Origin of the sequence: Polaribacter sp. Z014 (genome assembly GCF_023555435.1) — a bacterium.
Lineage (GTDB): Bacteria > Bacteroidota > Bacteroidia > Flavobacteriales > Flavobacteriaceae > Polaribacter.
This window is the reverse complement of record NZ_JALCZP010000001.1, coordinates 403,698-634,383: the sequence shown is the minus strand read 5'-3', so window position 1 is coordinate 634,383 and position 230,686 is coordinate 403,698. Positions and strand designations below refer to the sequence as shown.

Annotated in this window: 194 protein-coding genes, 1 tRNA gene and 1 pseudogene (2 of these 196 only partly in view); 95 read left to right on the top strand and 101 right to left on the bottom strand. The window is 30.5% G+C overall.

The genetic code is table 11. The annotated features are described in order from the left end of the window. From MPF19_RS02840 to arfB, 4 genes are all read left to right on the top strand, one after another. A protein-coding gene (locus MPF19_RS02840) for a phosphoglycerol geranylgeranyltransferase (RefSeq protein ID WP_249986700.1) crosses the window boundary here: on the top strand, nucleotides 1–258 show its 3' end. Its footprint begins 465 nt before the window's first position; only the last 258 of its 723 coding nucleotides appear in the window; the start codon falls outside the window, past its left edge; its stop codon occupies nucleotides 256–258. 2 nt (nucleotides 259–260) lie between these two features. After that, nucleotides 261–893 (top strand): nicotinamide riboside transporter PnuC, encoded by a 633-nt coding sequence (pnuC, locus tag MPF19_RS02835; RefSeq protein WP_249986699.1) that lies wholly within the window; start codon nucleotides 261–263, stop codon nucleotides 891–893. Further along, on the top strand, nucleotides 854–1,513 hold the full coding sequence (locus tag MPF19_RS02830; protein WP_249986698.1) for an AAA family ATPase: 660 nt from the start codon (nucleotides 854–856) through the stop codon (nucleotides 1,511–1,513). Before pnuC ends, MPF19_RS02830 begins: the two co-directional genes overlap by 40 nt. A gap of 90 nt (nucleotides 1,514–1,603) precedes the next feature. Beyond that, nucleotides 1,604–2,008: an alternative ribosome rescue aminoacyl-tRNA hydrolase ArfB gene (gene arfB / locus MPF19_RS02825; protein ID WP_249986697.1), complete on the top strand. Its 405-nt coding sequence runs from the start codon at nucleotides 1,604–1,606 to the stop codon at nucleotides 2,006–2,008. Here arfB and MPF19_RS02820 read toward each other — a convergent pair. The 6 genes from MPF19_RS02820 to MPF19_RS02795 all read right to left on the bottom strand — a co-directional run bounded on the left by MPF19_RS02820 (nucleotide 2,005) and on the right by MPF19_RS02795 (nucleotide 10,644). Then, a complete protein-coding gene (locus tag MPF19_RS02820) occupies nucleotides 2,005–2,976 on the bottom strand; it encodes a phosphotransferase (protein ID WP_249986696.1) in 972 nt (323 codons plus the stop codon). The two genes, arfB and MPF19_RS02820, sit on opposite strands and share 4 nt — an antisense overlap. A gap of 1 nt (nucleotide 2,977) precedes the next feature. Next, entirely contained in the window at nucleotides 2,978–3,889 is a 912-nt protein-coding gene (locus MPF19_RS02815; RefSeq protein WP_249986695.1) for a nucleoside hydrolase, read from the bottom strand. A gap of 108 nt (nucleotides 3,890–3,997) precedes the next feature. Beyond that, entirely contained in the window at nucleotides 3,998–5,446 is a 1,449-nt protein-coding gene (locus MPF19_RS02810; RefSeq protein WP_249986694.1) for a SusD/RagB family nutrient-binding outer membrane lipoprotein, read from the bottom strand. A gap of 4 nt (nucleotides 5,447–5,450) precedes the next feature. Then, a complete protein-coding gene (locus MPF19_RS02805) occupies nucleotides 5,451–8,711 on the bottom strand; it encodes a SusC/RagA family TonB-linked outer membrane protein (protein WP_249986693.1) in 3,261 nt (1,086 codons plus the stop codon). Between the two features lie 63 nt (nucleotides 8,712–8,774). Beyond that, entirely contained in the window at nucleotides 8,775–9,467 is a 693-nt protein-coding gene (locus MPF19_RS02800) for a TIGR04282 family arsenosugar biosynthesis glycosyltransferase (RefSeq protein ID WP_249986692.1), read from the bottom strand. Nucleotides 9,468–9,555: 88 nt separating this feature from the next. Beyond that, a complete protein-coding gene (locus MPF19_RS02795) occupies nucleotides 9,556–10,644 on the bottom strand; it encodes a redoxin family protein (protein WP_249986691.1) in 1,089 nt (362 codons plus the stop codon). A gap of 527 nt (nucleotides 10,645–11,171) precedes the next feature. Here MPF19_RS02795 and MPF19_RS02790 point away from each other — a divergent pair. The 3 genes from MPF19_RS02790 to clcA all read left to right on the top strand — a co-directional run bounded on the left by MPF19_RS02790 (nucleotide 11,172) and on the right by clcA (nucleotide 16,357). Continuing rightward, nucleotides 11,172–13,520 carry a TonB-dependent receptor gene (locus tag MPF19_RS02790; RefSeq protein ID WP_249986690.1) on the top strand — a complete coding sequence of 783 codons (2,349 nt, stop codon included), beginning with the start codon at nucleotides 11,172–11,174 and terminating at the stop codon, nucleotides 13,518–13,520. A 300-nt stretch (nucleotides 13,521–13,820) separates the two neighbouring features. After that, nucleotides 13,821–14,684: a sigma-70 family RNA polymerase sigma factor gene (locus MPF19_RS02785; RefSeq protein WP_249986689.1), complete on the top strand. Its 864-nt coding sequence runs from the start codon at nucleotides 13,821–13,823 to the stop codon at nucleotides 14,682–14,684. Between the two features lie 335 nt (nucleotides 14,685–15,019). Then, nucleotides 15,020–16,357 (top strand): H(+)/Cl(-) exchange transporter ClcA, encoded by a 1,338-nt coding sequence (gene clcA, locus MPF19_RS02780; protein ID WP_249986688.1) that lies wholly within the window; start codon nucleotides 15,020–15,022, stop codon nucleotides 16,355–16,357. A 155-nt stretch (nucleotides 16,358–16,512) separates the two neighbouring features. Here clcA and MPF19_RS02775 read toward each other — a convergent pair whose 3' ends face one another. The 13 genes from MPF19_RS02775 to folB all read right to left on the bottom strand — a co-directional run bounded on the left by MPF19_RS02775 (nucleotide 16,513) and on the right by folB (nucleotide 39,171). Beyond that, nucleotides 16,513–18,483, bottom strand: a complete 1,971-nt coding sequence (locus tag MPF19_RS02775) for a DUF3857 domain-containing protein (protein WP_249986687.1) — start codon at nucleotides 18,481–18,483, stop codon at nucleotides 16,513–16,515. A 153-nt stretch (nucleotides 18,484–18,636) separates the two neighbouring features. Next, complete coding sequence (locus MPF19_RS02770) at nucleotides 18,637–20,562, bottom strand: transglutaminase-like domain-containing protein (protein ID WP_249986686.1); 1,926 nt, start codon at nucleotides 20,560–20,562, stop codon at nucleotides 18,637–18,639. A 95-nt stretch (nucleotides 20,563–20,657) separates the two neighbouring features. After that, a complete protein-coding gene (locus MPF19_RS02765; RefSeq protein ID WP_249986685.1) occupies nucleotides 20,658–21,023 on the bottom strand; it encodes a rhodanese-like domain-containing protein in 366 nt (121 codons plus the stop codon). A gap of 5 nt (nucleotides 21,024–21,028) precedes the next feature. After that, nucleotides 21,029–22,435 (bottom strand): MBL fold metallo-hydrolase, encoded by a 1,407-nt coding sequence (locus MPF19_RS02760; protein WP_249986684.1) that lies wholly within the window; start codon nucleotides 22,433–22,435, stop codon nucleotides 21,029–21,031. Nucleotides 22,436–22,517: 82 nt separating this feature from the next. After that, the gene (locus MPF19_RS02755) at nucleotides 22,518–24,245 is read right to left on the bottom strand and encodes a SulP family inorganic anion transporter (RefSeq protein ID WP_203392601.1); all 1,728 of its coding nucleotides are present in this window, start codon (nucleotides 24,243–24,245) and stop codon (nucleotides 22,518–22,520) included. A 70-nt stretch (nucleotides 24,246–24,315) separates the two neighbouring features. After that, a complete protein-coding gene (gene ruvB, locus MPF19_RS02750) occupies nucleotides 24,316–25,338 on the bottom strand; it encodes a Holliday junction branch migration DNA helicase RuvB (RefSeq protein WP_249986683.1) in 1,023 nt (340 codons plus the stop codon). 105 nt (nucleotides 25,339–25,443) lie between these two features. Then, the gene (locus MPF19_RS02745; RefSeq protein WP_249986806.1) at nucleotides 25,444–27,234 is read right to left on the bottom strand and encodes a M1 family metallopeptidase; all 1,791 of its coding nucleotides are present in this window, start codon (nucleotides 27,232–27,234) and stop codon (nucleotides 25,444–25,446) included. A 208-nt stretch (nucleotides 27,235–27,442) separates the two neighbouring features. Beyond that, nucleotides 27,443–29,074 (bottom strand): S8 family peptidase, encoded by a 1,632-nt coding sequence (locus MPF19_RS02740; protein ID WP_249986682.1) that lies wholly within the window; start codon nucleotides 29,072–29,074, stop codon nucleotides 27,443–27,445. Between the two features lie 4 nt (nucleotides 29,075–29,078). After that, nucleotides 29,079–29,924 carry an MBL fold metallo-hydrolase gene (locus MPF19_RS02735; RefSeq protein ID WP_203392605.1) on the bottom strand — a complete coding sequence of 282 codons (846 nt, stop codon included), beginning with the start codon at nucleotides 29,922–29,924 and terminating at the stop codon, nucleotides 29,079–29,081. Between the two features lie 455 nt (nucleotides 29,925–30,379). Next, a complete protein-coding gene (gene pbpC / locus MPF19_RS02730) occupies nucleotides 30,380–32,758 on the bottom strand; it encodes a penicillin-binding protein 1C (RefSeq protein ID WP_249986681.1) in 2,379 nt (792 codons plus the stop codon). Nucleotides 32,759–32,971: 213 nt separating this feature from the next. Further along, nucleotides 32,972–38,512 carry an alpha-2-macroglobulin family protein gene (locus tag MPF19_RS02725; protein ID WP_249986680.1) on the bottom strand — a complete coding sequence of 1,847 codons (5,541 nt, stop codon included), beginning with the start codon at nucleotides 38,510–38,512 and terminating at the stop codon, nucleotides 32,972–32,974. A 135-nt stretch (nucleotides 38,513–38,647) separates the two neighbouring features. Beyond that, a tRNA-Cys gene (locus MPF19_RS02720) sits at nucleotides 38,648–38,718 on the bottom strand. Between the two features lie 96 nt (nucleotides 38,719–38,814). Continuing rightward, nucleotides 38,815–39,171, bottom strand: a complete 357-nt coding sequence (gene folB / locus MPF19_RS02715) for a dihydroneopterin aldolase (RefSeq protein ID WP_249986679.1) — start codon at nucleotides 39,169–39,171, stop codon at nucleotides 38,815–38,817. A 218-nt stretch (nucleotides 39,172–39,389) separates the two neighbouring features. Here folB and MPF19_RS02710 point away from each other — a divergent pair, with 218 nt between their 5' ends. The 4 genes from MPF19_RS02710 to MPF19_RS02695 all read left to right on the top strand — a co-directional run bounded on the left by MPF19_RS02710 (nucleotide 39,390) and on the right by MPF19_RS02695 (nucleotide 42,272). Continuing rightward, nucleotides 39,390–41,075 carry a glutamine--tRNA ligase/YqeY domain fusion protein gene (locus MPF19_RS02710; RefSeq protein WP_249986678.1) on the top strand — a complete coding sequence of 562 codons (1,686 nt, stop codon included), beginning with the start codon at nucleotides 39,390–39,392 and terminating at the stop codon, nucleotides 41,073–41,075. 193 nt (nucleotides 41,076–41,268) lie between these two features. Beyond that, complete coding sequence (locus MPF19_RS02705) at nucleotides 41,269–41,571, top strand: DUF6370 family protein (protein ID WP_249986677.1); 303 nt, start codon at nucleotides 41,269–41,271, stop codon at nucleotides 41,569–41,571. 184 nt (nucleotides 41,572–41,755) lie between these two features. Continuing rightward, nucleotides 41,756–42,004, top strand: a complete 249-nt coding sequence (locus MPF19_RS02700) for a hypothetical protein (RefSeq protein ID WP_249986676.1) — start codon at nucleotides 41,756–41,758, stop codon at nucleotides 42,002–42,004. Nucleotide 42,005: 1 nt separating this feature from the next. Then, nucleotides 42,006–42,272 (top strand): type II toxin-antitoxin system RelE family toxin, encoded by a 267-nt coding sequence (locus MPF19_RS02695; RefSeq protein WP_249986675.1) that lies wholly within the window; start codon nucleotides 42,006–42,008, stop codon nucleotides 42,270–42,272. A 220-nt stretch (nucleotides 42,273–42,492) separates the two neighbouring features. On the opposite strand, the gene MPF19_RS02690 is transcribed toward MPF19_RS02695, so the two are convergent. Together MPF19_RS02690 and MPF19_RS02685 are read right to left on the bottom strand one after the other, a co-directional pair. After that, nucleotides 42,493–43,533 (bottom strand): aldo/keto reductase, encoded by a 1,041-nt coding sequence (locus MPF19_RS02690; RefSeq protein ID WP_249986674.1) that lies wholly within the window; start codon nucleotides 43,531–43,533, stop codon nucleotides 42,493–42,495. Between the two features lie 203 nt (nucleotides 43,534–43,736). Next, entirely contained in the window at nucleotides 43,737–44,924 is a 1,188-nt protein-coding gene (locus MPF19_RS02685) for a phosphoglycerate kinase (RefSeq protein WP_249986673.1), read from the bottom strand. A 178-nt stretch (nucleotides 44,925–45,102) separates the two neighbouring features. Between MPF19_RS02685 and MPF19_RS02680 the strand changes: the two genes are divergently transcribed. Then, nucleotides 45,103–46,245, top strand: a complete 1,143-nt coding sequence (locus MPF19_RS02680; RefSeq protein ID WP_249986672.1) for a DNA polymerase III subunit — start codon at nucleotides 45,103–45,105, stop codon at nucleotides 46,243–46,245. 132 nt (nucleotides 46,246–46,377) lie between these two features. Here the strand turns inward: MPF19_RS02680 and MPF19_RS02675 are convergent, their stop codons facing one another. From MPF19_RS02675 to MPF19_RS02665, 3 genes are all read right to left on the bottom strand, one after another. Then, nucleotides 46,378–46,938, bottom strand: coding sequence for an MOSC domain-containing protein (locus MPF19_RS02675; protein WP_249986671.1), 561 nt, complete (start codon nucleotides 46,936–46,938; stop codon nucleotides 46,378–46,380). Between the two features lie 4 nt (nucleotides 46,939–46,942). Beyond that, a complete protein-coding gene (locus MPF19_RS02670; protein ID WP_249986670.1) occupies nucleotides 46,943–47,710 on the bottom strand; it encodes an enoyl-CoA hydratase/isomerase family protein in 768 nt (255 codons plus the stop codon). A 139-nt stretch (nucleotides 47,711–47,849) separates the two neighbouring features. Continuing rightward, nucleotides 47,850–49,181: an MATE family efflux transporter gene (locus MPF19_RS02665; protein ID WP_249986669.1), complete on the bottom strand. Its 1,332-nt coding sequence runs from the start codon at nucleotides 49,179–49,181 to the stop codon at nucleotides 47,850–47,852. 94 nt (nucleotides 49,182–49,275) lie between these two features. On the opposite strand from MPF19_RS02665, the gene MPF19_RS02660 reads away from it, so the two are divergent. After that, nucleotides 49,276–50,067, top strand: a complete 792-nt coding sequence (locus MPF19_RS02660) for a universal stress protein (protein ID WP_249986668.1) — start codon at nucleotides 49,276–49,278, stop codon at nucleotides 50,065–50,067. A 34-nt stretch (nucleotides 50,068–50,101) separates the two neighbouring features. On the opposite strand, the gene MPF19_RS02655 is transcribed toward MPF19_RS02660, so the two are convergent. Next, complete coding sequence (locus tag MPF19_RS02655) at nucleotides 50,102–52,840, bottom strand: PD-(D/E)XK nuclease family protein (protein WP_249986667.1); 2,739 nt, start codon at nucleotides 52,838–52,840, stop codon at nucleotides 50,102–50,104. Between the two features lie 70 nt (nucleotides 52,841–52,910). Here MPF19_RS02655 and MPF19_RS02650 point away from each other — a divergent pair, with 70 nt between their 5' ends. Next, on the top strand, nucleotides 52,911–53,717 hold the full coding sequence (locus tag MPF19_RS02650) for a nitrilase family protein (RefSeq protein WP_249986666.1): 807 nt from the start codon (nucleotides 52,911–52,913) through the stop codon (nucleotides 53,715–53,717). A gap of 272 nt (nucleotides 53,718–53,989) precedes the next feature. Here the strand turns inward: MPF19_RS02650 and MPF19_RS02645 are convergent, their stop codons facing one another. The 11 genes from MPF19_RS02645 to MPF19_RS02595 form a co-directional block, all read right to left on the bottom strand. Further along, nucleotides 53,990–54,973, bottom strand: a complete 984-nt coding sequence (locus tag MPF19_RS02645; RefSeq protein ID WP_249986665.1) for an acyl-ACP desaturase — start codon at nucleotides 54,971–54,973, stop codon at nucleotides 53,990–53,992. A gap of 4 nt (nucleotides 54,974–54,977) precedes the next feature. Beyond that, nucleotides 54,978–55,706: a lysophospholipid acyltransferase family protein gene (locus tag MPF19_RS02640; protein WP_249986664.1), complete on the bottom strand. Its 729-nt coding sequence runs from the start codon at nucleotides 55,704–55,706 to the stop codon at nucleotides 54,978–54,980. Nucleotides 55,707–55,853: 147 nt separating this feature from the next. Next, complete coding sequence (locus tag MPF19_RS02635) at nucleotides 55,854–56,276, bottom strand: hypothetical protein (protein WP_249986663.1); 423 nt, start codon at nucleotides 56,274–56,276, stop codon at nucleotides 55,854–55,856. A gap of 103 nt (nucleotides 56,277–56,379) precedes the next feature. Continuing rightward, on the bottom strand, nucleotides 56,380–58,017 hold the full coding sequence (locus MPF19_RS02630) for a choice-of-anchor J domain-containing protein (protein ID WP_203392628.1): 1,638 nt from the start codon (nucleotides 58,015–58,017) through the stop codon (nucleotides 56,380–56,382). A gap of 12 nt (nucleotides 58,018–58,029) precedes the next feature. Beyond that, entirely contained in the window at nucleotides 58,030–60,579 is a 2,550-nt protein-coding gene (locus tag MPF19_RS02625; RefSeq protein ID WP_249986662.1) for a TonB-dependent receptor, read from the bottom strand. Nucleotides 60,580–60,986: 407 nt separating this feature from the next. Further along, entirely contained in the window at nucleotides 60,987–62,555 is a 1,569-nt protein-coding gene (gene pgi, locus MPF19_RS02620; protein WP_249986661.1) for a glucose-6-phosphate isomerase, read from the bottom strand. 6 nt (nucleotides 62,556–62,561) lie between these two features. Further along, the gene (locus MPF19_RS02615; protein ID WP_203392631.1) at nucleotides 62,562–63,830 is read right to left on the bottom strand and encodes a peptidoglycan DD-metalloendopeptidase family protein; all 1,269 of its coding nucleotides are present in this window, start codon (nucleotides 63,828–63,830) and stop codon (nucleotides 62,562–62,564) included. A 101-nt stretch (nucleotides 63,831–63,931) separates the two neighbouring features. Next, complete coding sequence (locus MPF19_RS02610; RefSeq protein ID WP_203392632.1) at nucleotides 63,932–64,702, bottom strand: DUF3108 domain-containing protein; 771 nt, start codon at nucleotides 64,700–64,702, stop codon at nucleotides 63,932–63,934. Between the two features lie 102 nt (nucleotides 64,703–64,804). Next, nucleotides 64,805–65,722: a tryptophan 2,3-dioxygenase family protein gene (locus MPF19_RS02605; protein ID WP_249986660.1), complete on the bottom strand. Its 918-nt coding sequence runs from the start codon at nucleotides 65,720–65,722 to the stop codon at nucleotides 64,805–64,807. A 285-nt stretch (nucleotides 65,723–66,007) separates the two neighbouring features. Next, nucleotides 66,008–67,105, bottom strand: coding sequence for a biotin synthase BioB (bioB, locus tag MPF19_RS02600; protein ID WP_249986659.1), 1,098 nt, complete (start codon nucleotides 67,103–67,105; stop codon nucleotides 66,008–66,010). 88 nt (nucleotides 67,106–67,193) lie between these two features. Beyond that, on the bottom strand, nucleotides 67,194–69,020 hold the full coding sequence (locus MPF19_RS02595; RefSeq protein ID WP_249986658.1) for a TonB-dependent receptor plug domain-containing protein: 1,827 nt from the start codon (nucleotides 69,018–69,020) through the stop codon (nucleotides 67,194–67,196). 67 nt (nucleotides 69,021–69,087) lie between these two features. Here MPF19_RS02595 and MPF19_RS02590 point away from each other — a divergent pair, with 67 nt between their 5' ends. The 5 genes and pseudogenes from MPF19_RS02590 (at nucleotide 69,088) to MPF19_RS02570 (ending at nucleotide 72,713) form a co-directional block, all read left to right on the top strand. Then, nucleotides 69,088–70,599, top strand: coding sequence for an aminotransferase-like domain-containing protein (locus MPF19_RS02590; protein WP_203392636.1), 1,512 nt, complete (start codon nucleotides 69,088–69,090; stop codon nucleotides 70,597–70,599). A 113-nt stretch (nucleotides 70,600–70,712) separates the two neighbouring features. Continuing rightward, entirely contained in the window at nucleotides 70,713–71,090 is a 378-nt protein-coding gene (locus MPF19_RS02585; protein WP_203392637.1) for a DUF2007 domain-containing protein, read from the top strand. A gap of 51 nt (nucleotides 71,091–71,141) precedes the next feature. Beyond that, the gene (locus MPF19_RS02580; protein ID WP_203392638.1) at nucleotides 71,142–71,576 is read left to right on the top strand and encodes a LexA family protein; all 435 of its coding nucleotides are present in this window, start codon (nucleotides 71,142–71,144) and stop codon (nucleotides 71,574–71,576) included. Between the two features lie 62 nt (nucleotides 71,577–71,638). Further along, a complete protein-coding gene (locus tag MPF19_RS02575) occupies nucleotides 71,639–72,340 on the top strand; it encodes a Bax inhibitor-1/YccA family protein (RefSeq protein ID WP_249986657.1) in 702 nt (233 codons plus the stop codon). Nucleotides 72,341–72,506: 166 nt separating this feature from the next. After that, nucleotides 72,507–72,713, top strand: a pseudogene (locus MPF19_RS02570) (helix-turn-helix domain-containing protein). Here the strand turns inward: MPF19_RS02570 and MPF19_RS02565 are convergent. Continuing rightward, nucleotides 72,710–73,159 (bottom strand): nucleoside deaminase, encoded by a 450-nt coding sequence (locus MPF19_RS02565; RefSeq protein WP_203392641.1) that lies wholly within the window; start codon nucleotides 73,157–73,159, stop codon nucleotides 72,710–72,712. The pseudogene MPF19_RS02570 and the gene MPF19_RS02565 sit on opposite strands and share 4 nt — an antisense overlap. Before the next feature lie 109 nt (nucleotides 73,160–73,268). Between MPF19_RS02565 and dxs the strand changes: the two genes are divergently transcribed. Further along, nucleotides 73,269–75,038, top strand: coding sequence for a 1-deoxy-D-xylulose-5-phosphate synthase (gene dxs / locus MPF19_RS02560; protein ID WP_249986656.1), 1,770 nt, complete (start codon nucleotides 73,269–73,271; stop codon nucleotides 75,036–75,038). A 57-nt stretch (nucleotides 75,039–75,095) separates the two neighbouring features. Here dxs and MPF19_RS02555 read toward each other — a convergent pair whose 3' ends face one another. The 5 genes from MPF19_RS02555 to MPF19_RS02535 all read right to left on the bottom strand — a co-directional run bounded on the left by MPF19_RS02555 (nucleotide 75,096) and on the right by MPF19_RS02535 (nucleotide 82,651). Continuing rightward, the gene (locus MPF19_RS02555) at nucleotides 75,096–76,433 is read right to left on the bottom strand and encodes a deoxyguanosinetriphosphate triphosphohydrolase (RefSeq protein ID WP_249986654.1); all 1,338 of its coding nucleotides are present in this window, start codon (nucleotides 76,431–76,433) and stop codon (nucleotides 75,096–75,098) included. A 388-nt stretch (nucleotides 76,434–76,821) separates the two neighbouring features. Next, a complete protein-coding gene (locus MPF19_RS02550; protein ID WP_249986652.1) occupies nucleotides 76,822–78,582 on the bottom strand; it encodes a Na/Pi cotransporter family protein in 1,761 nt (586 codons plus the stop codon). 76 nt (nucleotides 78,583–78,658) lie between these two features. Beyond that, nucleotides 78,659–79,324, bottom strand: coding sequence for an SMI1/KNR4 family protein (locus tag MPF19_RS02545; RefSeq protein WP_249986650.1), 666 nt, complete (start codon nucleotides 79,322–79,324; stop codon nucleotides 78,659–78,661). A gap of 270 nt (nucleotides 79,325–79,594) precedes the next feature. Continuing rightward, nucleotides 79,595–81,373, bottom strand: coding sequence for a ribonucleoside-diphosphate reductase subunit alpha (locus tag MPF19_RS02540; RefSeq protein WP_203392646.1), 1,779 nt, complete (start codon nucleotides 81,371–81,373; stop codon nucleotides 79,595–79,597). Between the two features lie 3 nt (nucleotides 81,374–81,376). Then, nucleotides 81,377–82,651, bottom strand: coding sequence for a ribonucleotide-diphosphate reductase subunit beta (locus MPF19_RS02535; RefSeq protein WP_203392647.1), 1,275 nt, complete (start codon nucleotides 82,649–82,651; stop codon nucleotides 81,377–81,379). A gap of 388 nt (nucleotides 82,652–83,039) precedes the next feature. Between MPF19_RS02535 and MPF19_RS02530 the strand changes: the two genes are divergently transcribed. Together MPF19_RS02530 and MPF19_RS02525 are read left to right on the top strand one after the other, a co-directional pair. Further along, a complete protein-coding gene (locus MPF19_RS02530) occupies nucleotides 83,040–83,231 on the top strand; it encodes a cold-shock protein (RefSeq protein WP_068447358.1) in 192 nt (63 codons plus the stop codon). A 155-nt stretch (nucleotides 83,232–83,386) separates the two neighbouring features. After that, nucleotides 83,387–84,403, top strand: coding sequence for a COX15/CtaA family protein (locus MPF19_RS02525; RefSeq protein WP_249986648.1), 1,017 nt, complete (start codon nucleotides 83,387–83,389; stop codon nucleotides 84,401–84,403). A gap of 209 nt (nucleotides 84,404–84,612) precedes the next feature. On the opposite strand, the gene MPF19_RS02520 is transcribed toward MPF19_RS02525, so the two are convergent. After that, nucleotides 84,613–85,035, bottom strand: coding sequence for a molybdenum cofactor biosynthesis protein MoaE (locus MPF19_RS02520; protein WP_203392649.1), 423 nt, complete (start codon nucleotides 85,033–85,035; stop codon nucleotides 84,613–84,615). Nucleotides 85,036–85,230: 195 nt separating this feature from the next. Between MPF19_RS02520 and MPF19_RS02515 the strand changes: the two genes are divergently transcribed. Further along, complete coding sequence (locus MPF19_RS02515) at nucleotides 85,231–85,506, top strand: DUF3817 domain-containing protein (protein ID WP_203392650.1); 276 nt, start codon at nucleotides 85,231–85,233, stop codon at nucleotides 85,504–85,506. Nucleotides 85,507–85,632: 126 nt separating this feature from the next. On the opposite strand, the gene moaD is transcribed toward MPF19_RS02515, so the two are convergent. Together moaD and MPF19_RS02505 are read right to left on the bottom strand one after the other, a co-directional pair. Further along, a complete protein-coding gene (gene moaD, locus MPF19_RS02510; protein ID WP_203392651.1) occupies nucleotides 85,633–85,875 on the bottom strand; it encodes a molybdopterin converting factor subunit 1 in 243 nt (80 codons plus the stop codon). Between the two features lie 12 nt (nucleotides 85,876–85,887). Then, nucleotides 85,888–88,344, bottom strand: coding sequence for a DUF5686 and carboxypeptidase regulatory-like domain-containing protein (locus MPF19_RS02505; RefSeq protein ID WP_249986646.1), 2,457 nt, complete (start codon nucleotides 88,342–88,344; stop codon nucleotides 85,888–85,890). A 220-nt stretch (nucleotides 88,345–88,564) separates the two neighbouring features. On the opposite strand from MPF19_RS02505, the gene MPF19_RS02500 reads away from it, so the two are divergent. The 6 genes from MPF19_RS02500 to MPF19_RS02475 all read left to right on the top strand — a co-directional run bounded on the left by MPF19_RS02500 (nucleotide 88,565) and on the right by MPF19_RS02475 (nucleotide 100,305). After that, nucleotides 88,565–90,853 carry an NADP-dependent malic enzyme gene (locus tag MPF19_RS02500; RefSeq protein WP_249986644.1) on the top strand — a complete coding sequence of 763 codons (2,289 nt, stop codon included), beginning with the start codon at nucleotides 88,565–88,567 and terminating at the stop codon, nucleotides 90,851–90,853. A 196-nt stretch (nucleotides 90,854–91,049) separates the two neighbouring features. Then, on the top strand, nucleotides 91,050–91,631 hold the full coding sequence (gene ruvA / locus MPF19_RS02495; protein WP_203392654.1) for a Holliday junction branch migration protein RuvA: 582 nt from the start codon (nucleotides 91,050–91,052) through the stop codon (nucleotides 91,629–91,631). A 5-nt stretch (nucleotides 91,632–91,636) separates the two neighbouring features. After that, complete coding sequence (sov, locus tag MPF19_RS02490) at nucleotides 91,637–98,770, top strand: T9SS outer membrane translocon Sov/SprA (RefSeq protein WP_249986642.1); 7,134 nt, start codon at nucleotides 91,637–91,639, stop codon at nucleotides 98,768–98,770. 27 nt (nucleotides 98,771–98,797) lie between these two features. Then, nucleotides 98,798–99,178: a glycine cleavage system protein GcvH gene (gcvH, locus tag MPF19_RS02485; protein ID WP_203392656.1), complete on the top strand. Its 381-nt coding sequence runs from the start codon at nucleotides 98,798–98,800 to the stop codon at nucleotides 99,176–99,178. A gap of 58 nt (nucleotides 99,179–99,236) precedes the next feature. Beyond that, the gene (locus tag MPF19_RS02480) at nucleotides 99,237–99,527 is read left to right on the top strand and encodes a VanZ family protein (protein ID WP_249986640.1); all 291 of its coding nucleotides are present in this window, start codon (nucleotides 99,237–99,239) and stop codon (nucleotides 99,525–99,527) included. Nucleotides 99,528–99,585: 58 nt separating this feature from the next. Continuing rightward, on the top strand, nucleotides 99,586–100,305 hold the full coding sequence (locus tag MPF19_RS02475) for an energy transducer TonB (protein WP_203392658.1): 720 nt from the start codon (nucleotides 99,586–99,588) through the stop codon (nucleotides 100,303–100,305). Nucleotides 100,306–100,881: 576 nt separating this feature from the next. On the opposite strand, the gene MPF19_RS02470 is transcribed toward MPF19_RS02475, so the two are convergent. Then, the gene (locus tag MPF19_RS02470; RefSeq protein WP_203392659.1) at nucleotides 100,882–101,232 is read right to left on the bottom strand and encodes a toxin-antitoxin system YwqK family antitoxin; all 351 of its coding nucleotides are present in this window, start codon (nucleotides 101,230–101,232) and stop codon (nucleotides 100,882–100,884) included. Between the two features lie 144 nt (nucleotides 101,233–101,376). On the opposite strand from MPF19_RS02470, the gene MPF19_RS02465 reads away from it, so the two are divergent. The 3 genes from MPF19_RS02465 (at nucleotide 101,377) to MPF19_RS02455 (ending at nucleotide 102,874) form a co-directional block, all read left to right on the top strand. Then, nucleotides 101,377–101,577 carry a dodecin family protein gene (locus tag MPF19_RS02465; protein ID WP_203392660.1) on the top strand — a complete coding sequence of 67 codons (201 nt, stop codon included), beginning with the start codon at nucleotides 101,377–101,379 and terminating at the stop codon, nucleotides 101,575–101,577. Between the two features lie 75 nt (nucleotides 101,578–101,652). Beyond that, complete coding sequence (locus MPF19_RS02460) at nucleotides 101,653–102,009, top strand: DUF1304 domain-containing protein (RefSeq protein ID WP_249986638.1); 357 nt, start codon at nucleotides 101,653–101,655, stop codon at nucleotides 102,007–102,009. Nucleotides 102,010–102,073: 64 nt separating this feature from the next. Then, entirely contained in the window at nucleotides 102,074–102,874 is an 801-nt protein-coding gene (locus tag MPF19_RS02455) for a mechanosensitive ion channel family protein (protein WP_203392662.1), read from the top strand. Here MPF19_RS02455 and tsaB read toward each other — a convergent pair. From tsaB to MPF19_RS02385, 14 genes are all read right to left on the bottom strand, one after another. Next, the gene (gene tsaB, locus MPF19_RS02450; protein WP_249986636.1) at nucleotides 102,864–103,550 is read right to left on the bottom strand and encodes a tRNA (adenosine(37)-N6)-threonylcarbamoyltransferase complex dimerization subunit type 1 TsaB; all 687 of its coding nucleotides are present in this window, start codon (nucleotides 103,548–103,550) and stop codon (nucleotides 102,864–102,866) included. The genes MPF19_RS02455 and tsaB overlap by 11 nt on opposite strands. Nucleotides 103,551–103,635: 85 nt before the next feature. Further along, a complete protein-coding gene (locus tag MPF19_RS02445) occupies nucleotides 103,636–104,967 on the bottom strand; it encodes a TolC family protein (protein ID WP_249986634.1) in 1,332 nt (443 codons plus the stop codon). Nucleotides 104,968–105,092: 125 nt separating this feature from the next. Beyond that, nucleotides 105,093–105,314 (bottom strand): CAMCR motif-containing small membrane protein, encoded by a 222-nt coding sequence (locus MPF19_RS02440; RefSeq protein WP_203392665.1) that lies wholly within the window; start codon nucleotides 105,312–105,314, stop codon nucleotides 105,093–105,095. Beyond that, a complete protein-coding gene (locus MPF19_RS02435; protein WP_203392666.1) occupies nucleotides 105,307–105,846 on the bottom strand; it encodes a DUF420 domain-containing protein in 540 nt (179 codons plus the stop codon). The genes MPF19_RS02440 and MPF19_RS02435 overlap by 8 nt, the downstream gene beginning before the upstream one ends. Further along, the gene (locus MPF19_RS02430; protein WP_249986632.1) at nucleotides 105,839–106,540 is read right to left on the bottom strand and encodes an SCO family protein; all 702 of its coding nucleotides are present in this window, start codon (nucleotides 106,538–106,540) and stop codon (nucleotides 105,839–105,841) included. Before MPF19_RS02430 ends, MPF19_RS02435 begins: the two co-directional genes overlap by 8 nt. A gap of 8 nt (nucleotides 106,541–106,548) precedes the next feature. Next, nucleotides 106,549–107,202 (bottom strand): hypothetical protein, encoded by a 654-nt coding sequence (locus tag MPF19_RS02425; protein WP_249986630.1) that lies wholly within the window; start codon nucleotides 107,200–107,202, stop codon nucleotides 106,549–106,551. A gap of 156 nt (nucleotides 107,203–107,358) precedes the next feature. After that, nucleotides 107,359–107,700, bottom strand: a complete 342-nt coding sequence (locus tag MPF19_RS02420) for a cytochrome C oxidase subunit IV family protein (protein ID WP_203392669.1) — start codon at nucleotides 107,698–107,700, stop codon at nucleotides 107,359–107,361. A gap of 18 nt (nucleotides 107,701–107,718) precedes the next feature. Further along, nucleotides 107,719–108,705 (bottom strand): cytochrome c oxidase subunit 3, encoded by a 987-nt coding sequence (locus MPF19_RS02415; RefSeq protein WP_249986628.1) that lies wholly within the window; start codon nucleotides 108,703–108,705, stop codon nucleotides 107,719–107,721. A 56-nt stretch (nucleotides 108,706–108,761) separates the two neighbouring features. Then, nucleotides 108,762–109,349 (bottom strand): cytochrome c oxidase subunit 3, encoded by a 588-nt coding sequence (locus MPF19_RS02410; protein WP_249986626.1) that lies wholly within the window; start codon nucleotides 109,347–109,349, stop codon nucleotides 108,762–108,764. A 2-nt stretch (nucleotides 109,350–109,351) separates the two neighbouring features. After that, the gene (gene cyoE, locus MPF19_RS02405) at nucleotides 109,352–110,254 is read right to left on the bottom strand and encodes a heme o synthase (RefSeq protein ID WP_203392672.1); all 903 of its coding nucleotides are present in this window, start codon (nucleotides 110,252–110,254) and stop codon (nucleotides 109,352–109,354) included. A gap of 202 nt (nucleotides 110,255–110,456) precedes the next feature. Beyond that, nucleotides 110,457–112,517, bottom strand: a complete 2,061-nt coding sequence (gene remB, locus MPF19_RS02400) for a gliding motility outer membrane protein RemB (protein WP_249986624.1) — start codon at nucleotides 112,515–112,517, stop codon at nucleotides 110,457–110,459. A 1-nt stretch (nucleotide 112,518) separates the two neighbouring features. Further along, a complete protein-coding gene (locus MPF19_RS02395; protein ID WP_284041346.1) occupies nucleotides 112,519–113,091 on the bottom strand; it encodes an acyltransferase in 573 nt (190 codons plus the stop codon). Between the two features lie 2 nt (nucleotides 113,092–113,093). Next, nucleotides 113,094–113,840, bottom strand: coding sequence for a deoxyribose-phosphate aldolase (gene deoC / locus MPF19_RS02390; RefSeq protein ID WP_249986622.1), 747 nt, complete (start codon nucleotides 113,838–113,840; stop codon nucleotides 113,094–113,096). 177 nt (nucleotides 113,841–114,017) lie between these two features. After that, nucleotides 114,018–114,296, bottom strand: a complete 279-nt coding sequence (locus MPF19_RS02385) for a hypothetical protein (protein ID WP_249986620.1) — start codon at nucleotides 114,294–114,296, stop codon at nucleotides 114,018–114,020. Between the two features lie 239 nt (nucleotides 114,297–114,535). Between MPF19_RS02385 and MPF19_RS02380 the strand changes: the two genes are divergently transcribed. Both MPF19_RS02380 and MPF19_RS02375 read left to right on the top strand, forming a co-directional pair. Beyond that, nucleotides 114,536–115,270: a LytR/AlgR family response regulator transcription factor gene (locus MPF19_RS02380; RefSeq protein ID WP_249986618.1), complete on the top strand. Its 735-nt coding sequence runs from the start codon at nucleotides 114,536–114,538 to the stop codon at nucleotides 115,268–115,270. 3 nt (nucleotides 115,271–115,273) lie between these two features. Continuing rightward, nucleotides 115,274–117,190 carry a tetratricopeptide repeat-containing sensor histidine kinase gene (locus MPF19_RS02375; RefSeq protein ID WP_249986617.1) on the top strand — a complete coding sequence of 639 codons (1,917 nt, stop codon included), beginning with the start codon at nucleotides 115,274–115,276 and terminating at the stop codon, nucleotides 117,188–117,190. Here the strand turns inward: MPF19_RS02375 and MPF19_RS02370 are convergent. Then, nucleotides 117,182–117,751: a DUF3109 family protein gene (locus MPF19_RS02370; RefSeq protein WP_203392677.1), complete on the bottom strand. Its 570-nt coding sequence runs from the start codon at nucleotides 117,749–117,751 to the stop codon at nucleotides 117,182–117,184. The two genes, MPF19_RS02375 and MPF19_RS02370, sit on opposite strands and share 9 nt — an antisense overlap. 83 nt (nucleotides 117,752–117,834) lie before the next feature. Between MPF19_RS02370 and MPF19_RS02365 the strand changes: the two genes are divergently transcribed. The 3 genes from MPF19_RS02365 to MPF19_RS02355 all read left to right on the top strand — a co-directional run bounded on the left by MPF19_RS02365 (nucleotide 117,835) and on the right by MPF19_RS02355 (nucleotide 119,894). Beyond that, entirely contained in the window at nucleotides 117,835–118,422 is a 588-nt protein-coding gene (locus MPF19_RS02365) for a MarC family protein (RefSeq protein ID WP_203392678.1), read from the top strand. After that, on the top strand, nucleotides 118,423–119,028 hold the full coding sequence (locus MPF19_RS02360; RefSeq protein WP_249986615.1) for an NAD(P)/FAD-dependent oxidoreductase: 606 nt from the start codon (nucleotides 118,423–118,425) through the stop codon (nucleotides 119,026–119,028). Between the two features lie 131 nt (nucleotides 119,029–119,159). Further along, nucleotides 119,160–119,894, top strand: a complete 735-nt coding sequence (locus tag MPF19_RS02355) for an energy transducer TonB (RefSeq protein WP_203392680.1) — start codon at nucleotides 119,160–119,162, stop codon at nucleotides 119,892–119,894. Between the two features lie 340 nt (nucleotides 119,895–120,234). On the opposite strand, the gene MPF19_RS19460 is transcribed toward MPF19_RS02355, so the two are convergent. The 7 genes from MPF19_RS19460 to MPF19_RS02325 all read right to left on the bottom strand — a co-directional run bounded on the left by MPF19_RS19460 (nucleotide 120,235) and on the right by MPF19_RS02325 (nucleotide 134,739). After that, a complete protein-coding gene (locus MPF19_RS19460) occupies nucleotides 120,235–120,450 on the bottom strand; it encodes a response regulator (protein ID WP_502924906.1) in 216 nt (71 codons plus the stop codon). A 518-nt stretch (nucleotides 120,451–120,968) separates the two neighbouring features. Beyond that, complete coding sequence (locus MPF19_RS02350; RefSeq protein ID WP_203392681.1) at nucleotides 120,969–121,331, bottom strand: response regulator; 363 nt, start codon at nucleotides 121,329–121,331, stop codon at nucleotides 120,969–120,971. A 111-nt stretch (nucleotides 121,332–121,442) separates the two neighbouring features. Beyond that, nucleotides 121,443–122,096 (bottom strand): response regulator, encoded by a 654-nt coding sequence (locus tag MPF19_RS02345; protein ID WP_249986614.1) that lies wholly within the window; start codon nucleotides 122,094–122,096, stop codon nucleotides 121,443–121,445. Further along, nucleotides 122,093–130,210: a PAS domain-containing protein gene (locus MPF19_RS02340; RefSeq protein WP_249986612.1), complete on the bottom strand. Its 8,118-nt coding sequence runs from the start codon at nucleotides 130,208–130,210 to the stop codon at nucleotides 122,093–122,095. Before MPF19_RS02340 ends, MPF19_RS02345 begins: the two co-directional genes overlap by 4 nt. 242 nt (nucleotides 130,211–130,452) lie before the next feature. After that, nucleotides 130,453–132,309 (bottom strand): glutamine--fructose-6-phosphate transaminase (isomerizing), encoded by a 1,857-nt coding sequence (glmS, locus tag MPF19_RS02335; protein WP_249986610.1) that lies wholly within the window; start codon nucleotides 132,307–132,309, stop codon nucleotides 130,453–130,455. Between the two features lie 30 nt (nucleotides 132,310–132,339). Further along, nucleotides 132,340–133,884: a DUF4270 family protein gene (locus MPF19_RS02330; protein WP_249986609.1), complete on the bottom strand. Its 1,545-nt coding sequence runs from the start codon at nucleotides 133,882–133,884 to the stop codon at nucleotides 132,340–132,342. Between the two features lie 45 nt (nucleotides 133,885–133,929). Then, nucleotides 133,930–134,739: a glycogen/starch synthase gene (locus MPF19_RS02325; protein ID WP_203392686.1), complete on the bottom strand. Its 810-nt coding sequence runs from the start codon at nucleotides 134,737–134,739 to the stop codon at nucleotides 133,930–133,932. Nucleotides 134,740–134,836: 97 nt separating this feature from the next. Between MPF19_RS02325 and panC the strand changes: the two genes are divergently transcribed. From panC to MPF19_RS02310, 3 genes are read left to right on the top strand one after another with little or no spacing between them, the layout of a single operon-like run. Further along, on the top strand, nucleotides 134,837–135,685 hold the full coding sequence (gene panC, locus MPF19_RS02320) for a pantoate--beta-alanine ligase (RefSeq protein ID WP_249986608.1): 849 nt from the start codon (nucleotides 134,837–134,839) through the stop codon (nucleotides 135,683–135,685). Between the two features lie 28 nt (nucleotides 135,686–135,713). Next, nucleotides 135,714–136,064 (top strand): aspartate 1-decarboxylase, encoded by a 351-nt coding sequence (panD, locus tag MPF19_RS02315; protein ID WP_036825265.1) that lies wholly within the window; start codon nucleotides 135,714–135,716, stop codon nucleotides 136,062–136,064. Nucleotides 136,065–136,066: 2 nt separating this feature from the next. After that, on the top strand, nucleotides 136,067–137,011 hold the full coding sequence (locus MPF19_RS02310) for a lysylphosphatidylglycerol synthase transmembrane domain-containing protein (RefSeq protein WP_249986606.1): 945 nt from the start codon (nucleotides 136,067–136,069) through the stop codon (nucleotides 137,009–137,011). A 55-nt stretch (nucleotides 137,012–137,066) separates the two neighbouring features. On the opposite strand, the gene MPF19_RS02305 is transcribed toward MPF19_RS02310, so the two are convergent. After that, complete coding sequence (locus MPF19_RS02305; RefSeq protein WP_249986605.1) at nucleotides 137,067–137,981, bottom strand: NAD(P)-dependent oxidoreductase; 915 nt, start codon at nucleotides 137,979–137,981, stop codon at nucleotides 137,067–137,069. Nucleotides 137,982–138,254: 273 nt separating this feature from the next. Between MPF19_RS02305 and MPF19_RS02300 the strand changes: the two genes are divergently transcribed. The 3 genes from MPF19_RS02300 (at nucleotide 138,255) to MPF19_RS02290 (ending at nucleotide 142,789) form a co-directional block, all read left to right on the top strand. Beyond that, on the top strand, nucleotides 138,255–138,464 hold the full coding sequence (locus MPF19_RS02300) for a hypothetical protein (RefSeq protein ID WP_249986603.1): 210 nt from the start codon (nucleotides 138,255–138,257) through the stop codon (nucleotides 138,462–138,464). 279 nt (nucleotides 138,465–138,743) lie between these two features. After that, on the top strand, nucleotides 138,744–140,105 hold the full coding sequence (gene radA, locus MPF19_RS02295; protein ID WP_203392689.1) for a DNA repair protein RadA: 1,362 nt from the start codon (nucleotides 138,744–138,746) through the stop codon (nucleotides 140,103–140,105). 455 nt (nucleotides 140,106–140,560) lie between these two features. Further along, on the top strand, nucleotides 140,561–142,789 hold the full coding sequence (locus MPF19_RS02290) for a TonB-dependent receptor (RefSeq protein WP_249986602.1): 2,229 nt from the start codon (nucleotides 140,561–140,563) through the stop codon (nucleotides 142,787–142,789). Between the two features lie 200 nt (nucleotides 142,790–142,989). Here the strand turns inward: MPF19_RS02290 and MPF19_RS02285 are convergent, their stop codons facing one another. From MPF19_RS02285 to MPF19_RS19455, 4 genes are all read right to left on the bottom strand, one after another. Continuing rightward, a complete protein-coding gene (locus tag MPF19_RS02285) occupies nucleotides 142,990–143,550 on the bottom strand; it encodes a sugar O-acetyltransferase (protein WP_249986600.1) in 561 nt (186 codons plus the stop codon). Between the two features lie 243 nt (nucleotides 143,551–143,793). Further along, a complete protein-coding gene (locus MPF19_RS02280) occupies nucleotides 143,794–144,798 on the bottom strand; it encodes a sugar kinase (RefSeq protein WP_249986599.1) in 1,005 nt (334 codons plus the stop codon). Between the two features lie 182 nt (nucleotides 144,799–144,980). Beyond that, nucleotides 144,981–145,727 carry a uroporphyrinogen-III synthase gene (locus MPF19_RS02275; RefSeq protein ID WP_203392692.1) on the bottom strand — a complete coding sequence of 249 codons (747 nt, stop codon included), beginning with the start codon at nucleotides 145,725–145,727 and terminating at the stop codon, nucleotides 144,981–144,983. Between the two features lie 18 nt (nucleotides 145,728–145,745). Next, the gene (locus MPF19_RS19455) at nucleotides 145,746–146,387 is read right to left on the bottom strand and encodes a DUF4271 domain-containing protein (protein ID WP_502924860.1); all 642 of its coding nucleotides are present in this window, start codon (nucleotides 146,385–146,387) and stop codon (nucleotides 145,746–145,748) included. 82 nt (nucleotides 146,388–146,469) lie between these two features. On the opposite strand from MPF19_RS19455, the gene MPF19_RS02270 reads away from it, so the two are divergent. From MPF19_RS02270 to MPF19_RS02255, 4 genes are all read left to right on the top strand, one after another. After that, a complete protein-coding gene (locus MPF19_RS02270) occupies nucleotides 146,470–147,192 on the top strand; it encodes a polyprenol monophosphomannose synthase (RefSeq protein ID WP_203392694.1) in 723 nt (240 codons plus the stop codon). A gap of 7 nt (nucleotides 147,193–147,199) precedes the next feature. Next, nucleotides 147,200–147,661, top strand: a complete 462-nt coding sequence (locus MPF19_RS02265) for a GNAT family N-acetyltransferase (protein WP_249986597.1) — start codon at nucleotides 147,200–147,202, stop codon at nucleotides 147,659–147,661. 97 nt (nucleotides 147,662–147,758) lie between these two features. Next, the gene (locus MPF19_RS02260) at nucleotides 147,759–149,099 is read left to right on the top strand and encodes a dihydroorotase (RefSeq protein ID WP_249986595.1); all 1,341 of its coding nucleotides are present in this window, start codon (nucleotides 147,759–147,761) and stop codon (nucleotides 149,097–149,099) included. Between the two features lies 1 nt (nucleotide 149,100). Next, the gene (locus MPF19_RS02255; RefSeq protein WP_249986594.1) at nucleotides 149,101–149,562 is read left to right on the top strand and encodes a DUF4296 domain-containing protein; all 462 of its coding nucleotides are present in this window, start codon (nucleotides 149,101–149,103) and stop codon (nucleotides 149,560–149,562) included. Here MPF19_RS02255 and MPF19_RS02250 read toward each other — a convergent pair. Beyond that, the gene (locus MPF19_RS02250) at nucleotides 149,546–150,553 is read right to left on the bottom strand and encodes an NAD-dependent epimerase/dehydratase family protein (protein WP_249986592.1); all 1,008 of its coding nucleotides are present in this window, start codon (nucleotides 150,551–150,553) and stop codon (nucleotides 149,546–149,548) included. The genes MPF19_RS02255 and MPF19_RS02250 overlap by 17 nt on opposite strands. 185 nt (nucleotides 150,554–150,738) lie before the next feature. Between MPF19_RS02250 and tyrS the strand changes: the two genes are divergently transcribed. Further along, nucleotides 150,739–152,031, top strand: a complete 1,293-nt coding sequence (tyrS, locus tag MPF19_RS02245) for a tyrosine--tRNA ligase (RefSeq protein ID WP_249986590.1) — start codon at nucleotides 150,739–150,741, stop codon at nucleotides 152,029–152,031. Nucleotides 152,032–152,253: 222 nt separating this feature from the next. Here tyrS and MPF19_RS02240 read toward each other — a convergent pair whose 3' ends face one another. From MPF19_RS02240 to MPF19_RS02230, 3 genes are all read right to left on the bottom strand, one after another. After that, nucleotides 152,254–152,694: a YHS domain-containing (seleno)protein gene (locus MPF19_RS02240; RefSeq protein ID WP_203392700.1), complete on the bottom strand. Its 441-nt coding sequence runs from the start codon at nucleotides 152,692–152,694 to the stop codon at nucleotides 152,254–152,256. 1 nt (nucleotide 152,695) lies between these two features. Next, nucleotides 152,696–153,151, bottom strand: a complete 456-nt coding sequence (locus tag MPF19_RS02235) for a YHS domain-containing (seleno)protein (protein ID WP_203392701.1) — start codon at nucleotides 153,149–153,151, stop codon at nucleotides 152,696–152,698. Between the two features lie 71 nt (nucleotides 153,152–153,222). After that, nucleotides 153,223–154,002 (bottom strand): alpha/beta fold hydrolase, encoded by a 780-nt coding sequence (locus tag MPF19_RS02230; protein ID WP_203392702.1) that lies wholly within the window; start codon nucleotides 154,000–154,002, stop codon nucleotides 153,223–153,225. A 92-nt stretch (nucleotides 154,003–154,094) separates the two neighbouring features. Here MPF19_RS02230 and MPF19_RS02225 point away from each other — a divergent pair, with 92 nt between their 5' ends. Both MPF19_RS02225 and brnQ read left to right on the top strand, forming a co-directional pair. Continuing rightward, the gene (locus MPF19_RS02225) at nucleotides 154,095–155,645 is read left to right on the top strand and encodes a serine hydrolase (protein ID WP_249986589.1); all 1,551 of its coding nucleotides are present in this window, start codon (nucleotides 154,095–154,097) and stop codon (nucleotides 155,643–155,645) included. A 1-nt stretch (nucleotide 155,646) separates the two neighbouring features. After that, a complete protein-coding gene (brnQ, locus tag MPF19_RS02220) occupies nucleotides 155,647–156,921 on the top strand; it encodes a branched-chain amino acid transport system II carrier protein (RefSeq protein WP_249986587.1) in 1,275 nt (424 codons plus the stop codon). Here the strand turns inward: brnQ and MPF19_RS02215 are convergent. Both MPF19_RS02215 and MPF19_RS19400 read right to left on the bottom strand, forming a co-directional pair. Beyond that, a complete protein-coding gene (locus MPF19_RS02215; RefSeq protein ID WP_249986586.1) occupies nucleotides 156,918–157,313 on the bottom strand; it encodes a hypothetical protein in 396 nt (131 codons plus the stop codon). The genes brnQ and MPF19_RS02215 overlap by 4 nt on opposite strands. A gap of 232 nt (nucleotides 157,314–157,545) precedes the next feature. Further along, nucleotides 157,546–158,802, bottom strand: a complete 1,257-nt coding sequence (locus tag MPF19_RS19400; RefSeq protein ID WP_349666053.1) for a flippase — start codon at nucleotides 158,800–158,802, stop codon at nucleotides 157,546–157,548. A 71-nt stretch (nucleotides 158,803–158,873) separates the two neighbouring features. Between MPF19_RS19400 and MPF19_RS02205 the strand changes: the two genes are divergently transcribed. Continuing rightward, nucleotides 158,874–159,860, top strand: a complete 987-nt coding sequence (locus tag MPF19_RS02205; protein ID WP_249986584.1) for a helix-turn-helix transcriptional regulator — start codon at nucleotides 158,874–158,876, stop codon at nucleotides 159,858–159,860. A gap of 697 nt (nucleotides 159,861–160,557) precedes the next feature. Here the strand turns inward: MPF19_RS02205 and MPF19_RS02200 are convergent. From MPF19_RS02200 to ribB, 3 genes are all read right to left on the bottom strand, one after another. After that, entirely contained in the window at nucleotides 160,558–162,579 is a 2,022-nt protein-coding gene (locus MPF19_RS02200; RefSeq protein ID WP_249986583.1) for a hypothetical protein, read from the bottom strand. A 186-nt stretch (nucleotides 162,580–162,765) separates the two neighbouring features. Continuing rightward, on the bottom strand, nucleotides 162,766–163,341 hold the full coding sequence (locus tag MPF19_RS02195; RefSeq protein WP_249986581.1) for a Crp/Fnr family transcriptional regulator: 576 nt from the start codon (nucleotides 163,339–163,341) through the stop codon (nucleotides 162,766–162,768). Next, entirely contained in the window at nucleotides 163,342–164,004 is a 663-nt protein-coding gene (gene ribB, locus MPF19_RS02190) for a 3,4-dihydroxy-2-butanone-4-phosphate synthase (RefSeq protein ID WP_203392709.1), read from the bottom strand. Nucleotides 164,005–164,169: 165 nt separating this feature from the next. Here ribB and MPF19_RS02185 point away from each other — a divergent pair, with 165 nt between their 5' ends. From MPF19_RS02185 to MPF19_RS02170, 4 genes are all read left to right on the top strand, one after another. Next, complete coding sequence (locus tag MPF19_RS02185; RefSeq protein WP_203392710.1) at nucleotides 164,170–165,009, top strand: helix-turn-helix domain-containing protein; 840 nt, start codon at nucleotides 164,170–164,172, stop codon at nucleotides 165,007–165,009. Between the two features lie 474 nt (nucleotides 165,010–165,483). After that, a complete protein-coding gene (trxA, locus tag MPF19_RS02180; RefSeq protein ID WP_249986580.1) occupies nucleotides 165,484–165,798 on the top strand; it encodes a thioredoxin in 315 nt (104 codons plus the stop codon). Nucleotides 165,799–166,079: 281 nt separating this feature from the next. Continuing rightward, a complete protein-coding gene (locus tag MPF19_RS02175) occupies nucleotides 166,080–166,628 on the top strand; it encodes a carboxymuconolactone decarboxylase family protein (RefSeq protein WP_249986579.1) in 549 nt (182 codons plus the stop codon). A gap of 42 nt (nucleotides 166,629–166,670) precedes the next feature. Further along, entirely contained in the window at nucleotides 166,671–167,027 is a 357-nt protein-coding gene (locus MPF19_RS02170; protein WP_165731561.1) for a cupredoxin domain-containing protein, read from the top strand. Between the two features lie 157 nt (nucleotides 167,028–167,184). Here MPF19_RS02170 and ppk2 read toward each other — a convergent pair whose 3' ends face one another. Then, nucleotides 167,185–167,991, bottom strand: a complete 807-nt coding sequence (gene ppk2 / locus MPF19_RS02165; protein WP_249986578.1) for a polyphosphate kinase 2 — start codon at nucleotides 167,989–167,991, stop codon at nucleotides 167,185–167,187. Between the two features lie 142 nt (nucleotides 167,992–168,133). Between ppk2 and MPF19_RS02160 the strand changes: the two genes are divergently transcribed. The 7 genes from MPF19_RS02160 (at nucleotide 168,134) to MPF19_RS02130 (ending at nucleotide 175,886) form a co-directional block, all read left to right on the top strand. Further along, nucleotides 168,134–168,919 carry an alpha/beta fold hydrolase gene (locus tag MPF19_RS02160; protein ID WP_203392714.1) on the top strand — a complete coding sequence of 262 codons (786 nt, stop codon included), beginning with the start codon at nucleotides 168,134–168,136 and terminating at the stop codon, nucleotides 168,917–168,919. 265 nt (nucleotides 168,920–169,184) lie between these two features. Beyond that, nucleotides 169,185–170,189 carry a sugar kinase gene (locus MPF19_RS02155; RefSeq protein WP_249986577.1) on the top strand — a complete coding sequence of 335 codons (1,005 nt, stop codon included), beginning with the start codon at nucleotides 169,185–169,187 and terminating at the stop codon, nucleotides 170,187–170,189. 146 nt (nucleotides 170,190–170,335) lie between these two features. Continuing rightward, on the top strand, nucleotides 170,336–170,653 hold the full coding sequence (locus MPF19_RS02150; RefSeq protein ID WP_249986575.1) for a hypothetical protein: 318 nt from the start codon (nucleotides 170,336–170,338) through the stop codon (nucleotides 170,651–170,653). 317 nt (nucleotides 170,654–170,970) lie between these two features. Then, complete coding sequence (locus MPF19_RS02145; RefSeq protein ID WP_249986574.1) at nucleotides 170,971–171,894, top strand: hypothetical protein; 924 nt, start codon at nucleotides 170,971–170,973, stop codon at nucleotides 171,892–171,894. A 4-nt stretch (nucleotides 171,895–171,898) separates the two neighbouring features. Then, nucleotides 171,899–173,884 (top strand): TonB-dependent receptor plug domain-containing protein, encoded by a 1,986-nt coding sequence (locus tag MPF19_RS02140; RefSeq protein ID WP_249986573.1) that lies wholly within the window; start codon nucleotides 171,899–171,901, stop codon nucleotides 173,882–173,884. A 39-nt stretch (nucleotides 173,885–173,923) separates the two neighbouring features. Further along, complete coding sequence (locus tag MPF19_RS02135; RefSeq protein ID WP_249986572.1) at nucleotides 173,924–174,799, top strand: MbnP family protein; 876 nt, start codon at nucleotides 173,924–173,926, stop codon at nucleotides 174,797–174,799. 64 nt (nucleotides 174,800–174,863) lie between these two features. Further along, nucleotides 174,864–175,886 (top strand): cytochrome-c peroxidase, encoded by a 1,023-nt coding sequence (locus MPF19_RS02130; RefSeq protein ID WP_249986571.1) that lies wholly within the window; start codon nucleotides 174,864–174,866, stop codon nucleotides 175,884–175,886. Nucleotides 175,887–175,950: 64 nt separating this feature from the next. Here MPF19_RS02130 and MPF19_RS02125 read toward each other — a convergent pair whose 3' ends face one another. Both MPF19_RS02125 and MPF19_RS02120 read right to left on the bottom strand, forming a co-directional pair. After that, nucleotides 175,951–177,243 (bottom strand): aminopeptidase P family protein, encoded by a 1,293-nt coding sequence (locus MPF19_RS02125; protein ID WP_249986569.1) that lies wholly within the window; start codon nucleotides 177,241–177,243, stop codon nucleotides 175,951–175,953. 739 nt (nucleotides 177,244–177,982) lie between these two features. Continuing rightward, the gene (locus MPF19_RS02120) at nucleotides 177,983–179,302 is read right to left on the bottom strand and encodes a DEAD/DEAH box helicase (RefSeq protein WP_203392722.1); all 1,320 of its coding nucleotides are present in this window, start codon (nucleotides 179,300–179,302) and stop codon (nucleotides 177,983–177,985) included. Between the two features lie 164 nt (nucleotides 179,303–179,466). On the opposite strand from MPF19_RS02120, the gene MPF19_RS02115 reads away from it, so the two are divergent. After that, entirely contained in the window at nucleotides 179,467–182,319 is a 2,853-nt protein-coding gene (locus MPF19_RS02115) for a VPS10 domain-containing protein (RefSeq protein WP_249986568.1), read from the top strand. A gap of 186 nt (nucleotides 182,320–182,505) precedes the next feature. Here MPF19_RS02115 and MPF19_RS02110 read toward each other — a convergent pair whose 3' ends face one another. The 3 genes from MPF19_RS02110 to MPF19_RS02100 form a co-directional block, all read right to left on the bottom strand. Continuing rightward, nucleotides 182,506–183,429, bottom strand: coding sequence for an ABC transporter ATP-binding protein (locus MPF19_RS02110; RefSeq protein ID WP_249986567.1), 924 nt, complete (start codon nucleotides 183,427–183,429; stop codon nucleotides 182,506–182,508). Between the two features lie 412 nt (nucleotides 183,430–183,841). Beyond that, nucleotides 183,842–185,917, bottom strand: a complete 2,076-nt coding sequence (locus MPF19_RS02105; RefSeq protein WP_203392725.1) for a M13 family metallopeptidase — start codon at nucleotides 185,915–185,917, stop codon at nucleotides 183,842–183,844. Nucleotides 185,918–186,171: 254 nt separating this feature from the next. Beyond that, nucleotides 186,172–188,331 (bottom strand): prolyl oligopeptidase family serine peptidase, encoded by a 2,160-nt coding sequence (locus MPF19_RS02100; protein ID WP_249986565.1) that lies wholly within the window; start codon nucleotides 188,329–188,331, stop codon nucleotides 186,172–186,174. Nucleotides 188,332–188,518: 187 nt separating this feature from the next. Here MPF19_RS02100 and trxA (MPF19_RS02095) point away from each other — a divergent pair, with 187 nt between their 5' ends. The 23 genes from trxA (MPF19_RS02095) to MPF19_RS01985 all read left to right on the top strand — a co-directional run bounded on the left by trxA (MPF19_RS02095) (nucleotide 188,519) and on the right by MPF19_RS01985 (nucleotide 207,588). Next, nucleotides 188,519–188,878 (top strand): thioredoxin, encoded by a 360-nt coding sequence (gene trxA, locus MPF19_RS02095; RefSeq protein WP_203392727.1) that lies wholly within the window; start codon nucleotides 188,519–188,521, stop codon nucleotides 188,876–188,878. A 328-nt stretch (nucleotides 188,879–189,206) separates the two neighbouring features. Beyond that, nucleotides 189,207–189,545, top strand: a complete 339-nt coding sequence (locus MPF19_RS02090) for a PadR family transcriptional regulator (RefSeq protein WP_165731545.1) — start codon at nucleotides 189,207–189,209, stop codon at nucleotides 189,543–189,545. An 11-nt stretch (nucleotides 189,546–189,556) separates the two neighbouring features. Continuing rightward, nucleotides 189,557–190,213: a hypothetical protein gene (locus MPF19_RS02085; protein WP_249986563.1), complete on the top strand. Its 657-nt coding sequence runs from the start codon at nucleotides 189,557–189,559 to the stop codon at nucleotides 190,211–190,213. A gap of 2 nt (nucleotides 190,214–190,215) precedes the next feature. Next, nucleotides 190,216–190,893 (top strand): hypothetical protein, encoded by a 678-nt coding sequence (locus MPF19_RS02080; protein WP_249986562.1) that lies wholly within the window; start codon nucleotides 190,216–190,218, stop codon nucleotides 190,891–190,893. 3 nt (nucleotides 190,894–190,896) lie between these two features. Continuing rightward, entirely contained in the window at nucleotides 190,897–191,553 is a 657-nt protein-coding gene (locus tag MPF19_RS02075) for a hypothetical protein (protein ID WP_249986561.1), read from the top strand. Further along, entirely contained in the window at nucleotides 191,550–192,257 is a 708-nt protein-coding gene (locus tag MPF19_RS02070; protein ID WP_203392731.1) for a hypothetical protein, read from the top strand. Before MPF19_RS02075 ends, MPF19_RS02070 begins: the two co-directional genes overlap by 4 nt. 52 nt (nucleotides 192,258–192,309) lie before the next feature. Next, complete coding sequence (locus tag MPF19_RS02065; RefSeq protein WP_249986560.1) at nucleotides 192,310–193,776, top strand: DUF5687 family protein; 1,467 nt, start codon at nucleotides 192,310–192,312, stop codon at nucleotides 193,774–193,776. 21 nt (nucleotides 193,777–193,797) lie between these two features. Next, entirely contained in the window at nucleotides 193,798–194,493 is a 696-nt protein-coding gene (locus MPF19_RS02060) for an ABC transporter ATP-binding protein (protein ID WP_249986558.1), read from the top strand. A gap of 121 nt (nucleotides 194,494–194,614) precedes the next feature. Then, nucleotides 194,615–196,840, top strand: a complete 2,226-nt coding sequence (gene porW, locus MPF19_RS02055; protein WP_249986557.1) for a type IX secretion system periplasmic lipoprotein PorW/SprE — start codon at nucleotides 194,615–194,617, stop codon at nucleotides 196,838–196,840. Nucleotides 196,841–196,883: 43 nt separating this feature from the next. Next, a complete protein-coding gene (locus tag MPF19_RS02050; protein ID WP_249986556.1) occupies nucleotides 196,884–197,255 on the top strand; it encodes a bactofilin family protein in 372 nt (123 codons plus the stop codon). After that, nucleotides 197,221–197,439, top strand: coding sequence for an AtpZ/AtpI family protein (locus tag MPF19_RS02045; RefSeq protein ID WP_203392736.1), 219 nt, complete (start codon nucleotides 197,221–197,223; stop codon nucleotides 197,437–197,439). The genes MPF19_RS02050 and MPF19_RS02045 overlap by 35 nt, the downstream gene beginning before the upstream one ends. Further along, nucleotides 197,432–197,821 (top strand): DUF6168 family protein, encoded by a 390-nt coding sequence (locus MPF19_RS02040; protein WP_249986554.1) that lies wholly within the window; start codon nucleotides 197,432–197,434, stop codon nucleotides 197,819–197,821. Before MPF19_RS02045 ends, MPF19_RS02040 begins: the two co-directional genes overlap by 8 nt. Before the next feature lie 81 nt (nucleotides 197,822–197,902). Then, on the top strand, nucleotides 197,903–199,036 hold the full coding sequence (gene atpB, locus MPF19_RS02035; RefSeq protein WP_249986553.1) for a F0F1 ATP synthase subunit A: 1,134 nt from the start codon (nucleotides 197,903–197,905) through the stop codon (nucleotides 199,034–199,036). Between the two features lie 36 nt (nucleotides 199,037–199,072). After that, complete coding sequence (gene atpE / locus MPF19_RS02030; protein WP_013993139.1) at nucleotides 199,073–199,261, top strand: ATP synthase F0 subunit C; 189 nt, start codon at nucleotides 199,073–199,075, stop codon at nucleotides 199,259–199,261. A gap of 159 nt (nucleotides 199,262–199,420) precedes the next feature. Next, a complete protein-coding gene (locus tag MPF19_RS02025; protein WP_203392738.1) occupies nucleotides 199,421–199,921 on the top strand; it encodes a F0F1 ATP synthase subunit B in 501 nt (166 codons plus the stop codon). Nucleotides 199,922–199,928: 7 nt separating this feature from the next. Next, a complete protein-coding gene (gene atpH / locus MPF19_RS02020; RefSeq protein ID WP_203392739.1) occupies nucleotides 199,929–200,486 on the top strand; it encodes an ATP synthase F1 subunit delta in 558 nt (185 codons plus the stop codon). Nucleotides 200,487–200,507: 21 nt separating this feature from the next. Further along, nucleotides 200,508–202,085 carry a F0F1 ATP synthase subunit alpha gene (atpA, locus tag MPF19_RS02015; protein WP_203392740.1) on the top strand — a complete coding sequence of 526 codons (1,578 nt, stop codon included), beginning with the start codon at nucleotides 200,508–200,510 and terminating at the stop codon, nucleotides 202,083–202,085. 49 nt (nucleotides 202,086–202,134) lie between these two features. Next, nucleotides 202,135–203,001: an ATP synthase F1 subunit gamma gene (gene atpG, locus MPF19_RS02010; RefSeq protein WP_203392741.1), complete on the top strand. Its 867-nt coding sequence runs from the start codon at nucleotides 202,135–202,137 to the stop codon at nucleotides 202,999–203,001. A 117-nt stretch (nucleotides 203,002–203,118) separates the two neighbouring features. Continuing rightward, nucleotides 203,119–203,583: a hypothetical protein gene (locus MPF19_RS02005; RefSeq protein WP_203392742.1), complete on the top strand. Its 465-nt coding sequence runs from the start codon at nucleotides 203,119–203,121 to the stop codon at nucleotides 203,581–203,583. A gap of 97 nt (nucleotides 203,584–203,680) precedes the next feature. After that, on the top strand, nucleotides 203,681–204,622 hold the full coding sequence (locus tag MPF19_RS02000) for a hypothetical protein (protein ID WP_203392743.1): 942 nt from the start codon (nucleotides 203,681–203,683) through the stop codon (nucleotides 204,620–204,622). 205 nt (nucleotides 204,623–204,827) lie between these two features. Then, nucleotides 204,828–205,580 (top strand): SDR family NAD(P)-dependent oxidoreductase, encoded by a 753-nt coding sequence (locus tag MPF19_RS01995; RefSeq protein WP_203392744.1) that lies wholly within the window; start codon nucleotides 204,828–204,830, stop codon nucleotides 205,578–205,580. A 2-nt stretch (nucleotides 205,581–205,582) separates the two neighbouring features. Next, nucleotides 205,583–206,446, top strand: coding sequence for an aldo/keto reductase (locus MPF19_RS01990; RefSeq protein ID WP_249986552.1), 864 nt, complete (start codon nucleotides 205,583–205,585; stop codon nucleotides 206,444–206,446). Nucleotides 206,447–206,448: 2 nt separating this feature from the next. Further along, nucleotides 206,449–207,588 carry an ATP-binding protein gene (locus MPF19_RS01985; protein WP_249986551.1) on the top strand — a complete coding sequence of 380 codons (1,140 nt, stop codon included), beginning with the start codon at nucleotides 206,449–206,451 and terminating at the stop codon, nucleotides 207,586–207,588. 33 nt (nucleotides 207,589–207,621) lie between these two features. On the opposite strand, the gene MPF19_RS01980 is transcribed toward MPF19_RS01985, so the two are convergent. The 3 genes from MPF19_RS01980 to MPF19_RS01970 form a co-directional block, all read right to left on the bottom strand. Beyond that, nucleotides 207,622–208,596, bottom strand: a complete 975-nt coding sequence (locus tag MPF19_RS01980) for a YitT family protein (protein WP_249986549.1) — start codon at nucleotides 208,594–208,596, stop codon at nucleotides 207,622–207,624. 99 nt (nucleotides 208,597–208,695) lie between these two features. Further along, entirely contained in the window at nucleotides 208,696–209,886 is a 1,191-nt protein-coding gene (locus MPF19_RS01975; RefSeq protein WP_249986548.1) for a DUF1501 domain-containing protein, read from the bottom strand. Between the two features lie 81 nt (nucleotides 209,887–209,967). Then, entirely contained in the window at nucleotides 209,968–211,341 is a 1,374-nt protein-coding gene (locus tag MPF19_RS01970; protein WP_249986547.1) for a DUF1800 domain-containing protein, read from the bottom strand. Between the two features lie 119 nt (nucleotides 211,342–211,460). Between MPF19_RS01970 and MPF19_RS01965 the strand changes: the two genes are divergently transcribed. Then, entirely contained in the window at nucleotides 211,461–211,742 is a 282-nt protein-coding gene (locus tag MPF19_RS01965) for an NAD-binding protein (protein WP_349666058.1), read from the top strand. Nucleotides 211,743–211,876: 134 nt separating this feature from the next. Here the strand turns inward: MPF19_RS01965 and MPF19_RS01960 are convergent, their stop codons facing one another. From MPF19_RS01960 to MPF19_RS01935, 6 genes are all read right to left on the bottom strand, one after another. After that, entirely contained in the window at nucleotides 211,877–212,221 is a 345-nt protein-coding gene (locus MPF19_RS01960) for a hypothetical protein (RefSeq protein ID WP_249986545.1), read from the bottom strand. A gap of 167 nt (nucleotides 212,222–212,388) precedes the next feature. Beyond that, a complete protein-coding gene (locus tag MPF19_RS01955; RefSeq protein WP_203392752.1) occupies nucleotides 212,389–213,714 on the bottom strand; it encodes a porin family protein in 1,326 nt (441 codons plus the stop codon). Further along, nucleotides 213,704–214,219, bottom strand: a complete 516-nt coding sequence (locus MPF19_RS01950; RefSeq protein ID WP_349666057.1) for an RNA polymerase sigma factor — start codon at nucleotides 214,217–214,219, stop codon at nucleotides 213,704–213,706. Before MPF19_RS01950 ends, MPF19_RS01955 begins: the two co-directional genes overlap by 11 nt. A gap of 46 nt (nucleotides 214,220–214,265) precedes the next feature. Beyond that, nucleotides 214,266–214,673 (bottom strand): hypothetical protein, encoded by a 408-nt coding sequence (locus MPF19_RS01945; RefSeq protein ID WP_203392753.1) that lies wholly within the window; start codon nucleotides 214,671–214,673, stop codon nucleotides 214,266–214,268. An 18-nt stretch (nucleotides 214,674–214,691) separates the two neighbouring features. Next, a complete protein-coding gene (locus MPF19_RS01940; RefSeq protein WP_249986544.1) occupies nucleotides 214,692–215,384 on the bottom strand; it encodes a hypothetical protein in 693 nt (230 codons plus the stop codon). Between the two features lie 13 nt (nucleotides 215,385–215,397). After that, nucleotides 215,398–215,745 (bottom strand): DUF4377 domain-containing protein, encoded by a 348-nt coding sequence (locus tag MPF19_RS01935; RefSeq protein WP_203392755.1) that lies wholly within the window; start codon nucleotides 215,743–215,745, stop codon nucleotides 215,398–215,400. Nucleotides 215,746–215,921: 176 nt separating this feature from the next. On the opposite strand from MPF19_RS01935, the gene MPF19_RS01930 reads away from it, so the two are divergent. The 3 genes from MPF19_RS01930 to MPF19_RS01920 all read left to right on the top strand — a co-directional run bounded on the left by MPF19_RS01930 (nucleotide 215,922) and on the right by MPF19_RS01920 (nucleotide 218,364). Continuing rightward, nucleotides 215,922–216,896: a LuxE/PaaK family acyltransferase gene (locus MPF19_RS01930; protein ID WP_249986543.1), complete on the top strand. Its 975-nt coding sequence runs from the start codon at nucleotides 215,922–215,924 to the stop codon at nucleotides 216,894–216,896. Between the two features lie 11 nt (nucleotides 216,897–216,907). Beyond that, nucleotides 216,908–217,375 carry a large conductance mechanosensitive channel protein MscL gene (gene mscL, locus MPF19_RS01925; RefSeq protein WP_249986541.1) on the top strand — a complete coding sequence of 156 codons (468 nt, stop codon included), beginning with the start codon at nucleotides 216,908–216,910 and terminating at the stop codon, nucleotides 217,373–217,375. 65 nt (nucleotides 217,376–217,440) lie between these two features. Then, entirely contained in the window at nucleotides 217,441–218,364 is a 924-nt protein-coding gene (locus MPF19_RS01920; RefSeq protein ID WP_249986540.1) for a septum formation inhibitor Maf, read from the top strand. A 122-nt stretch (nucleotides 218,365–218,486) separates the two neighbouring features. Here the strand turns inward: MPF19_RS01920 and MPF19_RS01915 are convergent, their stop codons facing one another. Together MPF19_RS01915 and MPF19_RS01910 are read right to left on the bottom strand one after the other, a co-directional pair. After that, nucleotides 218,487–220,151, bottom strand: coding sequence for a SulP family inorganic anion transporter (locus MPF19_RS01915; protein WP_249986539.1), 1,665 nt, complete (start codon nucleotides 220,149–220,151; stop codon nucleotides 218,487–218,489). A gap of 43 nt (nucleotides 220,152–220,194) precedes the next feature. Further along, the gene (locus MPF19_RS01910) at nucleotides 220,195–220,569 is read right to left on the bottom strand and encodes a DUF983 domain-containing protein (protein WP_249986538.1); all 375 of its coding nucleotides are present in this window, start codon (nucleotides 220,567–220,569) and stop codon (nucleotides 220,195–220,197) included. 224 nt (nucleotides 220,570–220,793) lie between these two features. Between MPF19_RS01910 and MPF19_RS01905 the strand changes: the two genes are divergently transcribed. Next, a complete protein-coding gene (locus tag MPF19_RS01905) occupies nucleotides 220,794–221,489 on the top strand; it encodes a Crp/Fnr family transcriptional regulator (RefSeq protein WP_203392761.1) in 696 nt (231 codons plus the stop codon). Nucleotides 221,490–221,671: 182 nt separating this feature from the next. Next, a complete protein-coding gene (locus MPF19_RS01900; RefSeq protein WP_203392762.1) occupies nucleotides 221,672–222,541 on the top strand; it encodes a sialate O-acetylesterase in 870 nt (289 codons plus the stop codon). A 218-nt stretch (nucleotides 222,542–222,759) separates the two neighbouring features. Here the strand turns inward: MPF19_RS01900 and thiL are convergent, their stop codons facing one another. Then, nucleotides 222,760–223,809: a thiamine-phosphate kinase gene (gene thiL / locus MPF19_RS01895; RefSeq protein ID WP_203392763.1), complete on the bottom strand. Its 1,050-nt coding sequence runs from the start codon at nucleotides 223,807–223,809 to the stop codon at nucleotides 222,760–222,762. A 104-nt stretch (nucleotides 223,810–223,913) separates the two neighbouring features. Here thiL and MPF19_RS01890 point away from each other — a divergent pair, with 104 nt between their 5' ends. Together MPF19_RS01890 and MPF19_RS01885 are read left to right on the top strand one after the other, a co-directional pair. After that, nucleotides 223,914–225,833 (top strand): M1 family metallopeptidase, encoded by a 1,920-nt coding sequence (locus tag MPF19_RS01890; protein ID WP_249986537.1) that lies wholly within the window; start codon nucleotides 223,914–223,916, stop codon nucleotides 225,831–225,833. 110 nt (nucleotides 225,834–225,943) lie between these two features. Further along, nucleotides 225,944–226,702: a UDP-2,3-diacylglucosamine diphosphatase gene (locus MPF19_RS01885; RefSeq protein ID WP_203392765.1), complete on the top strand. Its 759-nt coding sequence runs from the start codon at nucleotides 225,944–225,946 to the stop codon at nucleotides 226,700–226,702. 95 nt (nucleotides 226,703–226,797) lie between these two features. Here MPF19_RS01885 and MPF19_RS01880 read toward each other — a convergent pair whose 3' ends face one another. Then, the gene (locus MPF19_RS01880) at nucleotides 226,798–229,674 is read right to left on the bottom strand and encodes a TonB-dependent receptor (protein ID WP_249986536.1); all 2,877 of its coding nucleotides are present in this window, start codon (nucleotides 229,672–229,674) and stop codon (nucleotides 226,798–226,800) included. Nucleotides 229,675–229,871: 197 nt separating this feature from the next. Between MPF19_RS01880 and MPF19_RS01875 the strand changes: the two genes are divergently transcribed. Further along, on the top strand, nucleotides 229,872–230,686 hold the 5' portion of the coding sequence (locus MPF19_RS01875) for an AAA family ATPase (protein ID WP_203392767.1). The gene runs 175 nt beyond the window's last position; the window shows 815 of its 990 coding nt (coding positions 1–815); the start codon lies at nucleotides 229,872–229,874; its stop codon lies off the right edge, out of view.

Below are 230,686 nucleotides of genomic sequence, written 5' to 3'. Positions count from 1 at the left end.
ATTTTAAACACCGCTTTAGCTGGCGAATTTTCTGGTAAAAAACTAATTTACCTAGAAGCCGGTTCCGGAGCGACTGAGGCAGTCAGCCATATTATTATCACTGTTGTGAAAAAAAATTTAAACATTCCTTTAATTGTTGGTGGTGGTATTCGTTCTAAAAAACAATTAGAAAATGCTTTTAATGCAGGTGCCGATTTAGTGGTTATTGGTACCGCTTTTGAAAATGATGAAGCGTTTTTTAAAGACTTAAAAAAATAAAAATGTCAGAAATTATCGATTTCCTTTTCGGACAATACAAAACCTATTCTACTATAGATATTACTTTAGAGGTTGTTGCTATAATATTCGGTTTTTTATCGGTTTGGTATTCTAAACAGAATAAAATTTGGGTATTCCCAACGGGAATGGTTAGTACACTTATTTTTGTATACCTCCTTTTAAAATGGGAACTTTTAGGTGATATGATGATCAACGCCTACTACTTTATAATGAGTGTTTATGGTTGGTACATTTGGACTTATAAAAGTGATGGAGAACATGAAACACCGATTTCTAGAACTACTTTAAAAGAAAAGAAACTTAGCGTTTTTATTTTTATAGCAACCCTTATTTTTGTGTATGCCGTATATACTTATTTCGAAAAATGGACGAGTTGGACGGCTTATGTAGACACTGTTACAACGGCAATTTTCTTTGTGGGTATGTGGTTAATGGCAAAACGAAAAATAGAAAACTGGATTTATTGGATTGTTGGAGACATCATTTCTGCACCTTTATATTTTTATAAGGGGTTTACTTTTACGAGTTTTCAATATTTAATATTTACTTTTATAGCAATATCAGGTTATTTAGCATGGAAAAAGAACTTAAACAAGCCCCAATTAACATCGTAAAAGTTGTTTTATTCGGACCAGAATCTTCAGGAAAAACAACTCTTTCTCGTCATTTGGCACGTTATTACAATACGGTTTGGGCACCAGAATTTGCGCGTGAATACTTGCAAGAAAAATGGAACAACGAGCGTAAAACGTGCGAAAAAAAAGATTTACTTCCTATTGCCATCGGACAAATGAAATTAGAAAATTCTTTAGCAAAAAAAGCTGATAAAATTTTAATTTGCGATACCGATTTACTAGAAACCAAAGTATACTCAGAAGAGTTTTATGGTGGTTTTGTTGATGAAAGACTAAACGAAGCGGCAAGCGAAAACCAGTATGATTTGTATTTGTTAACTTACATTGATACGCCTTGGGAAGAAGATGATTTACGGGACAGACCAGAACTGCGTTTAGAGATGTTTAATGCTTTTGAAAAATCTTTAATAGACAATAACAGGCCTTATATTCTACTAAAAGGCGATAAAGAAACGCGTTTAAAAAATGCCACTGCAGCTATAAATAAAATTATTGCTGATAAAAATGATTTACATTCGTTTTCTGATTCATTAGAAGATGTAGACATGCATTTTTTATATCAAAATTCTATAGATTTTGGTACTCCTTTTGAGTACTAAAAAAGTACGTCTGATCGAGCGCAGTCGAGAGCTGTTTAACTTCTCATAATTAAATAAACCTCTCGACTGCGCTTGAGGTGATAAAAAAATATGAACAAAGAAAACATACTAAAAGAACTCAATTTTAAAGGTATTAGAAGCTCTGGTGCTGGTGGACAACATGTAAATAAAACCTCCTCTAAAATTGAATTAACTTTCGATTTAGAAAACTCTCTTTCTCTTTCTGAGATAGAAAAAGAGCTTTTAAAATCCAAACTTTCAAGCAAGTTAACAAAAGAAAATAACCTCATCTTATTTTGTGAAGAAACACGTTCTCAACACAGAAACAAAGACTTGGCAATCAAACGGTTTTTAGAATTATTACGTGTCAATTTAATTCGTCCGAAAAAAAGAAGACCTACAAAACCAAGTAAATCTTCTGTTCGAAAAAACGCAGAAAAGAAAAAAAGAACTTCTGTAAAAAAAGCTTTGAGAAAAAAACCTGGTTTAGATTAATCAGTAATTAACAACTTTGCTATTTCTAGCAATTCTTTCTTTTCATCTAAAGTTCTATCTAAAGGAAGTTGGGCTATACCAATTAACCTTCTCATAATTTCAATTCCTGTTATTTGCAAGAAAAGGCGTTCATCAAACTTTAATGTATACGCTTTTTTAACAGTAGAAATTAATAATTTATTTCCAGTTGCCATTACCATATGTGCCGCCATAACTCCCAAATCGAATTCTGGAAAACCTTTAAAACTAAATTCAGGGTCAATTACAAATACCTCATCTTTTTTGGTCATCCAACTACCAGGATAATAATCTCCGTGTAGTAAAGTTGTTCCTTCGGATAAATAACGTTTACCAACTAAAGTAATTTGCTCTTTTAATTTTTCATCATTTTTATAAGCTTGTGACACTGCTTCTAATCCATCTTGAATGGTATCTAAAGAAAAACCATTATCAACAGCAAAAGGCAAAACAAATATATGTTGATGATTTAACACACGTAATTCTTTGTTTTCTGGATACGTCTCAGAAACATCACTTTTATGAATATTAGAAAGAATATCTACCAACAGCTGAATTGATTCCGTTTCAATAACACGGTTTTTATAAAGAAAACTCATGTCTTCACAATTCCCTAAATCTTCTAAAATCAATACATAATTTTTAGCATCGTAAGCAAGAACTTTAGGAATATGAGACGTTACAGCAGGACTTTCAATAGCTTTATAAAATTGATATTCTACATCAATTCGGTCTTCTGGCGCAGGAATATCTTGATATTTCTGTACAAAAGGACGCGATTGTTTTACAATAAAAGAACGTTGATTGGTTTTTACACGCAACACCACATTCATGTTCCCTTCTCCTGGTTTTTCTACGGATAAAATTTCTTCAGACTCCTTTAAAAAATTGATTTCTAATAGAAATTCTTTGATGATTTTTAAATCTGTATGTATATCAATATACTTCATATTACAATTTATTAAGGTGTTTCCAAAAAGCCTTTTCCATTGCTTTTTGATCTAAATCGGTGTACACACCGATAGTGCGTTTTGTATTTTCTTCTGGTGTTTCTAAAGGCGTTATTGTTGCATATTCTGGGTTTATTAAAGCCTCAATAAGAGCAACATCCCACATTACCCATTTTTTCTTTTTAGGATCTTTTTTAGTCCACCAACGATTATACGTATCCCAACGATTTACTAAGATGTCTTTAATGCCACCTTTTCCTTTTAACTGCTTATCTATCGTTTTCTTTTTAAAAACTAAATGCTGAGAAGTAGTTGCCGTCATTACATTAAACTCTAAATCAACCGTATTTAAAAGAACATCCACTGCAAGTGGATCATTACCCGAATTGAACTCTTTTTTGTTATACGTATTCGTTTTTACGGTGTGCCAAAAACCAAGATAATTTACTCGGATTTTAGAAATGATAGAAGGATCTTCTAAAATTGCAGAAGCAACATTGGTACAAGAACCTAAAATAACCAAATCTAACTTTTCGTTACCTTTCATTTCGTGAGCTTTCTCAATAATAAATTTAGAAGCTTCCGAAGGAGAAGGTGTTGTCATAGACGCTAACGGAACATTACTACCCAAAGGCAATTTAATTTCTGGGCGGTTCATCACTTTAATTATTTGCTCATTAATAGCCTGACTTTCACCAACCGTATTATCAGTTGCTTGTGGCGATGTATGAAACTGTGCAGAAGTAATACCTAAAAGATGAAGTGCAGGTTCATCTATAGCACGTACCAGCGCAAAAAGATCATCAACTTCATTTGCGGTGTCTGCATCAATAATTAAATGTATCGGTTTTTGTTGTGCTTCTGCAAAGGCAGAAACCAACAAAAGGAATATAAATGTGTATATCGTTTTCATGTAATTTGTCATTATATAAGATGTTTTATATTTCAATTGTAAACAAACATTTTTAAAGTATAAATTATGGGTTTACCTCTCTTTATTTCTAATTTAAAGATTAAAAAATTAATCTTTCTCCCACCAACCTTTACTATTAATATTGTCTCCACCAATTCTTTCTGCAGCTTCTTTATAATTAGCGCTGTTAGAAGCTTGTTCAGACTCTGGATACAGATAACGAACTGGGTAACGGTCTTGGTTAAAATTATCTGGACCAGCTACTAAATTAGGAATTCCTGTTCTACGAACATTAAACCAAGCTTCATGACCTACAGAAATTAAACTCAACCATTTTTGAGTCATAATTTTTGTGATATCATCTTCACTTCCGTCTAAAGCAATAGCAGTTCTTGTAAAATAATCTGCAGGAATTTCTGTATTGTAATAAGCAAAACTAGCTGCAATTCCGTTTTGATAATATGTATTAGCATCACCAGAAATAAAACCTTTTACAACAGCTTCTGCCAAAGCAAATTGAGTTTCGGAATATTGCATGTATTGTGCATCTACGCCATTAGGAATATCTCTAAAAATACTTCCGAATAAAGAAATATTATTTAAATCTACACCACTAGCTGCAATACTATTATTCGATTGTCCGTTTAATAAACCATGAAATTCTGCGGTTGTATTAGCAGTTGCATTTGTAGGTTTGTATAAAACTGCCATTCTAGGATCGTTCCAAGATTTTAAAATTTCTTCTACAGTAATTGTCATGGTATGTTCATTATTAATACCAGAAGCTGCATTAAATAAAGGAAATTGGTTTGGTGATGCACTTAAATAAGGAAGAACAGCATTATCATTGTTAGATTGCATGATGCTACCGGAATCTGCCAAAGCTTGCAAATCTGAAAAATCACTTAAACGTTTACTAATACGCATTAAATAACGGACTTGTAACGAGTTTGCAAATTTTATCCATTTACTTAAATCTCCATTAAATAAAACATCACCTTCAATAATAGCATTGTTGTTTTCTAATGTTGCGGCAGCATTTTTTAAAGTAGCTAAAATACCTGTTTCAGGATCTGTGTAAATACTTTCTTGTGTATCATATTTAGGCGAAAAAACACCATCAATAGCTCCTAAAGCTTGTGTATACGGAACATCACTCCATAAATCGGTAAGTTGAGAAAATAAATAACTTTTCATAATATCACCAACCGCATTATAAGCACTGTTTGTGGTTTCTGAATTTTGTATCGATTCTATGTCAGACAGTAAACCAAAAATAGCGTTCCAATAGCCACTATTAGATCCCATTTCATAACGATCAATACGTTCAAACTCAATACTAGCCGAAAATTGGGCTAAATAATTAGCTTGTCTAAAACCTTGACCGAATGCATTTAAATCTGAAGAAACCGAAAGAACATTGGTTAATAAAAATTGCGGAGCAACAGATTCTGGATTATTATTATTTGTATTAATTTCTTCGAAACCGTTAGTACACGCAGTAAAAAATGTACTAAAAATGAAGATTGCTAAAAATATATTTTTATAATTTTTCATTTTCTTAAAATTCAGTTTTAATACTAATTCCGAAACTTCTTGTAGATGGGTATGAGAAATCTTCAACACCCTGTGTTATACTTTGTCCTTGTAAAGCATTTAGTTCAGGATCAAAATGAGGGTTTTCTGTAAATAAGAATAAATTACTACCTGTTAACCCAATTTTTATTTTTTGGAATCCAATTCTATTGACTAAGCTTTTATTAAACTTATAATAAATACTTAATTGTCTTAATTTTAAATAAGAAGCATCATATAATGCACTTGCTTCATTACCTCTATCAAAAAAGGTATTATTGTATGTTTGTGCAGAAACATTAGTAGTGTTTGCAACATATTGTGGTGCTGCATCTGTACCAATATTAACTACACCGTTACCTACAATACCTGTTTCTCTACCTATTAAAGTTTCTTTTAATACGCCAGAAGTGCTTCCTAAAGCTTTCGTTCTTGAAACGATTGTTCCACCTTGTCTCCAATCGAATAAAAAGGATAGGTTTATATTTTTATAGGTAAAGTTATTATTAAAACCTACTTGAAAATCTGGATTATAATTTCCTAATAAGCGTAAATTAGGATCTTGTACAGGTAAACCATTAGCATTGTGAAGAATTTTTCCATCAATTTCTACAAAACCAGTACCAAACATATCTCCAACTCTACCACCTTCTTGGGCAATATAAAAAACACTATTAGAACCGCCAGAACCAGAAAACACGTCTGCAGAACCTGTTACAAATTGATCTACTCCTTCTGGTAATTCTGTAACAATACTTTTAGAAGTAGAAAAATTTACAGAGCTTTCCCATTTAAAATCTTTATTTTTAATAGCAATACCACTCAATAAAACTTCTAAACCTCTCGTACGAACTTCACCACCGTTTATGTTAAAATTACCGAAACCACTTGCTTGAGAAATAGGACTAGATATAATTTGGTCTACACTAGTATTTTGATAAGCAGAAACATCTACTTGTAATCGATTTTTAAAAAACCAAGCTTCAACACCCGTTTCTAGAGCATTTAATCTTTCTGGTTTTAAATTGGAATTCTTTAGTACATTCTCATTGGTTACACGAAAATTGGTTCCGTAATTTTGATTTAATAAAAAGTTCTGATTGTTTTGATAAGGATCTGTATCATTACCAACACTTGCGCCACTAAAACGAAGTTTTAAGAAAGAGATTGCTTCAGGTAATGTCACTAACTTACTAATTACTGCACTTACGCCGGCAGAATAATATCCAAAAGAATTGTTATTGGCAGGTAAAGTACTACTCCAATCATTTCTATAAGAAACATCAAAATAAAGAGCATCTTTATAGTTTACATTACTAGTAGCATATACACTATTTATTCTTTTAGTAAACGTATTACTTTCTGCAACCAAAGCAGCTTTGGAGTTTGCAAGTGTAAAAATATCTGGAATAGCTAGTTGAGGTGCTAAAGTATAACTGTATTCTATTTCTTGATCAAAACGGTTAGCACCTGCACTTACATTGTATTTCCAATTTTTATTAATTACATCATCATACGAGATTAATACATCTGTGTTTAATTCTTTAAAAAACACATTATCTTCTCTATAAGAACCTTCTAAATTTGCATTGGTACTTACAGCACGTCTAAATTCTCGCTTATCATTATAAGTATCTAAACCAGCACGTACGGTTGCAGTTAATTTGTCTGTAATATTGTAAACAGCGGCAGCGTTTCCTAAAAATCTGTTTTTATTAAAACTGTTGGTGTTTTCAAAAACAGTTAAATAAGGGTTTGTTAACCAGTTGTAGTTAATATCAAAATGCTGAGAACCTTCTTGCCCTGCTTGCCAATAATTTCTAAAAGAATTAATATTTGCTTGTCTACCTGTCCAATTAAAACCATAAAGAGGATTTTCATATCCGTATCCTAAATTAGGACGGTTTCCACTTCTTGTATTAATATAATTAACAAAAGCATTTACATGTAACTTTTTGTGCAGTTCTTGGTTTAAACTTATAGAAATACCATCTCTTTTTAAATCGGTATTTGGTACAATTCCTTCGTTTATTAAATTACTATACGAAAATCTACTACTTCCTTTATCGCCAGAAGAGCTAATAGCAATATTGTTTTGCTTCGTAATTCCGGTTTTAAAAAAATCACGCACATTATTAGGATTAGAAACCCAAGCAGTAGGTGTAATTGGTGTTAAAGTTCCGTCTGCTTGTGTTCTTGCAATAACGTCTCCAGCACGAACTATATTTCCGTTAATATCTACAGATGGACTATCAAATTGATTGATTAAAAAACCTTGATCTAAACGCGGACCGTAACTACTTAAACCACCATCGTTAACACCAGCTCCAGCACCATTTTGAAATGAATATTGACCATTAGAACCACCTCCATATACATTTTGATAATCTGGTAAGGTTAATAAAGTTTCTATGGTTAAAGAGCTATTAATACTAACACCTAAACCTTTTTTATTTTTCCCTCTTTTGGTAGTGATTAATACCACTCCATTAGCAGCTCTTGCTCCATATAAAGCAGCAGAACCAGCCCCTTTTAAAATAGAGATAGAAGCAATATCATCCGGACTAATTTCAGATGCTCCATTACCATAATCTACTTCTTGTAAAGAACCATCGTTTACTAAATCGCTTGTAATTTGCTCATTACTAATAGGTACACCATCAACAACAAATAAAGGTTGATTGGAGCTACTTAAAGAATTCTCTCCACGAATAACAATACGAGAAGAAGATCCTACACCAGAAGAACCATTGGTAACTTTTACACCAGCAACTTGTCCTGCAAGGCTATTTACCACGTTCGTAAGCGTAACTTCTGTAAGAGCCGCAGGTTTTATAGTGGTTACGGAAGATACTAAAGATTGCTTTTCTCTTTTAATACCTAAAGCAGTAACAACAACTTCGTTTAATATTTCTTGCTGAAATGAAGCCGGAAACAGTAACAATTTAACCACCGATTCTTCATTAGAACGCACATCTACCAAATCAGAAATAGTGGTTCCGTATGTTTTGTTTCCATCAAAAATAACTTGATAACCGTTTGCAGCGCCAATGGAATTAAAAGAAGCTTTACCTACTTCGTTTGTGGTCTTTTTTGCTTCATAACCTTGTTGATCATTAACAAGAATAACAGTTATGTTTTTAATTGGTGCTTTAGTATTATAATCTATGGCGTACACCACAAGATCTTCTTGAGCACTTAGGCTAATAGTAAATAGCGCAAGTAACCCGAAAAATAAATTCTTCATTAGTTTGAGTTAAAATGTATGTAAAATAATAAGTCCTGTTTTTACAGAAAATTGTACTTATAATTAATTACAAACCAATGGAGGTCCTTTATTATATGGGTGATTTAAAGAAGCTTCTTTAAATTGTTGAAGAATGTATTTGCTTACTTTTAAAATTACTACTTGTAGGTTTTGTAATAATTTAAGAGCTTTTATTTTTAGAAAAGAAAGTGACGCAATGTTTTTAGAAATATCTAACTCTTCATCTAAATCGTATAAATAAGGAAGTGTAGCAGTTGCTATTTCTTTTGCTGATAAAAGTGTTTTTAATTCTTTATATAATGTTGATGATTCCCAAGGAAGTGAAAGAAATTCTGAGGCTTTAAATTGATCTTTACGTATACCTAAAAGATAAAAACCACCATCGTAAGAAGGTCCAATAGGTATTTGATTGTTTTCTACGGATTCTATGGCAGCACGAAGATGCTTTTTTTCTAAACCTAAAGTATCGTTACCAACTGTTATAACATTATTATACCCTTTTTTAAAAATATCGGAAACAGTATTTACATAACGTTCACCAAAATTATTTCCTTTTTGGTCTTTCTCTGTATAATGAAAATAGTCTACGCCTAAAGAACTAACTTTTTCTTTAATTAAAGCATTCAGTTTGCTAGCCGTATCCTTTTTTTGAAGGAAAGGCTTACGTAAATTTTCGGCTTCTTGCGAAAGCGAAAAGATAAGAATAGCAGTTTTAGAATGTTTTAAATTGATCAAAAAAAATATTTTAAATTGTAACAGTCGTAATTATATATAGCAAATTACAAAAGCTAAAATAATAAATAAGATGATATATAATTTAAATTTACTCTTTACCCAATAATACTTTATCCAATTCTTTTTCTAAATCATCATTATATTCTACTTTTTTTAAAACTTTCCCTTCTTCGCTTATAATAAAAGTAATTGGTATGGATGATATATCATATTGTAATGCAACCGGATCAATATTAATCTTAGTTAGTTTAGAAAAATTTGGCCAATTTATTTCTAATTTATCACTTGCATTTTTCCACATTTCTCTTCTTATATCAAATGAATAACTTACAATCTGAAAATTTTTGTCTTTGTATTTTTCTATTAACGAAGGAAATTCTTCTTTTATTTGTTTTATACACGGAGGACACCAACCTGCCCAAAAATCTAACAGCACTACTTTGCCTTTAAAATCACTTAATTTCACTTCTTCTCCGTCTAAGTTTTTTCCGATAATATCTGCAATATCATCGCCTTCTTTAACTCGTTTTAAGTGTAAAAAATCATCCAATATTTTTCCGTAACTAGATTTTTTTAGTTCTAAAGGGAGTTGGCTAAAATAGTCCTCTAGCTCCTCTTTTTTTAAATCAAACCTGTAATCTAAGATTTTTGATAAAGAAAAATAATTATTAGGATTCTCTAAAATAAATTCTAATGAAGTACTTGTAATTGAATCTCTAAATTGTTTAAATTGTTCTTCAGAAATAATTCCTGAGCTTTTTTTCTGAGATATTTCTATTTTCCTGTCTGTTAAGGGCTTCAAAAATTCTAAATGACGAAGTGCAATTTTTTGTGTTTCACTTCCAACAACATAATTACTATATTCTTCTTTATTTTCTAAAAGTTGATTTTTAGAACTATTGATTTTAATTTCTTTATTTTCTAACCAAAAACGAATAGATACATCAGAAATATAAATACCAACAAGTGTAGGATCATTTAATGCTCCTTTAAAAGTAAATTTATTATTTATGATAATTGTAGAGTCAATATCTTTATATGTATTAACATTAAATAAATAAACTTTTGTACTGTCTTTTAAACCTATAACATTTGCTTCTACAATATAACCACTTTGTTTTTTTTGACAAGATGTTAAGCCAATTATAAGACATAAAATTACAATACTTTTTTTCATTTTGATGATTTTGATTTTCTAAAGATAGAAAAAAACATTAACTACTAATATATTACAATTTTATTTTAATAAAGTTAGCAAACAAGCTTAGCCCTGATTGCAGCGGCATCCTTTTTTTGTTTTTCACAAAAAAAGATATAGCGAAAAGCAGGAAATAGCTTCAAAAAAAAAAGCTTTTGTTATTCTTTATGTCAAAAAACTGAGGTAATTTTGCAGCGTTCTCATAAAGGGGTGCTTTTTAGTTGGCAGTTTCAGTTATCAGTTTTCAGTCTCAACAGACTTTTTATACTTTTAACGATATAAACTTTCAACTTTTTAAGGCTGAGATCATACCCAATGAACCTAGAACAGATAATGCTGTTTAGGGAGGCGATAATCGCCATTTTGCATAACACATCGTTATGTAGCATAAAACAATTTAACTGAAAATTATTTTGTTCTTATTTTACATAAATGATAAACACTAATTATTCAACATAAATCACAAGAATAATTACCTCTTTTTATTCGTTTTAAATTATTTTAAAATGAAAAAAATTACCTTTTTTTTATTCTTGTTTGCAGGTATATTTGCAAACGCCCAGTCGTTAACTTTAAAAGGAAAAGTAGTAGACGAACACCATGAATCTTTGCCAGGAGCCACTATTTTGGTGAAAGAAAACAACAAAGGAACTTCTACCGATTTTGATGGAAAGTTTCAATTAAATCTACTAAAAGGAGACTACACCATTCAGGTTTCATATATTGGTTATAACACCGTTTCTAAAGAAATTTCTTTAGACAAAAACAATAAAATTGAGTTTACTTTAACACCAAATGCTACGGTATTAGAAGAAGTATTGGTTTCTGCTGTTCGTGTAAAAGCAGATGCTCCTGTAACACATTCTAATTTATCTAAAAAAGAAATTGCCAAGCGTAATTTAGGGCAGGATATTCCTGTTTTATTAAAATATTTACCATCTGTTATTTCTTCTTCTGATGCTGGAGCTGGAGTTGGGTATACGTATATTCGTGTTCGTGGATCTGATGCTACTCGTGTAAATGTTACTGTAAATGGAATTCCTTATAACGATGCTGAAAGCCAAGGATCATTTTGGGTAAATATGGGAGATTTTGCCTCTTCTACACAAAGTTTACAATTGCAACGTGGTGTTGGTACTTCTACCAATGGTTCTGGTGCTTTTGGTGCGAGTTTAAATATTTTAACGGATGCTATTTCTGAAGAAGCGGGCGGAGAAATTTCTAATTCTTTTGGCTCTTACGGTACAAGAAAACATACTGTAAAATTTACAACAGGAAAAGTAAATGATCATTTTGAGTTTGCAGGTCGTTTATCAAATATTTATTCTGATGGTTATGTAGACAGAGCTTCTACAGATTTAAAATCTTATTTTTTACAAGGAAGTTATGCCGATGAAAATACGTTGATTAAAGCATTGGCTTTTGGTGGTAGTGAAAAAACATATCAGGCTTGGTATGGTTTAGAAGCAGATCAATTAAAAGAAGATAGACGTCAAAACCCGTATACGTATGATAATGAAACGGATAATTACTGGCAAGATCATTACCAATTACATTGGAATGAAAAACTGAATGAAAATTGGTCTACTACTATTGGTTTAAATTACACGAGAGGAAAAGGGTATTTTGAGCAATTTAAAGGAGAAAGTGCAATATCTAAATACAACGGAATTGTTTCTGAAACCGCCACTACTTGGGATGGAAAACCTGCTACAGATTTAATTGTTCGTCGTTGGTTAGATAATCATTTTTATGTAGCAAACGGAAATGCAACTTATAAAAAAAATAAATTAGAAGTGGTCTCTGGTTTTTCTTATAGTTACTACAAAGGAGATCATTTTGGAGAAGTTATTTGGGCTAAAGAATTTGCTGCTACAGCTAATATTAGAGATAGATATTACTTTAGTGATGCTTCTAAAAAAGATTTTAGTGTTTTTTCTAAAGCAACTTTTAATATTTTAGAGAACCTTAAAGCTTTTGTAGATATACAAGGTCGTTTTGTAAATTATAAAACAGGTGGTTTAACGTCTGATAGAAATGTATTAAATGTTGGTGAAAAGTTTAATTTCTTTAATCCTAAATTAGGTTTTACACACACAATAAACAGCAACAATAGCTTATACCTTTCTTTTGCAAAAGCAAATAAAGAACCTAATAGAAATGACTATAAAAATGGAGAAAACGTAAAACATGAATCTTTAGATGATTATGAGTTAGGTTGGCGTTTAAAAAGCAATACGGTACAATTAAACACCAATATATACTATATGTCTTATGACAACCAATTAATACAAACAGGTGGTTTAAACGATGTTGGAGATTATTTACGTGAAAACACTAAAGATAGTTATCGATTAGGTTTAGAGATTGATGGTAATGTTAAAATATCTGACCAATTTAGCATTAACCAGAACATAACTTTAAGTAAAAATAAAATTAAAAACTTTATATTAGATAGAGACGGAACAGAAACAAATATTGGTACAACTAATATTGCTTTCTCGCCGAGTCTTATTACAAGTAATGCTTTAGTTTATCAACCAACAAATAATTTTCAGTTATCATTTTTAACTAAATATGTTGGAGAACAATATTTAAGCAATACAAATACTGAAGCTTCGAAATTAGAAAGTTACTTTACAAGCGATTTAAATTTTATCTATGAAATAAAAACATCTTCTATTTTTAAATCTATCGTATTTACTGGTGTTGTAAATAACATTTTTAATAAAGAATATGTGGATAGAGGGTATACTTATTTAAACAATTGGTCTAAGTCAACCTCTTTTGAAGTACAAGGTTATTTCCCGCAAGCAACTAGAAACTTTTTAGTAGGAGTTACCTTAAAGTTTTAATAAACCATCATTTTTTAATAATTTTTGATTAAAATTGATCAAAAAACAAACAAAACGAGCATTTTCTTTGGAAAATAGCTCGTTTTGTTGTATATTAAAATCTTATGAAAAATACTTCTCTTTTCAAAACAAAAAATACAAGAAATTATTCAATTGATACACATCAATTAAGCTACTTTATTCTTCCTGCTTTCTAGTTTTTTTTCTTTCAGATTACCACTTTCCAATACTATTAAAAGAATACTGTTCTTTTAATAGCTTCGTACTTTCATTTAAATTTTAAAAACCCCAAATAAACATATGAGACAACTTAAAATTGTAAAACAAGTAACCAATCGTGACGCCAAATCTTTAGAAAAATATTTTCAAGAAATTAGTAAAATTGGGCTTATTACTGCTGATGAAGAAGTGGAATTGGCTTTACTGATAAAAAAAGGAGACAACAGAGCATTGGACAAACTTGTAAAAGCAAATTTAAGATTTGTAGTTTCTGTTGCAAAACAATACCAAGGTCAGGGTTTAAAGCTATCTGACTTAATCAATGAAGGGAATTTAGGACTTGTAAAAGCAGCAAAACGTTTTGATGAAACAAGAGGTTTTAAATTTATTTCTTACGCCGTTTGGTGGATTCGTCAATCTATTATGTCTGCTTTGGCAGAACAATCTCGTATTGTACGTTTGCCTCTAAATAAAATTGGCAGCATCAACAAAATACGAAAAATATACGCTCGTTTAGAACAAGACGAACAACGCATGCCTACCAATAAAGAAATTGCGAAACAGTTAGATATGACGGAAACTGAAGTTGCACAGTCTTTAAAAAACTCTGGAAGACACGTTTCTATGGATGCTCCATTTAAAGAGGGTGAAGATTCTAATCTATACAACCTAATGCAATCGGATGATTCGCCAAGACCAGACAAAAACTTAATGACGCAATCTTTATCGATTGAAATAAATAGGGCTTTAGACACGCTTTCTACCAAAGAAGCAAAAGTGATAAAAATGTTTTATGGTATTAATTTACCTGGTCCTTGTAGCTTAACTGAAATTGGTGAAATATTTGACTTATCTAGAGAAAGAGTCCGCCAAGTAAAACAAAAAGCTATTAGACGCTTACAACATCAATCTAAAACTCATCTTTTAAAAACATATTTAGGATAAACCGTTTGTTTATTTAATAAAATTACCTTTAAAAATCTCAAGCTTTGCTTGGGATTTTTTACTTTATAAAACCCCTTAAGTTATCCTTTATGCAATAACTACTTTAATTTCCTAATTTCTATTTTATGCTCATCCCTTTAAATCATCCATAAAACAAACAAAAGTAAATCCGTAAAAAAAGAGTTGTAATTCCATTTTTTAGTAATTTTACTACAAAGAAAATTTATACTTGAAATATTTGGTTCAACGATTTCTACTTTTAAAATAATAAGTGGCATTTTACTTTTTAAGTGACGTTTATAACACTTCAATCAAAAAAAATAATTAATTAATTTATGATACCGTTTAATACTTCTCATAATATACATCTACGATCTACTGATGAGAATACAAAAAATTTTAAGCTGTTATTTTATGCTTTGTTAATTGGAACTCTTGTAGGCCTTATTGCTGGTTTGTTTAGGCTTAGTCTAAGTTACATTGAAAGCTTTAGAGAAAGCTTATTTAAAAATGTAGAAACGAGCAATCTACTAAGTTGGGTATGGCCTATTTTATTTGCTATTACAGGAATTAGCATCGCTTTATTTTTGGTTAGAAAATTTGCTCCAGAAGCCTCAGGAAGTGGAGTACAAGAAATAGAAGGTGCTTTAGATGGCGTGCGCCCAATGCGTTGGAAAAGGGTAATTCCAATAAAATTTATCGCCTCCTTGTTTTCTTTAGGAAGTGGATTATTGTTAGGGAGAGAAGGCCCAACAATTCAATTAGGCGCTAATATTGGTAAAATGGTTAAAGATACTTTTGGCGAAACCAATATTGAAAATAATCCGTTAATTTCTGCCGGAGCTGCGGCAGGACTTGCTAGTGCTTTTAACGCTCCTTTTGCGGGTATTATTTTTGTTATAGAAGAAATGCATGGCCATTTTAAATTTAACTTTTATTCTGTAGCCGCCATTATGATTGGTGCTGGTTCAGCCGATTTTATAGTACGTGTTTTAGTAGAATCTAAACCCATTATACAAATGATGGTGTTCCCTAGTCCTAATATTTATAGTTTATGGTTATTTATTATTTTAGGTTTGGTCTGTAGTATTATTGGTTTAATTTACAACAAAGTACTTATTCTATCTTTAAATTTTTTTCAATTTTCAAATAAATTACCCATCCTTTATACAGGAGTTTTTGTGGGATCTATTATTGCTATTATCGGTATTTTCTCTCCAGATATGATTGGTGGTGGATATGAAACCATCACAAAAGTATTAGACAATTCGTTTACCTTATTATTTTTAGTATTTTTATTTACAGTAAGACTACTCTTATCTTTTTTTAGTTATAGTGCAGGTGTGCCTGGAGGTATCTTCTTACCCATGTTAACACTAGGTGTAATATTAGGCGTGCTGTTTGGTATTAGTATGCAACAATTATTTCCTGATTTAATTTCTCATCCTGGGGTATTTGCCATTGCAGGAATGGCTGGTATTTTTTCGGCAACCGTTAGAGCTCCTCTAACAGGCCTAGCTCTAGCCATAGAAATGACATCTAACTATGAGTTAATATTACCTTTAATAATCACTACAGTTACCGCATCTGTATTTACAATGTTACTAGGAAACAAACCTATTTATACAACCTTGTTAAAACGTACTTTAGCAAATACAAAGCAACAATCGTAAGCAATACAAAGGTGTTTATTCTTATTTTTTTAATTGAAAATCTAACTAAATTTAAAAGACACTCATAGAGAATTAAAACGACTTCATATTAGTAACAAAATTATAGAATATAAAAATATTACAAAAAATAACCTTTTTTAAATCTTATAAATCTATTATTCGGCTTCTAATAACAATACTATTTTATTAAAGTCTGCAGCACTATTAATTACAGTTCTGTACTCTTCGTACATAGAAACTTCAATAATATTTTCTTTGTAATATTCGTTGGCAGTTACTGTTAAAGTGTTTCCTTTTAATTGATAAGAAGATTTAAAAAAGAACAATTCTTTTCCGTCTTTTACATACGAGTTGTTAATATTAATATCGTCTAAATTGGTGATTTTATATCCTTTAGGAATATGAAGTGTTAAGCTTCTTTGATAACCTCTATGAAATTGCCCTTCTAAAGGCAAAACTCTTTCTTTTTCTTGATACAACTCTATTTGTTGTCCAATTAAATCACCCAACTTAAATAAATACTTTCTTCCTGCTTTTTCTACAAAACCTTCCGTAGTAAAATCTACTTTTATTTGTAAAGGTTTTACGCCAAACAGTTCTGCATCTGCGTTTATTAACTCTCTATTTAGTACTTCAAACTCGTACGTCATGCTTTCTACAAAACTATCTACCAAATCATTTCTAGCATCTTCACCCTGAATCAAATGCATAAAAGGCTGTATGTTCATTGCGTAATATCCGCTGAAAGCTCTGTCTAAATGAACGGTGTTTTCGGTTAAGTTTTCTTTATTAAAATCGATCGTTACATTCATAATATCTAAAACCTTTTCTACTTTTACAGGTTCTATATATGCAATTCTTCCTGTAACAGTTTTCTGATCTCCAACAACCCCTTCCTTTAAAAATAGTCCGTAATTATCTGTTACATAAGGCAACGGAAAACCATATCTTGTTCCGGATGCATTTGGAGATAAATATTTTTTAGACGCAGGAAAATACAGTAAAAATTCGGTTAAAAAATTAGTTGCTTCAAACTCAGGATCAAACTTTGTTTCATTTCTATCGGTTGTAAGTACTAATTCATGTGTTATATTTAAAGTTCTTAAAACAGCAATGTATAGTTTTATAACTCCGGTTTCATTAGCTACTTGTGTCTTTAAAATAAGGTCTAGATCTTCTAAGTCTTCGTTATAAGTATCTTGAGAGTATACGGTTGATTTTATATAAAAATCTAATTTTCTTATAATACTTTCTTCATCTGCATTCTTAGGCAACGCTAATTCTTTTATAAAAATGTTTAATAAACCCTTTGTTTTCTCTGAATATTCTGGATAATAAGACGTGTATAAATTCTTAGCTATATTGCTATAAGAAATAATATCAACATCCATATTATCGATATTTTTACCTATTTTATAAACAATAAAACCTCTTGAAGCGTTATAAGGTGCTTGGTATTCATTTTCTAATTTTTGAACCTTATCAACATGTAATTTATAGTGATTTTTTTCTGCACTTAGAGTGTCTCTTTGTACATTTGGTAAATTATTATAGCTCTTAAATTTAAACAATAAATTACTTGGAGAAAACAAATCGAACTCTACTTTATCTTTATTGTAAGCATCTTGAATATAGAATTTTTTACCCGTATAACTTGGGCGTCTTTTTACCACATACATATACTCTATAAAACTTCCTTTTGTAATTCCTTCTAAAGCGAAATATTTGTAAGTATTACCTGTTTCTTCATCTTCTGCCGTTAGTATTTTAGATTGATCTAAGTCAATTAATTTCCCATCCGGAGTAATTACCCTTGCTTTGTTTACTTGCAATTCTGCCTCCGATGAAAATGGCAAATAGATTTTGTTATATTCTTCGATTGCATCATCAGAATTTAGCCATAAAACTTTGTGTTCTAAATAGAATTCTACCAAATCTTCACCTTGAAAATAAAACTCCGTTACTGTTTTTTCTTTAACAGCAATCATATCTTCTGTGTTTCCTTCGTCTATTTTATAATTAGGAGTTGCTTCCCAATCATAGCTTTTAAAGTAAGGTGCTTCTTGCGCTACTGCTATCTGAACAATAAATAATAAGGCTATTAATAAGTTTATTTTAATCTTCATAATTCTTTTTTCGGTTTTAACATCACCTCTTAATTGTCACCCTGAATTTATTTATGGGGCAGAAAATAAGAAGTACTTATCTGAGATTCTAAAATAAATTCAGAATGACAAAACGTGATTTTACTGAAACTTAGTTACCAATCAGGTTTCGTTTTATTCTTTTTTTAAAACTACAATTTCTTTATAATTGCTTTCAATTTTTTTAATCTCTTTATTTACTTCTTTTTGTTGTTCTGTTGATAACACTAAGAAGTTTAATTCAATTTCTTGCTTATAAATTACTTCATTTTCTTTTACTTGATAGCTAATTTCACAAGTCAATAAATCATTAGAAACTTTTACGGCTTCAGGCACATAATCGATACTATAACCTTTCGGAATTTCTAATTTAGTCCTATAGCTATAATATCTTTTACAATCATATTCTATAGGGTTTTTACGCTTTTTATCTGTCTTATAGAATGAGATTTCTTTATTTAAATTTAGGTTGATGTAAATTTCATTTCCCAAATTTTTGGCATAATTTTTAATTTCAAAATCATAATTCACTATAAAATCATCGTCATAATTATATTTATTGGTTTCTTTAAAATTGCTGATTAAAAAGGTATTGTTTCCTTTCTGAAACACAGTGTTATAGAATGTTTTTAATTTAGCTTCTGAATTCCCGGTTTCTAAACTATTAAAAATATCAATTTTTGGATACCCAGAAAGTGTTGTTTTTGAAGAACCAATAACCCTGCCGTTTTCAATTTTTATATTGGTTACATCTATAATAGCATTTTCTTTAGCAGCTACAATTGGCACTTTTTTAATCTTAAAAGCTGTTCCGTAACCAACCAATGCTTCTTTTCCTTGAATAAAAGACGTTGGCATTCCAAATTTTATATATCGACCTGTTGCATCTAAATAATACGTTTTTCCGTTGTTTACATAAGAAAGAATCATATGATTATCTACAACTGGCGTCGGAACCTCTTTGTAGGTATAGGGAATACTTCTTGTACCAATCCATGTTAAGTTTCCTTTTACACCTGCAATTGCTAACATGCTGTATAAAATACTAGAATTGTCTTTGCAATCGCCATATTTCTTTCTAAAAACTTCATTCGATTCTCTTGGTATGAAACCTCCCAAAGCATACTCAAAAGCAATATATTTTATGTTTTGTTGTGTCCAATAATAAATGGCTTTTACCTTTTCTAAATCTGTTTTTTTATTTGCAGTAATTTTAGTAACCAAGTCTACCAAATCTTGACTTGGAGCTTCCGTATTTACATTTTTCACCAAAGAATAATACCAGCTGTATAAATCGGAAACTTCGCCTAATAACTTTATAGTTCCATTATTCGTTTTATAAGAAGTAATAATAGGCACAATGTGTGGTAAAATGGTTTTATAACTTGGTGTATCTGCCTCATACTCATATGCTGCTTGGTTGTTTAGCACCCAAGTATAAACGAACTGTTTTCCTTTTTTTTCTTTAGTAAATTTTATTTCATCATCAGAAATATTAAATTTTTTAAATTCTAAATGCACGTTTGCATCCGCAATAATGGTAACTTTATTTTGTTTGACAGGAAAATAATCACCAAAGTAAAAAGGTATTAAAAAACGAGGATTTTTAATTTTCTGAGCATATTTTAAGGTAGATTTAGACCCTTTTTCTAAATTAGAATACACATAATTTAACAACTTTGAATCATCATGAAAAGACTGATTTAATTCATCCTTCTCTGTAAACTTTTCTACTTTATTTTCTACATATTCATTATTTTCATAAGAAAAAGAAGAAGCTTCTATTTTAGTTAACTCAAAAAATGTAGAGAAATTTAAAGTGTTTTTAGAATTATAGTTTGCAGCATCGGTTAAATACAAATCTTGTTCTTTAAATTCTTGATTAATTTGTAAACTATCATTTACAACTGCTATCGTAATAGTAGTTTCTTGCTGTAAACGAACTCTTGCTGCTTCTGTATACAGTTTACTATATCTTAAAAAATCAGCAGAATACTGAGCATTTAAGCTTGATACTAAAAATAAAAAGAGTGTTATTAAAGCTAATTTATAAATTTTCAATCGTGTTTGTTTTTATAAAACTAAAGTACAAAAAAAGAGAGAACAAAACCCTTCTTTTAAGACTCTTGTTCTCTCTATTATATGTATTTATATTCCTAATTTTCCTTTCTCCATTGGTTATATCCACCTAAAACATTTACTACTTTAAACCCCTTTTCTTTAAGTATTTTAGATGCTTTAGCACTTCTTCTACCACTTCTACAATAAATGTAAACAGGTTTATTTTTATCTAAAGAACCAGAAGCTTTTGTAAGAAAATCAGCATCAAATAAATTCACAAATTTTGCTGTTTCTATAAAACCAAGTTTTACTTCTTTAGGTGTTCTAACATCTAACAATTGAATATTTTCTTTTTCTATTAATACCTTTAATTCTTTGGTAGAAATAGACTTAAGGTCTTCTTGTGTGCTACAATTAAAAAAAAAGAAACTTAAAAACAATAATGGAACTATTTTTTTCATTTATACTATTTTAAAGTTGATGGACAAACTGCTGCAGTTCTTTCAATATTAGAATTTCGTATGGCAGCATAACCACCTTTAACATCTATTACATTATGAATACCTCTAGCTTTTAAAATAGATGCAGCAATTACAGAACGATAACCTCCACCACAATACACATAAAAATCGCCCTCTTTAGGAAACTCAGAAATATGGTTGTTTAAGAAATCTAACGGGGTACTTTTTGCAACTACAACATGTTCACTTGCATGTTCACCTGGTTTTCTAACATCAAAAACAGGTACATTTTCTTTTATTTTTTCCTCTAAAACAGCTACAGAAACAGATGTTAAAGTATCTATTTCTTTCCCCGCTTTTTTCCAAGCATCAAAACTACCTTCTAAATATCCTAAAACATTATCAAACCCAACTCTAGACAAACGTATTATTGTTCCTTCTTCTTCGCCTTCTGGCGTTACCAATAAAATAGGTTGTTTAATATCTTTTATCAATGCACCAACCCAAGGTGCAAAAGTACCGCCTAAACCAATAAAAATAGATTGCGGTATAAACCCTTTTACAAATTCTGACTCATGACGAACGTCTAAAATTAATGCGCCAGTTTCATTTGCATGAATTATAAACGCTTCTACAGACAATGGTTTTGCACTATTTTCTATAACTGTATCTATATTTTGATATCCTTCTTTATTCAATTTTACATTTAACGGAAAATATGCAGGCGGAGGCAATAAACCATCTGTAACTTCTTTTACAAACTCGTCTTTGGTCATATCTGCTCTTAAGGCATAATTGGTTTCTTTTTGATTGCCAATAGTACCCACAGTATCTGAACTTAAATTTTTACCACAGGCAGAACCTGCTCCGTGTGCAGGATACACTATAACATCATCTGCCAATGTCATTACTTTATTACGTAAACTATCAAATAAAAAACCTGCTAAATCTTTTTCTGTGATGTCTCCTTTTTGTGCTAAATCTGGGCGACCAACATCTCCCAAAAACAACGTATCTCCACTAAAAAGTGCGTGGTCTTTTCCGTTTTCATCTTTTAACAAATAACATGCACTTTCCATGGTATGACCAGGAGTGTGTAAAACAGTAATGGTAATATCACCTACTTTAAAAATCTGATTATCTTCTGCTATAATAGCGTCAAAATTTGTTTTTGCCGTTGGTCCAAATACTATTTGAGCACCCGTTTTTTCTGCCAGCGTAACATGTCCGCTCACAAAATCTGCATGAAAATGCGTTTCGAAAATATATTTAATTTTTGCATTATTTTTAGCTGCGCTATCTATATAATCTTGTACTTCTCTTAACGGATCTATAATAGCAACTTCGCCATTACTTTCTATGTAATAAGCTCCTTGAGCTAAACAACCTGTATAAATTTGTTCTATGATCATTTTTATTTACTTTTTTAATACCTACAAGGTTTTTAAAACCTTGCAGGATGTTTAGGTTCTTTTTAAACCCTATTAAAATATATTATTTATATGCTTGATGTATGTATTTGGCATATTTTTCTTGATGTTCTCTATCTCCAGTTTTGTAAAACTTTACGGCTTCATTGGCCCGCATAAAAAAATTATTAATTCCTATAATTTGTAGAATACCACTTCTAAATAAATCGTCTCGTACAGGCCCCTTAACACCTGCAAAATAGAACATTATATCTTTTTTCTGATAAAATTTAATTCGTTCTTTTAACATTTCTACACCAGTACTATCTACTCTGTTAATGCTCTCTGCATCTATTACTATCAACTTTAATGCCTTTCCTTTTTTTGCAGCCATTTCATCTAAATTATCTCTAAAATAATTTGAGTTGGCATAAAATATTTGCGCATCAAACCTAAAAATTAAAATATCTTCGTCTATAATTACTTCATCAAAACGATTCTTATTTCTGTAAAAATTAGAATTTGGCACTTTCCCCAATTCTGTTACATAAGGTCTAGATGTTTTAAAGATTAGTACAATTAAAGACAACCCTACTCCAACAATAATACCAAATTCAATCCCTAATAATAACGTACCAATAAAGGTAGCTAACATCAACCAAAAATCTAAATGATTTGCTTTCCATAAAAAAGCGGCTTCTTTAATATTTACCAAATTAAAAACGGCTACTATAATAATGGCTGCCAATACTGTTTTTGGCAAATGATAAAATAAAGGTGTTAAAAATAACAACGTTAAGATAACCATTACAACTGATATTAAAGCTGCCATACCTGTTCTTGCCCCACTTTCTTGATTAATTGCAGAACGTGAAAAACTAGAAGTAGTTGGGTATGCCTTAAAAAAAGACCCTACCATATTGCCTAATCCTAAAGCTATTAATTCTTGATTGGGTCTTATTCTGTATTCGTCTTGTTTTGCTTCTAAAGATTTGCCAATAGAAATGGTTTCTAAATACCCTACCATTACCAAGGTAAATGCTATAGGCAAAAGCTCTCTAATTAAATCGATATCAAACTCCGGAATTCCAAATGTTGGCAACCCAGAAGGAATATCTTTTACTATGGAAACCTCACTATAAGATTTTCCGAAATATTTTAGTATTACAATGCCAAGAATAACCACAATTAATGCACTTGGTATTTTTTTATTGATTTTTCTGAAAATCATAATTATTACCACAGAAACCAATCCAATTACAGTTGTGGGATGATTAAACTCAATTATACGACTCCAAATATCGGCTGCAACATATTGTAATTGATCACTTTGAACAAAGTCTACTCCAAACAAATTTCGAAATTGATTGAAACCAATAATTAATGCTACCGCGGATGTAAAACCAGTAATAACGGGTTTTGATAGAAAGTTTACAATAAAACCCAAACTAAAAATCCCCATAATAAATTGAATTGCTCCAACCATTAACGCTAATAAAATAGCTATTGAAATATAACTCTCCGATCCTGCCAAAGCCAAGGTAGATACTCCTGTTGCCACAATTAAAGAATCCATAGCTACAGGACCAATTGAAACCTGTCTAGACGAACCAAAAATGGCATACATAACTTGCGGAACTAAGGCACAATACAAACCATAAATAGGTGGTAAACCTGCAATTAAAGCATACGCAATTCCTTGTGGAATTAAAATAATACCAACCGTTATACCCGCTAACAAATCTCCTTTAAAAAGAGACTTGTTATAGTTTGGCAACCATTCTAAAATTGGTATGATTTTTTTTATATTCATTTTTTTTAGCCATTTGCTTTTTGCTCTTTGCTTTTAGCTTTTAGCTAACTGCAAAAAGTTAATCGCTTTTCTAAAACAATTCTCCTTGATTTCTTCCTTTAGTTCTTCCTAGATGTGTGTACGCTAATTCTGTAACTTCTCTTCCTCTTGGAGTCCTCATAATAAAACCTTGCTGAATTAAAAAAGGTTCGTACACTTCTTCAATAGTTTCTGTGTTTTCAGAAACTGCCGTTGCAATGGTACTTAAACCAACTGGTCCTCCTTTAAATTTATCAATAATAGTCATTAGAATCTTATTATCCATTTCATCTAAACCGTGTGCATCTACATTTAATGCTTTTAAGGCATATTTTGCAATTTCTATGGTAATGCTTCCGTCTCCTTTTATTTGTGCAAAATCTCTAACTCTTCTTAATAAAGCATTAGCTATTCTTGGTGTTCCCCTACTTCTACCTGCAATTTCTATAGCAGATTCCATAGAAATAGGAACTCCTAAAATAAAAGCACTTCTTTGTATAATTGTGGTTAATAACTCTGTTTTGTAATAATGTAATCTACTACTTATTCCAAAACGAGCTCTCATTGGGGCTGTTAACAAACCAGATCTGGTTGTAGCTCCAATTAAAGTAAAAGGTTCTAGATTTATTTGAACGGTTCTGGCATTTGGGCCAGATTCTATCATTATATCAATTTTATAATCTTCCATTGCAGAGTATAAATACTCCTCTACAATAGGGCTTAATCTATGAATTTCATCAATAAACAACACATCACGTTCATCTAGATTTGTTAGTAAACCTGCCAAGTCTCCGGGTTTGTCTAAAACTGGACCAGAAGTAACTTTTATACCCACTTCTAACTCGTTGGCTAAAATATGCGCTAATGTAGTTTTCCCTAAACCTGGAGGGCCATGAAACAAGGTGTGATCTAAAGCTTCTCCTCGTTGATTTGCTGCTTCAACAAATATTTTTAGGTTATCTATAGCTTGATCCTGTCCTGTAAAATCATCAAAAGAAAGCGGACGTAATTTTTTTTCTACGTCTAAATCTTCGTTTGATAAATTGTCGTTTTCAGGGTTTAAGTTTTCATTCATAACTACAAAGATAATTGAATTTTAATTACAGTTTTGTATGTTTTGTTACATAACAAAAAAAGCCTTTCCAAACAGGAAAGGCTTTTAATTTATCTTTTAAAACTCTTACTTTACTTCAAGTATATTGTTATCTAAATTAATGTCTGCCATTAATCCGCTTTTATCAATAATAACAGATTTTACAGCTTTAGAAACGGTAAAAGAATATGTTGGCATTGCCCAACCCCAATCTTTTAAAACGGTTGCAATTGTTGGCTTATGACCTCTCATCATTTCTAAAGGAATATTAAAACTTTCTGTAGTTCCATCAACATAAACTACCTCAACATCGGTTGGCATTGGCATTTGCCCAATTCTTTCTAAAGTAATTCTTTTATTATCTATAGATTTTACACCATAATCTATAGTATGTGTAGTTTCTGTCCATTCATTTAAATACCAACTCAAATCTAATCCAGCAGTTTTTTCCATAGAGCGTTTTATGTCGTTTGGTGTTGGATGTTTAAAACTAAAATCATTAAAATATTTCTTTAATCCGTTTGCTACATTTTCTTTACCAATAACATATTCTAATTGACTTAAAAAAATATTCCCTTTAGAATAACTTGCCGTACTATATGCCCAATTTGTATTATATCTGTCTGCATGTGTAGATAAAGATTCTTCATACCCTTTTGCAACGATAGTTCTATAACCTCTATAAGAACCTGCATGTGGATTTTCTTTATTTTCTTTTAAAATTTCGTTTTCTGCTTTGTTAGAAATATAGGTGGTAAAACCTTCATCCATCCAAGGATGCAAACTTTCGTTTGATGCTAACAAAAACTGAAACCAAGTGTGTGCCATTTCATGTGCTGTAACTCCAAATAGACTTCCAAATTTTCGTTGACCAGTAATTAAAGTAGACATTGCATATTCCATTCCGCCATCTCCACCTTGTATTACAGAGTATTGTTTATATGGATATTGCCCCACATTTTCACTATAGTACGTCATCAACTCAGCAACTTTAGGTTGAAATTCTTTCCAATTTTTTAAATATGCTGCTTCTAAAGTTTTCTTGTACAAAAAGTGTAAATCGATTCCGTTTTCCATTTTTAATACATCGTGAATGTATTCTGGATCTGCAGCCCACATAAAATCGTGTACATTTGGTGCTTTAAAATGCCATGTTAATTTATCGCCTTTAGGCAGGTTTAAATCTTTTGAATCATCTTGATAACCATGCCCAACTTCTTGTGGGTTTTGTATATTTCCAGAACCACCAACAGTATAATTTTTATCAATATGAATGGTTACATCAAAATCTCCCCAAACACCTTGAAACTCTCTTGCAATATAAGGTGGTGTGTGCCAACCCTGAAAATCGTATTCTGCTAATTTAGGATACCATTGCGCCATAGACAATGCTACTCCTTCTTTATTATTTCTTCCAGAACGACGAATTTGAACAGGAACCTGAGCATCAAAATTCATTTCTAAAGTAACCGATTCTCCAGATTTAATTGGTTTATTTAATTGTACTTCTAAAATAGTACCAACCGTTTCATGAGAAACTGCAACACCGTCTTGTTTTAAAGAATTTACTTTAATGTATCCAATTTCATTGGAATTTAATTTACTAATTCTATCGCCTACTCTTCTGTCTGGGTCTTTAATATTTAAAGAGCGAACATCCATTTGAGAACCTGGCTGAAATGCATTAAAATACAAGTGATAGAATACTTTATTTAAATCGTCTGGAGAATTATTAGTGTATACTAATGTTTGTTTTCCTTTATATTGATATTTTTTTACATCTACATCAACATCCATCGTATAATCTACATGTTGTTGCCAATACGTTTCTTTAGACACCTTAGTGGTATCTTTTATAACCTTACAAGAGGTTAGCATGATTAGTGACAATCCTAAAAAGTAAATTTTCCTCATATTTATATTAATTAATGTTCAAAAAAAAAGCTGTCTAAAAAGGAAGTTTTTTATCAATCTGAATTTATTTCAGATTCTTATGAAGATTGAACTTCGGTAAGTTGAGATACTAAAACAAGTTCAGTATAACAAGATTTAATCCTTTTTAGACAGCCTCTTTAAGTTTAATAATTTATTTTTTTCCGTTTACCATTCTATCTGCCATTTGTAAAGCATTGTAAGCATTTACAACTCTACCAGAAACAGATAAATCTGAAAAAGGAACTAACTCTCCTTTAGGGTTTTCTCTAGATGGAGATCCTGGTTTAATTACTTCTAAATTAATTTTAATTCCAGAATTCATTAAAATATGTTTTACCTGGCTTGCTGTTAATTTAGGATAGTAAGAACGTACTAAAGCAGCTACTCCTACTGCTGATGGTGCCGCCATAGATGTACCACTAAAATATTTATACTCGTTTTCTGGAGTTGTAGAATAAATTTGAACTCCTGGCGCAAAAACATCTACATTCTTTTTACCATAGTTAGAAAAACTAGCTGGTAACTTTTCGTTATAATTAGAACTCATTGCTCCAATTGTTAATACGTTATCAGAAACCTCTGTTACTAAATCTTTAGAATCGTTAGGGTAGGTTCTTTCTACATCAATATTTTTACCGTCGTTACCTGCTGCATTTATAATTAATACATCGTGTTTTGCTGCATATTTAATTGCATCGTATACCCATTCTTTATGAGGAGAATAGCCTTTACCAAAACTAGTGTTAATTACTTTTGCTCCGTTATCTACTGCATAACGTAAACCTAAAGCTACATCTTTATCATACTCATCTCCATCTGGCACAGAACGTACAGACATAATTTTTACATTATCTGCAACTCCATTCATTCCTTTTCCATTATTTCTTGATGCTCCAATTATTCCAGAAACATGCGTAGCATGTGCTTCACTTTTAATAGAAACGCCAGTATTTCCGTTTCCATAACCCGGAGAATCATTAATATCTTCTGGGTTATCTCCCTTTCTATAATTAGTATAATCGTTATTTAATAACGCAATAGATTTATCTAACTCTTTCTTAATTTCTTCTTGTGCTTGACTTAAAGAAGACAATCCAAAACCATACATCTGTTTTGCTATTGCAATACTTTGTAATAATGAAGGATCTTCTGTGGTTATTGCGGCTACATCTTTAGCGGTATAGTCTTCTTTTCCAATATGCTTTGCCAAACTTTCATTAGCTCCTTTTACGCCGATTAACATTTGCTCAAATCGAGTTTTTGTTTTTTCTGCGTTTCCAACTTTTACTTCGTGTGCTGCTTTAATTTCTGCAACAATTTCAGGACTTTCTAAAGAGGGATTGTGTAAAATTCTATCTGCTTCTAAATTTTCTTTATACGCATCTCCTAAAAAATTCCATCCATTAATATCATCTACATAACCATTCTTGTCATCATCAACTCCATTTCCTGCAACTTCTTTTGTGTTTACCCAAGCAACATCTTTTAAATCTTCATGAGCTAAATCTGCACCAGAGTCTACAACCCCAACTATAACGGTTACACTCTTTTTACCTTTTAAGAAATCGTAGGCTTTGTCTACTGACATACCTGGAATAGAATCTTTTATTAAATCTAAATGCCCCCAACTGATTTTCTGTGCATCTGTTAATGGCGCTTTCTTAGCTACTGCCACTATTGCTACATCAGATCCCTGAGGAACCGGTATATTAGAAATTGTTTTACAACTTGTAAAAACAAGACCAGCAATTGCTGTATAAAAAATAGGTTTTAAAACTTTCATAATCTTAATTAAATATGTCTATAAATTTGTGTGTATTCTTTAATCTAACTCCTTTTTCTGTATGCTGTACTGTACAAACTTCATTGTATGCATCATGCTCTAAAAAAAGATAATATTCTTTATCTGCTGCTAAGTTTAAAAAGGCTGCCTTTTCTTTTAATGTTAACAAAGGTCTCGTGTCATACCCCATTACATAAGGCAAAGGTATATGACCAATTGTTGGTAACAAATCTGCCACAAAAACAATTGTTTTTCCTTGATATGTTAATTTAGGCAACATCTGTTTTTCTGTATGACCATCTACAAATAAAACATCAAAACCAATTTGATCGAAGGCATTGCTGTGAATAAAATTTAATTGTCCGCTTTCTTTAATCGGAATAATATTTTCTGTAAAAAAAGATGATTTTTCTCTAGGGTTTGGCTCTGTAGCCCATTTCCAATGTTTATCATTAGACCAAAACTTGGCGTTTTTAAAAGCGGGTTGTAAAATGGTTCTCTGCGCATTCCATTCTATAGCACCTCCACAATGATCAAAATGTAAATGCGTTAAAAAAACATCTGTAATATCATCTCTATGAAAACCATGTTTAGCCAAAGAAGTATCTACAGAGAAATCTCCAAAAAGGTAATAATAACTATAAAATTTGTTTGATTGTTTGGCTCCTAATCCGGTATCTACCAAAATTAAACGATCTCCATCTTCAATAAGCATACTACGCATGCTCATATCTATTAAGTTATTACTGTCTGCAGGGTTTGTTTTTTGCCAAATAGTTTTAGGCACAACACCAAACATTGCACCTCCATCTAATTTAAAATTACCAGTTTCTATAGGATATATCTTCATGCTGTATAAATTAAAATCATAAAATCGAGCATAAAAATACTCAATTATGATTCAATATATTCATAATACTTATTAAAAGTAAACAGAAAGCAAAGATGGAGAAAATAACATGGGTTTTTGTTAAGAAAAGTCTAAAGATTACCCATAAAAAAAAACATTATGAATTACAACTTGACTTTTTAGATGTCTTATTAAAATTTAGTTCACTTAAGAATTTAGCAAACCTTATTGTACCAAAAACAAAGACAACCAAGCCTAAAATAACAAATAACAATTGATTCTCAAAAATAGATTGATTGATTCCCTCGTTAGTCAGTGTTGAAGCTTGTAAAAAGATCATATAAATTAGTTTATTTTTGGTAATCAAAAATACAATTAACCCCCATTTTAAAAATCTTTTTTCGATAAACTGCATTTTACTTAAGACGAATCACAAAAATACTTCTATAATTAAATTACTCTTTTACTATTATTTGTTGATGAATTTCATTTCCCAAATTATCTGTGGCAGAAATTAGATGAGTTCCTATACTTAAATTCACCCCAAATTCATGGATCTCATTTGTGCTACCTACATAAACGTTATCTACATACCAATACAAGATAGCCTCCTTATTTGCATGTGCTATTTTTAAAACCAACTCATTTTTTTTTCCATCGAAATTTTTTGGTAAAAAAATAGTACTCTTTTCCGTTGGATAAATAAATTTCATCGCATTTTTTACTTCACCCAAACAATCATTTCTAAACTTTGGCAACGGTTTATAAAACGGATTTTTATCCTTATAATAGTATTCCATTAAAGGCGGCAAAACGAACCATGATTTTTGTTTGATATTTTCTAAACGCTCACAAGAAGTATTTACTTGATAATTTTCTGATGCATCTACATTTACCAAAACATGATACGGACAAGGTTTTGTCTTTAAACCAGCATTTTGAACAAATTCTAGTGTCTTTTCTTCACAATTTTCGGTTGCTCGGTAACCACTTTTAGCACAAATTTCTATTTCGGTCATTTCATCAAAAGGCTTCTCAAACCATTCTGAATTTGGCAACTTATCAAAAACATCAAATAAAATAGGTGCTGCAGCTTGCACACCAACCAAACCTGGTCTTCCTTCTCCATCTGCGTTTCCAACCCAAACACCAACTACATAATCTTTTGTGGTTCCAATTGCCCAAGCGTCTCTAAACCCAAAACTTGTACCTGTTTTCCAAGCAATTTGTTTAGAAGAGTCAAAAAATGCCCAATTCTGATCTGCATTAGGTCTATTTACATCTTTTAAACTCTCTAAGGTGAGATAAATAGAAGCGGCATCAAAAATAATTTTTTCTGATGATTTTTCTCCGAAATGGAGTTTTTCATCCGCATAAAAAGTAGGTTCACAAAATTCGTTTTTAAAATACCTGCTAGAGTTTTCAGAATAATGATTTACCGTAGATGCCATTGATGCATAGCTTTTACACAAATCCCACAAATTACTTTCTGCACCACCTAAAGCCAATGTTAGCCCGTAATAATTAGGATCTTTCTTTAAATCTCTCAGTTTTAATTTTTGCAAATAATGATGAAATTTCTCCAAACCAAAATTTTGTAACATTCTTACCGTTGGCACATTTAAAGATCTAGACAACGCTAACTTTGCAGAAATTGCTCCTGAATACTTTTTGTTAAAATTTTCTGGATGATAACTCCCGAAGTTTGTAGGCACATCTGCAACCAACATATTTGACAACAAATCTCCGCTATCTAACATGGCAGCGTACAAAAAGGGTTTTAGAATACTTCCGGTACTTCTTGGCTTATCTATAACATCTACGTCTTTTTGATTTTCTTTAGTAGTTTTAGAATTGCCAACATAGGTTAGAACCTTTCTATTTTTTACATCTAAAACCAAAACAGAAATATTAAATATCTCATTGTTTTTCAGTTTATTATAATAATTATTTACAATTAAATTTGTTTGAATTTGCAACCTTTTATTTATGGTCGTTTTTACAAATTCTCCATTATTTTTTTTATTGATTTTTTGTAATAAATGTGGTGTAATTTGCGGAAGTGCATACGGTTTTTGTGGTAATTCCTCTAAAACTGATAATTCATACGTTAAAGAATCTATGATATGCTTATTCAGTAACTTTTTTAACAATCGGTTTCTTTTTACCAATAGTTTTTGTTGATTTTTCCCAGGATAAATCAAGTTTGGCGCATTGGGTAAAACGGCTAAAGTTGCAGATTCTGCCCAAGATAAATCTGATGCTTTTCTATTATAGTAGCGCCAAGAAGCAGCATCTAAACCTACAACATTTCCGCCGAAAGGCGCATTAGAACTCCAATAGGTTATAATTTTTTCTTTAGATGCTCTAATTTCTAAACGTGTTGCTAAAATTAATTCTTTTACTTTCTCTAAATAGGTTCTAGATTTATTGTCTCTACTTAATCGAATAACTTGTTGTGTAATGGTACTTCCTCCTCTTTTTACACTTCCTGCTTGTAAATTTTGTTTTAAGGCTTTTAAAATAGAAACTGGATTAAACCCTGGATGCCCATAAAAATGTTCATCTTCAAACTGAATTAAACAGGTTTTAAATTTCTGCGGAACGGAGTCTTTATGCGGAAAACGCCATTGACCATCTTTTGCAATTAACGCGCCCAACAATTCATTATTATTACTCGTAATTACTGTTGATGTTGGCTTTGTAAATAATTGACTTGGTAAACAAAATGCATAAAAAATCAGCAGAATAACAACCAATATAGTTTTCTTTTTATGACGTTTTATGTAGTTTGTTATTTTCAATTTTGATGTATTAAAAGTTATAATCTCCATTCGAGCGCAGTCTAGCACTCATTAAAACCTCTCGACTGCACTCGAGGAGACATTTACCATTTTATTTTCAAACCCAACTGTCATTTCGAAATGAGCCCTTTTAGGCGATTGAGAAATCTCACAAGTTTGGTATTGATTATGAGATTCCTCTTCCTTCGTCATTCGGAATGACAATCATACTTCGTTCAGAATGACATTTGTAATTGCCAGTGACTACTTCACCACTTCAATCCAACGTCCTTTTGTTCTAACTAAATAATCATGATCATACATCGCTTCTACTTGAATTCCTGGTAAATAATAAGCTCCTAAATACGCTGCATTCAATAATACAGTAAACGTTTTTGTTTCCGATTTGTTAGATTGACGTTCCAAATCGAAATAAAAATTAACTCTGTCATCTCTAATATCCGTATAACGAGCTTCACTTTTTGTAGTCGTTCCAAAATCTGTAAAACGGGTGTTCACAATTTCCCATCCTGATGGAAAAACTTGCGTTAACGCAATATCTTTAACCGTTTCATTTTTAGGATTGCTCACAATAATTTTTGCCACAAAATCTTGACCTTGTTTCAAATTATTAATATTTATAGCTTTTCCTTGTAAATCTAAATACTGAACAGACGTACTTAAACCTCTACTTTCTGTAATTTCATCGCCCAACGGCAACTGACCAGAATTGATAATTCTTGCAAAAACAACATTGTTATCCTCATTTTTTATAGTGATGGAGTTTGCTCCGTTTTTAACTTTAACAGTTCTTTGCACCATAGAACTTTGCGTATCTACAGCAACCGTTTTCCCTCCGTTCGTGTACTTTAAGTTGATGGCTTTCCCTCCGTTTTTAACCACCATCTTACCAATAGCTAACAAACTATATGCAGTAGATTGTGTGCTCATCCATCTACTGCTAGACAATTCTTTTGCAATAGATTTCGCTACCTCTTTAATGTCTTTATGATCGGTAATTAACATGGTTTCTAAAGCCATTGCTCGGTTTCTATCTACAGAACCATAAGAATAATAATTATATTTAGAAGTTGTAAAATTAATGTTTGCCGTACTCATAATTTCTAAACTTGCTTCTTTTTGTCCTGCCAAAGCATAAGCTGCTGCCAATCGCCATTTTGCGTCATTAGAAATTTGTTTAAACTCACGCATTCTGTTCATCGCAGACAAATCTGGACTGCCAGCCAAAGCCAACGTGTACAATCTATAAGCTTGTGCTAAATCTGTATAATTATTTCTGTAATTTGGTCTCCAATTTCTTGCTGCGTTTTTCTGATATCTAATAAAATCACTTTTAAAAGTTAACGGTAAAACAAATCCTTTTTTAGCAGCTTCTAACATAAAATGACCTGCATAGGTGGTTCCCCAATCGCTCGTATAATTTTCTCCAAGCCAATAACTCAAACCTCCATTTGCTTGCTGAAAATTCCCTAATCTTTTAATTCCGTTTTCTATATTTTCTTGAATCTGACGTTTTTTATCCGACGTTAAGTCGAAAATATCATTCAAAAATAATTGCGGAAAAACACTCGAAGTCGTTTGTTCTACACAACCATGCGGATACCGAATTAGATACTCTAATCTTCCAGAAAAATTAATTGGAGGAATGGTAGATAGTTCTAACATTGCCGTATTTGAACCCTCAACACCAAATGTGTTAAAGTTGATGTCTTGCTCCTCTTTTCCTTTAATGGTTGCATCTATTACTTTAGACGTAATTGGGTTTGGATTTACAACATCTAACTCTACTTTATAAGATGCTTTTTCTCCGTTTCCGGATGCAATAATTTCAACAGTATTGATGCCGTTTGCTTTTAAAACATCCATTTCAAAATACACCATTTTTTCATCTGGTTTCTCAAAATTAAGTTTTTGAATCTTGTTACCGATAACAACAATTCCGTTAGACGTTTTTACCTGTACGGTTACATTTTTTACTTTTTTATCCATTGCAAAAATGGTAATTGGCAACGTAACTTTTTCTTTTGGCGATAATTTTCTTGGCAACGTAGCCAACACCATCAAAGGCTTTTTAACAGGAACTGCTTTTTCTGCATTTCCAAAAGCTTCATTAGTAACATCACCCGCAACCACCATGGTTCTTACAGAGCCAATATAATTTGGTAACGTAATTTTATGTGATGCTGTTTTTCCTTTTTTAAGATAAAACGGACCAATAAATTTTACAACTGGTTTAAATCTGTTGGCTTTTCTATTTTTTGCAGCAGCAGCACTTCCATCTCCACCAATGGCAAAAACCTGATCTACACTACCCGAATACGCACCAATTACATCATCAAAAATATCCCACGTTTTTACACCTAAAGCTTCTCTTGCATAGAAAACATCAAAGGCATTTGGAGTTTTAAAGCGTGTTAAATCTAATAGACCTTCTTCTACAACCGCCAAAGTATAGGTCATGGCTTTGTTATTTTTTTCTGAAACTTTTACCGTAAATTCTTTTTCAGGTTGCAACTCTTCTGGCATCGAAATTTGAGGTTCTAACTTGGTGTTTTTATCTTCTACTAAAAGCGGAATTACACCAAACAACCTTAAAGGCAAATCGTTTTCTGAGACATGGTGTGGTTGTAATAATGAAATATTTACAAACACATTCGGCGCCATATTTTTGTTAATAGGAATTTCTACAGAAGTTGTTCCTTTCGTCGTTTTAACCCATTTGGTTTCTAAAACTTTTGTACCATTTTCTATACTTATTAAAGCATGTCCCTCACTACCAGAAGGGAATGTAATTTTAGCAGTTTCACCAACATTGTATTTTTCTTTATCTGCGGAAAAAACCAACATTTTAGCAGCTTCTTTATCTCCAGAAGTAGCATTTTGCCACCAATTTTTATAGAAATAAGCCGTTCTACCTGTTGCGTGTCCACTTTTTTCATCAATTACTCTAATAAAAAAACGACCTCTATCTCTTTCTGGAATATTCAAATTAAAACTTCCATTTCCTTTAGAGTTCGTGCTAATTTTTAAAGTTTTGTATGGTTTCTTATAGCTACTAGAAGTATATCTCGACAAGTTATCATCCGAAGAACTCCACCACCAACGCCATTCAATTTTATAAACAACAACCTCTATTTCATCTCTTTTTACTGGACTTCCTTTTTCATCAACCGAAACAACAGAAAAAGACTGATTTTCATCTGTAAAGAAAGAACCATATCTATTTCCTTCTGGAGATTTTAACCCTACAAAAGAGGTAAATGGTGCATATTTTTTAGTAAAAGCATCTATAGAAAAATCACCTCCGTTTTCAAAAGCTCTTACCAAAAATTGAACGTTTAACATTCCTGGAGCATTTTTACCAATAGTTAATTTACTATCAATTTTTGCCATTCCGTTTTCATCTAACTTCCCATCAAAAATATTTATTTCTTCCGATGAAAACTCTCTTGATGGATCTGTAAAAACGTAATTCTTATAATCTTTAAAACCATAATTTGCCGTAGAAACTTTTGCTTTAATTTCTGCTTTAAGATTTTTCGCTGGCGTTCCGTGCAACCATTTTACATCTAAAGTTCCGTTAATGGGTTTGTTGCTTGCCAAAACCTCATCATTAAAATCTACTTTAATTTTTAAACGATTTGGTTTTACTGTTTCTATTTTTAAAGACTTGTAAAATTTTGCGCCACCCACAGAAATTTTAGCATTGTAGTTTCCTGTTTTTGCTTCTTGAGTAGTTGCAAACGTAAACTTGTAAAAATTATTTAAGTTTTCTGATGTTACTTTTTTGTATACCAATTTACCACTCGGGTCTGTAACTTCTAATTTTACAGGATGATTTTTTGGTAATTTGTTATCTGCATCATTCAACAAGAACGTTAAATACACATTATCGCCTGGGCGCCAAACTCCGCGTTCCCCATAAATATATCCTTTTAAGCCTTTTTCGGTTTTACTTCCGGAAACATCAAACTTACTTAAAGACAAAGAATTTCCGTCGAACAATCTAATGTACCCTTTATTATTTCCTTTAGAAACCACCGCAAAAGCGGCACTTTTAGAGGTATCAATATTTGCAAACCCTTCTGCATCTGTTTTAGTGGATACAATTTCTTGTTGCTGAAAATCAAATAATTTAATAGTAGCTCCTGCTTGCGGTTTGGTATCTAAAATATTAGTTACGCCAAAGAAATAAGAATTATTTTCACCTTTTTTGGCGATAATACCCAAATTAGAAGCTAATAAATTCTGAGTTACTTCTTTATAGTAATAATAAGAATCTGAACAAGGATTGTCTCTTTCTCGCCAGTTATAATTACGGTCTTTATAATCGTATAATTTGTTATCCCAATACAACTCTTCTCTTGCTTCTTCGTCCTCAATTTTACTTAAATCGTCATATGTTTCCTCTTCAAAATCTGAGTTTACAGCTTGATTTTCTGAACATTCATAAAATGCTTGATTTTTATTATAACTCAATTCTATTCTATAAATAGCCCCCGGTTCTGCGTCCATCAATTTAGCCAAATCTACACTATACGCTTTCCATTTTTGTGTATTATTTACTTTGTTATCAATTAATGTAATCGTTTTCTTTACAATACGTCTACCAACGCGTTTAATTTGATATTCATTATTACTGTTCATGCTATTTTCTTGCAAAAACTGCAACACATTATCTTCGTAAATTTTTATTACTCTAACCGTTACTTCTTTTACGTTGATCGCTTCAAAATTGAACTTTAAGTCTTTAGAATTTGGTAAAATAGTTCCGCTACTTATGGCTCTAATTTGTGGTTTTTTCTGCTCGAAAGTAATAGTTTCTTTAAAAGCATCTTTTAATTTATAATTATCAGAATTTTTAATTCCCTGAAAAACAGAAACCAAAACATCTCCTTGAAACTTATTTTCTGAGAACACTTTTAACTCGTTTCCGTTGACAATAAAACGTGGTTTTTTTTCATTTTTGATGGTTACCAGACCGTCAAAATTTTGTTGTTTTTTAAGTTGATCAGAAAAGTTGATAGAAATATACTGTTCAGAAGTATTATTTACTTTTAGACTGAGAACTTTAAAATTGTTTTTACCCGGAATTAAAACTTCATTTTCTCCTTTAGACTCCGCATTTATTGCTTTTCCATCCCAAGAAATGGCTAATTGAGTGTCTTCTACAAAGCGCTGAATACTATCTATTTTGAACTCAAAAACTTTACCTTTTTCATAAGATTCATTCCAAACGATATTTTTTGATGTTCCGTTTTGAAAAGCATTCAGTAACTTTTTAGCCTTTTCTAATGAAATTACATCCGCAGATTTTACTACACCTTCTAAATATTGATATTCTTTAGAATACGATTGTAAATTATTCGTCTGAATATTAAAATTAGGTGCAATTGTTTTAAACTGAAAAGTGTAATCTTCAAAATTCTGAGGAGTATCTTTATATATTTCTTTCAGGTTTACAGAAACAGCATATTCTGTATCTGCATCTAAAATTTCATCCGGAATAAATACAAAAGCATGTTTATTTACTGTTTTAATAGTACCACTTACATGCGGTTTTATAGAAATAATTTCTGATGAAATTTCTTTGTTTGGTTCCCAACCGTTTACCTCTTTGGCAAGATTTATTTCTATATTATTGGCTACAGAAACTACTCCGGAGGTAGTATAACTTATATATTCTTTAAACTTAAAAATGTTATCTGTTTTAATTTCTTCCTTTTTACAAGAGAAAATTAACAGCAAAATTGAGATTGTTAAAAGTAAATTTTTCTTTTTCATAATAATAGTATTTATAAATACAGCTCAAAAATAATAATTCTTATTAGTTTTAGTATTACTATTTAGTATTCGCTATGGTTTATTTAGTATTCGTAGAAAACAAAAAAACCCCAATCTAAAAGAATGGGGTTTTTGAGGTGTCTAGCGGATTCGAACCGCTGTACATGGTTTTGCAAACCATTGCCTAGCCACTCGGCCAAGACACCTTTTTATCTTAAAATTAATTTACAATAAACTATAAATCCGTTTTTAAGGATTGCAAATTTACGTAAAAATACAAAGATTGCAAGTCTTTTTTTACTTTATCTCTTTTTTGTAAGAATAATTACCACTTCTTCTACGTTTCCACCAATTGGTGGATTGATTTTTGCCACAGAAACCTTCGCTTTTTTTACCCTAGAAATTTCTTTAAAAATTCTATCTAAGATTCTCTGCGCCACTTCTTCTAGCAGTTTAGAACGAATGGCCATTTCTTCTTTTACGATACGGTTTAAGTGCACATAATCTACGGTATCTTCCAATTCATCTGTTCTAGATGATTTTTTTAAATTCGCCTTAATCTCTATATCAACACTGTATTCGCTTCCTATTTTTCCTTCTTCGTCTAAACATCCATGAAAAGCATAGAGTTTGATGTTGTTTACTTGTATTATTCCCATTTTGTAATTTAAAAGTACAAATATAGCGTTATTAACGGATTTTTATTGACTTTCTACCACTTGTGTTAGTGATTGAAACGGCAGCTTTTTTATCGTTTTTTTTTTGAAACTATAAAAAACTACAGTGTAAAGCACGACCCGTAGGGAAACACCCAAAAAAAGATCTGAAAAATGAGTTATTTTCCGTAATTTTGGTGCTTAATTTTGTACCAAAACAGATGTCTGAAGAGAAAAAATCGCTCAATTTTTTAGAGCATATTATTGAAGAGGATTTAACAAACGGAATGCCAAAAGAAAATTTACGTTTTCGTTTTCCGCCAGAACCAAATGGGTATTTGCATATTGGTCACACGAAAGCAATCGGAATTAGTTTCGGTTTAGGTGAGACTTATAATGCGCCTGTAAATTTGCGTTTTGATGATACAAATCCAGCAAAAGAAGAGCAAGAATATGTAGATGCAATTAAGAAAGATATTTCTTGGTTGGGCTATTCTTGGGCAAATGAGTGTTATTCATCAGACTATTTTCAGCAGTTGTTCGATTGGGCAGTTTTGTTGATAAAAGATGGAAAAGCGTATGTAGATTCTCAATCTTCGGAAGATATGAGAACGCAAAAAGGGACGCCAACTCAGGTTGGGACTAATAGTCCTTTTAGAAACAGATCTGTTGAAGAAAACTTGGAATTATTCCAGGGAATGAAAGATGGAAAATTTAAGGAAGGTGAACATACTTTGCGTGCAAAAATTGACATGGAAAACCCAAATATGTTAATGCGTGATCCTTTAATGTACAGAATTATGTATAAAGATCACCATAGAACTGGTGCTGATTGGTGTATTTACCCAATGTACGATTGGACGCATGGTGAGAGTGATTATATTGAGCAAATTTCGCATTCTTTGTGTTCTTTAGAGTTTAAACCTCACAGAGAATTGTACAATTGGTTTAGAGATAACGTCTACGGTTTTAGCAAATCGGAATATCCAAATCCACCAAAACAACGTGAGTTTTCTCGTTTGAATTTGAGTTATACCATTATGAGTAAACGTAAGTTACTAACTTTGGTTGAAAAAGGAATTGTTGCTGGTTGGGACGACCCAAGAATGCCTACAATTTCTGGATTAAGAAGACGTGGTTACACTCCGGAATCTATAAAAAGTTTTATTGAAACTGTGGGTGTTTCTAAACGTGAAAACGTAATTGATGTAGCGCTTTTAGAGTTTAAAATTCGTGAGGATTTAAATAAAACTGCCAAAAGAGTTATGGGAGTTTTAGATCCTGTTAAAGTTGTAATCACCAATTATCCGGAAGGACAAGAGGAAATGTTAGATGCTAGTTATAACGACTACGAAGATGGTTTTGGTAGCAGAGAGGTTCCTTTTTCTAGAGAGATTTATATAGAACGTGAGGATTTTAGAGAGGAAGCGAATAAGAAATTCTTTCGTTTAAAACTAGGTAAAGAAGTACGTTTAAAAAATGCGTATTTTATCACAGCGACTAGTTGTACTAAAGATGCTGACGGAAATATTACAGAAATACAATGTACGTATGACCCGTTAACAAAATCTGGAATGGACACCGAAGAAAGCAAGCGTAAAGTGAAAGGTACTTTGCATTGGGTTTCTGTAAAACATGCTGTAAAAGCAGAAGTAAGAGCTTATGACAGATTGTTTTTAGATGAAGCGCCAGATAGCCATAAAGACAAGGATTTTATGGAATTTATAAACCCTAATTCTTTAGAAGTTATTACTGCTTTTGTAGAACCGAGTTTACAAACAGCTACCATTGGAGAACGTTTCCAGTTTCAGCGAATGGGCTATTTTAATGTTGATAATGACACAACCGAAGACAATTTAATTTTTAATAAAATTGTTGGCTTAAGAGATTCTTGGGGAGGGAAATAAAATTTTAGTAAGTAGTTTCAGTAGGCAGCATTCAGTTATTACTGTTGTGTTTAATTAGTATTCAGTGGCAGTATTCAGTTATCACTGTTACTTGTAGTTAGTTGGCAGTTTCAGTCTCAGTATTCAGTGATCACCGTTGTGTTAAAAGGTGGATCTGAGCAGTTCTCACTATAATGTTTTAAATTTTATAATGATGAAAAAATTAATTGTTTTAAGTTTATTAATATTCGCTTCTTGTGCTAATAAGAAAGAAGTAAAACATGTTGCAGAAATTTCTTGTGGCCAATGTCAGCTTAATTTAGAATCTGAAGCTGGATGTAGTTTAGCTGTTCGGTTTGATGACAAAGCATATTTTGTAGATGGTTTTGGCATTGATGATTTTGGCGATGCGCATGATGAACATATTGGCTTTTGTAATGTAATTAGAAAGGCAGAGATTGTAGGTATTGTAGAAGATGGACGTTTTGTAGCGAGTTCTATTGAATTGGTTAAGTAAAAGAACCAAGATTTTTAGAATCAAGAATTAAAAAATAGATTTCTACTTTCGTAGGAATAAAAACAAAAAAATCCGATGAAAAATTTTTCATCGGATTTTTTTTGCAACATATATTTAATATATAAAATATATACTTTATATTTGTTGTAATAAATTTTTGAAATAAATAAAGTTTTACATTATAATGAAAAAATTAATAGAAATCGATGATACTATTCTTACAAAACTGAAAGTATTATCTGCTTTTGAAGGATTAAGCGTAAAGGCCTTAATGGAAAAAGCTATTGAATTGTTTGTAAAGACGAAAGAGAAAGAACAATTAGATAGTTTAACAGATGAACAAAAAGAGGATATAGGGCTTTTATTATTGATGCAACAAGCAGATAGAACCGACACAGTGAGTAGAGAAGATATCTTCAAATTGTTAAAATAGAATGAAGGTAATTTACCTAAAAAGTTTAGAAAAAGATTTAAAAAAAATTAAAGACAAAAAACTTCTTAAGCAATTAGAAACAGTTTTCATAAACCTCGAAGAAAAAGAGATTTTAAATCAGGTTTCTAATGTTATGAAAATGTCTGGTCATAAAGATTTTTATAGAATTAGAATTGGTAATTATAGATTAGGTATTCATTATTCCGAAGAAACAATAACTATTGTTCGTTTTGTAAAACGTGAAGATATTTATAAACTGTTTCCTTAAAAAATAGATTTCTGCATTCGCAGGAATAAAAACAAAAAAAATCCGATGAAATAATTTTCATCGGATTTTTTTGCCAATCTGAATTTATTTCAGACACTTATGATTATTGAAGTTTCGCAAATTGAGATGCTGAAACAAGTTCAGAATGACAAGACCTCATACTTTTTAGAGATTCACTTTTTTATACTGCCTACTTAAGACTGAAAAACTGCCCACTAATCTAAGGCGCTGGATTCGGAATTATTTTATGAACGGCTTCAATTTCAGCTAATATTTCTTCTGATAAATCAATGTTTATACTTCCAATATTTTCTTTTAACTGACTCATTTTAGATGCTCCAATAATATTACCTGTTACAAATGGCAATTGATTGATGTATGCCAAAGACAACTCCGTTAAACTCAATTTGTTTTTTAACGCAATCTCCTCATACTTTAAAACCGCTTGCTCCGAAGCACCTGTTTGATATCGAGTAATATAATTAGGATATATAATTCCTCTTGCATCTGCAGGTTTTTGTCCTCTTAAATATTTACCACTTAATACACCTTGCGCCAAAGGAGAATAGGCCAATAAACCTATATTTTCTCTCATAGACACTTCAGACATTCCGTATTCATAACTTCTATGTATTAATGAATATGAATTCTGAATCGTTGCCATTCTTGGTAAATTCAATTCTTTGGCTGCTTGTAAATACTGCATGGTTCCCCAAGGAGTTTCATTAGACAAACCAATTTGTCTTATTTTCCCTTGTTTTATTAATGCATCTAAAGTTTCTAAAATCTCTACATGGTTTTCTGCTTCTTTTTTTGAAGTCTTATAAGGGTAATCTCTTGTTCCAAAAGTATTAACACCTCTTTCTGGCCAATGCAACTGATATAAATCTATATAATCTGTTTGTAACCTTTTAAGACTACCTTCTACCGCTTCAATAATTGCTTCTTTTTCAAATCCGTTTGTTCTTATATGAGCTGTATAATCACCAGAACCAGCAATTTTACTTGCTAAAACAACTTTATCTCTATTTCCTGTTTTTTTTAACCAGTTTCCAATAATAGTTTCTGTGGTTCCGTATGTTTCAGGCCTTGCAGGAACAGCATATAATTCTGCCGTATCAAAAAAGTTTACACCTTGTTCTAAAGCATAATCCATTTGCTCGAAACCTTCTTCTTGTGTGTTTTGTTTTCCCCAAGTCATGGTTCCTAAACAAATCTTAGAAACTTTAATATCTGTATTTGGTAATTTTGTGTATTTCATATATAAATGAAGTGTAATTGTGTAAATGTTTAATCGTGTAATTGTAAAAAAACTGACCGCTAAATTATAAACTAATACTTTAACCAAAAAATAAAGCGTGTAATTTTTAAATTACACGCTTTATAGACTTATTTTATTTAAAATCAAAGAAGTTTATGGTTTGTAAACCGTGTTAACAATTACACGATTCAACAAATAAACCCTTATTTTAATATAGCTTCAATACCTGGTAAAGTTTTACCTTCTAACATTTCTAACATTGCTCCACCACCAGTAGAAACATAACTTACTTTATCTGCAAAACCAAATTGTTTAACAGCAGCAACAGAATCTCCACCACCAACTAAAGAGAATGCTCCGTTTTTGGTTGCTTTGTCTATAGAATGACCTAATGCAATTGTTCCTCCTGCAAAAGATGCCATTTCAAAAACACCTAAAGGACCATTCCATAAAATAGTTTTACACTTGTTAACTACCGTATCAAAAATTGCTTGAGATTTTGGTCCCGCATCAACTCCTTCCCAACCATCAGGAATTGCATTAATATCGCAAATTTGTGTGTTTGCATCGTTAGAAAAATCATCTGCAGCAATCACATCTACTGGAATATGAACTTCTACTCCTTTTTCTTTTGCTTGCTTTAAGATATCTAAAGCCAATTCCATTTTATCATCTTCACAGATAGAATTTCCAATTTTACCTCCTTGTGCTTTAATAAAAGTAAAACTCATTCCACCACCAATAATTAGGTGATCTACTTTGTCTAAAATATTTTCAATTACTGTAATTTTAGAAGATACTTTTGCACCACCTAAAATTGCTAAAACTGGTTTTTCAGAATTGTTTAATACTTTATCTATACTTTCTATTTCTCTTGCTAATAAGTTCCCAAAACATTTATTTTCAGGAAAAAATTGTGCAATAATTGTTGTTGATGCATGTGCTCTGTGCGCAGTACCAAAAGCATCATTTACATAAATATCACCAAATTTTGATAATTTTTCTGCAAAAGCAACATCTCCTTTTTTCTCTTCTTCGTAAAAACGTAAGTTTTCTAATAATAAGATTTCTCCAGATTGTAAATTTGCAACAGCTTCTTCTACTTTATCGCCAATACAGTCTGCAACAAACTTTACTTTAACTCCTAAAATCTCAGTTGCTGTGTCTACAATATGTCCTAAAGAAAATTCATCTTGAAATCCTTTTGGACGCCCTAAATGTGACATTAAAATACAGCTTCCTTCTTGCTCTAAAATATCTATAATAGTAGATTTTGCAGCTTGAATTCTGGTAGCATCTGTTACTTCAAATTTATCATTTAAAGGCACGTTAAAATCTACACGAATTAACGCCTTCTTATTCTTGAAATTAAAATCTTTTAATGTTTTCATCTTTTATTAATGTATTTTCAACAAAAATACCGAATTATTTAAACTTTTAGAAGCGTAAAACCTAAAAATTAATACAACGTTTGCGAAGCCAAATACTGCGCTTTTCAAATATTTCATCTTTAAAAAGATTGCTTTCTAAAATTGATGGATAAATGCCAAACAAATTTTATATTTGCCCATGCTTTTCAACCAAATTATCGGACAAGAACACATTAAAAAACACTTAAAAGTATCTGCAGAAAACGGCAGAATTCCGCATGCACAATTATTTGTGGGTAAAGAAGGAAGCGGAACCTTGCCTATGGCAATTGCGTATGCTCAGTTTTTATTATGCAATTTTTCTGATAATGTTGATGTTTGTAACTTAAAATGCGACAAATTACAGCACCCAGATTTGCATTTTACCTATCCTGTAACTTCTAACGATAACGTAAAAAAACATCCTGTTAGCAGTTTGTTTTTAGAAGATTGGCGCAGTTTTATAGAAACCCAACCTTACGGAAGTTTATTTAATTGGCTGCAACATATTGGTGTAGAGAACAAACAAGGAATTATTGGAGTTGATGAAGCAGAAGAAGTGGTAAAAAAACTTCGTCTTAAAAGTTACGAAGGTGGTTTTAAGGTGATGATTATTTGGATGGCAGAAAAAATGAACATTGCTGCCGCTAATAAATTGCTAAAATTAATTGAAGAACCGCCAGAAAAAACGGTTTTTATTTTAATTACAGAAAACGAAGGTCAGATTATAAATACTATAAAATCTCGTTGTCAGGCGCTACATTTTCCTGTTTTAAGTGAGCAAGATATTTCTAATGCACTAATTGAAAATTATCAAGTTTCCGATAATGATGCTGCTAAAATTGCTCATCAGGCAGAAGGAAATTTCAACAAAGCACTGCAATTATTACAAAACGATTCTAGCGATCTTGTTTTTGAAGAATGGTTTATTGCTTGGATTAGAACTGCTTTTAAAGCCAAAGGAAATGCTGCCGTTGTGCAACAATTAATTGAATGGTCGGACACCATTGCCAAAACCGGACGCGAAACTCAGAAACGTTTTTTAGACTATTGTTTGCAATTTTTTAGACAAGCTTTATTGCTAAATTATAAATCTGAAAAATTGGTTTTTATGGAATCTAAAACCGGATTCAATCTTTCTAAATTTGCTCCTTTTGTTCATTCTGGTAATATTCTAGACATCGAAAAAGAGCTAAATGATGCCATGTATCATATAGAAAGAAACGGAAACCCGAAAATTATTTTGTTAGATTTATCTATGAAACTGACTCGCTTTTTACATAAAAAAGAAGAGACCTTTTAAAAGCTATTTTATTATTTTTAGAAGCTATTTCCAGCTTTCGCTACTCGCTTTTTTTACCCAAAAAGGTAAAAAAGAGCTCAAACAGACCACTCAATCTGGGCTAAGCTTATTTGTTAACTACTTCTTATTCCTTTAACTAATTCCGTTTAAAATTCTTTTAGCCACATACAAATCTGCAATGGTTGGGTTTTCTGGACAGCTTTTTATTTGAATAAATTCATCTCCAGATTTCACAAAACCAGTTTGTAAAACCTTAAAATAAACACCACAAAAAGTCGTCTTCCAAAATTTCTTTACAATCGACATTTTATTAAAACGAACACCTAATTTATAACACGGTTCTCTTTGTACAGTTGCTTCTAAAATAGTATCACCTACTTTAAAAGTATCACCAGCATGAATTTTTGTTTCATCTAAGTCGTCAATAGTTAAGTTTTCTCCAAACATCCCCATTTCGAAATCTACATTAGGATAAACAGATTTCCAATATTCATAATGCTTTAAAGAATACCCATAGATAGCTTGTAGCACTCCTCCGTGGTTTTCTCTATCACAAATAGCGTCACCCTTTACATCTTCAACATCTAAAAAAATAGGATTATCTACCGTATATTTATAAATACCTGTGGTAACTATAGTTCCTTTGTAATTTATTTCTTTTCGTTCTCCAATATTAGTTGAAACAATTTTCACAATCTTATTTTTTAAATTTCGCCAACGCTTTTTTTGTGTAATCAGATAAAACTAATTGACCAGAAACAGCAGCTCTTTCTGCTAACAAGTCATTCCATTCTTCAGTTCCTTTCCATAAAACTTTTTTCATTTCTGCCAAAGCCTCAGGATCATAGGATGCTAATTTTTCTGCTAAAATTTCTACTTCATCATCCAACTCCTTTTGTGTTTCAAAAACCTTTGCATATAAACCCTTTTCTTTTGCCCAATAGGCGCTTTTCCAACTTGTGGCATCTAGCGTTAATTCTGCAGTTCCTGCAACTCCTATTTTTCTAGTAACAGCAGGTTCTATTACAAAAGGACCTATTCCTATCGTAAATTCAGATAATTTTATAGCTGCATTTTCTGTTGCCAAAACATAATCGCAGGCTGCAGCTAAACCAACTCCACCTCCAACAGCTTTTCCTTGAATACTACCAACAATTAATTTTCCACAAGATCTCATTGCGTTAAGAACATTTGCAAAACCGGCAAAAAATTGTTTTCCTTCTTCCAAATTAGAAATAGCCACCAATTCATCAAAAGAAGCACCTGCACAAAATGCTTTTTCTCCTTCAGACTTTAAAATAATAACCGAAACTCCATTATTATGGCCTACTGAAATTAATTCGTTGGTTAACCTTGCTAATAATTCACTCGGAAAAGAATTGCTAGCAGGATGCCCAAATTCAATCGTTGCTATATTATTTTGAATGTTGGTATATAAACTTCCGTTTTGTCTTGTGGTGCTCATAAAATGAATTTTTAGTAAAGTTAACTTTTTATCTTGAATGACATTTAGAAATGTGGTTTTTTAGTCGATTGAGAAATCCAAAAAACTCCGTTATGAGATTCCTCCTCGTTCCTCTTTCGGAATAACAGTTTAATATATTTTAGTTCGTGGCCAATGGTAAAAACTTAGCTCTAAATCTCAAAATTAATGGCAATCCTCTTGCAATCATCCATAAGGTAAAGGCAATCCAGATAGCCGTTAATTTTAGATCGTAATAATCAAAAACCAATAATGTTGGTATAAAAACCAATCCGGTAGAAAGAATCAGTAAGTTTCTTAAATACTTCATTTCTCCCATTCCTTTAAACATTCCGTCAAAAATAAAAGTAATTGCACTTATGGGTTGCGTTATTAAAACAATCCAAAAAACATGATAAAACTGTTCTAAAACAGCAGCGTCTTTTGTAAAAATTAATCCAATGAAATTGTAAAAAACAAAACCCAACAACCCAATGACTATTCCTGTAACCAAACCGTATTTTAAGAGTTTATTACTTAAAACCACCAATGATTTATAATCCTTGGCTCCTAAAAACTTACCTGATAAAATATTTCCTGCACTAGAATATCCATCTACCATAAAAGCGCCTAACAACCAAATATTAATACAAATAGTATATGCCGCAATGTATTCTTTACCATAATCGGTAGCATAAGAAGTTGCAAAATATAAAGCTGTATTTAAAGCAATTGTTCTCACAAAAAGATTTGCAATCATACCTAACAAACGAGGAACTTCTTTATGAAAAGGCAATGCTATTTTTAATGGAATAGTCGTTTTTTTTATCAACAGAACCAAAGCAATAATAGCCATCGTAATTTGTGCAATAATACTTGCATATGCTGCTCCTTCTATATTCATGGTAGGGATATAGCCTTCAATTCCGTATACCAGAATAATATCCAGAAAAACATTTAACAAGGCTCCTATAATTGCAATTATCATTGGGTAATAAGTGTTTTGTAAACCTCTAAAAACACCAAAAACTGCAAATACAAAAAGTGAAAAAGGAAATCCGAAAATTCTTATTTTAAAATAGGTAATACAATATTCTAAAACGGTGCCCGAGGCATTATAAAACTGAAAAATTTGTTTTGCAAACGGATAAGCAATAGCAACTATTAACAAACTTCCAAAAACTACAATAGCAATAGCTTGCGCTGGTAAATCTTTTACTTCCTCTAATTTATTAGCACCAACATACTGTGAAACAATAGAGGAAATGGCACTTCTTATTTGGCCGAAAACCCAAATTAACATCGATATAAATGCTCCCACTATACCTACTGCAGCTAAGCTTTCTGTTGCATTTTCTGTAATATTACCAATAATTGCAGTGTCTGTAATAGATAATAAAGGCTCTGCAATACCCGCAATTAAAGCCGGAATTGCCAATTTATTAATATTTTTTAAACTAATATTTGTACCCAAAAGATCAATTTTTTACAAAGGTACATATCTATAAAATGTAAAAAGAAAGGTTTCATTGAAAAATAACTAACTTTGCAGCTTTAAATTTAGAACTATGAAACATATTTTAGTACCTATTGGATCTACAGAAAATGCACAATCTACATTACAATACGCCATTGATTTTGCAGAAGAAATAAATGCAAACTTATTTGTTTTTAGGGCATACAAAGCAAAATCTAAGGCTGGTAGTATGGTAAATATGACTGCAATTATAGAGCGTGAAACAAAATTATACCTTAAAACATTGGTAAGCGCTGTTAATAGAAAAAATGTAGATATAAAATTAATTTCTTCTAAGGCAGGAATTCTTGAAAGTGTTGAGGCTATAGATAATGAACTTGGTATAGATTTAATTATTGTGGGAGCTAAAAGTAACTCAATTAAACATGGTGTTTTTCTAGGAAGTACAGCTGGTAGTTTGGTTAAAAAATCTGATTTACCAGTTTTAAGCATTCCTGAAGGCTATGTTTATAAACCTATAAAATCGATTTTAATGGCATTTAAATCTGGTATTATTAAAAGTAAAACAGCTTTAAATCCTTTGGTTACTTTGGTTGAAAAATTTAATCCAGAAATAAATTTGCTATTAGTAAAAACTGTAGGATACAAAGATGAAGATTTAGTTTTAGATAAAGGATTAATTGAATTGCAAACTAAACTTACTATAACAGAAAATGCAACTACGTACCAAGGTGTTTTAGAGCATTTTAAAACTCATAATCCAGATGTTTTATGTGTTTTTAGACGTAAAAGAGGTTTCTTTAAAAAATTATGGGAAAAAAATACCGTACTTAAAAAAGAGTTTTATACTCCTATTCCTTTATTAACTTTAAAAGGAAAATAAATTACACCAAATAAACATCAAAATTCATTTGGTATTAGTATTTTAAATCTGCTGGTTCTATAAAATCTACATCAAGGGTATATATCTCTTTGATGTAGGTCTTTATTTCATGCATAAATTCTTCTAATTTTTCTTCTGTAATTTCTACATCTGGTTTTCTATAATTGGATGAAAAATTGACTGATAAAAAACCACTGTTTAGATTTTTAAAAGAATAAATACCTCCTTCTAAAGATTTCTTAAAATCATACTTTTTACTTTTGGTGTATAAATACGCATACAACATTACTTGAATGGCTTTGTGTTGTTCTTTTTCTCTTAGTTTACCAAATTCTACAACACGTAATTCTGCGCTACTAACCATACCGGTTTTATAATCTATAATTCGTAAAACACCATTTAATTCATCTACTCTATCTACCTGACCATGAATTTTTATCGGAAAATCAATGCCTTCAATTTCTATTTCTGCGGATAAAGTTTCTTCCGTTGCCAAAATTTTTAATTGATTGTTTTTGTCTTTTAACAAGTCCTTTTCTTGTGCCAAAAAATTATTAACGAATCTATTTGCAACTTCAAAAATTAAACGATTTCTTCCTGTAGAAATATCTCCGTTCTTAAAAGCCTCTTTAAAATGTTTCACTACTAGATCTTTCGATTTTTTTCGCATTAAATCGATGTCGTCTGCTTGTAAAAATCTGGTAACAAAAGGCATATACAGCTCATCTAAAGTTTCGTGAACAACTGTACCCAAAGTATTGTAAGCAACGGTTTCTTCTACATCTTCAAATTCTTTTAATTTAATTATTTTTTGTTTGTAAAATGAAATCGGGTTGTATAAATAATTAGTTAATGCAGAAGGAGAAATCCCTTTTACAGCCAATTCTTGCAGCTTTTCTAAAACAGTTTCATCCTTTTTAATTTCTTTCAATTCCACTTTTTGATTTACCACTTTGGGAGCAACCATTTTCTGAATAACGTCTGTGCGCATCATTTCTAATTGCGTAACAAACCTACTTTTTTCTCCGCTTCCTAAAACGTCGTGTTCTGTATTGTAAATGATAAATACATTTTTTGCTCTTTGCATTAATCTAAAAAAGTGATACGAAAATATGGCATCTTTTTCTCTATATGTTGGTAAGCCAAATTCTACCTTAACATCAAAAGGAATAAAAGAATTTTGCTGACTATTGGCAGGCAAAACCCCTTCGTTGGTAGAAATTAAAATAATATTTTCGAAATCTAAAACACGGGTTTCTAACATACCCATTAATTGCAATCCTCTTAAAGGTTCTCCTTGAAATGATAAACTTTCCGAAGAAATTAATTGTCTAAAAAAAAGGGCTAATGTTTTTAAATCTGGGAAATATTTAAACTCATTTTGTAATGTTTTTAACTGCGTAAAAGTGGTATAAAAGCGAAACAGATATTCCTTTTCTAATTCACCTACATCTTCTTTTAAATAATTTATTAATTTTAAAATTCTGTCTAAGAACTCATCAATAGAAGCATAAGAACTAAAAACAGAAACCAGCACTTGTTTTAAAGCTACGTCTGAATTTTCTAATAACTTATGAATGTCATTTTGGTTGATAAATGTTTGGTTATGCTTTGCTATATTGTCTGAAAACGCATCTATTTCTGGTATTAATTTATAAATAGATTGATGTTTTAAAAATCGAATTACATCTTTGTAATAAAATTCATTTACTATTGATTTTTGCAATTTATCCTGAGAAATAAACAATTGAAAAATAGAAAACAACAAATTGGTGGTAGGTACATCTTTTAACGGATATCCCATGGTAATGTTAATAGCGTTGATATTTTTAGGTAAAGAATTTAACGTTATCGGCAACAACGTTTCATCGGCTAAAACCAAAGCTGTATTTTTAAAATCTGTAATTTTCTCTAAAATTTCTCCAGCATATTTAATTTGAGTCGTGTTTTTAGATGCTCCAATTACTTCTATTTTTTTAGGTGCAGAAAAGGTATCTCCAAGCGTTTGAATCTCATTTTTCTCATAGTATTTCCATTCTTTTTTATACCTTCTAATAAACCTACCTGCTTGATGATTTGATTTAAAAAAAGCTTCATCAATATCCCAATAAATTTCTGAATTACCACTTTCTAAAACTTTTTGAAACAACAATTCTTCAGCAGTATTTAAGGCATTAAAACCAATAAAAAAGAATTTTTTATTTGCATTTTTTACTAAAAACGAGTCTATTTTCTCACAAGATTCTCTATAAATTAAACCTTGATATCCAATATTTTTTTCTTTTAAAAATTGATAAAAAGCATTGTAATACGTATTTAGTTTTTCTAAAAAAGAATAATGATCTTTCATTAATTTCGTCTCCGTAAACTCTCCTTCTACAGACCACTTTTTTAAGCGTTGAATATCTCTTAAATAATGAAAGATATCTTTTGTATTTGTTAAATGCTGATCTATTTCATTAAAATCTTGAATAACAGTAAATGCCCAAGAAGCGAAAACATCAAAAGTAACAGGTGTTTTCTCTAAACCTTTATAAATGGTGTAAAAATGAAATAATAACTGAATGCTATCTGCTTTTTCTATTCCTGAAATTTTGCTAATAAACTGCTCTACGTTTATAATTTCTGGTAAAAAACCAACGGTAATTTTATCTTTAAATGTTTGTTTTACAAACACTTTTGCTCTTTGAGATGGAAGTATAAACACCACATCTTCAAAAGATTTTGTGTTTTTTAAAATGTTCTCTATTGTATCAGAAATAAAAGATTGCATAGCTTTTTTTTGGATTTCTAAATTACAAAAACTTACTTTTATACATCTTTAATCATTAAATTATTTTTTGATGCAAAATGAATTAAACATTGTTGGCATTCAGGCCGATTTAGTTTGGGAAAATCCTGCTAAAAATCTAGCTTTTTTTGAAGAGAAAATAAATGCGCTTTCTAAAAATACAGATCTTGTGGTATTGCCAGAAATGTTTACTTCTGGTTTTACCATGAATACTGAAAAGGTTGCCGAAAAGATGGATGGAAATTCGGTTTCTTGGATGCTAAAAATGGCTATGAAAAAAAACGTTGCTATTTGTGGGAGTTTGGTGATTTCTGAAAGGCCTTTCGACTGCGCTCAAGGTGACAAAATATTTTACAACCGTTTGGTTTTTGTACATCCTTCTGGTAAAATAGAAACCTACAATAAAAGACATTCTTTTACCTTGGCAGGGGAAGATAAAATATACACTTCTGGCACGGAAAAACTGATCGTACATTACAAAGGATGGAAAATTTGTCCGTTGATTTGTTACGATTTACGCTTCCCTGTTTGGGCTAGAAACACAGAAAATTACGATCTTTTAATTTTTATGGCAAATTGGCCTATAACTAGAATTAAAGCTTGGGACACGCTTTTAAAAGCACGTGCAATAGAAAACATGAGTTATGTAATTGGTGTAAACAGAACCGGAAAAGATGCTGATAATTATGCCTATTCTGGAAATTCTTTAATCATTGATTTTTTTGGTGAAGAAATTTCTAATTTAGAAAATAATGAAGTTGGAATTGTAAAGGCTACTTTAATTAAGACTGAACAAAATAGAATTCGAGAAAAAATGGGTTTTTTAAATGATAGAGATTCTTTTTTGTTTACTGAATAAATAAAAGGTTATAAATAACAAAAAAAAAGTTAACTAGATTCCTCTTCAGTCGGAATGACACAGGATTTGTAATTAATATAAAAGCCACTTCAATTTTAGTAACTGAAATGGCTTTTATGTATTTATTATGTTATTAGTTAGCAAACTAGTTTAGCCCTTATTGAAGTCGTTCGAATAACTGTAGATATTCTTAACCTTTTTGTTTTTCACAAAAAGATATAACCTTTCGACTTCGCTCAAGATAAACTCCTAGCAAGAAATAGCTTCTAATACTAACTAGGATTCATCATCCATTTAAATTTAAAGTCTGTGTCTGGAACTACAATTCTTTCTGTAATTCGCTGCATTCTGTCTGGTAATCTCATTAAATAATCTCTCGCTTTTTCTGCTTCTGGCGTAAGATTTGTAATTTTATCAATTTCCCAAGCTTCGTTTAGTTTTCGTAAAATGTCTACATAATCGAAACCTGTATACACACCTACTCTTTGTGCAACGATAGAAAAATCATCAAACAAACTACCTTTTGTTTCAAAAGATTCTCTTAAATGCATTGCAGGCATTACAATCTTATATTTCATCATGTGCTGAAAAGCCAACATCATTTCACTTGGGTCTATTTTAAAGATTTCTTTTACGAATTCTGTATAGGCTTTATGGTGACGCATTTCGTCTCCTGCAATAATTTTAGACATTTTAGCCAAGGCTTTGTGTCCTTTTTTACGTGCAATTTTAGCTACATTGTTGTGTGAAACATAGGTTGCCAATTCTTGAAAACTTGTGTAGACAAAGTTTTTATATGGGTCTGTAGATGTACCAATATCAAAACCATCTGCAATTAAATGTTGTGTAGAAATTTCTACTTCGCGCATATTTACACGGCCAGATAAGTACAAGTATTTGTTTAACACGTCTCCGTGTCTGTTTTCTTCGGCTGTCCAAGTTCTTACCCATTTTGCCCAACTATTATCTGGATCTTGGCTTACTCCATCTAAATCTAATAACCAAGATTCATAGGTTGGTAATGCTTCTTCTGTAATAGTATCTCCTACTAAAACAATCCAAAAATCGTCATGTAGTTCTTTAGATAATTCTCTAATTTCTTCTACTTCTGTTATAAAAGAGTTTTTTTGAGAATTAGGTAAAAAATCTGTTGGCTGCCAAATTTTTTCTGCAGGAATTAAGTATTTTTCCATGAAACGATCCATACTTTTTTCTAAAGTTAGCATCACTTCTTTTCTTACGTTGTGTATAGACATGGTTTTATTTTATGTGGTTTTTAATAACCGTTTCTGTTTGTTCTAATAATTCATTAAAAGGTAATGAATTTATTTTTATTGGTTGATGTATTGTAAATGTAATTGGACTACCTAAACCTAATGGAAATTTTCCGTATTTAAAAATTTTCCACGAATTATTTATGGTAATCGGCACAATATAGCCTTCTTTATTGACTTTTGTGAGGACTTTTAGTCCGTTTATTGCAAATTTCTTAGGAATACCATCTCTACTTCTGGTTCCTTCTGGAAAAATAACGGCTCCCCAATTGTTGTCTTTAATTTTTTTTGCAAATTCTATTAAGGCTGAAATTGCTTGTTTTGGATCTTTTCTATCTATTAGCGCTGCACCTCCATGTCTTAAATTAAATGAGATACTTGGTATGCCTTTGCCCAACTCCTTTTTAGAGACAAACTTTGGATGATGTTTTCTAAACGCCCAACTAATTGGCGAAATATCAAACATACTTTGATGGTTTGATACAAAAATAAGCGAACAATTTTCTGGTAATTTATGCGGATTATTAATCTTTACTACGACTCCTAAAATTAAAAGTGTTTTTGATAAAAACCAGTTCATATAATCTACCACCGTTTGATGTCCTTTATAGCCAAATAATTTTAATCCCAACCATTGTAAGGGATGAAATATGAGTAGTGATACAAAAAACACTACTACAAATATTGGGGATAATATGTAACTTAAAATTTTCATTTAAATCTAATATTAGGTTTCCGCTTAGGCAGAAAAGTTAGCTAATCTACAACCTCTACCCAAGGGTAGAAGGAATGCTTCTTAAGCAAATATTTTTAATTTTAAGGCAAGCTTTGGCCAATTAAAACCTTGGTTATCGCCCTGCGATTACAACCAATTACTCCAAGGTATTCTAGAAAGAATTAATAGTAAAGCAATACCATAAAAGATGGCAAAGGTTTTAAATTTTGCAGCGTCTTCTGTTTGTTTTTTGTGTTTAGACCAACCTATTGTAATAAATACAATGGCAATAATCATCATTAATGGGTGCTCTACCGCTAATAATCTTGCTGCTTTGTCTCCCATAACTGCTCCTGCATCTGCTTTTAAAGCTTTAAACCAAGGCGACATAAAATACCATCCTAAACCTATTAATAACTGTATATGTGATACTATAAGGGTAAATAAACCGATTCTTAGATCTTTATCTGTAAATGTTCTTTTTTTAATAATTCCTGTTATTGCATTAAATACTGCAAATATTAAAATTGCTAAAACAAGGTATGCCCAATAAGAATGTATGTCTTTCATTATATTTTATGATTTTTAAAGCTGTAAAGTTACTAATTTTAATAATAAAAAAACCACCTCGTTTGAGGTGGTTTTTAGAATTTGTATAATTGATAAGTGAATATTAATCATTTAATACCCAAACTCCATCTGTTTTTATGAAACTTGTTTGATAATCATTTTCTCCATTATCATAAATAACATACGTTAAAGTATATTTTTGTCCTTCCTCAGCATTCGGTGCTATATGAGGCAAGAGAAAAGATAAAGCATATGGTATTTGTACTTTTTTATCCCAATTATAATCGAAGTCTCCATAAGAAGCCAAATTACCAATTAAACTAGCATATTCTGGTTCTGTTAATTGAGAAGCTATATATGCATAATCATCATTTCTAATTAAGGTGTACTTAATAGTGTTGTCTGGAACCCAAACTGAACCATCATGACCAAACTGAAATTTAGTTTCATGAGCTACCCATTCTCCATTTGTAAAAGTAAATTCATTTCCTCTAACACTAGTAGTACTTTCAGAGAAATACTTAAAGAAAACCAATAAATCATCTCCTTCTTGAGCATAAGTATATTTGTTTTTCAAGAAAGTAGAGATATATGTATTAGGGTTTATAGAGCTAGAAAAATTATTATATTTTCCTGGTTGACCAGAATTTTCTCCCATAATATCATAATCTTCTTTGCTTAAATAGTAAACACCTTCTGATATACCCCAATCTGAACCATCGAAAGTATAATAGATGTCTTTATCTACAGAGACTCCTTCAACACCTGGTGCCTTAATAGTAGCTTTTACAATTTCATAAGTACCAGCAGATGAATCAGTAGATGTATACTTAAATGCGATGTGCACTTTTTTTCCATCATAAGCAGACAAACTGTATTCTTCAGATTCAACTGCAGTCCAACTTGTTCCATCAGGAACATTTGTTAGGTTAATCTCTTCCCAAGTAGCTGTAGCAACATCGTCTGTATAATCTGATGAAATTAAAATACTTACAGAATTATAATCTCCTTTATTAAAAATTTGATTTACTTGAAATTTTGCATTTGTAAAACTAGTTAAATCAATTTCACTAGAAACTAACCAATCTTCGTTTGCAATAGCATCAGGATAAACAAATCCTGTCATTTTTGCTCCGTAATTAGTTCCAGCCCAAACTTGGTCTCCAGAAACACTTATAGCCTCAAAATCTAATAAAGTTCCTGCGTTTACAAAATCTTTAGAGAAGATTTCTGTAATTCCGTTTACTGTTTCACCAACATATTGAGAATATCCAACTAATGCTACATCTCCTTTTTCTGGACTAGCAATGTTAGTAGTTAAAATTGCTGGTATATAATCTGAAGCTTCTTCAGTTTCGTAAAAACCAGTTGCATTGTCTCCAGCACTAGGATAATCAGCGTTAGCAAGATTATAACTTGTTGCAGAGGTATAATCTGTTACAATTTCTAAATCTGTACCGTTTTTTAACTCATAACTTAGCAATACAGAAGACTTTTTTCCCCAAGCTGGGTATTTGTTCATTAAAAACCCAGGAATCATAGACTTTGCAATATCGTTATCTTCGAAATAAGAATCGTCTAATTCTAAAGACTCATAGTCTTCATCTGTCATCGTATAAGTTGCGTCTCCTACAACTGCAGCTGGTCCTTCTGCATCAATTTGTTCATTTATATCTTCTAATGGATCACAAGAAGTAAACACCATTGAAAAAACTGCTAATAATAAAAATATTTTTTTCATGTTCTTATTTTTTTAAAATTTAACTTTTAAACCTAAACTAAATGTTCTACCAGCTCCATAATATACTTTAGCTGTTTCTGCTGAATGATAAGTCTTGTCATCAAAAGCATCAGAAATATATTCTACATCAAAAATATTATTCATTTTACCAGATAAAGTAGTATCTAAACCTGCTATTTCAAAACCATGTCTAAAGCCTAAATCAAATAAATGATAAGAAGGTAATTTCCAAGTATTCATTCTATCTTCTGTACCTTTACTAAAGTCAAAATTAGCATAGATATCACCAGCATAATTATAATCTAAAAATACAGTAGAATTTTCTAAAGCATTATAAGTTAAACCTAACGCATAGGTAGTTTGTGCAGCATCATTTACTTTTAAATCTTTAGCATTTACTATAATTTGCTTAAATAATGAGCCATCATCTTTAAGTACATCTCCTTGTACATCGCTTTGCCAAGTCCAGTCTCCTAAAGACAACATTCCGTTTAACTTTAATTTATCTGAAAACTTATAAATAAAATCAATTTCTACACCTTGGTGTAATGCATCTAACCCTGTAATGTTTGTATTTAAATACTGTCCAACATTATCTGGATCTTGAATTGATGGTGCAATAGATTTATCTAACCAAGAAGTTCTATAAAGGTTAACATTTGCAGAGAACTTATCACTTCTATAACCATATCCTATTTCTGCACTAAATACTTTTTCATTTGTAGCATCTTCATTAAAATCTACAGATTCTTTGTCTACAAATACTCCACCCGTTAAAAATGGTGCATTAGAAAAATAACCAATATTTGCAAACACATTATTTGTATCATCTAAGTTATAGTTAGCTCCACCTTTTGTTCCAAATCCTAAGAAATTTACATTATCAGATACATTTCCATTAGGGTTAGATGAATCATCTAAAAAACTAGATCTACCATATCTTGTATTAGAAATAGAAGGTGATAAGAATAATGATAAATCATTTTTACTATATTCTAATTGTGCGAAAGTTCCATATTTTAAAACTCTACCTTCATAATCTCTATTAAAATGGTCTCCTACTTGTAAAGGTGCATTATAGTTGTTATCATTTGATTTAGGGTTTTGGTAAAACTGACCTCCTAATAAATCTGTAATTTCATAATAATGAGTACCTACATAATATCTTCCATCTAAACCTGCAGATAAAACTAAGTTTTCTGTTAAATTTGTTTTTAATGTTGATAAAACACCATACCACTCATGATTATTAACAGAAGCAGTAAAAACATCTGAAGAACCTAATGCTCCTCTATCTTTATTTTCTTGTACAATTCTATCATAATCGATTGGTTGATCTATATCTCCTAGCCTGTAATCGTCACTTGTAAGTTTACCAGAACCTTCAGTTCTTCTACCTCCACCTGTTCCAAAAGAAGCATAAACAACAGTTGTAACATACGTTTTATCAGAAATTGTCCAATCGTGATTTAAAGAGATTTGTGGTTTATTATAAAAGTTATAAGAATTATTTTCTACTTGTCCGTTTCTATATCCCCAATCTGGGTTAAATCTTTTCCCTCCTTGTTCTGTTGCTCTATTTTGAGCAATCGTTTTTGTAGTATATCTTTGTCCGTGAGTTTGTTGAGCCCCAATAACATTAAAAGATAATTTATGATTCGGATTAATAATTTTAGAAACATTTAAAAAGTAGTTAACCCCACTAAATTGTGTTCCATTAACGTAACCATCTCCAGAAACTTTTGCTGCAGATGCAGTAATAGCAAGACCATTGTCCATTAAACCAGTTGATACAGTCATACCATATTTTTGGTATCCATCATTCCCTGTAGACATTGTAACATTTCCTCCTTTTAAAGCGTCTGTAGATTTAGAGATAATATTAATAGTACCACCAATTGAAGGCACAGCCACTTTAGAAGCTCCTAAACCTCTTTGTACTTGCATTGCAGAAGTAACATCTGCTAAACCAGACCAATTAGACCAGTATACCGCTCCGTTTTCCATATCGTTTACAGGAACTCCGTTAATCATAACAGCAACATTTTCAGAACTAAAACCACGTAAGTTAATTCTAGAATCTCCATAACCACCACCTGCTTTTGTAGCATATACACCAGGAGTAGATTTTAAAATTTCAGGAAATTCTTGAGAACCTAATTTAATTTCAATATCAGCTGCTTTAATCGTAGAAACTGCCACTGGCGTTTTTCTGTCAATTGCAAAAGATGTAGCAGTAACAACTATTTCATCTAAAGCACCAAGATCTTCAACTAATTTAATTTTTCTCAAATTAGATTTTGAAGCAGAAAAAGTAACTTCTTTGGTTGTAAAACCAATAAAAGAAATAACGATAGAACCAGATTTAGCATCTGCTTTTAGCGTAAATTTTCCATCAAAATCTGTTGATGTTCCGTTTGTTGTGCCTTTTACAACAACACTTGCGCCTGGTAAAGGTTGGTTTGTATCATCTACAACTGTACCAGTAATTTTAGTTTGTCCTAAAACAGTAGCCGATACAAAAAGTAACGCTACAAATAATAAGTTTTTAAAATTTCTCATTTTTTAAATTTATGTTATTAAATGTTTTGCAAAATTCCCCTTTTTACAGACGTTTAATGTTAACTTAATGTTAAGGTTTAACAAAAAATTAAGACATCTAAAACAAAAAACTACACTCTATTAACTGAAAACTATACTATTACAACAAAAAAGAATTGTTACTTTTAAGTTATTAAAAATTTAACGTTTTTAATGATAAAATGAAAATATGTAACCAACATCTAAAAAGGAAAGAATATTAAAGTTTTGGTATTACATGAGGATGTTTTTTGCTAGTTTTATTTTAACTGAAAAAAACACCTATTTTCTAAACATGTAAAAACCTGCTATAAAGCAGGTTCTTGTGTATTATAAGTAAACCTAAGAAGCAATTTCTAAAGGAATTCTTTTCTATTAAAAATTCTTGATTAAGATTTATTCAACAATTTTTTAGCCATTTCTTTTCCTAGCTCTACACCAAATTGGTCATAACTATAAATGTTCCATAAAATACCTTGTGTAAAAATTTTATGTTCATACATTGCTATTAGTTTTCCTAAAGAACGTGGTGTTAACTTATCAAACAAAATAGCATTACTTGGTCTGTTTCCTTCAAATACTTTAAAAGGTAAAAGTTTCGCAATTTTTTCTTCATCACCAGAAAACTTTAATTCTAAATGAACTTCTTCTTTTGTTTTACCAAAAGCTAAAGCATCCATTTGACCGTAATAATTAGACATTAATTTTTTATGATGATCTGTTAAACCGTATAAAGATTCTTTATAACCAATAAAATCTGCAGGAATTAATTTGGTTCCTTGATGCACTAATTGCATAAAAGCATGCTGCATATTGGTACCTGTGCTTCCCCAAACAATTGTACCTGTTTGGTAAGTTACTTTCTCGCCATTTCTATCTACACCTTTACCGTTACTTTCCATAATTGCTTGTTGTAAATAAGCCGGAAGTTTTGCTAAATACTGAGAATATGGTAAAACTGCTTCTGTTTCTGCTCCGTAAAAATTATTGTACCAAACACTTAACAATGCTAAAATTACTGGAATATTGTTCTCGAAATCTTCATTTTTATAATGAAGATCCATTTCTTCTGCTCCATCTAAAAGTTCTTTATAATTATCGTAACCAACAGATAAACTAATAGACAAACCAACTCCAGACCAAAGAGAAAAACGACCACCAACCCAGTTCCACATAGGAAAAACGTTGTTTTTGTCAATTCCAAAACTATCTACCGCAGCTAAATTTGTAGAAACCGCCACAAAGTGTTTTGGGATATCAAAAATAGTTGCCGATTTTAAAAACCAATTTTTAAGCGTTTCTGCATTGGTAATGGTTTCTTGTGTTGTAAATGTTTTAGACACAATTACAAATAAAGTAGTTTCTGGGTTTAAAGTTTTCATCACTTCAGAAACATGATCTCCATCTACATTAGATACAAAATGAGTAGTTAATTGATTTTTGTAAAACTTTAAAGATTCTACAACCATGTCTGGCCCTAAATCAGATCCTCCAATACCAATATTTACAACATCTGTAATAGATTTGCCCGTATATCCTTTCCACTTACCAGAAATAACTTTGTTAGAAAAACTTTTAATTTTTCTTAAAGCAGCTTGTATTTGTGGTTTAATATTTTTTCCTTCCACCAAAATTGGTTCATCAGAAGTACTTCTTAAAGCAGTGTGTAAAACTTCTCTCCCTTCGGTTACATTAATTACATCACCAGCAAATTGTTTTTCTATAGCATCTTTTAAATCTACTTCTTTTGCAAGATCTAATAGTAAATCAATAGTTTCTTTGGTCACTCTATTTTTAGAAAAATCTACTGATAAATCATCAAATATTAATGAAAAATCTTCTTTTCTATCTTCGTCTTTATATAAATCTTTTATCTTGATATCTTTAATATCATTAAAATGATTTGTTAATGCTGTCCATGCATTGGTTGTAGTTGGGTTGATGTTTTTTAATGCCATTTTCTTTTAATTTTGTGCTATTTTTTCTACAACTTCTGGCTCCTTAACCGGAAGTATTTTGTTTTCTAATTGATATTTAAGCGGTTTAATAAACTCTAAGTATTCAGGTATTAAACTTTTCTTTAAAGGTTCTGCTGAAGGTAATTTTTCTTTAAAAGGATCTACTTGTTTGCCATTTTTCCAGAAGCGATAACATACATGTCTTCCTTCTGTACTTCCTGTATGTCCAACCCATCCTATAACATCTCCTTGTTTTACATATTGACCTTTCTTTACATTTTGCTTTCTCATATGTAAATATTGAGTAGAATATGTACTATTATGTTTTATTTTAACAAATCTACCATTCCCTCCTCTTGTTGTAGACTCTATAACTGTTCCACTAGCTGTTGCTATAATTGGAGTTCCTTCGTTTGCAGCAAAATCGGTTCCTTTATGTGGCTTTATTCTATAGCCGTAATGTTTTATTCTTCTTTTTAAATTATAAGGAGAAGAAATTCTATACTGAAATTTTATAGGTGCTTTTAAGAATTGGCTACGCAACATATTTCCATTTTCATCATAATACTCCGGAATACCTAATTTAGAATCCGACACGTATCTAAAGGCAAATAAATCGGTTCCTTTATGTTTAAATACAGCCGATTTAATTTCTCCATACCCTGCAAATAAGGAATCTTTAATGTATTTTTCTTCAAAAACTAGTTTAAAAGAATCTCCTTTCTGTAGTTTGTAAAAATCTAAAGTCCAAGCATAAATATCTGCTACAGCATAGGTTAAGTTTGGTGATAAATGCAAACTATCCATAGCATTAGAAAGATTAGAGTTAATTTCACCTTCAACAATTTTCTCTACTGTCTTTATGGGCTGTGCATAGGCATGTGCGTCAATGATAGAATCTTTAAAATCTACCACTGTAGCATTAATTAAATTATCCTTATAAATAAAAACTTTAGCTTCTTCTAAAGAATCTTTACTAGATAAAATTACATACGGTTTTCCTGCTCTTAACCTTCTAACATCAAAAACTTCTTTTATTGTTGTAGAAATTTCATTAATTTTTGGATACCCAACATGGTGTCTATCTAAAATTTCACCAAAACTTTCGCCACTTTTAATAGTATCTTGAATAAATTTATAATCATCAATTTTATACCCAAATTTATAAACTGGCTTAGGTTTTACTTTAACTGGTGCTATAACTGGTTTTTCTACCTCTTTTTTACAAGATAAAAAGGAGCTAATAAATACTAAAAGGAAGATTATTTTTTTCAAAAAATTGTGCTATTGAATGTAGTCTTCAAAAGTACAAATAAAAAAAATTCTTTAGGGTGCTATCTTTATGAACTTCCGATATCGGTTTCGTTAAAAATTTCTTAATTTTTAGAAAAAGGATTTGCTAAACCTTTGTAATGCTCTAACTCGGCTCTAAGAGAACCCACAGCCAAATCTGCTTTCATTTTAATTGGAATTTTATTTGCATCATCGGTAATCCATAGCGTAACACTTTCTTGCGCTTTAAAGACTCTACCAGATTGCACCAAAGGTCTAAAAATTAAAGTATTTATTTTACCAAATTTTGTTCTTAAAGTTTCTCTTCCTAAAAAACGTAATTTGAAAGGATATACCTGAGAATCTAAAAACATATCTATGGCAATTTCTTCTCCTTCTTTCATCTTTTTAACATTTCTATTTCTTAAATAATAAAAAGAAGAAAGTATGTCTTGTACATTAGAAAAATTTACAGAAGTGTCTTTTTGTAGGGTAAAATCTTGAACATACGCTTTGTTAGAATCATAATTAAAAGAAGTAATTCTATGTTTTTTATAGCCTCCTTCATCAATTTTTCTTTTAAAAAGATACGGTTTTACGGTATCTCTATCAAAGTAGCTTTCATAGGTATCATCTACACTAAAAAACCATTTAATCATACCAGAAGTCCAACCGGTTCCTTTTGTATGAAATACTTTTTTACCATTAAAGTCTTTTTCTACAACTTCTAAAAGGGCAGTTCCAGCTCTTAAAAAGCCACTGTAACTCATTTTATAACGAAGGGATTCTCCACTCTTAAAAGCAACAGAACTCTCTTGACTATAAGCCATTGTAAAGAATAATAGGGTAAAAAGTAATAGAGTATATTTTTTCATAGAAAACCAAACTTATAAAAAAGTAATGACAATTACCGTTCCAAAATAATAAAAAGCCATTTATTAACTAATTATAAATGTTTACTTAAGGAATAATTAAACTTAAAACGTCCCCCAATTTTTCAATTCTTCTTGGCTCCATAAGAACGGATAAAAAATTCTTCGCTGATATTTTGGATGCATATATTTACGCCAATTACTGCCACCTGTAGCTTCTAAATCTTTCTCTTTGCCACCAATATATTTTGCAGCTGCGTTATAATGTGCCATCACCCATTTTACATTTACCGTATAATCGTAATGACGCATAGCTTTTATTAAATCTTCGTTTTCTTGCACTTCTTTAGGCAGTTGTTTAAATTTTAAAGACAAATTAATATCATTATAATCTTCCATAAAATCGATAAAATCTCCCATATACTTTTTTTCAAAAAGATTTAATAAGGTAGATTTTTGTCCGGTTGTGTAATTTTTACCGGCTGCTTGCCAATACAAATGATTGTATGCGTTTTTAAAAGATGAATTTCTGTCAATTTCATCTCTAAAACGAACGTCTATTAAATTGATTAATTCTGTGGAAGCAAATTCTATTTTACGATACTGTGCCGATTGAAAACCGCTTGCAGGCGTTAAAGTATTTCTAAATTTTAGATATTGCTCCTTCTCCATTCCATCTGCCATCACATTAAAAGAACTGCATAACATATCAAAATAGCGACTAATTCTGCCTAAATGCATAGAAAATTTATCTGCCGTAACTTCTATCGATTTGGCAATTTGATCAATTTCCCACAAAATCATTTTAAATAACAACTCATTTACTTGATGATACATGATAAAAACCATTTCATCTGGCTGTGTAGTTCTTGGGGTTTGTAAACCTAAAAGTGCATCTGTCTGAATATAGTCCCAATACGTTATTGGCGTACTCCAAAGCAAACCTTCTAGCATAGAATCTACAGGAACACCTAATTTATCGTATTTTTCTTCTATTGCTTTTAGTATTTCGTCTCTATTCATGTTTTTAAAAATCAAAATTTTTAGAACCAAGAGACAAGATAAACTTTAATTCTTGGACTTTCATGGCAATTTACTATAAAAATGGAGATTTTTATAGTAAATATTCTCAGTTTGTCTAAAATTCAGGTTACACTTACAAAGATTTTAAAACCTTGCAGCGTAATGAGCTTGTAACTGTTTACTTCTACTAAAAACTGAGTGTTTTTTAAAGCTTTTCTCTCGTTCTCTTTTTATAAATTCGAAAAATAAGCGAGCAGGTTTAGATAAAAAAAAGGAGTGTTACTTTTAACCTTTTAACATCTGGCCTTTTTGTTTGGCTGCTTCATTTCTATCAATTTTATGGCCTGGTCTTGTCCATTTTGGTTTTTCTCCTAAAGTCTCTAGCATAGAATCTATAGCCTCTACCGTTTCTGGTTGCATCTTTTTTGTAAAGGGTTTTTGAGGTTTTAAACCTAACATTTTAAACATCTTCATATCTTCATCTACATCAGGATTTGGAGTTGTTAATAATTTATCTCCAGCAAAAATAGAATTTGCACCTGCAAAGAAACACATTGCTTGCCCTTCTCTACTCATTTGAGTTCTTCCTGCAGATAAACGAACTTGTGTTTCTGGCATTACAATTCTGGTTGTTGCTACCATTCTTACCATATCCCAAATTTCAACTGGTTTTTGATCCTCTAAAGGAGTACCTTCAACAGGAACCAAGGCATTAATTGGTGTAGATTCTGGTTGTGGGTTTAAAGTTGATAAAGCGACTAACATTCCCGCTCTATCTTCTGCACTTTCTCCCATTCCAATAATTCCACCAGAACAAACGGTTACACTTGTTTTACGAACATTATCTATCGTATCTAATCTATCCTGATAACCACGTGTAGAAATTACTTTTTTATAATATTCTTCTGATGAATCTAAATTATGATTATACGCATACAAACCTGCTTCTGCTAAACGTTTTGCTTGATTTTCTGTAATCATTCCTAAAGTACAACAAACCTCCATTTCTAGTTTATTAATACCTCTAACCATTTCTAAAACTTGATCAAACTGTGGTCCATCTTTTACATTTCTCCAAGCTGCTCCCATACAAACTCTAGAACTCCCACTTTCTTTAGCTCTTAAGGCTTCTGCTTTTACTTGATCAACAGACATTAAATCATTCCCCTCAATATCTGTATGATATCTTGCTGCTTGTGCGCAATAACCACAATCTTCAGAACAACCTCCTGTTTTTATTGAAAGTAATGTAGATACTTGTACAACATTAGGATCATGTTGCTCTCTATGAATAGTGGCGGCTTCGTACAACAACTCCATTAATGGTTTATTGTAAATTTCTAATATTTCTTCTTTTGTCCAATCATTTCTCATCTTACTCATAACATTTTTTTTATATTTCTAAAACAATAAAAGCCTTTACATAGAGATATACGTAAAGGCTTTATAATCATAATTTTATTCTATTTATTTAAAACCCATAACGCAACCCAAATAAAACATTACTTGGTGGCATTGGTACATAACCAGATTCTATATAATCTGCATCAAAAATATTATTTGCAGTAACTGTAAAACTAAATTTATTAACATCTACAATTACAGAAGCATCCCAAACATTATAACTTGTACCAATAGTTCTTTCTGCATATTTATAAATAATATTTTGCCTTACATTTTTAAACAATTTACTTGCAAAACGAGTTATAAATTGATGTTTTAACGTGTTTAATGAATAACGAGATAAATCTTTATTTTGATCTAAAATATCATCATCTAAAAAATTATATCCAAAAGATAAAGACTGATTAAACTCATTTAATTTAAAACGATAATCTGTATTAAACTCAAAACCTTTGGTATTTACTTTTGCAATATTTGTAGCTTCGTATTTTGAAGTAGGATCTGTGTCTGGTCTAATAAAATCAATTAAATTATCTGCATCTCTATTAAAAATTGCCACAGAAGTTGTAAATCTTTCGGTGTTGTATTTTAAACCAATTTCTTGAGCAAATGCTTCTTCTGGTTTTAAATTAGAGTTTCCAATTGTACTTCTATCATTATAGTACAAGTCTGTGTATGTAGGTATTCTGTAAGTAACACCTAGGTTTCCGTAAGCTTTTAAGTTATCTGCTAATTTTAAACCAATATCTAACCCAGGGAAAGCTTGGAATTTAAAATCAGAAAAATAAGTAACAGCAACTCCTGGAGTAATATCTATTTGGCCATCAGCTAATTTAAAACGGTGTTCTAAAAACAAATTAGCCATTGTTCTTTTTCTATTTCCTAAATTATTACTATTAATAAATACTCTAGAAACATCAACACCGAAACCTGTAATACCAAGAGCAGATGTGTAAGAAGCATTTGTTTCTACACCTACTTTATGACTAATGTGTAGATTTCTATAAACGCTTGGGTTATCTCTTATATACACATATTCATCTTGACCTCTTTTCCAATAAACTCTTGGCGTTATTTTAAATTTCTCTGTTCTAAAAGTAGTAGAAGCGCCTAATAAGCTACTCTCCGTTTCTTCATACTGTTCTGTAGCGGTTGCACTAGCATAAAATCCATTTGCTCCGAATTGTTTATCAAAAAAGGTAGCAATTACTTCTATGGGTTGTTTTTTCTTATTGAAAATTCCTTTTAATAAATAGTTTTTATTTTCATAGTCAGAATTATGTCTATAACCTTCTGAAATTAATGTACCAACATGCGCAATAATTGATGAATTTTTAAATTCTTTACCAACTGTGACAGAACTATTTGATTGCCCAAAAGAACCAACTTCTACATTTATAGAAGCAATATTTTCTAATTTCTTTTTAGTAACAATATTTATTGCTCCGGTAAATGCATTCTGCCCAAAAACTCTTGCTGCAGGACCTTTAATAATTTCTATTCTTTCAATAACTTCTATTGGTAAAGCTGCATTTAATGTGTGATGCCCGGTTTGAGAATCATCCATTTTAATACCATCAATTAAAAGTAAAGTTTGATCAAAACCACCACCTCTAATATATAAATCTGCCTGACTCCCAGCAGTTCCTCTTCTTCTAATATCTACACCTGCCACTTGTTGTAACAAATCGGCAACATTTGTAGCTGCACTATTTTTTATTACTTCGGATGAAATAACATCTATAGTTCTAGAATTTTCTTTAAAAGGCAAATCTATTCTTGTAGAAGTAATAACAACTTCTTTTAGTGTGTCTCTTTTTATAGGTTCTACCTGCGCATGTGCTTGAAAAGCAACAAATAATAAAATAATTATTATCGTCTTTTTAATTTTCATAAATAGTAATTTTAATATACTGCAAAAGTCGTAACTTTCCGGACGACTAAACTAGTCCAGTTTTAAAATGAAAGATAGTCCGGTTAATACATTATTTAAACAACTCATTGATTTTGATAAATCGATATCACAACCTGTATATATTCAAGTATCTCAGCAAATTATAAATGCAATACAACGTGGATATGTAACCAAAGGCACCCTTTTACCAGGAACACGAATGTTAGGTGAAATCTTAAAAGTCCATAGAAATACGGCAGTTGCCATCTATGACGAATTAGCGTCTCAGGGTTGGGTAGAAATTATACCCAATAAAGGTACTTATGTTTTAGAACCAGAGCTAAAAACAGCCAAAATAAAAGCACCTACACAAAAAATAAATCAAGCATATAGCTATGCTACAACAACAGGTTTTCCTTTTCAAAAATCATTTCATTTAGCATCTACTAATCAGTTAACAGATGCAAAGTATACAATTAATGACGGAAAACCAGATATACGTTTGCATCCTGTGCACGATTTTACAAGATGGTATAGCGCTGCTATGAAACGAAAAACGTTAATTAAAAAATGGAACAGATCTAATGAATCTCTCTATTCTTTATTTGAAACACAACTTTGTAATTTTTTAAATGCAACAAGAGGTTTTCACATCAATCCACACAACTTAATAAGTACTCGAAGTACAGAAATGAGTTTGTACATTGTTTCTCAACTTTTGATAAAACAAAACGATCTAGTCTTGGTTGGAAATTTAAGCAATTATGTTGCTAATATGATTTTTCAGCAAGCAGGAGCCACTATAAAAACAATTCCGGTAGATGCTAATGGTTTAGATATCGATTATATTAAAAAACATTTTATAAAAGGAAGTATACGATGTGTATACATCTGTGCGCATAGAGATTACCCAACAATGGTAAAATTAAGTGCAGAACGTCGATTGGCTTTATTGCAATTGGCAAAAGAATATGGCTTTGCAATTATTGAAGATGATTACGATTACGATTTTCAGTTTACAGGTTCTGCCATGTTACCTATGGCAAGCGCAGATGCCAACGGAATGGTAATTTACTTGGGGAAATTAGGGCAATCTTTATTTCCGAGTTTTCAAACGGGATTTGTAGTTGCGCCAGAAAATTTAATTTCTGAAGCTAAAAATTATTTACAATTATTAGATGAGCAAGGAGATTTAATTCAGCAACAGATGTTATCTGAATTAATTTATGAAGGTGAAATTTATCGTTTAATGAAAAAAAACATCATCATTTATAAACAAAGACGAGATTGTTTATGCCAACTCCTAACCCAATATTTTTCTGAATTAGCACAATGGGAAATCCCTTCTGGCGGATTGGCAATTTGGATCCAATTTCAGCATCAAATATCTTTAGTAAAACTAGCTGAAGAAGCCGAGAAAAACGATTTATTCCTTCCAAAGACAATTCTTTATCAAAATAAAAACACGTGTGCTATTCGTTTTGGTTTTGGTCATCTAGACATAGCAGAAATGGAACCTGTAATTAAAAAGTTAAAAAGTGCTTATCATAAAGTGTCTAAGAGGTATCTTGATGAATAAGTTTTCATCAAAAAACATCACCTTTAAAAATAGATTACAAATTATTAGATTTAAGAAACCGAATAAATAAGAGAAATTCTTACCTTAACTCCCAATAAATTTTTATTTTTTTCATGAATAATGAGTATCTAATTTTAGCGGTTTTCGAATACTCAACGGAAGCACATGTTACTAAATCTAAAATGGATTCAGAAGGTTTTAGAACTTTGTTAATGGATGAAAAAACCATAGATTCAGATCCTTTAATTAGCAATGCCATTGGAGGCGTAAAATTATTGATTCATAAAAATGATTTTGAGAAAGCTGTTAAAGTTTACAATGATATTAGAGTGTATCAAAAAGATAAAAATGGAAACGAAATTTCTTGCCCAAATTGCCATTCTAATAGAGTGCTAGTTGCTCCTACACAAAGAAAAAATGTATTTTATATGCTGTTTCCTTTTTTTGAAAAAACAAGGAACATCTGTAATGATTGTAAGACCGTATTTTAATTGTAAAATAAATCCTTAAAAGTTTAAAGAAAAGTTATAATTTGCATAAAAATGGAAACATCTCAAACACTTACTTTTTTTACTCCAAAAATGCCTTCTGGAAACGGAGCTATTTTTGTTGATGTGGGCATTTCCGCTGGTTTACCTGCTCCTGCAGATGATTTTAGTGAAACTAGAATTTCTTTAGATGATGAATTAATCAGTAATAAAGACACTACTTTTTTTGCAAAAGTAAAAGGCCAATCTATGATTGGTGCTGGTTTAGACGATAATGATTTACTCGTTATAGACAGAAGTCTAGAACCTGCCAACAATAAAATAGCCGTTTGTTTTTTAGATGGCGAATTTACTGTAAAACGACTTCGAGTTTCTAAAAATGAAATCTGGTTACAACCAGAAAATCCTAATTACCCCATTATAAACATTACCCAAGAGAATGATTTTATGATTTGGGGAATTGTAACAAACGTCATCAAAAAAGTATAAATTTTCATCCTACCTTTTATTATTTTCGACAAAAAGAATACCTTTATTTAAAAATTTAAAATATGGAAAACACTTTTCAAAACAAAGTATTATTAATCGAATCTACAGATCAAGTTCGTGTAGATTTTTACAAAAAAACATACGCACACGTTGCTGGTGGGGTCTTAGTATTTGTGCTTTTTGAATATTTATTACTTCAAAGTAGTATGATTGTAAACTTTATGATGTCTATGACACAAGGTTGGCGTTGGTTAATAATGTTAGGCGGTTTTATGCTAGTTACAAATTATGCTGAAAGTACTGTTTTAAAAACAACAGATAAAAACACACAATATTTGGCTTATGCACTATATATTTTTGCACAAGCACTTATTTTTGTCCCACTTTTATACATCGCAATTTATTATACAGATGGTTCAGAATTGGTACAACAATCAGCAGTAGTTACTTTGGCATTATTTGCTGGTATATCTGCAGTTGTTTTTGTTACTAAAAAAGATTTTTCATTTTTAAAAGCTGGTTTAACTGTTGGCTTTTTTATTGCAATGGGTTTAATTATTGCAGGTTCTTTATTTGGTTTCGATTTAGGTTTATGGTTTTCTGTAGGAATGTGTGTATTAGCAGGAGGTTCTATTTTATATCAAACTTCTAACTTGGTAAATAAATATGGAACAGAAGATTACATACCTGCTTCTTTAGGTTTATTCGCTTCTTTAATGTTACTTTTTTGGTATGTTTTACGAATATTTATGTCTAGAGATTAAGATTTAATTTTAATTAGTAAAGTGTATTTTGAGCAAAAAGTATCTTTAGAATTCAGATTGAATCAACATTTAGTAATTATCTGTTTAGGTTTGTTCTTTTTAGGTTTAAGCGAAATCTTTAAAATAGCAAAACATCAGAAACAAGAAAACGAGGTAACCATATAATATGGCAATCATCGTAGATTTAGATGTAATGCTTGCCAAACGTAAAATGCGCAGTAAATAATTGGCAGAAATAATTGGTATTGCAACCGCAAACTTATCCATTTTAAAATCTGGTAAAGCAAAAGCAGTTCGTTTTTCTACTTTAGAAGCCATTTGCAAGGCATTAGAGTGTCAACCTGCAGATATTTTAGAATATACAGAAGATTAATTCAAGTTTCTTTTTTCAACAAAAAAACGCTTTAAAAGCTGCGAACATTCGTTTTCTAAAATCCCTGCTACTACTTTTGTCTTTGGATGTAATGTAGTATTTAAGTTTTTAAAACCTCTTTCTGGTTCTGAGGCTCCATAAACAATCTTACCAATTTGTGCCCAATAACTTGCGCCTGCACACATTTGGCAAGGCTCTAACGTTACATATAATACGCAGTCTTTTAAATATTTGCCTCCTAAAAAATCTGCTGCCGCTGTAAACGCTTGCATTTCGGCATGTGCCGTTACATCCGTTAATGTTTCTGTTAAATTATGTGCTCTTGCAATAATTTGGTCTTTAAAAACAATAACAGCTCCTACCGGAACTTCGCCTTTATCAAAAGCAAATTCGGCCTCTTGCAAGGCTTTTTTCATAAAATAAGTATCATCAAAAGGTTGTATCATGTAGGTTGATTATAAATATCAAAATTAAGTAAAATATTTACGATAAATTTGTATTTATTAACCGCCTGTTTTACGCACACAATATTTGATGTTGTATTTTTACATTTGAATGAAGAATTTGTTAGACCATATACAAAAACCTAAAGATTTACGAAAATTAAATCAAAATCAATTACCTCAACTCGCAAAAGAATTGAGAGACTTTATTATTGATATTGTAGCAACCAAAGAAGGGCATTTAGGTGCTAGTTTAGGCGTTGTAGAATTAACGATTGCTTTGCACTATCTATTTGACACCCCAAATGACTTATTGGTTTGGGATGTTGGCCACCAAGCCTACGGACACAAAATTTTAACTGGTAGAAAGGATGTTTTTCATACCAACAGACAGTTTGGAGGCATCTCGGGTTTTCCATCAAGAAAAGAAAGTGAATATGATGCTTTTGGTGTAGGACACTCCTCTACTTCTATTTCTGCAGCCTTAGGTATGGCAATTGCTTCTAATATTAAAGGAGAAACAGAAAAACATCATATTGCTGTTATTGGGGATGCTTCTATTGCAAGCGGAATGGCTTTTGAAGCCTTAAATCACGCAGGAGTTTCTAAAGCAAATTTATTGATTATTTTAAATGACAATGCTATTGGAATTGACCCTTCTGTGGGTGCTTTAAAAGAATATTTAACCAAAGTTAAAACCGATAAGAGACTTGCAGCTCAAAACAATATTATAAAAGCTTTAAATTTTGAATATTCTGGTCCTATTGACGGACATGATTTACCAAAAATAGTATCAGAATTAAAACGATTAAAGGACGTAAAAGGCCCAAAGTTTTTACATATAATTACCACAAAAGGAAAAGGTTTACAGAAGGCAGAAGAAGACCAAGTAACCTATCATGCACCCGGTAAATTTGATAAAATTTCTGGCGAACGTATTAAAACTGCAGCAAGTTTATATACTAAATACCAAGATGTTTTTGGAAAAACAGTGGTAGAGTTAGCCGATAAGAATGATAAAATTGTTGGTATAACTCCCGCCATGTTAACAGGAGGCTCTTTAAAGTTTATGCTAGAAAAGCACCCCAAAAGAACTTTTGATGTTGGTATTGCAGAACAACATGCCGTAACTTTAGCTGCAGGTATGGCAACGCAAGGTTTAGTGCCTTTTTGTAATATTTATTCTACATTTTTACAACGTGCTTATGACCAAGTAATTCATGATGTTGCTTTACAAAATTTACCTGTTATTTTCTGTTTAGATAGAGCTGGCTTGGTGGGTGAAGATGGCGCAACGCATCACGGAGTTTTCGATATAGCGTATTTACGTCTAATTCCTAATTTGATTGTTTTTGCACCAAGAAATGAAATTGAATTACGTAATATTTTATACACCGCTCAATTAGGTTTAAACAACCCAATTGCAATTCGATACCCTAGAGGAACCGGAACTATTATCAATTGGAAACAACCTTTTAAAGCAATAGAAATTGGTAAAGGAATTTGCTTAAAAGAAGGAAATAAAGTAGCAATTTTATCCGTAGGAACCATTTCTAAAAATGTAACCGAAGCATTAGAATTAGTTGATAATTCATCAGAATATTCTCATTACGACATGCGTTTTGTAAAACCTTTAGATGAAAACTTATTACATACCATTTTTAATAAATACCAAACAATTATCACCATTGAAGATGGTACTATAAAAGGTGGTTTTGGTACTGCTATTTTAGAGTTTTCGTCAGACAATCATTATAAGAACGAAATTAAAAATTTAGGAATTCCAGATCATTTTATTGAACATGGTAGTGTTCTTAAACTACAATCAAAATTAGGATTAGACCCTATTAGTTTAGCAGAAAATTTTAAAAAATTATCCTAAAAAGATACTTTAAAAGCGTCTTTTTAGAGTAATAATAGCATGATCAATACTAATTTTTTAAATAATATTACCCGTTATTTTTTTATGCATTCTAATTGCATAACTGTCAGACATTCTAGAAACATAACTACATATTTGCATGATTCTATGATACAAACTACTGGTTTCTGTTTGATATTCTTCTGGTAATAAATTTAATACCAAATTATCAAAATTAGATTGATTTCCTTCAAACTTATTATTTAATGCGGATACAAAAACATCTAATAAATCGGCAATAATTCTATAGCCAGCAACCTCTTTTTCTACAACTTCTGTACTTTTATAAATTTTATCGACACTTATTTTTAAGATGTCGTTAATTTGCGCCTCGTACTTGCATTTATCTAACAAAGATTTTTCGAAAGTTCCCTTTAATATAGCTTCCTCATTTGCTAAGAAAATAGAAACTGCTTCGTTAATTAACACACCAATTGCCAAAGCTCGTAAATAACTAACTCGGTCTGTTTTGTGTTCTAAAGAATGGTATTTTTTACTATCAATAGTATCTTTTACCAGCTTAATCATATATTCTAGAGCAAACTCTTCTTCAATTAAACCCAAATTAATTCCGTCTTCAAAATCGATAATTGTATAACAAATATCATCTGCCGCTTCCACTAAATACGCCAATGGATGTCTGTAAAAAGAAACTGCCGTAGCCGATTTTTGTTTCATTCCTAAATCTTGAACAACATCTAAAAATGATGCTTTGTCAGATTGAAAAAAACCATATTTTTTATCTACAATATGATTTGTTGGTTTTTTTGGAAGACTTTCTTTTGGGTATTTTAAAAACGCTCCTAAAGTGGCATAACTTAAACGCAAACCTCCAGGAATTGCCATTCTAGATTCCGTTAAAATTTTAAATCCATTAGCATTTCCTTCAAAATCTATTAAATCTTGATATTCATTTGCTGTTAATTGCTCTTTGTATTTTTCCCCTTTTCCTGTTTTAAAGTACTCGCCAATTGCTTTTTCTCCAGAATGACCAAAAGGAGGATTACCAATATCGTGCATTAAAGAAGCCGTACCCACAATAGACCCAAAGTCATTAAATGTATACCCTAATGCTACTAAATTAGGATGGCGTTCTAACAACACTTTACCTACTCTTCTACCTAATGTTCTACCTACAACGGAAACTTCTAAACTGTGGGTTAAACGTGTATGTACAAAGTCTGTATTAGATAACGGAATTACTTGTGTTTTATCTTGTAAACTTCTAAATGCAGACGAAAATATAATTCTATCAAAATCTACATCAAAACCCAAACGAGTTTCATCTTGTGCTGCTCTTGGGCGTTTTTGTGTGTCGCCAAAACGTTTTAAAGAAAGAAGTTGTTCCCAATTCATTTATCTAATAATTATAATGTTTGATTTGTAAAAATACAAACTATTATTTTGGGTTGAAAGCAGTAACTAAAAAACTAATCTATTTTAAATTTTATGAGGTTTTTTAAAAAAATTTATTCCCCATGTTATAAACTACGTCTATTTTTATTCTTTTAATAGAAAACCAAACATGGTAAGCTGGCAGTAACTCAAACGTTTTGTACTAATACCAATGAAACACCATTTTTAAAGGTTTTAAATTTAGCCGATAATTACAACGTTAAAGAAAATATATTAACCTTAAATGTGGGTAAAATAGCTACTTTAACTCTTTTTTGAAGCTATTTACTTTGATTAACAATCTAGAATTAAATTTTTAGAAATTGATATTCTAAATAAAGACATCTAATTACTTATCATTTTCTAAGATTGAATCTTTTTCTGAATACAACAATTCTGCAACCTCAATTAATTTCATAATTAAATCGTTTACATTTACATTATCATTTACTATGGATGATGCCATATCTGTTGTTATAAGATTTTTTCTTATCAATTTATTAATAGATTTATTATCTGCTTGCAAAGCGGATTTAGCTGCTTTTTTTAATTTTATTAATTGATCGTAATATTCGTCTTTTTCTTCCTTTTTTCTAAACAAATAAATTACTCTTAAAACTTTTACTACTTTCTTCCTAAACTTGTTGTATTCTTTCTTAATATACTCATTATCCGATTCTAAATATGCTACTACATTTTTCTCTAAATATCTTGCGTCTCTAATAATTTCAACCATTTTTCGGTTGGCTAATTTTAATTCTGACAACCTATTATTTTGCTCTTTTGTAAGCTTAAGATCTTGCTGACCTCTTGCTGCAAAACTGATAATTTGACCATAAATATTTTTTACCTTATTGTAGTATAACAGATTTACATCAACATTCATTTTTTCTTTAGAATCCTCAACTATTTTTTTTATTCTTTCATCCGATTTTATAGCATCTCTATGCACATTTAATGCGTGTGCAACAATTTCAAAAATGGCATTTTTGTATAAATATTTAGATTCATTTAAAAGTGATGACACAAGCGTTCCTGGAAACTTTAATATCGCTTCATTTAAATATTTTGGTTCATCTACCTCTTTATTTTTATTTTCTTTAAATATTTTCAATAAATAATTCTCAAGCTTTTTAATAAATGGCACCATTATTATTACGCCAATAAGATTAAATATGGTGTGAAATAGTGCTAATTTTAAGGTATAATCTGTTGCTGCTATATGCACCCAATCTGCAATATTATTAACCAATTTTGACAAAGGATAAATAAAAGCCACCGCTACAGCACCTGTAACAACATTAAAAATTAAATGAGCACCTGCCAATCTTTTACCGGCAATATTAGAATTTAGCGAACCTAAAACAGCAGTTATGGTTGTACCAACATTGGCTCCAATTGCCAATGCCAACGCATTTTCATATTCAATTTGTCCGGCTGCTAAAGCTGTTAAGACCAATACTAAAGAAGCTGCACTAGATTGCAGTACCACTGTAATTACCACACCAATTGCGGTATACAACAACACGCCTTTAAACCCAGAAACTGCGTATTCTGTTAAATTTATTTGCGTACTAAAAACATCAAATCCTTCTTTCATAAAATAGATTCCTAGAAAGAAAAAACCAAGACCTGCAAATACATTTCCAATTCCTTTAAAAGTCTCTTTTTTTTGAAAAGTAAAAATTAAACCAAAAATAATCATGGGCATTGCCAAAGTGGCTATGTTAATTTTTAGTCCAAAACCAGCCACTAACCAAGCCGTTGTTGTGCTACCAATATTGGCTCCGAAAATTAAACCCAATCCACCAGATAGACTTATTAAACCAGCACTAATAAAAGAAATAGTAATTACAGAAACCAAAGAACTAGATTGTAGTAAAGCTGTAACTAATGCACCTGCAGTGATACTTTTATATAATTTATCTGTGGTTTTTTTTAAAATATTTTGAAGTGGTCCTTTGGTAAAAACTTTAAACCCTTCTTCTAACATACCCATTCCAAACAATAGAATAGCAACACCTGCTGCAATGGTTTTAAAATTTGGGTTGAAATACAATACAATTGCAACGATTACTAAAAAAGCCACAAATAAGAGTTTTTTTATCATCTTAAAAAAATACAGGTTTTTAAAAAGTTTATGTAAACATAACATTTAATAGTTGAAAAACAAAAAAGAGAAGTCTTTAACCTAAACCAAGTTTTTCCTCTGTATCTAATTCTCTAATTACTTCATACCCCTCTTTTGTGAGTAATTTTAACCATTCTGTAAAGTTTTTAACTTTATAATGCAATTTGTGATCTATATAATACGCTAAAGACCATTCATTATCTTTTACTACTTCTGAAGTTAACCAACACCACGCGCCACCATTAGAATCTTCCGTCATTAGGCAAAGTAAACTGTCTACATTTACACTTTGTTCTTCTAATTGAATGGTTTCCCCTAAACTTTGATTATAATCTTTTAAATAAGAATAATTTTGGATACCATCTATTCCTTGAGTAAAAACCCAATAACCACCGTCTCCAAAATACTTTAAAAATATTTTATAAGAAATTGGTAATTTTAATTGGAGTTTATTTTCAATTGACGTTATTTCTTCATCGTTCAATTTCTTACCAACCTTATCGTGCACATCAAAATTTTCTAGTAAATTTAGAATAGCATTTGAAATTGGATGCTGAAAATCTGGTGAATTTTTAAATCTTTCTATGTTTTTAGCTTGCTCTACTTTCTTTAGCATCTTCTTTCTTGTTTCATCAGATTTTTCTTTATTCTTTTTAGCCAATAAAGAAACACCGAAAGAAATAACACCTAAAATTATGAAACCAATTGTTTTTGTAGTCATACAACCTTTCTTTTACACAAAATTTAAAAGTAAAAATACAAAGAAATACTTCATTTTCTTTTTTGCTAAAAGCACACAAACAAGTTTAGCCCAGATTGAAGCATTTGTTTGAGCTCTTTTTTGTCTTTTTCTGACAAAAAAAGCGAGTGCGGAAAGCTGGAAATAGCTTCAAAAAAAAAGAGAGAAACATTACTGCTTCTCTCTTTAGTTACTTTATGTTATGAGATTTCTCTGAAAAGTCGAAATGACACGTGGAGAAAAAATATTAGATTATCCTTCACAAGAAGCACATTCTTTCTTTTGCTTAAATTTCTGTGCAGCATTCATACTGTGTTGGTAATACATAGATTTTACTCCTAATTTCCAAGCATTAATATAAACGGCATTTACTTCTTTAATTGGCATATCTGGATGCACCATAATGTTGATAGATTGCCCTTGATCTATATGATTTTGTCTGTTGGCAGCCTGATACACAATTACATTCTGGTCTATTTCTGAATAGGTTTTAAAGACATCTTTTTCTGCGTCTGTTAAGATGCTTAAATGTTGAACAGAACCATCATTATCTCTAATACTTTTCCAAACATCTGATGTATTATGTCCTTTCTGTTCTAGAAGATTTTCTAAAATTGGATTCTTTATTGTTGTTTTAATCTTAGCAATATCTTTTACATAAATATTAGACCAAATTGGCTCAATTCCTTGAGATACTTGTCCTAATATAAATGCTGATGATGTTGTTGGTGCAATGGCATTTAAGGTTGTGTTACGTCTTCCGTATCCTTTTAATACATCTGGCTCACCATATAACTTCGCCATTTCTTCTGATGCTTTGTAAGACTTTTCTTTAATCACCTTAAAGATTTCACTGTTTAAAGCATACGCTTCTGCACTATCAAAAGCATGCATTTTAGATTGTAATAAAGAATGCCAACCTAAAGCCCCTAAACCTAAAGCTCTATTTTCTTTTGCAAATTTATAGGCTTTTTCCATAAAACGAAACGTAAACTGATCATCTCTATCTTCTGAATCTCTATACACTTCTAATTTGGTAATAAATTCTTGCATTACTGCATCTAAGAAATAAGTAAGTGTTTCTACAGCGTCTGTATCTTTCCACTTATCGTAGTGTAATAAGTTTACAGATGATAAACAACATACAAAAGACCAATCTTCATTAGATGGTAACATGATTTCTGTACACAAGTTACTTGCATAAATTTCGTGGTTTTTGTCTTTGTAAACATCTACCGTTCCGTTATTTGCATTGTCTCTAAAAAGTATATAAGGATATCCTATTTCTCCTCTTCTTTGTAATATTTTCGCCCAAATACTTCTCTTTTCTACATCACCATCAATCATTGCTTGCATCCAATCGTTACCAACGGTAACTCCATGCGTTAATTCTTGTATTGGGTTTCCTTCTGTTCCTATTTCTAAAAACTCTTTAATATCTGCATGATCTACAGGTAAATATGGAGAAAAACGTCCTCTTCTTACAGAACCCTGACTTACAACATCCACCATTTTCTCGAACAATTGCATGATGTGTACAGAACCAGACGATGAACCGTTATTTTTTACATCGGCACCTCTTTTACGTAATTTACCAAAGTAACCAGAAGTTCCTCCTCCTAATTTAGACATCATACCAACTTCTGATTGTGAGAACAAAATATCTCCCATATCATCTGCCACGTGTGATCCAAAACAGCTAATTGGTAAACCTCTTTTTTTACCAAAATTAGACCAAATTGGAGAAGCTAAAGAGTAATAACCCTCCGCCATATATTTATAAAACTTATCAGAAAAACCATCCAATTTTAAAATACGTTCTGCATTGTCTGCTATTTCACGTATTCTTTCTTCTGGTGTGGTATCTCCTGTTAAATAACCAGACTCTAAAAATTTACGGCTATTTTCTGTTAGCCAGGTAATTTCTGGTTGGTTTTTACCTTTAAGCATTTCTTTCCTAGCAGCGTTTCTAACTTGAATTAACTGTTCGTGTTCTGTAAGTTCTGTTGTTTTTGTTTCGTTCAAGTTCATAGTTTAAAATAAGTCGTCGCTAGTTATACTTTTTGTTCTTTTACTGTAGTTGATAGATCTCTTTACAAAGAAATCGCCATGTTTGGTTCCAATAATTTCATCATCAAACCAATCTGTTTGTGCTAATAATGTTTCATCAACATCAAATATTTTAGAGATACCAATACTCTCTAAAGAGTTATTAAATCTGTTTTTTATAAATTCATTAATTACATTTTTAGGTAGAAAATCTAATTCTCCTTTTTCAAAAATCCAATCAATTAGTTTACTTTCAGAATTAAAAGCTTCTTTACAAGTTTCTTGAACTAATAAATTATGCTCTTCACTAAACCAATCTGGATTTTCTTCTTTTATAATTTTAATCAAATCGATACCAAAATCTCCATGAATCTGCTCTTCTTTAGAAGTAGCTTCTACCACATTAGAAATTCCTTTTAGTACATTTTTATGCTTGTTAAAAGCCATAATAATCAAAAACTGAGAAAATAAAGATACGTGCTCAATAAATAGAGAAAATAAAATTATAGATTCAGAAAACTCTTGATTGTCTTCACTATTCACATTTTTTAAGGCAGCTTCAAGGTAACTCACCCTTTTCATTATTACAGGTTTTTTCTTTAAGTTTTTAAACTCATTATTTAACCCTAAAATTTCTAATAAATGAGAATATGCATCATGATGACGTACTTCACTTTCTGAAAACGTAGCACCAACAGAACCAATTTCTGGTTTTGGCATTTTTTTATAAATATCTCCCCAAAAAGTTTTAACAGCAACCTCAATTTGAGAAATTGCCAACATGGTATTTTTTATAGCATTTTTTTCTACCTCAGTAAGAGATGTCTTAAAATCTTGTATATCACTTGTATAATTAAACTCGGTATGTATCCAATAAGAATGTCTAATAGCATCTACATATTCTCCTAAAGCAGGATAATCGTAAGGCTTTAAATTTATTCTTTTTTCAAAAATGTTTGGCTTTCTACTTCTTGTTTGTTCGTCTCTGTATAAAATATAAGCCTTTGCAACATCATGAAAAGGACTGTCCATTAACTTATATTCTACGATATCTTGTACCTGTTCTACTGTAGGAATATAATCTGGTTCATTTAACCTTCTTTCTAATAAAGTACCATGTACAATATTAGAGATTGCAATGGCATCATTTCTAGAACCATGATTTACAGTAATCATTGCTTTTTCTATAGCTTTGATAATTTTTTCTAACTCAAAAATGGTTGTTTCGGAGTCTCTTTTTATAATGTGCGTAATTTCCAAGGTAAAAGAAGGGTGTTTAATTGTTTATTTTGCTGTTAGCAAAGATTGGATTTTTTGCTTCAAAATAAAAGTTATACTTATTCACAAAACCCTTGAAGTTTTTAACAAATCGCGTATTTTCTCTAATTTACCGGAAAAAAAACGATTTATTAAAAACCTCATATTCATTATATTATCAACTAAAAAACGCTGTAACCTCTACCTGTATTGACATTCTTAAAACATCTCTATTAAACAATTAGCCCAATAAAAAATTGCAATAATTTTTCACTTAGAAACTTTCATTTTTTATAAAAAAAAAGAAATATTTATTTAGAACATCATTTTTGTTATATCAATTAATATAATCTTATATTTGCAGTATTATTAACATTTATATTATATTATTTTGAAAAAAGGAACAGTAAAATTCTTCAACGAATCTAAAGGATTTGGATTTGTAACAGAAGATGATTCAAACACAGAGTACTTTGTACACGTATCAGGATTAATTGACGAAATTAGAGAAGGTGACGCAGTAGAGTTCGACCTTAAAGAAGGTAGAAAAGGTTTAAATGCAGTAGACGTTAGAGTTCTATAATTTTAAATTTTTTGAAAAGAACAAGTCGCTTAATTTTTTAAGCGGCTTTTTTTTGTCTTATTTTTGTAGAATAAACACAAATAACATTAGTTAAGACTTCGCTTATTAAAAATTTATTAGTGAAACACTAGTGCTTATATAATTAATCTGACATCGTGAAAAGTAGCTTTCCGAAAACCGTACAAATTGCCATTATATCTGTTTATCTAATTTTTTTAGCGGGTTCTGTTGTTAGAATGACAGGCTCTGGAATGGGGTGTCCCGATTGGCCTAAATGCTTTGGGTATTATATTCCGCCTACAGCGGAAGAACAAATTACTTGGAAACCAAATACCGAATTTAAAAAAGGGTTTATCATTATTAAAGATGAAGCCTTGTTTGTTGCAGAACATACCGTTAAAACTGCTGATGAATTTAAAATTGACAATTGGAAAAAATACACCAAACACAATTACGCTAAATTTAATAAATATCATTCTTGGACAGAGTATATTAACAGATTGTCTTCTGTTTTAGCTGGTTTTGTTTTCTTATTTCTAATCTACAAAGCAACAAAATACAGAAAAAAAGATAAGAGAATTCCCATATTAGCATACACAGCTTTCTTTTTAATGTTGGTGGAAGCTTGGTTAGGAAAAACAGTAGTAGACACTAATTTAAAACCAACAATAATTACGATTCACATGGTTATTGGTTTAATAATCATTGCGCTTTTATTACAATTACAATTTATTACTTCGAATAAAAAAAAGAGCTACAACTACAATCCAATCTTTAACAAATTACTTCTTATCTCTGTTGTATTTTCGTTGATTCAGATTGCAATGGGAACGCAAGTAAGACAATTTATAGACGAACAAGTAAAACTTTTCGGTTTCGAAAACAAAGATTATAGTTTAATGAATCCGAGTTTTAAATTCTACTTTCACAGGTCTTTTACCATTGCAATTGTATTGGTAAATCTAGGATTGTTTTATATAAATCAAGTAAAAAACCTCGGCTACAAGTTAGTAAATTGGGTAGTGGCGCTCATTTTTATAGAAACCATTACAGGAATTTTAATGTATTACGCAGAATTTCCTTTAGGCACACAAGCAACACACTTACTAGTTGGAGCTATTTTATTTGGATTACAATTTTATTTGTGGTTACAGAGTCGCTCTGTTAAGTAAACAGTATGCAGTTTACAGTGGCTATTTTCAGTAACTCACTGTTGTGCAAGCTGAATACTAAAAAATTAACCACATAGAAACATAGAAAATACAGTGTTTTTTCTGTGTTTTTTTTTTAAAATTTTATAATTTAAAAATATTGGAACTCTGTTTTTTTTTATTCTCAACAGTAAGAAACTGAAAACTGAGACTGCCACTGCAAACTAAAATCACGGATGCGCATTTACCCAAACTTCACCGTCTGAGAAATATTCCTTTTTCCAGATAGGCACTGTTTCTTTTAAAGTATCAATAGCAAACTCACAAGCCGCAAACGCTGCTTTTCTATGTTTAGAAGACGTAGTTATAATTACTGGAATTTCTCCTACCCGCAACATTCCTTCTGCATGATGAATAGCAATTTTTTTAATATCGAAATTTTCTAACGCCAAATCTGCAATTTTCTGCATCTCTTTAATTGCCATAGGTTTGTAGGTAGAAAAATCTAATTGAGTAACTTCCTTTCCTTGTGTATCATTTCTAACAGTACCCACAAAGGCTGAAATTCCGCCACAAGCATCATCTTCTACAAAACGATAACACTCTTGTAAGTCTAATTTTTTAGATGTAATTTTAATTGAAGTTCTTCTCATAATTAAAAGATATTGAAACAAGTTCAATAGGAAAGCAAAAATAGTAAAACAAAGTTGTAATTTTGCATTAGTGAAAATCTGATCAAGATTTTCACTAATTGAAACTAAATTAATCGCAAAGTTTATAAAGGAAATAAAATTTTCTGTGAACCTCTGTAGAACACGCTGTTTACTTCAGTGAAACAACCTCTTAAAATGAAAAATATCTTTAGAATTGTAAGTATCCTAGAAGGAATCTCTTACCTATTATTATTACTGATAGCAACACCAATTAAATATTTACAAGGTGATGATACTTATGTAAAAATGTTGGGAATGCCTCATGGAATTCTTTTTATGCTATATGTAGTTTTGGCCTTTATGCTTAAAAAAGAAATGAATTGGAATAATAAATCTTTTGGATTTGTTTTACTTGCTTCTATCTTACCTTTTGGTACTTTTTATATTGATAAGAAGTATTTTCAAAAATAGATTGTTGGTTGTTACGCTGAGATTAGCTGAGAAAACACAGAGATTCACAGAGTTTTTTTTATAAACGGATAACACAAGAGTATTTCTTCCCTTTGGGAAGATTAAGATGGGCTTTTGATGGACTTTTTACCCTCCGCTTACCGGAGGAATCACAGCAACAACATCATCCTCTTTTAAAACCAATTCATCTGCTGCATAACTTTCGTTGACTGCAATTGCATAAGAATCGATGTTTTTTAACTGAGGATATTTTTCTTTCAGAAAATTCTTAAAACCTTGAACTGTTTCTATTTTAGGTAGCTCTAAATTTAAAGCCGAAGTTTCTACTAAATCTGTGGTAATCCCGAAAAAAAGTACTTGAATTTTCATATTCCAAAAATATTAAAACAAACTTAATCTAAACAACAAACCGTTGTTTTTAACTCCTGCATGAAAAGATTTTACATAATCTACTCTTAAAAAACGCCATTTACCAAAACCTATATTATCGATACCTACAGAATATTCTGTATATGGTTTTTTATTTGCCATAACTAAGGTTTTTGCCCCTCCAACTAAATGGAAGTTCAATTTATTTAATAATGGAATTTTCCCTAAAACGGCTCCTTTAAAATTATGTTCAATATGAGCTTCTGCATATTTATCATTGGTATAAAACTTATAATACTCTAATAAACCAAAACTATTTAGCTCGCCATCTAAAGGAAAAATTAATTGGTTTCCATTAGCTTGTAAATAATCCATAAAAGCAATGTTTTTCTTTTTTAGAAACATGCCTCCTCTTAAATAATAAGTTAGACTTCCATAATTTCCGGCATTAATATCTTGTTTTAAATTTACTGTAAATACATCTGAATTTAATTCAGCATTAGAAGCGCCAAACCGTTTTGTATACTTAATATTTAAGGATGGATATTTCTCATTCCCAATATTTTCTTTTCTATCGGGATAAGACAAATATTTTTGCCCGAACACAAAAGTAGCACCTACATTTAATGTGGCAATTTCATTTTCTTCAAACACATCAATTACCTCTGATGGATTGTTAGAAGTATAACCTCCATTATGGCCTTGCTTTGCAAAAGAATAATCGGTAGTATTAAAAAGTGGTTTTCTATTTGCGTATTCTAATGATGATGATAGGTAAATTCCATTTTTAATTTCTTCTGAATAACTGATTTTCCCAAAAGTTTTATCATAAATTTTTAAATAATTTAACCTTCTTATCAAAGAGCTAATGGTGTTATTTATTTTCATTATTGGCTCTCTGTCATTAAATTGAGTTGCTGCAACCCCTCCTGAAATCGTCATTCTTGGCCTCGAAATATTATTCCAATTTTTAGTAAAAAAGAAAGTTGGTCTTAAGCGTTTATCAGAAAAACCATAATTTGCTTTTACACCTGCATTCCACCATTTCCCAATTTCATTTTGCTCTTTAAAATAGCTAAAACCTAAAGAAGCATTAAAACCTTGTACTGTATTATAATTAAAATCCTTTATTAGTCCGTTGTAAGAAACAGCCCATTTTTCGTAAGAATTTCTATGTGTATGGCCCATTATGGGCGAAAGTAAATTAAACCTATTTTGCTTCTTATTTACAGAATCTAAATATTTTTTAGATTTTCTAACAAGTTTTAAACTGTCTTTAAATTTATAATCTGTAGTTTCTTCTAATGTTAATGGAACGGGTCTTAAACTGTTCCAATACACGGTGTCTTTTTCTGTAGCTTCTTTTTCAAACCTTAATACTTCATTGGTAAAAGTATCTTCATTATAAGTAGGGTTAAAATTATAATCGGAATATCCAGATGAAAAACGTCCATCAAACTTAAAACCAAAAGCATCTACTTTAAAATCTATACTCTGACTTATTAATACCCAAGCATTATTTACTGCGGAATAATTATAGTTTTGTTTTAAATGTAAAACATCTACCATTGGTATGTTTACTTGCGCACCCGTTACGGAAACATCTGTACCATAAATAGCCCAATCATCTTCTACAATATATAAATATCCATTAAAAACACGATCATTTTTTCGTTTAGGAATTAGTTTTATTTTATTAATGAGTTTGCCGTTTTTATTATAAAAAGACCCTACTAATTTATATTTATAATAACTAAAAGCATTGGTAGAAATTGGCGAAATTAAATCATTACCAAAGGTTACACTATTATTATAAAAATTGATATTTGCATCTTCTGCCCTGTTAAAACTGATACCATTATCTGTTCCGCTTACTTTAGAGGCAATAATTTTTTCTTTAAACTTTTTTGGTTTTTTCTGAAAATGAATTTCAGAAACAGTTTCAGAAAGATATATAATTCCGCTTCTTGTAGAATCTAAACCTCCGCCAAAATCTCCCAAATTTTGGCCTAAAAACTTTTCTGGAGCATCCTTAATTTTATACAAACCTCTAGAGTAAAATTTAGCAGTATATTTTGCATACTTATCTGTATTCTTCTCTTTATTGGAAATAACATTTCTAATAATTCTGTTTGCAGGATTGTCTTTTGTAGAAATAGAAATTTCTGCTAACTGAACATCTTCCTGCTCTAATTGAACATTTAACTCAAAAGGAAAAGAAGTAATATTGACTTTCTTTTTTACGGTTTTATAACCCAAAAATTGAAAAACGATTATATGCTTTCCTTTTTTGTTGATATTTAAAACATAATCTCCATTATCATTAGAAGTTGTACCTGTAACTGTTTTATTTAAATATACACTTACAAACGACAAAGGATTGTTTTTTGTATCTGTAATTCTCCCTTTTACTTGTGATAAAACAGAAAATGAAACTAATAAAAACAGATATAAAGTAGTTTTTTTCATACTTAAGCTCAATTAATAGTCACAAACATAAACTTTATGAAACAAGTAATTCAATAAAATTTGTTAAACAAGCAATATCAGTTACCTAATTTAAAGGTTCTTAAAAAACAAAAGATGCTATAATACCAAAAACATATCTTATCAAAAGAAAGAAAAATAAGTTTTCTCTTCCGCTGAAAATCATATATTTGTAAGCTTAAACAAGTAAAGAATTATTATCATGAGCGATTCTAGAAAAAGACACGAAGCTTTATTATATCACGCAAAGCCAAAACCAGGTAAGATAGAAGTAGTACCTACTAAAAAATATGCTACTCAGCGAGATTTAGGATTGGCATATTCTCCTGGAGTTGCCGAACCTTGTTTAGAAATTGAAAAAGATAAAAACAACGCATATAAGTACACTTCTAAAGGAAATTTAGTAGCCGTAATATCTAACGGAACAGCCGTTTTAGGGTTAGGAAATATTGGTCCGGATGCTTCTAAACCAGTAATGGAAGGAAAAGCTTTATTATTTAAAATATTTGCTGATATTGATGTTTTTGATATTGAAGTAGATGCAACAGATGTAGAACTTTTTATACAAACCGTAAAAGCAATTGCACCCACTTTTGGTGGAATTAATTTAGAAGACATTAAAGCTCCTGAAGCTTTTGAAATTGAAAGACGTTTAAAGGAAGAATTAGACATCCCAGTAATGCACGATGACCAGCATGGAACCGCTATTATTTCTGCGGCGGCCTTAAAAAATGCAATTGACATTACAAATAAAAAGATTAGTGAAGTAAAAATTGTTGTAAATGGAGCTGGAGCTGCTGCTATTTCTTGTACACTTTTGTATTTAAAACTTGGTGTAAAGAAAGAAAACGTTGTTATGTGCGACAGTAAAGGGGTTATTAGAAGAGATAGAGACAACCTAACTTCACAAAAAGCAGAATTTGCAACAGATAGAGATTTAAACACTTTAGATGAAGCTATGCATAATGCTGATGTATTTATAGGTTTATCTAAAGGAAATGTAGTTTCTCCAGAGATGCTTTTATCCATGGCAAAAGACCCTATTGTTTTTGCGATGGCAAACCCAGTTGCTGAAATAGATTACGATGTAGCCGTTGCTACAAGAAAGGATATTATTATGGCTACAGGAAGATCTGATCATCCTAACCAAGTAAATAATGTGCTTGGATTTCCATTTATTTTTAGAGGTGCTTTAGATGTGAGAGCTACTAAAATTAATGAAGAAATGAAAATGGCTGCTGTGCATGCTTTAGCCGATTTAGCTAAAAAATCTGTACCAGAACAAGTAAATATTGTGTACGATGAAGTAAGTTTAGCTTACGGAAGAGAATACATTATTCCTAAACCATTTGATCCAAGATTAATTTATGAAATTCCACCAGCGATTGCAAAAGCTGCTATGGATTCTGGTGTTGCTTTACAACCTATTGAAGATTGGGATAAATATAGAGAAGAGTTAATGGAACGTTCTGGTTCTGGTAATAAAGAAATTAGACTTTTACATAACAGAGCAAAAAGCAATAGAAAACGTATTGTGTTTGCAGAAGCAGACCATTTAGATGTTTTAAAAGCGGCACAAAGAGTGCATGACGAAAAAATTGGTAAGCCTATATTATTAGGAAGAAAAGAAGTTATCTTAGCTTTAAAAGCAGAAATAGGCTTTACTGCAAATGTGCCAATTATAGACCCAAAAACAGATGAAGAAACAAAACGTAGAGAACGTTTTGGAGATATTTACTGGAAAAATAGACGTCGTAAAGGACGTACATTATCTGAAGCAACAAAATTAATGCGAGAGCGTAATTATTTTGCCGCTATGATGGTAAATGAAGGTGAAGCAGATGCGTTAATTACAGGATATTCTAGACCTTACCCAACCGTTTTAAAACCAATCTTAGAACTTATAGAGAAAGACAAAGGAATTACCAAAATTGCTGCAACGAACATTATGCTAACTAAACAAGGCCCGTTATTTTTAGCAGACACTACGATAAACGTAAACCCGAATGCAAAGGAGTTGGTAAAAATTTCTCAAATGACAGGGAATTTTGTAAAAATGTTTGGCATGAAGCCAAATATGGCAATGGTTTCTTTTTCTAACTTTGGATCTTCAAATTCTGAAACTTCAAAGAAAATTAGTGAAGCTGTTTCTTACTTACATCGTCATTTTCCAGACACTATTATCGATGGAGAATTACAAGCAGATTTTGCTCTAAACCCAGAAATGCTGGCAAAAGAGTTTCCATTTTCAAAACTAAATGGTAAAAAAGTAAATGTTTTAATTTTTCCGAATTTAGAGGCTGCCAACATCACCTATAAATTAATGAAACAATTAAACCATGCAGAATCTATTGGTCCAATCATTTTAGGATTAAGTAAACCTGTACATATTTTACAGCTAGGTTGTAGTGTAGATGAAATGGTTAATATGGCTGCTTTGGCTGCTGTAGATGCTCAAGAAAAAGAAAAAAGAAGTAAAATACAAGAGTAGAGACTTAGAATAGGTGTAGAATTAAGAAACAAGACTAAAAAGAGAATAAAGGATAGCGAAAAACAATAACATCATTATTTGTCTATCATTTATTCTCTAATATTTGTTTTTTTTATTTATCATTTATAAAATTTAAATTGCTCACACAACAAACCTAAAATAAATTCTTACTTTAGGCGCTTAGAAAAAGAACGATATGATTACACAAATTAGAGGAAGATTGGTAGAAAAAAATCCAACAGAAGTAGTTGTAGATTGCAATGGAGTTGGGTATTTATTACATATTTCTTTAAATACTTTCTCTAGTTTACCAGATGATGAGGCCGTTGTTTTATATACACATTTATCTATAAGAGAAGACGCGCACACTCTTTTTGGCTTTATTACTAAAACAGAAAGAGAAGTTTTTAAATTATTAATTTCCGTTTCTGGTGTTGGACCAAGTATTGCACGAACAATGTTATCATCCATGACCTCAGAGGAAATACAACATGCAATTGCATCCGAAAATATACCATTAATACAATCTGTAAAAGGAATTGGTCTAAAAACTGCACAAAGAGTAATTGTAGATTTAAAGGATAAAATTTTAAAAACCTTTAATATTGATGAAGTTTCTTCCTTTACAAGCAATACCAATAAAGATGAAGCGTTATCTGCTTTAGAAGTTTTAGGTTTTAATAAAAAACAATCCGAGAAAGTTATCGCTACGATTTTAAAAGAAAACGCAGAAGCTTCTGTAGAAAATTTAATAAAACTAGCCTTAAAAAATTTATAATAATTTTGAGAGATTTTTTAAAAAAAATATTTTTATTTATTGTTTTTGCTATCACAGCAAACATATCTTTATATGCCCAGACAAATAAAAACACAGATTCAATTACCGTAAAAAACGATACTCTTAAATTAAGGTATAACTTTAAAAAAGAGCAAACTGGTGGTTTGTTTCTAGACTATCTAGCAGAAAAAGAAATTATCTTTGATAAAGAATTAAACAAGTTTGTAATTTTTGAGAAAATAGGCGATTATTATACCAAAACGCCCATTTATCTTACGCAAAGAGAATACGCAGATTATCGATTAAAAAGAGATATGACGCAGTATTACAAGGACAAAGTAAGCGCCACAAACTCTAAAAAAAAGGGCTCTGAAGAAGCTCAAAAAGACCTACTACCAACATACTACGTAAAATCTGGTTTATTTAAATCTATTTTTGGCGGAAACGAAATTAAAGTAACACCTACAGGAAGTCTAAATTTAAAGTTAGGTTTTATTTATCAAAATACAGAAAACCCACAATTATCCGAAGAAAACAGAAGTAGTTTTACATTCGATTTTGATCAACAAATTAATGCAAGTATTCGTGCACAAGTAGGTACACGTTTAGATTTCACTGCAAATTATGATACCCAAGCTTCTTTCGATTTTCAGAATTTAGTAAAAATTGCGTACGAACCTACAGAAGATGATATTTTACAAGGAATAGAAGCTGGTAATATTTCTATGCCAATTAAAAACTCTTTAATAAATGGTGCCCAAAGTCTTTTTGGGGTAAAAACACAATTAAAATTTGGGAATACCAATATTACTGCTGTTTTTTCTCAACAAAACTCAGAAAGTAAAACAGTTGTTGCCGAAGGAGGAGCGTCTATACAAGAGTTTCAATTAAAAGCAACGGATTACGATAATGATCGTCACTTTTTCTTATCACAATATTTTATAGACAATTATGCTAACTCGCTTAAAAATTATCCATTAATTAATAGTCAAATTAATATTACCAGAGTAGAAGTTTGGATAACCAATAGAAACGCAAGTACGGAAGATTATAGAAGTATTGTGGCCTTAGCAGATATTGGAGAGTCTGACACAAATGTTTTGGTAAATCAAACAGGAGAAGTACAACCAACAAATCCGCCAATAACAACTGGTGGAAATATACCTACAAACGAATCTAATAATTTATCTAATTTACTTACTACAAACAGTGGTATTAGAAATATTTCTACCGTAAATAGCACCTTACAAACTTATAATATGAGTGAAGGTACAGACTATTCTATGTTAGAAAATGCAAGAAGGCTAAACACAAGTGAATTTACTTTAAATTCTCAATTAGGTTTTATTTCTTTAAATAGTAGATTAAATGACGGAGAAGTTTTAGCCGTTGCTTATGAATATACAATTGCAGGTGGAGTTACAGGTAGTACAAAAACTTCTTTTAAAGTTGGTGAATTTTCTAATGATGGAATTCAATCTCCACAAAATTTAGCTGTAAAATTATTACGAAGTGAGATTTTAAAAACAAATCGTAAGAATGTAAATACAGGAGAAGTTGAATCTTTTCCAACATGGCGTTTAATGATGAAAAACGTGTATGCTTTAGGTGCATTTCCATTATCTCAAGATGGTTTCTATTTTGAAATTCAATATAGAGATGATCAAACAGGAATTTCTTCTAATGTATTACAAAACTCAAATACAGTTGGTATTCCTAATTTACCATTAATACAAGTTTTTAAATTAGACCAATTAGACCAGAGTCAGTACAGATCTCCAGATGGATATTTTGATTATGTAGAAGGAATTACCGTTAATTCTCAATACGGATTTGTCTTTTTTCCAGAACCAGAACCTTTTGGTAATGATTTAGTACAAAAAAACGCTAATGATATCGGTTTAAATGAAACTGTAGATAACAATTATTTATTTAAAGAATTATATTTAAACACTAAAACAAATATTAAAAACAACTTCCAAAATAAAGATAAGTACTACTTAAAAGGATATTTTAAATCAGAAAATTCTGGAGGAATTCCTATTGGCGCTTTTAATGTACCTAGAGGTTCTGTTAGAGTAACCGCAGGTGGTAGGCAATTAGTAGAAGGTGTAGATTATGTAGTAGATTATCAATTGGGGCGTGTACAAATTTTAGATACTGGTTTGCAAGCTTCTGGCACACCTATTAGTGTTTCTACAGAAAATAACGCTGTATTTAATCAACAACGTAAAACCTTTATGGGAATTGATGTTGAACATAAATTTTCGGATAAATTTATTGTTGGGGCAACTATTTTAAATGTTAATGAAAAACCTATTACACCAAAAGTAAATTTTGGTTCGGACCCAATAAACAACACTATGTTTGGGGTAAATGTAGATTACACCACAGAAGTACCCTATTTTACAAAATTAGCCAATAAATTACCTTTTGTAGATACAGATGTTCCTTCTAACTTATCCGTTAGAGCAGACATGGCATACTTACTTCCTGGAACGCCAAGCGGTATAGATGTTGCGGGTGCAGCAACTTCTTATATAGATGATTTTGAAGCATCTCAAATACCTATTAGCATTTTATCTCCATTAGATTGGCACGAAGCGAGTACACCTAGATACTTTCCAGGTTTTTATGGAGATCAAGAAGATTTATCTTACAATTATCAAAGAGGAAAATTAGCTTGGTATTATGTAGATCAAATTTTTTATGGAGCTGGAGACACACCTGCAAACATAAATGCAGAAGAACTCTCTAGAGCAGAAACAAGACAAATTAATTATAGAGAATTATTCCCAAATATTCAATTAGATATTACTCAGAACTCTTTAATAAGAACCTTAGATTTAGCCTATTATCCTTCAGAAAGAGGTTCTTATAATTTTGATACAGGAACCAATGTAAAAACGGATGGAACTTTCTCTGACCCACAAAATAGATGGGCAGGAGTTATGAGAGCCTTAACTACCAACAATTTTGACCAAGCAAATGTTGAGTATATGCAGTTTTGGGTAATGGACCCTTATGAAAATTATTCTATTACTAATGAAGAAGGTTTACCAAACGGATTAACACCTGATAATGTTAAGACAAACAACAATCTTCAAGTTGGAGATTTATACATAAATTTAGGTAATGTTTCTGAAGACATCTTAAAAGATAGTCGAAAAATGTATGAAAATGGTTTACCAGAAACTGGTGGAGATATTAATACGGCCACTACAACATGGGGTAAAATACCTACAAACCCATCTATTATTTACGCTTTTGACGAAAATGATGACTCAAGAACTAACCAAGATCTAGGTTTTGACGGATTAAATGATACCGAGGAATTTTCTAAATACAGTACAGCACTTCCAAATTTCAGTAAATTAAACCCTAATGATCCTGCTTCAGACAATTTTCAATATTTTAGAGGTAGCACATTAGATGCTAGCAATGCTTCTGTACTTACTAGATATAAAAACTACAACAATACACAAGGAAATTCACCAACTTTAAATCAATCTACAGAAAGCTACCCAACATCTTCAACATCATATCCAGATGTAGAAGACATTAATAAAGATCAAACCATGAATACCGTAGAAAGTTACTACGAGTATAAAGTTTCTATGAATAGAAATGATTTGGCAATTGGTAAAAATTATATTGTTGATAAAAAAATAACAGAGGTCACTTTAGAGAACGGCGCTAAACAACAAACAACATGGTACCAATTTAGAGTTCCCTTAAGAGGAGGAACGCCAATAAATGGTATTTCAGATTTTAATAGTATCCGTTTTGTAAGAATGTTTTTAACCAATTTCAAAATACCTGTAGTACTTCGTTTTGGAGAATTAGATTTGGTCCGTGGAGATTGGAGACGTTACACAAAGACTTTAGATGAAAATATAACCACACCAATAGATCTAGACGAAAACGAACTAAAAGATTTTGAAGTTGGTGTAGTAAGTATAGAACAGAATGAAGGAAGCTACATACAGCCTCCAGGAATAGAAAGAGAGCGTTTACAAGGTAGCACCAGTGTACAATTGCAAAATGAACAGTCTGTTACCTTAAAAGTAAACAACTTAGCCGCAAATAAAACCAGAGCAATTTATAAAAACATTAGTATAGATTTAAGGCGATTTAAAAATTTAAAAATGTTTATGCACCTTCAAAAAAATGAAGGAGCACTTGCTATTAATGATGATGATTTTTCTGCTATTATAAGATTAGGTACAGATTTAAATGATAACTTTTATCAAATAGAAGTGCCTTTAAAAGTTTCGAAAAACGGTACATCTGCATTAGATCTTTGGCCAGAAGCAAATAATTTAGATGCATTTCTAGAAACTTTTGGCTTGGTAAAATTAGAACGAGACAGAATTGGTGTTCCAATTACAGATATATATACGTCTACAGAACAGGATGCAGCTATACCTTATACCATTTCTGTAAAAGGGAATCCAACATTAGCAGAATTAAAAACCATTGTATTAGGTGTAAAAAACAAAACAACATCTCCTATAAGTGGTGAAGTTTGGTTTAATGAATTACGTTCTTCTGGCTTTGATAATGATGGTGGTTGGGCCGCTGTTCTTAATGCGGATGCAAATTTTGCAGATGTAGCAAATGTATCTTTATCTGGTAGTATGTCTACCGTTGGTTTTGGTAATGTAGAAGACAGAGTAGGCCAACGTAGTTTAGATGAAACTAAACAATATGATGTAGCTACTACTGTAAATTTAGGAAAAGTTTTAACACCTAAAAAATGGGGAATTCAATTGCCAATGAGCTATAGTATTGGTGAGCTTTATATAGACCCTAAATACGATCCTCAGTTTCAAGATATAGAATTAGCAGATGCTTTGGGTGAAAATGAAAACAGTGAGTTTTCTAGAGATTACACAAAAAGAACAAGTATCAGTTTTACAAATGTTAAAAAGAACAGAAATCCAAATTCTACAAAAAAACCTAAATTTTACGATGTAGAAAATTTAGCTGTTTCTTATGCCCACAACAAAGAGTTTCAAAGAAACTACAACATTAAAAAACGTATTAATGAAAGCGTAAGAGCTTCTGCTTCCTACAATTTTAGTTTCGATTCTAAACCAATTGAGCCTTTTAAAAAGAATGATTCTCTTTTTAGAAGCAAATATTGGCAACTTATAAAAGATTTTAATTTTAATCCTATTCCTAAAACCTTAGCAATTAACTCTAGTATCAATAGAAATTATAATGAACAGCAGTCTAGAAACCTTGTAGCAGGACTATCTCCTCAACCAGAATTAAAACAACGTAGATTTTTGTTTGATTGGGATTATACCGTTGGTTTTGATTTAACAAAATCATTGCAATTAAACTTTAATGCAACCAATAGTTATATTTATGACACCTTTAATAATAATGATGAAATTCAGGTATTTGACGATTTCTTTAATACAGGAAGAGCCAACCACTATCATCAAAAATTAAATGCTACCTATAATTTACCAATCGATAAAATTCCGTTTTTAAAATTTATAAAAGCAGATTACGCCTACACAGCAGATTTTGATTGGCAAGCGGCACCACAAAACACCATTGATATTAATGGGGTTGATGTCCCTTCTGTAAACTTAATAGGAAATACTATACAGAATGCAAATACTCACAATTTAAATTCTACTATTAATTTTGATGCTTTTTACAAAGGACTTGGTTTCGAAAAATTACTTTTAACCAAAAGTCAACGTAAATCTGTTAAAGAAGCTAAAGGCTTAAAGGGATCTAGTTTACCTAGAACACCTGGAAGAGTAAATCAAAAGAAAAAATTATCTATTGGTAAAAAGATTTTAAAAGGAACTTATAATATCTTAACCTCTGTAAAACAAGGAAAAATTAGTTATTCGGAAAACAACGGACAATTATTACCTGGTTATACTGAAGAAGTTGGCTTTTTAGGCGGTGCTCCAACTTCTTTTGCCTTTGGTAGTCAAGTAGATATTAGAAATAGAGCTTTAGAACAAGGTTGGTTTGTTACAAGAAACCCAGGAGAAGAATACTACAGTAAAACTTACAGTAAGACGCATTACAATAAATTAGACTACACCTTTACCCTAAAACCAATAAAAGACTTAAATATAGATGTTAGAGGGAATAAAATACAAACTAGAGATATGTCTCAACAACTAGACCTTGTTTCTGGTAGCAATCAATTTGAAAATACACCTTTCTTTGAAACCGGTAATTTTAGTACCAGCTACTCTATGTTATCTACTGCATTTACGGATGGAGATGTTTTATTTCAAAACTTAAGAAATTATAGAAGTATTATTTCTAATAGATTAGCTACAGAGAATAATATACCTGCAAGCGGTTATGGAAACAACAGTCAGCAAGTTTTATTACCTGCTTTTATAGCTGCATATTCCGGTAAAAGTCCAGATAAAGTAAACACAGGATTATTTAGAAACATCCCCATTCCTAACTGGACATTACGTTACAATGGATTAATGAAGTTTAAGTTTTTTAAGAAAAACTTTAGCAACTTTGTAGTTTCACATGGTTATAGATCTTCTTACACCGTATCTAGTTTTACAAACAACCTACAGTATGACAGCAATAATCCTTACGCCAATATAAATGTAGCTAACAATTATGAACCAGAATTATTAGTAGCAGCTGTTACTTTGGTAGATGAATTTTCTCCACTAATTAAATTAGACATGAAAATGAGAAACTCTTTCTCTTTAAGAGGAGAAGTAAAAAGTGACAGAACACTTACCATGAATTTTAACAATAGTACATTAACCGATATTTCTGGTACAGAATATATATTTGGATTGGGGTACGTTTTTGAAGACGTTAAATTTAGTACCCGTTTTACAGGAAAAAAACAAACTCTAAAAGGAGACATCAACTTAAGAGCAGATGTATCTTTAAGAGATAATTTAACCCAAATTAGATCTATAGATCAAGATAATGATCAAATTAGTGGTGGTCAAAAACTTTTTTCTATTAAATTTACGGCAGATTATAGATTAAGCAATAGTTTAACAGCATCATTCTATTACAATCATCAAACATCTAAATATGCAATCTCTACCACTTTTCCAAGACAATCGATTAATGGAGGGTTTAATATTATTTATAACTTAGGAGGAAACTAAAAAAAATAAACATAAAATTATAAAAAAATGAATTTACCATCAGAATTAAAATATACTAAAGACCACGAGTGGATTAAAATTGAAGGCGATGTAGCAACAGTAGGTATTACCGAATTTGCACAAGGAGAGCTAGGAGACATCGTTTATGTAGACGTAGACACTTTAGATGATACTGTAGAAGAAGGAGAAGTTTTTGGCTCTGTAGAAGCTGTTAAAACGGTTTCAGATTTATTTATGCCTTTAACAGGTGAAGTAATAGAATTTAATGAAGAGTTAGAAGATGAACCAGAACTTGTAAATTCTGATCCTTACGGCAAAGGTTGGATGATTAAAATTAAAATATCAGATAGTTCTCAAATAAACAATCTATTAGATGCAGCAGCGTATAAAGAGCTTATTGAAGGATAATTTTTTTATCATTGCAATACTAATAACAATTACAATTGCTTATTTAAGTTTGATGAAAATGCCTAAAGTAGAGCCAAATATCAATAATATTGATAAAATGTATCACTTAACAGCGTATTTTACACTTTCTATATGTTGGTTATTTTCTTTTTATAGAAAACCAGCTCTAAAATACGTTATTGTAATTTGTTGCATTCTTTTTGGCATACTTATTGAAGTACTGCAACAAACATTAACTGTATATAGAACAGGAGACTACAAAGATGCAATAGCAAATACACTTGGAGTTCTCTTAGGATTAATTGTTTTTAATCAAATATTAAAAAAAAATACAGTTAATTCACACTAAGACTTGTATATAAACCAATAATTTAATTAAATTAGCGAACTATTAAAAACTCTTTACAATGGAAATTAAGAAAAACCCAAAATCAAACTTAGAAAATTACAGTAAAATTTTTATGCAAATAGGTTTGGTTCTAGCACTATTTATAACACTAATAGCTATAGAACATAAAACATTCGATAAAGTTATTGGAGACCTCGGTACAGTGAACATGAGTGCTGAAATGGAAGAAGAAACTGTAATTACTGAAAGAGTAGAACAAGTTAAACCAAAAACGCCACCACCACCAGCTCCAGAAAAAATAGAAATTGTAGAAGATGAAAAAGAAGTAGAAGAGACTGTAATTGAATCTACAGAAACAGATGAAACAGAAGCTGTAGAAGTAGAAGAAATTGTAGAAGTGGAGGAAATAGAAGAAGTTGTAGAAGATGTAAGTTTCATGATTATTGAAGATGTACCTGTATTTCCTGGATGTAAAGGAAGTAAAGCAGAATTAAAAGCATGTTTTAGTAAAATGGTTCAAAAACACTTTTCAAGAAAATTTGATGCAAATTTACCAAACGAATTAGGATTATCTGCAGGTAGAAAAAGAGTATTTATCGGTTTTAAAATTGATAAAAACGGAAACATTGTTGATGTTAATGCAAGAGCTCCACACCCAAAAATTAAAAGTGAAGTAATTAAAGTAATGAAACAATTACCTAAAATGAAACCAGGTAGACAAAGAGGTAAGCCAGTAGGTGTAAAATATAGTATTCCTTTTACTTTAATTGTAGAGTAATTCTTAAATACAATGCATAAAAAAACGTTTAGAGACTAGTCTCTAAACGTTTTTTTATGCATTTAAGTTTTATAGTGAATAACCATTCTTCTATACATATCCTAAACAAGCTTTCCTTCCTAAAAAAATTAAAGTTAATCAAGTCTTATAACTATATTATAAATAGCACCATCAAACTACCTTAAAATATCTTTATCTCAAATAAAAAAAAGGTTGTTAACATAATATGATTATAAATACTCAAACATTGTCATAACAGAATACCAAATGTACTTTAATATGATTGGCAATATATTGGAGTTACTTTTTCTTAATACGAAATAGAAAACAGAACCATATGCTTAACTCTTGTTCCCTTTTACATTAAAATATGAAGGTAAAAGAAACAAAACTAATCAATCCTTTTAATGTTTATTTGGTATAAGATAAATAACAAATTATCAAACCAGTAAGGATTACCTCAAGTTATAAATTTAGCTTTATAAAATTTCGGAAGTTCTGTAATGTAGAAAAATAATAAGACATAAAAAAACTCCAAAAAATATTTTTTTGGAGTTTAAATAATTTCAATAAAATTTATTTATTAGATGCCAATTTAGCTTCATGTTTCCATAAATTTACGCTAACAATTGCATTGTTATCATAACTAATTTCTTTTAAAGACTCGTTATTCCAAACAAACCACTTTCCTACTTTTTTACCATCCTCATACTTCGCTATTTGAGTTTTATTTCCTTCCTTATCAAAACGAGTCCACTCACCTGTTAATTTTTTATCCTTAAAATACCCTTCAGTACTTATTGAACCATCTTCATAATAATAGGTTGCTTTTACCAAATTTCCTTCAGCAGTATAAGTTGGTTGTTTATCTTGAGAATATCCTATTGCTGCAACACAAAGGATTATAAGTGTTAGTATTTTTTTCATGATATTAAATTTAAAAGTTTACATTACAGATACAAATATAGTAAATATATTACAATTTATAAACATTTTGGTAACATTAATTTAACATTGTACTTTCTAATGAATATTTGATACCTTTACTCTTATTAATTAAAAATCAACATTATGGCAGTTATGAAAGTTATTGAAGTATTAGCAAATTCAGAAAAAAGTTGGGAAGAAGCTACTAGAAAAGCAGTAAAGCAAGCTTCTAAATCTGTAAAAAACATTAGATCTGTATTTGTACAATCGCAAAGTGCAGTTGTAAATGGTGACGATGTTACTGAATTTAGAGTAAATTTAAAAATTACCTTTGAAGTAAACTAAAATATAAAAACTAACTACTTAAAAGCGATTTAAATTAAAGTTAAATCGCTTTTTTTCAATTATAAAAAATACTCTATGAATATTTTACAAATCATATTTATTAGTTTGGTAGCAATAATCCACATTTATATAGTCTATTTAGAAATGGTAATTTGGACTTCAAAAAAGGCAATGAAGGCTTTTGGAATAAAAAACAAAGCGTTAGCAGAAGAAACAAAAGTAATGGCTGCAAACCAAGGTTTATATAACGGTTTTTTAGCTGCAGGATTACTCTGGTCTATGTTTATGGTAAAAACTGACGTGGCAATTTTCTTTTTGTCTTGTGTTGCTATTGCCGGACTTTATGGAGCCTATTCTACAAAAATAATTAGAATACTGTACATACAAACCATACCAGCAGCTCTAGGTATTATTTCTATTTTATTATCATAGATAATTCTTTCATAAATACCTAAGAAACCTTTATTTTTGCAGTTAATTATTATTAAAAATAAAAATGGAAAAATATCTTACAAATTTAAAAGGATTAGTAATTGAATATACCCCTAAAATTTTAGTTGCATTAGCAATTCTAATTATTGGTTTAATAGTTATAAAACTAATTGTTAAAGCTTCTAGAAAAGCAATGGAAAAGGGTGGCATAGATGTTACACTTCAAAAGTTTTTAGGAAACTTAATTGGTTGGGGACTAAAAATATTATTAATTATAGCTGTTATATCTAAACTAGGTGTAGAAACAACTTCTTTTGCAGCAATTTTAGCAGCGGCAGGTTTGGCTGTTGGTTTAGCATTACAAGGATCTCTTGCCAACTTTGCAGGTGGCGTTTTAATAATGGTTTTTAAACCTTTTAAACTTGGCGACTTAGTAGAAGCACAAGGTGAAGTTGGTGTTGTAAAAGAAATTGAAATATTTACTACAAAACTTACAGGTTTATCTAACAAAGAAATAATAATTCCGAATGGTATTTTATCTAATGGAAATATTGTTAATTATTCTACAGAAGGTACAAGACGTGTAGACTTAACCATTGGTGTTTCTTATGATGCTGATATTAAGAAAACAAAAGAAGTATTAATGAATGTATTAACTTCTCATCCTAAAATTTTAAAAGATCCAGCTCCTGGAGTTACAGTCTCTGAGTTAGCAGATAGTTCTGTTAATTTTGCAGTAAGACCTTGGTGTAAAACCGCAGATTACTGGACCGTGTATTTTGATGTAACAGAAAATGTAAAATTAGCACTTGATAAAGCAGGAATCGAGATTCCTTACCCACACCAAGTAAACCTTAAAAAGTAGGTTTCTTTTTCTTTTCAGGAATAACAACAAAATCTTTTAAATAAAAAGGTTCAAAATAAGCGACATCTTCGATGTCGTTTTTTTTGTACTTAATAAATGATAATTCTGCCATTTCTTTTGCAGATGGAAAAATAGCATCTATAAACACAGCATTTTTATGGGTAATTACTTCTTTACACTTATGAGCTCCATCACCTAAAAAAGTAACGATACCCGCTTCTAAATAATCAGAAAAAGAGTTTTCATCTATTATCTCAGCCTTAATATCTCTAATCTGCTCATAATTTTCATTAAAAACAGCAGCATATACTTCCATTCTTCTTGCATCTAGCATAGGCACAATAATACCTTTATCAATAGAAATTGCATGAGCCAGAGATTCTAAGGTTTTTATAGAAATTAATGGCTTGTCAAAGGCAAAACAAAGTCCTTTTGCGGCAGAAACACCAATTCTTAAACCAGTATAAGAACCCGGACCTTTACTAACCGCTACAGCGTCTATTTCTTTAGAAGTTAAATTTACTTCTTTTAAAACCTCTAAAATAAAAGGGTGTAAAACTTCTGCATGAGAATAATTACCATTATTCAATTCTTTTAATGCGATAACTTTGCCGTCTTTTGCTATGCTTACAGAGCAGTTCTTAGTTGCGGTCTCTAGGTTTAGGATAATTGCCAACTTCTATATTTTTATGCAAATATAAGTTATAGAAAAAAGAAAACCTCGCAAATTTGCAAGGCTTCATTAGTAATCTTTATTTTATTTATTCTAAAATTAGTTCTCCAGAATAGAATTGCAATACTTTCGTTTTAAAAACATAATCGTATTTAGAACGAATCATTGCTCCTTCTGCATTTACTAAACGTGTTCTAACTAAATCAAAATCGAATAAAGTCATTACACCATAATTATACCTTTCTTGTGCATTTTTAAAAGCTTCTTGCTGCGCTGTTAAAGAAATTCTTGCTGCTTGGTAGGCTTTTAAAGATGATTTTACATCTAAAAAGGCTTGCTCTATAGTTTGTTTTAAATTTAGTTTTTCACTTTCTAATCTAGTTTCAAAAATTTCTTTATTAATTTTAGATCTTTTTACATTAGCATCGGTTTTAAAACCATTAAAAATTGGAATATTAATATTAAAACCTAGTCCGTAACCAAGATTACCGTCTAATTGATCTAAAAAATCTCCTGTAGGGATACCGGTTGGCTTTATAATATAACTATAGTTTGTATTAGCAAAAATAGAACTTGTAACGGTAGGTAAATAATTACTTTTACTAATTTCTATGTCTAAAGATGCATTATCAATAGCTAATTCTGCTCTTTGAATTTCTGGCATTTTGGTTAGAGACTTTTCATACACAGAGTTTGAGTTCTTATATAATAAGTCTGCAGATGGTAAGTCTACATTTACTGGAGCAACATCAAAATTATTAGAAGGCACTTGCAATAATTGTGCTAAATTTAAGATTGCTAAATCTAGCGCATTCTCTTGTGTAATAACACTTTGCAAATCATTTGCAGCTGTAGATTTAAAATTTAACAATTCACCTTTAGCTATTGTCCCAGCCTCAAACCTATCTTTTGCAGCTTGTATTTGTTTCTTACTTATAGCAGCTTGAACTTTAGATACCTCTAAATTTTCTTTTGCGAAAAGAACATTTAAATAACCATTTACAACAAACAAAGAAACATCATTCTCTATCTTTTGCAAATCTAATTTACTTGTTTCTATCCCTAATTTAGCTTGCTTATATAAGTTTAGGTTTCTAAATCCATTAAAAACAGTTATTCCTGCATTTAAACCTACATTACCCCCAAAAAATGTGGTACTTGCAGATCTGTTATTTGTTACAGGATCAAAGTTAGAACCTGCGGAAAGATTACCTCCTGTATTTGCACTAACAGATGGTAAAAAATTACCTCTAGAGCTCTTTAAATCTGTCTTAGCAATATCTAAACTTAATTTATTCTGTTGAATAGAAATGTTTTTATTTAAAGCTTGATCTACACATTCTTTAAGTGTCCACTTTTTTTGTGAAAAAGAAACAATAGTGGTTAAAAGTGCAACAAATAGGATAAGTTTAGTTTTCAAAATACAATATTTTTTGGTTGATATCATTTATATTCTTTACACCAAAAAAGAATATATTTCTTTTGATGTTTAAATAAGACGACTAAAAGTAAAATTTGTTACAAAATATACCTCATATATAAATGTTAAATTTTTGCTTGCTTTTTATATCTATAAATAACAAAAAACAAAACACCTACTAAAAGGTAAGGAAACACCATTAAATAGGTTATTCCATTATTAACACCTTCTGCCATAGAAACATCGCCAGTTTCTACAACAGCCTTACACATGGCACATTGAGAAAATGAAAGTTTTGATGCAAAAACCATCAACAAAAAAAATACTAAAGCTCTTTTTTTATACATAATAAGGAGATATCATTAAATAAACTACAACACCGGTAATAGCAACATATAGCCACAAAGGAAATGTAAATTTAGCTATTTTTTTATGTTGAGGAAAATTACCTAGTTTTGCTCTCATAAACGTTGTTAACACAAATGGTATTACCACTATTGATAAAACAATATGAGTTATAAGGATAAAGTAATACACATATTTTATGACACCTTCTCCACCAAATTTAGTAGAATCTGATGTCATGTGATACGCAATATAAAGTAATAAGAAAATAAGAGAACATGCTATTGCAAACGTATTAAGTTGTGCGTGTAGCTTTCTATTTCCTTTTTTAATTGCAACTACTGCGGCTATTAAAGTAATTGCTGTTAATCCATTTATAGTTGCATAAATTGGAGGTAAAAAAGTTAAAGGCGCTACATTAATACCTAAATCTTGTAATTTAATACCGAATAAAGCTGCAACAGCAATTGGAATTACAATAGATAACCCTGTAATTATTTTCTTGTATTTTTTTTCTTGTGCTAAATTACTCATTCAACAATATTTTAACATCTTCTTTTAATTCTTTTATTTGATCTGAAAAACCTGATTCTGTTAGAGCTCTATAATACATAATAGGATTTCCATATTCATCTTTTCTAGATCTAATGTTTCCTTCTTTATCCACCAAAGCAAACAAACCAGAGTGTTCAAAACCACCATGTTCTTTACCGCCTTTACCTGCAAATAATTTAAATCCTTTATTAGCCAACGCATACACTATAGTATCATTTTTACCTGTTAATAAGTGCCAGTTTTTATGTGTAATACTATTATCTAATGCATATTTTTTTAAAATCTCTGGTGTATCAATATCTGGAGTAATAGAAAAAGAGGCTATTCCAAAATCTGAATTTGAAGAAAATTCGTCTTGAATAGTTACCATTTTTTTATTCATTAAGGGACAAATAGTAGGACATGTAGAAAAGAAAAATTCTACAACATAAACTTTACCAGCATAATCTTTATTGGTAATTGTAAGTCCGTTTTGATCTGTAAACTCAAAATCTGGGACTTTATTAAATGTATACAACCCTTTTGTAGTGGCCGTATTTTTATCAACCTTATTCAAGCTACTATCTTGAACAAGATCATTGTCATTAATTCTTCTATCAATGTTTCTAACAACATAAATTCCGAATAAAAGAATGATAAATGAAATACCTATATAAGAATATTTTTTTTTCATAACCCTGCTTATTTTCTGTCTGCTTTATTCTTGTTTTTATCTTTAAATGCTGTATAATACTCATAAAAAAGCACCAAAACATCATCTTTTAATTTAGCGTTTAACTCAGAAACAGAATTCATATTGTACCCAAAAAGTTTTCCGTCTTTACTATCTTGATCACTAATTCTCCCTCTTAAATCACCCTTTTTATCAATCAAAAACACCTTAGAAGTATAAAGATTCGTCAAAGTATCGGTAGAGTTAAAACTTGAATGTAGTGCTACTATTTCTTCTTTAGAACCTGCTATAAATTTCCATTTTACCATATCGGTAAAAGCACTAATTTCTTTTTTTATTTGTTTAGCATCGCTTTCTTTTCCCTTAGGATAAATAGCAATCATTTGAAATTTATTATACTCTATAAACTTTTTATAAATTTTTTCATTTAAATTAAAGAAACCTCCTTTTTCTGCCTGTACATCATTCCCTAAAAAACAGACGATACTTGTATGTCCCTTAAATGTATATATAGAGTCTAAGGTAGAAATATCAACCACATTTTTTGTAACAACAGGTAATTTAGTAAAGTTATTTTTTCCGGTTGATAAAATTAAAAAACAGATTAAAGGAAAAATAAAGAGTAAAAATAATACCACTCTTTTTTTAGTAAGTTTCATCATTGTTATAAGTTAACCGCGAAGAACGCAAAGTTTTTCGCAAAGTTTGCAAAGAGTAATTTTTTATACAAGGTATCTAAAACCTTGTGATAAAGTATAATGACGTTAAAAATTTAGTATAAAAAAAGGTGGTTAAAACCACCTTTTTAATTTTTTAAATTACCATTTTACAAGTGGTGCCAATGTGTTATGTATATAACCGCCTTCTGTTAAAAGAAGTGTTAGCAAGTAACTAACTAAGAAAACAACTGTCCAAACTACAGAACGTCTCAGCCATTTTTTTTCTCCTTCCATGTGCATAAATGCCCAAGTAATGTAATATGCTTTTACTAATGTTAAAATAATGAACATCCAGTTTAAAGGACTTGTTCCTAAAAAACTTGAAAGATGCAAGAAATCTGGTTTAATAATACCAAATGCAACCTCAACAGTAGTTATTACTGTTAATATTACTAAAACTACCCAAATTCTATTCGTGTTTGATTTGTGTGCGTGTGCCATTTTAATTTCTTTTATAAATTATACTAAATAGAAGAATGTGAATACAAATACCCAAACTAAATCTACAAAGTGCCAATATAGTCCTACTTTTTCTACCATTTCATAATGTCCTCTACGTTCATAAGTACCTAGAATAACATTAAAGAAAATAATGATGTTAATAATAATTCCTGAAAGTACGTGGAATCCGTGAAATCCTGTAATAAAGAAAAAGAAATCAGCAAAAATGGTGTTTCCATACTCGTTTACATGCAAGTTAGCACCCTCTACAACCATTTTAGATTTTGCTAATTGTGCCATTCCATCTTCTCTAGAAAGAATTATTTTTTGTTTTGTTGCAGGATCTATCAATTGAGAACGAACTTGTATTTCTGAATTATTTTTGTAAGAATCTTGAATTTGAGCTACAGAATAAGAAGATACAGAACCTTCTTTCTCAAACCATAATCCATTTTGTCTTTCGTGTTGCACTCTTTGATCAGTTCTTTCACCTACCACAAAATCTGATAATGCAATTTGATGACCATCTTTTACAAATTGTAAAATTCTACCCTCTGTTGTTTTTACCGCTCCGTAAGAACCAGAAATAAAGTTTTTCCACTCCCAAGCCTGAGATCCAACAAAGATGATTCCAAAAATAATAGTAGCAAACATGTACCAAGCTACTTTTTTTTGTTTCATTTGATGACCTGCATCTACTGCTAAAACCATTGTTACCGAAGAAACGATAAGAATAAAAGTCATTAATGCCACATAATACATTGGCGCATGCACACCATGTAAAAAAGGAAAATGCGTAAAAACTTCATCGGCAATTGGCCATGAATCTATAAATTTAAATCGTGTTAAACCGTAAGCTGCTAAAAACCCTGAAAAGGTTAAAGCATCAGAAACGATAAAAAACCACATCATCATTTTACCATAACTTGCTCCTAGTGGTTTTATACCACCACCGCCGTTCCAAGTTTCTTTACCATCTGTAGGTATAGCAATATTTGCTTCCATATAATAATCTCTGTTAATTAATTCTTAGTTAGTTTGCCAAAAATAACTATTTTTCATCACCTAATAAAATAGAAAAAGAAAAATAGGTAAATCCATAGTATATCTACAAAGTGCCAAAAGATTGCACCGAGTTCAAACCCAAGCATATTGTCTGATTTGTATTTGTATTTAAAATGATTATAAATAACAACTAGAAGCACAATAATACCTGCTAATAAGTGTAAAACGTGCATAAAAGTGATTCCTATGATAAAAGATGTTGATACAGTACTCTCTGGTCCTGTAAAAAATAGCCCCACACTTTTTAACTGATTAAAACCAACATATTGTTGCCAGATAAATCCAACACCTAATAATAAGGTAGCAATAATCAACAATAATGAAAGTTGTCTTTTATCATTTTTTAAAGCTCTTTGCGAAAAAAACAGTGTAATACTACTTGCTATAATCAGTGCTGTACTTATAAAAAATGCCTGAGGTAAATCAAAAGAAACCCAATCATCTCTCTTCATACTTATAACATAAGCACTTGTTAAGCCCGCAAAAAACATCACCATACTAATCATGGAAATCCATAACATAGGTTTAGCAGATTTTCTCTTAGCTATAATTAGTTCTTCTTGTAATGTTTGTTCTACTATCATGATTAATGTAAAAATTTATCTACTACGTATACAATTTGCACTACTGTAATATACAAAACGCTTGATAACATTAGTTTCCTTGCATCAATATCTTCTTGACTTTTATGTAATTTAATACCAAAATATAACATATACAACCCTAACAACCCAACAATAATAGCCGTTATAGGATGAATATAGAATGCTCCAGATAATTTTAAAACAGGAGATATTGAAACTAATATTAATATTATTGTATAAAAAATAATCTGTTTTACTGCTCCTTTATTTTTTTGCCCCATTGGAAGCATATTAAACCCTGCTTTCATATACTCTTCATGCTGTAACCAGCCAATAGCCCAAAAATGAGGAAATTGCCAGAAAAACTGAATCATAAACAAAAAACCGGCTTCCATACCAAATTGATTGGTAGCTGCTACCCAACCTAACATAAAAGGAATAGCACCTGGAATGGCACCTACAAAAACAGATAATGGTGTTACAGACTTTAAAGGCGTGTAAACACTTGTGTATAAAAATATAGAAACAGCACCAAACAAAGCTGTTTTAGCATTGATGCTATATAAAATAGAAAGCCCTAAAATTGTAAACAAAATTGCAACGGTAAGTGCAACATTAACAGACATTCTACCAGTTGGTAAAGGTCTATTTTGAGTACGTTTCATTATAAGATCTGTATCTTTTTCTATAATTTGATTAAATGCATTGGACGCGCCAACCATTAAAAAACCTCCTATAGCTAACAAAACCAACGTAAAATAATTAACAACATCTATTGCTAATAAATAACCAGCAACAGAAGAAAAGACTACACTTAAAGACAATCCAACTTTTGTTAGTTGTTTAAAGTCTGAAATTATAGCTTGCATATATATTTTATTATCTGTAATTACTGTTGATTCCATTTTATAAAAATAGTTTGCAAAGATATTTGATAATTATGACTTTACCACCATTTAAATAAGCTTTTAACTATAAATAAAAAAACCCACTCAATAAATTGAGTGGGAAAATTGCTATGAAAAAGAAAAAGTGTGATTTAATTAAAAACCACACTGCAAATGTATATATAAATTTCCTATATTTTTCCCAAAAAAATACTAAAATTTAAAAATCGAAGTACCAATTAAACAAATCTGCCCTTACACCTACTGATAACCAAACATTTGAACCAGAAGGATAACTTGTTAAAACTGAATCTGAAGAGAAATCCCTATATGATAAACCCGCAAATAGACTTGTATTAGTAGAAGGATTTATTAAATAATTGGCTTCAAAGTCTGCTATAAAAATATTGGCGGTATTACCTTGTGCTATTTCTATACCTGTATCTGATACTCTGTCATTATAAGATTGATAAATATCACCACCATAACTTATTGCCTGATCCTCTAAATCAAACCCTTTTTTACCTACAATAATTTTTGCACTACCACTCCACCTGTCTTTCTTGTATCTAGCAATTGCAATTGCTTCCCAAAAGTTTGCTCCCCATAAATGCCCAAGAGGCTGACTATAATTACCGTAATTTAATATTGGCGATTTATGTGCAAAAGTATAAGGCCTAGCACGATTATATTCTAACTGTAAAAATAAATTTTCTACTTTAAAGGCATCAAAATATTTTGCTCCTAATTGATATGCAAATTTATGTTTCCAATCACTCATGTCACTAAAATTTCCAACAGAAAATTCATCAATTACTAATTGAGAGTATAAGGAAATATTGTTATTTAATTTATACTTACCTGTTAAACCAACAATTGCATTTCCGGCATCTTCACCTCTATTAAACTCTAAAGATCTATAAAAAATTATAGGATTCATAAAACCTGCATCCATTCCGTTTTCTCCTGCAGAAATTGCTGTCTCAAAAAAGCCTAAGTTTAATTTATCTGTTAAATTAATACTTAAATAATGAGCTGCTACGTATTTTCTAGCATGTTCATTTGGGTCTGATACTGAACTTAAAGAAGGCTCTGTATTCCACATCCAAATATTAGTGTATTGTATTTTCCAAAAATCTACCTTCATTTTTAGATACGTAGTTGGAGAAGAAACATCAGATAAAATAAAAGATCTATATCCGTCTCCAATAAAATTTTTACCATTACCAAATTGAAATTGCATGTACTTATTTGGTGTATAAGCTATGTAACCTTCTGCAACAGGATAATCATGAGCATCTTCTTTAAATCCTTTTGTTTTTCCTCTTCCGGGAACCAAACCTTCAGAATTTTTAGGTTTAAAATTTGCTGCAGGATTTGTAATATAACTATTTATGTATTCTGCAAATCTACCTTGGCTTTCACTGTAGGTTGTAGAAAATGAGAAATTCTTTCCAATTTCTCCATTCACATTTACAATTCTAGAATTATTAAATGTATAATCTACATCAGAATTATCTTTCCCTATTTGAAGATCAAACAATACATCTACCGTAAGCCAATAATCCTCCTTTTTTACTTGAATTAAATGCTCGTTCCAAACTTTTTTACCTAACCAAGTTTCTTTATTCGGTTTTAAAAACTTCTTTTTTTCCTTAGTTATGTCGTAATACGGCTTTATTTCATTGTAAGTATAAGGTTTAGAGGCAGTATGCGTTCCTTTTGCTTTATGCAAAGCGAATTCATAATCTACATAACTTCTATGGGTAAAAGGTATATTTAGTTTGCTATTATGCTCTAAAAAAGTAGAATCTGCAATTTTCTTTTTTGCCACAACATCTATTAAACTTTCTTTTTTAATTTCTTTAGAAGCATTTTCTACAATAGAATCATTGGTTAAAGGAAATTGAATAGGAAGCTCAAATTTCATTTCTATTGCATGATCATTATACCATGCAGGCGTAATTTTAGAAAAAACTTTAAAAGCTCTCTTAACTTCGTCTCTAATTTCATCAAAAGGCGTGTTTACATATATTAATTTAAACTCACCTTCTTTTGTAACCGCAAAAATAGTATTTGCAGTTCCAGTAAATCCTTCTTCTGTTGCAATTTCGGGAGTTTTAAACTCAGAGAAAAACAGCTCTTTTGTTTGAGCGTAAAAACAATCTTTTAAAGATTGAACTTCAGCATCTTTACAAGCATCAAAAACAGGATACTTTTCTTCTTGAGCAAAATATATTGAGGGAAATAATAAAACTAGAAATACGTATTTTTTTATCATTCTATAACTTTATAATGGTATTATTTTTTAATTGATATTTTTCATTGCTTTCTTTACAGATTGCAATTCCGCTTTTATTAAACACTAATCTATGTCCGTATTCACTTACCCAACCAATCTGCTTAGAGGGGTTACCAACTACAAGTGCAAACGGTAAAACTTCTTTTGTTACTACAGCTCCGGCTCCAATAAGGGCATATTCACCTATAGTATTTCCACAAATAATGGTGGCATTTGCACCAATACTTGCGCCTTTTTTTACTAAAGTTTGTTGGTATTCATTTTTTCTTTTAATGGCACTTCGTGGATTTATTACGTTTGTAAAAACCATAGAAGGTCCTAAAAATACATCGTCTTCGCAAATTACACCTGTATAAATAGAAACGTTATTTTGTACTTTTACATTTTTACCCAAAACTACTTCTGGAGAAACCACTACATTCTGACCAATATTGCATTGCTCACCAATAACACAATTAGACATAATATGACTAAAATGCCAAATTTTGGTATCTTTTCCGATACAGCAATCAGTATCTATTACTGCCGTTTCATGTGCAAAATATTCTATCAAAATTAGTATCCTGAATTACTGTTTTGTTCTTTATTAACAATTTCTTTAGAAGATGATGTACCAATTCTATCTACTCCTAAATTAACCATTTTTACAGCCGTTTCATAATCTCTTACACCACCTGCTGCTTTTATTTTTAATGGTTTTGCGTTATCCGCAATTAACTTCATTGTTTCAAACGTAGCTCCATTAGGCAAATTGTTTTCTGTTTTAAAAAAACCTGTTGATGATTTTACAAAAACGTTTTCCGCATTTTCCTCTCCAAAAACAGTGAAAACTATATTTTTAATTAAGCGCGAAATTACAATTATTTCTTTGTTTGTTAAGGCAGCTACTTCAATGATCCACTTTACCACTTTATTATTTTCTAAAGCTAGTGCTATACCTTTTGTAATTTCATTGGTAACCAATTCTATTTCTCCTTTTTTAAAGGCTTCATAATTAACTACAAAATCTAACTCGTCTGCACCCAAATTAATGGCTTGTTGTGCTTCTTCTAATTTCTCTTGAGTAGTATAAGTACCTTCATGAAAACCAATTACGGTACCAATAAGAATGCTTTTTTCTGCCTCTTGAAGCATTTTCTTAGCTAAAGGAATATATTTAGCACGAATCATAATTAACTTGTAATCATACAAAATAGCTTCTTTGATTAAATCAATAACTTTTTGTTGATTTTCTTCTTCCGTAAGATTTGCTTGACTTGCTGTTTTTAAGTAAGTAGCATCTAAATATTGATTGATTTTCATTTTACAAAAATAACAAAATAATAAATATATTCATCAAAAAGAGGTTGTTTAAAAAGTGTGATGTTTGTAAATTTGAATTTATTTCAGATTCTTATAAAAATTGAATTTCAATACGTTAAGATACTGAAACAAGTTAAGCATGCCAAGGTGTAATCCTTTTTAGAGAACTTCTTTATTTTACTCTAAACCAAAAGCAATAGATAAATTACACCTTACTTTAACAGTGCTACTATTTTGTATATCAGGTTTAAATTTTGGTAACTTTTTAAGAACTCTCATAGCTTCTATTACTAACGCTTTATACGTAGTTTGCATTTTGACATCAACAATTTCTCCTTTATCACTTATTACAAATAGCGTATGTATTTTATTATCTTCAAAAATAGCTTCCATAATATTATTTTTTCCTTTTACAATTTTATCAACAATAAACAGTTGGCTTTTATTGTTTTTCATCATTAACGTGCACAAAAAAAGCATCACATAAATGTGATGCTTTCTAAAACTGTAATGAACTATTTAAAGTTCTGCATTTCCCCCAAAATGCACACTAAAGTTACAAAACATCTTAAATCTAAAATCACAGTTTTGTATAATTGGTTATAAATAATGTATAAACTGCAACATAAAGATATTTTACCTCTACAATTTTCAAAAAAACAAAACTATTATACTATTTTTGATAAAAACATTTTATGTTAAGAGCTGTAATTATTGACGACGAACCTAATGCAATACAAAGTTTAAGTTGGGAATTATCTAATTTTGATACAGAAATAGAAGTTACCGCAACCTTTGTAGATCCTGTAAAAGCTTTAGAGTATTTAGCAAAACATAATATTGATTGCCTTTTTTTAGACATTGATATGCCTACTATGGATGGTTTTCAGTTTTTAAGCAAACTAAAATCTCGAAACTTTGCTGTAATTGTTACCACTGCTTATAGTGAATATGCCTTAAATGCAATTAAAAATGAAGCTATAGACTATTTACTAAAACCAATAGACACTGATGATTTAGAAAAGACAATTGCCAAAATTACGAAATACCACTTTAGGTCTTTAAATTCTAGTACCATAGAAAAAGTGTTGCTAAATTTTAATAAAAATATGACCACCAAAAAAATTACTATAAATACAGATGGAAAGCTTATTTTTTTAAAATCTGAAGAAATACTTTTTATAGTATCAGATGGTAATTATTCTACCATTCATACTACGGATAACAAAAAAATTGTGGTTACTAAAAAATTAAAAGAAATTTACGCGCTACTTCCCAAAGAATTATTTTTTAGAGTACACAACTCGTACATTATTAACTTAGAAAAAACTAACGAATTTCATAAAACAGAAGGCTATGTTGTTTTAGAGAACAATCAAAAAATACCCGTTTCTCGTCAAAAAAAGGCAGAATTTTTAAATAAATTTTAATGTATGAAAACAAAGATACTAGTACCCCTATTTTTCTTTTTAGCCTTTTACTCTTACTCTCAAGACACCAAAATACCCGAAGAATTAGCATACCTTATTAATAATAGAATAAGCTCATTAGATATTCTAGACTCTATTTATTATAAGAAGAAACAAAGCAAAGATCAGATAGAATTATTAATAAAAAAGAGTAAAGAAGCCTCTTACCTAGAAGGCTTATTATTTGGCTACAACTCTTTAGGACGATATTATAGAGGTCGCTCTCTATTTGATAAATCTACTACAGCTTACAAAAAAGCTATTAAACTAAGTATAGAACTAAAAGATACAATATCTGAAGTACGAAATCTAAATGCAATTGGTACTGTTTATAGAAGACAAGATTACGTTAAAAAAGCCTTAAATTATCATCAAGAAGCCCTAAACAAGGCTCTAATGATAAAAAAACCAAACAATAGAGTAAAAAAGAGCATCTCTGTTTCTCAAAATAGCATGGGAAATATTTACGTAACGCTAAAACAATATAGATTAGCTTTAAATGAATTTAAAAAATCTATTAAAACTCAAAAAGAACTTAACAATCTATTAGGGCTTGCTATTAATTATCAAAACATAGGTAAAGCCAACCAGAAATTAGGAAATTTAGACGAGGCCATGAAAAACTTTTCTGAATCTCTAAAATACAATAACATCCTTAAATCTAAAGTAGGTAAAATAATTTGTGGGTATAGCATTTCTAATGTTCTAATAGAGCAAAAAAAATACAAACAAGCCTTAAAAACTGTTGATACTGTTGTACAAATGGCGATAGAAAAAAATGACAAATATTACCTTTCTAAAACTTACAATACCCTCGGTTTAGCTCAGTTTTATTTAAATAAAAATTCTAAAGCAAAAAAAAATTTAAATACAGCCTTAAGTATTGCTTTAGAGTATAACATACAAGCCATAATTGTTGAAGCCAATTTAAACTTAGCTCTTATATACGAAAAAGAAAAAAATTATAAAAAAGCATTCGTTTATTATAAAAAGGCAAAAGAAGGAGATGCCAAAACATTTAATGAAAGAAACCTAGTCTATGTGAGCCAATTAATTGCCACTTACAATAAAGAAAGAAGCGATAATAAAATAAAGCAATTAGCTAGAAAAAATGAAATGACACAACTACTAGTTACTAGAAATAGAAATTTATGGATTATATCTATTTGTATTTTTGTACTAATTACTATTGTTATATTTTCTATAAACAAACAAAGAAGATTAAGAAACGAAAAAAGGATTCTTTCTTTAAAACAAGACGCTTTAAGAAGCCAAATGAATCCTCATTTTATGTTTAATGCGTTAAACTCTATTAAGTTATTTATTATAGAGAACAATAAAAGGAAAGCTATTTCTTTTTTAAATAAGTTTTCTAAATTAATGAGAAAAATATTAGATGCCTCTTCCATACAAGAAACAACGTTATTTGAAGAAATAGAAACAATGAAACTTTATATGGGTATAGAGAATATTCGCTTTTCTAATGAAATAGATTTTGCAATTAAAACAGATGCTTCTCTTAACTTAACTACTATAAAAATACCTCCATTAGCTTTACAACCGTTCTTAGAAAACTCTATATGGCATGGTTTATCTCCGAAAAAAGGTGTTAAAAAAATAAACGTATCTATAGAAAGAATTTCTTCAAAATATATTCAAATTATTATTAAAGACAATGGTATAGGTAGGGAATCTTCTGCTAAAATAAAGGCTGAAAAATCTATTAACAGAAAATCTGTAGGCATTAATTTAACAAGAATGAGATTAACTAATTTTGCTAAAAGTCTAAAAAATGATTACACTATTGTTTATAACGATTTAAAAGATAAAGACAATATTGCTTTAGGCACAGAGGTTATTATTCAGATTCCTTTATTCTAAATGTTTTGCAGCCACTTTTTCTAACTCATTATACCAATCTTGTCCAAACTTTCTAACCAAAGCTTGTTTTACAAACTTATAAATAGGTACTTGTAATTCTTTTCCAAGAGAACAAGCATCATCACAAATTTCCCATTTATCGTAATTTACAGCAGAAAACTCACTATACTCTTTAACCCTAATTGGGTATAAATGACAAGAAACAGGTTTTTTCCAGTCTATTTCTCCTTGGTTATATGCTTCTTCAATAGCACATAAAGCGGTCTTTTTTTCATCAAAAATAACATAAGCACAATCTGCACCATTAATTAAAGGAGTTTCTAATTCTCCCCACTCACTGGTAACCCAAGTACCTTGTTCTTCAATAACAGCGATACCTTCTTTTCTTAAAAAAGGTTTTACTTTAGGATATATGTCTTCTAAAATTTTTGTTTCTTCTTTATCTAAAGGAGCACCGGCATCGCCATCTATACAACAAGCACCTTTACAAGCAGACAAATTACAAACAAAATCTTTTTCGATAATATCTTCTGAAACTATAGTTTTTCCAAGTTGAAACATCTCGCAAAAATAGTGTTATTTTTTTCTATAACTTTGCGTTTTCCTAAACAAAGTTGTCTAATTTTGCAAAATATATAAAAAGTATGAATTTTAATTTTAAAGAGGCTCTTACTGCTTTTATGGTTTTGTTTGCAGTAATAGATGTTATTGGTAATATCCCTATTATTATAGACTTACGAAAGAAAGCAGGACATATACAATCTGAAAAAGCGGCTATTATTGCAGGTTTTATTATGATTGTTTTTTTATTTTTAGGACAAAGTTTACTAAAATTAATTGGAATTGATGTGCATTCATTTGCTGTTGCAGGTGCTTTAATATTATTCTTTATTGCCTTAGAGATGATTTTAGGAATTACACTCTATAAAGACAACGAAGAGAATGTAAGCGCAATTACAGCTTCTGTTTTTCCTTTAGCCTTTCCTTTAATTGCGGGTCCAGGAAGTTTAACAACCTTATTATCTTTAAGAGCAGAGTTTCATATAGAAAATATTATAATTGCTGTTTTAGCAAATGTTTTTTTAATTTATATTGTACTTAAAACGTCTTCTAAAATAGAGCGCATTATAGGTCCAAATGGAATTCAAATTATTAGAAAAATATTTGGAGTAATTTTATTAGCTATTTCTGTGAAATTATTTGCAGCAAATATTAAAGTCCTTTTTATTTAAATGAATTTTGATGTTCTAATTATTGGTGGTGGAGCTTCTGGGTTGCAATGTGCTTTAGTATTAGGTTCTGCAAAAAACAAAGCTTTTGCCGCGGGTAAAACTATTGGAATTATTACGCACCAAAGAGCATCTCATTTACAAGATGCTTTATTTAATAATGTATTGGGTTTACCTGCTAAAACTTTAGGAAAAGATATTTTAGTTGAAGGTAAAAAACAGCTTTTAACGCTATATCCTCATGTACAACAATTAGAGAATGAAAAAGTTTTATCTATCTTATCTACTAAAAACGGATATCAAATAGAAACTAACAATACTACTTACCTTAGCAAAATTGTAATTCTTGCTTTAAACTACGCTAAACCACTTACAATAAAAGGCTTAGAATCTTTTATAGAACCTCATAAAAGAGCAAATGCTAAAAAAGATAGAATTCAACTTAAAAATATAAACCATTTAGTTAAAGATGGTTTATATTGTTGTGGTACTATAGCGGGCTGCAGAAGTCAATTTGCAATTGCAGCAGGTAGCGGAGCTAGTGTAGCTACCGATATACTAACTATATGGAATAACTACACCCCAACCAAAGTACATGACAAAGTATGATGTAAATCATATTTTAAAACCCTTTTAATTTATAATTTTACAATAGAATACCAGATTCCTGAGAATTTGATAATTCTACAACTATTTTTAAATAATAAAGTTAAAATTATAAACTTTTAAAGGATTTCAAAATGGACATTAAAAAAACCCCAGAACAACAGTTAGAAAACTACAGTAAAATTTTTTTACAAATAGGACTAGTATTAGCCTTATTTATTACGTACACCTTAATTGAGTATAAAACATACGAAAAGAACGATCTAAAAAGCTTAGGACAAGCTAACATGATTGACGAAATGAAAGAAGACATTCCTATTATAGAAATGCAAGAAGTAAAACCACCAGCAAAAAACACACCTCCACCAGTTGTAGAACAAATTACAGTTGTAGAAGATGAAAAAGAAATAGTGGAAACCGTAATTGAATCTACAGAAACAGATGAAAATGTAGCTGTAATTGTGAATACCGATGATATTGAAGAAGTAGAAGAAGTAGAAGAAGTGGTAGAGGATATTCCTTTTATATTAATTGAAAACGTACCTGTTTACCCAGGCTGTAAAGGAAACAACAAAGAGTTAAAAGACTGTTTTACTAAAAAGGTAACAGAATTTTTTGGAAGAAAATTTGATGTTAATTTGGCTAATGAATTAGGTTTACAACCAGGTAAAAAGAAATTATTTGTGATTTTTACTATTAATAAAAATGGTAAAATAGATAATGTTAGAGCTAGAGGGCCACACCCTAGATTAGAAAAAGAAGTAGTAGAAATTATTAGTGCGCTACCTACAATGACTCCAGGAAAACAAAGAGGTACCCCGGTAGGAGTTAGCTATAGTATACCTATTACATTCGAAGTTAGAATATAAAAAAAAATCGTCCATTATTTATTAAAAATTAACTTTTGGAAAACTAATTAGAAAAATTAAGAAAATTACCTATTGAATAGCCTTAATGTATTCTATAGATTTGTAGTATAAAATTAACTACATTATTGATAATCAATATATTTTAATATTTCATTAATATTTTCCCCCAATTATATTAATACAAAAAGCTAAACTACCCCCTTAAAGTTTAGCTTTTTCTTATTATAAAAACTTTGTAAAATCAGTAAAAATATTAAAATTGTATTCTTTTAAAGAAAAGTAACGTAATCGTTAAACTTTTTTAATTGCCTTAATTAACTCATCAAAATCTTTAGCTTTATCAAAAAAAGGCAAATGCCCCGTATTTAAAACATGTTTTTCTTAGTTCTGTACTAATAGAAAAAACAAAAACTTTTGTATCCTTTTTATTTTCTTGAAGTGCTCTTAATAACTCTATACCATCACCATTAAGTAATTTTAAATCGAGTATAATTAGTTTAAAATTAGTTCCTTTAAAAATAGAAATTGCTTCTTGTAGAGTTTTTGCTACACAAATATCTCTATGCTACTAATATCTTTAGCTGCATTAATAATTTTCTTTCTTATAAAGGAATTGTCCTCTACTAGTATTAAATTTTGCAACGTTGCTTTCTATATAGGGTTAGGTGTCTATTAAAAGCAATATAGGTGGTTTTTATAGATATTTACATTAGTAGAATACGTATCAGCTTGTTTTATTAGAAGTTAATAATTTTTAAGTTTAGACCTGTTAAATAACATTTTGTATCCTTTATTTTGATATCTGGTATAAGAAATTTCCTTTTTAAGTTTTACTTAGAAAAATAAGAAAATTACCTATTGAACAGTCTTACAATGTTACCTATATTTGAAGAGTAGTATTTATCAAAAAAATAAAACTACTTTTCACAAAATATATTAATGTATTTAGCCCCTAATATCTACGTTAATAAAAAGCTAAACCACCCCCCTGTCGTTTAGCTTTTTTGTGCGCCATTTGTAAAAACAAATAAAAATATTAAAATGGTATTCTTTTAAAGAAAAGTAGCGTAATCGTTATGCATTTTTAATTGCCTCAATTAACTCATCAAAATCTTTCGCTTTATCAAAAAAGGCAAATGCTCCGTATTTAAAACAAAAAGATTTAAGTTCTGTACTTGCAGAAAAAATAAAAACTTTCGTTTCTGTTTTTTTTCCTTTAAGTATTTTCAATAATTCTATTCCATGTCCATCGGGTAATTTCAAATCGAGTATTACTAATTCAAAATTAGTATCATCACAAAGAGAAATTGCTTCTTGTAAAGATTTGGTTAAACGGATATCTCCAATACCACTAATTTCTTCAGTTGCACTAACGACCAAGTCTCCTATAAAAGAGTTGTCTTCTACTATTAATAAGTTATTTAATGTTGATTTCAAAATAGGGTAAATATTTAAAAAAATTACCGGGAGAAATTCAAATATAGGTAGTTTATATAGATATTTATATAAGCAGAATGCTTATCATTACATAAAAAGTATAAATAATTATTAAAGATTTAATGAAGTTAACCCTTCTTGAATAGCATATTTTGTTAATTCTGGAATGGTGTATAAATCTATTTTTTTCATGATGTTATTTCGGTGAACATCAACCGTTTTTGGACTTAAAAATAATATATCTCCTATTTTTTTGGAAGAATTACCTTCAGAAATTAATTGTAATACTTCTTTTTCTCTAGAGCTTAATTGTGCTTTTTCTATAGCTTTCTTCTCTTTAAGTACAGACAGAAACTCTTGATTAATATCTTTAGATAAATATTTTTTACTTTGCATTACGGTATTAATCGCTATAATTAATTCATCTGCATCTCCATCTTTTAACAAATACCCAAAAGCACCAGCTTTAAACATACTTTGTATAAATTGCTTACTAGAATGCATAGAAAGGCCAATTATTTTTATATCCGGATTATTTTTATGAATTTGTTTTGTAGCTTCTATGCCATTTAAACCTGGCATAGCTACATCCATAACAATTACATTTGGCAACAGTTTAGAACATATTTTTATAGCTTCTCTACCATCAGAAGCCTCCCCAATTATATGCATATTAGATCTTTGCTCTATAATATTTCTTAAACCGTCTCGTAATAGTTTATGATCATCAACTAATATTATTTTAATTTCTTTTAAATAGCTCATTTAGATAAAGGTATAAAAATTTTAACAGTTGTACCAACATTTATTTTTGAATTTATCGCAAATTTTCCTTGTATGTTTCTAATTCGTTCTTTAACCGTAAACAAACCAAAGCCAGAACTAGAACTATTATAGAGACTATTTAAGATAGAAGTATCAAAACCAACACCATTATCTGTGATAAAAATATCTATTCCTCGTTTATTTTTATCAATCTCTAATGTTATTAAAGAAGCCTTGGCATATTTTATTGCATTGGTTAACACTTCTTGTATACTTCTAAACAATAAAATAGATTTTACTTCATTAAGTTCTAAACTATCTACATTACTATTAACAACACAAGTAATCTTATGGGTAGTTTCCGCATTATCAAATAACCAATTTAATGCATCAACAATACCTAATTGATATAAAACTGGTGGCGAAAGTTCATATGTAATTTTACGACTATTTTCTAGTGCTTCAGATATATGTGATTCTATAAAACTTAAATCTTCTCCTATTAATTGTAGCTGTGGTCTTTTTTTTAGTTCATTAATTTTCATTTTTGAAATAACCAAAGATTGACTTAAATGATCGTGTATGTTTGATGCTATTTCCTTTTTTTGTTTTTCTTCGATCAAAGTCATTTCTGTCGTTAATTCTTGAAGAGATGATTGGTATTCTTCTATTTCTTGCTTTGCCAACACCCACTGTGTAATATCTCTTGCAGATGACACAAAATGGCTAATCTCTTGCTCTTTATAAACAGGCGATGTTAAAAATTCTAACCAAATAAAATGACCTTTTTTATGAAGTACTCTGCAAGTAAAAGGAGTAGTAAATACGCCACTAATCACCCTTTCTTCCATAACATTAATTAGAGATTCAACATCATCCTTATGTACTATCCCAAAAACTTTTTCTCCTAAAAGTTCTTGTTGCTCATAACCTAATAGGTTTTTTATAGAAGGGCTTATATAGGTAAAGGTACTATCTGGTTCATGTAAAGTAATCAAGTCATTAGAATTGTCTGTCAATACTCTATACATCTCTTCTGCCTTTTCTATTTCTATTCTAATGCGTTTCTGTTCTGTAATATCCTGATTAGTGCCTGTAAAACTGATTAATTCTCCTGTTTCTCCATATTTAGGTTTACTAATACATCTAATCCATTTTTGCTCACCATTGCGAAGGGTAATTTTATGCTCGATATCAAATGCCTCTCCTAAAGGAATAGATTTAAACATCATTTCTAGATCTTCTTTGTGTATTATCTTCGGTTCATTGAATAAATCTGGAACACCTTCCTTAGGATCCATACCATAAATATCAAACGTTTCTTCTGACCATTCTAGCTCTAAAGAGGATGGGTTAAATAACCAACTTCCCATTTTTGCTAACTTCTGTGCTTCTTTTAATTTTTTTAAAGACTCATCTTTTGCATATTCAGCATCTTTTATACTCTGAATACTGTGTATACTAAGCGGCACATTTTTATATTCTATTTTTGTTTGTGGAATAGGAATTGAAATTATTGCCGCAAATTCATTTCCTTTAAGTGTTTTGTAGTTTACTTCTGATGTAAATGTTTTCTCATTATGCCAAATGGATACTATAAAATCTGCAAATACTTTATGTGCACCTTTACCAAAAGTGTTTTGAATTTTTCTCTCTAAAAACTCCTTTTCACTTTCTGCTTTAAACAATTCTAAAGTAGCTTTATTTACCTTGTTTATTATTATTTTATCTAAAATAGAAAATAACACCTCTGGGTGCTGCTCTAAATATATTTTTAAATTAGGTATCTTCAGTTTTCTAAGTTTTGCTAGCAGCTTAAAAATTTCACTTAAATCTCCGTTCCAAATAGAAACTGTAGCATTATCAAAGAGGTTTCTATATTTCTCTGAAATTATGAAGTTGTTTTGTTCTATTCTTTTTTTAATAGTAATATCTTGGTTTGTTCCTTTTAAACTAATCACTTCACCATTATCTCCAAAAATAGGTTTACAAATAGCTCTTATAATCTTTTCTTCGTTACCAGGAAGACAAATTCTAAATTCAATATCATACGGAATTCCTTTAGTGAGAACTAAGTCGGCTGCATTATTAAAATACGGCTGATCTTCTCTATGAATTCTATTTAGAAAAACATCTCTATCTGGCACCGGATTTCTATAATCAAACCCCAAAATACGAAACGTTTCATTAGACCACTTAGATTTTTCTGTTGCAAGATCAAACGTCCAATCTCCAACCTGTGCCAACGCTTGTGCTTCTTTTAACCTATTAATAGATTCCTTTTTTTCTAATTCAGCTTCTTTAAGACTTTGTATACTTTGTATACTCGCAGGTACTGTTTTTTGTTCTGCCAAAGTTTGCGGAATTGGAATTGAAAGTATTGCAGCAAATTCGTCTCCTTCTAGGGTTTTATAATTTACTTCTGATGTAAAAGTTTTCTCATGATTCCAAATAGCTTCTATAAGATTTTTAAAAACTTCCTCTGCTCCTAAACCAAAGGTATCTTGAAAACGAACTAAAAATTCTTTATAATTATTTGCTTTATATAATTTTAAAGTAGCTTCATTTACGCTATTTATTATCAATTTATCTAACAAAGAATAGGTTACCTCTGGGTGCTGTTCTAAATATATTTTAAAATTGGGTATCTCACGTTTTCTAAGTTCCTCTATTTGTTTAAATACCTGCGTAAAATCTTCATTCCAAATAGAAATAGTGGCATTATCAAAAAGTTTCCTATAATTAGCTTTTATCCTAAAGTTTTCTTCTTCTCTTTTTTTGCTCTCCGTAATATCCATGGTAACTCCAAAAACACCACTTTCATTTTTGTTTTCTAGGGCTACAATGTATAAGGTTCTTATTTCTCCAGATATCCATTTTATTCTAAACTCAAAAGGAACAAATACTTCATCTATTAACAGCGAGTTGATACCTTGCTCCATTTTATACAAATCTTCTGGCAATATTTTTCGATTTACATTTTCGTTAGAAGGATAAAAATTCTCTTTAGTTTCCCCAAAAATATTATACATTTCATCAGACCATTCTGCTTTGTCTGTTTTCATGTTCCAAGACCAATTACCAACATGACTTAATTTTTGTGCTTGATTTAATGCGTTATTTAATTCATATAACTCTTTACTTTGTTGGTCTAAGGTCTTTTGTTTTATTTTTTGCTCTGTAATATCTTGCATAACACCTCTTCTACCAACAATCTTATTTTGGCTATTGTAAACTGGCTGAACGACACTTCGCTCCCAAACTTCTTCATTTTTTTCATTGATAAATTTTAATTCAATATCACAAAAAAGCCCTTTTAATGAAACGTCTTTAATTGTTTCTTCTATCTTTTTTTGAGACTCTTTATCGTAAAATGATACAATTTTTTCTTGCGATGGAATTCCTTTTTTAGGATCTAATCCATACATAAGATATATATCGTCAGACCATATAAAAGCTTTCGTTTCAATATCATATTCCCAATATCCAATTTTAGCCATCTTACTAGCTTCATTCTTAGAAAATTCACTTTTTTCTAACAATTCTAATGAAGTCTGAATTTCTTGTTTAGAAAGCTCTAAAGCAAACTGATCCTTTTTAGAAGCCGTAATATCCTGAAAAACACCTCTTCTTCCAATAACTTGTTTTTGTTTATTAAATATAGGCTGAACTACCATTCTGCCCCAAACCTCTTCATTTCTTAGATTATTTAATTTAATTTCAATATCATAAGGAATTCCATTTTTCTCTAGATTTATAGTTGCTCGTTTCATTTTTTTCTTAGATTCTTCATCTAAAAACTGCATAACATCCTTTAATCCTGGAACTGAGTTTTTGGAATCTAATCCAAAAATATAATACAGATAATCAGACCATAAAAAAGTATCCGTAGCATTATCATATTCTAAATAGCCAATTTTAGCTACTTTACTAATTTCATTTTTAGATTTTTCACTTAGTTCTAATAATTCTAAAGAAGTTTCAATTTTTTGTTTAGACAATTCTAATTCAAGTTGTCCTTTTTTAGAATCTGTAATATCCTGAAAAACACCTCTTCTGGCAACAATCTTATTTTGTTGGTTGTATACAGGCTCAACTTTAATCCTAGCCCAAATCTCTTCCTTTCTTAGGTTAATCATTTTCAACTCAATGTCATAAGGAATCCCTCTTAAATCAAGATCTAAGGTAGCTTTCTGCATCTTATTTTGAGATTCTATATCAAAAAGCGCCGCAATTTCTTTTCGTGGTGGAACTGGGTATTTTGGGTCGAATCCAAAAATATGATACAGATAATCAGACCAAACATAAGTTTCAGTAGCAATATCATCTTCTAAATACCCTATTTTAGCCGTCTTACTAGCCTCATCCTTAGAATAGTTGCTTTTTTCTAAAAGTTCTAAAGAGGTCTCAATATTCTGTTTAGAAAGTTCTAAATCAAATTGTGCTTTTTTAGAGGCTGTAATATCCTGAGTAATACCTCTTCTTCCTATAATTTCATTTTGCTGATTAAATATAGGTTGTGTTGCATTTCTAACCCAAACCTCCTCATTTCTTCTGTTAATTATTTTCAACTCAAGATCATAAGGAGTTCCCTTTAAATCGAGGTCTAGAGTGGCTTGTTTCATCAATTTTTTTGATGCATTATCAAAAAATGTCAAAATTTCCTCACGCCGCGGTACTGGCTGTTCTATATCTAACCCAAACATATGATATAAGTATTCAGACCAATGAAAAGTATCTGTAGCAATATCATATTCATGATACCCTATTTTAGCTATTTTACTAGCCTCATCCATAGCGTATTTTCTTTTCTCTAAAAGATCTAGAGAATTTTGAATATTTTTTTTAGATTCTTCTAATTCAAATTGTGCTTTTTTAGATGCTGTAATATCTTGTAAAACCCCTCTTCGTCCTATAATTTCATTTTCATTATTATAATCGGGTTGAACTGCATTTCTAACCCATACTTCTTCATTATTTTTAGTGATAAATTTCAACTCAAGATCAAATGGGGTCCCATTTTCTATCAACTCTAACGTAGCTTGTGTATATATTTTTTTAGATTCATCATCAAAAATTGCTAGAACTTCATCACGAGATGGAATTCCTTGTTTTATATCAAATCTTAAAATATCATAAACATAATCAGACCATGTAAAAACACCTGTTTCGTTAACATATTCTTGATATCCTATTTTAGCTATTTCACTAGCTTTACGCAAAGAGTATTCCTTTTTCTCTAAAAGTTTTAAAGTGGTTTCTATCTTTTCTTTAGAAAGCTCTAATTCTAATTGTGCTTTTTTAGAAGCTGTAATATTATGTAAAACACCTCTTTTACCAACAATTTCATTTTGTTCGTTATAGATGGCTTGTGCCACATTACGCACCCAAATTTGTTCACCCTTTAGGTTGATACATTTCAACTCAATATCATAAGAAACACCTTTTAATGTTAGGTTTAGCGTAGCTTTTGCCAACTTTTCTTGAGATTCTTTTGTAAACGTTTCTATAATTGCTTCTTGCGCCGGAATTCCTTTTTCTGGATTTGAACCAAACAAACGATGCACATACTCAGACCATACAACAGTACCCTTTATAGTATCATGCTCCCAATACCCAATTTTGGCTACCTTACTAGCCTCATCCATAGAGTATTTCCTTCTTTCTAACAGCTCTAAAGAGGTTTGAATATTATTTTTAGAAAGTTCTAACTCTAGCTGTGCATTTTTAGAGGCTGTAATATTGTGTACCACACCTCTTCTTCCAATAATCTCATTCTGTTCATTATAAATAAGCTGTACTACATTTCGTACCCAAACTTCTTCCTTCTTATTATTAATTAATTTTAATTCAATATCATAAGGAATACCTTTTAAATCTAGATCTAATGTAGCTTGAGCTAACTTCTCCTGAGATTCTTTATCATAAAAACCAACCATTTCTTTACGTGAAGGAATACTGTCTTTTAAATTAAATCCGTAAACTTCATAAACATAATCAGACCAAGTAAAAGTATCCGTGGCAATATCATATTCCCAATATCCAATTTTAGCTATTCTACTAGATTCTTTTAAAGCGAAATCTCTTTTTTCTAAAAGGTTTAGAGAATTTTGAATCTTTGTTTTGGACGATTCTAATTCTAATTGTGCATTTTTCCAATCTGTAATATTCTGTAGAACACCTCTTCTTCCTATAATTTCATTTTGTTCGTTATATACGGCTTCGGCAACATAACGTACCCAAACTACTCCTTTTTCTAGGTTACATTTTAACTCAATATCACAGGGAGTGCCTTTCGTAGTAATATCTAAAACCGCTTGTTGTACCTTTTGTAGAGATTCTTTATCTAAAATTTTTGCAGTTGCCTCTTGTGTTGGAATTTCATCTTTTGGATCTAATCCATAAATACGATAAACATAATCCGACCATACATAAGTATCCGTAGCAATATCATATTCCCAATACCCAATTTTAGCCATTTTACTAGACTGGCTTAAAGAATAATCTTTTTTTTCTAAAAGGTTTAGAGAGGTTTGAATATTTTGCTTAGACTGTTCTAATGCTAGTTGTGCATTTTTCCATTCTGTAATATTCTGTAAAACACCTTTTCTACCAATAATATTTTTATGTTCATTGTAGACTGTTTCAGCAACATACCTAACCCAAACCTCTTCTTTTTTTAAATTAATACACCTCAACTCAATATCACAAGCAATGCCTTGTGTATTTAGCAGAGTAATAGCTTTGTTTAGCTTTGTTACAGATTCTTTATCAAAAATAGATATAATATCTTTTATAGATGGCACTCCATCTTTAGGATCTAAACCGTAAATATCATAAACATAATCAGACCAAACATACGTATCTGTATCAATATTATATTCTTGATACCCTATTTTAGCTATTTTACTAGATTCACTTAAAGAATGTTCCTTTATTTCTAGTAGTTCTAAAGAGGTTTCAAGTTTTTTCTTTGCTAAAACTCTTTGAGTAATATCTCTAGCAGTGCTTACAAAATAGCTAATTTCTTTTCCTGTATACACGGCAGATGATAAAAATTCTAACCAAATATAATGTCCGTCTTTATGACGAACTCTAAAAGGAATTGGTTCTGTAGCAATGCCTTTACTAAATAACTTTTTATGCAATGTATCTTTTAGAGTCTGTACATCATCCTTATGAACAATACTAAAAATAAATTTACCAATAAACTCCGATTGCTCATAACCCAATAGCTTTTTTATAGCAGGACTTATATATCTAAAGGAGCTATCTGGCTCTTGTAAAAATATTAAATCTCTAGAGTAATCTGTTAAAATTCGATACATCTCTGCAGTATCTTTAACCTCTTTTTCTGCAGATTCAAACTTCTGTTTATAAGTTAGAGGCTTAAACACATCTTTTATTTTAAATACACTTGTTGATGGTGCACTTTTATTAAAAAACCTTAGATAAGAATAAAGAAAAACACTGTAAAAGACAGTAAAAACACCTTTAGATATAAGGCCTGATTTTACAAGTGATTCTAAATTTTCATTCCCCCAAAAAACTATGCTTATAAAAAATAATGTATCAAAACTTATAACCACTAACATTGTTAAACAAATTTGCCAGAATAAGAATCGTACTTTTTTAGATATGTATTCAAATAAGATAATTATTAAAAAAGTATCTATAAACAATGTAATTGTACTTACAAATAATCCCCATGAATTAACATTAAAAAGTCTTGGAGGTAACTTTATATGCGCCTCTGTTGATAAATTATTAAAATGCCAATTTAATGTCTCTAAAAGAACTAACATTACTGCGTTTACAATAAACAAAGCATAAATTGTTTTTTTTGTTTCAGTAGTATCATCCTTTATATATACCAATAGTAAAACAAAAAGAGTTGCCGTAAAATAAACAGCAGAAGAAGGAGATACCAAAAAATCATCTGTAATTGAAACAGAAACAGCACTATATAAAGAAACTTGTACAAATTGAAATAACCCAAGGCAAGCAAACATTACACCAATACCTAACTGCTTACGAAAATGGAATAATAAAAGCATTACTAAGGCAACCAAAGCTCCCTGAGTAAACAAGATGGCTATCTGACTATAATTCATAGTTTTATGATTAATTAGATATCGTTTTTAAATTAGCCTCTCAGCAGATTTATATATCCATATTAAATATTTTAAAGACCAAGATAAGTATAATTTTTTTTTATTTTCTCAATATAGAACCCTGATATTTAGTTAATCACAAAAACAAGAATTATAAACTAGATGCTTATATTAAAAAAGCTATTTTATAAAACAAAAAACCCGGCTATAAGCCAGGTTTTTTATTTTATAAAATATAATTATTATTCTACGGTAACAGATTTTGCCAAATTTCTTGGTTGATCTACATTTTTACCTAACATTACTGCAATATGGTAAGACAATAATTGAAAAGGAATGGTAGTTAATAGCGGTGTTAATGCTTCTTCCGTTTCAGGAATTTCAATAACATGATCTGCTATATCTCTAACTTGTGTATCTCCTTCTGTAACTATTGCAATAATTTTACCAGCTCTAGATTTTATTTCTTGAATATTACTCACTACTTTTTCGTAATGACCTTTATTAGTTGCAATCACAAAAATTGGCATATTCTCATCAATTAAAGCAATTGGACCATGCTTCATTTCTGCCGCAGGATACCCTTCTGCATGAATGTAAGAAATTTCTTTTAATTTTAAAGCTCCTTCTAATGCTACCGGAAAGTTAAAACCTCTACCTAAGTACAAACAATTTTTTGCATCTTTATATACAGCAGCAATTTCCTTCACTTTTTCATCAATCTTTAAAAGCGCTTCTATTTTTGCCGGAATTAATTGCATTTTTTGTAAAAACTCTCTAAGTTCAGATTTAGAAATCTCTCCTTTTTTAGAGGCTAATTTTAACGCAATTAGAGTTAAAACTGTAATTTGTGTTGTAAAAGCTTTTGTAGAAGCTACACCTATTTCTGGACCTGCATGAGTATAAGCTCCGGCATGTGTTTCTCTAGCAATAGAAGAACCCACAACATTACAAATACCAAATACAAAAGCTCCTTTAGATTTTGCCAACTTAATTGCAGCAAGAGTATCTGCTGTTTCTCCAGATTGAGAAATAGCAATTACTACATCTTTAGACGAAATAATAGGGTTTCTATATCTAAATTCTGAAGCATATTCTACTTCAACAGGGATACGGGCTTTGTCTTCAATAAGATATTCACCCACCAAACCTGCATGCCAAGAAGTACCACAAGCAACTATAATGATTCTCTCTGCATTTAAAAACCTATTCATGTGGTTATCTATACCAGACATTTTAATAAGTCCTTCATTAGGTAACATTCTACCTCTATATGTATCTATAATAGCTTTTGGTTGTTCATGAATTTCTTTTAACATGAAATGATCATAACCTCCTTTTTCTATTTGATCTAAACTCAGTTTTAATTTCTGAATATTAGTATCAACCATAGTGTCGTCTATAATCTTACGAACTTTTATATCTTTACCAATTTTAATAACAGCTAATTCTTCATCCTCTAAATAAATAGCATCCTTTGTATATTCTATAAAAGGAGATGCATCAGAAGCAACAAAAAATTCACTATTGTCTTTTCCTACTCCAATTGCAATAGGACTTCCTAAACGAGCAATAACTAACTCGTTTGGTTTTGTTTTATCAAAAACAGCAATAGCATAAGCACCTACAACATTTGTTAATGCTAATTGAACTGCTTGCCCTAACTTACAGCCTTCGTTCTTTTTTACTTCTTCTATAAGATTTATTAAAACCTCTGTATCTGTATCACTTTTAAAAGTATAACCTCTAGATATTAGCTCTTTCTTTAAAGTATCGTAGTTTTCAATAATACCGTTATGTACTATAACCAATTCACCAGATTGAGAAACATGTGGATGCGAGTTTACATCATTAGGTACACCATGTGTTGCCCAACGTGTATGACCAATTCCTATATTTCCTTTTTTTCTTTTTTCGTCATTATCGGTTATCGCTTCTAAATCAGAAACCTTTCCTTTCGTTTTAGAAAGATGTATTTCTTTTCCGTCATACATCATAATCCCAGAACTATCATACCCTCTGTATTCTAATCTTTTAAGACCATTTATAACAATAGGGTAAGCATCTCTAAAACCTATATAGCCAGTTATTCCACACATAACAATTCTTTTTTTAGTAGTTCGTTCTTGTTAATTCGTTTTTTTCTCTGAATAAGAAATCTTTAACTCTGCCTTTTTACCATTTAAAGCATCTTGATTATAAAGGGTAACTGCTTTTGGATTCCAATTATAATTCTTAAAAACAGTATCTGTAACTGTTAATAAATCTGTAGCGTTAATTACTTTAAGTCTTAAAGTAGGAGAATAGTCTGTTTCTCCACTTAAAATATCTGAAAGATAGTCTGTAATTCTAAAGGTATATTTCTCTTTTTTTCCATCACTATCTCTTTCTAATAACCCTCCAAAAACAAACGCTCCTTCTGAATAAACATCTTTTATTTGACTATAAACAGGGTTTACATCTTCATTACTCTTATACAAAAATAATTGGTATGGTACAGCTGTAGTATCTGCAGATTGATTAATATATAAAGTTAAGGAAGCATCGTTTATCAATAGATTTCTTGCTCTTAATTCTTCAATTTCGTCTGCTATTCCGTTGCCATCTGTATCTGCACCAAAAAGGTTTATTTTAGCTTCAGTTCCTGCAGTACCTTGCAGTGTAATTTTATCTGCAGGATACACTTTATCTTCCATCTTATAAGATGCACTTCTTATACCAGATAAAGAAAAGGAATCATTTTTTCTAAAAGTTTTAATTGTATCGTTTGTTGCAGTTTCAAATACAGTATTTGTATAATAAATTTCTATTGATGGTTTAATAGCTCCCTCAAAGTTAAAAGAAATTAAGGAACCTTTATTTCCTGTAGCTTCTAAAATAACTCCTCTAAAATAATTATTAAAAGCATCTTGAGTGTCAAAATGTGAAGATTCATATTGATCTAAAAATAAGTTTTTAATTTCAGTCTCTTTTAAAGGCACAACCGCAAAAGGAGTTGATAAAGTAGAAGTTGTAGAACTTGAATAGGTAATTGTATCTTTATCAGCTAGTATTCCATTACTTGTCCATCTATTAACTACAAGAGTATCTCTTAAAGATGGTATAAATTGATAGTTATCAGTTATATTTAACTCACTACCTTTTGTATCAAAAACATCATTAGAATTATAACTATTGTTTTTAGAAGCATCTTTAGGGTTTAACCTACTTAAATATGTGCTAGTTTGATAAACATTTAAGTTAAATGCTTTTGATTGGTCTCCAATTATAGAGTCTAATTCGTAAGCATCTCCATCGTCATTTAGAGTTACTTGGTAAGGTAGTTTTAAAAAAACCGTATCTATAGATGTAACAATATGAGTAGTACTTGTAGCGTACTTTGCAATTGTATCAGAATTCATTACTTCTAAATTAGAAGTAATTGCTAATTGCGCAACAATAGAAGCCTCTATATTTTTATAATCATCACTTGCGTAAACACCTAATAAATATTGCCCTGGTTCATTAGAAATATTATCTGAAATAACATTTTTAATAGAACTATTCTCTATGGTAATTCCTTTAACCGTTAAAGTATTTACATCAAATTTTGTGTTCTCTACTAAACTTGAATCAATATCATTAAAATCTTTTTCACAAGAAATAACAGCTGTAAACACGAATACTAAAGCCACAATAAATGTACTTTTCTCAAAAAATCTCCTCACTTTATAAAATAATTAATTAGCTGAAATTAAATCAGCATAAAAATTTAAATAACTTTCCTTTAAATCCTCAGATTGATATTCTAAAACTGGAATATCTTTACTTTCTATAAAAGAAGCCAATTCTTCCGAAATTTCCTCACTACCATGTATAATTGCATCAGAATTCTCTATGGCACTTTTTAAAATATTTGTAAAGTTTGGTGTTTTAATTGTTGCTATTTTTTCATCACAGATGTTATCAAACTTCACTTTATCTGCTAAAGATTCATCTAATTCTCCTTCAAAAGGATTATTATACAAAGAAGTAATAACCTTACTCTCTGTAAACAAGGGTTCTTCTTTGTAAAACTCCTTCAAATAAAGAGGTAATAGAGAAGCCATCCATCCATGAACATGAATAATATCTGGTGCCCAGTTTAATTTTTTTACAGTTTCTATAACTCCTTTTGCAAAGAAAATAGCGCGCTCATCATTGTCTTCAAACAACTCATCATCTTCATCTGTAAAAACGGCTTTTCGTTTAAAATATTCTTCATTATCTATAAAATAAACTTGCATTCTTTCTTTAGGAATAGAAGCAACTTTTATAATTAATGGCATATCCATATCATTAACAACCAAGTTCATACCAGATAAACGAATTACTTCGTGTAGCTGATGTCTTCGCTCGTTAATTACGCCATATCTTGGCATGAAAATTCTTGTTTGTACTCCTTTAGAATGTGCATTTTTCGCAACATTAAAGGCTGTTGATGATAATTCTGTTTCAGGTAAGTATGGCACTACTTCAGATGAAACAAATAATATTCTCTTGTCCTTCATTAAATCAAACTCTTTTATAAGAAGCGCAAAAATACAAATTATTATGCTAATATCGTGTTAAATTGGTAAGTTTGCAGACTTTACTTAATATTTAAGGATGAAAATATTTAATACGAAACAAGAAATAAAAGATTATTTAACGTCTAAAAAAGAGGAAAATAAAACCATCGGTTTTGTACCAACTATGGGTGCATTACATGAAGGTCATTTATCTTTGATTAAAAAAGCGATCAAAAAAAACGACCTCGTTGTGGTCAGTATTTTTATAAATCCTACGCAGTTTGACAACCCCGAAGATTTAGTTAAATACCCAAAAACAATAGAAAACGACACCAAATTACTAGAAAGTGTTTCTTGTGATGTATTATTTCTTCCGTCTGTAAAAGAAATTTATGCAGAAAACATCGCCTCAGAAAAATTTGACTTTGATGGTTTAGAACATCAAATGGAAGGAAAATTTAGAAACGGTCATTTTGATGGTGTAGGTACTATTGTAAAAACACTTTTCGAAATTGTAACACCCAACAGAGCCTATTTTGGTCAAAAAGATTTTCAACAATTACAGATCATCAAAAAAATGGTAAAAAAGAATAGACTTCCTGTAAAAATTAAAGGATGTCCTATTTTTAGAGAAAAAGATGGTTTAGCAATGAGTTCTAGAAACACAAGGCTAACTACAGAGCATAGAAACGCAGCTCCTTTTATTTACAAAACGCTTAAAACAGCTCGTAAGAAATTTGGCACAGAAAATGCAGTTAAAGTAACTGAATGGGTAGAAAATCAATTTAAAAAACATCCTTTTTTAGAATTAGAATACTTTACTATTGCTGATGAAAAAACATTAGAAACCATAAAAAACAAGGAATCTAATAAAAAATACCGCGCTTTTATTGCAGTATTTGCAGGAGAAATAAGATTGATAGACAACATTCGTTTAAAGCATTAGTAATCAAAAAAAACAGTATTTTTGCCCCATGTTAGTACAAGTTGTAAAATCAAAAATCCACCGAGTAAAAGTTACAGGTGCAGATTTAAATTATATAGGAAGCATAACCATTGATGAAGATTTAATGGATGCAGCCAATATTATTGAAGGCGAACGCGTTCAAATCGTAAACAATAATAATGGAGAACGTTTAGAAACGTATGCAATTCCCGGACCTCGTGGAAGTGGAGAAATCACCTTAAACGGAGCTGCAGCAAGAAAAGTTGCTGTAAATGATGTATTAATCCTTATTGTTTATGGATTCATGGATTTTGAAGAAGCAAAAAACTTTAAACCCTCTTTAGTTTTCCCTAACGAAAAAGACAATACACTTACATAGATTTGAATATTAAAAAAATATTAAAAACCATACTACCTCTCATTTTGGGAGGTTTTTTAGTATGGTACTCGCTTTCTAAAATTTCTTTAGACGTCTTAATTGGTTATTTTAAAGAAGCTCATTATAGTTGGATTTTCTTAGGATTGTTCTTTGGTGTTTTAAGTCACCTTTCTAGAGCTTACCGATGGAAATTTATGCTAGAACCAATCGGATTTAAACCAAAATTTACCAATAGCGTTTTAGCCGTTCTAGTAGGATATCTAGTAAACCTTGCACTGCCCAGAGCCGGAGAAGTTTCTAGAGCTTTGGTTTTAACAAACTACGAAGACGTTCCTTTTGAAAAAGGATTCGGAACCATTGTAGCAGAAAGAATAGCCGATTTAATTATGATGTTATCCATTATATTAATCACACTTTTTGTGCAGTTCGATTTTATTTATGATCTCTTAGTTAAAAACTTCAATCCAACAAAAATAATAATTGGTTTAACTGTTTTAATAATTGCTTTTTACATTTTAACATCCTTTGTAAAAAAAGCAGAATCCGGTTTCTTATTTAAAATAAAAACATTTATTACTGGCCTAGGAGAAGGTGTTACCAGCATCTTTAAGATGAAAAATAAATGGGCATTTATCTTTCATACAGTTTTTATCTGGGCAATGTATGTTTGTATGTTTTGGGCAACAATACCTGCAATTGATGGATTAGACATTCCTTTTGGCGGAATTTTAATCGGTTTTATTGCTGGCGGATTTTCTATTGCCGCAACAAATGGCGGAATTGGCTTGTACCCAATTGCTGTTGCTGGTGCCTTGGCTTTGTTTGATATTCCTACAGAACCTGCAACCGCTTTTGGTTGGATTATGTGGACCGCACAAACAGCAATGATTATCGTTTTTGGTGGTTTAGCTTTTTTACTTTTACCAATTTACAATAAAAATAAATAGTTTTAAAACGCTTCAACAAGAAGCGTTTTAAAGACATTAAAAAACTGAACTACCCCTATTCTTCTTTAAAATAGTTAGTTACGTTTTCTATTACTTTATCACTTAATCTAACAAATGCTTGTTGAGTTCTACCACTAGAAACTTCAAAACAATTTACGTTTGGCTGGGTTAGTAATTCTTGGTCACCTAAAGCACCCAAAGAATCACAATACACAACATTGTTGTCTGTTTTTATCCAATTATTAAAAGACTTCTCATTCCAGGCAGGAGATAACCCAATGTTAAACAATATTTTGTGATTTCCGAATTTTAAAAACTCCTTTTCATGCAATAAAACCGTGTTTTTATTTAAAGCAGCAATTACAACCTCATTTCTTTCCATTAGTTTATCTAATGATAAAAAATCATATCCTTTTTCTTTTGCATCTTGCCTTTCACTTCTAGCAAAATAAGTAATATCCGCACCAAAAAAATTAAGTCCATCTGCAACCATACCACCTAATTTACCTAAACCAATAACCCCTACTTTTAAACCAGTAATTTCTCTAGGAACACCACTCCAAGCCTCCCTTGGTTTACCATTTAAAGTAGTACCAAAACCATGTAAACATCGTACCAATTCGCTAATTACATATTCCACAACCCCCTCATCACCATAATCACGCACACCAGTTACTATAATTCCGCGAGAATTTGCATAATTAATATCTACATTCGCACTCTCTGGAGTGTACAAAGAGCAGCACATACCTATATATTTTATGTTTGGGCATCGTTCTAAAATTTCTTTTGTTAATGTTGTTGTATAACTTAAAAAAACACCATCTGCATCACCAATACGTTTTACAATTTCATCATCACTAGTTGGTTTATCTATGTGCAACACCATATTTTCTGTAAAAGATTTTAATTTTAAATTAGCTGCATCTACTAATCCCAAAGGCTCTATTCCCACAATTTTTTTAAACATAACGTACTTTATTTACGGTTCTAAATGATAAGACACCAACTTAAGAAATATCATTTATATGAACTAATTTTTCAACTTAACTTTATACCGTTATTAAGAATAATTAATATTTGGGCGTTCCCTAAAAAGGTCGCGCTTTACACTGTATCTTTTTGCTGAAAAAGCAAAAAGGATGCCGTTTCAATCGCTAACGCAACTGTTTGCTCGCATTTAGAGAATCTTCAGAATAAGTTTTTTCTTTAAGAAATACTATCTTTAGGAAAAAGCAATTTTATGAACAATCAGGATAAAAGAAAAGCTTTAGCAAAATGGATTTTAGAAACAGATGAAAATGTTCTAAACGAAGTAGAAGCTGTTTATAATGTGTATTCTAAAAATAAAGAAATTTTAGATAAAAGAATAAAATTTCACAAAGAAAACCCTACAGCAGGTAGAAATTGGAATGAAGTAAAAACTGAATTATCATTAAAATATAGCGTATAAAATCGTCATTAAACCTGAAGGAGAACAAGAACTTTTAGAAGCTTTAGCTTGGCATGAAACCAAAACAGAAAACTTAAGTGTTGAATTATATTTACAAAAAAGTTTCGGTATGGAATTCACTATACTTTAGAAAAAAATACCATTTACATTCATGCTATTCTTCATACAAGTCGAGAATTACCCAAATAGAAGCCATTATATTACACTAAAAACATCTTAAAAGTCACAAGATAACGTTGTAACTTTGTTTCTCTAAAACTTTGTAACTTCTTAAAAAAAATGGCCAAAACCAAAACAACTTTTTTCTGTCAGAATTGCGGAACCCAACATGCAAAATGGGTAGGACAATGTGGTGCTTGTAAAGAATGGAATACCATTGTAGAAGAAGTTATACAAAAAGAAGAAAAACGAGTTTGGAAACAATCTACAACCGCAAAACAAACCATAAACAAACCCTTAAAAGTTGCTGACATTCAGTTAAACCCAGAAGAAAGAATCGTTACTAATAATAACGAGTTAGACACTGTATTAGGTGGCGGATTGGTAAAAGGTTCGGTAACACTTTTAGGTGGTGAACCAGGAATTGGAAAATCGACTTTATTATTGCAAGTTGCTTTAAATATCAAACAAAAAGTATTGTATGTTTCTGGTGAGGAAAGTCAGTCTCAAATAAAAATGAGAGCAGAAAGACTAGAAGCTAACAACTCTAATTGCTTAATTCTTACAGAAACGAACACACAAAACATCTTCAAAAACATTGAAGAAACAGAACCCGATGTTTTGGTTATAGATTCTATACAAACATTACACACAACTTCTATAGAAGCTTCTCCTGGTACAATTTCTCAAATTAGAGAAACTGCTGCCGAATTGATAAAATACGCTAAGGAAACTGCAACTCCGGTTTTATTAATTGGACACATCAACAAAGACGGAAACATTGCTGGACCAAAAATTTTAGAACACATGGTAGATGTTGTTTTACAATTTGAAGGAGACAGAAATCATACCTACAGAATTTTAAGAAGTCAAAAAAACAGATTTGGTTCTACTTCAGAATTAGGTATTTACGAAATGCTTTCCACTGGATTAAGAGAAATATCTAATCCGTCTGAAATTTTAATTTCTAAAAAGGATGCAGATTTAAGCGGAACTGCAATTGCATCTACCTTAGAAGGAATTAGACCTTTAATGATAGAAGTACAAGCGTTGGTTTCTACAGCTGTTTACGGAACACCTCAGCGTTCTACAACCGGTTATAATTTAAAACGTTTAAACATGATTTTGGCGGTTCTAGAAAAAAGAGCTGGTTTTAAATTAGGTGCAAAAGATGTCTTTTTAAATATTACCGGAGGCATAAATGTAGACGATCCTGCAATAGATTTAGCAGTTGTGGCTGCCATTTTATCTTCTAACCAAGATGTTGCCATAAACCCAAATGTTTGTTTTGCTGCAGAAGTTGGTTTGGCAGGAGAAATAAGACCGGTTTCTAAAATAGACCAAAGAATTACCGAAGCAGAAAAATTAGGATATAAAACGTTAGTAGCTTCTAAATACAATAAGATTTCTTCTAAAAACCACGGAATTCGTTTGGTTTTAGTTGGTAAGATTGAAGAAGCTTTTGCTACTTTGTTTGCGTAGTTTTTTTGTATTTAAAGATGGTTATAAATAAAACTTTTTAATAATTATCACTTGTTTTTTACAGTTTTACAATCTGTGAAAATATTGATTATATAAAAACCAAGATTTTATAAAATATAAGGATTTACTTATACATCCTTATCAATGTGATTATATAATTAATTAAAACACCCACATTCCCCACTATTGTAAATTACTTTATTAAATAATTCTATCAAATACAAAACATATAGATCTATTTACAATAGCACCTACCCTTAAACCATATTTACAATTCTTTAAACTGCCTAAAAAGGACTGTTTCTAATTTTTCGTTTCTATTAATTATTTATTAATGCAACAATGTTGCATTAATAAATAATTAATTATCTTTGTCAGATAAATTTATACAAAACAAGATTAAAAAATCTATAACTCTCTAACATAGAAGCTCAAAAAATTAAATAAAAAAACAAATGAAACTTTTTATAACTTTTATACTCTTAAGTTTTACGCATGTATTAATTGCTCAAGATAATTTTACAGGAACCATCATAGATTCAGAAACATTAGAACCTATTGTTGGCGCCACTATTTATGCATTTAATCATAATAAATTTACAGAAACAGACCAAAATGGTAATTTTATATTAAACAGCACTAAGACTACTAAAATTGAAGTAGAAATTTCTGCAGACGCCTATAAAGCACAAATTATTACTTTACATAACACTAACAAAGTTGTTATAAAACTTACAGTAAACTTATTAGAATTAGAAGAAATTATTATAACCGGGAATTCTAATAAAAGCAGAGAAAAAGTATCTGTATCTATAGAAACTGTTAAAAAGGCTAATTTATTTAAATCAGGAAAAATTTCTTTGGCAGATAACTTATCTAGCCTTCCTGGTTTAAGCAGTCTTAGCAATGGTGTTGGTAATGCAAAGCCAGTAATTAGAGGTTTAAGTAATACCAATATTGTATTTTTAAACAACGGAATTAAAGCTGAAAACTTTCAATTCTCTAGCAATCATCCTTTTATATCAGATGAGTTTTCGGCAAAAAAAATAGAAGTAATAAAAGGCCCTGTCTCTTTAATATATGGCTCTGATGCAGTTGGGGGCGTTATTAATGTAATTAAAGAAAACCCCGCAAATAACAACACTATAGAAACAAAAATAAATACCCAATACCATAGTAACACAGAAGGCTATGTAACAAATTTAGGTGTAAAAATAAGCGGAGAAAAATGGTTTGGAGGCGCCTCTTTTACAAATAAAACCCATAAAGATTACCAAAACGGAAATGGAAGTAAAGTTATAAATACTCGTTTTAAAGAATTAAATTTAAGCTCTAATATTGGGTACAGAAATAAGCTTGGTAATTTTGCTTTGTACTTTGATTATAATGAGCCAACTTATGGTTTAACCAATCAAAAATCTATAAGCGTAATTACAGATGATTCTAGAAAAAATGATTATTGGTATGTAGATTTAGAAAATAAACTTTTAGCTTTAAAAAATAAACTTTTTATAGGAGAAGGTATTTTAGATGTTAATTTATCTTATCAACAAAACATTAGAAAAGGAATTGCTGATACATCTAGCATTTATTCTAATATGATGTTTGCTTCTATGGATTTATCTACATTGTCTTACAACTCTAAATACAGTTTAAAAAAGAATAACAGTAAATATACCTTAGGCTTTAATGGTGCTTATATTAAAAATGATGCTGATGATTTTTATGGCAATAGCAACCCAATGCCAGATACTAATATTAGTGATTTTGGTGTTTTTATTGTTGATGAAGCAGAAATATCTGATGCTTTAACACTAAATGCAGGATTAAGATACGATATGAGAAATATGAAATCATATCCTTTTAACTCATCTGGTATAGATAAATATCAAATTGATAATAATTACAGTAGTTTAAGTGGTTCTGTAGGTTCTACCTATAAAATAAACAATCATTTATTTAAGTTTAATATTGCCTCAGGTTTTAGAAGTCCAAATATTTCTGAACTTACTCAAAACGGTATTCATCAAGCTCGATTTGAGAGAGGAGATATCAATTTAAAATCTCAACGAAATTATCAATTCGATTTTAATTACCACCTTCATATCGATAAATTAGCTTTTGATGTAAGCCCGTTTTACAATAATGTATCTAACTACATTTACATAGTACAAACCGAAGAAAATGCACCAATAGGTAATGGAAAAATATACCAATATATACAAAATGACGCTAAACTATTTGGAGGAGAAGTTGCATTAGATTATCATCCTTTTAACTGGTTAGGACTTCATAGCAATTATTCTTATACCAAAGGAGAACTAAAAAATGGTGGTTATTTAACACAAATACCACAAAATAGATATGTAGCAGAAGTAAAGTTACAAAAGAATAAAATTAGCGCTTTTAAAAATCCTTATTTTATAGTAAACCTTACCGCTTATGAAAGTCAAAACAACTTAGGTCAATTAGAAACTTACACCCCAAAATACACTCTTTTTAACCTTAATTTTGGATCAACATTAGCCATTAGTAAACAAGATTTCAATTGGTATATTTCAGCCAATAATTTATTTGATAAAACGTATGTAAATCACTTATCTGCTTTAAAACCATTAAACCTAAATAATATAGGTAGAAATATCGTTTTTGGTTTAACAATTCCTTTTAAAGCAGGAATATAATATATCCGTTATCAATAGTAAATTTGAAGAAAGATGAACTACTCGCTTAATTTAAAAACAATAAAGAACTTAAGGCCACATACAACTGTGCTTTAGGTGCTTTTTTTTGCTTAACTAAGCGAGTAACTATAGAAAAAGCCCCTTCAGGTTTTTATACTTGAAGGGGTTTAATCTATTTTACTTCTAAAAAAACAAATTATCTAGATTTCAAGTTTCCGAATTACTTTACAAGGATTTCCTGCGGCAAAAACATCTGCAGGTATATTTTTAGTAACTACACTTCCTGCTCCAATTACGGTTCTGTCTCCAATATGTACACCAGGACAAACTACCGTACTTCCTCCAAGCCAAACATCTTCTCCAATAATTATTGGTTTTGCTAATTCGAGTCCAGAAGCTCTTTCTTTATGGTTTATAGGGTGTGTTGCTGTGTATAATTGCACATTTGGACCAATTAATGTTCTGGATCCAATTTTAACAGGCATAACATCTAAAACCACGCAATTAAAATTAAAATACACATTGTCTCCTGTAATTATATTGTAACCATAATCGCAATAAAATGGGGTTTGTATAAAAAGGTTTTTACCTTTATTTGGAACTAATTTATTTAAAATAATCTTTTTTGTTTCCGCTTTATCTTCGGGTAAATCATTTAGCTCTTTTAACAATAATCTTGCCTCTAAACGTTCTTTAATCAGTTCAAGATCTGAAGCGTCATACAATTGGCCAGAGAGCATTTTTTGTTTTTCAGTATTCATTTATTAATTCTATTTGTTTAAAGTTACCAAGATCATTTATTTTCTATAAACTAATTGTAAAAAAAGACCCTTCAAACTTTAAAAGCCCAAAAGACCTAACAATATTTTACATTTAATGAATAACAAAATTCAATTAATGCTATTTGTTTGCAAACAAGCTTAGCCCTGATTGCAGTGACATCCTTTTTGTTTTTCACAAAAAGATATAACGGAAAGCAGGAAATAGCTTCTAAAAATAAAAAACTATCTCTTTATTTTACCAGATGTATTTCCGCCCATTAAACTAGTAACATTTTCTACAGAAACCATATTTACGTCCCCCAAAACGGTATGTTTTAAAGCACAAGCAGCTGTTGCGAAATTTAAGGCATCCATATCATTATCGTAGTGTAACAAACCATAAATAATACCAGAAGCAAAGGCATCTCCAGTACCAACACGATCTATAACGTGTGTAATATCTAACTTATCTGCCTTTATAAACTCTTTACCGTTCCACATTTTACCTTGTATTTCTTGATGAGAAGCGCTAATAGATTTTCTAGTTTTTCCAATAACTTTTTCTATTCTTGGATATTTTTCCATTAACAATGTAGCAGATGCACTAAAACCACCACCTAATTCTCCAAGACCAAAAATTTCATAAATACCACGATTACTACTAAGAACAATGTCTGTATTTTTCACCAATTCTGGCATTACTTCTTGCATGGTTTTACCATATTTCCACATATTTTGACGTGAATTGATGTCACCAGAAACCTTAACCCCCATTCTATTGGCTGTTTTAATAGCTTCTAAACAACATAGTGCAGCACCTTCTGAAATGGCTGGCGTAATCCCTGTCCAATGAAACCAGTCTGCTCCTTCTAGCACTTCTTCCCAGTTTACCATTTCTGGTTTTATTAATGAAAAAGCAGAACCTTCTCTTTCATAAATTACTTCACTTGATCTATGTACTGCCCCTTTTTCTAAAAAATAGATACCTAACATATTATCACCATAAATAACATTTTTGGTACCTAACCAATGTTTTCTTAAAAATTGAGTAGCCGCTTTACCCAGTGCATTATCTGGAAAACGTGTTACATGAGCTGCATCCATACCCAAATAACCACATGATATTGCTACATTAGCTTCTCCACCTCCATAGACTAAATCGAATGAAGTTGCTTGAGAAAACATGGTATATCCTGGTGGTGATAAACGCATCATTACTTCACCAAATGTTATCAATTTTTTAGCCATATTATTAAGTTTTCTATTTATTATATAATCTGATTGAAGGTATCTAAAAAATACCAAACCCACAATAAAATTGGGTTTCAAAACCGAATAAATATAATCTATATAAATCAAAAAAACCGAACATTTCTGTTCGGTTTTTTATTGATTTTGTAATAATTATTCTAAAGCTAGATTAAAATTACTTATTTCTTATTTGCTACTTTAATGTAATTATCTAATGCCATTGTCATAGAAGGTGTTTCTGGTGAAGGTGCTGTTATATCGCACTTTAAACCTGCTTCTGTAGCTGCTTTAACTGTAGAATTTCCAAATACAGCAATTCTAGTATCTTTTTGTTGAAATTCTGGAAAATTCTTAAATAAAGAGTCTATTCCAGATGGGCTAAAAAACACCAAAACGTCATAGACAACATTTTCTAAATCAGATAAATCACTAACTACAGTTCTATATAAATCTAATCGTTTCCAATTGATTCCTAACTTATCTAATTCTTCAGGAATTAAAGGTTTTAGTTTATCTGAACTTGGTAATAAGAACTTTTCCGTTTTATGCTTCTTAATTAATTTTGTTAAATCAAGAAAAGACCTAGTACCAACATAAATTTTACGTTTTCTGTACACTACATATTTTTGCAAGTAATAAGCTACAGCCTCAGACTGACAAAAGTATTTCATTGCATCTGGCACTTTAAAACGCATTTCTTCTGCAATTCTAAAGAAATGATCTACAGCATTTCTACTTGTTAAAATAATAGCTGTAAAATTATGTAAATCTACTTTTTCTCCTCTTACTTCTTTAACAGATATACCTTCTACATGAATAAAAGGTCTAAAATCTATCTTTACTTTTTGTTTATCAGACAGGTCAAAATAAGGGGAAGTTTCTGTCTTTGGTTCTGGTTGCGATACTAAAATCGTTTTCACTTTCATATGCTTTCTTTTTTGTAGTTAAAACAGCAATCTAAACAGTATAAATAGCGGCGCTATTTCGAAGGCGCAAAGGTACAAAATAAAATAAAACAACTCACTAAAAATCAGCTTTTTATTACTTACGGCATGGAATATAAAACGAATTAAAAATAATACCATTGAAAAATAAAGTAAAAAACGAATATCTAATTGAGAATATTCTTCTAAAACAATAGCTATCAGTAGGAAAAATGAAATAGAATACAAATATATAGACTTAGAAACTAAAAAGAATTCTACCTTTTTAGTTATCATAAATACATTAGAAAGTATAAGTTCTAACAACCTTTTAATAAGAAAATAAGAAAAAACTACACCTAAAATATTTAAAAAAGTATAAAATCCTTGAACCGCCGAAGAATTATAATGCAAATAAATTTTATAAGTAAACAAAGAAAGTACTGATATCGAAAAAACAAAAATTACATTTTTAAAAGGGTTAAAAAAAGAAGTATTCTCTTCCATTTCAGTTTCAATAAAATTATTATTTAGTAAAGAATAAATACTACCTTTTAATCTTACAACACTCAATCCTCTTAATAGAAAAATACAGGCATACAAACATACCAATAAAATGGTAATCCAACTGTCATCAATTATAACTCTATCTATTGCCTGCACGTATTTTTGTTTTGATAAGATTAACACAAAATTAGTAATTAAATAATGTATATTTGTCTACTTACCATATGAAATTTTATTTATGTCAGATGTGTTAGTCATTATACCTACTTATAATGAAAAAGAGAACATAGAAGTTATCATTAGAGCTACCTTTAACCAAGAAAAAGAATTTCATATTTTGGTGGTTGATGATGATTCTCCTGATGGAACCTCCGAAATTGTAGAGAAATTGATTTCAGAATTTCCAAATCGACTTTTTTTAGAAAAAAGATTGGGTAAAAACGGTTTAGGAACAGCATACATACATGGTTTTAAATGGGCCATTTCTAAAAAGTATGATTACATCATAGAAATGGATGCAGATTTTTCTCACAATCCAAAAGATTTAATTCGCCTATATAACGCCTGTAAAAAAGATGGTGGTGATGTTTCTGTAGGTTCTAGATATGTAAATAATCAAGTAAACGTTGTTAATTGGGACATGAAAAGATTGTTACTTTCTTATTTTGCTTCAAAATATGTACGTTTTATAACTAGAATTCCGCTGTTTGATACCACTGCAGGTTTTGTTTGTTGGAAAAGAGAAGTATTAGAAAAAATACACTTAGACAAAATAAAGTTTATAGGATATGCTTTTCAGATAGAAATGAAATTTAAAGCATGGAAACATGGTTTTAAAATTAAAGAAGTATCAGTCGTTTTTACAGATAGAACTTTAGGAACCTCTAAGATGAGTGGAAATATAATTTCTGAAGCTTTATTTGGAGTGATAAAAATGAAGTTAAAAGGCTTGCCTAAATAGTTTTTCCATGAATGAAATTTCTATTAGAACTGCTAATCTTGAAGACTTAAAAATATTATTAGAGTTTGAGCAAGGAGTTATAGCTGCAGAAAAGCCTTTAGATCCTTTTTTGGATGATGGAGAGTTATTTTATTACAATATTCCTGAATTAATTTCTAATAAAAACATTCATTTCATTGTTGCCGTTGCTAATAATGAAATCATTGCTTCTGGTTACCTTAGAATAGAAAACTCTAAACATTATCATAAAAACCCAAAACATGGTTATATTGGTTTTATATTTGTAAAACCATCTTTTAGAGGAAACCGAGTTAGTACTTTAATTTTAGAATCCTTAAAAAGGTGGGCAACAGAAAAAGAGTTAAAAGAATTAAGGTTAGATGTTTATGTTGGAAATTCTGGAGCTACAAAATCTTATGAACGCTTTGGTTTTATAAAGAGTTTGGTAAACATGAGAATGGACATATAAAAAACTTTTAGTAGTTAGAAATAGTAAAAAAATAAAAAAAATACACTTTATAACTTTGCAAAAACCATTAGGTCTTTGCGGTTAAACAATTATAAAAATGGCAAAATCTACTTTAATAAAAAATGCAACTATCGTTAATGAAAACAAAACCTTTAAAGGAGATGTTTTAATTGAAAACGAAATTATAAAGGAAGTCGCTAAAGATATAAAAGCAACTAAAAATGTTGTGGTTATTGATGCTGAAGGTAAATTCTTGATTCCTGGTTTTATTGATGATCAAGTTCATTTTAGAGAGCCTGGTTTAACTCACAAAGCAAATATTGCAACAGAAAGTAGAGCTGCCGTTGCTGGTGGAATTACTACTTTTATAGAAATGCCAAACACCGTACCACAAGCTACCACACAAGATTTATTAGAAGATAAATTTAAAATTGCAGCCAACGATTCTTACGCAAACTATTCTTTTATGTTTGGTGGTACCAACGATAATTTAGAAGAATTATTAAAAACAGATCCTAAAAAAGTAGCCGGAATTAAATTATTCTTGGGTTCTTCTACAGGAAATATGTTGGTTGATAACGAAGAAATTCTAGAAAAAATATTTTCATCAACAAAAATGATTATTTCTGTGCATTGTGAAGATGAAGCTACGATTAGAAAAAATACACAAGAATTTATAGACAAATATGGTGATGATATTCCTGTAAAATACCATCCAATTATTAGAAGTGAGGAGGCTTGTTATTTATCATCTTCTAAAACAATTGAATTGGCAAAGAAAACGGGTGCAAGATTGCATATTTTTCATGTATCAACAGCTAAAGAAACCAAACTTTTTAGAAATGATATTCCGTTAGAAGAAAAACAAATTACCGCAGAAGTTTGTGTGCATCATTTATGGTTTTCAGATAAAGATTACGCAGAAAAAGGAACACATATTAAATGGAATCCGGCAGTAAAAACAGAAAAAGACAGACTTGGCTTATGGGAAGCATTACTAGACGACAGAATTGATGTTTTAGCAACAGACCATGCGCCTCATACTTTAGAAGAAAAAACAAATGTGTACACAAAAGCTCCAAGTGGTGGACCTTTAGTGCAACATGCAGTTATTGCACTTTTAGAAAAAGTAAAAGAGGGCGTTATTCCTATTGAAAAATTAGTTGAAAAAATGAGCCATAATCCCGCTAAATTATTCCAAATTAAAAAACGTGGCTTTATAAAAGAAGGATATTTTGCAGATATCGTTTTAATTGACACCAACAAACCACAAACAGTTTCTAAAGATAATATCCTTTATAAATGTGGATGGTCTCCTTTTGAAGGCACTACTTTTTCATCAACAATTTCTCATACTTTTGTAAATGGAAATTTAATTTATAATGAAGGTGTGTTTAATGATGATATTAAAGGTAAACGCTTAACTTTTAATCGTTAATATGAAAAAATTAAGTTATTTATTGATTCTTACTTTCTTGGTTTCTTGCACAAGTAACACCATTTTTAAAAAACCAGAAGACCTCATTCCTAGAGATACCATGACGCTATTGCTTGGAGATATGATGATTGCTTCTTCTGCGAAATATGTAAAAAACATAAACGAGCAAAAGAAGATTAATTACATGCCTTTTATTTATGAGAAATATAAAATTGATAGCCTTCGTTTTCAAAAAAGTAATTTCTACTATATTTCAAAAATAGACTTATATGAAGAAATATTTACTGATGTTAAAAAGAACCTAGTAAAACAAAAAGATTTTTATAGTAACTTAAGCAAGCAAAAAGATTCTATTAGAAGAGATTCTATAAAATCTTCTTTAAAACTGAAAGAGATAGATACTATAGAAGTAGACAAACCAGATTTAGAGCCTAGTAAAAAGATGCTTAAAAAGAAGAATTAACATATTTTTCGCATACCTTTTTAATTACATCATCAATTTTTTCAAACTGAAAAGACAAACTTTTTTCAATTTTTTCTGCTGAATATTTAGAAATTGAATGTGCACTTCTGGCTGAATATTTACTTAATAAAGGCTCTCTTCCTGTAACTAAAGATAATAACCGAGAAATCCTCCAAGAAACAGCCGTTTGCCAAGGCTTTATTTTTATAAAAGGTCTTTTTTTACCAAAAGCATCTGCCATAGAATAAAAAACATCTTTAAAAGATTTATTTTCTGATACTAAAATAAAACGTTCATTTTTAATACTAGAATCCGTCAATTTTATCATTATCTCAACAACATCTTTTACTCCAACAAAACCAGTAATTCCTTCTGTATAATATTTGAATCCGTTATACATTTTAGAAAATAATTTACCTGAACCAGCTGTAAAAAAACCACTCCCTAAAATAACACCAGGGTTTACAATAACCACATCTACTCCTTCTTGGCTCGCCCGCCAAACCTCCATTTCTGCACCAAACTTGGTAATTGAGTACCCACTATTATCCGTTTCGGGGTTCCACTCATTTTCTTCGTTAATAAGGCTTCCGTTAAGAGAATCTCCCACAGAAGCAATAGAGCCTACAAAACAAATTTTACTAACTTTTGCATCAATAGAAAGATTTACAACATTAGCTGTACCATAAATATTAGTTTTTCTCATTTGCCTATAATCTTTCGGATTAAAAGAAACTAGCGCAGCACAGTGATACACTTTATTAATGCCCATAAAAGCAGGTATCATTGCTGGAACCTCTGTAATATCTGCCTTAAACCATTCTATTTTAGAAATTAGAGTGACATCGTCCGAATAAAAAGAAAAAACTTTCTCAACCAATTTTATTTTTTCTTCAGAACGGTAAATAGCACGTATTTTTTCATCATTCTTAACTAAATGATACAACAAATGTGCGCCTACTAAACCTGTTCCTCCGGTAACTAAAATCATACGGCGAATTTATGATTTTTTCATTGATAAGTTTATCTTTGCACAATGAAAATAGCAAATGATTAATTGCTAAAAGATGTCAGATTTAGCTTATCGAAATTGATATTTTATTATATCAATACACAAAAAATTCGACAAGCTCAATTTGACATTCGTATTATGAATTGAATTAATTTAGACTTATAATGACAAATTTTGTTGAAGAATTACGCTGGCGTGGATTATTGCATGATATTATGCCAGATACAGAAGACTATTTATTAAAAAATAAAACAGCCGGTTATATTGGTTTTGACCCAACTGCAGACTCACTACATATTGGTAGTTTGGTGCAAATTTTCATTTTAAAACACTTTCAAAATGCAGGTCATAATCCTATTGCATTAATTGGTGGAGCAACTGGTATGGTTGGTGATCCTTCTGGAAAATCTGCAGAACGTAATTTGTTAGATGAAGCTACTTTGGCAAAAAATGTTGCTGGTGTTAGAGAGAATTTAGAACGTTTTTTAGATTTTGATGCTAATGCAGAAAACAAAGCAGAATTGGTAAACAATTACGATTGGATGAAAGATATTTCATTAATCGATTTTGTAAGAGATACAGGGAAACATATTACTGTAAACTACATGATGGCTAAAGATTCTGTGAAGAAACGTTTGAGTTCTGAATCTTCTGTTGGTATGAGTTTTACCGAATTTACATATCAATTATTTCAAGGATACGATTTTTATCACTTATACCAAGAAAAAAATTGTAGACTGCAAATGGGTGGTTCTGATCAGTGGGGAAATATTACTACAGGTACAGAATTAATTCGCAGAAAAGCACAAGGAAAAGCGTATGCAATTACCGTTCCTTTAGTAACAAAAGCAGACGGAACCAAATTTGGTAAAACAGAAGGCGGAAATGTTTGGTTAAATACAGATAGAACTTCTCCATACAAATACTACCAATATTGGTTAAACTCTTCGGATGAAGATGCAGAGAACTTTATTAAAAAGTTTACATTTTTAGACAAAGAAACTGTAGAAAACTTAATTGCTGAGCATAAAGAAAATCCGCATTTACGTTTGTTACAGAAAAAATTAGGGGAAGAAGTTACTATTTTAACACATGGTAAAGAAGCTTATGAAAATGCTTTAAAAGCTTCTAATATTTTATTTGGTAAATCTACGGCTTCTGATTTAAAGTCTTTAGATGAACAAACATTTTTAGATGTTTTTGATGGCGTACCACAAGCAACAGTATCTACTACAGATATTGAGGAGGGTTTAGATATGATTGGTGCATTAGCAGCTAAAACAGACTTCTTAAAATCTAACGGAGACGCTAGAAGAGCATTAAAGGAAAATGCAATTTCTGTAAATAAAGAAAAAGTAAAAGAAGATTATTCTATTACGAAAGAAGATTTAATTGCAAATAAATATGTGTTATTACAACGTGGTAAAAAAACATATTATCTACTAGTTGTTGAATAAAACACGAATCTATTTAGATTCTATTTCCAAACATTACTAAATTTTAAAGTAATTTTGACGGAAAGTAAAAGCGCTAGCCAAAGAAATTTCTAAATCGCTAAAAATGCTCATTTCAAAATGACATAAGAGATAAATATAAAAAAGAGCTGAATAAATTCAGCTCTTTTTTTTGCTACAACATTCACAACATCCCCCGATATTGCTTTCAATCTTCATTATTCATTATTCATTAATTGTTAACCAGTTTTTATCTGCTTTATCTCTTAGCATCTCTGCCCCTTCTTTTTGCCATAATTCTAAGGTATTTATCCCCCAAGAATTGTAAAATAAATATAATTTTCCATCTCTAACCTCAAAAGTTTCCGGATCTATAGAAACCTTTTCTCCTTTTACCCCAATGGCGTATGCACAATAACCTCCATAAGCAGGAATATATTTTTTAGGTGATTTATTGAAAATTTCTAAATTTTCTTTAGATACAAACTTAAATTGCACACCATCGTAATTTGTTACAAACTTTTTATTTCCTTTCTCTGCAATATTATCGAAATAAGAAACCACATCATAACCTTCTACTACGTAACCTTTTTTAGTATTATAATTATTTTTTTGTGCAAAGGCGGTGAATGAAATCAATAAAAAAAGAATTGAAATTTTTTTCATTTTAGTTTTTTTTGTTCTTTAATTTTGCCCAATTATTAGCTGCATCTTTTTGAAGTTTTGCTGTATCTTCTTCTAACCAACTTTCTAGTTTATTTGAAAACCATTTATTGTAAAATAAATATAATTTACCATCTCTAATTTCAAAAGTTTCTGGGTCTATCTCTTTTCTTTCATTTCTAGTAGCAATTGCATAAGCACAAAAACCACCACATTGTGGGATGTATTTTTTAGGATTTCCCGTAAACATCTTTAAATTGTTTTCTGAAGAAAATTGAAATTTAGCACCATCATAAGTCGTTATAAATTTCTTTTTACCTTCTACCGGTTTATGATCTACAAAGTAAGAGACCACATCATAGCCATCCGCCACAAAACCTTTTTTAGTGTTATAATCTATTTGTTGAGCAGATAAAAGAGTGGAAGCCCCTAAAAAAAGGAATAGTAGAAAATGTTTCATTCGATTGATTTTTAAAGATAGTCGAACAAATTCTTATAAAATTACAGTAAATGATAAAATAAAGGTTAAAATTAGCAGCTTTTTATAAATTTTTTTAAGGTAGAAATCAGTGCAATCTTATTTTCAATATGACTCATATGTCCGTCAGGAAAAACAATTAACTCAGAATTTGTTTTGTTAGCCTCTTTTTTAGAAGAATCTAAATCTAAAACAAGATCTTTCTCTCCAACAATAATCAACTTTCTAAAATTACTTTCTTTTAAAAATTGATTTAAGTTCTCACGATTTTTCATTCCTTCATTCGCAGCAACATAACCTTGCAAAGAGGTTTGTAAAGCTTCTTTTTTTACAGCTTCAATTTCTTTATTAAATTTTAATAAATTCTCTTGATTAAATAAATTTGAAATCGACATTTTCACCATAGATTCAAAATTATTTTGAACCATTTTATTTGCTCTAATTCTTATTTTTTTTCGTTCTTCAGAATCTTCATTAGAAGTTGAATTTAACAAGCACAATCCTTTTATTTTAGAAGGATTAATTTTGGCAAAAGCTAAAGAAATATAACCTCCTAGAGAATGGCCAACCAAAATATATTTTCTGATTTTTAAATGCTTTAAAACAGCTTCTACAGTTTCTGCAAATAACCCCATAGAATGGACATAGCCTAAACAATCAGACTTTCCATGACCTAATAGATCAATAGTAATTACTCGGTTTCTTTTAGTGAGTTCAGGAACAATTTTATCCCACATAGTGGAATTCTCTAAAAAACCATGAATAAGAACTACAGCAGTTCCTTTTCCTTGATCTGTATAAAAAATATTTGCGTTTTTATAGTCTAAAATCATCTTAACAAAGATAGTATTTGATTCGTTTTTACAATCGATAAACATCATAAAGTATTTACTATATTTGAACTGAATTTAACACCGCAAATCCTATGTTTTTAAAAAAAGTAACTCTTCTTGTACTTTTCGTTATTTCATTAACATTAAACGCACAAATACCAGAAAAAAAACTAGATAATCTAATAGAAAAAACCTTAAAAACTTTTGATGTTCCGGGTATTTCTGTAGGTATTTTAAAAGACGGAAAAATAGTATATGCTAAAGGACACGGAGTTCGTTCTTTAACCACTAAAAAAGACATGAATGAAAACACCTTGGTTGGCATTGCTTCTAACAGTAAAGGGTTTACTTGTTTTTCTTTGGCAATGATGGTAGATGAAGGAAAACTAAATTGGGATGATAAAGTGCGTACATACATTCCGGAATTTGAAATGTACGATGCTTGGATTACCCAAAATTTTACAGTTAGAGATTTAGTAACGCACAGAAGTGGTTTAGATTTAGGGGCTGGAGATTTAATGTTTTTACCAGAAAACAATGATTTTACTATGGCAGATATCATCAAGAATATAAAATATTTAAAACCATCGAGTAAATTTAGAACCGATTTTAAATACAACAACAATATGTTTATTATTGCTGGTGAAGTTTTAAAACGCATAAGCGGACTTACTTGGGAAGAGTTTATTGAAACTAAGATAATGAAACCTGTTGGAATGACAAATAGTAAAGCGTCTTACAATAGAGTTACAAACAGAACAAATATTATTGATGCACATACGCGAGCAGATGGTAAAGTAATTCAGATTCCGCATGATTGGAGCGAAACAGCAAATCCTGCTGGAGGAATTGTAAGTAACGTAAACGACATGCTTACGTGGGCAAAATTCTTAATGAATGGCGGTGTAACCGAAAACGGAAAACGTTTGTTAAGTGAAACACAATTTCATGAACTTTGGCAATTACAAACTCCTTTAAAAGTAGAAAAAAATGATTCTTATAATTCTAATTTTAGAGGTTACGGTTTAGGTTGGTTTTTAACCGATGTAAAAGGCGGATACAAACAAGTATATCATACAGGTGGTTTAATTGGTACCGTTACTCAGTTTACCATGATTCCAGATTTAGATTTGGCAATTGTTGTGTTAACCAACCAAATGAACGGAAGTGCTTTTAATACCGTTACAAATACCATTAAAGATTCTTATTTAGGTTATAAAGACAGAAACTGGTTAGAAAAATTAGGAACCAATAATACCAAATATTTAAAATACAACGATAGTATAAAAGCAAGTGTATATAGTAAAGTAGCACTAGCTAAAACTGATAAAAGCTTACCGAAACCAAATCAAATTGTAGGAACTTATAACGATGCTTGGTTTGGAAATATCATCATTTCTAATGATGGAAACTCTTACAGTATAAAATGTGAGCGTTCGGCTACTTTATTTGGCGAATTATTACCTTACAACCAAACAACCTACGTTGCTAAATGGAACAATAGAAGTTATGATGCCGATGTTTTTGTACTATTTTCTTTTGATGAAAAAGGAAACACCACCGGAGCAACCATGAAATTTATTGCACCAATTACAGATTTTAGTTTCGACTTTAATCATTTAAACTTGAAAAAAGTAAACTAAATTGAATAAAACAAAAGAAATTTGGGTTGCCGGTTTTGCATTATTTTCACTCTTTTTTGGAGCAGGAAATTTAATTTTACCAACATCTTTAGGAGTAAAAGCGGGTCCAGATTGGTGGATTGTAGTTTTAGGATTTGTATTAACAGCAATTGTTATTCCCGTTTTAGCCATTTTTGCACACGCTAGATTACAAGGAACTTTGTATGATTTCGGCAAAAAAGTTTCACCACTTTTTAGTACTATTTATTGTATTTTAATTTACATAATTGCCATTGCTATACCGTCTCCAAGAACTGCCGCCGTAACGCATGAAATAGCAATTCAACCATTTTTTAATTCGTCTGCACTAGTAACAAGTATTATTTATTTTGTTTTGGTATTTCTATTTGCAGTAAATCGTTCTAAAATAATTAGCTTAATTGGTGAGTTTTTAACACCAATAATTGTCACTATTCTATTAGCAACTATAGGAATTGCTTTTTTTACTTCTCCTGGAAGCATAACTCCTTCAGGATTTAAACATCCTTTTGTAGACGGGCTATTAGAAGGATATCAAACATTCGATGCCATTGCAGGTGTAATTCTTGGAGCCGTAATTATTATCTCTTTAAATTTACGTGGCCACACAACTTTTGATGCAAAAAAAGAATTAATTACCAAGGCAGGAATCATTGCAGGAGCTGGTTTATTATTAATCTATGGAGGTTTAATTTTAAGCGGATCTTTATTCTCTTCAATATTTGCAGAAAATGCGACAAGAATTGAAATTCTATCTGGTTTAAGTTCACAAACTTTAGGTCATTTAGGAGCCACCTTTTTAAGTGTTTTGGTTGCTTTAGCGTGTTTTACAACGGCCATTGGTATAATAACTGGAACAGCAGATTATGTAAGAGGAATCTGTAATAATTCTAATACTGCTTATACAATTACCGCCTTAGTTTGTGCGCTTATAGGAATCGTTGTTGGTAGTAATGATGTGAGTTTTATTATTGATGTTGCTGTGCCTGCATTAATGTTTGTCTACCCAATAACAATTGTATTGATTTTACTAAATGTAGTACCAGAAAAATATGCTTCTAAATTGGTTTTTAGAGGTGTTGTAATTGTAACTTTTATCTTTAGTATTCCAGATTTTTTAGGCTTTATCATTCCAAGAGAAAACTTAACCGGAATTAAAAGTTTTATTCCGCTTGCAGAACATAGTTTGGGTTGGGTGTTGCCTGCTTTAGTAGTTTTTGTAGGCTTGAATTTGAAAAAATCAAGCAAACCCAGCTAACTTTTTTCAAGTTGATTTTGATAACTATAAAAAGCTTTAAAACTTTTAGCAAAAGCGAAATGATAAATAGCCGTAGCATACACAAATATCATTACTAAAAATGGTATTTTATTTATAATATTAGCATCAATTGCAAAGAATCCAAATACTGCACCCAAAGTTCCTAATGAAAAAAGGATTATTGAAACAATTTTGGCCCATTTCTGTCCTTTGTATAAAAAATACAATAAGGCAACTGTTAAAGAAAACCGTATCATTTGAGTCATAAATTTACTTGTATCAAACTCATCTTTAGCTGAATGATAGAAGTAAATTGTATGTAATGAGACTAAAAGAATACTAATAGAAATTTGTATAGTTCTCTTTTTACCGACTTGTTCTAAAATATTCATTGAGCTATTTTTTTTTCAAATCTAAAGAAATAATAAATCTAAGGAAAAGGTTTTATCAATATTTAAGTTTATGACGAACCTTTTATTGAGTTTTAGCTTATATTTTTTAACTTAGTGGTGAAAAAGAAAACTGCAAATGAATAAATTGATACTTGTTGGAAATGGCTTTGATTTATTAGAAAAATAACTAGATTATATATTTATTTTCAGCAAACTATGACTTGTTCTAACCTTATTTAAGAAAAATAAATTTTAAATGATTTCTATTTTTACCATCAAAAATTATAAACCCCAAATTGGTAATAAAATGGCTAAAAAGCATAGAAATTGCAGCTCCCATTATTTTGTAAGTAGGAATTAAAAGAAGGCCTAAAATTAAGTTTACAAAACAACCTATAATAAATCGATATACATTTTTTTTAAGTTGATTACTATTGATGAGGTGTTTTTCAAAAACCATTCCCAGAAAAATGAATATTGGCGACCAACTAAATATTTTTAGCGACGTAGCGATAGAAGCATAACTTTCATTAAAAAAAGTGGTTAAAATAGAGGTTCCAAAAAATGTGTAAAATAATCCTATTAGAACCCCTAATAATAGCATGTATTTATACAAAGCACTTATTTTTTTCTGATATATATTGATATCCGTTTTATAAGACTCTGCCAAAGATGGATATAATGCGTTAATTATTGAAAAACCAATACTCCAAATAAGAGCTATAACTAAAAAATCTATGGTAGCGAAAAGACCTATTGCAGCATCTCCAAAATAGTATTTTAAAATAAAATCATCAATAGAAATGTAGAGAGATACTAATAAATTTGAAAGTATTAAAGGATAAGAGTTTTTTAATAAATATTTAGCCATCAATACAGAAAAATATTTATTTTTAAGTTTGATAGCCGTTTTAGTAATAAAAATAAAGCCGTAAATAATTCCTTGCAATAAGAAATCAATAATTAAAAGTGATGCAAAATATTGAATTCCAAGTTGATGTTCAACTCCATAATATTGCAACAAAACAATACAAAATAAGCTTGAAATTTTACTTATAAAAATATAATTCGTTTTTTTAATAGCATAAAAATAATATTCGAAAACGTCTGTAATCCTTATAAAATAACTAAAACTAATTAAAAAGTAGAGCCAAAATAGCTCATTACTACTATAAAAGTAATTGTAAATTAAAAGTCCTAGAAAAAATAAAATCCAGCTAAAAAGACGTAAGTAAAACGCAGTTACTAAAATTTCTTTTGTTTTTTTCGGATTAAAAATGATCTCTCGAATACAAATTGCAGATAATCCTAAAAATAATACAGGTGCAAAAAAGGCAATAAATGTTTCAGCAAACTTAAGTTTCCCAATATTTAAAACACCAAGTGCATTAAAAATTTTAGGAATAATAAAGATACCAACAAGTAACTGAATCAATTTTTCGGCAATAAACCACTTTGTATTAAGAAAATCTTGTTTACTAAAAAGCACAGGTATCTATTATAGAATTGAATGTATAAAGATTAAACTTTTTTTGTAATCTTGTAGCCTAAATTATTAAAATGTCTCCAGAGTTTCTAAGGCGCTACTATATCTTAAAAATTATTACAAATCCAAAAGCTTTTGGTGTAGATAATGATTTTTATGTAACACATAAAGAACTTCAACAAAAACTACAGGACAAACAATCAGAATTTATTGAAAATGAATTTTTAAGTAAATTAAATTCTAATAGTTCAAAAACGGTTCATAGAGATTTAGATTTTATTAAAAATGAATTTGGCGTTCATATTTCATTAAAAAGAGGCTATGGATATTTTGTTAAAAGTGGTAATGTATCCGAAGAAATTACAGATATTTTTAACAGATGCGAGCACTTATTAATAAGTAAAAAAGCATCAGAAAATCATTCTTGTGTAGCTACAGAAAAATCTTCTTTAAATAGTAAGTTAGATTTGTTAGGGCTAATTAATGCCATAGAAAACAAGTATGTAATTCATATAAGTTACAAAGGCTGGTATGATGATAACTGTTTTGAAGAAATTAGTAAAAAAGCCTTTCAACCTTTACATTTAAAAGAAAAGGATAAAGCTTGGTATTTACTTGCGTATTGCCCTGTGGATGATAAAATTACGTCATTTTGTTTAGATGAACGCTTACAGGAAATTAGAATCTTTAAAAGAAAAATGTTAGAAGCAATTCCTTTTGATCATAATGCTTATTTTAAAGATGCAATTGGTATTTTAAATGATGAAACAAAAGCAGAGAAAATTATACTACAAGTTGCCAATCACCATTTAAAATACCTGATAAGTAAACCAATACACGCTAGTCAGCGTCTTATTGTTGAGCCTGTAAAATGGAATTCAGAGGCGTTAGATTACGCTGATCCTGATATTTGGGGAACGATTGAACTTGAACTCAAACCAAATTACGAGTTTATAATGGAGATGCTAAAGTTTAACCAATGGATTAAAATTATTTCACCAAAATCTGTGGTAGATAATTTTAAAGAACACCTTCAATCTATTGTAAATTACTACAATTAATTTTTCATAAACTCTTTTCAATTTTCCTTGAAATAGACTTTGTTTGTCTTTTTGACAATTCTATTTTTGAAAATTATAATCTACATATGCTAGCGTTGAAATTTAAACATTCTACGAATGTGAAAAGCGAATATATTGCTGATGATTTGTCTGTTATAATTAGTACCATATTTTCTAATCCAATGGATGAAAAGGAAAAGTACATGTTGCTTTTATGAGAGATTAAGGTGTAGATCCAAAAACCGAAAGGTATTTAAATACTGGGTTTTTGGAGTGTAGAATTGTTTAAAAAAAATTATTGGTAATATGGCTATAAAAAATTTTGTTGAAACCAAAATTTAATTTTTTAAAATAAAAAATTCTAAATAACAGTAATTATAAAATTTATATTAGGGAGATAAATTTTATAAAAATAAAGAATACGCAAAAGTATCGCGTATTCTTTATTTAAAATTAATCTTTTTACATAGTATATTATTGTTATAATAGTTAAATCTTTTGAAAAGGGAAATTAAAAATTGCTATGAATTGTAAAAGGGGTAAATGATGTATTCATTTACCCCTTTTTATTTTAAGAGAGTTTTTTATATAAATTTACTCACATTAATTGTTATCTACTTTTTAATTTTATGTAAATATTGTTTAATTATAAAAAGCATGTACAATTAACCTTATTCTTTGTAACAAAGTATCTTTTTTATTCAATTACTTCAATAAATATATCTTTTTTTACTGCACTAAAATCAAGATCTCCAACCAATCCTTTAGAAATTGAGATCAACTGTCCTAAATGATTTTGAAAAATAAAATGTGGATACCCTTTTGATTCATACTCTTGTTTAACAAACGAAGGATAACTCAATGTTCTAACTTTCTTTTCATGAAAATAGTTTCCAAAAGAATTTGGATTATTATTTGTACCTAAAATTAACGAACCATCATTGCTGATATTCGTAGGAAAGAAATCTTGGTTTAAAGTTGATATTAGATTATAATTGTTTGTATCATATACAGTGTTATTTCCTGTATTTATAAGATAACTCTTAGCCTTAGAAAATGGGTAGTTATTTTTCCATAGAGGTGTTATATTTAAGTCAACTAAAGTAGAATTACTTGATAATTCTCCATCAGAATTAATTTCGACAATAAGATTTTGAGATTTTGTTCTATTTGCTGCTAATATTCTGTTCTCACCTAAATCAATTATATTAATTTCACTAGAACTAAAATCGTTGTTGTATAGATTATTAGTACTAATTAATTTTAAGTTATTACCTGTCCTTGCAAAGGAATATAATTTTTCTCTATCAGTAGCTAACCAATAACCATCTTCATTAACAATAAGATGATCTGGACTAAAAAAAACGTCTACTTCTAGATTTAAATTGTATTTAAAATTTAAATTGACGTCATAAACAGCAATGGTGCCACCTATATTAACAATTACTTCAGTCCCAAAAGATGATTTAAATACTTTAATAAAAATAATTGAAGAACTATTAAGTTCAATAGAATTTTCAACTGTATTTGTAGCATAATTATATCTGTATAAATCAGAATTATCAGAATAGTACAATATTGTTTCGTCGGGAGAAAAGGCCAAAAATTTTATTGAATTTACAGGTAATATCTCTTCTCTTGTAAAATTTGTAGTTTGTTGATTATTACCTTCAATTACATAGTCATTTCTAGAGCCAAAAATATTATAAACAGAAATAACAAAAACAGGATTATTAAAATAAGGAAGTTCTGTAGAATAATTTGTGGTTTTAATATCGTCAATAGAAGCTAATTCTTCTTCTTGGTATCCACCTCCAGAACCTGAGGAGTAGTTACGAACAGTTATTTTGTAGTGAGAAAAGTAGTAACCTTCATATTGATCCCAATTAAGATTAACGGTAGCGCTATTTAACTTTTGAACAGAAAGATTAACAGAAGGTACTTTAATATAATCTGTTTGTGCTACAGCAGAAATACTTTCTAGAAGACCTTTATCTGTATGTATTTTAAATAGATAACAAACTTCATTTATAGCCGGGGGATTTTCGTCTACAAAAGTGGCAACATTAACATCTGTAATGGTTGTAATTAGCTCAAGGTTATTAGTATTACAACCTTCAGATAATCTATAAATCTCATACTTTTCAAATTCATTATAACCTTTATACTCATCCCATTGTAGTAATATTTTATCTTGGTTGCTTACTGTGCTATCCCAAAAAAAATTACCAGAATAAAACTCTGTTGGGGGTTCGTAACGATTGCATATTGTTTGATAAACTTCTAATTCTCCGTCAGAATCAACATCTAATTGAAGTTTAAAAACCAAACGATTAGCTGTTAATTCAGTTATAACCCATTGATCTGTTTCTAAACCAGTATTAAATGTTATAATTCCATTAGATAAAGACCAGTTTAATTCACTTATTTGTGGTGTACATTCACTATTTACAAAAACATATTCTTTAAATCTCTCTGCTGACTGAAAATTAAAAAAGTCCCTTCCACAATTTTTAACTGATGCTGGAACATCAATTATTTTTTTTTCATATTTAATTTGATAAATAGACCATTTTCCTTCTAACTGTGCATCTGTTGCAGATGTTTGTGCACCATCAAAAAAAGTATCATTTAAAGAAAGTTCATCATCAACATTACTACAACTAAAAAAGAGAATTGTAAAAAAAAGGAGTCCATATAAAATAGATAGTTTCTTCATAGCTTTAAGAGTGTGTATTATTGTTTTAATGACTTAAATTAACAATTTTGAAAGGTAATTTAAAAAAATTTAGAAGCAAATGAGATTATACGTAAAGTTTCTAATACTTTTAACGACCAACCAACCACAAAACAAAATATGGCAGTTCAAGACATCGTAAATTCATGTTTTGATCACATTTTATAATTAAATTTTAGATTTTATCCTACTCAACGTTTCTTGAGAAATATTAATATAAGAAGCTACAATTTTGTTTGGTAAACGTTTTACAATGTTAGGATTTATCTTGAATAATTGCTTGTATCTTTCTGATGCATCTAGTGTCGTAAATGAGATTAATCTCTTAGAATTATTTACATATGCCTTTTCTAAATAGATACTATAAAAATCTTTCCATTTAGGAACAATGGTCATAAGATGTCTAAAATCATCATGAGTTATGTATAGAAGTTCACTCTTTTCAATAACTTGAATCGTTTCTTGCGCAGGTTCATTAGTAATGAAACTAACCAATTCTGTAGCAAACTGATTTTCAAAAGCAATATAACGCGTAACGTCTTTTCCTTCCTCATTTATGTAAAATAGCCTTAAGCAACCTTTTTTTACAAAGTAACTAACCTGACTATTTTTTCCATTAGAAAGTAAAATTTCGTTTTTCTTTTTTTTAATTGCTTTAAAATAAGACAACACAATTTTCAAATCTTCATTATCAATATGTATGTTCTTTTTTATAAAATTCGTGAGCTCTATATTGTCTGTCATCTATTTGTAGTCTCTTACAAATTTACGATAATGAATAATATCTTGTATAGATAGTACTATCAAATTATGTTCATTTGCAAACTCTAAAATGGTGTCAATTTTCGCCATTGTTCCATCATCGTTCATTAATTCACACAGTACAGCTTCTGGTTTTAAACCCGCTAATTTCATTAAATCTACGCTTCCTTCCGTATGACCTTTTCTTTCTAAAACACCATTGTCTTTGGCTCTTAAAGGAAAAATATGTCCGGGTTTTGCTAAATCATTGCTTGTAGCATTTTCTTTACTCGCAGCTTTTATTGTTGTTAACCTATCTTTTGCAGAAACTCCTGTAGTAACGCCTTCCTTGGCTTCAATTGAAACTGTAAAAGGAGTTTGGTAGCTACTTGTATTTTCTTTTACCATATAAGGCAGCTCTAATGCATCTGCTTTTTCATTAGGTAAACAAAGACAAACAATACCACTACATTTACGAATCATAAGTGCCATTTGATTATTGGTCATATGATGTGCAGAGAATACCAAATCTCCTTCATTTTCCCTATCCTCATCATCCATTAAGATAATTCCATTTCCATTTTGAAGATGTATAAGCGCTTTTTCTAATCGCTCTTTACTATCATTACCAAACATTCTTAATGTATCTAATTCTGTAAGTACCATTTTAAATTATATTTAATTTATGAAAGCAAAATTAATATTGTCTCAAGTAAAATTATTTGATGTAGGTCAATAAATTTATTTATTTTTAAAATTGAATAAATTTTACATTTAGAAATAAAACGTAAAGTTTATAACTATTTTTACGACCAACAGACAAAACAAAATATGGCAGTCCAAGACATTGTAAAGTATTCCTTTAAAGAAACCTTTTCTGTAAGTACCGTTCAGTTTGAAAAAGCGTGCACCATAGATCATTCTGTGCAACAGAACGCCTACTCTATTTATTGGATTCAAGAAGGAAAAGGAACCTATAATATCGATTTTGAACAATATACTTTTGAAGACAATGTGCTATTTTTCTTGTCTCCAGGGCAAGTTTTTACGGTAGATTCCGAGCAAATAAAAACCGCCTACAAACTTACTTTTGTGCGTGATTTTTACTGCATACAAACCCACGATCAAGAAGTGGCGTGTAACGGAATTCTGTTCAACAATATTTATGAAACTCCGTTTGTAAAACCTTGTGAAAAGGACACGGCAAAACTCAACTTTATTTTAGAAAGTTTAATTGAGGAATTTCAACAAAACGAAACCGCACAATATGATATGTTACAATCGTATTTAAAGCAATTTATTATTTCTTCGGTTCGTGTAAAAAAGGAGAATCATGTAATTAAAGAAGACACCGAAACACGTCTTTTTAAAGATTTTAGTTTGTTGGTAGAACAAAATTTTAGAACCATGCACTCCGTAACCGATTACGCTAACAGATTAGGACTTTCGCCAAAATCGATTAGCAAACACTTTCAAAAGTTAGGCGCAAAAACGCCATCCGACTTTATTAAGAACCGTATTTTATTAGAAGCGAAGCGTCAACTCATCTATACAGACAAAACTGTAAAAGAAATCGCTTTCGAACTCGGTTTTAACGATCCTGCGTATTTTACACGTTTCTTTACCAAAGCAATTTCTAAATCTCCTCTTCAGTTTAAAAAGGAGTATTAGCTGTTTATATTTTACCTCAGCTTCAATAAAAAACTTCTTCTAAAACACGTAGTAAAAAGATTTATTTTTTTCCATTCAGTTTTGTCATTTCGAACTTTTGAGAGAAATCTCATAACGTTTGCTTGGTGTTGTATTATCACTGTTATGAGATTTCTCCTATTGTCATAATGACAAGTCTGTGGTTTATTGTTATGGCTTAACTCAATATTTTTTTAATTTTCTTGGGCGTGCCCTTATCAGGTCAGGCTTTCGCAACTCGCTTTTTAAAGTTTTATCAAACTTTAAAAGAGCTCAAACAACTTGCTCTATCCTTCACGCGTGCATTTTTGCCAACTATTTTCCGTAGTCCAAACAGTAGGAACTTTTGTCCATTTTTAAACCTTCATCTCGGTTGCATCTTTGCAGTGTGTAACAATAACCACACAACAACAAGTAATTTATCCTGCGTTAGCAGCAACTAAAAAATAAGAAAAAATGGAAATTCAATTAGAACAAATAGACGTAAAAAATATTATAGATAACAATAGCAATGTATTGTTCGATTTTTATGCAGAATGGTGTGGACCTTGTCAAACGTTATTACCAACCATCAACAAATTAGCAGACGAATTAAAGGACGAAGTAATCATCAAAAAAATAAATGTAGATGACTACCCTGAATTAGCAGCAAAGTATAGCGTAAGAAATATACCAACGCTAATTTTCTTTAAAAACGGAGAACCTGCAGACAGACATACGGGTTTAATTACAGAAAGAAATTTAAGAAGTAAAATAGACAGACTAAAATAAGCACTGCAATCATCAAAAAAAAAGCAACTTTTTAACGAGTCCAAATCAAAGGAACTTTTGTCCAATTTTTGAAGTCACTATCGGTTGCATCTTTGCAGAGTCAAACAGTAACAATTAAAAAATCAAAAATTATGAAAACAATAGAAAACGCACAATGCCCAAACTGTTGGGGTTACCAAACCTACGAGGAGCAAAACCCAGAACAACAACTTTGCGAATGCAAAGCATAATATAAAAGAAGATTTAAAAATATTAATAATAAAACAATTTAAAATAGAATTATGAGCACATTTAACGTACCAACAAAAAACGAAGTATCAGAAAACAACCAAGCAATTTTTAACCAATTAGAAAAAGGATTAGGTTTTGTACCCAACTTATACGCAGCCTTTGCACACAGTGAAACTGCATTAGGCAACTTTTTAGCAATAGGGCAAGGAAAAACAAGTTTTTCAGCTAAAGAAAAAGAAGTAATCAACTTAGCGGTAAGTCAAGTAAACGAATGTGTGTATTGTTTATCTGCACACACTGCAATTGGTAAAATGAATGGTTTTACAGAAGATCAAATTTTAGAATTAAGAACTGGAAACGCTTCTTTTGACGCAAAATTAGACGCCTTAGCAAAGTTTGCAAGAAGTGTAGCTATTAACAGAGGAGCTGCAACACCAGAATCTGTAGAAAACTTATATGCAGCAGGATATACAAAAGGAAACTTAGCAGATGCAATTATCTTAATAGGAGAAATTACCATTACCAACTACTTTCATAAAACAACAGATGTTGCAGTAGATTTCCCGGTAGCACAAACCTTAGAAGTAGCAACAATTTAATACATAATCAATTTTAATAATAATTAGTAATACACAACAATCATGAAAAAAGTAATCGCAATTTTAGTAATCGTTTTAGGTTTCGCATTCAATACAAATGCACAAGAAGTAAAAACAGTTTCATTAGAACAAACCAAGGGTGAGTTTACTCAGAAACAACTTACATTATCTGAAGGAACTTATGTTTTTGAGGTAGCAAACAACAATGTAGGTCATAATGTAGGTTTTGTTTTAGCTCCAAAAGCAGATGTAAAAGCGCACATTAAAAACGCGTATGTTACTGCACAAGTAAAAAACAACACCAAAGAAAGCTCTAAAGAAGTAACTCTTAAGAAAGGTGAATATGTGTATTTCTGTCCTTTAAACCCAACACCACAATATACTTTAATAGTAGAATAGTTCCCTTAATTCAAGTAGTGATTGGCGAGCAGAAATGCTCGCCTTTTTTATTAAATAAACAACCTCGTACCAATGGGTACGAGGTTATTTACGTAACAAATATTTCTTATTTCAAGGAAATCCTCAGTGATTTAAAACCTTGGTTATCGCCTTGCTACTAAAACTTTTCTGGTACAAATGTCTGGTAATTCATTGGTGGTCTTACATACGCTTTACCGTCTGGTAATGGCGGAAGCTCAATTGGTTTAATATCCATTTGTTCATAAGGAATCTTACTTAACATATGGCTAATACAATTTAACCTAGCTTTCTTTTTATTTTCTGAATTCACTACAAACCAAGGCACTTGTTTGGTGTCTGTATGTGCAAACATTTGATCTTTTGCTTTTGAATACTCTAACCAACGTGAACGAGATTGTAAATCCATCGGACTAAATTTCCATCTTTTTAAAGGATTAGAAATACGGTTTTTAAAACGTCTTTCTTGTTCTTCATCACTAACAGAAAACCAATATTTTAAAACAATAATGCCAGATCTTACCAACATGCGTTCAAATTCTGGGCAAGAACGTAAAAACTCATCATATTCATCATCTGTACAAAAACCCATTACTTTTTCTACACCTGCTCTGTTGTACCAGCTTCTATCAAACAATACGATTTCTCCTGCGGCAGGTAAATATTGCACGTAACGTTGAAAATACCATTGCGACTTTTCTTTTTCGGTAGGAACACCCAATGCAACTACTTTACAAATTCTAGGGTTTAAAGGCTCTGTAAAACGTTTTATAGTTCCGCCTTTTCCAGAAGCATCTCTTCCTTCAAAAACAATGACTACTTTTAATCCTTGCTTTTTAACCCACTCTTGCATGTGCACCAATTCTGTGTGCAATATTTTTAATTCATCGTCGTAATTAAATTTCTTCTTATTACTATTTGTTGGTGTTGGTGTAGCTTTTTCCATTTATGCAATCTACAAAAATTCAAAAAAAAATAAAACAGTTTTTTATAAATAATAAAAACCCTAATAAATAATTTAAAGTTTCATCAAAATTAAATGTCTTATTTTAGCATTTCAATTATTCATTTTATTTAAAAATAAACCTTTGTTAAACTACTACTTATATTCGCATACCACCGCTACAGAGTGGGTTACTTTTGTTCATGGAGCAGGAGGTAGTAGTTCTATTTGGTTTAAACAAGTACGAGATTTTAAAAAGCATTTTAATGTTTTAATTTTAGATTTACGTGGTCATGGAGATAGCAAACCAACACTAAAAGACACTTTTAAAGCAAAATATACTTTTGATTCTATTACGGCAGATATTGTTGAAGTAATAGATCATTTAAAAATTAAAAAATCTCATTTTATTGGTATTTCTTTAGGGACTATTTTAATTAGAAATCTTGCCGAAAAAAGACCAGAGTTGGTAAAAAGCATGATTATGGGAGGTGCCATTATAAAAATGAATTTCCGCTCTCAGGTTTTAATGAAAGTTGGTAATATCTTTAAATCTGTGGTGCCTTATATGATGTTGTACAAACTCTTTGCGTTTATTATTATGCCAAAGAAAAATCATAAAAAATCTAGATTACTGTTTGTAAACGAAGCGAAGAAATTATATCAAAAAGAATTTTTACGTTGGTTTAAATTAACTTCAGAAATCAATCCTTTACTCCGTTTTTTTAGAACAAAAGATATTCAGATTCCTACTTTATACGTAATGGGAGCCGAAGATCATCTGTTTTTACCTTCTATAAAAAACATTGTTTCAATACATGTTACGGCATCACTTTTTGTAATTGAAAATTGTGGGCATGTTGTTAATGTAGAACAGCCAGAAATGTTTAACAATCATACTATTCGTTTTATCACATCTTTAAGAGCATAATTACATATTTATTATCTTTTGATTTACAGTTTTGGTTTTAACTTAACCTGTGTAAAACTGGTTAACCAATTGACGTGATTTTGCGTGTTTTATTCATTTTTTCTTTTTAACAAAAGAGATATTCAAAAATTAGAATAACCCAAATCTCTTTACCACAAAGGTTTTACCGTTACTATATATTCAACAATACTTTAAAATAATTAAAAATAAAACAGCTTTTTAATTATTTTTTATAAAGTATCTTTGCTTTATAAAAGTTTTTAACATGAATCAGATAATCACATTTGGAGAGGTTTTAATGCGAATTTCGCCTTCAGGAAACAAAAAATTTATTCAATCTAACCAAGTAGAATTTTATTTTGGTGGTACCGAATTAAATGTAGGTATTTCTGTAGCAAATTTTGGACAAGATGTAAAACATATTTCATGTGTTTCTGATGATTTTATAGGTGATACTGCTATTTCTTTTCTAAGAAAATTTGATGTTAGCACTTCTGCAATTGTTCGCTCTAGCAGACCTTTAGGTGTTTATTTTTTAGAAGTTGGTGCTGTTATGAGAGCAAGTTCTATTTCTTACAACAGGTCTCACTCTTCTTTTTCTGAAATTCAACCAGAAATGGTAGACTGGGAAAAGTCTTTAGAAAAAGGAAAATGGTTTCATTGGACAGGCATCACACCTGCGCTTTGTGAAGGTGGTTATGAAACGTTAAAAGAAGGGTTAATTCTTGCCCAGAAAAAGGGTATGGGAATTTCTGTGGATCCAACTTACAGAAGTGGTTTATGGAAATGGGGTGGTGATTCAAGAGAAGTTCTATCTGAATTAGTGAACTATTCTACTATTTTTATTGGTGGTGTTAACGAAATTAATGAACTTTTAGATACCGATTTTTCTTATTCTAATGAAGATTTTATTGAAGCTAGTAAACAGTTAATGGAAAAATATCCTACAATAGAAAAAGTGTTTGATAAAATTAGAACTTCCATTAATTCTTCTTGGCATAAAATAAGAGCAAGAATGTGGAATGGTAAAGAATTTAAAGAAACTTTAGACTTAGACATTACACATATTATAGATAGAATTGGTACTGGTGATGCTTTTGCAGCCGGTATTATTCATGGTTTACAAAAATTTGATGATTACAAAGCTATGGAGTTTGGTAGTGCTGCTTGCGCCATTAAACACACTTATTTAGGGGATATCAATTATGCAAACGAAAAAGAAGTAATGAATATTCTAGAAGGAAATACTACCGGAAGATTACTAAGATAAATAGCTCAAATACATACTAATAATTAACAAATATAAAAGGATAAGTTTGTCTTTATTAATTATTAGGAAAAATTAAAAAAAAGAAAGATATTCGCGGCGTGAAAATTGCAGCAATCTTTCTATCGCTATTCTTGCTTACTAAGCCCTTGCTTCCATTATTGGAATATGCAGCTTTTTACGATTATATTAAAAATGAGCTTTGTGAAAATAGAGATACTCCAGAATTACACTGTAACGGAAAATGTCATTTAGCAAAACAAATTGTGAAGGCAGGAGATTCAGACAGCGGTAATGAAAAAAATAAATCAATTAAAATAGAAATTTCTATTGTTTATTTTCAAGAAATAACTCATAAGGATGCTGTTCTATTGCCTAAAGACGAAAATTTAAAAATAAATATTTCCTATAATAACACGTATAAATTCCATCATACGGATGTTATTTTTCACCCACCACTCGCTTAATTTCTTCATACTAAGAAACGCAATACACCAAATAATTGGTGCTTAATTATATTTAATTAGGTATCTAGTTATGTGCTATCAATTAGAAATAATTAATAGTAAAAAAAAACACAGTTAAGTTTTTTTTTAAACAAAAGCTCTTTATATGGTGTTTGGTAAGCCTGTTTCTTAACCATTTCTTTTTAGTAGTAAGAATGCAATTATAACAATTGCACTTGCCTTATAATGCACAATACGCTTTCTTAAAATAAGTAATTGTCCATCTATTTGGTGCTACTAGTTTTTCAACAGTTTTTTAATAAAACAGTCATAAAATAATGAAACATTTACATCTAATTGTAATTGCAATTCTTATTGTAATAACTTCTTGTACGTTGGATAAAACGGATTACGAAGCGGAATTAAAAGTAGAAACTACAGAATATATTGAATTCGAAGAGGTAACTGTCATAAATAATGGAGATTACAGCGTTAGCATAGAAGCTTTAAATGGTACTTTGTATAAAGGTTATAATGAAATTCATTTAAACATCACCAAATTAGAAACAGGTGAGAACATCGATAATTCTGAAATTACTTTTTTACCAATTATGACCGATGCGAATGGAAATAAATCTTCTTGTCCGCATGCATATAATCTAGCATACAATGCAACCGAAGGATATTTCGAGGGATATGTTGTATTTACAAATGAGAGTAGTTCTACAGTAGCTTGGCAGTTGTATATCAATTTTACAGATAGTAATGAAACGCACAAGGTGAATCAAGTTATTTCTGTGGAAGAGCAAATCAACAAGAACCTCAACATGACGGCTTTTACAGGCAATGATAATGAGCAGTATTTTATTGCTTTGGTTGCACCTCAAAGTCCGCGTGTGGCACAAAACGATTTGGTTGCTGGTATTTACAAATACAATAAGCCAACTAATGCTGCAGGAGAATTCCCTGATATTTCGCAGTTTTCCTATTCCGTTGTAGAAAATTACACCTTGTTCATAGATCCAAGAATGCCAGAACCTTCTATGGGAAATCATTCATCACCTAATAATGAAGATTTAACACAACAAGATAATGGTTTGTATCACGGAATTGTAAACTATACAATGACAGGTAATTGGACGTTGAATTTCATTTTAAAAGATGAAAACCAACAAATAATAAAAGGAAACGAAGTTTCTACCGAATTTACTCCGGGAGTAGAAGGAGAAAGAGGCGAACTTCATATTGATATCTTATTTTAAAAATATGAAAGGAATAACGATAGCAATCCTATTATTAGCAACTCTAGCAAATGCACAGACTGTTGAGAAAAAAAGAGATAGTTTAGGTGGCGTCTTAGAGGAAGTGATAATTGTAGCGGCTAAAAAAAAGAAAATAGAAACAGACATGAAAATGGCGGTTTCTGTGGATGAATTTTTAGCCTCATCAGACAACATCAGTTTTATAAAGCGTGGCGCTTACGCTTGGGAACCTTTATTGAACAATATGAGTACAGAACGTTCTTTAGTTACCATTGATGGCATGCATGTTTTTGGTGCTTGTACCGATAAAATGGATCCGATAACATCTTATGTAGAAAGTAATAATTTATCTGATATTGATATAAAATCAGGACAAGAGGGCAGTTTGCACGGAGCAACAGTAGCTGGTAGCATCGATTTGAAAAGGAAAAGTACCGCATTTAAATTAGGGGAAAATTATAAAGGTGCTTTCCAAACTGGCTTTGAGTTTAACAACAAACAGTTTTTTAACCTTGCAAACGCCTCTTATTCTAGTGAAAAATGGGTAGTAGATGGTAGTATTTCTAACAGAAAAGCATCAAATTACTCAGACGGAAATAATGATGAAGTACAAAATTCTCAGTTCGAAAAACTGAACGCTTCTTTAGGGGTAGCCTACAAAACGGGTGATTTATCATCTTTAAGAGTAGACGCTATTTTTGATAGAGCAAAGAATGTTGGCTTCCCTGCATTGCCAATGGATTTATCTTTGTCTAGAGCGTTAATTACATCAGTTGCCTACAAACAATTTTTTGAAAAAGGAATTGTAAAAGTGTGGGATACCAAAGTGTATTTTAATGCTATAGAACATTATATGGATGACACCACACGTCCGGAAAACTTGGTTCACATGGACATGCCTGGTTGGAGTACAACGTATGGTTTGGTTTCTAAAGTAAACCTGCAAAAAGGTAATCTATCATCCGAAGTACAATTGAACGCCTACAATAATTTATCTATTGCAGAGATGCGTATGTATCCGCAAGACAGAAGTGAGCGAACTATGTTTGCCTACAGTTGGCCTTGGGTTACAACAACCTATGCCGGACTTTCAATAGGTAATTTATGGGATATTTCTGATACAAGTCAACTAAGTTTTGGAGGCTCTCTAGGTGTCAATTACAATTATTCTAAATATGTAGAATTCAATTGGATTTTTCACCCAGGAACTCCACAAGAAAAAACAAGATTCTTACCAAGTTTAAATACAAGTTATCATTTAAATGTAGGTGATTTTAATTTTTCTGTTGGTGGTGGTTACGGTCATAGAGCGCCTTCTGTTTCCGAAGGATATGGATATTATATTTATAACAGTTTCGATAGATATGATTACATCGGAAACCCGGATTTGAAAAATGAAATTTCCTATGAAGTAAATGCGAGTGCTGGCTTCGAAAACGAAAAAGGAAGTATCAATGCCAAAGTAAACTACTTCTATATTCAGAATTATATAATTGGTAGAATTTTAAGTTTGGGGAGCCCTATGAACTATCAATCTGTAGGAGTTAAAGGATATACCTCTCTAGATTATGCCACATTATTTAATTTCTCACTGAATGCGAAGTACACAATTTTACAGAAATTACATTGGAAAGGAACGTTAACCTATGCAAGAGGTTTAGATGATAATCAGAAGAATTTACCATTTATTCGTCCGTTAAGTTATCAAACTTCGGTGCATTTTTCTCATAAAAAATTCGGTTTTGGAACAGCACTAAATGGCGATTTTAAGCAGCAGCATTACAGTCCGGAATACGGAGAAGATGAAACACCATCTTACAAAAACTGGAATGTTTCTGCAGATTATACTTTTTACATCAATAATTACAAAACAGTTTTTCAAGTAGGTGCGGAAAACTTATTAAACGAATATTACAGCACCTACGCAGATTGGGGTAATATCCCAAGAATGGGACGTAACATTTTTACGTCTTTAAAAATCAATTTTTAACCAAAAACAATCAATTAATAATCACAAAAATTAAATACAATGAAAAATTTAAAAAAGTACCTTTTAGCAGCATTAGTCTCATTATCAATAATTTCTTGTAGTGAAGACGGTATTCCTGTAGCCAACGATGTAACATTAGAGTTTAATAATACATTTGGAGCAACAACAATTGTTTTGGGAGATGCAACATCTGCAGAAGCAACAACAAACACTTCTACAGAAGGACAAGTACATCATTTTTCTGAATTAAAATACGTAATAAGTAACATTCGTCTTGTAAACGCAGAAGGTGTAGAATTTCCTTACAATACTCAAAATTTAGATGAAGGAGCTACTATTATTGATCAGTCTAAAGAAGCAACACTAAAATATGTTTTGAATGATATTCCAACAGCTAATTACACACAAATTAAATTTGGTTTAGGAATAAAAGAAGCATTAAACACTTTAGATGAAGAACTTTTTCCTTCTTTTTATAATGCAGATTTATCAATACACTGGTTCTGGGCAACAGGATACCGTTTTGCACAAATTGAAGGTTTTTATGGCGCAGACAACGCTCCTTTAGCAATTCATACTGGTAGTGTTTTAGGTGGTGATCCAGATGATGAAAGTACTTGGAATAATGCAGATGTGCATGCTCGTAATGCTTATAGAGATATTACTTTAGATTTATCTACAGATGCAATGGTTGGCGAAAATTCTCCTACAATTACTATTAAAGCAGATTTTAATAAGGTTTTAAGTGGAACAAATACAATTACTTTAGAAACTCCGACGGAAGGTTATACTGCAGGAACTTTTGCCACTAAACATGTAAGTCCTAATGTAATGGTAGAGTATGTTGATAATATGGCGGGTAATGGCGATACAGACATTAAAGGAATGTTTTCTATTGAAAGTGTAGAAAACTAAACCTATAAAAAGAGTCAGTTTTCAATATAATATAGAAAACTGACTCTTCTTTAAAAGAATTAAAATGAAAAAGTTATTACTGAATATTTTTATAATACTATTAATATCTTCTTGTACTAAAGAAGATGTTTATGAACCCTTTGTTTTTGATAATCCAGAAATAGCAATAAATATTCCTGTAGATTTTCCTGCATTAAACAATTCATTTTACACCAATAAACCCACAAAATATGGCGTTGAATTGGGACAAAAATTATTTTTCGACAAAAAACTGAGTGCAAACAATACTATTTCATGTGCTAGTTGTCATATACAAGCAAATGCCTTTGCTGATCATAATGCAAAAGGTATCGGTATTGAAGGACGAATTGGACTTAGAAATGCACCACCTGTGCAAAACATGGCATTTATGCAAGTGTATAATTGGGAGGGCAGTAAATCAAAGTTAGAAGATCAGCCAATTGTGCCAATAATTACACCCGAAGAAATGGACTCCTCTATTTTAGAAGTAATTGGTAAAATTGAACAAGACGAAGATTATATCAATTTATTCAATAAAACTTTTGGGGATGACAATATAACTGGAAATAGAATTTTTAATAGTATTGCTCAGTTTGAATACACTTTAATTTCTGCCAATAGTAAATACGATAAAGTAAAAAGAAATGAAGGCGTAACATTCACTGTAAATGAAGAGAAAGGTTATCAAACCTTTAAAAATAAATGTTCAAGTTGCCACAGTACAGAATTGTTTACCGACCAAAGTTATAGAAATATAGGGTTTCCAATAAATCCTGATCAGGAAGAAACAGGACGTACAAGGGTTACTCTAGAATTAAACGATTTAATGCGTTTTCGTGTTCCATCTTTAAGAAATATAGCATATACTGCACCTTACGGAAGTTTTGGTCAATTCGCTACTTTAAAAGAAGTCTTAGATTATTTAGACAATGGCGTTTTAGATGCAGATAATCTAGATCCGATTCTTAAAGAAAACAATAATCAAATTCCACTTACAGTGGATGAAAAAGAGAACCTTATTTCATTTTTAAACACCTTAAGCGATACTGATTTTGTTACGCAGTAACAATTAACTTTAAAGCACAAAAAAAGCGAGTTTTACAACTCGCTTTTTATATTTAGTATAAGATTTAACCTTGCATTAAATCTTCAATTTCTTCTGCCTCAATAGGAATATTACCCATTAAATTAAAAGGTGCACCTTTTTCCTGCACAACCACATCATCTTCTAAACGGATTCCAAAACCTTCCTTCGGAATGTAAATTCCTGGCTCTACGGTAAACACCATATTTGCTTGCATTGGTTCATGTAACAAACCATAATCATGTGTATCTAATCCCATGTGATGACTCGTTCCGTGCATAAAATATTGTTTATATGCAGGCCAATTTTTATCTTCATTTTGTACATCTGCCTTGTCTAACAAACCTAATTTCAACAATTCAGCCGTCATAATTCCACCAACCTCTACATGATAATCTTTCCACAAAGTGCCAGGAACTAATAATTTTGTAGCTTCTTTCTTAACATGATTTACGGCATTGTAAACTGCTTTTTGTCGGTCTGTAAACTTACCAGAAACAGGCACTGTTCTAGACAAATCACTTTTATAATTAGAAAATTCGGCAGCAATATCAAACAAAATTAAATCGCCCGCTTTACACTCTTTATTATTTTCTATATAATGCAAAACATTGGCATTATTTCCGCTTGCAATAATTGGCGTGTATGCAAAACCTTTAGATCTATTTCTTACAAACTCGTGCAACAATTCTGCTTCAATTTCATATTCCCAAACACCAGGTTTTATAAAAGGCAAAATCCTACGGAATCCTTTTTCTGTAATATTACAAGCATGCTGAATTAAATCTAACTCAATCTGATCTTTTACAGAACGTAAGCGCTGTAAAATAGGGTTACTTTTAGCAACTGCATGTGCAGGATATTTTGCCAACAACCATTTTGTAAAACGGTCTTCACGTGTTTCTGTTTCTACATTAGCTCTATAATGTTCATTGGTATTTATATAAAAAATATCTGCGTAGGTAGACATCTCAAACAGCACCTTTTCTAAATCTTGCAACCACAAAACCGTTTTAATTCCGCTTGTTTCAAAAGCAGCCTCTTTGGTTAGTTTTTCTCCTTCCCAAACCGCAATATGGTCATTCGTTTCTCTAACAAATAAAACCTCTCTATAATTTTCATTTGGGCAATCTGGAAACAAAAGCAACACAGTCTCTTCTTGATCTGCACCAGTTAGATAAAAAATATCTCTATGCTGCTCAAAAGGCATTGTGCTGTCTGCACTAATCGGATAAATATCATTAGAATTAAAAACCGCGATACTATTTGCTTTCATTGCTGAAGCAAAATTTTTACGATTTTTTATAAATAATTTTGAGTCTATTTTATCGTATTTCATACTGAAAAATTTATGTTGAAATACAAAGGTAACAATATTTCGTCGGCAAAATATTTACAACGAATAATTTTATAAACTCTCTTTTCAAAAGGGATATTTAATACTATAAAAGCGAATCAGTATTATCTTTTTTGGGCGTTCGAGCGGGCTTGTAATTTATCTTGAGCGAAGACGAAAGGTTGTATCTTTTTGCCGAAAAAGCAAAAAGGATGTCATTGCAATCCCTAACGCAAAAAAAACCACAACAGTTATCATTTCGACTATAGTAGAAATCACATAACAGTGATCACACAACACCAACCATACTTTATGTGATTTCTCAATCTCTAAAAAGCTCATTTCGAAATGACAAAACTGTGTGTAACAAAAACTGAACGCAAAAAAACAACAACAGTTGTCATTTCGACAATAGGAGAAATAACATAACGGTGATCAGACAAAACTGAGCCACAATACTTGTCATTTCGAAGTATTGAGAAATCCCATAACAGTGATCACACAACACCAACTAAACTTTATGTGATTTCTCAATCGCTAAAAAGCTCATTTCGAAATGACAAAACTGTGTGTACCAAAAACTGAACGCAAAAAAACAACAACAGTTGTCATTTCGAAGCATTAACAAATAACAGACTTAGTGGTTATTGAGTTGTATGAATAGTTCTTTGAAAGTAAAAATCCTACAAGGTTAACAACCTTGTAGGATAATAAAATTTGTGTAAATCCGTGAAATTAGTGTCTAAAAACGCTTCTTCTTCGGTGCTCCCGTTCTTCCTCTACCAGAAGTAGAACCTGCGGGTTTATTTCCTTTAAAATGAGGTTTTCTTTTTGGTTTATCTCCTTGAGAAGATCCAGAATTTCCACCTTTATTTTTCTTATTAAAAGAACCTTTACTTTGCGAAGCTGCTCTTTTAGGAGCTGCCGTATCTGTAGGCTCAAAACCTTCTACAATAGAAGTGTTTAACTTCTCTTTTAGTAATTTTTCAATTTCGTTTTGGTACTCAGTCTCTTCACTACAAACTAAAGAAATTGCTTCTCCCGCTGCTCCTGCTCTACCTGTTCTACCAATTCTATGTACATAATCTTCTGGTACATTTGGTAACTCAAAGTTAATAACGTGTGGTAATAAAGGAATATCTAAACCACGTGCTGCAATATCTGTTGCAACCAATGCTTTAATGGTATTGTCTTTAAAAGTTCTTAATGCTTTTGTTCTTGCACCCTGACTTTTATTTCCGTGAATTGCTGCTGCAGATATTCCTGCTTTTATCAATTTCTCTGTTAATTTATTAGCACCATGTTTTGTTCTTGTAAAGATTAAAACCTGATTCCAGTTTCCGTCTTTTATCAACTTAATCGTAAACTCTGTTTTTTGGCCTTTATCAACTTTATAAACATTATGAGTTACTTTTTTAGCTGTAGAATTCTGTGGTTCTGCTTCTACAGAAACAGGATTATTTAAAATACCAGAAGCTAATTTTTTAATATCAGCAGAAAAAGTTGCAGAAAACATCAAATTCTGACGCTTTGCTGGCATAAAACTAATCAGTTTATTTAAATCTCTAGCAAAACCCATGTCTAACATTCTGTCTGCTTCATCAAGAATTAAAACATCAATTCTGTTAAAAGAAACTGCTTTCTGACTGTGTAAATCTAATAATCTACCAGGTGTTGCTACTAAAATATCTACACCACTTCTTAACGTTGCAATCTGTGGTTTTGCATTAACTCCACCAAAAACTACGGCAGATTTTATGTTTACATATTTACTATACTCTCTTACATTGTCATAAACTTGCGCAGCCAATTCTCTTGTTGGCGTTAACACTAGTGCTCTTAAAGGCCTATATTTTGGGTGCTTTGTTTCAGCTAAATGTTGTAATACTGGCAATGTAAAACCAGCTGTTTTCCCAGTTCCTGTTTGTGCAGAAGCTAAAATGTCTTTACCTTCTAAAATATGTGGAATTGCTTTTTCTTGTATTGGTGATGGTTTGGTATATCCTTTTTCTTCAACTGCTTTTACTAATGCAGCGGATAAACCTAAATCTTTAAATGTCATAAAAATACTTTTTTGAAATCAACTTTATGTAGTTGTTTCAGCCTGCAAAGATACGTTGTTTAAATTTGAAGTCTAATTTTTCTTAAAATTCCTTTTTATGTTAAATTTTTTGCTATTGAAAATACAAACAGTAATTTCAACACTTTAAACCAAACTAACTTATTATGAAATCTATTTTCTCCTCTTTAGTATTCTTTTTTTCAGTAACTCTAGTTGCTCAAACCTCAACAGGTGGAGAGATTATTCAACAATCATTACAAAAGAAGTCTCAAATGATGAATTCTTCTTTGGTTAAAAATATTGAATTTACTAATATTGGTCCAACGGTGATGAGCGGTCGTGTAGTAGATATGGCCGTAAACCCAAAGAATACAACAGAATTTTATGTGGGTTATGCTTCTGGAGGGCTTTGGTATACAAACAACAACGGAACTACTTTTACACCTCTTTTAGACAATTCGCTTACTCAAAATATTGGTGATATTGCAGTTGATTGGAAAACCGGAACTATTTGGGTAGGCACAGGAGAAAAAAACTCTTCACGATCTAGTTATGCAGGAATTGGTATGCTAAAATCTACAGATAAAGGAGAATCTTGGCAAAATGTTGGTTTGCCAGATTCTCATCACATTAGTAGAATTGTTATCAACCCTAAGAACCCGAATGAAGTTATTGTAGGTGCAATTGGTCATTTATATTCTTCAAACGAGGAAAGAGGGATTTTTAAAACTACAGATGGAGGAAAAACGTGGTCTAAAACATTATTTATTGATAAAAATACAGGAATTATAGACGTTGCAGTTGCTCCAGAAAACTTTAATATTATGTATGCTGCTTCTTGGGAAAGAGAACGTAAAGCATGGAATTTTAATGGAAATGGAAATAATTCTGCCATTTATAAAAGTACGGATGCAGGAAGTTCTTGGTTTCGAATTTCAGACAAAAGTGGTTTCCCAACAGGAAATGGTGTTGGTAGAATTGGTTTAGCTGTTTTTAATAAAAATACGGTGTATGCTTTTCATGATAATCAATTTAGAAGAAAAGAGGAAAAGAAAACAGCATCTTCGAATGCATTAACAAAAGGTGATTTTAAAACAATGTCTGTAGATAATTTCTTACACTTATCAGATAAAAAACTAAATACCTATTTAAAAACTAACGGATTTCAAGAAAAATACAGGGCAGAAAATGTAAAGCAAATGGTACGTTCTGGAAATGTAAAACCTATTGATTTAGCTAAATATTTAGAAGATGCAAACTCGATGTTGTTTGACACACCAGTTATTGGAGCCGAAGTTTTTAAAACAACAAACGGAGGGAAATCATGGAAAAAGACGCATAACGGAACTTTAGATGACTTGTATTATTCTTACGGGTATTATTTTGGAGAAATTAGAGTTGACTACCAAGATGAGAATGGAATTTATGTTTTAGGAGTTCCTATTTTAAAATCGAAAGACGGCGGAAAAACGTTTACTTCTATCAGTAAAGAAAACGTACATGCAGACCACCAAGCCTTGTGGGTAAACCCCAAAAAGAAAGGGCATTTAATTGATGGAAATGATGGTGGTTTAAATATTTCTTATGATGATGGAGAAAATTGGATTAAGTTAAATGACCCTGCGGTTGGGCAATTTTATTCCGTGTATGCCGACAATCAAAAAAATTACAATGTTTATGGAGGCATGCAAGACAACGGAGTTTGGGTTGCACCTCACAACTCTAAAATTGACAAGTATTGGTACCAATCAGGTCAAAATCCGTACGAATCGATCATGGGAGGAGACGGAATGCAAGTTCAAGTAGATGACAGAAACCCAAATATTGTGTACACTGGCTACCAATTTGGAAATTATTATAGAATTGATAGAGAAACAGGAAATCAAAAGTACATTCAACCAAAACATACTTTAGGCGAAAATCCGTATCGATTTAATTGGCAAACGCCAATTCATTTATCAAAACATAACCAAGATATTTTATACTTGGGTGGTAATAAATTGCACCGTTCTTTAAATAAAGGCGATGATTGGGAAACCATTTCTGGCGATTTAACGAATGGAGGGAAAAAGGGAAATGTTGCATACGGAACCTTAACATCCATTTCTGAAAGTCCGTTTCAATTTGGATTAATTTATACCGGCTCTGATGATGGTTTTGTAAATGTTACTAAAAATGGAGGAGGAAATTGGACACGTATTTCTAACAATTTGCCACAGAATTTATGGGTTTCAAGAGTTGTCGCATCAAAATTTAAAAAGGAGCGTGTTTATGTAACTTTAAACGGATACCGTTTTGATGATTTTACGCCTTATGTTTATATGTCTGATGATTATGGTCAAACCTGGAAAAACATTGGAAACTCAATTCCTACTTCTTCTGTAAACGTGATTAAAGAAGATTCTGAAAACCAAAATGTATTGTATTTAGGTACAGATAATGGTTTGTATGTTTCTTTTGATTTTGGAACTTCTTGGGAAGCTTTTAGCAAGAATTTACCAAATGTTGCCATTCATGATTTGGTGATTCAGCCAACTGCAAAACATTTAATTATTGGTACTCATGGTAGAAGTTTATACAAAGCAAATATTGCTCCGATTCAAGAGTTTACAAAAGGAATTAGAAAACATGACAACTTAGAGATTTTTACAATTAATTCTATTAGAAAAAGTGATTATTGGGGGAATTCTTGGAGCAAATGGTTAGATGCCAATACGCCGGAAATAAACATTCCATTTTATGTAAATTCTAGTAAAAAAATTCAAGTAGATATTTTTTCCGGAGATACTGAATCAAGTTCAGTACAAGTAAAAGTTAACTCATTCTCTGTAGAGGCAGATAGAGGTTTTAACGAAGCTATTTACGATGTTTCTTTCTCTGAAAAAGGAAAAAAAGCGTATCAAAAAGTAAATAAAGAAACTGATTTAAAGAAAGCTAAAAACGAGGTTTATTATTTACCCAAAGGAAAATATATTGTTAAAATTGAGGATAAGAAAGGTGAGTTTGAAGTGGAATAAAATCAACAATTGTGTTCCCTAGAAGCATTGAGAAATCTTACAACAGAGATCACGCAACAATTAACAAATTTTATCTGATTGATTTTAAAAAAGTTAGCTCTCGTTTTTAATGAGTGCCTACATTATGAAAGCATTAAAACTAATATTAATAGCCTATAATTTTTTAGATTTACAAAACAGGAAACTCTACAAGAAATCTAAGTCAATTTCGACACCGCTATCCAAAATAGAAACATGATTAAAAAATACATTTCGCCCATTAAAATTAGCCTCAATTAACCAATAAGAACCTTTAAAATAAGAATTTAATACAGTTGCTTTTGCTTCTGAGTTTTCTACTACTCTTATTTGATGAGGATATAATAGAACATTTTTATTGTTGATAGAAATTTCATTTACATCGTCAAACAAAGCTGCAATATATTTTTCTTTTGGATTGCTGTAAATCTCTTTCGGGGAATTGTTTGCTAAAATTTTATTGTCTTTGATAATAATGAGTTTATCGGCAAAAGAAAGTGCATCATTTTTATCGTGTGTAGCAATAATACAAGCAATGTTTTTTGCTTTTAAATAACTGAATAAATTTCTACGTAAAGAGTTTTTCTTGAAGTTATCTATTTGTCCGAATGGTTCATCTAACAACAATAACTCAGGTTCTTTTGCCAAGGCTCTCGCAATGGCAACACGCTGTTTTTGTCCGCCACTTAGGTTTTTAACCATGGTGTTGGCAAAATTTTTCATTTGAATTACTTCCAATAATTCTTGTGTTCTTAATTCACTTTCTTCAGGATAAAACCGCGATAAGAATTTTTTAATATTTTCTGATACAGAAATGTAAGGCATTAAATCGAAATCTTGTGCTACATATTTAAATTTTTCGAAACCGGGAACAAGGTGTTTTCTTGGACCAAAAATTTGTTCTCTTTTCCAAAATATTTTTCCTTTATTTAAGTCTACTAATCCGTAAATAGCTTTTAAAAGCGTCGATTTACCACAACCACTTTCTCCCATTACACACAAGTGCTCCCCTTGTTTTAAAGTAAATTTAAAATCGTTTAAAATTGATTTCTTTTTGTGATAAGAAAATGAAATGTTATCTACTTTTAGCATATTACAAAAATATGCTTATTAATAAAGAATTCCAAGGTTTTTGAATTCTTGCAGGTAAGTTAGGTTTTGAGTTATTATTGTTATGAGACTTTTTAGAGAAATCGCATAATACTGCTTAATATTGGGTTATCACTGTTATGAGACTTCTCTATACCAAGTGACAAGTTTAAACTAAATGAGTTTAACAAACCCCGCGTTAGCGATTGAAACGACATCCTTTTTGCTTTTTTGCAAAAAGATATAGTGTAAAGCGCGACCCTTGTGGTAACGCCCAACTTATTGATATAAGTTTCTAATTCTACATAAACTATCACGCAATAAGTCATAAAAAAACCGATACTTTCGCATCGGTTTAAATTTTCTTTACGCAAATATTTGCATACAGATTGTAATACTTAAAGACACTATGTGTCTACCAAATTTTAACTCTGTCTTCTGGTTTTAAATACATTTCATCACCTTCTTTAACATCAAACGCTTTATAGAAAGCATCTACATTTTTAAGAGGTATATATGCTCTATACATTCCAGGAGAATGAGGGTTTGTCATGATTAAGTTTTTTAATGCTTCATCACGCATTTTTGTTCTCCAGATGGTTCCCCAAGAAAGGAAGAAACGTTGTTCTGGCGTGTAACCATCTATATCTGCTGGTCTTCCGTTTTTCTTTAAGAATATTTGTAAACCTTCGTAAGCAGCTTGTACTCCACCTAAATCTCCAATATTTTCTCCTAAAGTATATTCTCCGTTTAAGTGCATGCTATCAATAGCAATAATGTCTGAATATTGTTTGATTAATTGTCCACCAATTTCTTTAAATTTTACAGAATCTTCTTCTGTCCACCAGTTTTTAAGGTTTCCATCACCATCAAAACGCGCTCCAGAATCATCAAAACTATGCGAAATTTCATGTCCAATAACGGCTCCAATTCCACCATAATTTACAGCTTCATCTGCTTTATAATCGTAAAAAGGAGGTTGTAAAATTGCAGCTGGAAAAACGATTTCATTATTTACAGGATTAAAGTAAGCGTTTACAGTTTGCGGAGACATTCCCCACTCTGTTCTATCTACTTCGCTACCTAATTTTGCCATTTCTTTATTATAGTTCCATTTGGTAACATTAATAGCATTTTCGAAATAAGAACCTCCTTCTTTTAGTCCTTTAACTTCTAATTCTGTATAATCTTTCCAAACATCTGGATAGGCAATTTTAACCGTTAGTTTGTGTAGTTTTTCTAATGCTTTTTCTTTAGTAACTTTACTCATCCAAGGTAATTGTGCAATTCTTGCTTCGAAACCAAGCATTACATTGTCAATCATTTCTTTGGCTTTTACTTTTGCTTCTGGTGGAAACATTTTTGCTACATACAACTTACCTAAAGCCTCACCAATTGCACCATTTAAGCTACCTAAAGCACGTTCATCTCTTGGGCGTTGTTTTTTACTACCACGCATTTCTTTAGAATAGAACTCCCAATTTGCAGTTTCTAAATCTGTAGATAAAGAACCTAAAGAATTGTTTATCGTATTCCAACGTAATAATAGTTTAATATCTGCTACAGGTGTTTTTGTAAAAATATTGTTTAAAGCTTTAAAATAACCTGGATCTGTTACAATAATTGTATCTAAATCTTTAACTCCTATTCCTTCTAAATGTGCTTTCCAATCTATTGCTGGTGCTAATTTTTGCAATGCTGCAACAGACATTGGGTTGTATATTTTACGAATGTCTCTACTTTCTTCTTTAGACATCATTGGTTTAGCTAAACTAGTTTCTAAAGCAACAATGGTAGCAGCATTCTTTTTAGCTGTAGTTGCATCATCCCCAAACTCTTGTAGCATTTTAGCTACAAATATTTGATACTTTTCTAACTTGTCTTTTACTTTAGCATCTACGTAATAATCTCTAGATAAACCTAAAGAACCTCCACCCATATAACCCGCGTATTGGCTACTGTTTTTTAAATCGTTATAAACGCCAAAACCGTATAAACCACCGCCACCGTAAGGTGCCATATTTGTTAAATACGTTTCTACGTCTTTTTTAGTTTTAATTTCATCTACTTTTGCTAAATAAGGCATAACTGGTGCTTTACCTTGTGCATTTCTAGCAACAGTATCCATTATTGTTTGGTAATAGTTTACCGCTTTTTCTTGATCTGAATCTATTTCGTTTCCTTTAGCATCTTTTACTTTAGGAAAATTACTTTCTTCAATTGCTTTATTTAAAATAGTTAAAACATCTGCATCTGTTTTTTTACGAAGCTGATTAAATCCTCCCCAAGAAGTTTGATCGTCTGGAATTTCTGTTTTGTCTAACCAAGTACCATTTACATGTCTAAAAAAGTCATCTGTAGGTTTTACAGTTTTATCCATATTTTCTAAGGCAATACCAGGAGCTTTTTCTACTGGTTTGTCTTGCTTGCAAGCTACCAAACCTAAAGAGGCAATAGCTGACACAAAAAACACTTTTTTAATTGTCTTCATTATTATTTGATTTTTGAATTGATTGAGTTTGATTAATTAGTATACCTACTTTAATAAATGTTACAGTTTTATGGAAAATAAAATATTTTTAACCACATAGGCACATAGATTGCATAGGTTCTATTTTCTATTTAACCATGTAGCGGCTTCCATCAATATTTACTTCTGTGCTTTTTTTAATTTTAAAACTGTTCTCGATACAATTCCTAGAAAAAAGGAATCACTCGAACTGACATTTCGTTTTAAATTTTAAATTACAATTTTATTTTTGTCTTTGGCGGATTTGGTAATTGCTGAAACCCCATATTAAATAATGTAAAACCAAAAATATCTGCATATTGCTCGATGGTTTTTGCTACAGGCGTTCCTGCACCATGGCCTGCATTGGTTTCTATCCTTATTAACGTAGGATTATTTCCTGTTTGTTTTGCTTGTAATTCTGCTGCGAATTTAAAACTGTGTGCAGGCACCACTCTATCGTCATGATCTCCTGTAGTTATTAAGGTTGCAGGATATTGCACACCTTCTTTTACATTGTGTACTGGTGAGTATCCTTTTAAATAATTAAACATTTCTTTGCTGTCTTCTGCAGTTCCATAATCATACGCCCATCCTGCGCCAGCAGTAAAAGTATGATAACGCAACATATCTAAAACACCAACTGCAGGCAAAGCAACTTTCATTAATTGAGGTCTTTGTGTCATGGTTGCACCTACTAATAAACCTCCGTTAGATCCTCCTCTAATTGCTAAATAATCTGATGAAGTATACTTTTCTGCAATTAAATATTCTGCAGCTGCAATAAAATCATCAAACACATTTTGTTTCTTCATTTGTGTTCCTGCATCGTGCCATTTCTTACCATATTCTCCTCCACCTCTTAAATTAGGCACTGCATATACACCACCTTGTTCCATCCAAACTGCGTTTGCAATACTAAAAGAAGGCGTTAAACTGATATTGAAACCGCCATAACCGTATAAAATTGTAGGGTTCTTTCCGTTTAATTCCACACCTTTTTTATGTGTAATTATCATCGGTACTTTTGTTCCATCTTTAGATATATAAAAAACTTGTTTACTAGTATAGGCATCCGCATTAAAAGCTATAGAAGGCTTCCAATAAACATCGTATGTTCCGTCTTTAGGATTGAATTTATAAGATGAACCTGGAGTGCTATAATTGGTAAAAGAAAAATATAAATCTTTCGCTTTTGTTTTTCCTCCAAAACCACCGGCAGTTCCAACTCCTGGTAATTTAACTTCTCTAATTAATTTTCCATCATAATCGTATTGTAACACTTTAGAAACCGCATCTACCATATACGTAGCAAAGAAATAGCCTGCTCCAGAATTTAAACTCAATACATTTTCTGTTTCAGGAATAAAATCTTTCCAGTTTTCTGGAATTGGGTTTGCAACATCTACAGTTACTACCTTTTTATTCGGAGCATTTAAGTTTGTTACTAAATACATTTTACTGCCAACATTGTCTATCGGATAGGTATCACTATCTGTGTGATCTAAAACAGTTACCAAAGGACTATTTGATTTAGAAAGGTCTTTTAAAAACAACTTGTTACCCGATGTTGAGACACTTGCAGAGATAAAAAGATATTGATCATCCTCAGACACATTACCACCAACATAACGATGTTTTTCTGATGCTTTTTCACCAAAAATAACGGCATCTTCTTTTTGAGAAGTTCCTAGTTTATGGTAATATAATTTGTGTTGATCTGTTTTTGCAGATAACTCACTTCCCTCAGGTTTATCGTAACTAGAATAGTAAAAACCTTCGTTTTTGTACCAAGAGATTCCAGAGAATTTTACATCTACCAACGTATCTTCTTTAATCGTTTTAGACTCAGCATCCATTATAATAACCTTTCTCCAATCAGAACCTCCTTCAGAAATTGCATAAGCAACTGTTTTTCCGTCTTTAGAAAAACTTAAAGAACCTAAAGAAGTGGTTCCATCTTCAGAAAAAGTATTTGGGTCTAAAAAAACATCAGGCTCAGAATCTCCTTTAGTTCTATAAATAACACTCTGATTTTGTAATCCATTATTTTTAGAAAAATAGGTATAATCTCCTTCTATAAAAGGCGTGCCTACTTTTTCGTAATTCCATAATTCAGACAAACGCTCTTTTAATTGGTCTCTGTATGGAATCTTATTTAAATAATTAAAAGTAACTTCATTTTCTGCTTTTACCCAAGCTTCGGTTTCTTTACTTCTGTCATCTTCTAACCATCTGTAATTATCTACTACAGCGGTTCCAAATAACGAATCTATAACTGGTTTTTTTGTTGTTTCGGGGTACTTCACGTCTATATTTCTTTGTTTAATTTCTTCTTTACAAGAAACAAAAATTGCGCTTGCAAATAAAATAGGGATGATTAATTTATTTTTCATAAGTTCTTAGGTTTAGTAACAAATCAAAATTAAGAGTTATTTAACATATTAATAGTTATTTAACCATTTTTAACATTTTAGATTTCATATTATCACCGTTTTGTAATTTATGATGTATTAAAACGACTACTTTTGTGTAAAAACATATAACACATTACCGACTTTATCGGAAGTAAATTAAAATATTATGACAGAAAACTTAACTAAAGAAACCTTTTTAGAAAAGGTTTTTAATTTTGAAGAAAGCCAAGAATGGAAATTTAAAGGAAACAAACCTGCATTAATAGATTTTTATGCAGATTGGTGTGGACCCTGTAAAGCGATAGCACCTGTTTTAGAGCTTTTATCTCAAGAATATGAAGGCAAAATAGATATTTACAAAATTGACACCGAAGCAGAACAAGAGTTGTCCGCAGCATTTGGAATTAGAAGTATTCCTTCTATGTTATTTTGCCCTGCAGAAGGAGAACCTCAAATGGCAAATGGCGCTTTACCAAAAGCAGAGCTAGAACGGATTATTGCTGATGTTTTAAAAGTGACGAAATAAAAAAAGCCCATCCTAACCTTCCCATTTCGACTGCGCTCAATACAGGCTCGGCAAGGGACTCTTACTCTTGTGTTCTATTCTTATGAAAACACACTTGAATAACGCTCAATTTTAATGATATAAATCCTGAAATTAACTTTTCAGGATTTTTTTGGGACAAAAAATGATACATAAGAATCTAATGCATAAGAAAATTATGTATATTTGGTGAGCAATAAAATGTCATTGCGAGTTTACGAAGCAATCTGTCGCTTTAAACTATAAGATTGCTTCGTACCTCGCAATGACAGTTACACAAATAAACAGTTACACGATTACACATCAAAAAATGGGAAATCAGAAATTATATAAAGGCTCTTTACAAACCATCATTTTAAAGTTGTTAGAAACGAATGATAAAATGTATGGGTATGAAATTACGCAGAAAGTAAAAGAGCTTACAAAAGGCGAATTAAAAATTACCGAAGGTGCTTTATATCCTGCATTGCACAAATTAGAAGCCGATGGTTTACTAGATGTAGAAGTTGCAAAAGTAGGAAACCGACTACGAAAATATTACAAACTTACCGAAAGTGGCACTAAAGAAACTGCCAACAAGTTGGATGAAATGCAAGAGTTTTTAAGAACGATGCAACAATTGGTAAATCCTAAATTAAGTTTGGAATAAAAATTTTAGCTATGGAATTAACACACGAACAACTACAATTAGTAGAAAATTATCTAGATAAAAAAGACATTACTTATATTGATATAAGAACAGAAGTTTTTGACCATATTGTTTCTGATATTGAAACAAAAATTGAAATAGAAAAAAGTGACTTTAAAACTACGTTTCATAAAGTTGCTAATAAATGGAACATTCATTTAAAAAAAGAGTCTAGTTGGATTTTTGGAGTTGCATATTCTCTACCTAAAATTGCATTAGAAAAAGCGAAGAGATCTTTTAAAAGATATTATTTCATTAGTGTTTTGTCATTTATAATTCCCTTGTTCATTTTAACAATAATCGATCTACACTTTACTGAAAACATAAAAAATGAATTAAACTTATTTTTACAAACAATAACAGTGTTAACTTTTATAGTATTCGGTTTGCTGTTTATTTTAAAATTTAAAGAGAAAACAAAAACTACTTATAGTTTTATTTTAAAAACTCAGAGTTGGAATTTTATCTTTAGCTTTATTATTTTATTCGATTTAGATTTTTTTAATAAAAATGGTAACTTAATGGATTCACAGTTAGCTTTTTTAATAGCTTTTATTTTTTCTACTTTTAGTTATTTCCATTTCTACAAAAAACACAAAGAAGCAATTAAAAAATATAAAATTTCATAATTATGGAATTAACAAAAGAACAACTCTTACAAATAGACAATTACATCTTTTCTTGCGGAATTAAATACTACGATGTAAAAGCGGAAATAGTAGATCATTTTGCTAATATTTTAGAAGATAAACTAGATAAGAATCCAAATCTAGATTTTAAAAAAGAAATTGAAAATATTCACAGCAGTTTTTCTGATAACGGTTTTAATAAACTGCTAAAAGAGAAAACAAAATCGGTTCATAAGATCTTTTATAAACAGTCTTTTGACTATTTAGTTTCATTTTTCAAATTTCCTAAGATTCTTATTTCTGGCACTTTATTTTATGCGTTATTTTTAATGATGAATTTATTTAACGATAAACAAGATTTTTTCTTTTGGTTATACTCTTTTCTTCTCATTCTTATTGTAAGAATTTTCTATCAAAGTTGGAAAACTAAAAAACAACAAAAAGCCCGTTTTTTAATTTTAAATAAAACGAATAACTTTTTGCAAATGTTTAACTTCATTTTCATTTCCTTTAATTCTATCACTAATATTAGAGGTGCAGAAAGTTTTTTAAACCCGATACATAACAATATTCAATTAGGAGTATTTGTTTTGTTATTATTGTTTTATTGGTCTGGAGAATCTGTTTTTCATCTGACTAAAAAAATAGTGAAAGAACAATATCCAAATGTAATTGTATAAACTATGGAATTAACAAAAGAACAAATAAAATACATAGACCATCACTTAGAAAACGAAGGCATAAAATATTGGGACATTAGAATAGAAATGATAGACCATATTGTTTCTGATATAGAAAAAAACGCTATAAGCATTGACTTTAAAAAGGAATTAGCTACATCTTTAAAAAGAATAGGTTCGAAAGGAACCTTAAAAAATATAAATACAATAGGTTGGAAAAACACGAATGCTAAATATAGGAGGGAATATGGTAAAGGAATTGTATCGTTTTTTAAATCTACCAAGAATATAGTAATTTCAACTTTTAGTGTTCTTATCTATTATCTAATTGCTGAGTATTTTAGTTTTAAAATATTTAAAAATATAAGTTTTGCTCTTATTTTTTTACCTCTTCTTACCTTCTTATTTCAATCAATAAAACAAATAGGAAAAAAATATGGTAGGTCTGTTAACTTAGATTATGGAACTACTTATTTTTTATTTGCTTTTTTAATGATAGGAACACCAATTCAATTTTTAAAATACACTTCAGAAACTAATCAAAAATGGATATTATTAATACTAATTCCGCTTTATTTTATTGCAACTTATTCAGGTTTTAAATTGTATAAAAAGGCAATACATAAAATAGAAAAAATGAAAAGTGAAATGAAGCTATGAAACTAACAAATACCAACATAGACGAACTCTACAAATTCACTAAAAAACATTATGTTTATTATTATGATGTACAAACCGAATTGGTAGATCATTTAGCAAATGATATTGAAGAAATTTGGGTAGCTCAACCACTGTTAACATTTGTAGAAGCTAGAGATGCCTCTTTCAAAAAATTTGGCGTTTTTGGTTTTATGGGTATTATAGAAAGCAGACAGAAAGTAATGAACAAACGTTATGTAAAAATACTTTGGCGTTTCTTTAAAGAATGGTTTACACTTCCTAAATTGGTAATAACACTTAGTATCTTTTTATCATTATTCTTCCTTTTAAAAATTCCTTTTTCGGAATATATTTTATTGGCAGTACTTTTAATTTTAGTCACAATCGATTTAATAAAACAGCAAAAAGCTAAGAGAAAACATAAAAATAAAGAACAGCAAAAAGAAAAAATATTTCTTTTAGAATCTATGATTGGAGATACCAGACAAGGCTTTTCTGGTTTGGCATTTATCAACTTATTTAATTTTCTTAATATTATTAAGATGCCATTTCACACTTTAGAAAACCATTGGTTATTATTAATCTCATTTTCATTAACCTGTGTAATTCTCTTATTTTATGTCACTGGATTTATGATGCCTCAAAAGGCAGAAGAATTGCTACAAGAAACCTATCCAGAATATAAAATGGTAAATAATCTGTAACAAAATCCATTTCCAAACTACTTATCATCAATCAACTTAACAACCCAAACTTATGATTTCACATTTTTTAAAATTAGAATGGAGACAATATTTCCGATCTTCGCATTGGCAAAAAGGAATTGCATTAAAAATAATAATGGGCTTTTTTGTCTTGTACTTTTTAGTTGCTTTTTTAGCCATAGGAATTGGGGGCTATTTTATTCTAAAGAAAGAATTTCCAGCATCAGATCCTTTACAATTGGTGAATTCTTATTTACTTTTTGCAATTCTAGCAGATTTAATTATTCGATATTTAATGCAGAAATTACCTATCATGAATATTAAACCGCTGCTTATTTTACCCATTCCAAAAAGTAAGTTGGTACATTACGTTTTAGGAAAATCTGTATTTTCTGTTTTTAATATTTTAAGTCTGTTCTTTTACATTCCGTTTTCTATCGTCTTAATAAAAGAAGGCTACAATATTGAAGGTGTTTTAGGTTGGTTAGCAACCATGATTTTAATTATTCAATCTTCTAATTTTTTAAATTTTTTAATAAACAAAAACAACAAAGCACTAGTAATTATAGGAGCTGTTTTAGTGAGTTTAATTGGTTTGCAAAAATTTGGGATTTATCATGTAGTTGAAGCTGGAGGCGCAATTTTCGACTCTATTTATCAAAACCCTATTTACGCTTTGGTAGGTCTAATAATTTTGGCATTTTTATATCAATTGAATTACAAACAATTGCGCAAACAAGTATATTTAGATGAAGCAGTTGCTACCAAAGTGGAAGAAGCAAAATCTGCAGATTTATCTTTTGCTGATAGATTAGGAGATGTTGCTCCGTTTATAAAAAATGATATTCGTTTAATTTGGAGAAACAAAAGAACCAAAACGGTTTTTTTAATGTCCTTCTTATTCTTGTTTTACGGTTTAATATTTTTCACCAATGACGCGTATACAAAAATGCCGGCAATGTTAATTTTTGCATCACTTTTTATTACGGGAGGTTTTACATTAAATTATGGCCAATTTATTCCCGCCTGGGACAGCGCACATTATAAAATGTTAATGAGTCAAAGTTTTAGATACCGTAAATTTTTAGAATCTAAATGGGTTTTAATGGTTGCTATGACCACAATTTTATATGTTTTAAGTTTTCCGTACTTGTATTATGGAATAGATGTTTTTTTAATGATTTCCGCAGGTGCTATTTTTAATATTGGTTTTAATTCTTTGTTTTTACTTTATGCAGGCTCTTTTAATAGAAAAAGAATCGATTTAACAAAAGGAGGTTTTGGAAACACACAAGGCACAAGCGCCACTCAATTTTTAGTAGTTATACCAATAATGGGCATACCAATGTTATTGTTTTGGGCATTTAGTTCACTCATTAACTTTAACGCAGGTATTATTGCCATTGCATTAGTAGGAGTTTTAGGATTGGTTTTAAAAAATTATGCCATGAATTTTATTGAAAAAAAATACATTAAAGACAAATATATTATGATTAATGCTTTTGGCAAAGAAGCTTAATTTAACTTTAAAAAAGACAACATGATTACAATAGATACAATTACTAAAAAATACGGGAAAACAGAAGTTTTAAATGTAGCTTCAGTAGAAATTCCTACCGGACAAAGTTTTGGTTTGGTTGGCAATAATGGTGCAGGAAAAACTACCTTATTTAATATTTTGTTAGATTTAATTCGCCCAACAACAGGGAATATTACAAACCATAAAATTGTTGTAAACCAAAGTGAAGATTGGAAAAACTTTACAGGCTCTTTTATAGACGAATCTTTTTTAATCGGTTATTTAACAGCTGAAGAATATTTCTATTTTATAGGAGATTTACGCGGAATGAACAAAGCAGACGTAACCTCTTTTTTAACTCAATTTGATGACTTTTTTAATGATGAAATAATCGGAAAGAAAAAATACTTGAGAGATTTAAGTAAAGGAAATCAGAAAAAAGCCGGAATTGTAGCTGCACTAATGGGAAATCCGAAAGTTGTAATTCTAGACGAACCTTTTGCTAATTTAGATCCAACAACCCAAATTAGATTAAAAGCTATCATTAAAACCTTAACAGAAAATAGAGATATTACAGTGTTAATTTCTAGTCACGATTTAACGCATGTAACAGAAGTTTGCGAACGAATTGTGGTTTTAGACAAAGGAAATGTGGTAAAAGATATAGAAACTTCTACAGAAACTTTGCAAGAATTAGAAAGCTATTTTTCTGTATAAGCCTTCTTTTCTTAATTTATTACTATTTTTACGCACTTATTTATACTATTTTCGATGGAATTTAGTTTTAAATGAAAGTTTCTTAGTATTTAAATTAGTTGTTTAATCAAGATATATCCGTGTGAATTACACCAAAAAAATAGTTTTAGTAATTGCCGTATTTTCGGTTTTATACTCTTGTAGCACAAGAAAAAACACCTTTATTAGTAGAAATTGGCATACTTTAAACACTAAATACAATGTATTGTTTAATGGTAACGAAGCATTGAAACAAGGTGTTAAAGCCATAGATGACAACTATAAAGACGATTGGTTTACGCAATTGCCTATAGAACCCATAAAATTTGAAGAAGACAAAATCATTATACCTACCATAAAATCTAGTTTGGGAGCTGGTTTTGATGATGATGAGAAAAAAGAAGAGGAAAAAGCGAGTACTCCATTTGGTATTGCAGAAGAAAAAGCTGTAAAAGCAATCCAAAAACACGGAATGAACATAAAAGATTTAGAACGCAACAGACAAATTGATGATGCCTATCTTTTATTAGGAAAGGCTCGTTATTATGAGCAACGTTTTGTACCAGCAATAGAAGCATTTAATTATGTAATTGCCACGTATCCTAATGCAAATTTAATTGCAGAAACAAAAATATGGAGAGCTAAAGCTAATATTAGAAATGATAATGAGGAGTTTGCCATAGAATCTATGAAATTACTTTTGCAAGTTAGAGATACCTTAGAGTTAGATTTACCAGTAGAAACGGCAGAACAAGGTTACACAGCTTTAGCAATGGCCTACATAAAATCTGATAGTATTGAAAATGCAAAAAAGTATTTAATTAAATCTACAGAAACATTAAAAAATAGAAACCAGGGAGCAAGAAACTTATTTGTTTTAGGACAAATTTATAGTTCAGAAAACAAGAAAGATTCTGCACAATTGGCGTTTAATAAAATCATCAACTTTAAAAAAGCTCCTTATAAATATAAAATGCATGCTCATATTGAGTTGGCTAAAAATTCTACAACAGATTCTACTTCTGCAGCTATTTTAGAAAAAATGTACAAATTAATTAAGGATAGAGACAACAGACCCTATTTAAATGAACTGTACTACCAAGTTGGTAATTTACATGAGCAAAACGATAGTATAAATTTAGCTGTAGATTACTATAATAAATCTCTTAGAACAGCATCTGATAATGTAAAACAAAAAACTTTTACTTACGAAAAACTAGGAAACATCAACTTTAATAATTCTAAATACGTAATTGCAAGTTCTTACTATGATAGTATTATTAACATTGCTACAGATACTTTAAACCTAAGGTTTAGAAGGATTAAAAGAAAACATAGAAACCTAGCTGCTTTAATTAATTTTGAGGAAACTGTAACCAAAAACGATAGTATTTTAAAAATTGTTGCACTTACCAAACCAGAACAAGAAGCCTTTTTTCAAAAATATATAGACAATTTAAAAAAGCAAGATGAAGAAGCTGCACAGTTAAAGTTAAATCAGCAAGCTTTTGGAGACACTTTTGGTGGTGATCTTTTAAAATCTAAGAATGAAGGAAAATGGTATTTTTACAATTCACAATCTTTAAATTTTGGTAAAACAGAATTTCAAAAAATTTGGGGAAATAGAGCATTAGAAGACAATTGGAGATGGTCTGCTAAAACAGCAACCAACATAACAAAACAAGATTCTTTGGTAGTAAATACAAAAAATTTACGTTACAACTTAGCAAGCTATTTAGAAACAATTCCTTCCGAAAAAGGAAAAATAGACACTTTAAATATTGAAAGAAATAACGCTTTATATGAACTAGGCGTTATTTACAAAGAACAATTTAAAGACCCTAAGCTAGCTATTGAACGTTTAGAAAGAGCAACTACTTTAAACCCCGAAAAAGAATTAATTCTTCCAATTAATTGGCATCTATACCTTTCTTACAAAGCTTTAGGAGATAATGCAAAAGCAAACGAACATAAAAATATAATTCTAACAGACTACCCAACAACTAAGTTTGCACAAGTTATTAGAAACCCTAACAAACCTTTTGAAGAGAACGTTTCTGTGAACGAAATAGAAAAAAAATACAAAGAATTCTATTATCTTTATAAAAAAGCCAAATATTTTGAAGTAACCGAAAAAATAGACAAATACCTTTTATTGATTCCAAACTCAAAATTAGTTCCTAAATTCTCACTTTTAAAAGCGTATGCCATCGGTAAATATAGAATTAAAGATGAATACCTAATGGCGTTAGAGTTTGTAGCTGTAAGCTATGGAAATACAGAAGAAGGAAAGAAAGCCAAAGAGATAATTAAACAATTAAATAAATAAAATGTTTAGTAATAAAAATAAAACTCCACAAAAAAATAAAGTTATGGAAAGAAATGTTGTGGCAAAAAACACTAGAATTGTAGGTGATATTAAATCTGATGGTGATTTTAGAATTGATGGAACCTTAGAAGGAACTTTAACAACCAACGGAAGAGTTATTATTGGTGCCGAAGGTTTTGTAAAAGGAAAAGTACAATGTACAAACTCAGATATAGAAGGTAAATTTACAGGACAACTTTTAGTATCAAGTATCTTAACTATAAAAGCGACTGCAACCATTTCTGGAGAAGTAGTAATTGGCAAACTTTCTGTAGAGCCAGGTGCCTCATTTAATGCCACATGTACCATGAAAGGAGCTATAAAAGAATTAAACGCTACTAATGACAAAAAAAACCAATCAGAAAAAACCGCTTAATAAAGCAATGCAACTCTCTGGCGCAGGTTTGCAAATGGGATTAACTATTTATTTGGGCTTTTTATTAGGAGAATGGTTAGACAAAAAATTTGCAGCCAATTTCTTAACAGAGACAGTAACTTTATTAGCCATTTTTTTAGCGATGTATTCCTTAATTAAACAAGCCAACAAAATTAATGATTAAAACACTACTCGTTTTTTCTATTGTATTCTTTACTCTTTTCTTATTAAGCTTTTCTCTACACAGTTATTTTATAGAAAACCATCATATTATCTTACCCTATTCTTTAAAGAAGATATACATTTTTCACTTGGTATTTTCGCTGTTAATTTGTAGTAACTTTTTAATCTTTTCAACAGTTGACAAAGTTTTTGAGCAGCTAGGTTTTATTTATCTTGGTACCATACTATTAAAACTCACTTTATTTAGTGCAATCTTTTATAAATCAATATTTACGGAAGCAGGATTGTCTTTTTATGCCAGATTATCCCTATTTATACCAATGATTATATTTTTACTAACAGAAGCTCTTTTTGTTGCCAAAATATTGAAGAAAAACCAATAATATAGAAATAGCCAAAAAAAAGGTTTGTAGTTTTGAATAATTCTATATCTTTGCCGCGAATTTAGAAAGCGTATTTTTACAATGAAGATTGCACAAAAATCAATAAAGTTTCTTTTAATAGCCACAATTTCACTCTTTACTGTAGTGGGATTAGCCTCAGAATCTAACAATGAACACGACAACCAAAGTGATGGTGGACGTATAGATACAAAAGAAAAAATAGATGCTTATGTGTTACACCACATAAAGGATGCTCATGACTTTACTTTGTTTTCATACACCAATGATCACGGAGAAAGGAAACACATTGGGTTTCCTTTGCCAATAATTTTATGGTCAAGTGAAGGTTTGGTAACATTTATGTCTTCAGAATTTCATCATAATGATGATGGTCATGTTGTCGTAGAAAAAAACGGATTGAAATTTGCAAAGATTCATTCTAAAATTTACGAAATCGAAAAAGGAGCTTCTCATGTTGCTTTTGATGAGCATCACCATGCAACAAATGCACATAAATCTTTAGATTTTTCTATAACAAAAACTGTTTTAGGTGTTTTCTTAGTTGGTTTATTGTTGTTGTTCTGGTTTTCTAGATTGGCAAGACAATACAAAACGAAAAAAATTCCTACAGGTTTTTCAAGAGTATTAGAACCTTTAGTTTTATATGTTAGAGATGAAATTGCAAGACCAAATATTGGTGAAAAACATTATAGAAGATTTACAGGTTATTTATTAACAGTATTTTTCTTTATTTGGGTTTTAAATTTAGTAGGGTTAACTCCATTAGGATTTAACGTAACAGGGCAAATAACAATTACACTTTGTTTAGCTATCTTTACATTTGTAATTTATACTGTAAGTGGTAACAAAGGATATTGGATGCACATGATATGGATGCCAGGTGTACCATATTTAATTAGACCAATTTTAGCAATTATAGAATTAGCAGGTGCGTTTTTAATTAAACCTTTTGCATTATCAGTACGTTTGTTCGCAAACATTTCAGCAGGTCATATTGTGGTAATGAGCTTAATAGCAATTATGTTTACTCTAAAAGAATCACTAGGTGTGGTTGGAGCAACAGGATTGTCTTTAGCATTATCATTTTTTATAACATTAATTGAAGTTTTAGTAGCTTTTTTACAAGCGTATATCTTTACAATGCTTTCAGCATTATTTATTGGTATGGCAGTAGCAGAGCCTGAGCATCATTAATACACATTTGTTTAATTTAATAAAAATACATTTATTATGTACAATTTAATTGGAGCAGGATTAATCGTAATCGGAGCAGGAATTGGTTTAGGTCAAATTGGTGGAAAAGCAATGGAAGGTATTGCTAGACAACCAGAAGCAACTGGAAAAATTCAAACAGCAATGATTATTATCGCTGCATTATTAGAAGGTTTAGCATTTGGTGCATTATTCTTAGGAAAATAATCCAAACTAACACAAAAAGATAGCGTTCTGTAACGGTTGGTTACAGAACCTATTTTTAAATTCCCATTTTAATGGGAATAACAATTTTAAAAGAAACCGAAAAGAGCTCTTTTAAATTAAACAAAAAGTAATAAAAATATTAATTAGTTTATAGATAGAATGGAAACTTTATTAAACGATTTTTCACCAGGGTTATTTGTAGTTTCGTTAATCTTACTATTAGCGTTAATCGCTTTAATGGTAAAATTTGCATGGAAACCAATATTAACTTCTTTAGAAGAAAGAGAATCTGGAATTGAAAACGCTTTAGCAGCTGCAGAAAATGCTCGTAAAGAAATGCAAAATTTACAAGCGGATAATGAGAAGTTGATCAAAGAAGCTAGAGAAGAAAGAGAAACAATGATGAAAGATGCTAGAGATATTAGAGATAATATGATAGCTGAAGCTAAAGAAGATGCAAAAGAAGTAACCTCTAAATTAATAGAAAATGCGCAAGCAGCTATCAATCATGAAAAGCAAGCAGCATTAGCAGAATTAAAAAAGAGTGTTGCAGAATTATCTATCGGTATTGCAGAATCAGTAATTAAAAAAGAATTATCTAATAAGAAAGATCAACTAGAATTAGTTGAAGGAATCTTAAAAGATGTTACTTTAAACTAAGCAAAGCATGAAGGACACAAGAGCAGCATTACGTTATGCAAAAGCAATCTTAAACCTTGCTAAAGATTCAAAAGAAGAAACTGTAGTAAATAAAGACATGTTATTTATAGCTACTACAATTTCTGAAAACGAAACTTTTGAAGTGATGTTAAATAGCCCTATTGTTAAATCTTCTGATAAAACAAAAGTTTTAAACGCTTTATTTACAGGTAAAGTAAACAATATTACTCTTGGCCTATTTCATTTATTAAAAGATAATAAAAGAATAGCAATGCTATTGTCTATTGCACAACAATATGCAATCATATATGATTATGACAAGCATTTGCAAGAAGCTAAAGTTACAACTGCTATTCCTTTAACGAAAGAAGTAGAAGATGCTTTTTTAGCTAAAATAGTGGCATTAACAGGAGAAAAAGCAAATTTAGTAAACGAAGTAAATCCTGATATTTTAGGAGGATTTATTTTACGTGTTGGAGATGTGCAATATGACGCAAGTATCTCTAATTATTTAAACGAATTGAAAAAGGAATTTGACAATAGTCATTACATTCCAAAAATTTAATTATACATCAAATCATAAAAGATGGCAAGTATTAAACCAGCTGAAGTATCAGCAATTTTAAAGCAACAGTTAACAAATTTTGAAGCCAAAGCGACTTTAAATGAAGTAGGAACTGTTTTACAAGTAGGAGATGGAATTGCTCGTGTTTACGGTCTTTCTAATGTTCAATATGGTGAATTAGTAGAATTCGAAAACGGATTGGAAGCTATCGTATTAAACTTAGAAGAAGATAATGTAGGTGTTGTATTATTAGGTGCTTCCACTTCTATTAGAGAAGGTTCTATAGTTAAACGTACAGAACGTATTGCTTCTTTAAGAGCAGGTGAAGGCGTTATAGGACGTGTTGTAGATACTTTAGGTAACCCTATTGACGGTAAAGGACCAATTACAGGTAAAACTTACGAAATGCCTTTAGAGCGTAGAGCTCCTGGAGTTATTTATAGAGAGCCAGTAACAGAACCATTACAAACTGGTATTAAATCTATTGATGCAATGATTCCTGTTGGACGTGGACAACGTGAGTTAATCATTGGAGATAGACAAACTGGTAAATCTACAGTTGCTATTGATACTATTTTAAATCAAAAAGAATTTTTCGATGCTGGTGAACCAGTATTTTGTATATATGTTGCTATTGGTCAAAAAGCTTCTACTGTTGCAGCAATTGCAAACATGTTAGAAGAAAAAGGCGCAATGGCTTATACTACAATTGTTGCTGCAAATGCATCAGATCCTGCAGCAATGCAAGTATATGCACCATTTGCTGGAGCTGCAATTGGAGAATTTTTTAGAGATACTGGTAGACCAGCTTTAATTGTTTTTGATGATTTATCTAAACAAGCAGTTGCATACCGTGAGATTTCTTTATTATTAAGAAGACCACCGGGACGTGAGGCGTATCCTGGAGATGTATTTTACTTACACTCAAGATTATTAGAACGTGCTGCAAAATTAATCAATGATGATAAAATTGCTAGTGAAATGAACGATTTACCAGATTCTTTAAAAGGAATTGTAAAAGGTGGAGGTTCTTTAACTGCATTACCAATTATTGAAACTCAAGCAGGAGACGTTTCAGCATATATTCCAACAAATGTAATTTCGATTACAGATGGACAGATTTTCTTAGACGGAGATTTATTTAACTCTGGTGTTCGTCCAGCAATTAACGTAGGTATTTCTGTATCTCGTGTTGGTGGTAACGCACAGATTAAATCTATGAAAAAAGTATCTGGTACTTTAAAATTAGATCAAGCTCAATACCGTGAATTAGAAGCATTCGCAAAGTTTGGTTCTGATTTAGATGCTGCTACAATGAGTGTAATTTCTAAAGGACAACGTAATGTTGAAATTTTAAAACAAGCTCAAAATGATCCTTACTCAGTAGAAGATCAAGTTGCAATTATCTATGCAGGTTCTAAGAACTTATTAAAAGATGTTCCTGTAAACCAAGTTAAGAAATTTGAAAGAGATTATATCGATTACTTAAATTCAAAACATAGAGATACTTTAGATACATTAAAATCTGGTAAATTAACTCCAGAAACAATTACTGTTTTAGAAGCAGCAGCTAAAGAAATATCTACTCATTTTGCATAAAAAATAGTTGTCATTCCCGCGCAAGCGGGAATTTCAAAATTCCAATAGAATGGCAAACTTAAAAGAAATACGTAATAGAATTACTTCTATTAACTCAACAATGCAGATTACATCTGCCATGAAAATGGTATCTGCTGCAAAGTTGAAAAAAGCACAAGATGCAATTACGGCAATGAGACCGTATTCATCTAAACTAACTGAATTGTTGCAGAATTTAAGTGCAACTTTAGATAGTGATGCTGGAGGAGAATATTCTACTCAAAGAGAGGTTTCTAAGGTTTTATTAGTTGTAGTAACTTCAAATAGAGGTTTGTGTGGTGGTTTTAACTCATCAATAACCAAAGAAGTTATTAAAACGGTAAAAGAAAGATACAGCAATGTTGAAGTAGATTTATTTGCTATCGGTAAAAAAGGTGGTGATGTTTTATCTAAACATTATAATATTGTTGATTCTAGAAATGACATTTACGATGATTTAACTTTTGATAATGTTGCAGCTATTGCAGAAAAGTTAATGGGTTTATATGCAAATGGAACCTACGATAAAATTGAAGTTCTTTACAATCAATTTAAAAATGCTGCTACTCAAATTCCTCAAGTAGAACAATTTTTACCAATTAAACCTATTGAAGGAGGAGATGCAGAATCTGTAAATTCTGATTATATTTTTGAACCATCTAAGGAAGAAATTGTGGAAGCTTTAATTCCGAAGTCTTTAAAAACGCAATTATACAAATCTATTAGAGATAGTTTTGCTTCTGAACATGGTGCACGTATGACTGCAATGCATAAAGCAACAGACAACGCAACAGAATTAAGAGACGATTTATTGTTAACTTATAACAAAGCACGTCAGGCAGCAATTACTAATGAAATTTTAGAGATTGTTGGTGGAGCAGAAGCTTTAAAGAATTAAACATTTTTATTACTCCTGCGAAAGCGGAAACATATATAAAAAAGAGCTTATCAATATTGATAAGCTCTTTTTTTTTACCTTGGCATAGCATTTGAAACTCTTCTTAAAATGAGAACAATGAAAATTTTATCAATATTGGCCATTATCTTTAGCTTTTCACAATGTGGAAGTACTCAATTTGTAAAAAACGTACCTTTTACAATTAAAACTGCCGATTATATGCACTGGTCTGGAGGACAACCAGGTGTTAGTGGTATCAATGTTCTAATTGAATTAAAAGAAAAGTCTAATATTGAGTTTGATTCTCTATACTTTAGAAAAAAAGTAAAAAAAGTTGAATTTAAAGACGGTTTATTAATTGTTGCAAATTATAATACTTCAAAAAATAACACACGGAATTTAATTTTACATTCAGATACTAGAAAAGAATTAAAAAATAAAATCCCTAAAACAGATACGTTTCCTTTTAAACTCTTAGAAAGTGAAGCTATTCTTACTTATCAAATGGATGGAAAAACAAAATACTATAAAATAGCAGGAATTAAAAAACGAGATTCTAGTGCTTATCCTAAAATACAATAAGATAAAAAATATCTTAAAAACCACTCAATTCTGAGTGGTTTTTATTTTTTGGCACGTATTTTGAAATTACATCAACATAACCATAAAAATCAATCTTATGAAATCAATAAAACTACTTTTAACAATTATAATTACAAGCGCACTATTTAGCTCTTGTTCTACAGTTTATCATGATTCATATGAAGATAATTATCAAAATCAAGTTTCTTTAGAACAAGTAGTCACAGATTATGACTTATGGTATGTAGACTATAACAGAAAAACAGGAACGGGAGACATCCCTTATGTTGCAAGTGCATTTACTTTATCATTTGTAAATGGGATTTTATACGCAAACAATAACATTGTAGATATTGGAAGAACCGGAAATGGTTTTGGAATTGATGTTGGAACTTACAACACGTATAATGGCGAATTAGAAACCAATCATGATATAGATGGTGCAAATGATTTTGAAGTTACCGTACTTTCTAACAATGAAATTAAATTATACAACTACAGACAGAATGTAAGCTATTACTTAATTGGATATCAAGTAAATGAATTTGATTACGATAAATTGTTCTACGAAAACATAGAATACTTTTTACAAGAATATATTGGTTGGGAAAAAGTAAGTACAAAAGGTGGAGTACCAAATGCCTTTGACTCAGAAAATTATTTAGCATTTAAACCAGAAGATATAACAACATTTTATAGTTCTCAAGAAGAAGTTGGCACTAAAGTTGATTATAATATTTGGGATTTTGTGGGCGGATATGAAATCTCTGATATAAACGGTTTTGAAGACATAAAGGATTTAACATTATTTTATGATGGCGGCGATACAGAGGAGTTTAAGTTGAGCGTTATTAACGATGGAAGGATAGCACTTTATAATTATAAGTCAGGAACAACTTACGAATTCTCTGGAAGAGGTTATTTAGTACTTAAGAAAAGTGAAAATTCTAAAACAAGCGCAAAAGATATTGTAAGGAATGATGGCAGAAAACGTACTAAAGTAATAAGAAAGATAAAAGAAAGAAGAAATTTAAAATAAAGTTTGGTTAGTTGATTTTTGATTGGTTAGTTACCAATTGAAAGATAAACCGTCCTGTGGAGGACGGTTTTTTCTTTGTTCATAATTTAATAAAATTTTACGCTTAAATTTCTAACTACCAAAATATGTTTTCTTAATTTTATAGAACAATTTAACAGTTTAAAATTAAACTGCTGCTAACGCAGGAATAACAGAAATAAGACTAATGAAACAAACAGCATTTATAACCGGAGCTACTTCTGGAATTGGAAAAGCAACTGCAGAAATTTTCGCAAAAAATAACATTCGTTTAGTTCTTTGTGGAAGAAGAGCAGAACGATTAGCAAAACTAAAAGAAGCACTAAGTAAGCTAACAGAAGTAACTACTTTACAGTTTGATGTTTCTAAAAGAACTGAAGTAGCAACTGCTATCAATTCATTACCCGAAAACTTTAAACAAATAGATATTTTAATCAATAATGCAGGGAATGCACATGGTTTATCTAGCATACAAGATGGCGATATTGATGATTGGGATGCTATGTTAGATATTAACGTAAAAGGTTTGTTGTACGTTTCTAAAGCGATCATTCCTCAAATGACAGAAAGAAACAATGGTTTTATCGTTAATATTGGCTCTATAGCCGCAAAAGACGTATATGCTAACGGAAATGTGTATTGTGCGTCTAAACATGCTGTAAATGCCTTAAATAAGGCAATGAGAATCGATTTAAACAAACATAACATTCGTGTATCCGCTATTCATCCTGGAGCGGTAGAAACTGAGTTTTCTGATGTCCGTTTTAAAGGGGATACAGAAAAGGCTAAATCCGTTTATGCAGGTTATAAAGCGTTACAAGCGGAAGATATTGCAGATATTATTTATTTTGTAATTTCGAGACCTTATCATGTGAATATAGAAGATTTAGTAGTGTATCCAACAGCACAAGCTACACCAACAATTTTGAACAGAAAATAACCATGCCAAAATCAGAAATAATAATTGGATGCATGTCCTGGGGAAAATGGGGAAAACAATTCTCTACTAAAGAACAAGTTGATATGCTTCAATTCTGTATAGAAAACGGAAATTCAACATTCGATCATGCAGATATTTATGGTGATTATTCTACTGAAGCTGAATTTGGAAAGGCTTTTTTAGAAAGTGGAATTGCTCGTGAAGAAATTAATTTAGTTTCTAAATGTGGTATCCAACTTGTTGGAGAAGCTAGAGAAAATAAATTAAAGCATTATAATTATTCGAAAGAATATATAATTTGGAGTGTAGAACAATCTCTTAAAAACTTAAAAACAGATTATTTAGATACTTTTCTATTACACAGACCAAGTCCGTTAATGCAACCTAGCGAAATTGCAGAAGCTATTTCTAAATTACAAGAAAGTGGAAAAATAATTAACTTTGGGGTATCAAACTTTACGCCTTCTCAAATTGATTTAATTGCTGATAAAATTCCTGTTTCTGTAAATCAAATAGAATTTTCATTGACACAGCATGTAGCCATGCAAAATGGTAGTTTAGATCAAATGCTTCAAAAGAGTATGCAACCAATGTGTTGGAGTCCTTTAGGAAGTGTTTTTAAAGATGAAACACCTCAATCTTTACGAATAAAAAAAGTTTTAAAAACGTTATCAGAAAAATATGTAGTTTCTGAAGATGTACTTTTATTAGCTTGGATTTTAAAACATCCTGCAAAAATTTCTCCAGTTATTGGAACTACGAATAAAGAACGCATTCTAAATACCAATAAAGCTGTAGAAATTAATTTAGAATTACAAGATTGGTTTTTGCTTTTAGAAGCTAGTCAAGGAGAAGAAATGCCATAAAAATGATAAATAAACGCTTACTTATCAAAAACCTACTTTCTCACAATGATGAGAATAGTTTTTATGATAAAAAGCAACGGTTATCTTTAAGTGCAAAAGACGGAAAAGCAAAGTTTTTAAAACATATTTGTGCGCTTTCTAATTCCAATCCAGAGAACAATTCTTACATTGTAATTGGTGTTGAAGATGAAGAAAACAAAATTATTGGGGTCGATTTTTATGATGATAGCAAGATTCAGAATTTGATAAATGCCTATTTAAAAAATCCTCCAAAAATTGAATATGAAAATGTTCCTTTTCCTAGCTTACAGCGTCACAAAGTAATCGGATTGGTAACCATTCATCCGAATAATAAAATTACATCACTTTTAAAAAACACTTGGAAATACAGAAAAGGAACTACATTTTACAGACGCGGAAGTAATTCTTTACCAACATCTGGAAAATTTGAATTAAGAAATACCAACAAAGAAATTGTTGAAGCTATAGAGAAAAACGCTCGTAATAATATAGAATTAACTTTAGACGGTGTTTTCGATTTTATTAACAATCACAAGCCAGAATACAACCCACAATACAAAGTTTTTAATGAACAGTTTGTGTTGTGTTGGGCAGGAGAAAAGAAAATATTAAATAATGAAGAATTCTTTTCTAGAGTAGATATCGAATTAATTAACGAGCAAGTAAAACTGTTTTTTTCTGCTCTAGATGATGTACAAATTAGTTATAATAATCAATCATTTATTATAACCGAATACATTTATTTAGGTTTAGAAAAGCAAGAGAAATTATATCCTTTAGAAAAAACAATCATCCATTTTAAAGAAAACGGACAACATGATATTGTAAAAGAATTTTTGTTTGTCCCTCCAAAATTTAATGTAAATATTATGCTACATATTTACAATAGCTGTAACTCCATCACCAAAAAAATTGAGAATAAAACTCCGCTTTCAGAAATAGAACAAGAAGAAGTTTCTCGCTTGCCCACCAATTATTTAATCTGTTATTTACATGGTTTTATCGAAGTTTCTAAACAACTTAGAAAAGTAAAAAACTATCTAAAAAATTTAGAAGACAAAACCACCTACATTAAGTATAAAGAGGCCATGAGAGTTATTAGAAAAGTACAATATGGTTAGAAAACTATTTTCCTTTTACCAAAAAGAATCTAATTAATGCAAAGGTCTTTTTTTAATCATCCCTCCTTTTATATCCTTTATACTATTCATAATTATAAAAGCATTCGATTCTATTTTTTCTATTTCTGTATTTAATTTATTTACTTCTAAACGAGTAATTACGGTGTAAATAATATTCATTTCTTTAGAAACACCATGTTTAGCATAACCACCTTCTCCTTTATAAATAGTTACAGCACGTCCTAATTTTTCTACAATCATTTCTCTAATTCGGTTACTTTGAGAAGAAATAATAGTTACCCCAATATATTCTTCAATTCCTTCAATTATAAAATCTAAGGTTTTAGAAGCTGCCATATAAGTTATCATTGAATAAAGTGCTACTTCTATAGAAAGTAAATAGGCAGCAACAGAAAAAATAACAACATTAATTAATATAATAATATCTCCAATAGTTGCTCCTACTTTTCTACTTAAGTAAATGGCAAGAACTTCGGTTCCGTCAATTACAGCACCGCCTCTAATAGCAAGTCCTATTCCTGCACCAAGAAAGAAACCACCAAATATTGCTACTAACAAATCGTCATCGGTAACATTAGGAAAAGGGACAATTGCAACACAAAGTGCCAAACCCGTAATTGCCAAAGCCGTCTTTATGGCAAACTGTTTTCCCATAATTTTATATCCTAAAAATACAAAAGGAATATTTATACAAATAATAAGAATATAAAGCGGAATGCCAGTAACTGCAGCTATTAGTAATGAAATACCTGTAGCTCCACCGTCTATAAAATCGTTTGTTAGCAGAAAACCTTTAAAACCAAAAGAGGCCGAAAAGATACCAATTACTATAAGTGTTACGTTTTTTAAATTACGTTTAAAGTTAACCGTAATTTCTCTATATCTTTTTGCTAGTTTATATTCAGAAGGGCTTCCTTTCGGATATTTTTTTTTATCCTTAAACTTTAGGGTTGTTTTAACGATGATGTCTGCTAAAAATGAATTCATTTATTTCTAAGTATTTTTCTGTTATGGATAACTGAAAATGATAAAGTAAATTTATCATGATTAAAACGAAATTAAAGGTTTTTTAATCAATAACAAACATTAAACAAAATTCAATTTAGAAAAAGATTTATTTAAAATAGCAACATCATCTACTTGCAACCATTTGTCTAAAATTGTAGCGTAAATCTCTCTAAAATCAATCTCGTATTTAAGATTTCCGTTTTTATCTAAATCGCCTAAATTTGGTAAATCATTATACAAACCTTGTTTCTTTAGGTTTTTTCCCATCACAAAAACGTTGTTAGCTGTACCGTGATCTGTTCCTTTAGATTCGTTTTGTTTTACGCGTCTGCCAAATTCAGAAAAAGTAAGAATTAACACATCATCAAAACTGTTGTTTTTTTGTAAATCATTTATAAACACTTCCATACTTTCTGCATACACTTTTAACAACCTTTCTTGTGTACCTGCTTGGTTTGCATGTGTATCAAAACCACTTAAACCTGCATAATATACTTGTGTTTCTAAACCAGAATTTATAAATTGAGAAATAGTATTAAGTTGTTTTCCAAAAATATTTTTAGGATATGCTGCTGTAGTACTTTTTGTGTTGCTTTTTTCAAAAATGTGTTTTGCAGATGATTTTGCATCAATCATGGTATTGTACAAATACCCTAAATTATGTTCGCTTAAATGTGCATCATTATAATTGGTTACCACATTGTTAAAAAATGGCGCACGCATAGAGTTATAAAACATTTTTGGATCTGTAATTGCCAATCCATTTTGCGTTTTCCCCTTCATCATTAAAGACAGACTTTCATCTACTTCAATGGCAGCATACGGATTCCCTTTGGTATAATCTAAATATCTGCCCACCCAACCATTTTGTAAATATTCATTACTATCACTGGCTGTTTGCCAAATATCTGTAGATCTAAAATGAGATAAATTAGGATTCGGATATCCTACGTTATTTATAATACTTACAAAACCTTTGTTATATAAATCTTGTAAAGGTTGCAGACTTTTGTGTAGCCCAACCTCATCAGAAATTTTAAATACATCGTTTTTATTGATGGCAATGTTATTTCGTTGTTGATAATAAATATCATTATTAAAAGGCACCACAGTATTTAAACCATCATTACCTCCTTTTAACTGAATAATTACTACTTTTTTATTGCTAAATGTTTTCACAGGAAGCTGTTCAAAAGCCTTTAAAAATTGAGGCACAAAAAACATCCCTGAAGCAAAAGTTGTCCGTTTTAAAAAATCTCTACGTTTCATGTGTCTATTTTTAATGTTTTTAAATATGCTTTTTTTTAAGGCGATAAATTAAATTTTGTCATCTCGAGCGCAGTCGAGAGGTTAACAAAGTTGATATTCAGGTAAACTCATTAATTGTACAACAAAATCGTGCTTAGAAAGTTGCTGATTTCTTTCTAACATTACTTCGGTTCCACTATTTATTTTTGTTGTTATAATTTGATGTACCAGTTCTTTATTAGATTTCTTTTTATAATTTTCTTCAAAAGAATTCCAATCTGCAGAAACCTTTATAAAAGCTTTTCTGCGTAGTTTTCTTTTCTTAAAATTGGTAATCATGGTTTCTTCATCTCCAATTTCTGAATATGCAATTTCTGCATTGTTTAATAATACAGAGGGCAAGCGTAAACGTGTAACAATGGTATTGCTATCAATCCAATTACGGCCAGTTTTCCAACCTGCAACATTTGGCGGACTTAATAATATCTGCCCCAACAATCTTTGCAGTAATAAAACTTGATTTTGCTTTTCTATTGTATAAGGCACAATAGTATTTATACCAACTAAAAATTCAATAGGCGATTTTATTTTGGTTCCAATATTTTCATCAGCATAAAACCATTTAGAAAGCAATACAAAACGCATTAAATTTTCTATATTATAATCTTTATAAAACACCTCTACCATTTCATTTACATGCTTTTCATTAATGTTTTCATTGACAAAATAGCGGTAAATTTTTTCTGATATAAAACGTGCACATTGCTTTTTTTCTAGAATGATGTCTATAATATCATCTCCCTGAAAATCACCAGTTTTTCCAAAAAAAGTTTTATTATTTTCATCATGATATTTTTCTCTAAAGAAAAATTTTCCCTTTACATTATTAGTATATCCGGTAAAAGACCTTGCAGATTCTTTAATATCTTGTTCTGTATATTGATCTTGTCCTAAGGTAAAAAGCTCCATTAATTCTCTCGCAAAATTCTCATTAGGACTTTCTTTCTTATTCTGTTTATTGTTTAAATATGCAAGCATTGCTGCTTCTTTAGAAACAGTTTTAGTGAAATTATTAAAATTTCCCAAAGCGTTTCTTCGCAACATATTATTGTAGCTTTCTGCATATAAAATGTTTTTACTCTCACAAACAAAATGATTTGCCCAAAATAAGGTCATTTTTTCTCGTAAAATTTCGGAAGGGTTATTTAACCGTTGAAACCAAGCTGTAGAAAATTCTTGTACTTTTTTCCTACTAATTTTTTGGAGCTCTCTTCTTTGTTTTGGTTCCTTTAAATCTTTAAAAGAAATCCCTTTTAAATAAGAAGTATCTACAGATAAAGAAGTTACTTTCTTTGAAGAAGCAAATAACTCGTTTACTACGTATTTTTTACTTTTCTTAGATAAACGAGCCAATTCTTTTGGTGTAATACCAAAACCAACTCTGTTATATAAATGTTGTATATGTTCTGATTTCATAAACATTAGACTGTATAATTTAAAGATAGTTTAATTTTTGCTTAAAATTCTAAGAATAATTAAAATAAAGAAACTAGCTATCCATAAATAAAACAGTTCTTGATGAACAGGGATAAAATATATTCTATTTAGGGACTTTAGGAGCAGGATACACTACTAAGTTAATTAACAAGTTTATGGGTATGACTACTGTTGTAGCAATGTTTCAAGCTTTTGCTGCTGCAAAACTTGCTAGCGTAGACGAACAACAATTGTTTGATATTATGTCTTCTGGACCATCAAACTCTCCTTTTATGAAATTCTGTAAAAACTACGCAGTAGATAACGTAAGTGATTTAGGTTCCCTATTGCAAAAGAACTTCTGGGAACCTTCAGACTGCTTTAGACGCAGGAATGAGTAGTGGAAATATTCCTGAAATATTTGATTATTTTGTTAATTTAAAGAAACTTGAGACTACTTGGAGGGAGAACTGCTATATTGAATAAAAGATATCTTATAAACTAATATAGCAAAAAAGTATTTATTTAAAATAAATTACATAGAATATGCCAACCATTCTTCTGGTATTGGTTCTAAATCTAATTCTACTTTTCTAGTTTTTATAATCTTTTTATAACCTAATCTAGATATTAGAGGTACAGATAACTTAATATTATTCTTTTTATTAATGAGTTCTAAAACCTCATGAATACTTCTTTTTGTACACAAAACCAAACTATTCATCATAGCATTAGATTCTATTTCTAAATCGTAGAAATCTACAAAATAAGCAGGCTTACCATCCTTATAAATAATCCATTGTGTGGCTTTTTTTCCTGGTATTTCTATAACTTCTTTAGTACCACTTAAGGTTCTATATGTATTTGCAAAAAATGTCATATTTTGTATTAATATTAATTTTATTTTAATAAAAAAGATCATTTTCTAACAAAAGTATATAAATAATCGTTTTGCAAAATTAAATTTTTAAACAGCTCAGATCATTATATTTCGATAAACGAACCATAAAACTCGTTAAAGATCATATAACAAGGGATAAAACTATTCTAAAATTTATATTTAACACCAGAGTAAGCACCCAAATTAAAAGGGGAAAAACCATTAGAATCTTTACTAAAAGTATTTAACTGAGCTTTAAACATGGGGCTTAAATTTAAAGACCATTTTTTATTTAAAGAATAATTAAAATCGAATCCTAAATTTCCACTAAAATTAATGTGGTTTAAATTATTGGCCTTTCCAGATTTAGACATAAACTGAGTATTAAAATTTACTTCATTTTTGTTTAAAAATAAAGAACTAAACCCAGCAACTACTTGTGCATTAAATTTTTTAGTGCCTAATAAATTATATTTTATTTCTATTGGAATTTCTATATATCCATATTTCTGACTTAAATCTCCATCTAAATAAGCTCTAGTTAAATATGAATTATTATCAGAACTCAAGCTTTGAACATCTGCTTTATTAAAAGAAAAAGAACCTCCACTATTAAATGCAATAGGTGAAGAATTTGAAGCAATTGAAGAAACAGCAGTTACTTGATTATTTACAAAAACCATTTCTTGTAAATGAACACCAGATCGAACACTCCATTTTTTATTAATTTGATATCCTACTTGAAAACCATAAGAAAATGAACTTTTACCTTTTGTTGTATTGGCCAAACTCTTATTTACAGGAGAAGAGTTAGAAAATGAACTTGAGTTTAATACAGCAAAAACAGGTGCAACAGACCATCTATTTCCTGATGGTTTTACAGAAAAAATACTATCCTTTTTTTCTATAAATTTATTTAAATCAATTTTATGTTTACTAGATTTTTTTTCTTTATCAGCAACTCTATTCTTAACAACCTTACCTTTTCTATCTAAAGAAATAGACTTATTACTAATATTATTTTCTGAAAAAATTACTGCTTTTTTAATTAAATTATCAGCTATAGAAGTTTTCTTTATAGCTTTTTTTATGCTAACTAATCTTTGTTCATTAACCTTTTTTTGATCCGTATTCTTTCTATTATTAATTGTTTTTTTAATTGCAAAAAGGTTTTTCCTTTCATTTATATCCTTTTTAATTAGGGCATCCATTTTAGGTTTTTCAATAATTTTTATTTCATTTTCAGGAATTTCTGTAATTATAATATTAGAATCTGTATTTATAAAATCGGTTTCTTTAGTAGAAAAAGGGAATAAAAACATTCCTAAAAGTAACATTGCAGCTATTCCGCTTGCAAACCACCAAAAAGGTAATACTCTCCTCTTTTTCTTTTTAAGATTAGATTCTATATTGTTCCAAACCCTTTTATTTGGAGTTGCCTCCAAATTTTCTAGTTGTTCTTGAAACAGCTTATCTAAATTCTTATAATCCATTAATTAGTCTTTTTGAACTATTCTTTTGATAGTTTTCTAATTCTTTTTTCAAAATTTTTCTTGCTCTAGACAAATTAGATTTTGAAGTTCCCACAGAAATCAATAACATTTCTGCAATTTCTTTATGCGAATAATTATCTAAAACATATAAATTAAAAACCAATCTATATCTGTCTGGTAACTGCTGAATAAAACCTAACAAAACATCTACATTAAAAACAGCGTTTTCTAAATTGAGTTCTTCAACCTCAACTTCATTAGAAATTTCTTCTACAATTTGTAAAGGCGATTTCTCTCTGTATTTTTGTAAAGTTGTATTTATAGTGATTCGTTTTAACCATCCTTCAAAAGAACCTTTATTTTTATATTGCTCAATTTTCTGAAAAATCGTGATAAAACTATCTTGTAAATTATCTTCTGCGTCTTGATAATTACGCGAATATTTTAAACAAACAGCAAATAGCTTATCAGAAAAAAGCTGATAAACCTGAGATTTCGCTGCTATTTTTTGTTTGCAGCATTCCTTTATGAGTTCTTCTAGTTTGATGGCTCTAATTTACAGGAACTATCACTTCCTCAAAAATATTTTCTCCAATACTATCTTTTCCTTTATAGAATTTAAAAATATAATCTTCTTTTTGAGTTGCTTTAACAACAAAACTCTTTTCTTCTTGTACAATTGCTTCTGTACAAGCTAGATCAAGTTTAACTAATGCTCTAACAGCTACAGTTCTTGTACTATCCTTAGATTCGTAAAAAACTTGATCAAAAGAATAGCAACCATTAGGTAAAGAGTACTTTACAGTAATAGTATCTTGTTCTCCAAAAGTAAAACTTGCAGGCGTTATGGCTTCATCTATCTTTAAATACTCAAACGTATAATTTGGTATATCATTATCATTGTTTAAACAAGAATAGAAAACAAGTAAGGAAATTAAGAGTAGTGTAATTTTTTTCATTTTATATGTATTAATTTATTAATATGTAAATACCGGAAACCCATTCTGACATTCAACAGAAATTGGAGCACTTGGTATTGAACAATCAGAAACAACTCCATATTTAAAGTTAAAATCTTTTTCTGCTTGTGTATACGTTTCTATTTTTTGTAAAAAAGAAACCGTATCAATTGATGATGAATACGCTATAAAACCTTGAGGTCCTCCACAAGCTTTTGCCCCATATTCTGTGATTAGCCAATCAGCTGCGTTTGAGCAAGAAACGCTATAAGATAAATTCTGAATTTCATTAAACAAATCCATCAGACTTCTATGTTCTATTTCTTGTTCTGTTAGTTCTCTTTTTACTACTAATTCGGTATCTGTAAGCGATATAATTCTCCAAGCATAATTTGTTGGATAACTTTGTGTAGAAATACTAATTAATGTGTTTTCTAGCTGAAAATCACCTTCAATATTAAAAAAAGTTAAAGGTGGCGTGCCACACCAACCAGAAGTATGTTCTATAAAATCTCCATTTTGAGTAAATGAAATTCCATAAGCATCATCTGGTAAAGAGTTTGTTCTTGTAAAGGTTATGGTTTCTCCATCATAAATTGGTGCTACCCAAAACCCTATTAATAAATTATCTGATTCTATAATTGTTTCATTATTTTCACAAGAAAATAATACAGTTGCACAAAATAAAATAAATATATTTTTAAAATTCATTATTTTTAAATTTTTAGTTTGGTAAATTTTCTGATGTTTTTTCAATTTTTGAAATCACCTTAATTAAGGTAGTTTTTATAGATGATGCATCTTGTAGTGAATTTTCTATTTCTTCTTCTGATATTAAAATTTCAAATTCAAAACCTTCTTCATAATTAAAACCAATTATTGAGTCATAAAAATATTCCCAGTTTTGTTTATCTACTTCTCTTATTAACAAACATTTTTGAGGATCAACACCAACACAATCAACTTTTGTAGATGCAATAATTAATGTTTTATAATTTAAATCATCATCATTATTATGTTCACAAGAAATAATTGTAAAAAATAAGAGTAAAAAAAATGCTTTTAACTTCATAAAAAGGGTTCTTTTCTTACAAGATGCAGAAATTTTAAAAAGGTTGCGTTAAATAATTCTATTTTTGCAGAACAAAGATTTTGTTTAGCAAAACTCTTTGTTTAGATTCCCTTTTTCAAGGGAATGATAATTAAAGGAAAACACAACAAAATTGTTGTGAGAATTTTTTCGAGTATATGCAAAACAATATTTTTAACATCCAAAACCAAGAAGAATTTAAGCAAGTTGCTTTAGAAGTTTTTAAACATCAATTTAAAAACAATAAAGTGTACCGATCTTTTTGCGATTTATTATACATTCATCCCTCTAGTGTTTCTAAGGTTGAAGAAATTCCGTTTTTACCTATTCAGTTTTTTAAGAGTAGAAAAGTGCTTTCTTCTTTAGAAGAAATAGAAGAAACTTTTACCAGTTCTGGTACTACAGGGAGCCTAACAAGCAAGCATTTTGTAACGGACATTAACGTGTACAAAGAAAGTTACCTAAAAGGATTTGCCCATTTTTATGGCAATATAGAAGACTACGTTGTTTTGGCTTTATTGCCTAATTATTTAGAAAGAAATGGGTCTTCTTTGGTTTTTATGGTAGATGATTTAATAAAAAAATCTAACAACTCAGAAAGTGGGTTTTATCTGAATAATATTGAGGAATTAGCTAAAAAATTAGTCGAATTAGACAAAAAAGGACAAAAAACACTCTTAATTGGGGTTTCTTTTGCGTTGTTAGATTTGATAGAAATGAAACAATTCAACCTAAAAAATACCATTATTATGGAAACTGGTGGTATGAAAGGACGAAGAAAAGAATTGATTAGAGATGAACTGCATCAGCTTTTACAAAACGGATTTGGAGTTACAGAAATTCACTCGGAATACGGAATGACAGAATTATTAAGTCAGGCGTATTCTAACGGAAACGGTATTTTTGATACACCGCCTTGGATGAAAATTCTTACCAGAGATACCGAAGATGCTTTAACCATACAACAACCAGGAAAAACAGGCGGAATTAACGTGATTGATTTAGCCAATTATAATTCTTGCTCATTTATTGCCACCCAAGATTTAGGAAAAGTAGACAAAAATGGCACTTTCGAAATTATTGGTCGTTTTGATAATTCTGATATTAGAGGTTGTAATTTAATGGTGCTGTAAAACTATAAGTTATGAAATTTAAATTATTAGAAGAATTTAAAGAGTTTGCCGTAAAAGGTAACATGATAGACATTGCTATTGGTGTTATTATTGGCGCGGCTTTTAATAAAGTAGTTAGCACATTGGTTAAAGAAGTTTTAATGCCTCCATTGGCTTTTATGACCGATGGCACAAAGTGGGAAAACAAGAAAATTATTCTAAGAGAAGCGGTACTTATTAAAGATAAAATTTCGGTTGATGAAATTGCTATTGGTTATGGTAAATTGTTTGAAGCTGGAATAGATTTTTTAATTATAGCTTTTACTGTTTTTGTAATTGTAAAAGCAATGAATTCTATGAAAAAGAAAGCAGACGATCCTAAAAATAAAGCTATTGTAACTCCTAAAAACATTGAGTTGATGAACAAAACCAATGAGCTTTTAGAAAAACAAAATGAGTATTTAATGAAGGTTCTATCAGAAAAAAATAATGAAATATAGGTTTTGTAAATTTCGTTTTTAAATTACGACTGATTTATTATCAGCTAATTAACACAAAAAACGTAATGAATACTAAAACAGCCCTTTTATACCTAATTCTTTTTTCTTTTATTGGTTGCCAATCCGGACAAACCAATACAACGCCTCAAGCAAGTGTAAAAGAAGTAAACAACCCTATTTCTATAAACGATCAATTTAATAAGTACTGGTATTCTGGTAAGGCTGAATTGAGTAGTTATACCTTAAAACAAGCTAGATATGGCGAAATACGAGACGGAGAAGTTGTCTTAGTTTTTGTTACAGAACCTTTTTCTTTAAACAAGCAGGTTAAATTAGACAATCCGCAAAAAGCGGGAAATGATAACATTTCTGTGATGAAATTAAACCATGTTCGTAAATTTAATACGGGTATTTACGATTATTCTATTGTTACCTCTACCTTTACTCCTATCAATACTAAAAACCATCCTTTTACCTTAAAAGCTTCTACAAGTATACAAGAATGGTGCGGACATACTTTTACGCAATTAAACCTTGCTGATGACACCTATAATTTTAAACAATTTTCTTATTTTGAAGCTGATGGAGACGTAGAGAAAACAATACATGCCACTTATTTAGAAGAAGCATTATTTACTAAAATTCGTATTGCAAAAGGACAATTACCAGAAGGAAAAATCAATTTGATTCCTTCTACGATTTACAGCCGTTTTAACTATAAAAAATTGGATGTTGAGAAAGCTAATATTAGTAAAACCACATCAGAAAAAACGCTTACTTATAAAATAAAGTATCTAAGTATAAATAGAACACTTAGCATTGAGGTAGAAAAAGATTTTCCATACAAAATTTTAAGTTGGACAGAAAATGACGGAACTGGTTTAACCACAACTGCCAAACTAAAAGCGAGTAGTAATGAACCTTATTGGAAACAAAAAAAACGATCTGACCAAAGTAAAAGAAAAGCACTGAAATTAAAATACGAATAGTTTCTTTCTTTTATTTCTAAAAAAAATCAACGTTTGGTTGCATTATAGTTCCTTGTAATCTAAAAAGTAAATCGTTTTTATGGAAGCTATACTACAGATAAACATCAAACTAATTAAATAGTTTACTCTGTAAAATATTCTAGATTTTCTTTAGCACTTTTTATCGCTAAATGAATATCTTCAACAACAAGATTGCTTTCTATACATGAGAATACTCCATTTTTTTCAAAATCTTCTCTTAATGATTTTCCAATACCAGAAATAATCACTTTTATTTTTCGTTCCTCATACGTTTTTAATATCCCTTTAATACTCTGATAACCTGTAGCATCTATTAGTGGCACATAACGCATTCTAATAATAATAACCTTAGGCTGTAAATTTGTATTTATAATAGTTTCCTGAAAATGTTTGGCAGCCCCAAAAAATAAAGCTCCATTAATTTCATATAAAATAACTCCTTTAGGGATGTCTAATAATTCATCATCAAAGAGGTGTTCTCCTTTTTCAGTATTAGAAGTAAAATCTTGAATATTTACAGACTTACTCATTCGTTTCATAAACATAAAACTAGAAAGTACTATTCCTATTTCTATGGCTACGACCAAATCAAAGATAACAGTAAGAAAAAAGGTTGTTAGCAAAATTATAATATCCATTCTATTCCCTTTTAAAATAGATTTAAATTGTCGCCATTCACTCATATTAAAAGCCACAACAATTAAAATACCTGCCAAACAAGACATTGGAATTAATTTAGCATACGGTGCAAATAATAGCATTATTGCTAATAAAACCAATGAGTGTACAATACCTGCAATTGGAGTTCTACCACCATTTTTTACATTTGTGGCAGTTCTTGCAATAGCCCCAGTAGCCGGAATCCCTCCAAACAACGATGATACAATATTGGCGCCTCCCATAGCTATTAATTCCATATTTGAACGATGTTTTCCTCCAATCATAGAATCTGATACTACTGCAGAAAGCAGTGACTCAATACAACCTAAGATTGCAATGGCAAATGCTGGTTGTAAAAGTGCTTGTATGGTACTAAAACTTACGTTAGGTATATGAGGCAAACCAAACTTGTTAGGTATGGCTCCAAAATTACTTTCAATAGTATCTACAGGAATATCAAAATTTGCAACCAAAAGGGTTGATATTAAAATTGCAATGATAGAACCTGGTATTTTTTTTACTATTTTTTGAAAATAAATGGTAAGTAATATAGAACCTACTGCAATTGCAATTGCATACCAGTTAAAGTTTTGAAAGTTTTCAAAATAGACAATCCATTTATCTATAAAATCTGCAGGAACTTTTGAAATATGCAATCCAAAGAAATCATTTACTTGAGATGAAAAAATGATTAAGGCTATTCCGCTAGTAAAACCAACAATAAGAGAGTATGGAATATATTTTAGTAAGTTTCCAAACCTTAATAATCCCATTCCAATCATTAGAAAACCTGCCATAAAGGTAGCAATGATTAAACCATCAATTCCATGCAACTGAATAATACCATAAACAATAACAATAAATGCTCCCGTTGGCCCACCAATCTGAACTCTACTCCCTCCAAAAGTCGAGAAAAATATACCAGCTATGATGGCTGTAATAATACCTTTCTCCGGAGAAACTCCTGATGCTATTGCAAAAGCAATTGCCAAAGGCAACGCAACAATTCCTACAATTAATCCAGACAGGATATCTTTTGTTAACGTTTCTTTTGATATCCCTTGCTTTAAAAGAGAAAATAATTTTGGTACAAATTCTTTATTCATCTGTTTATTGATTAATTTTTTGATAAATCTGTTTTATATTTTATCACTTTGCCCTATAATCGATAGTAATATTTAGTAAAATAGCCCTTGCAGCCCGCATTAATGGTATTTGTAGCATAAAGCTAGAAAGTACTAGTAATGGATACAAATATTTAAAAAAGCTATGAATACTATTTAATGAAAACCCCAATACTACCAATGGTATAAATGTTATCAGCACAATAGGATAACTGATCCATAATGCAGCGGAATAGAAACCTGGTTCAATCTTAAAATCTTGTTTACAATGAGCACATTTATCTGGCATTTCTAAGATTTCTGTAAACACAAAAAACCCTGTATTTTTAAATAAATTTCCTATTTGACAGCGTGGACATTTTAAATTTAAAATGCTATACAGCTTTGTTCCTTTTCTCATAAAACAGTTAGTAACTTAGATTGTACATGTAATCTACAATTGCTTATTTCTAATTTTATATTTCTTGCAATACCTAATTCAAATACTTTTTCTAGTACTAAAACAATTTCTAATGAAATAATACTGCTTTCATTCTTAAATTAATTGAAATCGAACGCAAATGTACAATAAATGTTATTTCTATTTATAACAAATGTTATGTTTTAATACTATATATTTGACTTATGAAAAACTTTTATTCACAATTTGATTTTCAAAGTGATCTACTTTTTGAAGCATTAACTTCTAATGAAAAAAAATTAGTAAACAATGCAATGGAGCTATTATTTATAAAAAAAGGAAGTCATCTCTTTTATGAAGACGGAGTGCCCACGGGCATTTTTCAAATTAAGAAAGGAAAAGCGAAAAAAATTAAACGCAGTTTTTCTGGTTCAGATCAAATTTTTTATATCTACACAACGGGTGCTGTATTAGGCTATCATGCCTTATTTGGTGAAGAACGTTATCAAGATTCTTGCGAAGCATTAGAAGATTTGGAAGTAAATTTTATAGCTAAAGATGTTTTTTTTCAATTATTACAAGATATACCTGCGTTGCAACAAACTTTTATAAAAAACATTGGTCATGAGTTTGGGGTACTTGCCAATATTATTGCTGTACTAGCACAAAAAAATCAAAATGCTCGTTTGGGTATTAATTTACTTATTTTAGAAAATCGTTTTCAAAAACATTATAAATCGGGTGGTATTGATTTAACACGAGAAGATTTAGCGAATATTATTGGCACTTCTCCCGAAAGTTTAGGAAGAAGCCTTAAACAGTTTAAGGAAGAAGGAATTATTAAAATTGATAAAAGAGTTATTTATATAAAAAGCAAAGAACAAATATTTAAATTATTAAATATTGATATGAACTTTTAAATTAATAAATAAGTGATAAATGCCATTTGTGAAATTATTGTCGTTTGGATCCTTTTACAAACATGACTTTCTCAAAAAAAACAACTAAATTCGTTTAACTTCTGATATAAAACATTGAAACGTTGGATATCATTAGAGTTGGCAACAAGCTAAAAAAAAGACGTACGAAAACATTGACTAAAATGAAAATTTTAAAAAAATATAAAAATTTATTTATTGTATTATTTATTTTAAGTGTCACTTTCGCTATATATGCTATGCCAAAAATATATGAGAGGTATACAACATATAAAAACAATAAAGAGTTCAGAACTAACTTTCCTAAAAAGGTTGAATATTTTACAAACACACCCAATCCTGACAGCGTATTTGTATTTATAATGGCAGGTCAATCTAATATGGCTGGACGTGGAAAAATAGAACCAATAGATACGGTTCCTAACACCAAATTACTAACATTAAACAAGCAAGGAAATTTAATTTTAGCTAAAGAACCTTTACATTATTATGAACCTTCAAGAACTGGACTTGATTGTGGCGTTTCATTCGGGAATGCTATTTTAAATAATTTACCCAATAACAATTATGTTTTGATATTACCTACAGCAGTAGGAGGAAGTTCTATTCAACAATGGATTAATGACAGTAAGTTTCGAGGAGTAAATTTATTATCTAATTTCAAAGAAAAAGTAGAAGTTGGAAAAAAAATCGGAACAATAAAAGGCATATTATGGCATCAAGGAGAAAACGATGCAACTAATCAAGAAAATATAAATAAATATCAAAAAAGATTGTCAATTTTATTTAATAAATTTAGACAAATAGTTGAGAACGATTCTTTGCCTATTTTAATAGGTGAACTTGGAAGCTATTATAATGACAATGCAAAATGGCAAAGGATTAATTCAGCTATTCATAGTTACACAGAAAAAGATACATTTTCAAAATATATTAACACACAAGACTTTGAACATCGAGGCGACGGAATTCATTTTGACTCTAAAGGACAAAGAGAAATGGGAAAAAGATTTGCAGATAAATATAATGAATAAAAAAAGCCTGCTTACAACACCGTGTATATTTAATTGCTTGGTTTCTGCTTATCTGGAATATTCCTTCGGAATATTCTCAGGTTCGTAAAAGTTTACTAAATTAGTTGCCAAACCACGCAACTAAGCATACACAAACACGTTAAACGAACCTCATCAATAAAATAAAAAAGGCGAAAATTTAAAAATTTTCGCCTTTTTTTTATAATATTAAACTGTATTTATTCATTCTTCAAAGCATTCCAACCTTGTGCTTTCAATTCAATTTCTTGGCTCGCTCTTGTTACTAAGTTTAAACCTTGGTTTTCTGCGGTAATATGTCCAATAATAGAAAAATTAGGATTTCCTTTTATTTTATCAAAATCTGCAATAGGTACTGTAAATAACAATTCGTAATCTTCACCACCACTTAACGCAACCATGGTAGAATCTAACTCAAACTCTTCACAAGCAGAAATTACTTGCGGGTCTAAAGGCAATTTATCTTCGTATACCTTACACCCTACTTTACTCTGCGTACAAATATGAAAAAGTTCAGATGAAAGTCCATCAGAAATATCAATCATAGAAGTAGGTTTTACTTCCATTTCTTTTAACAAACCAGCAATATCTTTACGAGCTTCTGGCTTTAACTGACGTTCAATTAAGTAGGTATAATTATCTAAATCTGGCTGATTATTTGGATCCACCTTAAAAACTTGTTTCTCTCTTTCTAAGACTTGTAAACCTAAATAAGCAGCACCTAAATCTCCAGAAACCACAATTAAATCGGTTTCTTTAGCACCATCTCTGTACACAACATCTTCTTTTGCTGCTTTACCAATTGCAGTAACAGAAATTAAGATTCCTTTGGTAGAAGAAGTAGTGTCTCCACCAACTAAATCTACGTTATAACTTTCACAAGCTAACTGAATTCCTGCATACAATTCTTCAATTGCTTCTAGCGGAAATCTGTTAGAAACCGCGATAGAAACTGTAATTTGTTCTGCAACTCCATTCATTGCATACACATCAGATAAATTTACCATTACCGCTTTGTATCCTAAATGTTTTAAAGGCATATAACTTAAATCGAAATGCACGCCTTCTATCAACAAATCTGTGGTAACCAACGTTTGTTTTTCCGAAGCATCTAAAACAGCAGCATCGTCTCCAACAGCTTTAATTGTAGATGGATTTTGCACTTTAAAATATTGTGTAATATGGTTGATTAAACCAAACTCACCTAGTTCGGCCAACGACGTCTTTTGTGTATTTTTATCTTCTAACATCCTGCAAAGATAGGTACATTCTAAAAAATTACAGAACTACTTTAACACCTATATTTTTTATTTTAGATTTTAAACAGTACTTTTAAATTCTAATCCTATTCGTTATGATTCGTTTTCTTGTTGTCTGCCTTCTTATTTTTACCCATATTTCAAATGCAACTGCGCAAGAAATCATAAAAATTGCAGAAGCAGAAGCAAAATCTGCTGCAACAAAAATTCATTTTAAAGCAAATCCTAACACGTCTAATTACGATATTACCTATCATAAATTAGAGTTTTCAGTAGATCCTGCGGTAGCAGCTATTACAGGTAAAGTAACCACCACTTTTACCGCTTTAGACGATTTAACAACAGTTACTTTCGATTTAGATAATAATATGACCGTTACTTCGGTAACTCAGAATGGAAATGCAGTAACCTTTTCTCAAAGCTCAGATGACGAATTAGTTATTACACTTCAGAATACTTTAAACCAAGGGAATTCAACATCAGTTATTATCGATTACAACGGAAACCCAACAAGTAATGGTTTTGGTTCTTTTGAAGTAAACACACACGGAACCGCAAATACTCCCGTTCTTTGGACGCTTTCTGAGCCTTATGGCGCGTTAGGTTGGTGGCCTTGCAAACAAGATTTGAATGATAAAATTGATACAATTGATGTGTATATTACGGCTCCAGAGCAATATGTTTCCGTTTCCAACGGATTAGAGCAAGGCACAACAACTACTTTAGGTAGTAAAACCACCCATTTTAAACATCAATACCCAATTCCGGCTTATTTAATTGCCATTGCAGTTACTAATTATGAAACCTATTCGCACCAAGTTTCCCACAATGAGAATAACTTTCCGATTGTAAATTATGTGTATCCAGAAAGTTTATCTTCTTCCCAAAACAGCACTTTAGTTACGGTAGATATTATGAAACATTTTATCGATTTATTTGGCGATTATCCGTATAAAAATGAAAAATATGGACACGCTCAATTTGGTTGGGGCGGCGGAATGGAACACACCACCGTTTCTTTTATGGGGAGTTTTGGTAGAAATTTAATTGCCCATGAGTTGGCGCATCAATGGTTTGGAGATAAAGTTACTTGTGGTAGTTGGAAAGATATTTGGTTAAATGAAGGTTTTGCAACCTATCTTTCTGGATTAACAATAGAACACTTAGATGGAGATGCTTCTTTTAAAAGCTGGAGAAATTCTACTATCAATTCTGTAACCTCATCCACAAATGGCGCTGTGTACCTTTCAGATAGTGACACCACAAGCGTAAGTAGAATTTTTAATAGTAGATTATCTTATAATAAAGGCGCGATGGTTTTACACATGTTGCGTAAAAAATTGGGCGACACGCATTTTTTTGCTGCTTTAAAAAACTATATTTCAGATCCTAATTTGGCATATAATTATGCAAAAACTCCAGATTTGATTACTCATTTAGAAACCGAAAGTGGTTTAGATTTAAATGAATTTTTTAACGACTGGATTTACAACCAAGGCTACCCTACCTATAACGTAGAATGGCATCAACCAACAACCAATACCTTTAGTATACAGTTAAACCAAACCCAGAGTCATTATTCTGTTACTTTCTTTGAAGCCAATGTTCCCGTACGGTTAAACGGAACCAATGGTGAGGTTTTAGATCTGGTTTTAGACAATACTACAAACGGACAAACCTTTGTAGAAACTGTGAATTTCACAGTAAGTTCCGTAGAATTTGATCCAGATGCTCATTTAATTTCTAAAAACAACAATGTTACCTTAGGTATTGAAAACAATCTTTTTGTATCAGAAAATATTTCTTTGTTTCCGAATCCTGTAAATGATGTTTTAACTATTGAAACCTCAAAAAATATCAGATTCAAAAACGTAATTATCTACAACACACTTGGTAAAGAAATTTTTACATCTAGTAATAAACAGGTTAATCTTAGTAAACTAAGTGAGGGAATTTATTTTATTAAAGTTTTTACGGATGCTGGTAACTTGTATAAAAAGATTATTAAAGAGTAGTTTTTAGAAATTAGTGGTTTTTTAGTGAAATTAGTGTCTAACCTTTTTAATGGCTTTCACCCGTTTATAAATTAGTTTTTCTATTTTTACCGATATAAATAATTCATCTTTTGATTTCTATAACAACATCAGAAAATAAAAAAGTCTATTTTGCATCCGATCAACATTTTGGTGCACCCACTCCAGAAGCTAGTTTTCCTCGCGAAAAAAAGTTTATAACTTGGTTAGATGAAGTAAAAAAAGACGCCGAAGTCATTTTTTTATTAGGCGATTTATTCGATTTTTGGTTCGAGTATAAAACCGTAGTTCCTAAAGGATTTGTAAGAGTTTTAGGAAAATTAGCAGAGATAAAAGATTCTGGAATTCCTATTTACTTTTTTATTGGTAATCATGATTTATGGATGAATGATTACTTCCAAAAAGAACTCAACATTCCTGTATATCATGAGCCACAAGAGTTTTTAATCAACAATAAAAAGTTTTTAATTGGTCATGGAGATGGTTTAGGTCCTGGTGATTATGGGTACAAACGCATGAAAAAAGTGTTTACGTTTCCATTATTCAAATGGATCTTTAGATGGTTGCATCCAGATATTGGCGTACGTTTAGGACATTATATGTCAGTAAAAAACAAATTAATTTCTGGTGATGATGATGCCAAATATTTAGGTGATGAAAACGAATGGTTGGTGTTGTATTGTAAAGAAAAACTAACCCAACAACATTACGATTACTTTGTTTTTGGACACCGACACCTTCCTTTAGAAATAGAACTACAAGAAAATAGTAAATATGTAAATCTTGGAGATTGGATTCAGTATTTTACCTATGGAGAATTTGACACTACATTTAAGTTGTTAAAAGCATAAAAATAAACCTTCTCTGATTCAGTTTAAATACTTTAGAAAATAATAAACATAGAAAAAGCGGCAAATTGCCGCTTTTTCTATGTAAAATAATCAGTTTATTTTAAGTTAAAACTTACTCTTGCAAATAAGAATCTACCTCCAATACCAAATTGTTGTGCTCTTCTAGACCAATCGAAACGACCATCACTTCTATTACTATAAGAAGCTTCTGCCATATCTGGATAAATATCAAACAAGTTATTTGCACCAATTGTTAACGTTAAAGCATCTGTTGCTTTATAACCCAAAGATAAATCTGTAACCACTTTAGAACTGAATACTTGTTGGTTTGCAACCACTGTTGTTGCCTCTGTTACTTCACCAAAATACACATTTCTTAAGAAGATATTATACTTACCCGTTGTAAAGCTATTTGTTAAATTTAACTTCGTTCTTGGCACCGCTTCTTCTAAATACACTCTACTATCTTCAGGAAAATATGTGCTTACTAAACCTGCATTTTCTAAAACTGTAGATGCTTTAATATCTCCTACTTGTTCTGTTTTAGATAAAGTAGCAGATAAATCTGTTTTTAATCTAGAGTTAGCTCCAATATCTGCTTTATGTGTAATTACAAAATCGACTCCTTTAGATTCTGTGTCTATTGCATTTGCAAAAAACGATGCTGCAGAAGCATTTGCCTGTGCCAATAAATTATCTAATTCTGTTCCTGTACCTGGCCCTTTAAATTGCCCAGTGTAAACCACTCTATCATCAATATTAACAATATAACCATCTAAAGTTAAAGTAATATTCGCATCTGGTAATTTTGCTGTAAACCCTGCACTAAAACTAGTAGAAGTTTCTTCTTTTAATTGAGGAATACCTAATAATTGTGCTGCTCTACTTTCATTTGAAAAAGTACCTACTTCTTGCGGATCTCCGTTTTGGTCAAAAATAGTTGAGGTAGAATTAAAGTTTATTTGATGCAAAGAAGGTGCTCTAAAACCAGTATTAAAAGAAGCTCTAATTCTAAAATTCTCTGAAGCTTTAATTAAAGTTGCTAATTTAAAGTTTACAGTAGAACCAAAATCTGAATAATCTTCAAAACGTGTTGCAAAATTTAATGAAATAGCGTCTGTAAAATCTGCATCTAAATCTAAATAACCAGCAATACTACTTCTACCTCTAGACAACTCATTACTTGGACTAAAACCTGGAAATACTTGAGAACCACCTGGTCTTGCCGCATCAAAAAAGTCTACTAAAGGAATTTGCGTAGAGGTCTTAATAGCCTCACCTGCTGCTGTATACTGAGTATAAGAAGCTTCTTCTCCTGCAGTGATCTCATAGTTTTCTAAACGATATTCTGCTCCAAAAGCAACACCTAAACCTTGAAAAGTGTTTTTATAAAATTTATTTAAATCTAAGTTTACGGTATTTTGAGCAAAAGCAAAACCACCAGCATCAAAAACTGTTGGAGAAGCATTTCCTTGAGAAGCATTAAATGTATTCCCAATCATATAATTGAATGCATTTTTACCATACGTATTTGAAAAATCTACATTCCATTCTCCAATTTTACCTTTAATTCCCACTGCTAAAGATTTGTCTGAAATAGTAGAATTAATTTCTGGTAAAAAACCATTAATATATGCAGGTGTGTATGTTCTACTTTGGTTTGGTAATCTATAAAAACCAGCAGAGTTTCCATCTCTAGAACCTAAACCAGCAAAGGAATATAATTCTGTACCATTATCATCTAGAGGTAATTTAAAGTTGGCAAAAAATCTACCTCCACGTACTTTAGACTGTCCAACTCTCATGTTAAAGTCTTTACTTTCTAAACCTCTTGCAGCTAATTCTGCAGTTGTATTATCTCCTGATAAAATACCTTGTAATTGAGTCTTTGTTGTAGCTCCATTTAAATTAATACCAGCCTGATTTGCATATTGTATAACATCACTAACATCATTATCTAATAATTTGGTTAAATCATAACCATCATTATTTGCAAATCTTTCAACAGTATTATATAAATTGAATATAGTTCCTTCCCAATCTTTCATTCTGTTGTAAGCTTCTCTTACATCAAAATCTCCAGTAAAGTTAATAAACCCACCTTTATCACCAATAGGCAATCCGTAGTTAGCACTAATATTAGTGGTTTGTCCGTCTACACCACCAGTTTGTCCGTTTGCATTTTTACTGAAATTTGCACCAGTAGTTACTACTAAAGCCAATTCATTTACGCTTTCATTTAAAACAATATTAATAACACCCGCAATAGCATCAGAACCATATTGTGCTGCTGCTCCATCTCGTAAAACTTCAATTCTTTTAATTGATGCTGCTGGTATTGCATTTAAATCTGTACCAACAGAACCTCTACCAAAAGTTCCATTAATATTTATTAAAGAAGAAGTATGTCTTCTTTTACCATTAATTAATACCAAAACCTGATCTGGTCCTAAACCTCTTAATGAAGCTGGATCTATATGATCCGTACCATCAGAAATTGTTTGTGTATTCGACGTAAATGAAGGTGCCACAAAATTTAAAATTTGATTTAAATTAACTTGCGGTGAAGATGCAGCTAGTTCTTTCATATCTACAATATCTATTGGAACAGGAGAATCTATGGCTGTTCTGTTAGGATTTCTAGAACCAACAACAACTACTTCTTCTAAAGAATTGTCTTCTTCTACAGAAATTGTTATATACTTAATACTAGTTACTTTTACTATTTTAGCAGCAAATCCCATAGAAGAAACCACCAATTTAGAAGGTAATGTTTTTAAAGCTATAGAAAACTCTCCGTTATTGTCTGTAACGGTTCCGTTGCTTGTTCCTTTTTCAACAACATTCATATATGGCAATCCTTCACCAGATGAATCTGTAACTTTACCCTTTATAGTTTGTGCTGCCATAGCTAAAGGAAGCATTAAAATTAGGGTAATTAATACGCTTTTAATTAAGTAATTTTCTTTCATATTAACTGATTTTAAAATTATATAAGCTAAATATCGGGTTTTAGAATTATAAACACAACAATTTAACACTTTCTTTGTTTTTTTCGTTTTATTAGAAATTAAAAAAAAACACATCTTTAACCTACTTTTAACAAATACCAATATGTTAAAATTGTAGCTTTGTTTTCGTAAAAAATAACACTTAATACAATATTACAATGGATGTAGATGTAAGAGCTATTAATGAGAAAATAGAAAGAGAAAGTGCCTTTATAGATATTCTTACTTTAGAAATGAATAAAGTAATTGTTGGCCAAAAACAAATGATAGAAAGTTTGTTAATTGGTTTGATTGGAAACGGTCATATTTTGCTAGAAGGGGTTCCTGGATTAGCAAAAACATTAGCAATTAATACCTTATCTAAAGCGGTACAAGCTTCTTTTAGTAGAGTTCAGTTTACACCAGATTTACTACCTGCAGATGTTGTTGGAACCATGATTTACAACATGAAGGAAAACAATTTCGAAATTAAAAAAGGGCCTATTTTTGCAAACTTTGTATTAGCAGATGAGATTAACAGAGCACCTGCAAAAGTGCAATCTGCTTTATTAGAAGCTATGCAAGAGCGTCAGATTACTATTGGAGACACTACTTTTAAATTAGACGAGCCTTTCTTAGTAATGGCAACTCAAAACCCGGTAGAACAAGAAGGAACCTATCCTTTACCAGAAGCACAGGTTGATAGGTTTATGTTGAAGGTTGTTATTGATTACCCTAAATTACAAGACGAACAAATTATTATGCGTCAGAATTTATCTGGCGGATTTGCAAAAGTAAATCCTGTAGTTTCTGTAGCACAAATTCTAAGAGCAAGAGAAGTAGCTAACGAAGTGTATATGGATGAAAAAATTGAGAAATATATTCTTGATATCATCTTTGCAACTCGTTATCCAGAAAAATATAATTTACCACAATTAAAAGATTTAATCAGTTTCGGGGCATCTCCAAGGGGAAGTATCAACCTTGCAAAAGC

Excerpts from the sequence above, each read along its gene's own strand:
- MPF19_RS01985 (WP_249986551.1), top strand. The coding sequence starts at position 206,449 with ATGATAAATAAACGCTTACTTATCAAAAACCTACTTTCTCACAATGAT.
- MPF19_RS02705 (WP_249986677.1), top strand. The coding sequence starts at position 41,269 with ATGAAAAAATTAATTGTTTTAAGTTTATTAATATTCGCTTCTTGTGCT.
- MPF19_RS02460 (WP_249986638.1), top strand. The coding sequence starts at position 101,653 with ATGAATATTTTACAAATCATATTTATTAGTTTGGTAGCAATAATCCAC.
- MPF19_RS02645 (WP_249986665.1), bottom strand. The coding sequence starts at position 54,973 with ATGTCTATACACAACGTAAGAAAAGAAGTGATGCTAACTTTAGAAAAA.
- MPF19_RS02540 (WP_203392646.1), bottom strand. The coding sequence starts at position 81,373 with ATGAACTTGAACGAAACAAAAACAACAGAACTTACAGAACACGAACAG.
- MPF19_RS01955 (WP_203392752.1), bottom strand. The coding sequence starts at position 213,714 with ATGGATTATAAGAATTTAGATAAGCTGTTTCAAGAACAACTAGAAAAT.
- MPF19_RS02270 (WP_203392694.1), top strand. The coding sequence starts at position 146,470 with ATGTCAGATGTGTTAGTCATTATACCTACTTATAATGAAAAAGAGAAC.
- MPF19_RS02230 (WP_203392702.1), bottom strand. The coding sequence starts at position 154,002 with ATGATTTTAGACTATAAAAACGCAAATATTTTTTATACAGATCAAGGA.
- MPF19_RS02385 (WP_249986620.1), bottom strand. The coding sequence starts at position 114,296 with ATGAAAAACAATAAAAGCCAACTGTTTATTGTTGATAAAATTGTAAAA.
- folB (WP_249986679.1), bottom strand. The coding sequence starts at position 39,171 with ATGGGAATAATACAAGTAAACAACATCAAACTCTATGCTTTTCATGGA.
- MPF19_RS01995 (WP_203392744.1), top strand. The coding sequence starts at position 204,828 with ATGAAACAAACAGCATTTATAACCGGAGCTACTTCTGGAATTGGAAAA.
- MPF19_RS02590 (WP_203392636.1), top strand. The coding sequence starts at position 69,088 with ATGAAAGATAGTCCGGTTAATACATTATTTAAACAACTCATTGATTTT.
- MPF19_RS02670 (WP_249986670.1), bottom strand. The coding sequence starts at position 47,710 with ATGAGCACCACAAGACAAAACGGAAGTTTATATACCAACATTCAAAAT.
- MPF19_RS02415 (WP_249986628.1), bottom strand. The coding sequence starts at position 108,705 with ATGGAAGCAAATATTGCTATACCTACAGATGGTAAAGAAACTTGGAAC.
- MPF19_RS02795 (WP_249986691.1), bottom strand. The coding sequence starts at position 10,644 with ATGAAAAAAAGTATTGTAATTTTATGTCTTATAATTGGCTTAACATCT.
- MPF19_RS02135 (WP_249986572.1), top strand. The coding sequence starts at position 173,924 with ATGAAAAATTTAAAAAAGTACCTTTTAGCAGCATTAGTCTCATTATCA.
- MPF19_RS02410 (WP_249986626.1), bottom strand. The coding sequence starts at position 109,349 with ATGATAGTAGAACAAACATTACAAGAAGAACTAATTATAGCTAAGAGA.
- clcA (WP_249986688.1), top strand. The coding sequence starts at position 15,020 with ATGATACCGTTTAATACTTCTCATAATATACATCTACGATCTACTGAT.
- MPF19_RS02125 (WP_249986569.1), bottom strand. The coding sequence starts at position 177,243 with ATGAAATACGATAAAATAGACTCAAAATTATTTATAAAAAATCGTAAA.
- MPF19_RS01935 (WP_203392755.1), bottom strand. The coding sequence starts at position 215,745 with ATGAAGTTAAAAGCATTTTTTTTACTCTTATTTTTTACAATTATTTCT.
- MPF19_RS02435 (WP_203392666.1), bottom strand. The coding sequence starts at position 105,846 with ATGAGTAATTTAGCACAAGAAAAAAAATACAAGAAAATAATTACAGGG.
- dxs (WP_249986656.1), top strand. The coding sequence starts at position 73,269 with ATGAAGAATTTGTTAGACCATATACAAAAACCTAAAGATTTACGAAAA.
- MPF19_RS02430 (WP_249986632.1), bottom strand. The coding sequence starts at position 106,540 with ATGAAAAAAAAATATTCTTATATAGGTATTTCATTTATCATTCTTTTA.
- MPF19_RS02340 (WP_249986612.1), bottom strand. The coding sequence starts at position 130,210 with ATGAATTATAGTCAGATAGCCATCTTGTTTACTCAGGGAGCTTTGGTT.
- MPF19_RS02810 (WP_249986694.1), bottom strand. The coding sequence starts at position 5,446 with ATGAAAAATTATAAAAATATATTTTTAGCAATCTTCATTTTTAGTACA.
- trxA (WP_249986580.1), top strand. The coding sequence starts at position 165,484 with ATGGAAATTCAATTAGAACAAATAGACGTAAAAAATATTATAGATAAC.
- MPF19_RS01960 (WP_249986545.1), bottom strand. The coding sequence starts at position 212,221 with ATGACATTTTTTGCAAATACATATAGAACCTTAAGTGGTACTAAAGAA.
- MPF19_RS02500 (WP_249986644.1), top strand. The coding sequence starts at position 88,565 with ATGAGCGATTCTAGAAAAAGACACGAAGCTTTATTATATCACGCAAAG.
- MPF19_RS02110 (WP_249986567.1), bottom strand. The coding sequence starts at position 183,429 with ATGCTAAAAGTAGATAACATTTCATTTTCTTATCACAAAAAGAAATCA.
- atpH (WP_203392739.1), top strand. The coding sequence starts at position 199,929 with ATGAAGGACACAAGAGCAGCATTACGTTATGCAAAAGCAATCTTAAAC.
- MPF19_RS02755 (WP_203392601.1), bottom strand. The coding sequence starts at position 24,245 with ATGAATATAAAAAAAATCATACCAATTTTAGAATGGTTGCCAAACTAT.
- deoC (WP_249986622.1), bottom strand. The coding sequence starts at position 113,840 with ATGAAAATCAATCAATATTTAGATGCTACTTACTTAAAAACAGCAAGT.
- MPF19_RS02815 (WP_249986695.1), bottom strand. The coding sequence starts at position 3,889 with ATGAAAACGATATACACATTTATATTCCTTTTGTTGGTTTCTGCCTTT.
- MPF19_RS02140 (WP_249986573.1), top strand. The coding sequence starts at position 171,899 with ATGAAAGGAATAACGATAGCAATCCTATTATTAGCAACTCTAGCAAAT.
- MPF19_RS02285 (WP_249986600.1), bottom strand. The coding sequence starts at position 143,550 with ATGAATACTGAAAAACAAAAAATGCTCTCTGGCCAATTGTATGACGCT.
- MPF19_RS01940 (WP_249986544.1), bottom strand. The coding sequence starts at position 215,384 with ATGAATTTTAAAAATATATTTATTTTATTTTGTGCAACTGTATTATTT.
- MPF19_RS02830 (WP_249986698.1), top strand. The coding sequence starts at position 854 with ATGGAAAAAGAACTTAAACAAGCCCCAATTAACATCGTAAAAGTTGTT.
- MPF19_RS02085 (WP_249986563.1), top strand. The coding sequence starts at position 189,557 with ATGGAATTAACACACGAACAACTACAATTAGTAGAAAATTATCTAGAT.
- MPF19_RS02765 (WP_249986685.1), bottom strand. The coding sequence starts at position 21,023 with ATGAAAAAAATAGTTCCATTATTGTTTTTAAGTTTCTTTTTTTTTAAT.
- MPF19_RS02130 (WP_249986571.1), top strand. The coding sequence starts at position 174,864 with ATGAAAAAGTTATTACTGAATATTTTTATAATACTATTAATATCTTCT.
- atpG (WP_203392741.1), top strand. The coding sequence starts at position 202,135 with ATGGCAAACTTAAAAGAAATACGTAATAGAATTACTTCTATTAACTCA.
- MPF19_RS01970 (WP_249986547.1), bottom strand. The coding sequence starts at position 211,341 with ATGAAATCAGAACATATACAACATTTATATAACAGAGTTGGTTTTGGT.
- MPF19_RS02805 (WP_249986693.1), bottom strand. The coding sequence starts at position 8,711 with ATGAAGAATTTATTTTTCGGGTTACTTGCGCTATTTACTATTAGCCTA.
- MPF19_RS02740 (WP_249986682.1), bottom strand. The coding sequence starts at position 29,074 with ATGAAAGTTTTAAAACCTATTTTTTATACAGCAATTGCTGGTCTTGTT.
- MPF19_RS02200 (WP_249986583.1), bottom strand. The coding sequence starts at position 162,579 with ATGAAGAAACTATCTATTTTATATGGACTCCTTTTTTTTACAATTCTC.
- ppk2 (WP_249986578.1), bottom strand. The coding sequence starts at position 167,991 with ATGGAAAAAGCTACACCAACACCAACAAATAGTAATAAGAAGAAATTT.
- MPF19_RS02745 (WP_249986806.1), bottom strand. The coding sequence starts at position 27,234 with ATGCTAACCTCTTGTAAGGTTATAAAAGATACCACTAAGGTGTCTAAA.
- MPF19_RS02660 (WP_249986668.1), top strand. The coding sequence starts at position 49,276 with ATGAAACATATTTTAGTACCTATTGGATCTACAGAAAATGCACAATCT.
- MPF19_RS01880 (WP_249986536.1), bottom strand. The coding sequence starts at position 229,674 with ATGAAAGAAAATTACTTAATTAAAAGCGTATTAATTACCCTAATTTTA.
- MPF19_RS02710 (WP_249986678.1), top strand. The coding sequence starts at position 39,390 with ATGTCTGAAGAGAAAAAATCGCTCAATTTTTTAGAGCATATTATTGAA.
- MPF19_RS02040 (WP_249986554.1), top strand. The coding sequence starts at position 197,432 with ATGATTAAAACACTACTCGTTTTTTCTATTGTATTCTTTACTCTTTTC.
- MPF19_RS02100 (WP_249986565.1), bottom strand. The coding sequence starts at position 188,331 with ATGAAAAATAAATTAATCATCCCTATTTTATTTGCAAGCGCAATTTTT.
- MPF19_RS02655 (WP_249986667.1), bottom strand. The coding sequence starts at position 52,840 with ATGCAATCTTTTATTTCTGATACAATAGAGAACATTTTAAAAAACACA.
- MPF19_RS02505 (WP_249986646.1), bottom strand. The coding sequence starts at position 88,344 with ATGAAAAAAACTACTTTATATCTGTTTTTATTAGTTTCATTTTCTGTT.
- MPF19_RS02515 (WP_203392650.1), top strand. The coding sequence starts at position 85,231 with ATGAAAAATATCTTTAGAATTGTAAGTATCCTAGAAGGAATCTCTTAC.
- MPF19_RS02725 (WP_249986680.1), bottom strand. The coding sequence starts at position 38,512 with ATGAAAAAGAAAAATTTACTTTTAACAATCTCAATTTTGCTGTTAATT.
- MPF19_RS02280 (WP_249986599.1), bottom strand. The coding sequence starts at position 144,798 with ATGGCTAAAAAATTGATAACATTTGGTGAAGTAATGATGCGTTTATCA.
- MPF19_RS02355 (WP_203392680.1), top strand. The coding sequence starts at position 119,160 with ATGGACATTAAAAAAACCCCAGAACAACAGTTAGAAAACTACAGTAAA.
- MPF19_RS01980 (WP_249986549.1), bottom strand. The coding sequence starts at position 208,596 with ATGAATTCATTTTTAGCAGACATCATCGTTAAAACAACCCTAAAGTTT.
- MPF19_RS02215 (WP_249986586.1), bottom strand. The coding sequence starts at position 157,313 with ATGAATATTTTAGAACAAGTCGGTAAAAAGAGAACTATACAAATTTCT.
- MPF19_RS02050 (WP_249986556.1), top strand. The coding sequence starts at position 196,884 with ATGGAAAGAAATGTTGTGGCAAAAAACACTAGAATTGTAGGTGATATT.
- MPF19_RS02025 (WP_203392738.1), top strand. The coding sequence starts at position 199,421 with ATGGAAACTTTATTAAACGATTTTTCACCAGGGTTATTTGTAGTTTCG.
- MPF19_RS02680 (WP_249986672.1), top strand. The coding sequence starts at position 45,103 with ATGCTTTTCAACCAAATTATCGGACAAGAACACATTAAAAAACACTTA.
- MPF19_RS02555 (WP_249986654.1), bottom strand. The coding sequence starts at position 76,433 with ATGAATTGGGAACAACTTCTTTCTTTAAAACGTTTTGGCGACACACAA.
- MPF19_RS02145 (WP_249986574.1), top strand. The coding sequence starts at position 170,971 with ATGAAACATTTACATCTAATTGTAATTGCAATTCTTATTGTAATAACT.
- MPF19_RS02690 (WP_249986674.1), bottom strand. The coding sequence starts at position 43,533 with ATGAAATACACAAAATTACCAAATACAGATATTAAAGTTTCTAAGATT.
- pgi (WP_249986661.1), bottom strand. The coding sequence starts at position 62,555 with ATGGCATTAAAAAACATCAACCCAACTACAACCAATGCATGGACAGCA.
- MPF19_RS02345 (WP_249986614.1), bottom strand. The coding sequence starts at position 122,096 with ATGAGCTATTTAAAAGAAATTAAAATAATATTAGTTGATGATCATAAA.
- MPF19_RS02695 (WP_249986675.1), top strand. The coding sequence starts at position 42,006 with ATGAAGGTAATTTACCTAAAAAGTTTAGAAAAAGATTTAAAAAAAATT.
- gcvH (WP_203392656.1), top strand. The coding sequence starts at position 98,798 with ATGAATTTACCATCAGAATTAAAATATACTAAAGACCACGAGTGGATT.
- MPF19_RS02005 (WP_203392742.1), top strand. The coding sequence starts at position 203,119 with ATGAAAATTTTATCAATATTGGCCATTATCTTTAGCTTTTCACAATGT.
- MPF19_RS02375 (WP_249986617.1), top strand. The coding sequence starts at position 115,274 with ATGAAAACAAAGATACTAGTACCCCTATTTTTCTTTTTAGCCTTTTAC.
- MPF19_RS02610 (WP_203392632.1), bottom strand. The coding sequence starts at position 64,702 with ATGAAAAAATATACTCTATTACTTTTTACCCTATTATTCTTTACAATG.
- MPF19_RS02580 (WP_203392638.1), top strand. The coding sequence starts at position 71,142 with ATGGAAACATCTCAAACACTTACTTTTTTTACTCCAAAAATGCCTTCT.
- MPF19_RS02650 (WP_249986666.1), top strand. The coding sequence starts at position 52,911 with ATGCAAAATGAATTAAACATTGTTGGCATTCAGGCCGATTTAGTTTGG.
- panC (WP_249986608.1), top strand. The coding sequence starts at position 134,837 with ATGAAAATATTTAATACGAAACAAGAAATAAAAGATTATTTAACGTCT.
- MPF19_RS02070 (WP_203392731.1), top strand. The coding sequence starts at position 191,550 with ATGAAACTAACAAATACCAACATAGACGAACTCTACAAATTCACTAAA.
- MPF19_RS02585 (WP_203392637.1), top strand. The coding sequence starts at position 70,713 with ATGAATAATGAGTATCTAATTTTAGCGGTTTTCGAATACTCAACGGAA.
- MPF19_RS02250 (WP_249986592.1), bottom strand. The coding sequence starts at position 150,553 with ATGATTTTAGTTACCGGAGGAACAGGTTTAGTAGGCGCACATTTGTTG.
- ruvA (WP_203392654.1), top strand. The coding sequence starts at position 91,050 with ATGATTACACAAATTAGAGGAAGATTGGTAGAAAAAAATCCAACAGAA.
- MPF19_RS02290 (WP_249986602.1), top strand. The coding sequence starts at position 140,561 with ATGAAACTTTTTATAACTTTTATACTCTTAAGTTTTACGCATGTATTA.
- MPF19_RS02785 (WP_249986689.1), top strand. The coding sequence starts at position 13,821 with ATGAGACAACTTAAAATTGTAAAACAAGTAACCAATCGTGACGCCAAA.
- thiL (WP_203392763.1), bottom strand. The coding sequence starts at position 223,809 with ATGTTAGAAGATAAAAATACACAAAAGACGTCGTTGGCCGAACTAGGT.
- MPF19_RS02465 (WP_203392660.1), top strand. The coding sequence starts at position 101,377 with ATGGCAGTTATGAAAGTTATTGAAGTATTAGCAAATTCAGAAAAAAGT.
- arfB (WP_249986697.1), top strand. The coding sequence starts at position 1,604 with ATGAACAAAGAAAACATACTAAAAGAACTCAATTTTAAAGGTATTAGA.
- MPF19_RS02380 (WP_249986618.1), top strand. The coding sequence starts at position 114,536 with ATGTTAAGAGCTGTAATTATTGACGACGAACCTAATGCAATACAAAGT.
- MPF19_RS02455 (WP_203392662.1), top strand. The coding sequence starts at position 102,074 with ATGGAAAAATATCTTACAAATTTAAAAGGATTAGTAATTGAATATACC.
- atpB (WP_249986553.1), top strand. The coding sequence starts at position 197,903 with ATGAAGATTGCACAAAAATCAATAAAGTTTCTTTTAATAGCCACAATT.
- MPF19_RS02195 (WP_249986581.1), bottom strand. The coding sequence starts at position 163,341 with ATGACAGACAATATAGAGCTCACGAATTTTATAAAAAAGAACATACAT.
- MPF19_RS02635 (WP_249986663.1), bottom strand. The coding sequence starts at position 56,276 with ATGAAAGACATACATTCTTATTGGGCATACCTTGTTTTAGCAATTTTA.
- MPF19_RS02520 (WP_203392649.1), bottom strand. The coding sequence starts at position 85,035 with ATGAGAAGAACTTCAATTAAAATTACATCTAAAAAATTAGACTTACAA.
- MPF19_RS02080 (WP_249986562.1), top strand. The coding sequence starts at position 190,216 with ATGGAATTAACAAAAGAACAACTCTTACAAATAGACAATTACATCTTT.
- moaD (WP_203392651.1), bottom strand. The coding sequence starts at position 85,875 with ATGAAAATTCAAGTACTTTTTTTCGGGATTACCACAGATTTAGTAGAA.
- MPF19_RS02595 (WP_249986658.1), bottom strand. The coding sequence starts at position 69,020 with ATGAAAATTAAAAAGACGATAATAATTATTTTATTATTTGTTGCTTTT.
- MPF19_RS02120 (WP_203392722.1), bottom strand. The coding sequence starts at position 179,302 with ATGACATTTAAAGATTTAGGTTTATCCGCTGCATTAGTAAAAGCAGTT.
- MPF19_RS02420 (WP_203392669.1), bottom strand. The coding sequence starts at position 107,700 with ATGGCACACGCACACAAATCAAACACGAATAGAATTTGGGTAGTTTTA.
- MPF19_RS02370 (WP_203392677.1), bottom strand. The coding sequence starts at position 117,751 with ATGTTTCAACTTGGAAAAACTATAGTTTCAGAAGATATTATCGAAAAA.
- MPF19_RS02060 (WP_249986558.1), top strand. The coding sequence starts at position 193,798 with ATGATTACAATAGATACAATTACTAAAAAATACGGGAAAACAGAAGTT.
- MPF19_RS02545 (WP_249986650.1), bottom strand. The coding sequence starts at position 79,324 with ATGACTACAAAAACAATTGGTTTCATAATTTTAGGTGTTATTTCTTTC.
- MPF19_RS02205 (WP_249986584.1), top strand. The coding sequence starts at position 158,874 with ATGTCTCCAGAGTTTCTAAGGCGCTACTATATCTTAAAAATTATTACA.
- MPF19_RS02480 (WP_249986640.1), top strand. The coding sequence starts at position 99,237 with ATGCCTAAAGTAGAGCCAAATATCAATAATATTGATAAAATGTATCAC.
- MPF19_RS02685 (WP_249986673.1), bottom strand. The coding sequence starts at position 44,924 with ATGAAAACATTAAAAGATTTTAATTTCAAGAATAAGAAGGCGTTAATT.
- MPF19_RS02790 (WP_249986690.1), top strand. The coding sequence starts at position 11,172 with ATGAAAAAAATTACCTTTTTTTTATTCTTGTTTGCAGGTATATTTGCA.
- MPF19_RS02255 (WP_249986594.1), top strand. The coding sequence starts at position 149,101 with ATGAAAAAATTAAGTTATTTATTGATTCTTACTTTCTTGGTTTCTTGC.
- MPF19_RS02075 (WP_249986561.1), top strand. The coding sequence starts at position 190,897 with ATGGAATTAACAAAAGAACAAATAAAATACATAGACCATCACTTAGAA.
- MPF19_RS02090 (WP_165731545.1), top strand. The coding sequence starts at position 189,207 with ATGGGAAATCAGAAATTATATAAAGGCTCTTTACAAACCATCATTTTA.
- pnuC (WP_249986699.1), top strand. The coding sequence starts at position 261 with ATGTCAGAAATTATCGATTTCCTTTTCGGACAATACAAAACCTATTCT.
- radA (WP_203392689.1), top strand. The coding sequence starts at position 138,744 with ATGGCCAAAACCAAAACAACTTTTTTCTGTCAGAATTGCGGAACCCAA.
- MPF19_RS01945 (WP_203392753.1), bottom strand. The coding sequence starts at position 214,673 with ATGAAAAAAATTACACTACTCTTAATTTCCTTACTTGTTTTCTATTCT.
- MPF19_RS02440 (WP_203392665.1), bottom strand. The coding sequence starts at position 105,314 with ATGTATAAAAAAAGAGCTTTAGTATTTTTTTTGTTGATGGTTTTTGCA.
- MPF19_RS02550 (WP_249986652.1), bottom strand. The coding sequence starts at position 78,582 with ATGATAAAAAAACTCTTATTTGTGGCTTTTTTAGTAATCGTTGCAATT.
- MPF19_RS02425 (WP_249986630.1), bottom strand. The coding sequence starts at position 107,202 with ATGATGAAACTTACTAAAAAAAGAGTGGTATTATTTTTACTCTTTATT.
- MPF19_RS02105 (WP_203392725.1), bottom strand. The coding sequence starts at position 185,917 with ATGAAGACAATTAAAAAAGTGTTTTTTGTGTCAGCTATTGCCTCTTTA.
- trxA (WP_203392727.1), top strand. The coding sequence starts at position 188,519 with ATGACAGAAAACTTAACTAAAGAAACCTTTTTAGAAAAGGTTTTTAAT.
- glmS (WP_249986610.1), bottom strand. The coding sequence starts at position 132,309 with ATGTGTGGAATAACTGGCTATATAGGTTTTAGAGATGCTTACCCTATT.
- MPF19_RS02170 (WP_165731561.1), top strand. The coding sequence starts at position 166,671 with ATGAAAAAAGTAATCGCAATTTTAGTAATCGTTTTAGGTTTCGCATTC.
- MPF19_RS02260 (WP_249986595.1), top strand. The coding sequence starts at position 147,759 with ATGGCAAAATCTACTTTAATAAAAAATGCAACTATCGTTAATGAAAAC.
- MPF19_RS02065 (WP_249986560.1), top strand. The coding sequence starts at position 192,310 with ATGATTTCACATTTTTTAAAATTAGAATGGAGACAATATTTCCGATCT.
- MPF19_RS02575 (WP_249986657.1), top strand. The coding sequence starts at position 71,639 with ATGGAAAACACTTTTCAAAACAAAGTATTATTAATCGAATCTACAGAT.
- MPF19_RS02115 (WP_249986568.1), top strand. The coding sequence starts at position 179,467 with ATGAAATCTATTTTCTCCTCTTTAGTATTCTTTTTTTCAGTAACTCTA.
- MPF19_RS02185 (WP_203392710.1), top strand. The coding sequence starts at position 164,170 with ATGGCAGTCCAAGACATTGTAAAGTATTCCTTTAAAGAAACCTTTTCT.
- MPF19_RS02365 (WP_203392678.1), top strand. The coding sequence starts at position 117,835 with ATGAATTTTAATTTTAAAGAGGCTCTTACTGCTTTTATGGTTTTGTTT.
- mscL (WP_249986541.1), top strand. The coding sequence starts at position 216,908 with ATGAAATTTAAATTATTAGAAGAATTTAAAGAGTTTGCCGTAAAAGGT.
- MPF19_RS02360 (WP_249986615.1), top strand. The coding sequence starts at position 118,423 with ATGAATTTTGATGTTCTAATTATTGGTGGTGGAGCTTCTGGGTTGCAA.
- remB (WP_249986624.1), bottom strand. The coding sequence starts at position 112,517 with ATGATAAAAAAATACGTATTTCTAGTTTTATTATTTCCCTCAATATAT.
- MPF19_RS02735 (WP_203392605.1), bottom strand. The coding sequence starts at position 29,924 with ATGAAGATATATCCTATAGAAACTGGTAATTTTAAATTAGATGGAGGT.
- panD (WP_036825265.1), top strand. The coding sequence starts at position 135,714 with ATGTTAGTACAAGTTGTAAAATCAAAAATCCACCGAGTAAAAGTTACA.
- MPF19_RS01890 (WP_249986537.1), top strand. The coding sequence starts at position 223,914 with ATGATTCGTTTTCTTGTTGTCTGCCTTCTTATTTTTACCCATATTTCA.
- MPF19_RS02175 (WP_249986579.1), top strand. The coding sequence starts at position 166,080 with ATGAGCACATTTAACGTACCAACAAAAAACGAAGTATCAGAAAACAAC.
- MPF19_RS02820 (WP_249986696.1), bottom strand. The coding sequence starts at position 2,976 with ATGAAGTATATTGATATACATACAGATTTAAAAATCATCAAAGAATTT.
- bioB (WP_249986659.1), bottom strand. The coding sequence starts at position 67,105 with ATGAGTAAGATGAGAAATGATTGGACAAAAGAAGAAATATTAGAAATT.
- MPF19_RS02630 (WP_203392628.1), bottom strand. The coding sequence starts at position 58,017 with ATGAAAAAAATATTTTTATTATTAGCAGTTTTTTCAATGGTGTTTACT.
- MPF19_RS02565 (WP_203392641.1), bottom strand. The coding sequence starts at position 73,159 with ATGATACAACCTTTTGATGATACTTATTTTATGAAAAAAGCCTTGCAA.
- MPF19_RS01920 (WP_249986540.1), top strand. The coding sequence starts at position 217,441 with ATGAATACTAAAACAGCCCTTTTATACCTAATTCTTTTTTCTTTTATT.
- MPF19_RS02325 (WP_203392686.1), bottom strand. The coding sequence starts at position 134,739 with ATGAAGGACAAGAGAATATTATTTGTTTCATCTGAAGTAGTGCCATAC.
- MPF19_RS01930 (WP_249986543.1), top strand. The coding sequence starts at position 215,922 with ATGCAAAACAATATTTTTAACATCCAAAACCAAGAAGAATTTAAGCAA.
- MPF19_RS02640 (WP_249986664.1), bottom strand. The coding sequence starts at position 55,706 with ATGAAAATTTTAAGTTACATATTATCCCCAATATTTGTAGTAGTGTTT.
- MPF19_RS02605 (WP_249986660.1), bottom strand. The coding sequence starts at position 65,722 with ATGAATAGAGACGAAATACTAAAAGCAATAGAAGAAAAATACGATAAA.
- MPF19_RS02775 (WP_249986687.1), bottom strand. The coding sequence starts at position 18,483 with ATGAAGATTAAAATAAACTTATTAATAGCCTTATTATTTATTGTTCAG.
- cyoE (WP_203392672.1), bottom strand. The coding sequence starts at position 110,254 with ATGGAATCAACAGTAATTACAGATAATAAAATATATATGCAAGCTATA.
- MPF19_RS02625 (WP_249986662.1), bottom strand. The coding sequence starts at position 60,579 with ATGAGAAATTTTAAAAACTTATTATTTGTAGCGTTACTTTTTGTATCG.
- MPF19_RS01990 (WP_249986552.1), top strand. The coding sequence starts at position 205,583 with ATGCCAAAATCAGAAATAATAATTGGATGCATGTCCTGGGGAAAATGG.
- MPF19_RS02045 (WP_203392736.1), top strand. The coding sequence starts at position 197,221 with ATGACAAAAAAAACCAATCAGAAAAAACCGCTTAATAAAGCAATGCAA.
- MPF19_RS02275 (WP_203392692.1), bottom strand. The coding sequence starts at position 145,727 with ATGAAAGTGAAAACGATTTTAGTATCGCAACCAGAACCAAAGACAGAA.
- ruvB (WP_249986683.1), bottom strand. The coding sequence starts at position 25,338 with ATGAATGAAAACTTAAACCCTGAAAACGACAATTTATCAAACGAAGAT.
- MPF19_RS02225 (WP_249986589.1), top strand. The coding sequence starts at position 154,095 with ATGTTTTTAAAAAAAGTAACTCTTCTTGTACTTTTCGTTATTTCATTA.
- MPF19_RS02300 (WP_249986603.1), top strand. The coding sequence starts at position 138,255 with ATGAACAATCAGGATAAAAGAAAAGCTTTAGCAAAATGGATTTTAGAA.
- MPF19_RS01915 (WP_249986539.1), bottom strand. The coding sequence starts at position 220,151 with ATGAATAAAGAATTTGTACCAAAATTATTTTCTCTTTTAAAGCAAGGG.
- MPF19_RS02470 (WP_203392659.1), bottom strand. The coding sequence starts at position 101,232 with ATGAAAAAAATACTAACACTTATAATCCTTTGTGTTGCAGCAATAGGA.
- MPF19_RS02155 (WP_249986577.1), top strand. The coding sequence starts at position 169,185 with ATGAATCAGATAATCACATTTGGAGAGGTTTTAATGCGAATTTCGCCT.
- MPF19_RS01905 (WP_203392761.1), top strand. The coding sequence starts at position 220,794 with ATGAAAAACTTTTATTCACAATTTGATTTTCAAAGTGATCTACTTTTT.
- MPF19_RS02760 (WP_249986684.1), bottom strand. The coding sequence starts at position 22,435 with ATGATCATAGAACAAATTTATACAGGTTGTTTAGCTCAAGGAGCTTAT.
- ribB (WP_203392709.1), bottom strand. The coding sequence starts at position 164,004 with ATGGTACTTACAGAATTAGATACATTAAGAATGTTTGGTAATGATAGT.
- pbpC (WP_249986681.1), bottom strand. The coding sequence starts at position 32,758 with ATGGAGATTATAACTTTTAATACATCAAAATTGAAAATAACAAACTAC.
- MPF19_RS02265 (WP_249986597.1), top strand. The coding sequence starts at position 147,200 with ATGAATGAAATTTCTATTAGAACTGCTAATCTTGAAGACTTAAAAATA.
- MPF19_RS01910 (WP_249986538.1), bottom strand. The coding sequence starts at position 220,569 with ATGAGAAAAGGAACAAAGCTGTATAGCATTTTAAATTTAAAATGTCCA.
- MPF19_RS02700 (WP_249986676.1), top strand. The coding sequence starts at position 41,756 with ATGAAAAAATTAATAGAAATCGATGATACTATTCTTACAAAACTGAAA.
- MPF19_RS01975 (WP_249986548.1), bottom strand. The coding sequence starts at position 209,886 with ATGAAACGTAGAGATTTTTTAAAACGGACAACTTTTGCTTCAGGGATG.
- MPF19_RS02235 (WP_203392701.1), bottom strand. The coding sequence starts at position 153,151 with ATGAAACATTTTCTACTATTCCTTTTTTTAGGGGCTTCCACTCTTTTA.
- MPF19_RS01900 (WP_203392762.1), top strand. The coding sequence starts at position 221,672 with ATGAAAATTTTAAAAAAATATAAAAATTTATTTATTGTATTATTTATT.
- MPF19_RS02240 (WP_203392700.1), bottom strand. The coding sequence starts at position 152,694 with ATGAAAAAAATTTCAATTCTTTTTTTATTGATTTCATTCACCGCCTTT.
- tyrS (WP_249986590.1), top strand. The coding sequence starts at position 150,739 with ATGACAAATTTTGTTGAAGAATTACGCTGGCGTGGATTATTGCATGAT.
- MPF19_RS02305 (WP_249986605.1), bottom strand. The coding sequence starts at position 137,981 with ATGTTTAAAAAAATTGTGGGAATAGAGCCTTTGGGATTAGTAGATGCA.
- atpE (WP_013993139.1), top strand. The coding sequence starts at position 199,073 with ATGTACAATTTAATTGGAGCAGGATTAATCGTAATCGGAGCAGGAATT.
- MPF19_RS02000 (WP_203392743.1), top strand. The coding sequence starts at position 203,681 with ATGAAATCAATAAAACTACTTTTAACAATTATAATTACAAGCGCACTA.
- MPF19_RS02475 (WP_203392658.1), top strand. The coding sequence starts at position 99,586 with ATGGAAATTAAGAAAAACCCAAAATCAAACTTAGAAAATTACAGTAAA.
- atpA (WP_203392740.1), top strand. The coding sequence starts at position 200,508 with ATGGCAAGTATTAAACCAGCTGAAGTATCAGCAATTTTAAAGCAACAG.